This is a genomic window from Xylophilus sp. GW821-FHT01B05 (assembly GCA_038961845.1).
Classification (GTDB): domain Bacteria; phylum Pseudomonadota; class Gammaproteobacteria; order Burkholderiales; family Burkholderiaceae_C; genus Xylophilus.
This window is the reverse complement of record CP152408.1, coordinates 2676590-2907275: the sequence shown is the minus strand read 5'-3', so window position 1 is coordinate 2907275 and position 230686 is coordinate 2676590. Positions and strand designations below refer to the sequence as shown.

At 64.0% G+C, this 230686-nt stretch carries 204 protein-coding genes and 6 pseudogenes (1 of these 210 only partly in view); 113 read left to right on the top strand and 97 right to left on the bottom strand.

What is annotated here, in order from left to right; all coding sequences use genetic code 11:
* Positions 1-31: 31 nt before the first annotated feature.
* A complete protein-coding gene (locus AAFF27_13495) occupies positions 32-340 on the bottom strand; it encodes a hypothetical protein (GenBank protein ID XAH26140.1) in 309 nt (102 codons plus the stop codon).
* A gap of 402 nt (positions 341-742) precedes the next feature.
* Between AAFF27_13495 and AAFF27_13490 the strand changes: the two genes are divergently transcribed.
* Genes AAFF27_13490 through AAFF27_13475 form a run of 4 tightly spaced genes read left to right on the top strand, consistent with a single transcriptional unit; the run spans position 743 to position 3934 of the window.
* Entirely contained in the window at positions 743-1438 is a 696-nt protein-coding gene (locus AAFF27_13490) for a DUF2325 domain-containing protein (protein XAH26139.1), read from the top strand.
* A 38-nt stretch (positions 1439-1476) separates the two neighbouring features.
* Positions 1477-1713, top strand: coding sequence for a hypothetical protein (locus AAFF27_13485; GenBank protein ID XAH26138.1), 237 nt, complete (start codon positions 1477-1479; stop codon positions 1711-1713).
* Between the two features lie 4 nt (positions 1714-1717).
* Positions 1718-2878, top strand: a complete 1161-nt coding sequence (tadA, locus tag AAFF27_13480; GenBank protein XAH26137.1) for a tRNA adenosine(34) deaminase TadA — start codon at positions 1718-1720, stop codon at positions 2876-2878.
* Between the two features lie 39 nt (positions 2879-2917).
* A complete protein-coding gene (locus AAFF27_13475; GenBank protein XAH26235.1) occupies positions 2918-3934 on the top strand; it encodes an LD-carboxypeptidase in 1017 nt (338 codons plus the stop codon).
* Between the two features lie 168 nt (positions 3935-4102).
* Here AAFF27_13475 and AAFF27_13470 read toward each other — a convergent pair whose 3' ends face one another.
* From AAFF27_13470 to AAFF27_13460, 3 genes are all read right to left on the bottom strand, one after another.
* Positions 4103-5152: a DUF72 domain-containing protein gene (locus AAFF27_13470; protein ID XAH26136.1), complete on the bottom strand. Its 1050-nt coding sequence runs from the start codon at positions 5150-5152 to the stop codon at positions 4103-4105.
* 84 nt (positions 5153-5236) lie between these two features.
* Positions 5237-5374 carry a hypothetical protein gene (locus AAFF27_13465; protein XAH26135.1) on the bottom strand — a complete coding sequence of 46 codons (138 nt, stop codon included), beginning with the start codon at positions 5372-5374 and terminating at the stop codon, positions 5237-5239.
* Between the two features lie 83 nt (positions 5375-5457).
* Positions 5458-6630 (bottom strand): tyrosine-type recombinase/integrase, encoded by a 1173-nt coding sequence (locus tag AAFF27_13460; protein XAH26134.1) that lies wholly within the window; start codon positions 6628-6630, stop codon positions 5458-5460.
* 141 nt (positions 6631-6771) lie between these two features.
* Here AAFF27_13460 and AAFF27_13455 point away from each other — a divergent pair, with 141 nt between their 5' ends.
* The gene (locus tag AAFF27_13455; protein ID XAH26133.1) at positions 6772-7815 is read left to right on the top strand and encodes a DNA-binding protein; all 1044 of its coding nucleotides are present in this window, start codon (positions 6772-6774) and stop codon (positions 7813-7815) included.
* A 215-nt stretch (positions 7816-8030) separates the two neighbouring features.
* Here AAFF27_13455 and AAFF27_13450 read toward each other — a convergent pair whose 3' ends face one another.
* The 6 genes from AAFF27_13450 to mltG form a co-directional block, all read right to left on the bottom strand.
* Complete coding sequence (locus AAFF27_13450) at positions 8031-8720, bottom strand: ankyrin repeat domain-containing protein (GenBank protein ID XAH26132.1); 690 nt, start codon at positions 8718-8720, stop codon at positions 8031-8033.
* Positions 8717-9556 carry a TatD family hydrolase gene (locus AAFF27_13445; protein ID XAH26131.1) on the bottom strand — a complete coding sequence of 280 codons (840 nt, stop codon included), beginning with the start codon at positions 9554-9556 and terminating at the stop codon, positions 8717-8719. The genes AAFF27_13450 and AAFF27_13445 overlap by 4 nt, the downstream gene beginning before the upstream one ends.
* 88 nt (positions 9557-9644) lie before the next feature.
* Positions 9645-10007 (bottom strand): PilZ domain-containing protein, encoded by a 363-nt coding sequence (locus AAFF27_13440; GenBank protein XAH26130.1) that lies wholly within the window; start codon positions 10005-10007, stop codon positions 9645-9647.
* On the bottom strand, positions 10004-11014 hold the full coding sequence (locus tag AAFF27_13435; protein ID XAH26129.1) for a DNA polymerase III subunit delta': 1011 nt from the start codon (positions 11012-11014) through the stop codon (positions 10004-10006). Before AAFF27_13435 ends, AAFF27_13440 begins: the two co-directional genes overlap by 4 nt.
* Positions 11011-11658, bottom strand: a complete 648-nt coding sequence (gene tmk, locus AAFF27_13430) for a dTMP kinase (protein XAH26128.1) — start codon at positions 11656-11658, stop codon at positions 11011-11013. The genes AAFF27_13435 and tmk overlap by 4 nt, the downstream gene beginning before the upstream one ends.
* Positions 11659-11663: 5 nt before the next feature.
* Entirely contained in the window at positions 11664-12716 is a 1053-nt protein-coding gene (gene mltG, locus AAFF27_13425) for an endolytic transglycosylase MltG (protein ID XAH26127.1), read from the bottom strand.
* A gap of 47 nt (positions 12717-12763) precedes the next feature.
* On the opposite strand from mltG, the gene AAFF27_13420 reads away from it, so the two are divergent.
* Positions 12764-13678: a folate-binding protein gene (locus tag AAFF27_13420; protein XAH26126.1), complete on the top strand. Its 915-nt coding sequence runs from the start codon at positions 12764-12766 to the stop codon at positions 13676-13678.
* A 114-nt stretch (positions 13679-13792) separates the two neighbouring features.
* Positions 13793-15166, top strand: coding sequence for a multidrug transporter subunit MdtD (gene mdtD / locus AAFF27_13415; protein XAH26125.1), 1374 nt, complete (start codon positions 13793-13795; stop codon positions 15164-15166).
* Position 15167: 1 nt separating this feature from the next.
* On the opposite strand, the gene AAFF27_13410 is transcribed toward mdtD, so the two are convergent.
* From AAFF27_13410 to AAFF27_13400, 3 genes are all read right to left on the bottom strand, one after another.
* Positions 15168-16052: a YbgC/FadM family acyl-CoA thioesterase gene (locus AAFF27_13410; GenBank protein ID XAH26124.1), complete on the bottom strand. Its 885-nt coding sequence runs from the start codon at positions 16050-16052 to the stop codon at positions 15168-15170.
* Between the two features lies 1 nt (position 16053).
* A complete protein-coding gene (locus tag AAFF27_13405) occupies positions 16054-17007 on the bottom strand; it encodes an alpha/beta hydrolase (GenBank protein ID XAH26123.1) in 954 nt (317 codons plus the stop codon).
* Between the two features lie 108 nt (positions 17008-17115).
* Positions 17116-17628, bottom strand: coding sequence for a helix-turn-helix domain-containing protein (locus AAFF27_13400; GenBank protein ID XAH26122.1), 513 nt, complete (start codon positions 17626-17628; stop codon positions 17116-17118).
* Positions 17629-17710: 82 nt separating this feature from the next.
* Between AAFF27_13400 and AAFF27_13395 the strand changes: the two genes are divergently transcribed.
* From AAFF27_13395 to AAFF27_13365, 7 genes are all read left to right on the top strand, one after another.
* Entirely contained in the window at positions 17711-18694 is a 984-nt protein-coding gene (locus AAFF27_13395; GenBank protein ID XAH26121.1) for an MBL fold metallo-hydrolase, read from the top strand.
* A gap of 8 nt (positions 18695-18702) precedes the next feature.
* Positions 18703-19596 (top strand): alpha/beta hydrolase, encoded by an 894-nt coding sequence (locus tag AAFF27_13390; protein XAH26120.1) that lies wholly within the window; start codon positions 18703-18705, stop codon positions 19594-19596.
* Between the two features lie 48 nt (positions 19597-19644).
* Entirely contained in the window at positions 19645-20055 is a 411-nt protein-coding gene (locus AAFF27_13385) for a hypothetical protein (GenBank protein ID XAH26119.1), read from the top strand.
* A gap of 63 nt (positions 20056-20118) precedes the next feature.
* Positions 20119-20532: a tautomerase family protein gene (locus AAFF27_13380; protein XAH26118.1), complete on the top strand. Its 414-nt coding sequence runs from the start codon at positions 20119-20121 to the stop codon at positions 20530-20532.
* A 230-nt stretch (positions 20533-20762) separates the two neighbouring features.
* The gene (locus AAFF27_13375; GenBank protein XAH26117.1) at positions 20763-21383 is read left to right on the top strand and encodes a flavin reductase family protein; all 621 of its coding nucleotides are present in this window, start codon (positions 20763-20765) and stop codon (positions 21381-21383) included.
* 47 nt (positions 21384-21430) lie between these two features.
* Complete coding sequence (locus AAFF27_13370; GenBank protein ID XAH26116.1) at positions 21431-22327, top strand: alpha/beta hydrolase; 897 nt, start codon at positions 21431-21433, stop codon at positions 22325-22327.
* Between the two features lie 30 nt (positions 22328-22357).
* Positions 22358-23146, top strand: coding sequence for an enoyl-CoA hydratase/isomerase family protein (locus tag AAFF27_13365; GenBank protein XAH26115.1), 789 nt, complete (start codon positions 22358-22360; stop codon positions 23144-23146).
* A 54-nt stretch (positions 23147-23200) separates the two neighbouring features.
* Here the strand turns inward: AAFF27_13365 and AAFF27_13360 are convergent, their stop codons facing one another.
* The 12 genes from AAFF27_13360 to AAFF27_13305 form a co-directional block, all read right to left on the bottom strand.
* Positions 23201-23923 carry an ABC transporter ATP-binding protein gene (locus AAFF27_13360; GenBank protein XAH26114.1) on the bottom strand — a complete coding sequence of 241 codons (723 nt, stop codon included), beginning with the start codon at positions 23921-23923 and terminating at the stop codon, positions 23201-23203.
* 7 nt (positions 23924-23930) lie between these two features.
* Positions 23931-25877 carry a branched-chain amino acid ABC transporter ATP-binding protein/permease gene (locus AAFF27_13355; GenBank protein ID XAH26234.1) on the bottom strand — a complete coding sequence of 649 codons (1947 nt, stop codon included), beginning with the start codon at positions 25875-25877 and terminating at the stop codon, positions 23931-23933.
* Between the two features lie 17 nt (positions 25878-25894).
* The gene (locus tag AAFF27_13350) at positions 25895-26770 is read right to left on the bottom strand and encodes a branched-chain amino acid ABC transporter permease (protein XAH26113.1); all 876 of its coding nucleotides are present in this window, start codon (positions 26768-26770) and stop codon (positions 25895-25897) included.
* 97 nt (positions 26771-26867) lie between these two features.
* Positions 26868-28067 (bottom strand): ABC transporter substrate-binding protein, encoded by a 1200-nt coding sequence (locus AAFF27_13345; GenBank protein XAH26112.1) that lies wholly within the window; start codon positions 28065-28067, stop codon positions 26868-26870.
* Positions 28068-28206: 139 nt separating this feature from the next.
* Positions 28207-29031 (bottom strand): HDOD domain-containing protein, encoded by an 825-nt coding sequence (locus tag AAFF27_13340; GenBank protein ID XAH26111.1) that lies wholly within the window; start codon positions 29029-29031, stop codon positions 28207-28209.
* Positions 29032-29122: 91 nt separating this feature from the next.
* Positions 29123-31510, bottom strand: a complete 2388-nt coding sequence (locus AAFF27_13335) for a Tex family protein (GenBank protein ID XAH26110.1) — start codon at positions 31508-31510, stop codon at positions 29123-29125.
* 173 nt (positions 31511-31683) lie between these two features.
* Positions 31684-33783 (bottom strand): S8 family peptidase, encoded by a 2100-nt coding sequence (locus AAFF27_13330; protein XAH26109.1) that lies wholly within the window; start codon positions 33781-33783, stop codon positions 31684-31686.
* A gap of 26 nt (positions 33784-33809) precedes the next feature.
* Complete coding sequence (locus tag AAFF27_13325) at positions 33810-34727, bottom strand: FHA domain-containing protein (protein ID XAH26108.1); 918 nt, start codon at positions 34725-34727, stop codon at positions 33810-33812.
* Positions 34728-34824: 97 nt separating this feature from the next.
* Complete coding sequence (locus AAFF27_13320; protein ID XAH26107.1) at positions 34825-37023, bottom strand: TOMM precursor leader peptide-binding protein; 2199 nt, start codon at positions 37021-37023, stop codon at positions 34825-34827.
* Positions 37016-37876 (bottom strand): class I SAM-dependent methyltransferase, encoded by an 861-nt coding sequence (locus AAFF27_13315; protein ID XAH26106.1) that lies wholly within the window; start codon positions 37874-37876, stop codon positions 37016-37018. The genes AAFF27_13320 and AAFF27_13315 overlap by 8 nt, the downstream gene beginning before the upstream one ends.
* Before the next feature lie 19 nt (positions 37877-37895).
* Positions 37896-38678: a BMA_0021/BMA_0022 family TOMM bacteriocin gene (locus tag AAFF27_13310; protein ID XAH26105.1), complete on the bottom strand. Its 783-nt coding sequence runs from the start codon at positions 38676-38678 to the stop codon at positions 37896-37898.
* 18 nt (positions 38679-38696) lie between these two features.
* Positions 38697-42725 (bottom strand): TOMM system kinase/cyclase fusion protein, encoded by a 4029-nt coding sequence (locus AAFF27_13305; protein XAH26104.1) that lies wholly within the window; start codon positions 42723-42725, stop codon positions 38697-38699.
* Between the two features lie 232 nt (positions 42726-42957).
* Between AAFF27_13305 and AAFF27_13300 the strand changes: the two genes are divergently transcribed.
* Complete coding sequence (locus AAFF27_13300; GenBank protein XAH26103.1) at positions 42958-44817, top strand: monovalent cation:proton antiporter-2 (CPA2) family protein; 1860 nt, start codon at positions 42958-42960, stop codon at positions 44815-44817.
* A 184-nt stretch (positions 44818-45001) separates the two neighbouring features.
* Here the strand turns inward: AAFF27_13300 and AAFF27_13295 are convergent, their stop codons facing one another.
* Complete coding sequence (locus AAFF27_13295) at positions 45002-45718, bottom strand: MgtC/SapB family protein (protein ID XAH26102.1); 717 nt, start codon at positions 45716-45718, stop codon at positions 45002-45004.
* A gap of 193 nt (positions 45719-45911) precedes the next feature.
* Here AAFF27_13295 and AAFF27_13290 point away from each other — a divergent pair, with 193 nt between their 5' ends.
* Positions 45912-46529 (top strand): DUF2239 family protein, encoded by a 618-nt coding sequence (locus AAFF27_13290; GenBank protein ID XAH26101.1) that lies wholly within the window; start codon positions 45912-45914, stop codon positions 46527-46529.
* Between the two features lie 116 nt (positions 46530-46645).
* Positions 46646-47944: an MATE family efflux transporter gene (locus AAFF27_13285; GenBank protein XAH26233.1), complete on the top strand. Its 1299-nt coding sequence runs from the start codon at positions 46646-46648 to the stop codon at positions 47942-47944.
* Positions 47945-47946: 2 nt separating this feature from the next.
* Here the strand turns inward: AAFF27_13285 and AAFF27_13280 are convergent, their stop codons facing one another.
* Complete coding sequence (locus AAFF27_13280; protein XAH26100.1) at positions 47947-49485, bottom strand: MFS transporter; 1539 nt, start codon at positions 49483-49485, stop codon at positions 47947-47949.
* Between the two features lie 106 nt (positions 49486-49591).
* Here AAFF27_13280 and AAFF27_13275 point away from each other — a divergent pair, with 106 nt between their 5' ends.
* Positions 49592-50473 carry a LysR family transcriptional regulator gene (locus AAFF27_13275; protein XAH26099.1) on the top strand — a complete coding sequence of 294 codons (882 nt, stop codon included), beginning with the start codon at positions 49592-49594 and terminating at the stop codon, positions 50471-50473.
* A 52-nt stretch (positions 50474-50525) separates the two neighbouring features.
* Here AAFF27_13275 and AAFF27_13270 read toward each other — a convergent pair whose 3' ends face one another.
* Entirely contained in the window at positions 50526-51449 is a 924-nt protein-coding gene (locus AAFF27_13270) for a LysR family transcriptional regulator (GenBank protein ID XAH26098.1), read from the bottom strand.
* Between the two features lie 174 nt (positions 51450-51623).
* Between AAFF27_13270 and AAFF27_13265 the strand changes: the two genes are divergently transcribed.
* Genes AAFF27_13265 through AAFF27_13255 form a run of 3 tightly spaced genes read left to right on the top strand, consistent with a single transcriptional unit; the run spans position 51624 to position 53652 of the window.
* Positions 51624-52457: an enoyl-CoA hydratase/isomerase family protein gene (locus AAFF27_13265; protein XAH26097.1), complete on the top strand. Its 834-nt coding sequence runs from the start codon at positions 51624-51626 to the stop codon at positions 52455-52457.
* Positions 52458-52487: 30 nt separating this feature from the next.
* Positions 52488-52781, top strand: coding sequence for a DUF1330 domain-containing protein (locus tag AAFF27_13260; protein ID XAH26096.1), 294 nt, complete (start codon positions 52488-52490; stop codon positions 52779-52781).
* Positions 52782-52824: 43 nt separating this feature from the next.
* On the top strand, positions 52825-53652 hold the full coding sequence (locus AAFF27_13255; protein XAH26095.1) for an SDR family NAD(P)-dependent oxidoreductase: 828 nt from the start codon (positions 52825-52827) through the stop codon (positions 53650-53652).
* 133 nt (positions 53653-53785) lie between these two features.
* Here the strand turns inward: AAFF27_13255 and AAFF27_13250 are convergent, their stop codons facing one another.
* The 14 genes from AAFF27_13250 to AAFF27_13185 all read right to left on the bottom strand — a co-directional run bounded on the left by AAFF27_13250 (position 53786) and on the right by AAFF27_13185 (position 68973).
* A complete protein-coding gene (locus AAFF27_13250; protein XAH26094.1) occupies positions 53786-54529 on the bottom strand; it encodes an SDR family oxidoreductase in 744 nt (247 codons plus the stop codon).
* Positions 54530-54569: 40 nt separating this feature from the next.
* Complete coding sequence (locus AAFF27_13245) at positions 54570-55109, bottom strand: methylated-DNA--[protein]-cysteine S-methyltransferase (protein XAH26093.1); 540 nt, start codon at positions 55107-55109, stop codon at positions 54570-54572.
* Position 55110: 1 nt separating this feature from the next.
* A complete protein-coding gene (locus tag AAFF27_13240) occupies positions 55111-56016 on the bottom strand; it encodes an SDR family oxidoreductase (protein ID XAH26092.1) in 906 nt (301 codons plus the stop codon).
* Between the two features lie 133 nt (positions 56017-56149).
* Complete coding sequence (locus AAFF27_13235) at positions 56150-57082, bottom strand: glutathione S-transferase family protein (GenBank protein XAH26091.1); 933 nt, start codon at positions 57080-57082, stop codon at positions 56150-56152.
* Positions 57083-57095: 13 nt separating this feature from the next.
* On the bottom strand, positions 57096-58754 hold the full coding sequence (locus AAFF27_13230) for an isovaleryl-CoA dehydrogenase (GenBank protein ID XAH26090.1): 1659 nt from the start codon (positions 58752-58754) through the stop codon (positions 57096-57098).
* Between the two features lie 2 nt (positions 58755-58756).
* Positions 58757-59773, bottom strand: a complete 1017-nt coding sequence (locus AAFF27_13225) for an NADP-dependent oxidoreductase (GenBank protein XAH26089.1) — start codon at positions 59771-59773, stop codon at positions 58757-58759.
* A gap of 96 nt (positions 59774-59869) precedes the next feature.
* Positions 59870-60313: a PaaI family thioesterase gene (locus tag AAFF27_13220; GenBank protein XAH26088.1), complete on the bottom strand. Its 444-nt coding sequence runs from the start codon at positions 60311-60313 to the stop codon at positions 59870-59872.
* A 31-nt stretch (positions 60314-60344) separates the two neighbouring features.
* Positions 60345-61136 carry an SDR family oxidoreductase gene (locus tag AAFF27_13215; protein XAH26087.1) on the bottom strand — a complete coding sequence of 264 codons (792 nt, stop codon included), beginning with the start codon at positions 61134-61136 and terminating at the stop codon, positions 60345-60347.
* An 87-nt stretch (positions 61137-61223) separates the two neighbouring features.
* A complete protein-coding gene (locus tag AAFF27_13210; protein ID XAH26086.1) occupies positions 61224-61427 on the bottom strand; it encodes a hypothetical protein in 204 nt (67 codons plus the stop codon).
* 49 nt (positions 61428-61476) lie between these two features.
* On the bottom strand, positions 61477-63294 hold the full coding sequence (locus AAFF27_13205; protein ID XAH26085.1) for an acyl-CoA dehydrogenase: 1818 nt from the start codon (positions 63292-63294) through the stop codon (positions 61477-61479).
* 209 nt (positions 63295-63503) lie between these two features.
* The gene (locus AAFF27_13200) at positions 63504-64679 is read right to left on the bottom strand and encodes an acetyl-CoA C-acyltransferase (protein XAH26084.1); all 1176 of its coding nucleotides are present in this window, start codon (positions 64677-64679) and stop codon (positions 63504-63506) included.
* 21 nt (positions 64680-64700) lie between these two features.
* The gene (locus AAFF27_13195) at positions 64701-66812 is read right to left on the bottom strand and encodes a 3-hydroxyacyl-CoA dehydrogenase NAD-binding domain-containing protein (GenBank protein XAH26083.1); all 2112 of its coding nucleotides are present in this window, start codon (positions 66810-66812) and stop codon (positions 64701-64703) included.
* Positions 66813-67233: 421 nt separating this feature from the next.
* A complete protein-coding gene (locus AAFF27_13190) occupies positions 67234-67671 on the bottom strand; it encodes a hypothetical protein (protein ID XAH26082.1) in 438 nt (145 codons plus the stop codon).
* Positions 67672-67800: 129 nt separating this feature from the next.
* Positions 67801-68973 carry a helix-hairpin-helix domain-containing protein gene (locus tag AAFF27_13185; GenBank protein ID XAH26081.1) on the bottom strand — a complete coding sequence of 391 codons (1173 nt, stop codon included), beginning with the start codon at positions 68971-68973 and terminating at the stop codon, positions 67801-67803.
* Positions 68974-69126: 153 nt separating this feature from the next.
* Between AAFF27_13185 and AAFF27_13180 the strand changes: the two are divergent.
* Both AAFF27_13180 and AAFF27_13175 read left to right on the top strand, forming a co-directional pair.
* A pseudogene (locus AAFF27_13180) lies at positions 69127-69219 on the top strand (integrase).
* A 45-nt stretch (positions 69220-69264) separates the two neighbouring features.
* Positions 69265-69820 (top strand): annotated as a pseudogene (locus AAFF27_13175) (IS630 family transposase).
* A gap of 109 nt (positions 69821-69929) precedes the next feature.
* On the opposite strand, the gene AAFF27_13170 reads toward AAFF27_13175, so the two are convergent.
* The 13 genes from AAFF27_13170 to AAFF27_13110 all read right to left on the bottom strand — a co-directional run bounded on the left by AAFF27_13170 (position 69930) and on the right by AAFF27_13110 (position 83588).
* Positions 69930-70322 (bottom strand): RidA family protein, encoded by a 393-nt coding sequence (locus AAFF27_13170; protein XAH26080.1) that lies wholly within the window; start codon positions 70320-70322, stop codon positions 69930-69932.
* A gap of 13 nt (positions 70323-70335) precedes the next feature.
* Entirely contained in the window at positions 70336-70770 is a 435-nt protein-coding gene (locus AAFF27_13165) for a thioesterase family protein (GenBank protein XAH26079.1), read from the bottom strand.
* Positions 70771-71320: 550 nt separating this feature from the next.
* A complete protein-coding gene (locus AAFF27_13160) occupies positions 71321-72031 on the bottom strand; it encodes an ABC transporter ATP-binding protein (GenBank protein ID XAH26078.1) in 711 nt (236 codons plus the stop codon).
* On the bottom strand, positions 72028-72780 hold the full coding sequence (locus tag AAFF27_13155) for an ABC transporter ATP-binding protein (protein ID XAH26077.1): 753 nt from the start codon (positions 72778-72780) through the stop codon (positions 72028-72030). Before AAFF27_13155 ends, AAFF27_13160 begins: the two co-directional genes overlap by 4 nt.
* Positions 72777-73757, bottom strand: a complete 981-nt coding sequence (locus AAFF27_13150) for a branched-chain amino acid ABC transporter permease (GenBank protein ID XAH26076.1) — start codon at positions 73755-73757, stop codon at positions 72777-72779. Before AAFF27_13150 ends, AAFF27_13155 begins: the two co-directional genes overlap by 4 nt.
* Before the next feature lie 2 nt (positions 73758-73759).
* Complete coding sequence (locus AAFF27_13145) at positions 73760-74680, bottom strand: branched-chain amino acid ABC transporter permease (GenBank protein ID XAH26075.1); 921 nt, start codon at positions 74678-74680, stop codon at positions 73760-73762.
* Positions 74681-74890: 210 nt separating this feature from the next.
* Positions 74891-76090 carry an ABC transporter substrate-binding protein gene (locus AAFF27_13140; protein XAH26074.1) on the bottom strand — a complete coding sequence of 400 codons (1200 nt, stop codon included), beginning with the start codon at positions 76088-76090 and terminating at the stop codon, positions 74891-74893.
* A gap of 49 nt (positions 76091-76139) precedes the next feature.
* A complete protein-coding gene (locus AAFF27_13135) occupies positions 76140-77750 on the bottom strand; it encodes an AMP-binding protein (protein ID XAH26073.1) in 1611 nt (536 codons plus the stop codon).
* Positions 77751-77822: 72 nt separating this feature from the next.
* Positions 77823-78995, bottom strand: a complete 1173-nt coding sequence (locus tag AAFF27_13130) for an acyl-CoA dehydrogenase family protein (GenBank protein XAH26072.1) — start codon at positions 78993-78995, stop codon at positions 77823-77825.
* Between the two features lie 11 nt (positions 78996-79006).
* Positions 79007-79852, bottom strand: coding sequence for an enoyl-CoA hydratase family protein (locus AAFF27_13125; GenBank protein XAH26071.1), 846 nt, complete (start codon positions 79850-79852; stop codon positions 79007-79009).
* A gap of 111 nt (positions 79853-79963) precedes the next feature.
* Entirely contained in the window at positions 79964-80485 is a 522-nt protein-coding gene (locus AAFF27_13120) for a MarR family transcriptional regulator (protein ID XAH26070.1), read from the bottom strand.
* Positions 80485-81240 (bottom strand): SDR family NAD(P)-dependent oxidoreductase, encoded by a 756-nt coding sequence (locus AAFF27_13115; protein XAH26069.1) that lies wholly within the window; start codon positions 81238-81240, stop codon positions 80485-80487. Before AAFF27_13115 ends, AAFF27_13120 begins: the two co-directional genes overlap by 1 nt.
* Entirely contained in the window at positions 81240-83588 is a 2349-nt protein-coding gene (locus tag AAFF27_13110; GenBank protein XAH26068.1) for a bifunctional salicylyl-CoA 5-hydroxylase/oxidoreductase, read from the bottom strand. The genes AAFF27_13115 and AAFF27_13110 overlap by 1 nt, the downstream gene beginning before the upstream one ends.
* Before the next feature lie 127 nt (positions 83589-83715).
* On the opposite strand from AAFF27_13110, the gene AAFF27_13105 reads away from it, so the two are divergent.
* Positions 83716-84561: an alpha/beta hydrolase gene (locus tag AAFF27_13105; protein XAH26067.1), complete on the top strand. Its 846-nt coding sequence runs from the start codon at positions 83716-83718 to the stop codon at positions 84559-84561.
* 109 nt (positions 84562-84670) lie between these two features.
* On the opposite strand, the gene AAFF27_13100 is transcribed toward AAFF27_13105, so the two are convergent.
* From AAFF27_13100 to AAFF27_13075, 6 genes are all read right to left on the bottom strand, one after another.
* Complete coding sequence (locus AAFF27_13100; protein XAH26066.1) at positions 84671-85366, bottom strand: ABC transporter ATP-binding protein; 696 nt, start codon at positions 85364-85366, stop codon at positions 84671-84673.
* Positions 85366-86145, bottom strand: coding sequence for an ABC transporter ATP-binding protein (locus tag AAFF27_13095; GenBank protein ID XAH26065.1), 780 nt, complete (start codon positions 86143-86145; stop codon positions 85366-85368). The genes AAFF27_13100 and AAFF27_13095 overlap by 1 nt, the downstream gene beginning before the upstream one ends.
* Positions 86142-87446 (bottom strand): branched-chain amino acid ABC transporter permease, encoded by a 1305-nt coding sequence (locus AAFF27_13090; GenBank protein ID XAH26064.1) that lies wholly within the window; start codon positions 87444-87446, stop codon positions 86142-86144. Before AAFF27_13090 ends, AAFF27_13095 begins: the two co-directional genes overlap by 4 nt.
* Before the next feature lies 1 nt (position 87447).
* Complete coding sequence (locus tag AAFF27_13085; protein ID XAH26063.1) at positions 87448-88401, bottom strand: branched-chain amino acid ABC transporter permease; 954 nt, start codon at positions 88399-88401, stop codon at positions 87448-87450.
* Between the two features lie 86 nt (positions 88402-88487).
* Entirely contained in the window at positions 88488-89723 is a 1236-nt protein-coding gene (locus AAFF27_13080) for a branched-chain amino acid ABC transporter substrate-binding protein (protein XAH26062.1), read from the bottom strand.
* 123 nt (positions 89724-89846) lie between these two features.
* A complete protein-coding gene (locus AAFF27_13075; GenBank protein ID XAH26061.1) occupies positions 89847-91490 on the bottom strand; it encodes a 3-(methylthio)propionyl-CoA ligase in 1644 nt (547 codons plus the stop codon).
* Between the two features lie 147 nt (positions 91491-91637).
* On the opposite strand from AAFF27_13075, the gene AAFF27_13070 reads away from it, so the two are divergent.
* The 10 genes from AAFF27_13070 (at position 91638) to AAFF27_13025 (ending at position 103753) form a co-directional block, all read left to right on the top strand.
* The gene (locus AAFF27_13070) at positions 91638-93161 is read left to right on the top strand and encodes a YdiU family protein (protein XAH26060.1); all 1524 of its coding nucleotides are present in this window, start codon (positions 91638-91640) and stop codon (positions 93159-93161) included.
* A complete protein-coding gene (gene msrB, locus AAFF27_13065; GenBank protein ID XAH26059.1) occupies positions 93158-93580 on the top strand; it encodes a peptide-methionine (R)-S-oxide reductase MsrB in 423 nt (140 codons plus the stop codon). Before AAFF27_13070 ends, msrB begins: the two co-directional genes overlap by 4 nt.
* Before the next feature lie 73 nt (positions 93581-93653).
* A complete protein-coding gene (locus AAFF27_13060) occupies positions 93654-94208 on the top strand; it encodes a septation protein A (protein ID XAH26058.1) in 555 nt (184 codons plus the stop codon).
* Positions 94205-94489 (top strand): BolA family protein, encoded by a 285-nt coding sequence (locus AAFF27_13055; protein ID XAH26057.1) that lies wholly within the window; start codon positions 94205-94207, stop codon positions 94487-94489. The genes AAFF27_13060 and AAFF27_13055 overlap by 4 nt, the downstream gene beginning before the upstream one ends.
* 131 nt (positions 94490-94620) lie before the next feature.
* A complete protein-coding gene (locus AAFF27_13050; protein ID XAH26056.1) occupies positions 94621-95406 on the top strand; it encodes a peptidylprolyl isomerase in 786 nt (261 codons plus the stop codon).
* Between the two features lie 221 nt (positions 95407-95627).
* Entirely contained in the window at positions 95628-96827 is a 1200-nt protein-coding gene (locus AAFF27_13045) for a tyrosine-type recombinase/integrase (GenBank protein XAH26055.1), read from the top strand.
* A complete protein-coding gene (locus AAFF27_13040) occupies positions 96824-97945 on the top strand; it encodes a PDDEXK nuclease domain-containing protein (protein ID XAH26054.1) in 1122 nt (373 codons plus the stop codon). Before AAFF27_13045 ends, AAFF27_13040 begins: the two co-directional genes overlap by 4 nt.
* 108 nt (positions 97946-98053) lie before the next feature.
* The gene (locus AAFF27_13035) at positions 98054-99655 is read left to right on the top strand and encodes a hypothetical protein (GenBank protein ID XAH26053.1); all 1602 of its coding nucleotides are present in this window, start codon (positions 98054-98056) and stop codon (positions 99653-99655) included.
* A 553-nt stretch (positions 99656-100208) separates the two neighbouring features.
* Positions 100209-102317, top strand: a complete 2109-nt coding sequence (locus tag AAFF27_13030; protein ID XAH26052.1) for an ATP-binding protein — start codon at positions 100209-100211, stop codon at positions 102315-102317.
* Positions 102314-103753 carry a DNA cytosine methyltransferase gene (locus AAFF27_13025; protein ID XAH26051.1) on the top strand — a complete coding sequence of 480 codons (1440 nt, stop codon included), beginning with the start codon at positions 102314-102316 and terminating at the stop codon, positions 103751-103753. Before AAFF27_13030 ends, AAFF27_13025 begins: the two co-directional genes overlap by 4 nt.
* A 6-nt stretch (positions 103754-103759) precedes the next feature.
* Here the strand turns inward: AAFF27_13025 and AAFF27_13020 are convergent, their stop codons facing one another.
* Positions 103760-104140: a very short patch repair endonuclease gene (locus AAFF27_13020; protein ID XAH26050.1), complete on the bottom strand. Its 381-nt coding sequence runs from the start codon at positions 104138-104140 to the stop codon at positions 103760-103762.
* Positions 104141-104243: 103 nt separating this feature from the next.
* Complete coding sequence (locus AAFF27_13015) at positions 104244-106352, bottom strand: ATP-binding protein (GenBank protein ID XAH26049.1); 2109 nt, start codon at positions 106350-106352, stop codon at positions 104244-104246.
* 982 nt (positions 106353-107334) lie between these two features.
* On the opposite strand from AAFF27_13015, the gene AAFF27_13010 reads away from it, so the two are divergent.
* From AAFF27_13010 to AAFF27_12995, 4 genes are all read left to right on the top strand, one after another.
* Positions 107335-108162, top strand: a complete 828-nt coding sequence (locus AAFF27_13010; protein ID XAH26048.1) for a DUF932 domain-containing protein — start codon at positions 107335-107337, stop codon at positions 108160-108162.
* An 80-nt stretch (positions 108163-108242) separates the two neighbouring features.
* Complete coding sequence (locus tag AAFF27_13005) at positions 108243-110288, top strand: ParB/RepB/Spo0J family partition protein (GenBank protein XAH26047.1); 2046 nt, start codon at positions 108243-108245, stop codon at positions 110286-110288.
* A gap of 63 nt (positions 110289-110351) precedes the next feature.
* On the top strand, positions 110352-110564 hold the full coding sequence (locus tag AAFF27_13000; protein XAH26046.1) for a hypothetical protein: 213 nt from the start codon (positions 110352-110354) through the stop codon (positions 110562-110564).
* A 776-nt stretch (positions 110565-111340) separates the two neighbouring features.
* Complete coding sequence (locus AAFF27_12995; GenBank protein ID XAH26045.1) at positions 111341-111655, top strand: DUF736 domain-containing protein; 315 nt, start codon at positions 111341-111343, stop codon at positions 111653-111655.
* 308 nt (positions 111656-111963) lie between these two features.
* On the opposite strand, the gene AAFF27_12990 is transcribed toward AAFF27_12995, so the two are convergent.
* Positions 111964-112257, bottom strand: a complete 294-nt coding sequence (locus AAFF27_12990; protein ID XAH26044.1) for a helix-turn-helix transcriptional regulator — start codon at positions 112255-112257, stop codon at positions 111964-111966.
* Between the two features lie 118 nt (positions 112258-112375).
* Between AAFF27_12990 and AAFF27_12985 the strand changes: the two genes are divergently transcribed.
* The 9 genes from AAFF27_12985 (at position 112376) to AAFF27_12945 (ending at position 120088) form a co-directional block, all read left to right on the top strand.
* Entirely contained in the window at positions 112376-112927 is a 552-nt protein-coding gene (locus AAFF27_12985; GenBank protein XAH26043.1) for a DUF2958 domain-containing protein, read from the top strand.
* Positions 112928-113292: 365 nt separating this feature from the next.
* The gene (locus tag AAFF27_12980) at positions 113293-114063 is read left to right on the top strand and encodes a DUF2285 domain-containing protein (GenBank protein XAH26042.1); all 771 of its coding nucleotides are present in this window, start codon (positions 113293-113295) and stop codon (positions 114061-114063) included.
* Positions 114064-114186: 123 nt separating this feature from the next.
* A complete protein-coding gene (locus AAFF27_12975) occupies positions 114187-114468 on the top strand; it encodes a helix-turn-helix domain-containing protein (protein ID XAH26041.1) in 282 nt (93 codons plus the stop codon).
* Positions 114469-114494: 26 nt separating this feature from the next.
* Positions 114495-115340: a replication initiator protein A gene (locus AAFF27_12970; GenBank protein XAH26040.1), complete on the top strand. Its 846-nt coding sequence runs from the start codon at positions 114495-114497 to the stop codon at positions 115338-115340.
* A 265-nt stretch (positions 115341-115605) separates the two neighbouring features.
* On the top strand, positions 115606-116244 hold the full coding sequence (gene parA, locus AAFF27_12965; protein ID XAH26232.1) for a ParA family partition ATPase: 639 nt from the start codon (positions 115606-115608) through the stop codon (positions 116242-116244).
* A complete protein-coding gene (locus AAFF27_12960) occupies positions 116241-116510 on the top strand; it encodes a chromosome partitioning protein ParB (protein XAH26039.1) in 270 nt (89 codons plus the stop codon). The genes parA and AAFF27_12960 overlap by 4 nt, the downstream gene beginning before the upstream one ends.
* Positions 116507-117064 (top strand): DUF2840 domain-containing protein, encoded by a 558-nt coding sequence (locus AAFF27_12955; protein XAH26038.1) that lies wholly within the window; start codon positions 116507-116509, stop codon positions 117062-117064. The genes AAFF27_12960 and AAFF27_12955 overlap by 4 nt, the downstream gene beginning before the upstream one ends.
* Positions 117061-117648 carry a S26 family signal peptidase gene (locus tag AAFF27_12950; GenBank protein ID XAH26037.1) on the top strand — a complete coding sequence of 196 codons (588 nt, stop codon included), beginning with the start codon at positions 117061-117063 and terminating at the stop codon, positions 117646-117648. The genes AAFF27_12955 and AAFF27_12950 overlap by 4 nt, the downstream gene beginning before the upstream one ends.
* Before the next feature lie 448 nt (positions 117649-118096).
* Positions 118097-120088: a relaxase/mobilization nuclease and DUF3363 domain-containing protein gene (locus tag AAFF27_12945; GenBank protein ID XAH26036.1), complete on the top strand. Its 1992-nt coding sequence runs from the start codon at positions 118097-118099 to the stop codon at positions 120086-120088.
* Positions 120089-120209: 121 nt separating this feature from the next.
* On the opposite strand, the gene AAFF27_12940 is transcribed toward AAFF27_12945, so the two are convergent.
* The 7 genes from AAFF27_12940 to AAFF27_12910 all read right to left on the bottom strand — a co-directional run bounded on the left by AAFF27_12940 (position 120210) and on the right by AAFF27_12910 (position 127339).
* Complete coding sequence (locus AAFF27_12940) at positions 120210-121328, bottom strand: amidohydrolase family protein (protein XAH26035.1); 1119 nt, start codon at positions 121326-121328, stop codon at positions 120210-120212.
* A gap of 12 nt (positions 121329-121340) precedes the next feature.
* The gene (locus AAFF27_12935; GenBank protein ID XAH26034.1) at positions 121341-122627 is read right to left on the bottom strand and encodes an MFS transporter; all 1287 of its coding nucleotides are present in this window, start codon (positions 122625-122627) and stop codon (positions 121341-121343) included.
* Positions 122628-122847: 220 nt separating this feature from the next.
* Positions 122848-123762 (bottom strand): SDR family NAD(P)-dependent oxidoreductase, encoded by a 915-nt coding sequence (locus tag AAFF27_12930; protein ID XAH26033.1) that lies wholly within the window; start codon positions 123760-123762, stop codon positions 122848-122850.
* Positions 123763-123939: 177 nt separating this feature from the next.
* The gene (locus AAFF27_12925) at positions 123940-124890 is read right to left on the bottom strand and encodes an aldo/keto reductase (protein ID XAH26231.1); all 951 of its coding nucleotides are present in this window, start codon (positions 124888-124890) and stop codon (positions 123940-123942) included.
* A 318-nt stretch (positions 124891-125208) separates the two neighbouring features.
* The gene (locus tag AAFF27_12920; GenBank protein ID XAH26032.1) at positions 125209-125958 is read right to left on the bottom strand and encodes a DUF1330 domain-containing protein; all 750 of its coding nucleotides are present in this window, start codon (positions 125956-125958) and stop codon (positions 125209-125211) included.
* A 96-nt stretch (positions 125959-126054) separates the two neighbouring features.
* Positions 126055-126720 carry a carboxymuconolactone decarboxylase family protein gene (locus AAFF27_12915; GenBank protein XAH26031.1) on the bottom strand — a complete coding sequence of 222 codons (666 nt, stop codon included), beginning with the start codon at positions 126718-126720 and terminating at the stop codon, positions 126055-126057.
* Between the two features lie 94 nt (positions 126721-126814).
* Positions 126815-127339, bottom strand: coding sequence for a cupin domain-containing protein (locus tag AAFF27_12910; protein ID XAH26030.1), 525 nt, complete (start codon positions 127337-127339; stop codon positions 126815-126817).
* A 406-nt stretch (positions 127340-127745) separates the two neighbouring features.
* On the opposite strand from AAFF27_12910, the gene AAFF27_12905 reads away from it, so the two are divergent.
* Positions 127746-128639, top strand: coding sequence for a LysR family transcriptional regulator (locus AAFF27_12905; protein XAH26029.1), 894 nt, complete (start codon positions 127746-127748; stop codon positions 128637-128639).
* A gap of 302 nt (positions 128640-128941) precedes the next feature.
* The gene (locus AAFF27_12900) at positions 128942-130003 is read left to right on the top strand and encodes an NAD(P)-dependent alcohol dehydrogenase (protein XAH26028.1); all 1062 of its coding nucleotides are present in this window, start codon (positions 128942-128944) and stop codon (positions 130001-130003) included.
* 120 nt (positions 130004-130123) lie between these two features.
* Here AAFF27_12900 and AAFF27_12895 read toward each other — a convergent pair whose 3' ends face one another.
* The gene (locus tag AAFF27_12895) at positions 130124-131020 is read right to left on the bottom strand and encodes a LysR family transcriptional regulator (GenBank protein XAH26027.1); all 897 of its coding nucleotides are present in this window, start codon (positions 131018-131020) and stop codon (positions 130124-130126) included.
* A gap of 139 nt (positions 131021-131159) precedes the next feature.
* Here AAFF27_12895 and AAFF27_12890 point away from each other — a divergent pair, with 139 nt between their 5' ends.
* The 8 genes and pseudogenes from AAFF27_12890 (at position 131160) to AAFF27_12855 (ending at position 136717) form a co-directional block, all read left to right on the top strand.
* On the top strand, positions 131160-132140 hold the full coding sequence (locus AAFF27_12890) for an aldo/keto reductase (protein ID XAH26026.1): 981 nt from the start codon (positions 131160-131162) through the stop codon (positions 132138-132140).
* Positions 132141-132150: 10 nt separating this feature from the next.
* Positions 132151-132924, top strand: coding sequence for an SDR family oxidoreductase (locus AAFF27_12885; GenBank protein ID XAH26025.1), 774 nt, complete (start codon positions 132151-132153; stop codon positions 132922-132924).
* 13 nt (positions 132925-132937) lie between these two features.
* Positions 132938-133249, top strand: coding sequence for a putative quinol monooxygenase (locus AAFF27_12880; protein XAH26024.1), 312 nt, complete (start codon positions 132938-132940; stop codon positions 133247-133249).
* A 35-nt stretch (positions 133250-133284) separates the two neighbouring features.
* Positions 133285-134052, top strand: coding sequence for an SDR family NAD(P)-dependent oxidoreductase (locus AAFF27_12875; GenBank protein XAH26023.1), 768 nt, complete (start codon positions 133285-133287; stop codon positions 134050-134052).
* Between the two features lie 38 nt (positions 134053-134090).
* Positions 134091-135173, top strand: a complete 1083-nt coding sequence (locus AAFF27_12870) for an FAD-dependent monooxygenase (GenBank protein XAH26022.1) — start codon at positions 134091-134093, stop codon at positions 135171-135173.
* A gap of 260 nt (positions 135174-135433) precedes the next feature.
* Positions 135434-136030, top strand: a pseudogene (locus AAFF27_12865) (LysR family transcriptional regulator).
* 160 nt (positions 136031-136190) lie between these two features.
* A pseudogene (locus tag AAFF27_12860) lies at positions 136191-136457 on the top strand (LysR family transcriptional regulator).
* A complete protein-coding gene (locus AAFF27_12855) occupies positions 136454-136717 on the top strand; it encodes an EexN family lipoprotein (GenBank protein ID XAH26021.1) in 264 nt (87 codons plus the stop codon). Before AAFF27_12860 ends, AAFF27_12855 begins: the two are co-directional and overlap by 4 nt.
* A gap of 30 nt (positions 136718-136747) precedes the next feature.
* Here AAFF27_12855 and AAFF27_12850 read toward each other — a convergent pair whose 3' ends face one another.
* Positions 136748-137668: a LysR family transcriptional regulator gene (locus AAFF27_12850; GenBank protein XAH26020.1), complete on the bottom strand. Its 921-nt coding sequence runs from the start codon at positions 137666-137668 to the stop codon at positions 136748-136750.
* A 109-nt stretch (positions 137669-137777) separates the two neighbouring features.
* Here AAFF27_12850 and AAFF27_12845 point away from each other — a divergent pair, with 109 nt between their 5' ends.
* From AAFF27_12845 to AAFF27_12760, 18 genes and pseudogenes are all read left to right on the top strand, one after another.
* Entirely contained in the window at positions 137778-139052 is a 1275-nt protein-coding gene (locus tag AAFF27_12845; GenBank protein ID XAH26019.1) for an MFS transporter, read from the top strand.
* A 24-nt stretch (positions 139053-139076) separates the two neighbouring features.
* Positions 139077-140194 (top strand): annotated as a pseudogene (locus tag AAFF27_12840) (NADH:flavin oxidoreductase/NADH oxidase).
* 33 nt (positions 140195-140227) lie between these two features.
* The gene (locus AAFF27_12835; protein XAH26230.1) at positions 140228-141202 is read left to right on the top strand and encodes a TIGR03571 family LLM class oxidoreductase; all 975 of its coding nucleotides are present in this window, start codon (positions 140228-140230) and stop codon (positions 141200-141202) included.
* Between the two features lie 15 nt (positions 141203-141217).
* Positions 141218-142162, top strand: a complete 945-nt coding sequence (locus AAFF27_12830) for a LysR family transcriptional regulator (protein XAH26018.1) — start codon at positions 141218-141220, stop codon at positions 142160-142162.
* A complete protein-coding gene (locus AAFF27_12825) occupies positions 142159-142422 on the top strand; it encodes an EexN family lipoprotein (protein XAH26017.1) in 264 nt (87 codons plus the stop codon). The genes AAFF27_12830 and AAFF27_12825 overlap by 4 nt, the downstream gene beginning before the upstream one ends.
* A gap of 234 nt (positions 142423-142656) precedes the next feature.
* The gene (locus tag AAFF27_12820; GenBank protein XAH26016.1) at positions 142657-144654 is read left to right on the top strand and encodes a conjugal transfer protein TraG; all 1998 of its coding nucleotides are present in this window, start codon (positions 142657-142659) and stop codon (positions 144652-144654) included.
* The gene (locus AAFF27_12815; GenBank protein ID XAH26015.1) at positions 144651-145115 is read left to right on the top strand and encodes a CopG family transcriptional regulator; all 465 of its coding nucleotides are present in this window, start codon (positions 144651-144653) and stop codon (positions 145113-145115) included. The genes AAFF27_12820 and AAFF27_12815 overlap by 4 nt, the downstream gene beginning before the upstream one ends.
* On the top strand, positions 145112-146158 hold the full coding sequence (trbB, locus tag AAFF27_12810) for a P-type conjugative transfer ATPase TrbB (GenBank protein ID XAH26014.1): 1047 nt from the start codon (positions 145112-145114) through the stop codon (positions 146156-146158). Before AAFF27_12815 ends, trbB begins: the two co-directional genes overlap by 4 nt.
* On the top strand, positions 146155-146538 hold the full coding sequence (locus AAFF27_12805) for a TrbC/VirB2 family protein (GenBank protein ID XAH26013.1): 384 nt from the start codon (positions 146155-146157) through the stop codon (positions 146536-146538). Before trbB ends, AAFF27_12805 begins: the two co-directional genes overlap by 4 nt.
* On the top strand, positions 146535-146807 hold the full coding sequence (locus tag AAFF27_12800) for a VirB3 family type IV secretion system protein (protein XAH26012.1): 273 nt from the start codon (positions 146535-146537) through the stop codon (positions 146805-146807). The genes AAFF27_12805 and AAFF27_12800 overlap by 4 nt, the downstream gene beginning before the upstream one ends.
* Before the next feature lie 12 nt (positions 146808-146819).
* On the top strand, positions 146820-149270 hold the full coding sequence (gene trbE, locus AAFF27_12795) for a conjugal transfer protein TrbE (protein XAH26011.1): 2451 nt from the start codon (positions 146820-146822) through the stop codon (positions 149268-149270).
* Positions 149267-150004 (top strand): P-type conjugative transfer protein TrbJ, encoded by a 738-nt coding sequence (gene trbJ, locus AAFF27_12790; GenBank protein ID XAH26010.1) that lies wholly within the window; start codon positions 149267-149269, stop codon positions 150002-150004. Before trbE ends, trbJ begins: the two co-directional genes overlap by 4 nt.
* A 12-nt stretch (positions 150005-150016) precedes the next feature.
* Positions 150017-150349 carry a hypothetical protein gene (locus tag AAFF27_12785; protein XAH26009.1) on the top strand — a complete coding sequence of 111 codons (333 nt, stop codon included), beginning with the start codon at positions 150017-150019 and terminating at the stop codon, positions 150347-150349.
* Complete coding sequence (gene trbL / locus AAFF27_12780) at positions 150346-151740, top strand: P-type conjugative transfer protein TrbL (protein ID XAH26008.1); 1395 nt, start codon at positions 150346-150348, stop codon at positions 151738-151740. The genes AAFF27_12785 and trbL overlap by 4 nt, the downstream gene beginning before the upstream one ends.
* Positions 151741-151764: 24 nt before the next feature.
* Positions 151765-152469: a conjugal transfer protein TrbF gene (gene trbF / locus AAFF27_12775; GenBank protein ID XAH26007.1), complete on the top strand. Its 705-nt coding sequence runs from the start codon at positions 151765-151767 to the stop codon at positions 152467-152469.
* Positions 152466-153458 carry a P-type conjugative transfer protein TrbG gene (gene trbG, locus AAFF27_12770; GenBank protein ID XAH26006.1) on the top strand — a complete coding sequence of 331 codons (993 nt, stop codon included), beginning with the start codon at positions 152466-152468 and terminating at the stop codon, positions 153456-153458. Before trbF ends, trbG begins: the two co-directional genes overlap by 4 nt.
* Positions 153459-153460: 2 nt before the next feature.
* A complete protein-coding gene (locus AAFF27_12765; GenBank protein ID XAH26005.1) occupies positions 153461-154741 on the top strand; it encodes a TrbI/VirB10 family protein in 1281 nt (426 codons plus the stop codon).
* Entirely contained in the window at positions 154738-154980 is a 243-nt protein-coding gene (locus AAFF27_12760) for a DUF2274 domain-containing protein (GenBank protein ID XAH26004.1), read from the top strand. Before AAFF27_12765 ends, AAFF27_12760 begins: the two co-directional genes overlap by 4 nt.
* A gap of 366 nt (positions 154981-155346) precedes the next feature.
* Here AAFF27_12760 and AAFF27_12755 read toward each other — a convergent pair whose 3' ends face one another.
* On the bottom strand, positions 155347-156117 hold the full coding sequence (locus tag AAFF27_12755; GenBank protein ID XAH26003.1) for a heparan-alpha-glucosaminide N-acetyltransferase: 771 nt from the start codon (positions 156115-156117) through the stop codon (positions 155347-155349).
* Between the two features lie 180 nt (positions 156118-156297).
* Between AAFF27_12755 and mgtA the strand changes: the two genes are divergently transcribed.
* Positions 156298-159057 carry a magnesium-translocating P-type ATPase gene (gene mgtA / locus AAFF27_12750; protein XAH26002.1) on the top strand — a complete coding sequence of 920 codons (2760 nt, stop codon included), beginning with the start codon at positions 156298-156300 and terminating at the stop codon, positions 159055-159057.
* On the opposite strand, the gene AAFF27_12745 is transcribed toward mgtA, so the two are convergent.
* From AAFF27_12745 to xrtH, 3 genes are all read right to left on the bottom strand, one after another.
* A complete protein-coding gene (locus AAFF27_12745; GenBank protein XAH26001.1) occupies positions 159020-159193 on the bottom strand; it encodes a hypothetical protein in 174 nt (57 codons plus the stop codon). The genes mgtA and AAFF27_12745 overlap by 38 nt on opposite strands.
* 2 nt (positions 159194-159195) lie before the next feature.
* The gene (locus AAFF27_12740) at positions 159196-159732 is read right to left on the bottom strand and encodes a hypothetical protein (protein ID XAH26000.1); all 537 of its coding nucleotides are present in this window, start codon (positions 159730-159732) and stop codon (positions 159196-159198) included.
* A gap of 120 nt (positions 159733-159852) precedes the next feature.
* A complete protein-coding gene (gene xrtH, locus AAFF27_12735) occupies positions 159853-160377 on the bottom strand; it encodes an exosortase H (protein ID XAH25999.1) in 525 nt (174 codons plus the stop codon).
* Positions 160378-160509: 132 nt separating this feature from the next.
* Here xrtH and AAFF27_12730 point away from each other — a divergent pair, with 132 nt between their 5' ends.
* Both AAFF27_12730 and AAFF27_12725 read left to right on the top strand, forming a co-directional pair.
* Positions 160510-161286 carry a response regulator gene (locus AAFF27_12730; GenBank protein ID XAH25998.1) on the top strand — a complete coding sequence of 259 codons (777 nt, stop codon included), beginning with the start codon at positions 160510-160512 and terminating at the stop codon, positions 161284-161286.
* Between the two features lie 28 nt (positions 161287-161314).
* Positions 161315-163606 (top strand): ATP-binding protein, encoded by a 2292-nt coding sequence (locus tag AAFF27_12725; GenBank protein XAH25997.1) that lies wholly within the window; start codon positions 161315-161317, stop codon positions 163604-163606.
* A 105-nt stretch (positions 163607-163711) separates the two neighbouring features.
* Here the strand turns inward: AAFF27_12725 and purL are convergent, their stop codons facing one another.
* Complete coding sequence (gene purL / locus AAFF27_12720; protein XAH25996.1) at positions 163712-167746, bottom strand: phosphoribosylformylglycinamidine synthase; 4035 nt, start codon at positions 167744-167746, stop codon at positions 163712-163714.
* Between the two features lie 156 nt (positions 167747-167902).
* Between purL and map the strand changes: the two genes are divergently transcribed.
* The 23 genes and pseudogenes from map (at position 167903) to AAFF27_12605 (ending at position 196694) form a co-directional block, all read left to right on the top strand.
* Positions 167903-168730, top strand: coding sequence for a type I methionyl aminopeptidase (gene map, locus AAFF27_12715; GenBank protein XAH25995.1), 828 nt, complete (start codon positions 167903-167905; stop codon positions 168728-168730).
* Positions 168731-168801: 71 nt separating this feature from the next.
* Positions 168802-171429: a [protein-PII] uridylyltransferase gene (locus AAFF27_12710; GenBank protein ID XAH25994.1), complete on the top strand. Its 2628-nt coding sequence runs from the start codon at positions 168802-168804 to the stop codon at positions 171427-171429.
* Between the two features lie 280 nt (positions 171430-171709).
* Positions 171710-173701 carry a tetratricopeptide repeat protein gene (locus tag AAFF27_12705; GenBank protein XAH25993.1) on the top strand — a complete coding sequence of 664 codons (1992 nt, stop codon included), beginning with the start codon at positions 171710-171712 and terminating at the stop codon, positions 173699-173701.
* Between the two features lie 22 nt (positions 173702-173723).
* Positions 173724-175580, top strand: coding sequence for a glycosyltransferase (locus AAFF27_12700; protein XAH25992.1), 1857 nt, complete (start codon positions 173724-173726; stop codon positions 175578-175580).
* 42 nt (positions 175581-175622) lie between these two features.
* A complete protein-coding gene (locus AAFF27_12695) occupies positions 175623-176921 on the top strand; it encodes a nucleotide sugar dehydrogenase (protein ID XAH25991.1) in 1299 nt (432 codons plus the stop codon).
* A 27-nt stretch (positions 176922-176948) separates the two neighbouring features.
* Positions 176949-177899: a Gfo/Idh/MocA family oxidoreductase gene (locus AAFF27_12690; protein ID XAH25990.1), complete on the top strand. Its 951-nt coding sequence runs from the start codon at positions 176949-176951 to the stop codon at positions 177897-177899.
* 4 nt (positions 177900-177903) lie between these two features.
* Complete coding sequence (locus tag AAFF27_12685) at positions 177904-178719, top strand: ABC transporter permease (protein ID XAH25989.1); 816 nt, start codon at positions 177904-177906, stop codon at positions 178717-178719.
* A 2-nt stretch (positions 178720-178721) separates the two neighbouring features.
* On the top strand, positions 178722-179471 hold the full coding sequence (locus tag AAFF27_12680; protein XAH25988.1) for an ABC transporter ATP-binding protein: 750 nt from the start codon (positions 178722-178724) through the stop codon (positions 179469-179471).
* 29 nt (positions 179472-179500) lie between these two features.
* Entirely contained in the window at positions 179501-180076 is a 576-nt protein-coding gene (locus AAFF27_12675; GenBank protein XAH26229.1) for an acyltransferase, read from the top strand.
* Between the two features lie 25 nt (positions 180077-180101).
* Positions 180102-181205, top strand: coding sequence for a DegT/DnrJ/EryC1/StrS family aminotransferase (locus AAFF27_12670; GenBank protein ID XAH25987.1), 1104 nt, complete (start codon positions 180102-180104; stop codon positions 181203-181205).
* Positions 181206-181275: 70 nt separating this feature from the next.
* A complete protein-coding gene (locus AAFF27_12665) occupies positions 181276-182271 on the top strand; it encodes an NAD-dependent epimerase/dehydratase family protein (GenBank protein ID XAH25986.1) in 996 nt (331 codons plus the stop codon).
* Positions 182272-182281: 10 nt separating this feature from the next.
* A complete protein-coding gene (asnB, locus tag AAFF27_12660; GenBank protein XAH25985.1) occupies positions 182282-184171 on the top strand; it encodes an asparagine synthase (glutamine-hydrolyzing) in 1890 nt (629 codons plus the stop codon).
* Positions 184164-185684, top strand: a complete 1521-nt coding sequence (locus AAFF27_12655) for a glycosyltransferase (GenBank protein XAH25984.1) — start codon at positions 184164-184166, stop codon at positions 185682-185684. The genes asnB (AAFF27_12660) and AAFF27_12655 overlap by 8 nt, the downstream gene beginning before the upstream one ends.
* 85 nt (positions 185685-185769) lie before the next feature.
* The gene (locus tag AAFF27_12650) at positions 185770-186954 is read left to right on the top strand and encodes a hypothetical protein (GenBank protein XAH25983.1); all 1185 of its coding nucleotides are present in this window, start codon (positions 185770-185772) and stop codon (positions 186952-186954) included.
* Positions 186951-187814 carry an NAD(P)-dependent oxidoreductase gene (locus AAFF27_12645; GenBank protein ID XAH25982.1) on the top strand — a complete coding sequence of 288 codons (864 nt, stop codon included), beginning with the start codon at positions 186951-186953 and terminating at the stop codon, positions 187812-187814. The genes AAFF27_12650 and AAFF27_12645 overlap by 4 nt, the downstream gene beginning before the upstream one ends.
* The gene (locus tag AAFF27_12640) at positions 187811-188887 is read left to right on the top strand and encodes a hypothetical protein (protein XAH25981.1); all 1077 of its coding nucleotides are present in this window, start codon (positions 187811-187813) and stop codon (positions 188885-188887) included. Before AAFF27_12645 ends, AAFF27_12640 begins: the two co-directional genes overlap by 4 nt.
* Before the next feature lie 2 nt (positions 188888-188889).
* Entirely contained in the window at positions 188890-190776 is a 1887-nt protein-coding gene (asnB, locus tag AAFF27_12635; protein ID XAH25980.1) for an asparagine synthase (glutamine-hydrolyzing), read from the top strand.
* Complete coding sequence (locus tag AAFF27_12630; protein ID XAH25979.1) at positions 190754-191938, top strand: hypothetical protein; 1185 nt, start codon at positions 190754-190756, stop codon at positions 191936-191938. The genes asnB (AAFF27_12635) and AAFF27_12630 overlap by 23 nt, the downstream gene beginning before the upstream one ends.
* 4 nt (positions 191939-191942) lie before the next feature.
* Complete coding sequence (locus tag AAFF27_12625; protein ID XAH25978.1) at positions 191943-193085, top strand: glycosyltransferase; 1143 nt, start codon at positions 191943-191945, stop codon at positions 193083-193085.
* Positions 193082-194161, top strand: a complete 1080-nt coding sequence (locus AAFF27_12620; protein ID XAH25977.1) for a glycosyltransferase — start codon at positions 193082-193084, stop codon at positions 194159-194161. The genes AAFF27_12625 and AAFF27_12620 overlap by 4 nt, the downstream gene beginning before the upstream one ends.
* Before the next feature lie 10 nt (positions 194162-194171).
* Positions 194172-195305: an acyltransferase gene (locus tag AAFF27_12615; protein ID XAH25976.1), complete on the top strand. Its 1134-nt coding sequence runs from the start codon at positions 194172-194174 to the stop codon at positions 195303-195305.
* Between the two features lie 134 nt (positions 195306-195439).
* Positions 195440-196441, top strand: a pseudogene (locus AAFF27_12610) (IS481 family transposase).
* Positions 196428-196694 (top strand): glycosyltransferase, encoded by a 267-nt coding sequence (locus tag AAFF27_12605; protein XAH25975.1) that lies wholly within the window; start codon positions 196428-196430, stop codon positions 196692-196694. The pseudogene AAFF27_12610 and the gene AAFF27_12605 overlap by 14 nt, the downstream one beginning before the upstream one ends.
* Positions 196695-196726: 32 nt before the next feature.
* On the opposite strand, the gene AAFF27_12600 is transcribed toward AAFF27_12605, so the two are convergent.
* Both AAFF27_12600 and AAFF27_12595 read right to left on the bottom strand, forming a co-directional pair.
* Positions 196727-198202, bottom strand: a complete 1476-nt coding sequence (locus AAFF27_12600; protein XAH25974.1) for a mannose-1-phosphate guanylyltransferase/mannose-6-phosphate isomerase — start codon at positions 198200-198202, stop codon at positions 196727-196729.
* Between the two features lie 197 nt (positions 198203-198399).
* Entirely contained in the window at positions 198400-198762 is a 363-nt protein-coding gene (locus AAFF27_12595; protein XAH25973.1) for a DUF2304 domain-containing protein, read from the bottom strand.
* A 292-nt stretch (positions 198763-199054) separates the two neighbouring features.
* Here AAFF27_12595 and AAFF27_12590 point away from each other — a divergent pair, with 292 nt between their 5' ends.
* Positions 199055-199459 carry a DoxX family protein gene (locus AAFF27_12590; GenBank protein XAH25972.1) on the top strand — a complete coding sequence of 135 codons (405 nt, stop codon included), beginning with the start codon at positions 199055-199057 and terminating at the stop codon, positions 199457-199459.
* 174 nt (positions 199460-199633) lie between these two features.
* Here the strand turns inward: AAFF27_12590 and AAFF27_12585 are convergent, their stop codons facing one another.
* From AAFF27_12585 to AAFF27_12570, 4 genes are read right to left on the bottom strand one after another with little or no spacing between them, the layout of a single operon-like run.
* Positions 199634-200668, bottom strand: coding sequence for an amino acid ABC transporter permease (locus AAFF27_12585; protein XAH25971.1), 1035 nt, complete (start codon positions 200666-200668; stop codon positions 199634-199636).
* Entirely contained in the window at positions 200665-201660 is a 996-nt protein-coding gene (locus AAFF27_12580; protein ID XAH25970.1) for an ABC transporter permease subunit, read from the bottom strand. The genes AAFF27_12585 and AAFF27_12580 overlap by 4 nt, the downstream gene beginning before the upstream one ends.
* Positions 201657-202694, bottom strand: coding sequence for an amino acid ABC transporter substrate-binding protein (locus AAFF27_12575; protein XAH25969.1), 1038 nt, complete (start codon positions 202692-202694; stop codon positions 201657-201659). The genes AAFF27_12580 and AAFF27_12575 overlap by 4 nt, the downstream gene beginning before the upstream one ends.
* Positions 202695-202721: 27 nt before the next feature.
* Complete coding sequence (locus AAFF27_12570) at positions 202722-203267, bottom strand: peptide deformylase (protein ID XAH25968.1); 546 nt, start codon at positions 203265-203267, stop codon at positions 202722-202724.
* A gap of 82 nt (positions 203268-203349) precedes the next feature.
* On the opposite strand from AAFF27_12570, the gene AAFF27_12565 reads away from it, so the two are divergent.
* On the top strand, positions 203350-203742 hold the full coding sequence (locus AAFF27_12565; GenBank protein XAH25967.1) for a YbaN family protein: 393 nt from the start codon (positions 203350-203352) through the stop codon (positions 203740-203742).
* Positions 203743-204027: 285 nt separating this feature from the next.
* On the opposite strand, the gene AAFF27_12560 is transcribed toward AAFF27_12565, so the two are convergent.
* The 5 genes from AAFF27_12560 to AAFF27_12540 form a co-directional block, all read right to left on the bottom strand.
* On the bottom strand, positions 204028-204402 hold the full coding sequence (locus AAFF27_12560) for a hypothetical protein (GenBank protein ID XAH25966.1): 375 nt from the start codon (positions 204400-204402) through the stop codon (positions 204028-204030).
* A gap of 52 nt (positions 204403-204454) precedes the next feature.
* Entirely contained in the window at positions 204455-206476 is a 2022-nt protein-coding gene (gene ligA / locus AAFF27_12555) for an NAD-dependent DNA ligase LigA (protein ID XAH25965.1), read from the bottom strand.
* 96 nt (positions 206477-206572) lie between these two features.
* Positions 206573-207634, bottom strand: a complete 1062-nt coding sequence (locus AAFF27_12550) for a cell division protein FtsZ (GenBank protein XAH25964.1) — start codon at positions 207632-207634, stop codon at positions 206573-206575.
* A gap of 11 nt (positions 207635-207645) precedes the next feature.
* Positions 207646-211161, bottom strand: coding sequence for a chromosome segregation protein SMC (smc, locus tag AAFF27_12545; protein XAH25963.1), 3516 nt, complete (start codon positions 211159-211161; stop codon positions 207646-207648).
* 428 nt (positions 211162-211589) lie between these two features.
* Complete coding sequence (locus AAFF27_12540; protein XAH25962.1) at positions 211590-212303, bottom strand: CerR family C-terminal domain-containing protein; 714 nt, start codon at positions 212301-212303, stop codon at positions 211590-211592.
* 163 nt (positions 212304-212466) lie between these two features.
* Between AAFF27_12540 and AAFF27_12535 the strand changes: the two genes are divergently transcribed.
* The 3 genes from AAFF27_12535 to AAFF27_12525 are packed head-to-tail and all read left to right on the top strand — an operon-like array spanning position 212467 to position 216600.
* The gene (locus tag AAFF27_12535) at positions 212467-213558 is read left to right on the top strand and encodes an HlyD family secretion protein (GenBank protein XAH26228.1); all 1092 of its coding nucleotides are present in this window, start codon (positions 212467-212469) and stop codon (positions 213556-213558) included.
* A complete protein-coding gene (locus AAFF27_12530) occupies positions 213551-215128 on the top strand; it encodes an MDR family MFS transporter (protein XAH25961.1) in 1578 nt (525 codons plus the stop codon). Before AAFF27_12535 ends, AAFF27_12530 begins: the two co-directional genes overlap by 8 nt.
* Positions 215129-215145: 17 nt before the next feature.
* A complete protein-coding gene (locus AAFF27_12525; GenBank protein XAH25960.1) occupies positions 215146-216600 on the top strand; it encodes an efflux transporter outer membrane subunit in 1455 nt (484 codons plus the stop codon).
* An 83-nt stretch (positions 216601-216683) separates the two neighbouring features.
* On the opposite strand, the gene AAFF27_12520 is transcribed toward AAFF27_12525, so the two are convergent.
* On the bottom strand, positions 216684-217427 hold the full coding sequence (locus AAFF27_12520; GenBank protein XAH25959.1) for an SDR family oxidoreductase: 744 nt from the start codon (positions 217425-217427) through the stop codon (positions 216684-216686).
* A gap of 111 nt (positions 217428-217538) precedes the next feature.
* Here AAFF27_12520 and AAFF27_12515 point away from each other — a divergent pair, with 111 nt between their 5' ends.
* Positions 217539-218462 carry a LysR family transcriptional regulator gene (locus AAFF27_12515; protein ID XAH25958.1) on the top strand — a complete coding sequence of 308 codons (924 nt, stop codon included), beginning with the start codon at positions 217539-217541 and terminating at the stop codon, positions 218460-218462.
* Between the two features lie 3 nt (positions 218463-218465).
* Here the strand turns inward: AAFF27_12515 and AAFF27_12510 are convergent, their stop codons facing one another.
* The 4 genes from AAFF27_12510 to metE form a co-directional block, all read right to left on the bottom strand.
* Complete coding sequence (locus tag AAFF27_12510) at positions 218466-218810, bottom strand: antibiotic biosynthesis monooxygenase (protein ID XAH25957.1); 345 nt, start codon at positions 218808-218810, stop codon at positions 218466-218468.
* On the bottom strand, positions 218807-219904 hold the full coding sequence (locus AAFF27_12505) for a cytochrome P450 (GenBank protein XAH25956.1): 1098 nt from the start codon (positions 219902-219904) through the stop codon (positions 218807-218809). Before AAFF27_12505 ends, AAFF27_12510 begins: the two co-directional genes overlap by 4 nt.
* The gene (locus tag AAFF27_12500; protein XAH25955.1) at positions 219891-220364 is read right to left on the bottom strand and encodes an OsmC family protein; all 474 of its coding nucleotides are present in this window, start codon (positions 220362-220364) and stop codon (positions 219891-219893) included. Before AAFF27_12500 ends, AAFF27_12505 begins: the two co-directional genes overlap by 14 nt.
* Before the next feature lie 92 nt (positions 220365-220456).
* Complete coding sequence (gene metE, locus AAFF27_12495) at positions 220457-222796, bottom strand: 5-methyltetrahydropteroyltriglutamate--homocysteine S-methyltransferase (protein XAH25954.1); 2340 nt, start codon at positions 222794-222796, stop codon at positions 220457-220459.
* A gap of 103 nt (positions 222797-222899) precedes the next feature.
* Here metE and AAFF27_12490 point away from each other — a divergent pair, with 103 nt between their 5' ends.
* Positions 222900-223829, top strand: coding sequence for a LysR family transcriptional regulator (locus tag AAFF27_12490; protein ID XAH25953.1), 930 nt, complete (start codon positions 222900-222902; stop codon positions 223827-223829).
* 14 nt (positions 223830-223843) lie between these two features.
* On the opposite strand, the gene AAFF27_12485 is transcribed toward AAFF27_12490, so the two are convergent.
* Complete coding sequence (locus tag AAFF27_12485) at positions 223844-223975, bottom strand: hypothetical protein (protein XAH25952.1); 132 nt, start codon at positions 223973-223975, stop codon at positions 223844-223846.
* A 253-nt stretch (positions 223976-224228) separates the two neighbouring features.
* Between AAFF27_12485 and AAFF27_12480 the strand changes: the two genes are divergently transcribed.
* The 4 genes from AAFF27_12480 (at position 224229) to AAFF27_12465 (ending at position 227943) form a co-directional block, all read left to right on the top strand.
* Positions 224229-224573, top strand: coding sequence for a helix-turn-helix domain-containing protein (locus AAFF27_12480; protein ID XAH25951.1), 345 nt, complete (start codon positions 224229-224231; stop codon positions 224571-224573).
* Positions 224570-225952, top strand: coding sequence for a type II toxin-antitoxin system HipA family toxin (locus AAFF27_12475; protein XAH25950.1), 1383 nt, complete (start codon positions 224570-224572; stop codon positions 225950-225952). The genes AAFF27_12480 and AAFF27_12475 overlap by 4 nt, the downstream gene beginning before the upstream one ends.
* A gap of 430 nt (positions 225953-226382) precedes the next feature.
* Entirely contained in the window at positions 226383-226697 is a 315-nt protein-coding gene (locus tag AAFF27_12470) for a helix-turn-helix transcriptional regulator (GenBank protein XAH25949.1), read from the top strand.
* Positions 226687-227943 (top strand): type II toxin-antitoxin system HipA family toxin, encoded by a 1257-nt coding sequence (locus AAFF27_12465; GenBank protein ID XAH25948.1) that lies wholly within the window; start codon positions 226687-226689, stop codon positions 227941-227943. Before AAFF27_12470 ends, AAFF27_12465 begins: the two co-directional genes overlap by 11 nt.
* A gap of 95 nt (positions 227944-228038) precedes the next feature.
* Here the strand turns inward: AAFF27_12465 and AAFF27_12460 are convergent, their stop codons facing one another.
* Positions 228039-228902, bottom strand: coding sequence for an isocitrate lyase/PEP mutase family protein (locus tag AAFF27_12460; protein XAH25947.1), 864 nt, complete (start codon positions 228900-228902; stop codon positions 228039-228041).
* Positions 228903-228907: 5 nt separating this feature from the next.
* Positions 228908-229876, bottom strand: a complete 969-nt coding sequence (locus AAFF27_12455) for a tripartite tricarboxylate transporter substrate binding protein (protein ID XAH25946.1) — start codon at positions 229874-229876, stop codon at positions 228908-228910.
* Positions 229877-230065: 189 nt separating this feature from the next.
* On the opposite strand from AAFF27_12455, the gene prpR reads away from it, so the two are divergent.
* On the top strand, positions 230066-230686 hold the 5' portion of the coding sequence (gene prpR, locus AAFF27_12450) for a propionate catabolism operon regulatory protein PrpR (protein XAH25945.1). It continues 1344 nt past the right edge of the window; the window shows 621 of its 1965 coding nt (coding positions 1-621); its start codon is at positions 230066-230068; the stop codon falls past the right edge of the window.

Below are 230686 nucleotides of genomic sequence, written 5' to 3'. Positions count from 1 at the left end.
TTTTTCTTTTTCCTGATTCCGCGACCAGGCCTTATTCAAGACGCACTTCGAAATAGGCCTCTGGCGAATCGCCCAGGTCGCGAAAGCCTGCTTGCCGCGCCTTGTCTGCGGCCTTGGCCCAGCGCTCGGCCAGGTTGGCTTCTTCGGCCGTGATATCTATGCCATCGCTTTCCGCCGCCGTGCACCAGGCGCCGTAGGCCCGTGCCACACCCTCCTGACCACCCAGGGCCTGCTCCAGGGTGCGGCAGTAGCGCGACTCTGCCGCCATACGCTCGGAAGTCGGTAGGCCCGGGAAGTCGTTGAGTGAGGCGGTGTAGAGGATTTCGGTGGTGGACTCCATCTTTGTGCTCGCTAAGCTTGTAGTGTTGAGACTGTTTAAATATACAGCTCCTGCGGCGAGATCGCAAGATGAGGTGGCGCCCAAGAGCGCGCCGCTTGTGGTTGGCCGAGAGGGGGAGGGGCTTGCGTCACCGGCGCGGGAAGGCATCCCGGTCGTTGCGCGCGTGGGGTAAAAAAAGCATGGCTGGTCGGCGCACCGATGGCTAGCAAAAACGACCCTTGGAGGGAAAGATCCCTCGGAGTCGCCCCACGATGAAACTGGAGAGGCGTTGTCACACCATGACCGCATCATACCAACAATTGAAAATGATTCGCAATTAGAATTGGTGGCATGCAGTGGGCAGGGCTGGCACAAATGCGGTGCCTGGCGGCCCTGCGGGAATTCAGCAAGGAGTGCCTCCCTATGACGTGCATGTCCCTCGAATATGACGACCTGTTGCATGAGCACCAGGTGCTGCTGGCCGCCCATGGGCAGGCGCAGGCGCGATGCAGCGCGCTGCTGGCGCAGCAGGCGGCCGCTATTGCCAAGCTGGAGGCCCAGGTCATGCGCCTGCGTGCCGAGGTAGTGCGCCGGGATACCGCCTTGGCCTTTGCGCACGAGGATCGTGCAGCGCTGGAGGCCGCCATCCCGGGCTTGCCGCGCAGAAGGGCATTGGCCCACCATGTGGAGGCACTGCGCGAACGTCTTCAGCGCTTGATGGGCGGGCGCAGCCTCACGGCGCCGCAATCCACGCCCTTGCCGCCCCCCGATGACTTGCGCGAGAAGGCAGTGCTTTGCGTCGGCCGTGACGCCAGCCATCTGACGACGGCGCAGCGCGTGGTGGAGTTGGCCGGCGGCCATTTCATGCACCACGACGGCAGCGACGCCGATGGTCATGCGGCCTTGCTTGAGTCCAGCCTGCTGGCGGCGGACCTGGTTATCTGCCAGACCGGTTGCGTGAGCCATGGCGCCTATTGGCGCGTGCAGGATCATTGCCGGCGCACCGGCAAGCGTTGCGTGCTGGTCGAGCAAGCCCAGGCGCTGCACTTCGTGCGCAACCCGGCCCCCCTAGAATCGGCGCACCATGCGCCTTCCTGTTCCATCCACGACCAACCCTGAGCCTGCACGCCGGCCGGGTACACCCCGGAGACACTGATATGCGCAGCCCCTTTGGCCTGTTGGGCCTGGTACTGGCGCTGCTCATCGTCGGCCTGCTGGCCAAGAGCGCTTTGCGCAGCAACACACCCGCACCATCAGCAGTCGGCATGCCGGCCGCGAACGCTATGCACGACGTGCGCACCCAGCGCGATCAAGCCGTCCAGCAGGTGCAGAAGGCACTCGACGATGCCGCCGAGACGGCGCGCAAGCAGCGCGATGCCGCAGACCAGCCCTGATACCTTGGCATCTCCCGCCCAGCAGGGGGAGGCCGATGCCGTGTGGATGCGCCTGGCGCTCGACCAGGCCCGCGCGGCAGCAGCGGCCGGCGAGGTCCCAGTCGGTTCGGTGCTGGTGCGGGATGGCAAGCTCATCGCCACTGGTCGCAATGCGCCCATCCTGGGGCACGACCCCACGGCCCATGCAGAGATCGTTGCCCTGCGCGCGGCAGCCATGGCCTTCGGTAACTATCGCCTGGATGGCTGCACGCTCTACGTGACGCTGGAGCCCTGTGCCATGTGCAGCGGTGCCATGCTGCACGCACGGCTGGCGCGCGTGGTGTATGGCGCACCTGATCCGCGCACCGGCGCGGCCGGTTCGGTGCTGAACTTGTTTGCCGAGCCTCGCATCAATCACCAGACCGAGGTGCAGGGCGGCATGCTGGCAGAGGAATGCGGCACGCTGTTGCAGGACTTCTTCCGGCAGCGGCGCCACGCGCAGCAGGCCGCGCGCCCCACGGTTCTGCGTGAAGATGCCTTGCGCACGCCCGAGCGCCGCTTCGAGGCGCTGCCCGTCGGGACGGTCATGTCACATTACCGGGAGCGTGACGGTCTGCGCCTGCACTATCTGCAGGCAGGAGGGCAGGGCACCGCGCCCTTGGCATGCTTGTGCCTGCACGGCGCTCGCGGCTGGAGCCAGCGCTATGCCCCCTTGCTGGAGGCTTTTGCCGCTACGGGCCAACTGGCGCTGGCGCCAGACCTGGCCGGCTTTGGCCGCAGTGACAAGCCCAAGCGCGAGGATTTCCATCGCCAGGATTGGCATGTGCGGGACTTGACCGAATGGCTCGACGCCTGGGGCGTGCAGCCATGGGTGCTGGTCTCTGATGCGGCCGATACCGGTCTTGCCCGGGCCCTGCTGCGCCTGGCCCCGGAGCGCTTTGCCGGCTGGTTGCTGCTGCCATCCGGTAGGCCTGATCCTGCACAAGATGAGATGCCTTATCCCGATCGCGGCCACCGTGCCGGCCCGCGCGCCTTTGCTGCCTGGCCGGAAGACGTGGCAGCGGCTCAACCTCCGGCATCGGTGCGCGTGCTGCGGATTGATGCCAATCTGGATGACAGCGCTGCGCAAATCGCGCGACAGGCTGTGGAATACTTTCGCGCAAGTTCGGCACCTGCCGCTCCCTGACCAACCTTGACCTGGAGACGGCCGCAACACCCGGCCGCCATCGCTTTGTCTGCTGCACACGATCACCATCACGACCACGCCCACTGCGGCCACAACCACGGCCCGCGCCATATCTATATTTATTCCCCGTCAGGAGCGGTACGCGACAAGGCCGCCTTCCGCCGTGGCGTGGCGCGCCTGCGTGCGCTGGGGCACGAGGTGGAAATAGACCCTGACGCGCTGGCCAGCCACACGCGCTTTGCTGGCGACGACGCCACCCGCCTGGCGGCCATCCACCGGGCTGCGGCCAGTGGTGCGGATGTGGCGCTGATCTCGCGTGGGGGGTACGGCCTCAGCCGCTTGCTGCCGGGGATTGACTACAAGGCACTGGCCAAGGCGGCACGCCGTGGCACGCGCTTCGTGGGCCTGAGCGATTTCGTCGCGCTGCAGACGGCCTTGCTGGCCAAGACTGGAGCCGTGACCTGGGCCGGGCCGGCACTGGGCGCGGATTTTGGTGTAGCCGGCGAGCCCGACGACATCATGGAAGCCTGCTTCGACGACCTGCTGAGCGGCCATGGCGAAGGCGCTGGCTGGCGCATGTCCAAACCACGTGAAATTTCAAAATTGATAGCTGAAAGCCCAGGTGCCAAAAGGGCTACAGGCGATTTTTATATAAAAAAGGGCCAACTCTGGGGCGGCAACCTGGCCATGCTGGCCTCGCTGGTCGGCACCCCCTACCTGCCTGAGACGAAGGGCGGCATCCTGTTCCTGGAAGACGTGAACGAGTCGCCCTACCGAGTCGAGCGCATGCTGACGCAACTACTGCATGCCGGTGTGCTGGCGCGCCAGAAGGCCATCATCTTTGGCCAATTCACCGACTACAGCCTCACGCCGCATGACAAGGGCTTCAAGCTGCAAACCGTCATCGACTGGCTGCGCACGCAAGTGAAAGCCCGTGTGATCGATGGCCTGCCGTTTGGCCACGTGCCGACCAAGGTGCTGTTGCCTGTGGGGGCAGAGGTTTCGCTCTCGGTCGAAGGGCGTGACGCACTGCTGTACTGGGGGCACACGCACTGATCGCTAGGAGCCTGCCGGGCTTGGAACGTCGAAAGCGAAAATCGGCCCCAGCGAGGACAGTTTTTGCCGGATTTGCAGGCCCATAGCACAGCTATGGGGCAAAAAGACGGTGAAAAATGGACCGCTGCGGTCGATTTGTAGCCGACGCTTTCCAAGTCCGACAGGCTCCTAGGTAGCAGCCTGCCGCGCCCGCACCGTTTGCGCCAGACCGGCGATCGACAGCGGGGCGCAGCCTTCGGCCTTGTTGCTTACGGTGATGTAGGCCGGGTGGCCCGCAGCAGTCGTGGCAAGAGCGACCTTGGCCAGCGCTTCGCGGGTTTCTTCATCGACGTCGTGCAGTTGGTCGAAGGGCTCGTAGAGCTTCTTCGCGTCTTCGTAGCCATACAGGCCATGCACCGGGTGCAGGTTCCAGCGGCATACCAACGGGCCGGGCCACAGCGCGCGCAGCATCGGCAATTGGTCGCCAATGCGTGGCATCTTGGCGTGCAGACCCAGGCAATAGGTGGCACCGGTTTCGCGCAATACGCGGGCCAGCTCCGGCGTGAGCAATTCGGGATTGCGCACTTCAACGGCCATCACGCCGTCTGCTGCGACAGGCCGCAGCGAGGGCAGGGCCTGCAGCATGGCGCGCAGGCGCTGCAAGATTTCTGCTTGCTGGCCCAGCATGGGCCCGGGCAGCGGGCTTAGCTGAAACACCAGCGCGCCCAACTTGTTGCCCAGCCCCTCAAGAGCGGGCTCCACGAACTCCTGTACCGCAAGCTGTGGATCGAGGAAGGCCGGATTGGCCTGCAGGCCGCGGCCGTCTTCACCGCGCACCATGGCATCGGTGACCAGCCCGGGGGCCTTCACCACAAAGCGAAAGTCCGGCGGCACTTGCGCGGCGTAGGCCGCGTACTGGCTGACCGTGAGCGGTCGGTAGAAAGCCCGATCCACGCACACGCTGCGAAACAGCGGATGCTGGCTATAGGCCGGCAGCCCGCGCTTGGACAAGGCAGCGTCGGGATGTTCGTCCGCCCACACCATGCCGGCCCAACCGGGGTAGTTCCACGACGAGGTCCCCAGCCGCAGCAAGTGCGGCAGCGCTGCAACCAATGCCTGGTGTGCAGGATCGGGCGGCTGTGGGGTGATGGCGGCGGAAGCTCGGGCCTTTGCTGGTACGGCGGGGGGCACATCCGGCTGGCCAGGCTCCGGGTCGAGGGGGAAAAGAGAATCCTGCATGGCGCTGGCTAAGGGCAGGGCGCCGGCCTCGCCACAAGCCGCATCAGGCTTGCAACGGATCCACGGCGCCCGGTGTGCGGCGGCTTATTTTTCCTTCTTGCCACGCGGCACGACAACCGTGACCGGCGGCGTGGGCCGGTCGGACGACACCGGGGTTTTAGGGGTCGACAAGTCCTTCTTGGGCTTCTTCGTCATCTTCTCGTTGCGCTGCTCTTTGGCCATGACAGACCTCCTGTTGTGTGTGACACCGGCACGTGCCGGCGCCCGATCCTACTGCGGCAATACGTGATGGCCGCTGGTGCCCCTCATTTCACGCTGGCCACGGCCGTGGCTTGCTGCGTTGTGGCCTCGTGCCGGCGATCTTCGTCCACGTGCAGGTAGATCGCGGTGGTCTCCAGGGACGCATGCCGCAGGTTCTTTTGAATGAAGCGCAGATCGGTGCCGGCATCGGCCTGGTGGGTGGCCGCAGTGTGCCGAATCCAGTGTGTAGAAGCACTGCGCAGCTTGGCCGCACCTGCGGGGTCGGTTGCCTGCAGCGCTTGCGAGGCGGGCAGCAATACGTCCTTGACGATCAAGTAGATCGCCGTGGGCGTCAGGCAGCGCTGGCTTGCTCCGGCCAGGGACATGATGAGTGGCGTCCGTTCCCCTGGCGCGGGCAGGGGCGGGAGGCGGTGGAAGCTGCGGTAGCTGGCAAATGCAGACATCAGCTCGTCGCTGACGGGCACATCGCCTTCCACGCCGCCCTTGCCGGTGACCCGCAACCACCACCTTCCGCGCCGCTGTACGAGGTCACCCGCCTGCGCCTGCGCCGCTTCGGCCGCCCGCAGGCCAGCCCCGTGCAGCAGCCTGAAAACCCATCGGGCCCGCTCCTGGCGCTGTTGCCCTCGCAAGGTGTCGCAGGGCAACTGCTCGATGAAGTCGAGCACGAACTGCCACAAAGGCTGCTCCAGGTAGCGCTCGGCAGCAGCTTGCCGCAGGCTTTTGGCGGGGCGCCCGCGCCGCAGGGCAAGCGGATTCCCCGCCAGGTATCCCGCAGCCACGAGATAGCCAAAGAGCCCTGACAGGATCCCCAGCGCATGCCGCACGCTGCGCGGCGACAGCGGCCCATCGAAAAGCCTGCGGCCGCCACCGCGGCGGGGCAGTCTGGGGTCGATCCAGTCTGCGTCGGGCCGCGCCAGAAAGGCTTCGTAAAGCAGCAAATCCTCGCGCGCCAGGCTGGACAGCGCCTTGCCCTGGCCCCGCGTGGCCCAGACAAGAAGCCGCTCTACTTCCTTGCGGTAACTGCGCAAGGTGTGAGGGGAGCCCGCATATTCCGCCAGCCAAGCCTGCACGGCCTCCAGGTCGTTGCGGGCGGAGAGCTGGCATAGCCCGCCATGTGCCCGGTTTCGTCCCTGGCTGCCATCAAGCGAAAAGTCCGCAATCGTGCCGGCAAAGGCCGGGGTCAACGGGGTATCAGTGGGCTCTGGCTTGCTTGGCATGGATTCGAATGGTGCTTTATGGCGCGTACGGCCGCCATTCTTTTGATAAGAAGCATTATCGTAAATTTGAAACCCGTATCATTATAAAAATAACGTTATACAATGATATACACATGAATCATTGAAGATAAGGATGTGGCTATGGGCAGAGTCAGCGACACGCGCTTTCGCACACGGGAGGCCGCCTCAAGAATCGTCGCAGCCGGCCGCAGGCCGCACGAACTCACCGTTGACCTGATCTACGCAGAGATACGCCAGGGCAGCCGCACGACCATCAACGACGAGCTCAAGCTGTGGAAGGACGAGCAGACCAAAGTCGACGCACTTGGTGAGGCGCTGCCCGCGCCCGTAGCCAGCGCCATGCTCGCCGCCTGGACCGTTGCCGTGGAATATGGCGAAAAAGCCTTTGACCGGCGGCGCGACGAAGTCGAAGCCGAACTGGCCGTGGCCGCAGACCGCACTGCCGCCGCAGAGGCGGCTCAGACCAGCCTTCGCACAGAAATCGCCACCTTGAAGACTCAACAGGAAGCAGGGCGCGCAGAACTGGCGACGGTGCGCCAAGCGCTGCGAACCACTTGCGAGCAAAGAGACGCCGCAGCGCAGCAGGCCGCGCTTGCCGAAGAGCAATTGGCCGCCCAGCACCTTCAGGCGCAGCAACAGATCGAGGCCATTCGCCACGAAAGCGAACAGCGTTTGCAGCAACTGCGGGAAGCCATGGCTGAAAAAGAGAGCGCCTTGCGCGCGGATGTAGCCCGCGCGACCGAGCGGCTAGAGGGCGTGCAGCGACACGTGCTGCTGCAGGTCAACGAGGCGCGCGAGGCGCAAAAACGCGCAGAAGACCAATCCGCCAAGGCCGTCCAGCGTACCGAGCGCCTGAGCGCAGAGCTTGATCCGCTACGGACTCAGGTCACGGCCCTGGCCGCGCAATTGCCGCGCGCCATGCAGGACCAGGCTACGGCGCAGGCAGAAGCCAGGCAGTTGCAAGCGGAACGCGACGAAACCAAGCTGCTGCTGGCCAACACCACCGGCCGACTAGAGGCCGCCACGCAGCAAGTCGGCGAACTGACCGCAAAACTCAATGCATTGACAGCCCTGCAGGTGAGAGGAAAGCTGCCGCGCCGCGCGCAACGTGCGGGGGCAACGCCGTCGGCAGATGAAGTGCCAAAAGCCCAAGACAAGCCGTGAATGGGGACGCCGCCGCGCAGGTGGCGGCGTCATTTGAAGAGATGGATGTCTGCTACGTATTTTTTACTATACATAATATACATCGTATGAAGTAAAAAAGCAGCTTGGCAGCCCCTCAGCGATCACCTCGTTCACACATTTACGTAGGCCGCCCCGGCATGATGACCTGCGGTGACTATTAGGACCAATTGCCGGGCGGCGTAGAACCGAGCAGGTCACCAACTCCCGCTCGGCTTGCTTGCACGTGCTGCTGCGTCGATCTGGGCGGCCAGGTCTGCGCGTTGCGCCTTGCGGGCGAAATCAGCGGCGGTCATGCCTTGCTGGTTGCGCATGGTTGTGTCGGCGCCTTCGCTCAGCAGCAGCTTGGCGGCATCTTCGCCGCCGTAGCCTGCGGCCATCATCAAGGGCGTGGTGCCATTGGGCGACTGGGCGTCGATGAAGGCGTAGTTGTCCAGCAGCAGCTTGATCAGCTCGATCTGGTGCGGCTGGCGGGTGCTGACGGCGTAGTGCAGCGGTGCCCAGCCCGGTTTGTTGACGTCGGCATCGCGGGCGATCAGCGCCTTGGCGGTGTCCAGATCGCCTTTGATGACGGCGATCATCAGCGGGCTTTCGTCGGCGCGGTTGCGCAGCTCGACATTGGTCTTGCGTGACTGCAGCAGTATGGCCAGCGCCTTGGGCGAGGGTTCACGCAGGGCGATGATGAGGCCGCCGTCGCCCTGGGCATTAACGGCATTGGGATCAAAGCCGCGGTTGATCAGGGTGGCGATGGCGTTGGGGTCATCGCGCTTCAGGGCGATGAAGAAGTCATCGTAGGAGCCTGCGGTGGCGCAGGCCGAAAGGCCGGCAGCAGTCAGCGCAAGGACCAGCAGATGGCGACGCGGCAGGCAGGCGATCAAGGCATTCATGGTGGCTGATGGAATGGCGTGCTGGCCGAAGGTTCCGTGCCCCGCAGGAACAGCCGGTCGAAATTGGCGCTGGTGACCTGGGCGATCTCTTCCAGTGCCACGCCGCGTACCTCTGCGATCTGCCGCGCGACGAAGGGCACGTAAGAAGGATTGTTGGGCTTGCCCCGGTAAGGCACCGGCGCCAGATAGGGGCTGTCGGTCTCGATCAGCATGCGGTCGGCCGGCACGAAGGCCGCTACGTCGCGCAGGTGCTGGGCATTCTTGAAGGTGACGATGCCCGAGAACGATATGTAGAAGCCCAGGTCCAGCGCCGCGCGTGCCACTTCGGCCGTTTCGGTAAAGCAGTGGAACACGCCGCCGGCAGCCCCTGCTGATCCGTCCTCGCCCTCCTCCCGCAGGATGGCCAGCGTGTCGTCGGAGGCGCTGCGGGTATGGATCACCAATGGCTTGGCGGTGTGGCGCGCGGCCCGGATGTGGGTGCGGAAGCGCTCGCGCTGCCATTCCAGGTCGGCAATGCTGCGGCCGCCCTTGCGGTCTTCCATGCCGTAGTAGTCCAGGCCGGTCTCGCCGATGGCGATGACGCGCGGCAGCGCGGCGCGGCTGACCAGGTCGTCAAAGCTGGGCTCTTGTACGCCTTCGTTGTCGGGGTGCACGCCGACCGTGGCCCAGAAATTGTCATAGGCGGTGGCCAGTGCATGGACCTGCGCAAACTCCTCCAGCGTGGTGCAGATGCACAGGGCGCGGTCCACCTGCGCCTCGGCCATGGCCTGGCGGATGGCGGGCAACTGGGTCGACAACTCCGGCATGGCAAGGTGGCAGTGCGAATCGGTGAACATCAAAAGTTTGAACGAAAAGTGGCTTAAGCCCAGGCGTGGCGCCGGCTTATAGCTATAAAAACAATAGTAAACCCTGTCGCGACAGGGTTCAGATGGTCTGGGTGGGCCGATCCGAGGCCAGGTGGCCGCCCAGGATTTCTTCGATCTTGAGCTTGAGCGCGCGGGATTTTTCGTCCGGCGGGAACTGGATGCCGACGCCCTGGGTGCGGTTGCCTGATGCCCGCGCCGGCGTGACCCAGGCCACGCGGCCGGCCACGGGATAGCGCGTGGGGTTGTCGGGCAGCGTCAGCAACACGTATACGTCCTCGCCCAGCCGGTACTCCCGCGTGGTCGGGATGAACACCCCGCCTTCGGTGAACAGCGGGATGTAGGCCGCATACAGCGCCGACTTCTCCTTGATGGCGAGCTGTACGACGCTGGGGCGGGGGGAGGCGGGGCTGCTGGTGCTCATGATGGTCCGTGGCGGGAGTTTAGGACGTTTTGCGCGCCGCTCACCAGCGCCTCCTGCATGAGCCCGGGGTTGAACGGGTGCTCTGCCGTGCGCGCGGCCTGCATCAGCGCCTTGGACCAGCGCGCCAGCGCCCGCAGCGGTGGCGGCTTGGGCAGGTCCTGCGGCTCGAAATAGCGTGGTGACGCACCCGCCTGCAGCGCCAGCAGGTCGTGGCAGAGCTTTTGCAGCGCGGCGATGGCGTCGGATGCGGGCCAGTCGGCAAAGACGCTGGCGTCGCCACGCGTCAAGGCCTTGGGCAGCAAGGCCCAGGCACGCGGGTCACGGCCGGCGCGGGAAAAGGCCAGCGCATCGTCGGGCCGGCCACCGGCTGCGCGCAGCAGGGCCGCGGCGTCCGTAGCTGCTATGCCCTGCCCTGCCAGCCAGGCCTGCATCTCGTCCTGGGCGGGCCAGACCATGGTGTGGGCCTGGCAGCGGCTGCGGATGGTGGGCATCAACTGGTGCGCCGCTTCGCTGGCCAGCACAAAGCGCACCTGGCCCGTGGGCTCTTCCAAGGTCTTGAGCAGCGCATTGGCGGTGATGGCGTTCATCTGCTCGGCCGGGTAGACCAGCACCACCTTGCCACGGCCGCGCGCGTCGGTGCGCTGCGCGAACTCGACCGCCTCGCGCATGGCATCGACACGGATCTCGCGGCTGGCCTTGCGCTTCTTGTCGTCGATATCGGACTGCGCCTTCTCGGACAGGGGCCAGTTGAGCGCCTGCATCTGCACCTCGGGCATGAGCACGCGCAGGTCGGCATGGGTGCGCACCTCGATGGCATGGCAGCTGCCGCAGTGGCCGCAGGCTGCGCCGTCGGGTGCCGGGGTGTCGCACAACCAGGCGCTGGCCAGCGCCAGCGCCAGCGGGTATTGGCCGAGGCCGGACGGGCCTTGCAGCAGCAGGGCGTGGCCGCGCTGTGCCAGCAGGATGCCGAGCTGCCGGCCGATCCAGGGGGCGAGCGCGTCGCTCATGATTCGACCAAGCCTGCGTGGGTGGCCATGGCGCTGCGGACCTGGCGAGCCACGTCTTCACGCGCGTTGTTGGCGTCGATGCGCACGAAGCGCTGGGGTGCGGCGGCGGCGCGCGCTGCATAGCCTGCTGCCACCTTGCGGAAGAAGGCTTCGGGCTGGGCCTCGAAGCGGTCGGGCACGCGGCTGCCGGCCAGGCGTTGCGCGGCAATCTCTGGCGGCAGGTCGAACCACAGCGTCAGGTCTGGCTGGCGCGTGCTGCCATCGCCCGGGTTCTGCACCCAGGCCTCGAGCGTGGTCAGCACCTGCAGGTCAAAGCCGCGGCCTGCACCCTGGTAGGCGAAGGTGGCGTCGGTGAAGCGGTCGCACAGCACGACATCGCCGCGCGCCAGGGCCGGCTCTATCACCTGCTGTAGATGGTCGCGCCGCGCGGCAAAGACCAGCAGTGACTCGGTGAGCGGGTCCATGGCGTCTTGCAGCAGCAGGTTGCGCAGCTTTTCTGCCAATGGCGTACCGCCGGGCTCGCGGGTGAGCACCACCGCCCTGCCCTGCGTGCGAAAAGCCTCGGCCAGGCCTTCGATGTGCGAGCTTTTGCCCGCGCCGTCTATGCCCTCGAAGCTGATGAAGAGTCCGTTGTGCGCTGCCATGCCGGCTATTGTCCTTGTGCGCCCTGCGGGCGGTCTTGTCGCGGGGCTGGTGGTGGCAGGCCGCGTGCAACGCCGCGTTGGTACTGGTCGACCGCGCGGTTATGCTCGTCGAGCGATGGGCTGAAATGGCTGCTGCCGTCGCCGCGCGCCACAAAGTACAGCGCCTGCGTGGGGTCTGGCCGCACGGCGGCCAGCAGCGCAGCCCGGCCAGGCATGGCGATGGGCGTGGGCGGCAGGCCGGTGCGGGTGTAGGTGTTCCAGGGCGTATCGGCCAGCAGGTCCTTGCGGCGCAGGTTGCCGTCAAAAGCCGTGCCCAGGCCGTAGATCACCGTGGGGTCGGTCTGCAGCGGCATGCCGATGCGCAGGCGGTTCACAAACACGCCGGCCACCAGGCCACGGTCGCTGGCACGGCCGGTTTCCTTCTCGACGATGCTGGCCAGGGTCAGTGCCTGGTCGGCGTTCTTCAATGGGGTGTCGGGTGCGCGCTGGGCCCAGGCCGCGTCCAGGCGCTTGTCCATGGCGTGCAGCGCACGCCGCAGCACGGCCAGGTCGCTGGAACCCCTGGCATAGGTATAGGTATCGGGGAAGAAGCGGCCCTCGGCTGGCACGCCAGGGCGCTGCAACTGGTCCATGATGGCGGCGTCGGCCAGGCCGGTGGTGTCGGGGCGCAGTTGCTCTGCCTTGGCCAGCGCCTCGCGCACCTGGCGGAAGTTCCAGCCCTCCACCAGCGTGACCGCGCGCAAGGCCTCGTCGCCGCGTACCAGTTTGGACAGCAGGCTGCGCGGCGTGGTGCTGCGGTCCAGCTCATAGCTGCCGGCGCGGATCAGCCGGTCTTGCCCGGACAGGCGGAACCACAGCCACAGCACGCGCGGATCGACGCGCACCCCGGCATTGGCCACATCCTGGGCCACGCCACGCGGCGTACGCCCGGGTTCTATCGACAGATCAACGCTGTCGGACGGCATGGGAAGTGGCTCCTGCAGCCACCAGAGTGCGGCGCCGCCTGCGGCAAACGCCAGCAGCAGGACCAGCACCAGTAGTCGACGTAGTGTTTTCAAGCCCTGTGCGTCCTTCCTGACATCAACCGAGCATGATAATTCAGCCCATGACTGCGACCCTGAACGGAATCACCCCTCTTGACCACCTGGGCACCATCCGCGTTGCGGGCGACGATGCCGTGTCCTTTCTGCAAGGCCAATTGACACAAGATTTTGCGTTGTTGCGACCTGGCGAGGCGCGGCTGGCGGCTTTTCTGTCGGCCAAGGGGCGCATGCAGGCGAGCTTCATTGGCTTTGTGCATGCGCCGGGCGAGGTGCTGCTGGTCTGCAACCGCGACCTGCTGGCGCCCACGCTCAAGCGCCTGTCGATGTTTGTCATGCGCGCCAAGGCCAAGCTGACCGATGCCACGGCCGATTTCGCGCTGTGGGGCTTGGCCGGCGATACCGCCACCGCCGCTGGCGCCAATGGCCCGATGTGGTCCAAAACGCATCCGGCCGAAGGCGTTGACCTGGTGGCGCTGCCGCCGGCGGCGGGCCAGGTGCGCGCGCTGTGGGTGGCGCCTGCCGGCACGGCCCCGAGCGGCCCGGCGCTGGATGCGGCCTTGTGGCGCTGGGGTGAAGTTGCCAGCGGCGTGGCCACACTGTCGGCGCCGGTGGTCGATGCCTTTGTGCCGCAGATGCTCAATTACGAGTCGGTGGGCGGCGTCAACTTCAAGAAGGGCTGCTACCCGGGCCAGGAGGTGGTGGCGCGCAGCCAGTTTCGCGGCACGCTCAAGCGCCGGGCCTATCTGGCGCACACAGAGGCAGAGCCCGCCGTGGGCGCCGAGGTCTTTCATTCGGGCGATGACAGCCAGCCTTGCGGCACCGTGGTGCAGGCCGCTGCCGCGCCAGGCGGTGGCTTTGACCTGCTGGTGTCGATGCAGACCAGCGCCGCCGCAGACGGCAGCTTGCGCGCCGGCTCGCCGCAAGGCGCGCTGCTGGCGCTGCAGCCGCTGCCCTATGCGCTGCTGGACGACATCTAAAGAAATATTGACGAAATACGCCTCCAGCCCAGGTCAGTACTGGGCTAGTAGCTATAATAAATATAGCAATGGCGACGCGCGCCATTCGCCGCCAGCGCCCTCCCCCTATTTCCCATGAGTCGGTTTGCATCCCACAAGGCCCTGCTGTGGATCGTGGCCACGGGTTTCTTCATGCAGACCCTGGACACGACCATCGTCAACACGGCCCTGCCGTCGATGGCGCGTGCGCTTGGCGTATCGCCCTTGGCGCTGCAGCCGGTGGTGGTGGCCTACACCCTGACCATGGCGCTGCTCACACCCGCCTCGGGCTGGCTCGCCGACCGCTTCGGTACGCGCAGGGTGTACTTCGCCGCCATCCTGATCTTTACGCTGGGCTCGCTCTGCTGCGCCAGCGCGACCACGCTGAACCAGCTGATCCTGGCGCGCGTGCTGCAAGGCCTGGGCGGCTCCATGCTGCTGCCGATCGGGCGCCTGGCGGTGCTGCGCACGGTGACTGGCGAGCAGTATGTGTCGGCCCTGGCCATGATCTCGGTCGCCGGCCAGGTCGGCCCTATCGTCGGGCCGACGCTGGGCGGCTGGTTTGTGCAGGCGGTGTCCTGGCACTGGATCTTTCTCATCAACGTGCCCATTGGCCTGGTCGGACTGCTGGCGGTATGGCGCCACCTGCCCGACGACGCGCTGCCCGATACGCCGGCCTTCGACCTCGCAGGCTATGGCCTGCTGGCGCTGGGCATGGTGGGCTTCTCGCTGGCGCTGGATGCGCATTTGGGCGCGCACGCCTGGTTCTGGTCCGGCGGCCTGCTGCTGCTCAGCCTGGCCGCCGTGCTGCTGTATGTGCCCTATGCGCGGCGGCGCAGCGATCCGCTGTTCCGGCTGTCGCTGTTTCGTGAGCCTAACTTCAGCGTGGGCCTGATCGGCAACCTGGTCTGCCGCGTCGGCTCGTCCGCCGTGCCCTTTCTGCTGCCACTGTTGATGCAGTTGGAGCTGGGCTACAGCCCGCTGCAATCGGGCCTGATGCTGCTGCCCGCGGCATTGGCCGGCGTCGTGGCCAAGAGCTGGATCGCGCCCTTGGTCAGGCGCTATGGCTATGAGGCGTTTCTGCTGGTGAACACGGTGGTGGTGGGCTTGTCGATCACTGCCTTTGCACTGATCTCGTCGGCCACGCCGCTGGCGCTGGAAATCGCCATCCTGGCCATCTTCGGCGCCAGCAACTCGATGCAGTTCGCGGCCATGAACAGCGTCACGCTCAAGGGGCTGTCCATAAAGGACGCGGCTAGCGGCAACAGCCTGTTCTCCATGGTGCAGATGCTGGCCATCGGGCTGGGCGTGTCCATCGGCGGCGGGCTGGTGCAGGCCATGGGCAGCCATGTGGACTCCGCCATCACGGCCTTCCGCATCAGCTTTGTCTGCGTGGGCGTGATCACGCTGGCCTCGGCGCTGGTGTTTCGCCGCCTGGGCAAGACTCCGCGGGCCCTGCCAGCCGCCTGAACTACAGGCGCCGCTGCATGCCGATGTGGGGGATGCCGACCTCGTCGAAGGGCTCGCCCACCGGCGTGAAACCGGCCCGCGCATAAAAGCCCTCTGCGCTGCGCTGGGCGTGCAGGATCACCTCATGGTCCCCGCGCGCCCGTGCCTGCGCCACCAGTGCATCGAGCACGGCCCGGCCCAGTTGGGCGCCGCGCAAGGCGCGGATCACTGCCATGCGGCCGATACGCCCCACACCCTCGGCGTACTGCAGCAGGCGGCCGGTAGCCAGCGGCTGGCCCAGGCGGTTGTAGACCACGGCGTGCACGGCCGTGGCGTCATCGGCGTCCCACTCTTCTTCGGCCGGAATGGCCTGCTCCTGCACAAAGACCTCGGTGCGCACGCTGGCGGCATGCTCGCCCAGCGCGTCCCATGTGCCAGTACGGACCTCGGTCACGGTGGCACCGGCCTCGAAGTCCTGCAGGAGGGCGCGCAGCGCAGGAGGCACCGGCCGCGAAGTTTGCGTGGCCGGGTCGGCGAAGACGTAGATCAGCTCGCATTCGATCAGCAGCGTGCCGTCCCGGAAGATCGCGCCCATAAATGTCATGGAACTGGTGCCGATGCGCGCGCAGCGCAGCGCCACGTCCAGGCGGTCATCGATGCGGGCCGAGGCGTGGTACTCGACCGTGGCCTTCTTCACATACAGGTCGCCCCCCAGCAAGTGCATGGCCGACTCATAAGGCAAAGCCAGCGCACGCCAGTAGTCGGACACGGCGGTGTCGAAATACATCAGGTAGTGCGCATTGAAGACGATCTTCTGCATGTCGATCTCAGCCCAACGCACGCGCAGGCGGTGGCTGAAGCGGAAGTCGCCCCGTACGGATCGGGTGGTGGTGTTGGCGGTGCTCATATCAGTCTCCGAAAAAGGCCTGGCGCAGCGCGCGCGCTGCATCGGCATGGGCGGCCAATGCCTCGGGGATGGTGCGGCCCATCTTGATGAATTCGTGGGTTACGCCGCGGTAGATCTCCAGGTCTACCGGTACGCCTGCGGCGCGCAGCTTGTCGGCGTAGGCCACGCCCTCGTCCACCAGCGGATCGCATTCGGCCAGGCAGATCCAGGCGGGCGCGACACCGTCGACGTCGTCCGCGTTGAGCGGGGCGAAGCGCCAGTCGTCGCGGTCGGCGCGGTTGCGCACGTATTGGTCGAAGAACCAGGTGATCGATGCCTCGCCCAACACATAACCTTCGGCGAAGCGCTGGTGCGAGGGTGTGTCCTGGTGTGCGGTCGTGCCGGGGTAGATCAGCAACTGCAGTGCCAGGCGCAGGCCGGCGTCGCGCGCCAGGACGGCGTTGACCGCGGCCAGCGTGCCGCCGGCACTGTCGCCGCCCACCGCAAGCCGCGTGGCGTCGGCGCCGAGCGTGGCGGCGTTCGCGGCGATCCAGGCCAGCGCGTCCCAGGCGTCGTGGGCCGCCGTCGGGAATTTGTGCTCAGGCGCCAACCGGTAGTCAATGGAGACCACCATGCAGCCGGCCTGCCGCGCCAGCTCGCGGCACAGCGTGTCGTGCGTCTCGATGCTGCCGATGGTGAAGCCGCCGCCGTGGGTGTAGAGCAGCAGCGGCAGCGCTGTGCCCACCGTGGGCGCGTACAGGCGTGCCGGCAAGGCATGGCCGTCGCGGGCGGGGATGGTGAAGTTCTCTACGCGCGGCAGCGCCGGGCGGGAGATTTCGAGCACGCCGGCACCGGCGGCGTAGGCTTTTCTGGCAGCGGCGGGTGACAGCGTGTGCAGCGGCGGGCGGCGGGCACGCTCCATGGCGTCGATCACGCCACGCATCTTCGGGGTCAGGACGGAAGGGTCGTAGGGCATCCCCCGAGCATAGAGGCGCGGCCGTCAAGCGACGGTGTGTCGCACACTCAACTGCGCACCTTTTGGCACAAAGCTGTGACACGAACCTGCACAGGTGGGTAGAGCGTACTAACTTGTGATTGCCTTCTCGTAGTCGGCCCCAAGCTCGCTCAATACTGAGCGCGCCGGACGCGGTGCACCGAGATGCAGGTAACGCAGTTCATCCATCAGGGCGCTCCAAAGTGAAGGGCCGCCCTTTTCCAGCCGCTCCGCGCGCAAAGCCTCCTCCTTGCTCGGCTGTGTATGCCGAAGGCCCCAAGCAGACACGTGCGCGAGCAGAGGTACAAGCTGTATGGCGGCTTCCGTGAGGCTGTAGATGCCTTTCTGCTGATGATTCGGATCCGAACTCCGTGTCAGCAGGCCAGACGCGAGCAGGTGCTTCAGCCGGCTTGCGAGGATGTTCGAGGCGATGCCTTCCTTGTTTTGCTCCAGCAGGGCGCCATAGCTGCGCCTGTTCGTGAACAGGACATCGCGGATAACGATCAGGCTCCAGCGGTCGCCGATCTGCTCAAGCGTCAGGTTGATCGGGCAGCCCGATCGTCTTGTTTGCGACAAAGTCCTCTCCTGAATTTCCACTTGCATCATGCAAGCTGTAGGGGGTATTATCCGACAACTTGCAAAATGCAAGTGCTACAGAGATCTTGGCAGATCGTTAGGACACACCATGAAATTCTCCACCATCACTTCGCGTGCCGTGCTCGCGGTATCGCTGGCATTCGTTGGCACCTTCGTTGCGGTAGCACCGGCCCAAGCTGCAGCGCCGATGCAGCACAAGCAGGCTCCGGGCTTCTATCGCGCGATGATTGGCGGCTATGAAGTCACCGCGCTCCATGACGGCGGCGCCGGCATTGACTCCAGCCTTCTGCATGGCGATCCAGCGCTCATCCAGTCCCTCCTGGCGCGCTCCTTCCAAAACGATCCCAAGAACGTCTCGGCCACCGTCCAAGGCTACCTCGTCAACACCGGCTCCAAGCTCGTTCTCATCGATGCTGGTGCAGGCGGCCACTGGGGCGGCCCCGCGCTGGGCAAGCTCGTACAGAACTTGAAGGCCTCCGGCTACAAGCCGGAGCAGGTTGACCTGGTGCTGCTGACCCATCTTCACGCTGACCATGCCGGCGGAATCTACAAAGACGGGAAACGCGTCTTCGCGAACGCGACCGTGATGATGAAGAAGGCCGACGCCGATTTCTGGCTATCGAAGGAAATCATGGCCAAGGCCCCGGAAGAAGCAAAAATCTTCTTCACGGTGGCACAGGATGCCGCCGCGCCTTACATCGCTGCAGGCAAATGGAAGCCGTACGAAAGCATGGACGCAATCGTCCCCGGCATCACGCCGTATGCCATTCCCGGCCACACGCCCGGTCACACCGGCTACACGATTTCCTCGAAGGGTGAGTCGCTGCTGGTCTGGGGCGACGTAGCTCATGTTGGGGCCGTCCAGATGCCACACCCAGAAGTCAGCATCGTCTTCGACTCGGACAGCGAATCGGCTGTCAAGACACGTGAAGCCCTTCTGGTGACACTCGCTGCGGACAAAACGATGATCGCCGCCGCCCACATGCCGTTCCCTGGCCTGGGCCGTGTTCGCAAGGACGACACCGGCGCTGGCTACGACTGGGTGCCGGCGACCTTCCGCGACCTGAAGTGAGCTGAACCATGACCTATGACTCATCTTCCATCCGCAAGCTGCGCGATGCGATGTTCGCCTTCAATTTTGCGCATCCCGTAAACACAATCGAGACGCTCCGCGTCGGCATGGAGGCGATTTCACAAGCAAACCCGCCCGCGGCTGACCTAAGCATCGAGCCGACCGAACTCGGTGGCGTAGCCGCTGTGGCGATTACGGCTCCCGGCGCGTCCAAAGACCGGGTCATCTACCATTTCCACGGTGGTGGCTGGGTGGCTGGCTCTCCGGCCTCGCATGTGGGCATGCTCGGAGAGCTGTCTCGAGCAGCCAAGTCCCAGGTCATCGTTCTGGACCACTCCAAGGCACCCGAGCATCCATTTCCCGCTTCCTACGACGAGTCCATCCGCGGCTACGAAGCAGTGCGTGCGCTTGGCAAGCCGTTCGCCGTGACAGGAGACTCCAGTGGCGGTGGCATGGTTCTCAACCTTCTTGCCTACGCATCCTCGAAGGGCCATAAGGACGCGCGAGCAGCGCTACTGATTAGCCCATGGGCAGACCTAACACTGACGCTGCCCTCGTTGACGCAGTTGGCCGACCGCGACCCCATGGTCAACGCGAGCGCGATGCGGGAGATGGTCGAGGCCTACGCTGGCAAGCACGATTTGAAGGATCCGCGCATCTCGCCCATGTTCGCCGACATGCACGGTTTTCCTCCTGTGCTCATCCACGTCGGAAGCGACGAAGTACTTCTCGACGACGCGATTGAAATTGACCGAAAGGTGCGCGCGGCCGGCGGCGAGTCCCGCCTTGAGGTCTGGCCGGAGATGCTGCACGTTTGGCACATTCAGACAGGCTCCTTGCCTCAGGCCCACGACGCGCTGCAGAGAGCTGGCGAGTTTCTCATCGCGCACCTCGAGAAATAGCATGCGCGCGCCCTCAACGAAGACACAGACACTAGACAGGAAATTGCAATGACTACGGACACCAGCACGCCGGGAACGGCATGGATGCAAATCGTCAAGAAGAAAGGAACGAGCGACTTCGCAACGTCGTTCACCGCTGACGCCAGCCTTCAGACCTCAGCCCTCAGCAAGGCCGTGGTCGGCCCGGCACTGATCGGGGCGTTCTTTACCGCGACGAGCACGATGTACGAACACTTCGCGTTCACGGCGGAGACGGTTGACGGTGCGAAGACTTACCTTGAGTGGGATGCCACCCACGCTGGCAAGCCGATCGCCGGCATCACCATCATCACTCGGAATGAGGCTGGCCTCATCCACAACATCAAGCTCTTTCAGAGCCCGTTTCCCGTCGTTCGTGAGTTCTCGTCTGGCCTCAAGGAGCGGCTCGCAGGAACACTCGGTCAAGACTTCTTTAGCTAAGCCGGGAAAACAACCAACGTCATCGCCTCGTTCAACCTGAACAACACAAACGAGCCACTACTTATGCCAATATTTCACGCCCACATTCCGGCTCAAAAGTTTTCCAGCGAACAGAAGCGCGCCCTGGCGGATGCCTTGAATCTTGCTCTTCATGAAGCCATGGATGCGCCTATGGATGACCGTTTCGTCATCATCAGTGAACACAAGGATGATGAACTCTTCATCCATCCGACCTTTCCTGGCATGAACAGATCCGACAAGCGCATGGTCGTAACGGTGACGTTCGGTACCAGCAGGACGGTGGAGCAGAAACGCAAGCTCGCGGAGTTGGTTACCCGATACGCAGTAGAAAAGGTTGGCGTCAGCGAAGACGATATCAGCCTGCTGATGTATGCCATTCCATTGGAGAACATGAGCTTCGGCGGTGGAAAACTGGTCTCTGACATCGACCTCTCTATGCCTTGGGTCAACAAGTAAGAAGGACGAAGCTGCCCTGTTCCTGGAAACGGGGCAGCGACATTGACTTGAAACGGATGTCTCATCCGTTTCTCAGGCCTGGGACTCATGCGGCTCCGATCCGACGCCATTCTCTGGACGGGTCTCGCGACGAATACAGCCACCACGCCGACCCTGGTGCTGCAAACGCGCACCGACCCGGAGGCGTTGGAGCCCGCATTTCTTGCGCCCGCCCCAAAAGAGGTAAAGCTATGACCGACTGGCATTTCTACGAACCGGCGCAGGGGCATTCCCTGCGTCACGACCCGCTCAACGCCATCGTCGCTCCGCGACCGATCGGCTGGATCAGCACAGTCTCTAACGACGGCGTGCGCAATCTTGCGCCCTACAGCTTCTTCAACCTGTTCAGCTACAAGCCGCCGATCGTCGGCTTTTGCTCGCTGGGTGCCAAGGACTCGCTCGCCAACGTGCGTGACACCGGCGAGTTCGTATGGAATCTGGCGACGCGAGAGCTCGCCGAGGCGATGAACGCCTCCGCGGCGATGGCGCCCGCGCACGTCGATGAGTTCGAGTTGGCCAAGCTGGAGACGCTGCCCTCTGCCAAGGTGCGGCCATCGCGCGTTGCGGCCAGCCCGGTGCAGTTCGAGTGCGTGGTCACCCAGATCGTGCAGCTTGAGGCGCAGGGCGGCGCAGCGCTCCCGGCGTGGCTGGTGTTGGGCGAAGCAGTGGCGATCCACATTGACCGGCAGCTGATCAAGGACGGCGTGTACCAGACGGCGCAGGCGCGCCCGATCCTGCGCGGCGGTGGGCCGGCCGACTACTTCGAGATCAGCGCGGGGCAGCTCTTCACGCTTGAGCGACCGGGTGCTTGACTTGGCGCAGAACAAGAGCCTGACATCTTTCTACAAGGAGAACCCCCATGTTTCAACGCACCGATATCGCATTCGAAGCCGAGGGCGGCGTCACGCTGCGCGGCTGGCTCTATGTGCCCACCGGCGGCACCGGCCCCCATCCCGCCATCACCATGGCGCATGGCTATGCCGGCGTGAAGGAGCACGGCCTGGAGCGATTCGCCGAGAAATTCGCCTCCAACGGCTTTGTCGTCCTCCTGCACGATCACCGCAACTTCGGCGCCAGCGACGGCACGCCGCGCCAGGATATCGACCCATGGCGTCAGATCGCCGATTGGCGGCGCGCGATCAGCTTCCTCGAACACCAGGACGTCGTCGATGCAAAGCGCATCGGCTTGTGGGGCACGAGCTATGCCGGCGGCCACGCGCTCGTGCTTGGCGCAACCGAACGCCGCTTGCGCGCGGTCGTCGCGCAGGTGCCGACCATCAGCGGCTTCGAGCAAGGACTGCGCCGCATTCCGCCCGACGCCGTCGCCGCCATCGAGGAGGCCTTCTCGGCGGACGAACGCGCGCAGGCGCGCGGCGAGCCGCCGCGCCGGCAGACGATCGTCAGCGCCGATCCGGCCGTCCCTGCTTCCTACCGCGCCAAGGATGCCATCGAGTTCTATCTGCAGCCCGTGCCCGACGGCGCCTGGGAGAACAGCGTCACGGTGCGCTCGACGCGCGCCGCGCGCATGTACGAACCGGGCGCGTGGATTGCGCGCGTGTCTCCCACGCCACTGCTGATGATCGTCGCGCTGCAGGACACGGTCACGCTGACCGATCTCGAACTGGCCGCCTACGAGCGCGCCCTTGAGCCGAAGCGCCTCGTGACGATCCCCGGCGGCCACTTCGATCCGTACATCACCAGATTCGATCAATCCAGTGCCGCCGCGCTGGACTGGTTCAAGGAACACCTCGCATAACCTCAACTTGCGACAACGCAGGAGCCCGACATGTCTCATCTCACCCATACCATCGAGCATGGCATTGCCACGATCATTCTCGACCGCTCGCCGCAAAACCGCATCGACGACCAGATGGTTGACGAACTGGCCACGGCAGTCAGCGCGATCGAACGCAGTGACGCGCGCGTCGTGCTGGTGCGCGCTGAAGGCGAGAACTTCAGCTTTGGCGGCGACATCACGTCCTGGCCCGATGACACCCCCCGCCAGTTGCGTGCCCGCTTCGAGGGTTACATGGACGTCTTCAATCGCTTCGAACGTCTGCCCCTGCCTGTCATCGCGGTGGTGCACGGCTTGTGCGCAGGCGGTGGCTTCGAGTTGGCCTTGCGTGCCGATGTCATCTTTGCCGCCGAAAGCGCAACGTTCTGCCATCCGGAACAGTCGCTTGCCTTGGTGACCCTGCTGGGCGGCATCTACCGCGTCGCCGAACGAGCAGGACGCGCACGTGCGATGGAATGGGCGCTGACTTCCGAGCGCGTCCCCGCCGCGACGATGGAGCGCTTCGGCGTGATCAACCGCGTCGTCGCCGATGCCGGGCTGCTTGCAGAGGCGCACGCGTTCGCCGCGAAGTTCGTGCACGGCCCGACACGCGCCCACGCCGCCCACAAGGCCTTGCTGCGCGCCTGGGCCAACGGCGGTGTCCAGGCGGCCGACGATGTGATGTTCAACGTTGCCATGCCCTTGTTCGAGACAGAAGACGCGAAGGACGGGCTTGCTTCGGCCATCAAGGCCCTGAAGGCCGGTGCGCCGCGCCCGCTGCTCGAATTCAAGGGCCGTTGATCCGCCACGCAAGCCCTGTGGTCAACAACCTGAAAGCGACGGTGCGCTTCTGAGTCAGTGGCCACCGCCCAGATAGGCGGCCTTGACGGCGGGGTCGTTGCGCAGCTTCTCCGCCGGGCCGTGCAGCGAGATGCGGCCGTTCTCCAGCACGTAGCCGTAGTCGGCCACGCCGAGTGCGGCGGCAGCGAACTGCTCGACCAGCAGCATGGTCACGCCCTCGCTCTTGAGCCGCTCGATGATGCGAAACACCTCGGCCACCAGGATCGGCGCCAGGCCCATCGAGGGCTCATCGAGCAGCACGACCTCGGGGTTGAGCATGACGGCGCGGGCCATGGCCAGCATCTGCTGTTCGCCGCCCGACAAGGTGCCGGCCAGTTGGGTGCGGCGCTCTTTCAGGCTGGGGAATAGCTCCAGCGCGCGCTCCAGGTCGCCCGCCACGTCGCCGCGCGGCCGGCTGCCGGTCAGGCGAGGGAAGGCACCCAGGGTCAGGTTGTCGGTGACCGTCATGGTGGCGAACACGCGCCGGCCTTCGGGCGAATGGGCCAGGCCCAGCTTGGCGATGTGATAGGACTCGAGCCCGTCGATGCGCTTGCCGTTGAGCGTGATCTCGCCCGCAGTCGGGGCGATCATGCCGGAGACAGCGCGCATGGTGGTGGTCTTGCCGGCGCCGTTGGAGCCGATTAAGGTCACGACCTTGCCCTTGGGCACCTCGATCGATATGCCGTGCAGCACCTGCACCTTGCCGTAGCCAGCGGAGAGATTGTGGATGGTCAGCATCTTGTTCTCACGCGGGCTGCGCGCCTCCCGTGTCCTGGCCACCCAGATAGGCTTCAATCACCTTTGGGTCGGCTTGCACCGCAGCGGGCTTGCCCTCGGCGATCTTCTGGCCAAAGTCCAGCACCGACACCGTGTCGCACATGCCCATCACCACGTCCATGTGGTGCTCGATCAGGATCACGGTCACGCCGTGCTCGCGGATCTTGCGGATGATGGCGATCAGCTCCTTGATGTCGGGCGCCGTGAGGCCGGCCGCCGGCTCGTCCAGCAGCAGCAGTTGCGGGTCCAGCGCCAGCGCCCGGGCAATCTCCAGCAAGCGCTGCTTGCCGTAGGGAAGGTTGCGTGCCTCCTCGGCCGCAAGCGCTCCCAGCCCGACGAAGCTCAGCAGGCCCAAGGCGCGGCTGGCTGCGGCCTCGCGCTCGCGGCGATAGCGCGGCGTACCCACCGCCACGTCAAACAGGTTGCTGCTGAAACTGTGGTGCAGGCCCACCTGCACGTTCTGCAGCGCAGTCATCTCGCCAAACAGCTGCACGTTCTGGAAGGTGCGCGCGATACCGGACAGGGCAATGTCGGCCGAGTTGCGGCCGACCAGCGAGCGGCCCGCAAAGGAGATGGCACCGGCCGTGGGCACGTAGATGCCCGTCAGCACATTCATCATGGTGCTCTTGCCCGAGCCATTCGGGCCGATCAGGCCGTGGATGCTGCCGCGCTGGATGCTCAGGTCGACGTTGTTCAAGGCCTTCAGGCCGCCAAACTGCATCAGCACGCCGGAGGCTTGCAGTATTTCCCCGGTAGCGCCGGCATTGGCAGCGGTGGATACGGCGTCTGATCGCGCCCCGCCCTCCCCTGCCTGATCAGGCAGCGGCTGGAGCCGGCGCATGTTGAAGGCCTTGCGCACAAAGCCAACGATGCCATCCTGCAGGTAGTACACGACGAACAGCATGATCACGCCGAAGATCGACAGCCGCCAATCGGTCATGGCGTCCAGCCAGAAGGCCAGGCCTGCCAGCGCAATGCTGCCGACCACCGGAATCGCCATTTGCGCTGGCGTGGCGCGCCCGCGCCGGATGGCGACCACGGCCGTGACCAGCACCAGCAGTGCCAGCGTCACCGACACATAGCGGAACAGCACCACATCGTCGAGCAGCTTGGGCAGCAGCACGATGATGGCCGCGCCGATCATCGAGCCGATGCGGCTCTTGCGCCCGCCCATGATGACCGCCAGCAGGAACAGCACGGTCAGCTCGAAGTTGTAGGAGTTGGGCGATATGTACTGCTCGGAGTACGCATACAGGCAGCCTGCCAGCCCCGCAAAGCCCGCGCTGATGACAAAGGCGTAGACCTTGTAGCGGTAGACCGATACGCCCATGCAGTCCGACGCCACCGGGCTGCCGCGCAGTGCCTCGAAGGCCCGGCCCAGGTGCGAGCGCAGGATGCGGTGCACCACGATCAGCGCCAGCACCATCAGCACCGCCACCACCCAGTAGTACTCGCGCTCATCCAGCTTGTGGCCGAACAGCGAGGGCTTGTCGAGCTTGATGCCCATGGGGCCTTCGGTAAGAAAGCTCATCTCGTTGATGAGGATCTGGATGATGGTGCCAAAGGCCAGCGTCACCATGGCCAGGTAGGGCCCCGACACCCGCAGCGCCGGCAGCGCCAGCAATGCGCCAAAGCCGGCGGTGAACAGGATTGCCACCGGCACCGTGACCCAGAACGGCGCGTCCAGCTTGAAGACCAGCACACCCGCCGCATAGGCCCCCAGGCCGAACAGGCCAGCATGGCCCAGCGACACCTGGCCGGTGTAGCCGACCACGATGTCGAGCCCGAACAGCAGGATCGCGTAGATCATGATGGTTTCGAGCAGGTGGATGTAGTACGGGTTGTCTATGCCTATGGGGAACAGCAGCAGAGCGGCAACACCGGCGATGGCCAGCAGGAGCTGGCTGGGTTTCATTTTCTGAGACACCACGCTCATACCTTCTTGATGGCAGTCTTGCCGAACAGGCCGGCCGGGCGTACCGCCAGCACGATCAGCAGCAGCACCAGGCCAGGCACGTCCTTGTAGCCGGTGCTGAGGTAGAAACCGGTGGTGGTCTCGGCCACGCCGAGGATGATGCCGCCCACCACGATGCCCATGCCGCTGGTCAGCCCGCCGATGATGGCGACGGCAAAGGCCTTCAGGCCCAGCACCGCGCCCATGGTGGCACCGGTCAACGTCAGCGGCGCGATCAGCACTCCGGCAAAGGCCGCCGTCATGGACGACAGCGCATAAGAGAAGGTAATCACCAAGCCGGTGTTGATGCCCATCAGCTTGGCGGCATCACGGTCGTTGAAGGTGGCGACCACGGCCTTGCCGTAGATGGAGCGGCGGTTGAACAGCTCTACCGCCAGCATCATCAGCAGCGCACCGCCCACCACCAGGATTTCCATCGGCAGCACGTTGGCGCCCAGAAACTTGAGCGGCGACTCGGGCAGCGGCGACGGAAACTTGAGGTCGTCCCGGCCCCAGACGTTTTCCGCCACGTTCTTGAAGATGATGCCCAGCGCGATGGTGGACATGATCCAGCCAAACTCCGACTTGATCTTGATCGCCGGCCGCACGCCGATGCGCTCGACCACCGCGCCCTGGAAGGCGCCAAACAGGCAAACCAGCGGAATCATCAGCCAGTAGTTCACGCCTAGGCCCACCAGGGTCAAGCCCACCAGCGCGCCCAGCATCAGCGCATCGCCCTGGCCAAAGTTGAGGGTGTCGGACGTGGCAAAGGTGAGCTGGTAGCCGAACGCGATGACGGCGTAGATCATGCCCAGCGCAATACCGCTGAAGATGAGTTGGGTGAGGATTTGCATGGCGGGCCTCGGGGTGTCGCTGAGCGCGCTGGGTGGCGGCCTATGAATGAAGAACGCCGCCGAGGAGTGATCCGGGGCGGCGCGGGCAGGAGGCTGCTTACTGCTTGAGCCGGACCTGGCCGGCGTTCTTCTGGTCGTCCGGATTGGCAAACACCACGCGGCCGCCCTTGACCTCGCCAAACACCGGGATGTTGGCCGTGATGGCGTCGTGGTCGGTCTTGCTGAAAGGCTTGTTGTAGGTGGTCACCACGCCTTCGACCGGTGCCTGCAGGTCTTCCAGCGCGGCCTTGATCTTGGGGCCGTCGGTGCTGCCGGCCTGCTTGATGGCCGCAGCCAGCAGGTAGATCGAGTCATAGCCCTGGGCGGCCGACACCGGTGAATCCATGCGGCCATTCTTGGGCTTGAAGGTTTTCACGAAGGCGTCGATGAAGGCTTTGCGCTTGGGCGTGGTGGGCTCCTGGATGAAGGTCTGCGGCATGCGCGCGCCCTCCCCGCCCGGGCCGGCGTTGTCGATGTAGTTGGCCATGGCCAGGGTCCAACTGCCGATCATGGGCACCTTCCAGCCAAGCTTGGTCATGCCGTTGGCGATCTGCGCCAGCTCGGGGCCGATGCCGTAGGTCAGCACGGCTTCGGCGCCGGCCTCTTTTGCCTTGAGCAACTGGGCCGTCATGTCGACGTCCTTAATGTTGAACTTCTCGACGGCCACCGGCGTGATGCCCTTGGCCTTGAGCGCCTTCTCCAGGTCTTCGCGGCCAAGTTGGCCGTAGTTGGTGGAGTCGGCCAGGATGGCAACCTTCTTGAAGCCGCGACGGGTCACGGCCTCTTCCACGATCATCGGCGCCTGGATGCTGTCGTGCGCGGCGTTGCGGAAGACGTAGTTGTCCGGGTCCTTGTCGAACTGGTGGGTGATGACGGAACCGGTCGCCACGTTGTTCAGTACCGGGATCTTGGCGTCCTGGAAGAAGCGCTGCGAGGCCAGCGCCACGCCGGTGTTGATGTAGCCGACCACGGCCACCACCTTTTCCTTGTTGATGAACTCCTGGGCGATCTGCACGCCGCGCTCGTTCTTGGCCTCGTCGTCGCGTTCTATGAGCTGGATCTGCCGGCCCAGCACGCCGCCGGACTTGTTGATCTCATCGGCGGCAAGGCGCACGCCGTCGCGCATGCTGACGCCCATCGAGGATGAGCCGCCGGTGAAGGGGCCGTCGACGCCGATCTTGATCGGGTCGGCCGCCAGGGCACTGGCCGAGAACGCAATGGCGCCTGCAATGGCCAGGAGTTTGAAGCTGAGTTGCATGGGACGTGTCTCCAACGATGGTTCTGGTAGGGACCTCGGCCTGCATCGGTCTTGCTATGCCGCCCTGCAGGGCATGTCCAACATATCCAGAAGTCACTCAGCTGCAGAGAGTGACAACCCTAGCCCGTCCCAGGGCCGCTCAGATAAAGGGCCCGGCCTCACTGCGGCTGGTCCAGTCGATCGGGTCTTGCTGCAGCACCGCGTCGATGTCCAGGCCCAGGGCCAGTCCGATCACGTCCGGGAAGCTGGTGGTGAGCTCCTTCTCCCCCAACTGCGCCTCCCGGGCCCGGGCGCGCCAGGTGGCCAGGTGGATGATGCCGGCGAGAGGTTCGTAGGCATCGTTGTCGAAGGGGGCATGCTGGTGCTGCAGCGCATCGACGATCTGCGTCGGAAACTGCCAGCTGCGCGCCAGGCCGGCGCTGACCTCTGCATAGCTGTAGCCGAACATGCGGTGCTCTATGCGGGCCCGGCGCAGGTCCAGCGGCGGCACGGATTCATTGAGCGGCAGCATCTTCTCGGGCATGCCGGTGTGCATCACCAGCTCACCCACGGCATGGACCAGGCCCGAGGTGAAGGCGGTGCCCAGGTTCTCGTGCACGATGCCGGCGAGCGAGCGCGATATCTTGGCCACGTCCAGGCTGTAGCGCCAGAACTGCTGCATGTTGACGCCCGGCACCGAGCGAAAGGCTCCGCCCAGCGAGGCGGCACTGACCAGGCTGCGCACGTGCGTCAGGCCCAGGATGGCCAGGGCTTCAGACACGCCGCCGATGCGCTGCGACAGCTGGAAGAAGGCCGAATTGGCCAGCTGCAGCACGCGCGCAGTCAGGCCCGGGTCGGTGCTGATCAACTGGCTGACCTTGCGCAGGTCGGGCTCCTCGCGGTCAAGCTCACTCAGCAACAGTGCCACCACCTTCGGGATGCTGGGAAGTGCCGTGGGCGAAGCCAGCAGCTCGTTCAACTCCATGGAGTGGTCTTTTTGTGTGAATGTCGTGGAAGGCAAAAGGCGCGCCGCAATAGGCCGCAGCACGCGGCCCCTGCGGTTTTACACCATGTAACTACTTGCCGGGCCCGCGGTTCTGCAGTTTTGCGAAGGCTGATGCCATGGCGCCGCCCACCGGGGCTGCGGGGGCCGGTGCGGGCCGACGCGGCTGGCCACCACGGCCTGCGGCCTCAAAGCGGTTCTCGCGCGGGGCGTCGCGGCGGGTGGTGCCGGTGGCGTCCAGCTTCATGCTCAGGCCGATACGCTTGCGCTCGACGTCAACCTCGACCACGCGCACCTTGACGATGTCGCCGGTCTTGACCACTTCACGTGCGTCATTGACGAACTTGTAGGCGAGCTGGCTCACATGCACCAGCCCATCCTGGTGCACGCCCAAGTCGATGAAGGCGCCAAACTGCGCGACGTTGCTGACCGTGCCCTCCAGCACCATGCCTTCGCGCAGGTCCTTGATGTCGTCCACGCCGTCGTTGAAGCGCGCCACCTTGAAGTCCGGGCGCGGGTCGCGGCCGGGCTTTTCCAGCTCGGCCAGGATGTCCTTGACGGTGATGACGCCAAAGCGCTCGTTGGCGAACAGCTCGGGCCGCAGCGTCTTGAGCATGTCGGAGCGGCCCATCACATCAGCAATCGGCTGGCCAACGCGGCCGATGATCTGCTCGACCACCGGGTAGGTTTCGGGGTGCACGCCGGTCATGTCCAGCGGGTTGTCGCCACCACGAATGCGCAAGAAGCCTGCGCTCTGCTCGAAGGTCTTGGCGCCCAGGCCGGTGACGGCCAGTAGTTGCTGGCGGTTGGCGAAGGCGCCGTTGGCTTCGCGCCAGCGCACCACGGCCTTGGCCACGCTGCCCGACAGGCCCGATACCCGCGACAGCAGCGGCGCGCTGGCGGTGTTCAGGTCTACGCCGACGGCGTTCACGCAGTCTTCGACCACCGCATCCAACGTGCGGGCCAGCTCGCTCTGGTTGACGTCGTGCTGGTACTGGCCCACGCCGATGCTCTTGGGGTCGATCTTGACCAGCTCGGCCAACGGGTCTTGCAGGCGGCGCGCGATGCTGGCGGCACCGCGCAGGCTCACGTCGACGTCGGGCATTTCCTGGCTGGCGAACTCGCTGGCGGAGTAGACCGAGGCGCCGGCCTCGCTCACCACCACCTTTTCGATCTTGCGGTCGCTGGCCTTGGCCAGCAGCTTCATCAGGTCGGCGGCCAGCTTGTCGGTTTCGCGGCTGGCCGTGCCGTTGCCGATGGCGATCAGGTTCACGCCGTGCTTCTCGCTGAGCTTGGCCAGCGTGTGCAGGGAGCCTTCCCAGTCCTTGCGCGGCTCGTGCGGGAAGACGGTGGCGGTATCCACCAGCTTGCCGGTGGTGTCAACCACGGCCACCTTCACGCCGGTGCGGATGCCTGGGTCCAGCCCCAGCACCACGCGCGGGCCGGCCGGCGCGGCCAGCAGCAGGTCGCGCAGGTTGTCGGCAAAGACCTTGATGGCGACCTTCTCTGCGTCTTCGCGCAGGCGGGTGAACAAATCGCGCTCGGTGGACAGGCTGAGCTTGACGCGCCAGGTCCAGGCCACGCACTTGCGCAGCAGGTCGTCGGCCGGGCGCCCAGCATGGCTCCAGCCCAGGTGCTGGGCAATGCGGCCTTCGGCCAGCGATGGCGGCGCGCCGCGGCCGGTGGTGGGGGCGTCGTCCGCCACGGGGGTGACCAGCTTGGCTTCCAGGATCTCCAGCGTGCGGCCACGGAACACGGCCAGCGCACGGTGCGAGGGCACGCGGCCGATCGGCTCGTCGTATTCAAAGTAGTCGCGAAACTTGGCGACGTCGGGGTTTTGCTCGTCCTTGCCTTCGACCTTCTTGCTTTGCAGCAGGCCTTCGGTCCAGAGCCATTCGCGCAGGCCCTGCACCAGCGCGGCGTCTTCGGCCCAGCGCTCGGACAAGATGTCGCGCACGCCATCCAGCACCGCCGGCACGGTGGAGAAATCCGCGCCCGGCTTGCCGTCGTCCAGCACTTCGGGTGGGCGGGTGAAGGCGGCGGCCTCTGCGGCTGGGTCCAGCGTGGGGTCGGCAAACAGCTTGTCGGCCAGCGGCTCGATGCCGAACTCGCGGGCGATCTGGCCCTTGGTGCGGCGCTTCTGCTTGAAGGGCAGGTAGAGGTCTTCCAGCTCTTGCTTGGTGGGCGCGGCCTCGATGGCAGCGCGCAGAGCGGGGGTGAGCTTGCCTTGTTCGTCGATGCTTTTCAGCACCGACTCGCGGCGGTCTTCCAGCTCGCGCAGGTAAGACAGGCGGGCTTCCAGTTCACGCAGTTGGATGTCGTCCAGGCCGCCAGTGGCCTCTTTGCGGTAGCGGGCGATGAAGGGCACGGTGGCGCCGCCATCGAGCAGGTCGACGGCGGTGCGCACCTGCTGCTCGGTCACACGGATTTCGGAGGCGATCTGGCGAAGGATTTTCTGCATGTCTTGGCGCGCGGCCACGGGGCCGGCGAGGGAAGGTGAACGCGAAAAAGGGAGGAAAGCGGGCGAGTGTGCCATAGGCCGGAAGCGGCTTTGGCCGTGAGCCCGAAACTTCAAAATAGATAGCTATAAGCCCATGCCACACCTGGGCTGGAGGCACTTTTTACCCATATTTCTCAAACAAGGCTGGCTGCGGCCTCTGGACGTATGCCGATGGGCCGCAGCTTGTGGTGTTGGGCGCGGATCAGCTCGTAGAAGCCGGCGGCATCAGGTGCCTGCACGCTCAGCACCAGGACGCAATCGACAACCGGCGCGGCCCCTGCCGGCAGGTGGGCTGCTGGCACCCCGGCCCAGTAGCCGATGTCAAAGACCGGTTCCGCGAGCGCGCCGTCCGCAAAGTCACGCTGACGGTGCAGGACCATGCCGCGCTCCGGCCCGGCGTCTGCGGTGAAGAATGGCCTGGAGCGCATGTCCCCCTGCCCTGCCAGCGGCCGGAAGCTGATGCCCAAGCCTGGATGCGCGCGTTGTCTGGCGTGCTCGGGCCCCATGTGCAGGCCAGCGCAGAAGCTGGCGCTTATGCCAAGGGCCTGGCCGCCCTGATGGGGAATGGGAAAGCGCCAGCACTCGCCGGCGGCAATAGAGGCGCGAGACAGCACCGTCACGCAGCCCGGAACGCAGCGGAGCATGTCCAGCCCGCCGTCTCTGAAGCGGCCCCATCCGACCTCGGCATGGGCCTGGCCGGGATGCGGCTCGGCATGGTGGACAAGCAGCGCCTTCAGGGCCAAGGCAGAAAGATCCTCTGCCGCGCAGGCCGCCATGCTGGCGGCCGTACGCAGCACCAGCGGCGCGGCGTAGCTCGTGCCCGAGACGCCGACCACTTCCCCCAGAAGCGGGCTGTACAGCTCCAGCAGTTCGTGCCGGGAACCGCCGAAGGCGAGCCCGTCAGGCTTGACCTGTTCTGCGCGTCCCGGCCCGCGGCCGCTGTATGGCGCGCGCTGCCACAGGGGGCCGCTGCCATCGCAGGCGCCTACGGCAACGGCGTTGCCCATGTCGGCCGGCGGCTGGATGCGGGGCGCCCCATCGGCCCCGCCGTCATTGCCAGCTGCGACGGTCAGCAGGATGTCGTGGCGCTCGCAGAGCTGCTCCAGCACCGCCGTCCAGACATGGACCTCATCGTCGCGCACCGGCATCCTGGGCCCCAGGCTGATGTTGGCGAAGCGGTGCCGTCCGGTTTCCAGTACCGCCTTGATGCGCAACAGAACATCGAACAGGTCCGGGTCATGGAAGGAGTCCGGCGCGAGTACCCGGTAGTGGTCCGTGCCCGTCACGGGCCGGCCAAGGGACGCATCCGCCCCGGTGCGACCGAACAGAAAGGCCGAGCTGACTTCCGAGCCGTGAACGAGGAAGTCCTGCGCCGTGGCCACGGTCTCGGGGTAGACATGCTCGCGCGCCCAGGGGCCCAGATCGGCTGCGCCCAATCCCGCGTCGAAGATGGCGACGCGCTGGTCGGGGCACAGCGGGGGCAGCGTCTGCGGCGGGCGCCCCGCCTTGCGCAAGGTGCGGCGCGGCATGGGTAGGGGCGGCGCCAGCAGCGCCTCTGCCATACGTGCATGGCGCAGAAAGCCGAATTCAGCCAAGGCCCGCACCTGGGCCGCCGTCGCCATGACCGGCAGGAAGCTCAGCCCGCCGGCGCGCACGCACCGCTCCGGATGCAGCGATAGGTCCAACTGCTGCGCAAACGCCCGGAACGCTGCCAATACGTTTGCGTCGTTGGCGCCCGCATGCAGCACGGCCTGGAACCGGTGCGGCTTGCCGTCGCGGGGGCGCGGGCCCTTGATTTTTTCTTCTGCCGTGCTCCAGTGCGCATGCGCAATGGCGTACCGCGCCGGATGCGGCCCGGCCGCCAGCAGCGCCTGCCAGCGATGGAGCGACGGTTCGCTGCCGGCGACGAACAGCGACAGCGCCACTCCCCCGGCAACAAGCGGGGCCATCCTGCTGCCGACCTCGCGCAAGCCAGCGCGCTGCAGCAGTTCGACGGCCAGGTGCGGTGCTTCCTGGAAGGCTGGGTGCAGTCGGGCTTCGAACACGGCCTCTCCGCCGGGCTTGGCCGCAGCCGGGCTGGCCTGCAGAAGCCTGCGGACTTCCCTGATGGAGTCGATGGTGGCTGCCAAGTCCTCGGGGCTGCCGCGGTGCAGTTCGCGGGCCTGGCCTTCGGGCGCCTGCGCACGCATTGCCAGCTTTTCACCGCCACCGAGCAGGAGCGACCTGGCTGTCATCGCTGCAGACCTGCTGGCAACAGCCGCTAACGCAGGCCGCCCTCTTCGGCCTGCCCTCTTTTCACAGAGAAGGCATAGCTGCCAAAGCGGATCTCGCCACGGCGGCGCTCGACCAGGGGCGGCATGCCGCCGGACTGAGGCAAAGCGTTGGAAAGCTGGTGCTTGGCCCGGAATATCTGGATGTTGACGTAGGACGGATCGACATCGAGCATGCGCGAGAGTTCATCCAGCGCGATCCAGCCCTGGCTGTGCGCATCCAGCCCCCTCTTTGCGTCCTGCAGGCGCAGGCGTGCCAGGGTGGCCAGGGTGTAGTGGTGAATGCGCTCGCCCAGCGGGATCGATTCGCTGCCCAGCACCAGGTTCAGGCGGGTGTGCTCTTCGTTCTGGCTCACTTCGAAATGCAGCGTCAGCTCGGCCATGTCCAGCCCGGGGCCGCCCGCCGGGTTTTCCGTGGTGGACTCGAGGTCAGCGTTCAGCACGAACTCCCAGGCGCCTTGCGAAGTCTGCACCGTGGCGCCATCGATCAGCAGATCGAGGCCCCCGATGTGCTCCAGCATCCACCGGCCATCGTGCACATGGATGCTGATTTCTGGCTGCGCGGCACTTGGCAGAAAGTTGCCCTGAGGCGACAGGGCCAGGGCCTCGCCCCGGCCGTCCAGCGGGAAAAGGCAAGTGGCGGGAGGGGCCAGGTCGTGCACGGTCCAGGCAGCGTCGGCATTGGAGCTGGTGCTGAAGCTGATCTCCATGCCCACCACCAAGGCCGTCCAATGCCCTGCCGCCAGGCGCCGCCCATTGACCGTGGTGCCATTGCGGCTTTGGTCAATGATTTCCCAGCGGCTCTGGTTCCAGCGCACGAGCGCATGGATTTTCGACACATCGGCCGCCTGGACGATGGTCTGGCATGCCGAGGGATGGCGTCCGAATGCGTGTATCGGCCGCAGCATGATTCCGCGATCGAAATGCTTGTTCCAAAAAATCGCCATTTATTCGTTTTGCCCTCATACCCCCGGTGCCAGCGTCTTGATGGTGCAGGTCGCCCATTCAGACATACAGACCCTGGGGGTTCAGATTTCTCTCGTTCAAAGGCTCGGTGCGCCAACCCATCGTGACAGGCACGTGGTAGAGGCGCGGATTGGCCCGCTCGGGCCAGATATGACACAGGCCCGGTACAACCATTTTCACGCAATGCAGGGGAATATCTGGCCGGCTGTAGTCCAGCACCAGGGTCTCCAGGCCCAGCTTGCGGGCAATACCTACGCAAGTGCTGATTTCGTCTGCAATATCGACCGATTCGGCGGGTTCTTCGGCGCGCGGCACTGTCGCGGGCGCGTCTTGTGCGCCCATCAGGAAGGCGCTGTGGGCATCGGCAATGGAAAACTGCTTGCCGGCTGCGATCAACTGACAAATTTCGGTCAGGGCCCGTTCGCAGGCCACGACTGCATCCAGGCTGCAGCCAAAGCCGATGGCCCAGTCACCGCTCGTCTGATGGCGGCCAACGGCCACTGCCACCGGGATGCCGAAGTCATGGCGGATATCCAGCACCCAGTAGCGCCATTGCGGCCCCAGCGTGCGCGTGACCCGCATGCGCACGCCCGCTGGCAAGCTATCAAGATCAAACGCAGGCCTGGGAATTTCGTTGTACCACCAGATGGCGGCCGCATCCCGCTCCACCAGCTCAAGGAAGCCTTGCAGCATGGCCTCTTCCACGGTGTTGCCGGCTGCACAGCCGTTTGACGTCCACCCGGCATGGCGTGTGCTCTGCGCTGGCGCATGGGCATAGCAAAAGCCCAATGGCAGATAGCACCTGGCTTGCTGCGTCAGGGACCAGGCCGGCGCCCAGGACAGCGGCTCATCCGGCGCGGGAGCAGCGAGGACCTGCGGGGTGCCGCCCGGCCCGGGGCGACGCGCCTCGCCGGTCTCGTATTGCCTGTCGCTGAAGAACACCAGCGACTGCGGCGGGATGCAGCGGCCATCCAGGCCATGCACGGGCGCCGTGACCGATGCCTCGTCGCCCTGGTAGAAGGCCGCATAACGCTCCACCGCCTCGCACATGGCGCTGGCGCGGGACTGCTCTGGAGACATGCCCTTGCCCAGGCACAGCTGGCTCCAGGCTGCGGGTGGCGCGGTGCTGTCGCTCCAAGGGGTTTTAAAGATTCCGCTGCGGTAGACCCGCAATGCGTCTTCACCTTCGCAGCCCAAGGGCGTGACCTCGGTAATCACACCGCACAGCGCGCTCAAGTGCGGGGACAGCCGTTCCACCGTATGTGCGGCCGGCATGCTGCGCGAGCCGCCGTCGCGTCGTGCCGTCCGCAAGCAAGAGGCCGGGACGATGGAGCGCTGCTGGCGCTCGGCCAGCAGGCCCGGGCTGCCGCACTGCGGGCACTGGGGCCGGGCGATAACCGTGTGCGCCTGTGGCTGTCCTCGTTGGGCAGAACCCGGCCCAGGGGGCTGGAGCGTGAGGATGTGCTGCCTGCCCTGTGCCAGGACCTCTTGCCCCAAGGGGAGCATTGCCTGCAGCCGGGCCTGGATGAGCCCGTCGCCGCAGCGTACGGGCAAGGCCAGTGCCGGGCTGTTGGACTGAGCCTGCCACCATGCGCGCGCCGGCTGGTTTCGCCGCAGGCGATGGGCCAGGCAGTGCCAGCACGCCATGTCCGGGCTTTGGGGCATGAACAGCGGCCCCACCATGGCCTGCTCGCCTGCGGGCCGGACCAGCAACCAGGGCTGCCCCAGCACCTTCTGCTGCGCGTCGATCAGTCCCAGCCGGGGGTCCAGGTAGTCATCGCAAAACACAAACGTCAGGCGGCCATGGCCAGCCTGCGCCGCAAGGGCCATGCAAGCCCAGCCCTCGGCGGCGTCGCCGCTGAGCACTTCGGACAGGACGATGGCATCGACTTCGCGAGACACCGGCCTGCGGGTGAAGGACACGGAGAAGTTGGGCGTCGCGTAGTGGTCACCGTCCGGCATTCCTGCGGGGCGGACGAAATCCTGCCGCAGCAGGCCTTCGAGCGCATGCAGCATCTCGGCCAACAAGCTGGCCGAACCCGTCGCCCTGCAGTACGACTCCAGGCTGGCCCCCTGTTGCAATACCCGGCCCAGAGTGACCACAGCAGGCGACGTGAACAGATAGGCGCCGGCCTCGCCCAGCAGTTGCAGCCAGCCCTGCCCCAGCAAGGGCGGCAAGTAGCGGCCATGCCATTGAAAAACGCCGCCGTACAGGTCCGCCGAAAGCCCTCTATCCATGGTCTTTGCCGCCCAGGCCAAGCCGCAGCACGGTGTAGGGCCAGCGGCGGCGCACCGCCTGGAACGCGGATTCAAAGTGCCGGTGTTGCGGTGAAAACGAAGAAAACGGATGCTCCTCCGAGAGCAGTTGGATAGCCCCATGGAGCCGGCCGATCTCTTCTGCGCTGTCGAATCCGGAGACCACGGGTAGCTGCATGCCGCCCACCTGCATCGGCAGATGTGCAAGATCGGGGTGCACGTAGTCCAGCACCATCTGGCCCACACCACCGTGCTGGTCCAGGTGCTCGGCCAGCCGCTGCAGCAGGGCCTCCAGCGGCGCCTTGGGCAGATAGGGGCAGACCCCTTCCATCAGGAAGAGCAGCGGGCGGCCAGGCTGCAGGCCGGCTGACTCCAGCCACGTGAGGTCCAGAACGGAGCACGCCAGGTTTCGTTCTGAGGCGGCCGCGTCCATGTACTGCTCCCGCAGGTGGATGCCTTCGGGCAGATCGATATTCAGCCAGTCAATGCTTTGATGGGATGGCAGGCCCGCCAGAATGCGGCTCCTGCGTGTGCACAAGCCGGCTCCAAGGGTAACGCCCATGCCATCTGGATAGGCCTGGAAGAACTCAGACGCCATCCGGTCGAAAAGTGCTGCGCGCAGCACGATTCCTCTGACGAAAGCCGGGTCCCGTGCATAGCCTGACACGTCGACCGGCAACTTCGCCGCAATCTGGCGCGCCAGCGGGTCGGAGAAGACCGTATCCGGCACGACCTTATCGGCCGCAGCGCGGGCGGCCAAAGTCAGTAAAAGGGTTGCAGTGGCGCCGTTCAGGGCCTGCCATTGCGTGCCGCCAGCGTGGGCCGCTGGCGGCACGGCAATACCCGCAGAATCTTCAGCAGGTGAAGGGATAAGCGCTACCGGTGTTGTTGTAGGAGGTAAGTGCGATCGGCCGCATCTGCTCCACCGCCGGGGCTACGGGATAGTTGAGCACGATGGCGTTCTTGATCGGGCTGCCGTCGTCGTTCGTGCGGTTCCATTCGCACAGTTCCTCATCCCAGGTGAACGATGGATTGCTGACGAACTTGACCTGGAAATTGAAGGGGTTGTTGTAGCCCAGCCATTGGCTCAGCACCGGCGTGGCATCGACTTCGCCAGCGCGGGTGAGTTGGGTGAGGAAGTCCGGGGACTGCCAGGTCAGGGTGATAGCCCGCAGCACCACGCCGCCAAATGCCAGCAGCGAGTCGGTGCCGCCACTGGGAATGCCCAGGCTGGTAGGCAATGCGCCCCGCAGCACTGAGGCGCCACCGTTGTCGAACGAGGTGACGCTGCCCATGAAGTCCGGGAACAGTTGGTAGTACGCCGCCAATGCCTCGGTGGCCCGGGCCTTGGGGGCCTGCGGCAGCACGACAGAGAAGCCGTCGTCCATCCCGATCCAGCCAGCCGTCAGCTCTGGCTTCCATTCGGTTTGTTCTGTCGGATCGTCACTTCGATTCAGGACGATATCGAGGTTGGGCCACAGCGTATTCAGGCCAAAGTCGCGGTGCAGGATAGGTTGAATGTCCTTCTGCGCCAGCAGCTCCGTCTGGTAGCCTGGATCGTCCCAAGATCTCGCGATTGCGCGGAGATAAGCCAATCGAAATTCAAGTAGCGGTTCCCCGCCCTGGTGGTTTGCCATGGTGAACTTCCTCGATGGTTAGGAGATGTAAGCATAGCGTGTATTGGTATTTTGTGGGGCCCATTCAGGACGTGCGGTCGCGATCTCTTTCAAGCGCTCCGCTATTTGCTCGTGATCGCTGCACAGTGCCTGCAATGCCTCCAGGGCCGCGAACTCCACCCGCAGTTTCCCCCCCTCGCGAGCGAGCCGTGCGGCCAGCAGCAAACTGGCCCCGACGGCCGCGGCAGGGCTGCCCGTGGCCCGGAGGTACTGGGCCTTCTTCAAGTGCAGTTCGGCGCTGTACAGGCCCTCTTTCAACTGATCTGCCAGTTGCAGACAGCCGTCGATGCGCTCGATCGCCTCCGCCCACCGGCCCTGCTCGGCCAATACTTCTGCGGTCAATGAGCGGTAGTAGGTGTGGCAATAGGCGCATCCCATCTGCCAGAGCGCCAGTAGCGCATCGTCGGCCTGTTCTATCTCGCCGACGGCCCAGCAGCGGATGGCCTCCGCATAACCCGCAAAGGCCGGCAGGCCGTACCGCGCTGCCAGGTTCAGCAGCTCCGTGGCGCTCCGAAGCGCCGCCTGCTTGTCACCCCGATGCTGGTAGCCCACGCTCTGGTAGAGCAGCGCCATGCCAAGCGAGGGGATATGCGATAACGCCCTCGCCCAGCCCACGGCGTTGGCGGCGTCGGCTTGCGCGAGCGCGTCCTCGCCCGCCGACCAGCGGACCAGGGCGCGCCCGGCGGCGGCCCAGACCCGCGTGTCGAAGCCGAAGTAGCTGGCGTGGTGCGCGTGTGCGCGCGCGGAGTAGCCCTCGATGGCCTGGGTGAGCACCCGTTCTGCCGCCCCGGCATTGCCGTCGGAGTAATGCGCCAGGCCCAGGTAGGTATGGGCCGCCACGCGAGCACCGGTGTCATGGCGCTCCCCGGCAAGGTCGAGCAGCCTGTAGCTCAGTTGCCGGACCTCTTCCCGGTTGCTGGCCACGTGGTGGTAGGTGATCATGGACCACAGGTGCTGCACTTCCTTGTCGGTGGCCACCGTGCCCGTCAGCAGGGCCTGCGACAACGCGATCCGCTCCTTGACCTGGACATGCGCCCAGCCGTGCTTGTTCATCATCGCCTGGGTGACATAGCCGTTCAGGTCCAGGCGGGCCTCGCGCTGCCCGACGCCGTCCAGCCGGTCAATCCAGCCGTCCACCAGCTCGGCGTAGGCGATGGTCTCGTCGTTCAAGGCCCGGTGCTGCGTGATGCGCAGTTGCTGAATGGCATGGGCCACGGCCTGCACGTAGTCGCCCGCGGCGGCGTAGTGCCGGGCGATGCTGCCAGGCTCCTTGGTGGCGCGCAGCGGGTAGAGGCGCGTCAGGGTCTGGGCCACGATCCAGTGCTGCTGCCGGCGCTGCACCGCGAGCATGCATTCATAGGCAGCGTCACGGATCAGGCCATGCCTGAAGACGAAGCTCCCGCTGTCCGGCGCGGCAGCGCGTGCAATGAGCCCGGCATCCAGCAGCGTCGCCAGTCCATCGGTCACGGACTGGGGCGTCTTGCCGGAGCAGGACTGCAGCAGCTCCACATCGAACTGCCGGCCTATGGTGGCGGCCAGCTGCAGCAGTTCCTTGACCGGCCCCAGCCGGTCGAAGCGGCTGATCAGCGAGTCGCGCAGGGTCACGGGGACATCGGTCGGCCGCGCGGATGTCTTGAAGAACCACATGCCGCTTCTCTCGACCAGGTAGGTGTCGCGCAGCATGCGCGTCAGCTCGTGGACGAACAGCGGAACGCCGTCGGTGCGGGCGACGATGTTGTCTATGACGGCCGGGTCCGCCGTTTTCGGGGCCAGGACCTGGCGCGCGATCTGTGCGGCCTGCTCGTCGTCCAGGCGCGCTATCGGGAGGGCTTCGGCCTGCAGAACGGCGGGGCAGTCCCAGCCGGTGCGCGCGCTCAGTACCAGCAGCAGTTGCGCCCTGGGCAATGCCACCGAGATCTGCTCCAGCAGCTCGATCGTGGTTGGATCGACCCAGTGCAGATCCTCCACCAGGATCAGCAGCGGAGCGGATCGCGCCTGGTGCAACAGCCACCGCGCAATCGACTGCAGCAGCAGGGCCTTCTGCAGCGCTGGCGAGATCTGGCTTTCCGCATAGGGGCCGAACGGCAGCGACAGCCAGGAGCAGAAGATCGGCAGCACCCGGGGCGCATCGCAGCCGGCAGCGCTCAAGGCGTCCTGCAGCCGGTCCCGGGCTTCATGCGCGGCCAGGCCAGGCACCGTCCCATCGAACTGCTGGCGCAGCAAGGGCAGGATGGGGGCCAGGGCGTTGTTGCGGTGCTCCGGCAGGCACTGGAAGCCAATCGACCGATAGCGCTCCCGCTCCACACGCTCGCGCAGCACCTCTACCAGGCGCGACTTGCCTATGCCGGCTTCGCCGCTGAGCAGCACGGCGCTTCCGGTGCCTTGCCTGACCTGCTCCCAGAACTGCCAGAGCTGCTCGAGTTCGCGCTCGCGTCCCACGCAGGTCTGCGGCGGCAGCAAGGCGTCATACGGTATGGGCGTATGGCTGAAGGTCGTCGGCAGGTGCTCGCCTGTGAGGCGGTAGGTCCGCAGTGGCACGGACGGCGCCGGCAGGCGTAGCCCTTCGGCCTCTTCCTGGTGGGCGAAGTTGCGCAGCAACTGGTAGCAGTTTTCGCTGGCGAGGATGGCCCCGGCCGGGGCCTGGCCCTCCAGGCGCATGGCAATGTTGACGGCATGGCCCGAGGGGATTTCGTCGCCCGAAACCACCACCATTCCGGTGTGCAAGCCCATGCGCACCATCAGATGTGCGCCCTGCCCTTCCTTGATCGCAGCCGCCCGGCAGCGGCCCAGTTGCGCCAGCTCCAGAGCGGTCATGCCGGCCTGGCGGGCATCGGCGTCGGAGGCACGCGGGTAGCCGAACAGGATCAGCATCCGCTCCCCCAGCGTGCCGGCCAGCAGGCCGCCGCGCCGCGTGGCGGCATCCACGAACAGGCTGAACTCCTGCCGCTGCAGCAGCTCCAGGTCTTCGATGTCCGAGCCCAAAGCGGCGTACTCGTCGGCCGGCGGCCAGATCGAGACGCTGCAGCACAGGACCGTGACCTGCCGCTTCTCGGAGAAGCTGCGCTTGGTGACAACCGTCTGGGCCAGGTACTCGTGCAGCGGCTGCCGCTCCGAGCGCAGCGTGCCGACCAGGTCGTCCATGCGGATTCGGCCCAGCTCCAGCAGCAGGGCCTCGGCTGACGCGCTGCGTTCGGCCACGCGCTTCTTCAGCGCCCGGCGCAGGAGACTGGCCAGGGGGTGGCCGGCGATCTCGGGCGGCAAGGGCACTTCCTGGCTGCTCAGTTGCTGGTGGAAGATTTCAGCGGTCGAGGTACCGTTCATGACCGGGGCGCCGGTCAGGCACTCGAGGAACATCAGGCCCCAGGCGTACAGGTCCGACTGCACGCTGGGCAGTTCTCCGCGCAGCTGCTCGGGGGCGCTGTACGAAGGGGTGCCCAGGCACTCATCGGTCATGGTCAGGGAAGAGAACTGGGCATCCCGTGCCTGCGGCACCACGGTGCTGATGCCGAAGTCCAGCACCTTGGCGTGGCTGATGGCGCCGGTCGTCATCAGCATCACGTTGTCCGGCTTCAAGTCGCGGTGCACGATGCCTATCTTGTGGGCGCAGTCCAGTGCGTCCAGGACTTCGGCCATGATCCGCGCGGCTTCTACAGCCGTGAGGGCGCCGCTGCGCTGGATCAGGCTCTTGAGCGTCTCGCCCGGGACGTACTCAAAGACACCATAGACATAGGGCCCCTGGCGCCCCTTGTCCAGCAACTGCACGATGTGGGGGTGGCGCAACCTGGCGCACAGCTCGGTTTCGCGGTGGAAGCGGGCGATGCGCCGCGTGTCTTCCGTGAGCTTGACGACCTTGATGGCGACCAGGGCGCCGGTCTTGCGCTGCCGGGCCAGGAAAACCGTGCCGTAACCCCCTGCGCCCAGCGGCTCGCGCAGTTCGTACTCGGGAATGTTCAGCTGTTCCTGTGCCGCCTCATGGGCAGTGGGTGGAACGGCATTGCTGTGCTGCATCCATGCACCTTTGGGTGAATCCCTGCGCCCTGCCCTGTTGATAGAAACTGTAATTCTCAGGGGCGAAGCAAGCATATACGCCGGATGGCTGCAGCTTGTTTCAATGTCTAACGCTCCAATTTAAATAGCATATAGCCCAAGCTGCAACTGGGCTTTCCCTTGTTTCGGCATAAAAGTTACGATGCGCGGGTCCGGCAATCACGCTGGCAGCATGTTCAAGGATGGAAGCGCGATGGTCGAACAAGGCAGCGAACTGGCCAAGGCCGTGGTGGTGCTGGCCGCAGGGGTGGTGGCCGTACCTTTGTTCAAACGGCTCGGCCTGGGATCGGTGCTGGGCTACCTGGCTGCGGGCCTGGCCATCGGGCCCTTTGGCTTTGGTTTTTTCAGCGAGGCGGAAACCATCCTGCACGTGGCCGAACTGGGCGTGGTGATGTTCCTGTTCGTGATCGGGCTGGAGATGCAGCCCACGCGCCTGTGGAACCTGCGGCGCGAGATCTTCGGCCTGGGCGTGCTGCAGGTCTGCGTCTGCGGCGGGCTGCTGACCCTGGTCGGCCACCTTGCCGGGTTGTCGCTGGCCGTGGCTTTTGTGGCGGCCATGGGCTTTGTGCTGTCGTCCACCGCCATCGTCATGCAGATGCTGGACGAGCGCGGCGAGACCTCTACCCGGCGCGGCCAGCGCATCGTCTCGGTGCTGCTGCTGGAAGACCTGGCCATCGTGCCGCTGCTGGCCATCGTCGCCCTGCTAGCGCCCGAATCTTCGACCGATGAGGCTACCTCACGCTCAGTGCAGGTTGCCGTGGCCCTGGTGGCCATCGTCGGCTTGGTGGCGGTCAGCCGCTTCTTGCTCAACCCGCTGTTCCGCCTGCTGTCCAAGGTAAAGGCGCGCGAGGTCATGACCGCCGCCGCGCTGCTGGTGGTGCTGGGCGCGGCGCTGGCCATGCAATGGGGTGGCCTGTCGATGGCCATGGGCGCCTTTGCCGCCGGCGTGATGCTGTCGGAGTCGACCTTTCGCCACCAGCTGGAGGCCGACATCGAGCCCTTCCGTGGCATCTTGCTGGGCCTGTTCTTCATGGGCGTGGGCATGTCGCTGGACCTGCGCCTGGTGCTGGGCGACTGGCCGCTGCTGCTGGGCGCAGTGCTGGTGACCATGCTGGTCAAGAGCGCCGGCATCTACGGCGTGGCCCGCCTGCTGCGCGCCCGCCACGCCGAGGCGCTGGAGCGCGCCGCACTGATGGCGCAGGGTGGTGAGTTTGCCTTTGTGCTGTATTCCGCCGCGGCCGGTGCTGGCCTGCTGGGCGAGCGGGTGCATGCACTGCTGTCGGCCACGGTGATCCTGTCCATGGCACTGACGCCGCTGGCCGTGTTTGCGCTGCGCTGGCTGCTGCCCAAGGACGGCGCCGGCGCCCCTGACATGCGCGACGTGCAGTCGGTGGCCGAGATCGGCCAATCCAGCGAAGAGCTGGCCGGCACGGCGCTGATCATCGGCTTTGGCCGCTTTGGCCAGATCGCCAGCCAGGCGCTGCTGGCGCGCGGCATCCAGGTGACCATCATCGAGAACGACACCGACATGATCCGCTCGGCCTCGACCTTCGGCTTTCATGCCTACTACGGCGACGGCACCCGCATGGACGTGCTGCACGCCAGCGGCGCCGCCCACGTGCGCGCCCTGCTGATCTGCGTCAACGACCCGGCCGCCACCACCCGCATCGTCGAGATGGTGAAGAAAGAGTTCCCCCTCACCCCGGTGCTGGCCCGCGCCTTCGACCGCCAGCATGCGATTGACCTGATCCACCACGGCGTCGACTTCCAGATACGCGAAACCTTTGAATCCGCCATGCGCTTCAGCACCGAGGCGCTGCGCCGCGTCGGCGTGCCGGAAGACGACATCGCCGAGATCTGCGAGGACATCCGCCGGCGCGACACCGAGCGCCTGCAACTGCAAGTGGCGGGCGGCATCGCCCAGGGCCGTGACCTGATGCACGGCAACCGCTGGACGGCCACGCCGCTGACGCGGCCGCAGCACAGCGGCCAGGGGCTGAATGAAGAAGCGGCGGAGGCGATCGAGGCGCAGAAAGCGGTGCAGGCGAAGTAGTGTCGCGTCAAGTGTGATGTGACGGGAGTGCGCGAAGCCATCGGCGTGCAGCGCAAGGCGTAGGCCGCAGCCCAGGCTAAAGCCTGGGCAAGGACTGCAACGCGGCGATGCGCGGCGAGGGCAAGCGCACACCGGCAGATCATGCTTGACGCGACACTAGTGTCGCGCCAGTCTGCGGTGCCCGCTATTCCTCGGCGCTGGAATCCCAGAAGGCCTGCGATACACCGGGCTGGGCTTCGAGTGCGGCGATAACTCGGTCCAGTTCATCGGAGTCCACGGCGGTGGCGTACAAAGTGGCTTGGATCTCGGCCTCGTCCTGGCCAAAAGCGTGCTGGTCCACCTCGCGCACCGGGTACTGGGCGGCCTCCAGTAGCTCAACAATCTTCTCGCGCAGCTCTGCCTGTGCCTCGCGCTGGCAGACCACGTAGACGCGGTAGATCGCCTCGCTCGATTCCTCGTCGATGGGCCGGCGGTTGATGCGGTTGACCACCGGCCGCAGCAACGTGTTGCTGGCCAGTACGAACAGCGCCGCCAGCAAGGCCTCGCCGATCAGGTCCGCCCCGGCGCAGGCGCCGACTGCGGCCGAGCCCCATAACGTAGCGGCGGTGTTGAGGCCGGTGACATTGGCGCCCTCTTTCATGATCGCGCCGGCGCCCAGAAAGCCGATGCCCGAGACCACATAGGCGACGACGCGCACGGCGCCGTCATGCCCGCTCAGCCGATTGGCCATGTCCACGAAGACCGCCGCACCGACAGCCACCAGCGTATTGGTGCGCAGCCCGGCCGTGCGCTGGCGCACCTGGCGCTCCAGGCCGATCAGGCTGCCCAGCACAAATGCCGTCGTCAGGCTGATGAAGGTGTCGAGCAGCGACATCAGGTTGAAATTCTTGAATGCTTCCATGGCTACCTCTTCTTGCTCCATCGTCGACCGACACGCCGCCCGTGCAGCGCCATCGTCAGTGTTGCGGATATTCATGACCTCTCCAAGAACAAGTCAGCCGCGCGGCGTGGGCCCATCGCCAAAAGGGGGTCACCCATGGCAATTTAAATTTAACCCGGGTATTATTTGCCAAACTATCCATATCACCATCTCCATGCTGCAGCCCTCCTCGCCTCACGCCTCAGCCCCATTGCCGGCGGCAGCTCCAGACAGCGGGACCTGCACCGCCTTCCTGGGTACGCGCCGCATCGCATCCGGCCGAGCCGCAGATCTGGCCGCGCAGCTCGCGCTGGTGGCGCCGTCCTATACCTTGCAAGACCAGATGCTGGTCTTCGACGATGACAACGGCCAGCAGGTCGACTTGCCGCCGCCAGGCATGCCCATCCCGGCGCAGCCGGTGCAACCGGCGGCCGAGCCGCCGGCGCGGCCACGCGGCCGCCCGCGCCTAGGCGTGGTGGCACGCGAGGTGACGCTGCTGCCGGACCAATGGGACTGGCTGTCGCGCCAGCCGGGCGGCGCATCGGCGACCCTGCGCCGCCTGGTGCTGGACGCCCGCCGCGCCGAGGGCGGGCGCAGCCGGGTACGGACGGCGCAAGAGGCGGCCTACCGCTTCATGACGGCCATTGCCGGCAACCTGCCGGGTTTCGAGGAAGCGCTGCGCGCCCTGTTCGCGCAAGACCAGCCACGCTTCGATTTGCTGACCCGGGCCTGGCCCGAAGACGTACACCGCTACGCCCACAAACTTGCCGCCGACGCCTGGGAACCCGCATGAGCACTGACAGCACCTCCACCAACGCCCCACAGGTCTTGCCCTCTGGCAAACCGGTGCTGCGCAGCAGCATCCCCGCCCCGCCGCTCTGGAAAACCTTTTTGCGCTTTCTGGTGCCCATGGTGCTCAGCAACATCCTGCAGTCGCTGTCGGGCACGCTCAACAACATCTACATCGGGCAGATGATCGGCACCCACGCGCTGGCGGCGGTGGCGGGCATGTTTCCCATCGTGTTCTTCTTCATCTCGCTGGTGATAGGCATAGGCGCGGGCGCCTCGGTGCTGATCGGGCAGGCCTGGGGCGCACGCGAACTGGGCAAGGTCAAGGCCATTGCCGGCACCGCGCTCAGCCTGGGCCTGCTGCTGGGGCTGGTGGTGGCGCTGTTTGGCGGCACGTTTACCGAGGTGCTGCTGCGCGCGCTAGGCACACCGGCCGACATCCTGCCCGACGCCATCGGCTACGCCCGCATCATGATGCTCGCCATGCCGGGCCTGCTGGTCTACATCCTGCTGACCCAGCTCATGCGCGGCGTGGGCGACACGCTGACGCCGCTCTACGCGCTGATGATGTCGACCGTGGTCGGCCTGCTGCTGACCCCGGCGCTGATCCGCGGCTGGGGCGGGCTGCCGCAGTTGGGCGTGCGCAGCGCGGCGGTGGCCTCCATCGTGTCCTTCATCGTTGCGCTGGCTTTTCTGGTCTGGCACATGCGGCGCAAAACCCATGCGCTGGCACCCGACCGCGTGCTGCTGCGGGCACTGCGGGTAGACCGGCACATCCTGGCATCGGTGCTGCGCATCGGCTTGCCGACCGGGGTGCAGATGATCGTGATCTCACTCGCAGAAATCGTGCTGCTGGCGCTGGTCAACCGCTTTGGCTCGGACGCCACCGCCGCCTACGGCGCGGTCAACCAGGTGGTGAACTATGTGCAGTTCCCGGCGCTGTCCATCGCGATCACCGCCTCCATCCTGGGCGCGCAGGCCATTGGTGCCGGCCGCCCCGAACGCCTGGGCGCCATCGCCCGCACCGGCCTGCAGCTCAACCTGGTGCTGACGGGGAGCCTGGTCGTCCTTGGCTACCTGTTGTCCCGGCAGTTCCTGGGCGTCTTCATCACCCGCCCGGCCGTGGTGGAAGTGGCGCAGACGCTGCTGCACATCATGCTGTGGAGCAGCGTGATCTTCGGCTTCCAGGCGGTGCTGGGCGGTGTGATGCGTTCCAGCGGCACGGTGCTGGTGCCCACGGGGATCTCCATCTTCTGCATTGCCGCCATCGAAGTGCCCGCTGCCTACGGTCTCAGCCAGCATTTCGGCCTGAACGGGGTCTGGATGGCCTACCCGATCACCTTCATCGCCATGCTGGTGCTGCAGGCGGCCTACTACCGGCTGGTGTGGCGCCACCGCAAGATTGAACGGCTGGTGTAGGCCTAACCAGGCACACGCTCCAGGCGCCTGTGCCCCGCAAAGATCACAAAGCTGATCGCGGCCAGCACCCACACGCCGATGCCGCCAAAGAGCAGCACCCAATCAAAGCCACTCACCAGCGCCGCATGAACGGCGGCGCCGGATGGGTCCAGCTGCGACAGCTCGGGGAAGCTCTGCGCCAGGGATGCAAAGTTCCCCGCAGCGACCTTCTCTGCCAGCGCGCGCAACTGCGCCGCATCAAAGGAAGCGGGCAATGCATGCCTCAACGAGGCCGCGATGCCTGCCAGCAGGATGAAGCCCATCAGCGCGATATTGATGGCCAGCGTTATCAGCCGCGCGCTCATGTCGATGCCAGAGGCCATGCCGGCACGCGTGCTGGACACCGACCCCGTGGTGGTATTGGTCACCGGCGTATTGGTCAGGCCCAGGCCAATGCCGGCCAGCAGGCAGCCGGGCAGCATGGTGATCCAACTGGCATCGGCCACGCCGCTACCGTAGCGCATGGCCATGAAGCCCGCGCCAATCACCAGCAAGCCGGCAGGAATGACCACGCCGGGCCGATAACGCAGCGACAGGCGCTCCGCCAGCGGCGGCATAAGCAGCGTGGGCAGCGTGTAGGCCAACAGCGCCGATCCAGCGCTAACGGCGTCGTAACCCAGCCCGCCCTGGAAGTAGATCGGCAGGTAAATCATGAACGGCCAGAAGCTGAAGTTCATGCCGACCGAGCCAATGATGGCGCCCGAAAAATTGCGCACCCTGAAGACAGAAAAATCGAACATCGGGTGCGGGTTGATCTTCTCCACCCACAAAAAGGCCACAAAGCTCGCCACCGAGGCCACGACGATGGCAATGGCCTGCGGGCTGGCAAAACCCATGTCCGGCCCCTGCGTGATGAACAGGCTCAGCCCGAATACCGCCGCCGAGAGCGTGACGATGCCCGGCAAATCCAGCTTCTTGGCATGCGGGTCGCTTGATTCCTCGACGCTGCCCACCACCAGCGCCAAGGCCAGCACGGTCAGCGGTACATGGACCAGAAACACCCAGTGCCAGCTCGACAAGGCCACGATCACGCCACCCACGATCGGCCCAAAGCCCAGGCCCATGCCAAAGACTACGCCCCAGATGGCAAAGGCCTTGCTGCGCTCCTTGCCTTGCTGGAACTGGTGCGACAGCACCGCCAACTGGCAGATCAGCATGACGCCGCCGCCCACGCCCTGCAAAAAGCGGCTCACGATCAGCACCGGCGCGTTCTGCGCCAGGCCGCAGACCAGCGAGGTGATGCCAAACAGCAGCATGCCAACGATGAGAATGCGCTTGCGGCCATAGCGGTCGGCCAGCGTGCCGGCCGCCATCAGCACCGTGGTGCAGGCAATGGTGTAGGCATTCATGATCCATTGCATATCCCTGAAGTCGCCGTGCAGGACCTGCTCCAGGGTGGGGAGGATCACCGGCACGCTGGAGATTTCCAGGCCGAACATCAGGGCCACAAGAGATATCGCGGCCAGCGCGATCCAGTTCTTGCTGGCATGGGAGAGAGGCATCAAGAGGCTTTCAAAATCAGGTCCGGGCGATTCTGTGGAAACCCTCTTCATGATGGAAATGATTTAATTTCCTAGAATTCATTAAAAACCGTCATTTATCAGCCCCATGGACTTCGACCCCAGCTTGTTGCGCGCCTTTGTTGCCGTCAAGGAAACCGGCAGCTTCACGCGCGCGGCCGAGCGCCTGCACCTGACGCAGTCCGCCGTCAGCCACCAGATCCGCAAGCTCGAAGAGCAGGTCGGCCGGCAGCTTCTGCGCCGCACCACGCGCAGCCTCACCGTGACGGAAGACGGCGAAGACTTTCTGCGCTACGCGCAGCAGATCCTCGACACGCTGGACGCCATGACCCAACGCTTTCAGCCCTCGCCCATCTCGGGCGCGGTGCGCTTTGGCGTGCCGGACAACTTCATGGGCGACCGGCTGGCGCCGCTGCTGGCGCAGTTCTCACGCGCGTTTCCGTCCGTGCGGCTGGAGGTCAGCGTGGAGATGCATCTGGACCTGCGCGCCATGATCCGGGCCGGCGAGCTAGACCTGGCCGTGGTGATGTCGCCGCCCGACTGCGTGGAAGGCACGCGCCTGCGGCGCACGCAACTGGTCTGGGCGGCGGCGGAAGGCTTCGAGGCACCCAAGGGCGCCTCGCTGCCCATGGCCTTCTTTCCCCAGCCTTGCATGAACCGAAAAGTAAGCGCCGGGGCGCTGGAAGGCACGCCCATCGATTGGCACGTGGTCTTCACCTCGGCCAGCCCGCAGGGCATACGCGCGGCCGTGCTGGCCGGGCTTGCCATCACGGTGCTCACGCGTGAAGACGTGGAGCCCGGCATGAAGATCGTCGATGGCCGCTACGGCCTGCCACCCTTGCCCAGCGTGGACTTTGCGCTGATCTGGAGCGAGGCCGGCAAGACGCCCTGCGCCTGCCGCTTTGGCCAGCTGATCCTGGAGATGCCGGAGCTGCAGATCCCCGCAGCGCGGGCACTACAAAATATATAGCCAATAGCCCAGGCCACACCTGGGCTAGAGGCATATTTTGTTAAAAAGTGGCCTAGCCAGGCGTGTCAGCTTCTGCCTTGCCGCTGAGCCCGTGACCGAAATTCGCGACCATATAGTCGACGAACACGCGCACTTTGGGCGACATCTGCTTGCTGCTCGGCCAAAGGACCCGGAAGGTGGTGGAGCGCTTCATGTGGCCGTCCAGCACTAGCCGAAGCTCACCCGCCGCTAGTGCGCTCTTGACCGCAAAGTCGGGTACGCAGGCTATGCCACGGCCTGCCTTCACAAGGTAGAGCAAGGCTTCCAGGTTGCTGGAAACCATGCTCATCGGCAGCACCAGTCCGTCAGCCGCTTTGCTCGAATGCCGGAGTGGCCATGGTTCCAGCCTTCCTGAACTCGGATAGCGGTAGTGCAGGCAGTCATGCTGCACGAGGTCCGCAGGCTTGGCGGGTTGGCCCCGTCGTGCCAGGTAGCTCGGTGCTGCCACCAGGCAGATGCGAAAGACGCCCAGGCGTCGGGACACAAGGCGTGAATCGCTCGGCTCTCCGCCCCGAATCACAAGGTCGAGCCCTTCATCGATCACGTCAGTCAAGCGATCGCTGAAATCCAGGTCGAGTTCGATCTCGGGGTATCGCTCCATGAAGCCGGCGATTGCCGGCATCGGTAGGCCGGCGGCGTACGACAGCCCCACCCGCAATCGACCGCGCGGCAACCGGTTCATCGCCGACATCTCCTGTTCGGCCCCTTCCAGCTCGACAAGGATGCGTTGGCACCGCTCCAGAAACACGTCGCCTTCTGTAGTGAGGCGCACCGAACGCGTGCTGCGCTGGAACAGCCGCACACCCAGGCGATCCTCCAGCCGCGAGATGCTCTTGCTCACCGCAGAGGCTGATATGCCGAGGGCACGTCCGGTGGACACGAAGCTCTGCGTTTTGGCCGTCTGCACGAAGACGGCAAGCCCGCTCAGGCTTTCCATATGCGCCCCTCCAGTAATTCAGGACAGTTGAGTCACTACTGTACTGAGATCCGACCTACTTTTTTGATCTGGCGGGCGATCCTAAGCTTCGTACCTAACGATGACGGTCGCGTTCAAGCGGCCGTTTCCCAGAACGCCGTGCGATCCAAGTTGCGCGGCTCAACGAGCACCCCCATGACCACCACCAATCGCCTTTCCGTTGTGCATCAGTCGCCGTTCTACTGGCGCGTCGTCATCGGCAACCCGCCCCTGAACCTGTTCGACCCGGAGATGTTCGCCGAGCTGAATGTCCTCATGGACGACATCGAAAGGGACAAGGATCTCAAGGTTGTCGTATTCGAGAGCACCGACGCCGACTTCTTCATGAACCATCACGATGTCGAAAACCGACTCAAGGTTCTGGATCAGCCGGGTGCGATGCCGTTCTTCGGCAACTGGCCGAGGTTCGTGACCCGCCTTGCGCAGTCGTCCGTCATCAGTATCGCGAAGGTGCGAGGCCGGGCAAGGGCGCAAGGCTTCGAGTTCGCTCTGGCCTGCGACATGCGGTTCGCATCCAAAGAACGCGCCAAGTTCGCGTTGATCGAGGTCGGCGGCTCATCGATCCCAGGCGGCGGGGGCGTCGAATGGCTCTCCGCGCTGGTCGGACGTTCGCGGACGCTGGAGATCGTCTGCAGCGCCGATGACTTCGACGCGGATATTGGCGAGCGCTACGGCTTCGTCAATCGCTCCATCCCGGACGCCGAACTCGACGCGTTCGTTGACGCCCTGGCCGAGCGCATGGGACGGTTCGAAAAGCGTGCGCTGGAGACGGGCAAAAAAATGGTCAATGGGCGTGCGGGCGTCCCGTCCGAGGGCGACCTTTGGACCTCCAACCACATCCTTCAGGGCGTTGACCTGTGGCCCGAGGCACAGCACGCGTTCACGAAGCTGCTCGGCGCCGGCTTGGGGAAAGTCGGCGATTTCGAGCTGAACATGGCCGCACGCCTCGGTGATCTTCCTGCTGCCTGACCGAAGCTTGCCATCTGCAAAGGAAGCGCCATGAGTGCATACGTCGTCTATGTCAGGGACCGGATCACCGATCCCGATGAGTTCAAGAAATACGAGGAGAGCGCCGCCGCAGCATCGGTTGGGCACCCCATCACAGCGCTGGCTTTTTATGGCGCTGTCGAGACGCTGGAGGGGCCCCCGGTAGACGGGGCGGTCATCCTCCAGTTCCCAACGGTGGCCGACGCCCGCGCCTCTTATGACAGCCCGCTCTACCAGGCGGCCCTGCAACATCGGCTGAGGGGCGCCGAGTACCGCGTTTTCATCATCGAGGGAGCCGCAGCCTAAAAGGTCCGCGGCCCCCTACTCACAACACAGAAGAGATCAAACAATGAACAAGCAACCGAAGGCATGGTTCATCACCGGTGCCAGTCGCGGCTTCGGACGCCTCTGGGCAACGGCCGCCCTTGAACGCGGAGACGCGGTCGCAGTAACGGCTCGGGACACCAAGGCGCTCGAGCCTCTGGTGACGAAGTTTGGCAGCGCGGTCTTGCCGCTGCAGTTGGACGTGACCGACCGTGCTGCGGTGATCGCGGCAGTGGCCCATGCCCAACAAGCGTTTGGCCGCTTGGATGTCGCGCTCAGCAACGCCGGCTATGGTCATCAAGGTGCTGTCGAAGAAATTACAGAGACCGAGGCTCGCGCGCAGTTCGACACCAACTTCTTTGGCGCGACGTGGGTCGCCCAGGCTGCGCTACCGATTTTTCGCGCCCAGCGCAGCGGGCACCTGATCGCGGTCTCGAGCGTGCTGGGGGTGTGCGCAGTCCCGAACTTTGGCCTCTACAGCGCGTCCAAATTCGCGGTCGAGGGGCTACTTGATGCGCTGGCGCAGGAAGTCGCATCACACGGAGTGAAGGTGACGCTTGTCGAGCCTGCGGGCTATGCGACGGACTTCAACAATCCGTCCTCCTCCAAGCAATCCGCACCGCTGCCGGCATACGACGGCGTCCGGGCCGAGTTGGCCCGACAGTTCGAGAGCTACGCCTTCGGCAAGCCTGCTGCGACGTCGGCCGCGATTCTCAAGCTCGTGGACAGTCCGGAGCCGCCGCTGCGCTTGGCCTTGGGTGCTGGCACCATTCCTCAGATCGAGGCGACCTATGCCGCCAGGCTCTCGACTTGGGCGGCTTGGCGGGAAGTCGCCATTGCGGCCCAGGGTTGACGCCGGCAGAGCGGCACGATTTGCCGGGCCGGTGGCAAGACGCCCTGCGCCTGCCGTTTTGGTATGAGCGCACTACAAAATATATAGCTACCAGCCCAGTCCAAACCTGGGCTAGAGGCCTATTTTGTTCAAATCAGGTCAGATTCAAACCGCCATCCGACAGCAGGATTTCGCCCGTGAGGTAGTCCGATGCCACCAGCATTGCCACCGCCTGGGCGATGTCTTGCGGCTTGGCGGCGCGGCGCATGGGGGAGTGCTCGCGCCAGAGCTTTTGCGCCGCCGTCCAGTCGGCCGTCAGCGGGGTATCGACCAAGCCCGGCGCGACGGCGTTGACCCGGATATCGGGCGCGAGCGACAGCGCCAGCAAGCGGGTCATGTGGTTCAGCGCCGCCTTGGTCGTGGCATAGGGAATGGAGGCGCCCTTGGGGCGCACGCCGGCATGCGAGCTGACGTTCACCACACAGCCCGGCCGGCCGCGCCGGGCGGCGTCGCGCAGTGCGGGCTCGGCCTCAGCCACCAGCCTGAAGGGCGCAACCACGTTGACCTCGTGCAGCTCTTGCCACACGGCGGGCGTTGCAGCGGCCAGGTCCGCATGCGGGATCACGCGGCTGATGCCGGCGTTGTTGACCAGCACATCAAGCCGCCCCCAAAAGCCGACCGCCTCCCGCACCAGCCGGACGCGGTCAGCGTCCTGGGCCAGGTCGGCCTGCACATAGGCGGCAGCGCCCAACTCAGCCGCCAATGCCTGCCCGGCCTCGACCGAGCTGCGCGAATGCAGCACGACGGCAAAGCCTTCTTGCGACAAGCGTCGCGCAATGGCGGCACCAATGCCGGAGGTGGAGCCCGTGACAAGGGCGACAGGCAAACTGTTTTGCATGGGGACGGGCGCTGGCTACAAACAAGCGCCCTATTGGACGCTAGAAAAGTCCCGGCATATCCCCAAACTGCGCGCCCTCGATCTCCAGCATGCGCAGCTTGGTCGCCGTGCCGCCGTAGCCAGAGAAGCCGCCGGATCGCCCCTGCGCCGCCAGCACGCGGTGGCAGGGCACGATGATGGGAAAAGGGTTGTGCCCCAGCGCCTGCCCCACGGCACGCACCGAGCCCGGCATGCCAAGCTGCTGGGCGATGTCGCCGTAGCTGGTGGTGCGGCCCGGCGGCACGGCGCGGGTGGCGGCATAGACGCGTCGCTGGAAATCCGGCGTGCGCGACAGGTCCAGCTGCAGGTCTGCCAGATCGTCCCGCACGCCATGCAGCAGCGCCTGGATGCGGGCGATGGCGGCCTGCAGCACACCAGGCGGCATGGCCTCTTGCGCGCCGCCGGCCGCATGGGCCACGCGCAGCCGGGTCGTCACGTCGTCGGCCTCGGGCAGTTGCACGGCGGCGATGCCTTGCGTGTTCCAGGCAATGCCGCAGCGGCCGATGGGCGAGTCGAACAGCGCAAATCCCGGCAGGCTCATGTCAGGCTGCTCGCAGCGCTGCTTTCAATTCAACACCCAACTGCGGCTTGTGCGCAAACGGGTCGGTCGGGTTGCGCGCCTGCACCACATCCTCCATGCGCGTCTGCACCGAACCCAGGGCCTGCGGGTGGCTGAAGATGTAGAACTGGTCAGTGGCAATGGCGTCGAACACCTTTTGCGCGACCTGGGCCGCCGTCACCTTGCCGCTGCCCACGGCCTTGTCGCTCATGGCCTGGCCGATCAACTGGCTCTTGGTGGGCTTGTCTGTTGCCAGTTCGCCCGGCCGGTTGCGCTGGCTTTGGCTGATGTTGGTGGGCACAAAGAACGGGCACAGCAAGCTGGCCGAGACCTGGTCGCTGACCAGGCGCAGGTCCTGGTAGAGGGTTTCGGTCAGGCTCACCACCGCATGCTTGCTGACGTTGTAGATGCCCATGTTGGGTGGCGCCAGCAGGCCGGCCATGCTGGCGGTATTGACGATGTGGCCGCGCCAGGCCGGGTCTGCCTTGGCCGCTGCCAGCATCATGGGCGTGAACAGGCGCACGCCGTGCACCACGCCCCACAGGTTCACGCCCAGCACCCACTGCCAGTCGGCCTCGCTGTTTTCCCAGATCAGGCCGCCCGCGCCCACGCCGGCGTTGTTGAAGACAAAGTGCGGTGCGCCAAAGCGCTGTTGCACGGCGGCGGCCAGGGCCTCCATCTGCGCGGCATCGGACACATCCACGCGGCGCGCCAGCACCTGGGCGCCAGTGGCCTCCAGCTCGGTGCGGGCGCGGTCGAGTGCGTCTTGCTGCACATCCACCAGCACCAGGTTCATGCCCTGCGCCGCGCCAATGCGCGCGCATTCCAGGCCAAAGCCGGAACCAGCGCCGGTGAGCACGGCGGTCTTGCCGCGGAAGTCTTCGATCATCTTGTCTCCTTGGTTTTTTTGGGTAGTGAACCCCGTTCGCCCTGAGCCTGTCGAAGGGCTGATAGCTGGGCGCGCAAGGCTTCGACAAGCTCAGCCCGAGCGGGGATAGGGGCTCAACTGAACCGCATCGGGATCAGTCCAGCTTGCGCAGCACATAGCCGATGCGCGGGAAGTGCACATGCACCGTGCCCACACGCTCATCGGTGCGCCGCAGCGTGAAGTGCATGCGCGTGGCGGCCAGCAGCTCGCCTTCCGTGGTCTCGGGGCCAAAGCTTTCGGCGGCGATGCTCACGCGGCTGCCCAGTGGAATGCCGTGGTCGTCCTGGAAGGCTTCGTCGGCCAGCGGCGCGGGTTGGGCGGCTGCCGCCTGGGCAATGGCGTCGGCCACGTCGAGCTTGCTGTTGCTGCCATGGCCGAAGGCGGCCATGCGGTCCATCCAGTCGATGACGGCGGGCGTGAGGTCCAGGATGCCGGCCACCGCCGGCACGCGCGTGCGGGTGAACCACAGCGGGTGGTAGGCCGCAAAGTCGGCAATGCTGGCTACGTCGCCCAACAAGAAGGGCCGGCTGTCTAGCATGTCGGACAGGCGCCGCAGGTAGGACTTGTAGGCGGCGGCGGCATCGCCCGGGCGCAGGCGCGTCATGCCTACGGACATGGCCGCGCGGTCAGCCGCAAAGGCCTTGCCGACTTCAGGCGGCAGCTTGCCAAACATCTGCTCGGCCGCCTTGGGCTGGAAGTTCCAGGCCATGGCAGCCCAGAACAGCGTGCTGTCGGCCCACTGCGCCAGCGCGCGGGCCAGGCCCTTCTCGGGCTCGGGATAGAGCGTGGGCGCGGGCTGCAGGTGCTCCAGCACATCGCAGATCAGGGCGGTGTCGCAATAGAGGTCGGCACCAATCTGCAGCACCGGTGCGCGCCGGTAGCCGCCAGTGAGCACGATCAGGTCGGGCTTGGGCGCCAGACTGGGCATCAACGCCGAGCGCCAGGCCAGTTGCTTGTAGCCCAGGGCCAGGCGCGCCTTCTCGGAGAAGGGCGAGGTCGGGTAGTGGTGCAGGATCAGGTCGGGCATGGCGGCTCCGGTGTCAGCGCGGCATGGCGCGCGAAAGAATGGCGGCAAAGTCGGTGCCGGCCGGCAAGGTGCCGTAGCTGCGGCCGCCCTGCCCGCCCAGGCGCGTGGCGCAGAAGGCGTCGGCCACGGCTGCGGGCGCGGCGCGCACCAGCAGCGCGGCCTGCACCGCCAGGGCGATGTCTTCGGCCAGGCGGCGGCCATCGGCCTCGTCCTGCACCGCATCCAGGCGCGCCGGCAGGCTGTCGGCAAACAGATCGAGCGTGCGCTGCGCGCCGCGTGCCGGGGCCAGCTCTGCCGCCAGGGCGGCGGCGGCATCGCCGCGGCGCAGCGCGCGCAGCAGGTCCAGCGCCATGATGTTGCCGGCGCCTTCCCAGATCGAGTTAAGCGGCATCTCGCGGTAGATGCGGGCCATCACGCCCTCGCCGCCCTCCTCTACATAGCCGTTGCCGCCCAGGCACTCCATGGCCTCTTGCGCAAAGCCGCTGCCGCGCTTGCAGACCCAGAACTTGGCCACCGGCGTGAGCAGCCGCGCCATGGCCTGCTCGTGCGGGTTATCTGGCTGGTCAAAGGCATGGGCCAGGCGCAGGGCCAGCGCGGTGGCGGCCTCGCTCTCCAGCGCCAGATCGGCCAGCACGTTCTGCATCAGCGGCTGGGCTATCAGCGGCTTGCCAAAGGCATAGCGCTCGGCCGTGTGGTGCAGGGCCAGCGCCAGGGCCTGGCGCATCAGGCCGGCGGTGCCCAGCGCGCAGTCCAGGCGGGTCATGCTGCCCATCTCCAGGATCTGCGGGATGCCACGCCCTTCTTCGCCCACCAGCCAGGCCTGGGCGTCGGCAAACTCCACCTCGGCGCTGGCGTTGGCCTTGTTGCCGAGCTTGTCTTTCAGGCGCTGGATGCGCAGGGCGTTGCGCGTGCCGTCGGGCAATACACGCGGCAAAAAGAAGCACGAAAGCCCCGACGCCGCCTGCGCCAGCACCAAAAAGGCATCGCACATGGGCGCCGAGAAAAACCATTTGTGCCCAATGAGCCGGTAGCGCTCGCCCCAGGCATCGCTGCCCTCGCGCAGGGCCTGGGTGCTGTTGGCGCGCACGTCCGAGCCGCCCTGCTTCTCGGTCATGCCCATGCCCATGGTCACGCCCGGCTTGTCGGCAAAGAAGGCCAGGCGCGGGTCATAGGCGCGGCTGGCCAGCTTGGGCAGCCAGTCGGCCGCCAGCGCCGCATTGCCGCGCAAGGCCGGCGTGGCGGCATAGCTCATGGAGACGGGGCACAGCACCGAGGGCTCCAGCTCGGTGAACAAGGTAAAGCCGGCACCGCGCAGCAGGTGCGCATGCGGGCCGCCGCTCCAGGGCGTGCCATGCAGCCCGTTGGCCACCGCCAGCCCCAGCAGCGCGTGGTAGCTGGGGTGGAACTCGACCTCGTCGGTGCGGCGGCCAAAGCGGTCGTGCGTGTGCAACTGCGGCGCGTTGGTGTTGGCCAGCCGGGCATGCAGCTGCATGGCGGCAGAGCCGGCTTGCGCGCCCAGCGCCTGCAGCGGCGTGGTGTCCAGCTCGGGCGCATGCAGGCGCAGGGCATCCCGCAGCGCGTGGTGGGTGTCGAACAGGTTGAGGTCGGCCAGCGGCGTGCTCTGGTTGAAGACCTCGTGGGTGTCCGTCGGAGCAGCGATGGCCGGCGTCATGGCTACACCAGCTTGACCAGTTGCTTGCCGAAGTTGCGGCCCTTGAGCAGGCCCAGGAAGGCCTCGGGTGCCGCTGCTATGCCCTCGGCGACCGTCTCGCGCGGGCGCAGCTTGCCGCTGGCGACCAGGCCGCCCAGTTCCTTCAGCGCCTCGGGCCAGATCTCCATGTGTTCGCTGACGATGAAGCCTTCGATCTTCATGCGGTTGATCAGGATCAAAGCCGGGTTCTGCAGCGGCAGCGGCTGGCCGTCGTAGCCGGCGATCATGCCGCACACCGCCACGCGGGCGAAGGCGTTGGCACGCAGCAGCACCGCATCCAGGATGTAGCCGCCCACGTTCTCGAAATAGCCGTCGATGCCGTTCGGGCAGGCTTCCTTCAGCGCCTTGGACATGGACTTGAGATCGCCGTGCGCGCGGTGGTCTATGCAGGCGTCAAAGCCCAGCTCTTCGACCGCGTACTTGCATTTGTCGGGGCCGCCGGCCACGCCCACCACGCGGCAGCCGCGTGCCTTGGCCAGCGCGGCGTAGGCACTGCCGACCGCGCCAGTGGCGGCGCTGACCACCACGGTTTCACCGGCCTTGGGCGCAATGATCTTCACCAGGCCATACCAGGCGGTAACGCCGGGCATGCCGACCGCGCCCAGGTAGTGCGACAGCGGCACGTGCGTGGTGTCGACCTTGCGCAGCGCGCCGGGCTGCGTGGCATCGACCACGCTGTACTCCTGCCAGCCGCCCATGCCGACCACCTGGTCGCCAACTGCAAGCTTGGCGTTGCGGCTCTCGACCACCTCGCCCACGGTGCCGCCGATCATCACCTCGCCCAATGCCTGCGACGCCGCGTAGCTCTTGCTGTCATTCATGCGGCCGCGCATGTACGGGTCCAGGCTCAGGTAGTGGTGGCGCACCAGCACCTGGCCGTCTTGCAGGGCCGGCGTGTCGGCGGTCGCGAGCTTGAAGTTGTCGGTGGTCGCTTCACCCGTCGGGCGGTTGTCTAAGAGGATCTGCTGGTTCTTTGGCATGCGAAAGCTCCTTTGGTGGCCCGTGGGCGATTACTACGATTTTTATAGCTAGTAGCCGGCGCCCATCTTGGGCTACAGCCACTTTTCTTTAAAATTTCAGTCGGTAGAAATACCGTCGCCAGCCGTGGCCGGCAGGCGGCGCTGCACGTACTTGAAGGTGCCGGTGGCGTGGGCGCAGGCAGCGCCGCCCTCGTCGAGGATGGTGGCCTCGACAAAGGCCATGCTGCGGGTGCGGTGCAGCAGCTTGCCGCGGGCAACCAGCTTGCCGTTGGCCGGACGCATGAAGCTGGTCTTCATCTCGATGGTGACCACGCCCATCTCAAAATCCACGCTGCGCGCGGCGGCCGCCATGGTCACGTCCATCAGCGTCATGGACGCGCCGCCGTGGGTCACGCCGTGGGTGTTCAGGTGCTCGGGCCGCGCGGTGAAGTGCAGCTCGGATTCGCCATCGCCAATGCGCTCCAGCGTGAAGCCCAGAAACTGGGCAAAGGGGATGCTGGCGCGGTTCCAGCGCTCGATGTAGTCGTTCTGTTGACTCATGGGAAAAGCAGGGTTCCAGTGAAAACCGCCATCATCCCCCAGTCACCGCGCTCACGCCGCCATCCACCGCCAGCCACTGGCCGGTGACGTGCTTGCCGGCGTCAGAGGCATACAGCACGCACAGGCCCTTCAGGTCTTCGTCGTCGCCCAGGCGGCCCAGCGGCGCGTGCGACGCCATCTCTTCCTCGCCCACGGTGGCCAGCAGGCCGGCCGTCATCTTGCTGAGGAAAAAGCCCGGGCAGATGGCGTTCACGCGGATGCCGTGGCGGCCCCACTCGGCGGCCAGGGCGCGGGTGAAGTTGATCACCGCGCCCTTGGAGGTGTTGTAGGCAATGGTCTGCATGGCCGGCGGGTTGCCGCCCAGCCCGGCAATGGAGGCCACGTTGATGATGCTGCCGCTGCGGCGCGGGATCATGCTTTTCTTGGCGATCTGCTGCGCCAACAAGAAGTAGCCGCGCACGTTGAGGTTCATCACCTTGTCCCAGGCCTCTACCGGGTGGTCTTCGGCCGGCGCGCCCCAGGTGGCGCCGGCGTTGTTGACCAGGATGTCGACCGGGCCCAGGCGCTGCAGGGTTTCATCCGCCAGGTGCTGCACGTCTTGCTCGCGGGAGCAATCGGCCGCCACCCAACGCGCGTCGATGCCGGCGGCCTGCAGGTCGGCCACGGCCTCTTCCAGGTCGCCCGCCTTGCGGGAAGACAGCATCACCCGCGCGCCGGCCTCACCCAGCGCATAGGCCAGTTGCAGGCCCAGGCCGCGCGAGCCGCCGGTGACCAGGGCGTTCTTGCCGGTGAGGTCGAACAGTTGCTGGATAGAGCGGGTCATGCTTTTGTCTCCTGAAATTTCGTCTTGATTGTGGTCATGCGCCGCCCATGGGCACTGTCCCGCCGGCGATAGAAGGCTTGGACGGGCTCAACCGTCTTCGTCGAGCCGTGCCCGCCACAGCACCATGCCCGCGCCGATCAGCGCCAGAAAGCCGCCGCCGACGATCAGGCACTGGCCCAGGCGCTCTGCCGTGTCGTGCACAACCACGCCCACGATCAGGGTCAGCAGGCCGACATAGATAAAGACCCAGATAAGGCGTTCAAGGCGCTGGATTTGAGCAGGTGCGGTCATGGGCAATGGATGCAGCAAAAGATCAGCAGATATTAGCCCTGCCCGGCTCTCAAAATGCATCTTCCGCCAAGGCTACGCAGGTCTGGTCACGCGTGCGCACCACCTGCAGCCAGGCGCCGATCTTGGGCAGCTCGTAGTGGAAGAAGAAGCGCGCCGCCGCCTGACGGCCCTGGGCGGCAGGCGTATCGCCCTGCGCCACCAGCAGCAGGTCCAGCCAGATCCAGGCCAGCACCATGTGGCCAAAGGCCTGCATATAGGGCACGGCATTGGCCAGGGCCTCGGTTGGGTCTTCTGTGGCCCAGGCGGCGTTGGTGGCGGCGCCGACCTGGGCCAGTGCCGCGCTCAGCGCGTTGGCGTGTTCGGCCAGCTCGGGGAGCTGGATGGCGCGCTCGATGGTGGCGTTGACCCTGCCCGCCAGCAACAGCAGGCCACGGCCGCCTTCCATGCGCACCTTGCGGCCCAGCAGGTCGGTGGCCTGGATGCCGTGCGTGCCCTCATGGATCATGTTCAGGCGGTTGTCACGCCAGTACTGCTCCACCGGGAAGTCACGGGTATAGCCATAGCCGCCATGGATCTGGATGGCGAGCGAATTGGCCTCCAGGCACCACTCGCTGGGCCAGCTCTTGGCGATGGGCGTGAGCACCTCCAGCAGCAGGCGCGCGTCGTCTGCGGCCTGGGCAGCGCCGGTCTTTTGCTCATCGACCAGCCGCGCGCAGTACAGCTCCAGCGCCAGCGCGCCTTCGCAGTAAGACTTTTGCGCCAGCAGCATGCGGCGCACGTCGGCGTGCTCGATGATGCGCACCTGCGGGCGGGCCGCGTCCTTTCCGGCCGGGCCCGCCGGGCGGCCCTGCGGCCGGCTCTTGGCGTAGTCGAGCGAGGCGTAGTAGCCCGCCATGCCCAGCATGGCCGCCGCCGTGCCAACGCCAATGCGCGCCTCGTTCATCATGTGGAACATGCAGTGCAGGCCCTTGCCGGGCTCGCCCACCAGATAGCCCACGGCGCCAGCCCGGCCATCGACCGGGAACTTGCCCTCGCCAAAGTTCAGCAGCGTATTGGTGGTGCCGCGCCAGCCGAGCTTGTGGTTGAGCCCGGCCAGCGCCACGTCGTTGCGCACGCCGGTCAGCGCACCCTGCGTGTCGACCAGTTTCTTGGGCACGATGAACAGCGATATGCCGCGCGTGCCCGGCACCAGCTTGCCATCGGTATCCGGGATCTTGGCCAGCACGATGTGCACGATGTTCTCCGTCAACTCGTGGTCGCCGGACGAGATCCACATCTTGTTGCCCGTCAGGCGGTAGCGCGGGCCCAGCGGGTCATCCTGAAAACCCGCCCCATCGGGCACGGCGCGCGTGGCCACGTCGCTCAGGCTGGAGCCCGCCTGCGGCTCCGACAGGCACATGGTGCCCGACCAGCGGCCAGAGAATTCGCTCTTGGCAAACACCTCTTTCTGCATCTCGGTGCCGTGCACCATCAGCAGGTTGGCATTGCCGCTGGTCAGCATGCCCGAGCCAATACTGACCGAGGCCATCGCAAAAAAGCTGTTGGCCGCCGCCTGCAAGGTGTAGGGCAGCTGCATGCCGCCAATGTCGTAGTCCTGCGCGGCGCTGAGCATGCCCGAGGCTACAAAGGCCTGGTGCGCATCGTGCGTGGCCTGCGGCAGGATGACCTTCTCGCCATCGAAGTGCGGCTCTTGCGTATCGACCGTGCGGTTGTGCGGCGCGTACTTCTCGCGGGCAATGCGCTCGCAGGTGTCCAGCACCGCGTCGAAGGTCTCGCGAGAGTGATCGGCAAAGCGCTCGCGCGCGGTCAGCGCGGGTGCGTCCAGCCAGTCGTAGAGAAGAAAGTCGAGTGTGGGGCGTAGGGACATGAAGAGAAGTCCGGTGTGCCGGCAGCCCGGCAGTTGGTTCCGTTCGCCCTGAGCTTGTCGAAGGGCTGGTAGATGCGGGCCAAGGCTTCGACAAGCTCAGCCCGAACGGGGTATTCCAATGGGCTCGCCCAGATACGCAATGCGGCCCCACGCCACGGCGCAAAGCGTGGAAAGGCCGGCGGCCACAAAGAACACGCCGGCCGGCACCATCACAGCACTTCGAAGATGCCCGCAGCGCCCATGCCACCGCCAATGCACATGGTCACCGCCACGCGCTTGGCACCGCGGCGCTTGCCTTCGATCAGTGCGTGGCCGGTCAGGCGCTGGCCCGACACGCCGTAGGGGTGGCCCAGCGCAATCGCGCCGCCGTTCACGTTCAGGCGATCTGCCGGGATGCCCAGCTTGTCGCGGCAGTACAGCACCTGCACGGCAAAGGCCTCGTTCAGTTCCCACAGGTCGATGTCGGACACCTTCAGGCCCAGCCGGTCCAGTACCTTGGGCACGGCAAACACCGGGCCAATGCCCATTTCGTCGGGCTCGCAGCCGGCCACGGCAAAACCCAGGAAGCGGCCGAGCGGCTTCAGGCCGTGCTTGCTGGCGTACTCCTCGCTCACCACCACGCAGGCGCCCGCGCCATCAGAGAACTGGCTGGCATTGCCGGCCGAGACCACGCCGCCGGGGATCGCCGGCTTGATGCCGCTGATGCCTTCCTTGGTGGTGCCTTCTCGCGTGCCTTCGTCTTTGCTGACGGTGACCTGCTTGCTGCGCAGGCCCAAGACCGGGTCGGCCACGCCGGCGGTAACGGTGATGGGCGCGATCTCGGCGTCGAACAGGCCGGCCGCCTGCGCGGCGCAGGCCTTTTGCTGGCTGGCGGCGCCGTACTCATCCATGGCGTCGCGGCCAATGCCGTAGCGCTTGGCAACCTGCTCGGCGGTCTGCAGCATGTTCCAGTAGATCTCTGGCTTTTGCTTCTGCAGGTTGGGGTCATGCAGCATGTGGGTGTTGGCCTCTTGCTGCACGCAAGAGATGCTTTCCACCCCGCCGGCCACATAGACATCGCCCTCGCCCGCAATGATGCGCTGGGCCGCCGTGGCAATGGTCTGCAGGCCGGACGAACAAAAGCGGTTGACGGTAACGCCCGAGGTGGTGACCGGGCAGCCAGCTGCCAATGCGATCTGGCGCGCGATGTTGGAGCCGGTGGCGCCTTCGGGCGTGGCGCAGCCCATGATCACGTCTTCGACGTGCGCGGCATCAATGCCGGCGCGCTCGATGGCGTGGCGCACCGCGTGGCCACCCAGGGTGGCGCCGTGGGTCATGTTGAAGGAGCCCTTCCAGCTCTTGGCGAGCGGCGTGCGGGCAGTAGAAACGATGACGGCTTTGCTCATGTGTGGATGCCTCGAATGGGGTCAGTTGAAGGTCTTGCCTTCGGCGGCGAGCCGGGCCAGCAGCGGCGCGGGCTGCCAGAACTCGGCGTCATCCTGCGGGTTGCGGCCAAAGCGCTGCATGCTCTGCGCCACGTTGAACAGGCCCACCTGGTTGGCGTAGTGCATGGGGCCGCCGCGCCAGATCGGGAAGCCATAGCCGGTGAGGTAGACCATGTCGATATCGCTGGCCTTGGAGGCAATGCCGTCTTCCAGAATGTGCGCGGCCTCGTTCACCAGCGAGAACACCAGGCGTTGCACGATCTCGTCGTCGCTGATCTTGCGCGGCGTGATGCCCAGGTCCTTGCGGTGCTGCTCGACCATGTCGGTCACCAGCTTGGACGGGATGGCGTCGCGCTTGCCGGCCTGGTAGTCGTACCAGCCGGCGCCGGTCTTCTGGCCGTAGCGGCCCAGCTCGCAAAGCAGGTCGGCGGTCTTGCTGTATTTAAGGCCGGGCTTCTCTACAGAGCGGCGCTTCCGGATCGCCCAGCCAATGTCGTTGCCCGCCAGGTCGCCCATGCGGAACGGGCCCATGGCAAAGCCAAACTTCTCTACCGCGCGGTCTACCTGCTGCGGCGTGGCGCCCTCTTCCAGCAAGAAGCCGGCCTGGCGGCTGTACTGCTCGATCATGCGGTTGCCGATAAAGCCGTCGCACACGCCAGACACCACCGCCGTCTTGCGGATCTTCTTGGCCACGGCCATGACGGTAGCCAGCACGTCTTTGCCGGTGGCCTTGCCACGCACCACCTCCAGCAGCTTCATCACGTTGGCCGGGCTGAAGAAATGCATGCCCACCACGTCTTGCGGGCGCTTGGTAAAGGCTGCGATCTTGTCCACGTCCAACGTGGATGTGTTGGAGGCCAGGATGGCGCCGGGCTTGGCGACCTCGTCCAGCTTTTTGAACACGGCTTCTTTCACGCCCAGCTCTTCAAACACCGCCTCGATGATCAGGTCGGCATCCTTCAGGTCGGCGTAGTCCAGCGTGGTGCTGAGCAAGGCCAGGCGCTGCTCGTACTTGTCTTGCTTGAGTTTGCCCTTCTTGACCTGGGCCTCGTAGTTCTTCTTGATGGTGGCAATGCCGCGGTCCAGCGCGTCTTGCTTCATCTCCAAAATCTTCACCGGGATGCCGGCGTTGAGGAAGTTCATGGAGATGCCGCCACCCATGGTGCCGGCACCAATCACGGCCACCGACTTGATGGCGCGCTGCGGCGTATCAGACGGCACATCCGGGATCTTGGAGGCAGCGCGCTCAGCCACGAAGATATGGCGCAGCGAGCGACACTCTGGCGTCCACATCAGGTTGATGAACAGCTCGCGCTCGTAGGCCATGCCATCGTCAAACTTCTTCTTGGTGGCGGCCTCTACCGCGTCTACGCACTTGAGCGGCGCGGGGAAGTTCTTGGCCATGCCCTTGACCATATTGCGCGCAAACTGAAAGTACGCATCACCCAGCGGGTGCTTGCACGGCAGGTTGCGCACCAGCGGCAGCGCACTGCCATCCGCATGCTTGGCCGCCACCTCGCGGGCCAAGGCCAGGGCCTCGTCCAGCAGGCTCTCGGGCGACGCCGCCAGCTTGTCGAACAGCTTCTGGCCGGGCTGCTGCGCCAGCAGCTCGCTCTTGACTGGCTCGCCAGACACGATCAGGTTCAGCGCGGTCTCCACGCCCAGCACACGCGGCAGGCGCTGCGTGCCACCGGCCCCGGGGATCAGGCCCAGCTTGACCTCTGGCAGCGCCACGCTGGTGCCCGGCGCGGCAATGCGGTAGTGCGCACCCAGCGCCAGCTCCAGCCCGCCGCCCATGACAACGGTGTGCACAGCGGCCACCACCGGCTTGGAGGAGTTTTCTACCGCCAGGATCACGCTCAGCAGATTGGGCTCTTGCAGCGCCTTGGGCGAATCGAATTCCTTGATGTCCGCACCGCCCGAAAAAGCCTTGCCGGCCCCCGTCAGCACGATGGCCTTCACGGCCTGGTCTGCCTGCGCCTTGGCCAGCCCATCTGTAATGCCCTGCCGAGTGGCATGGCTCAGACCGTTGACCGGGGGATTGTTCAGGGAGATCACGGCAACGTCGCCGTGCAGTCGGTATTCAGCCGTCATGCGGAGGGTTCCTTGGTTGGGGAATACAGCGGGGGATGTCTCGGGGGTTGTGGCCGTTGGCGGGTAGCGAACGGTCGTGCTTTTCTTCTGTTGTATTCTAGGAGGGGGCCGGACGAGGGAGCAAGGAGGCTTGTCCCTAGGGGGACATTGGGCCTGCGCAGCTATTGATGATGAATCTCTGAATCGCCGGGGGAGATCGTTGCAACCACAGTCTTGAATTTCCGCTGTCGGCCAGGAGAGAAGCGTGAACTGCACCGAGACGTTCTGTTCAACGAAACCAAAGACCGAGATACTCTGCCCTTGACAAAACGGCCCGATCAGAGAAGCAGGCATTGGTTTGATGTCGAAGCGGACGCTCAACGTCAAAGCTCAGCGGGCGGCGAAGCCGTCCGATGGAGCGAAAAGTTGGGCAGCATTCTCACTAGAGCCAACTCTCAGTATTTCTATGCCGGTCCAGACCAACAGCCTCGAACTCATCCAGCGAATCGCCCTTGCTGATGCCGAGATAGCGTAGCGCGTCATTGATGGATGACTCCGAGATGACGGGCTCACCAACGGACTTGCCGGCCGAATAGATGGCATGCGCCTGAGTTCCAGAGCCGCCGAAGAATTCCGCCTCGATGTAAGCAAGCGAGCTGTGCGCACTTAATTTTTCGCATAGCTGCGAGATTCCAAGTGGCAACCCCGCGCTCCCTTCGTCCGTCAGGGGAAGGAACGGCAGTTCCAGCGCCTTGAGCGCACTCGCACCAATCGGAATCAAGTCCGCTCCGGCCGACAACGGAACTACCTTCAACGCGTCAGGAAGCGGTGCACGCAGGCTACCGCACTTCATAACAAGCGCTTGTAACGTGTACGCCATGGTTATGCCGCCCAACGTCCAAGTTAACCGGAGCAGTGGGGTATGACGACGTTTGGGGCAGAATGAAATGGAGCACCAAACGGCGGCATGCCCCACTGCTTCCGGTTGAACGAATGGTTAGGCATCACATTACAGCAAGAATGCGGCTGCAGCCTTTTCAAGCGTTTTGGGTCCGACTCCTCGGATGCCCTTCAGGACTTCTGTATCTAGCCTGCCCTTGGATATTCGTGCTTTGACAATTTCTTTTGCCGTGGTGCGACTAATGTCCAGCAGAGCCTCCAGTTCATCAATGGTGGCAGTGTTGATGTCTTTCTTCCCGACTTTCACTGGAGATTTGTCGAGGTACTCCAGCAGGTCGGCGACAACGAGATAGACATGAAACACTGCCTTGACCGCCTCTACTTGGGAAACCTCTGCATGCACGCCCTTGTTCGAGAGCTTGTTCGTTTTTTCGAGCCAGGCACCTAGAAAGTCAACATGTGTTTTCGCCAAGTCTTTGTTTGAATCGGATTCAATCGACTTGTCCATGAACGCCCAGAGTCGATTGACATATTGCGCTTGAGTCAGATTCCTGCCCTTTGTCACTTCAGTGCTCGGCGGATTCAACTCGTCAGCGAGGCCTTCAAGCAGTCGCCGGCAGGTAGTCAATGCCTGTGACCATTCTTCATCTTTCTCAGCGGAGACAGCCTTGAAGGCGAGCATGAGTTGCTCAGCCAATGCTGGATTCAGATCCAATAGCTTGTCATCCACCGCGGACTTCAGCACGTCGAAGCAGTTCTTGACCGTTCCTGAGAACTTGAGTTGGTTGTAAAGAACGGAAGCAAATTCGTGTGCCTTCTTCCGGACATAGTTCAGGTGGGTATAAAGATTATTCTTGTAGTAAGTTCCATCGTTCCCTTTTTTTGTGCGAACGAGGTCTGCGTAACGTTCTTCGACGAACCCGATGCTGATGTATCCTCCACCGCTCTCGGAAGCCTTCACATTCAGCTCTTCATTCGAGTAGTGAATTTCATGCTTGAGCTTTAAGGCGTCTAGTGCCTTTACTGCTTCCGAGACCGCCTTCTTGCTCTCACCTGACTTGGGGTCTTCCTTCGTCGAAAGTGCTGTAAGTAGCTTCTGAAGTGCCAGTACGTAGCTTCTCTCACCGAGTTGCACAGCACACCACGCTTGAATATCCGCGTTCCCAAGTAGCGCAGATGACCGAGACAGCTTCTGTGTACCGGCCAGAACGGATCCCTTCGGAGACTCAAGTTCCTTCAAAGCCTCATCAAGGAGGCGAAGTGCTTCAGATTGAGGAGTCATGTGTTTTGTGATGCCTAACGCAATGTATCCCGCAGAACCTGCGGAATAAGCTGGACGAGGCGGGATATTCTGGACACGGCTTCCTCCTGAAAGTGGCTTGCAGCCTGGGTTAGCGATCGATACACTGTGCAAAAACACAGGTATAAAAATCCCATGAAACCCGGCACACCTGTTTTGCGCTCCACACGACTGTTGGACCAAGTCCGGGAGCGTGTTCGTTACCGGCACTATAGCCTCAGCACCGAGAAGGCCTACCTGTACTGGGTACGCTTTTTCATTCGTTGGCATGGCGAGAAGAGCCAGATCCAGGCGCTGGACCGCACCCAGCCGGTGCTGCCGTTGGCCTCAGGCATTCCTGAGCGCAGAACGCACGACTACATGCGCCATGGCACCACGACCTTGTTTGCGGCCCTGGACATTGCGACCGGCGAAGTTATAGGCGAGTTGCACCGGCGTCACCGCAGCAGCGAATTCCTGCAGTTCCTGCGCACCGTGGAGGCCAACGTCCCCAGCGGGCTGGACGTGCACCTCGTGATGGACAACTACGGCACGCACAAGACGCAGACGATTCGCAACTGGTTTGCGCGTCATCCGAGGTTCCATGTGCACTTCACGCCCACCTCGGCATCCTGGCTCAATCAGGTTGAGCGCTGGTTCGCAACGCTCACCGAGAAGTGCATCCGCCGCGGCACCCATCGATCGACGCGCCAGCTCGAGCAGGCGATCAAGCAGTACCTGGACATCCACAACGCGGACCCCCAAGCCCTTCCACTGGACCAAGTCCGCTGATGACATCCTCGCCAGCATCGAGCGATTTTGCTTGCGAACTTCCAACTCAGGACACTAGCAGACGACAATCAGTCTTTGGACGACGCTCCAAGTTCAGGGCAAAAGTCCGCGCTTTGGACGCACTCCTTTAGTGCACCCAAGCATGAACGGCAGCTTTAGCTTCCCCCTCAATCCGGCACCACAGCCGTAGCCTCAATCTCCACCAGCGCCTGATCCTCAATCAGCGCCGACACCTCCACCGCCGTCATTGACGCGTTGAAGCTGCCAATCAGTTCACGGAAGGCCACGCCTATCTCGGGGTAGGCGGCGATGTAGGCCTGTTTATCGGTGACGTACCAGGTCATGCGCACGATGTGTTCGGGGCGGGCGTCGCCGGCCTTTAGGACGTCGACGATGTTCTGCAGCGCCTGGCGCACCTGGGCGGCCATGCCGCCTTCGGCGAAGCGGCCTTGGGCGTCCCAGCCGATCATGCCGGCGACAAAGACCATGCGGCCGCGGGCGGTGACGCCGTTGGCGTAGCCGCGCGGGCGCGGCCAGCCGGGGGGGAGAAGGACTTGCATGGGGTGTCTCCTGTCAGCGGTTGGGGTGGTACGGGGCCAGCGCGGCGCGCATGTCGTCCGGGAGGGGGATGGCGCGGTGCGTGTCCAGGCTGGTGGTGACCAGCACCTGGCGCGAGCGCACGCGCAGCTCGTCGCCCAAGCGCGCATCCAGGGCCAGGGTGAGCGAGGCGTTGCCTACGCGCTCGACGGCCAGCTCGAAGATCACGCGCTCGCCCATGCGGCTGATGGCGCTGAAGTCGCACCGCAGGCTGACGATGGGCATGCCGATGCGGCGGCGGCCGAGCAGGTCGGCATAGGGGATGCCGAGGCCGTCGGTGACCCAGTCCTCTACCAGGGCGTTGAAGAGGATCAGGTACTGGGGGAAGAAGATGATGCCGGCCGGGTCGCAGTGGGCAAAGCGGATTTGGTATTCGCGTTCGAAGCGGAGGGATGGTGGAGGGGTTGTCATTTGGATGGATTGGTTTTTTAAGAGAAAAGTGGCTCTAGCCCGGGTGCAGCCTTGGCTATTAGCTATCTATTTGATAGTTGGTGTGCCTTGCTGGCGGCGGGTGCCCTGTGCTGCTCGGCTCCATCAACGGCGTGGGGCAGCCGAACTACCAATGTCCGGACAGCCGGCCCCCACCCCAGCCCTCCCCCAGCGGGGGAGGGAGTAATGCAGAGGCCGAGCGCAGCGACGGCCCGTGTGGCGATCCTGGGGTCCCCTCTGTGGCGTCGAGGAGCGGAGGTGGGGGCAGGTTGCCGCGCGTAGCGCGGATGGCGAGGACTGTCTGAGCGAAGCGAGTTCCGCAGCCGCCTGCCCACACCGAGCACCGCAGAGCAGTCCGCGCAGCGGACCGCCACAGCGGGGTCGCCTTCTCTTTGGTGACTTTCTCTTGGGCGTTCGCCAAGAGAAAGTTACTCGCCCGCCGGGGCGAACTCCCGGCACCCGCCGCCTGCAAGACAACCAAGCACTCACACAAGCACCGCCTGCACCCCACAGCCAGTGAGAAGGCAAACGCTCAAACCCCCACATACCTCTTCCACAACCCCGGCTCCCCAGCCAACGCCAAAGAAGACCCCTCCCACACCACCCTCCCCCTCTCCACAATCGTGTGCCGGTCCGCCAGCCGCAGCAGCCGCTGCACGTACTTGTCGATGACCAGGATCGCCTGCCCCTGGCCGCGCAGGGTGGCCAGGCAGCGCCAGATCTCTTCGCGCACCAGGGGAGCCAAACCTTCGGTGGCCTCGTCCAGCACCAGCAGGTAAGGGTTGGTCATGAGCGCGCGGCCGATGGCCAGCATTTGCTGCTCGCCGCCAGAGAGCTGGTTGCCCATGTTGCGGGCGCGCTCTTGCAGGCGGGGGAAGAGCGCGTAGATGCGCTCCAGCGTCCACGGGTCGGCGCTGCCGCAGCGGTTGCCGCCAAAGGCGCGCAGGTTCTCGGCCACCGACAGGTTGGCGAAAATCTGCCGGCCTTCGGGCACCACGGCCAGGCCCATGCGGGCGATGCGGTCGGGCGCCAACTGATCGATGCGCTCGCCCCTGAAACGCACGCTGCCACCGCGCGCCCGCGTCAGGCCCAGAATGGAGCGCAGGGTGGTTGTCTTGCCCATGCCGTTGCGGCCCAGCAGCGTGGCGGCCTGGCCGGCCTCTATGCGCAGGTGCATGCCAAACAGCACCTGGCTGCTGCCGTAGGCGGTTTCCAGCCCTTCGACTTCCAGCAGGGCGCTCATGCTGTCTCCTCGTCGCCCAGATAGGCGCGCTGCACCTCGGCATTGCCGCGGATCTGCTCCGGCGTGCCGCTGGCGATGACCTTGCCAAACACCAGCACCGAGATGCGGTCGGCCAGGCGGAAGACGGCGTCCATGTCGTGCTCGACCAGCAGCAGCGTGGTCTCTCTGCGCAGCGCCTGCAGCAGAGTGACCATGCGCTCGGACTCGTCCGGGCCCATGCCGGCCATGGGCTCGTCCAGCAGCAGCAGGCGCGGGCGGGTGGCCAGGGCCAGGCCCAGCTCCAACTGGCGCTGCTCGCCATGCGCCAGGGTGCCGGCGCTGCGCTGCAGTTGCGCGCCCAGGCCGATGCGCTCGGCCACGGCGGCGGCCTCTTCGTAGCGGGCGTGCTCGGCGCGGGCCGGGCGCCAGAAGCGCAGACTGCTGCCCTGGCGCGCCTGCACCGCCAGGGCCAGGTTATCGAGCACCGACAGGCGGCGGAAGATGGTGGTGATCTGGTAGGAGCGAGCCAGGCCGCGCAGCACACGCTGGTGCATGGGCAGCGCGGTGATGTCCTGGCCGTCGAAGACGATGCGGCCCGCATCCGGCGCCAAGGCGCCAGACAGTTGGTGGATCAGCGTGGTCTTGCCTGCGCCGTTGGGGCCGATCAACGCATGCACCTCGCCCTGGCGCACGGCCAGGTGGGCGTGGTCGGTGGCGGTCAGGCCGCCAAAGCGTTTGACCAGGCCATCTATCTGCAGCAGATCACTCATGCTTGCCCCTTGCGGCCACGCAGGCTCAGCAAGCCGTTGGGCGCCACCAGCACCACGGCCAGCAGCAAGGCCCCCAGGCCAAACTGCCAGTGCATGGTGTAGCCCGACAAGATCTCTTCCAGCAGCAGAAACACCGCCGCGCCCACCAGCCCGCCATACAGGTAGCCCACGCCGCCCAGGATGACCATGACCATCAGCATGCCGGACTGGCTCCATTGCATTAGCGCCGGGCTGACAAAGCTGCCCTGGTTGGCCACCAGCGCGCCCGCCAGGCCGGCCAGTGCGCCTGCCAGGGTAAAGGCCACCAGTTGGTAGCGCAGCACGGGGAAGCCGATGGCGCGCATGCGCGTTTCGTTCTCGCGCAGGGCCTGCAGCACGTGGCCAAAGCGGGCGTTGAGCAGGCGCTGCACGCCCACAAACACCAGCGCAAACAGCGCCAGCACCACGTAATAGAAGACCGTGTCGCTGCCCAGGTCCAGGCCCATGCCGACTTGCGAGCGCCCGGCCAGCGACAGCCCGTCGTCCCCACCCCAGGCCTTGAGCGACAGCGTCAGGTAGTACAGCATCTGGGCAAAGGCCAGCGTGATCATGATGAAGTACACCCCGCGCGTGCGCAGGCTGATGGCGCCTATGACCAGCGCAAACGCCGCGCTCACCAGCATGGCCAGCGGCCAGGCCACCCAGGCCGATGCCACGCCCTGCTGCATCAGCACGGCCACGGTATAGGCCCCCGTGCCGATAAAGGCCGCATGGCCAAAACTCACCATGCCGCCATAGCCCAGGATCAGGTTCAGGCTGGTGGCGGCCAGCGCGTAGATCAGGATGCGGCTGGCCAGGCCGATGTAGAAGTCTTCCCCCAGCGCCGTGGCCACCACCGGCAGCGCGGCCAGCAACAGCAGCAGGACGATGGCGCGCACAGGCCGCAAGGGATGGTCCAGCGGGCCTTGCGGCCATGTGGCAAAAGCAGGTGCAGCCATAGTCAAGCGCGAGCAGGGAACAAGCCCTGGGGTTTGAAAAATAGGACGGCGGCCATCACCACGTAGATCAATACCGATGCCAGCGCCGGCCCGGCGCTTTCCGCTGCCGATGCACCCAGCAGATGGCCCAGCACCAGCGGCAGCAGCGTGCGCGCGACGGTGTCGAGTACGCCCACCAGCAAGGCGCCCAGCAGCGCACCACGGATGGAGCCTATGCCGCCGATCACGATGACGACAAAGGCCAGGATCAGGATGCTTTCGCCCATGCCCACCTGCACCGCCAGCAGCGGCCCCAGCATGCCGCCCGCCACCGCGCACAGCGCCGCGCCCAGGCCAAACACGATGGTGAACAGGCGCCGCACATTGGTGCCCATGGCCAGCGCCATCTCGCGGTTGGCCGCGCCGGCACGCACCTGCATGCCCAGCCGGGTGCGCGACACCAGCAGGTACAACGCCAGCGCCACGGCCAGGCCCACGGCAGTGATCAGCAGGCGAAAGGCCGGGTACGAGAAGCCCGGCAGCAGCTCTACCGGCCCGGCCAGCGCGGCGGGCGGGTTGAAGGCGATGGGCTGTGATCCCCAGATCATGCGCACCGCCTCGTTGGCCATGAGCAACAGCGCGAAGGTGCCCAGCACCTGCGACAGATGGTCGCGCTGGTACAGGCGGCGCAGCACCGTTACCTCCAGCAGCATGCCAATGGCCGCCGTCGCCGCCACGCCGCCCAGCAGCCCGACCACGAAGGAGCCCGACGCGGTGGCAATGCTCGCCACCAGGTAGGCCCCCAGCATGTAGAGCGAGCCGTGCGCCAGGTTGATCATGTCCATGATGCCGAACACCAGCGTGAGGCCGGCGGCCAGCAGGAACAGCATGAGGCCAAACTGCAGGCCGTTGAGGGCTTGCTCAAGAATCAGGATGCCGGTCATATCAATTCACAAGAGGCCGCGGAGCAGGCCATGCGCGAACCGCCGCGGAACTGGCTTTGCCAGGCCGCAGGAGAGGTCTTGCAGACCGCGCCGGGCCAGTGGCCCGGCCCTTCGCCAGTCACGAAAGGTCCACTGGACCTTTCGTGTACGGGCTCAGCCCCCTGCGAGGGGGAAGGCGAAGACGCGAAGCGCGTAGCCTGGGGGTTCACGTCAGCCTTTCATCTTGCAGCTAGCCGAATAGGCGTCGCCATGGTTCTTGAAGACCGTGCTCAGCAGCCGGTTGGTGACGCGGCCCTGCTGGTCCTTGGTGACGATGCGCAGGTAGTAGTCCTGGATGGGGAAATGGTTGGGGCCAAACTTGAAGCCGCCGCGCACCGAGTCGAACCTGGCCGCCTCCAGCGCCTTGCGCACTGCGGACTTGTCGTCGAGCTTGCCCTTGGTGTCGCGCACGGCGGCGTCGATCAGGCGGGCCGAGTCATAGCCCTGGGCCGCATACAGCGTGGGCAGGCGGCCGTATTCCTTCTGGAAGTCGGCAACGAACTTCTTGTTGGCCTCGTTGGGCAGGTCATGCGCCCAGAGCGAGCTGTTGAACATGCCCAGCATGGGTTCGCCCACGGCCTTGATCACGTCTTCGTCGGCCGAGAAGCCGGGGGCGAACAAGGTCATGTCCTTGGACAGGCCGGCACCCACAAACTGCTTGATGAAGTTGATGCCCAGGCCGCCCGGCAGGAAGAAGTAGACCGCGTCTGGCTGGGCCGCGCGCATCTTGGACAGCTCGGTGCCGTAGTCCATCTGGTTGAGCGGGGTGTAGGTCTCCATCACCACCTCGCCCTTGAAGTAGCGCTTGAAGCCGGTCAGCGCATCCTTGCCTGCCGGGTAGTTGGGCGCCAGCAGGGCCACGCGCTTGAAGCCCTTGTCCTGCACGGTCTTGCCCACGGCCTCGTGCAGGTTGTCGTTCTGGTAAGAGACGCTGAAGAAGTAGGGGTTGCACTGCTCGCCGGCGTACTGCGACGGGCCGGCGTTGGCGCTCAGGTAGAAGGTCTTGGACTGGAACACCGGCGCGCCCACCGCCAGCATCAGGTTGGAGAAGACGATGCCGGTCATGAAGTCGACCTTGTCGCGCTTGACCATGCGGTCTGCGGTCTGGCGCGCCACATCAGGGCTTTGCTGGTCGTCGGCCACGATCACTTCCGCCGGCAGGCCGCCGAGCTTGCCACCCGACTGCTTTACCGCCAGGTTGAAGCCGTCGCGGATGTCTATGCCCAGGCCCGCGCCAGGCCCCGACAAGGTGCTGAGCAGGCCGACCTTGACCGCATCAGCCGCCTGGGCGGTACCGGCCGTCCAGGCCATGGCGGCAAGGGCAGACGCAAGAGCGGTACGTGTCACGAGCGAGCCTAGGGTGCGGGTCATGGCCAATCCTTTCGAAGGGTGTTGAACGGGGGTACTGAAGAAGCGCGAGTCAAGCAGGCTCGCGCAGGCGAAACCGCTGGAGCTTACCCGTCTCTGTACGAGGAAGCTGCGTGCGAAATTCAAGTGCGCGGGGATATTTGTAGGGCGCGATGTGGTGCTTGACGAAGGTCTGCAATTCTTCAGCCAGCGTCTGGCCTGGCTCGGCACCAGGGCGCAGCACCACGAAGGCCTTGACGATCTGGCCGCGCTCTTCGTCGGGCACGCCGATCACGCCGCATTCGGCCACCAGCGGGTGCTGCAGCAGCGCGTCTTCGACCTCGGGTGAGGCGATGTTGTAGCCAGACGAAATGATCATGTCGTCGGTGCGCGACTGATAGTGAAAGTAGCCGTCATCGTCCATCAGGTAGGCGTCGCCGGTGAGGTTCCAGCCGTCTTGCACGTAGCAGGCCTGGCGCTCGTCGGCCAGGTAGCGGCAGCCGGTCGGGCCCTTGACCGCCAGGCGGCCTACCGTGTTGGGCGGCACCGGCCGGCCCTGCTCATCCACCACGCGCGCCTGGTAGCCGGGCACGGGCTTGCCGGTGGCGCCAGGGCGGGCCGTGGCTTCGTCGGCGGAGATGAAGATGTGCAGCATCTCGGTGGCGCCAATGCCGTCTATCAGCTCGATACCGGTGGCCTCTTTCCACAGCGCGCGGGTGGCGGCCGGCAACACCTCGCCGGCCGATACGCACTGGCGCAGCCGGGTGGCGCGCAACTGCGGCCCGCTGGCGGCCATGGCGCGGTAAGAGGTGGGCGCGGTGAACAGCGTGGTCGCGCCGTATTCGGCAATGGCCTGCAGCAGTTGCGGGGCCGCAGCCTTCTCCAGCAACACGGTAGAGGCGCCTACGCTCATCGGGAACAGCACCAGCCCGCCCAGGCCAAAGGTGAAGGCCAGCGGCGGGCTGCCAATAAACACGTCGTCCGGCTGCGGGCGCAGCACATGCGGCGGCCAGCAGGCGCAGATCGCCATCACGTCGCGGTGGAAGTGCATGGTGCCTTTGGGCATGCCGGTGGTGCCCGAGGTGAAGGCCAGGATGCAGGTGTCGTCGGCGGCCGTATCCACGTTGGCAAAGCTGCCGCTCTGGCGCGCCATGGCGGCCTCCAGCCCATCGGGGCCGGCGTCGTTGAAGTAGCGCAGTTGCTGCAGCACCGGGCATTGCGCCGCAGCGCTGCACAGCTCGTCGGCCAGGTGGGCGTCGCACAGGGCGTGGGTGACCTCGCCCTTCTCTATGACCTGCACCAGCTCCTTGGCGCGCAGCAGCGGCATGGTGGCCACGGCGATGGCACCGGCCTTCATTACCGCGAACCAGCAGGCCACCATCATGGGGTTGTTGGGCGCGCGCAGCAGCACGCGGTTGCCGGGCACCAGGCCCATCTCATGCACCAGCACGGCGGCGATGCGGTTGGCGCGGTCTTGCAGGTCGGCATAGGTCCAGCGCAGGCCGGGCGCCAGCAGGCAGGGGCGGCTGCCCTCGCCTGCCGCCACGCGGCGGTCGAGTAGCTCGGTGGCGCAGTTGAGCCGGGCGGGGAACTGCAGCGCGGGCAGGTCAAAGCAGTACTCGGGCTGCTGCGAAAGCGGCGGCAGCCGGTCGCGGGCGAAGGTGTCGATATGCGCACTGGTCATGGACGGGCCCCCTGGTGGTGCGGATGGAAAACTACTTCATAACTAAAGCAATTGGCAGGCCAGCCGGTTGGCTCAAGGTGCCGGTGCGAACTCGCGCAGCAGATCGCGGCCGATGATGAGCTGCTGTACCTCGGTTGCGCCCTCGTAGATACGCAGCGCGCGTATCTCGCGGTACAGGCGCTCAACAGCTTGCCCGCTGACCACGCCCTGCCCGCCCCACAGCTGCAGCGCGGCATCTATCACCTGCTGCGCGCCCTCGGTGGCGGCCATCTTGGCCATGGCGGCCTCGCGCGTGACGGTGTGGCCCTGGTCGCGCTTCCAGGCGGCGCGGTAGGTAAGCAGCGCGGCGCTGTCTACCGTGGTGGCCATCTGCGCCAGGCTGGCCTGCGTCAGTTGGAAATCCCCCAGCACGCCTTTGAACATATGCCGCGTGCTGGCGCGCTCCAGGCCCTCTTGCAGTGCACGCCGTGCAAAACCGAGCGCGGCCGCGGCCACCGAGGTGCGGAACACATCGAGCGTGCGCATGGCCACCTTGAAGCCCTCGCCCGCCGCGCCCAGCCGGTTGGCCAGCGGGATGCGGCAGTTGTCAAAGCGCAGCCGCGCCAGCGGGTGCGGTGCGATCACGGCGATGCGCTCGGCCACCGAGAAGCCCGGCGCATCGGCCGGCACCACAAAGGCCGAGATGCCGCGCGCGCCCGGTGCCTCGCCGGTACGGGCAAACACCACGTAGAAATCGGCAATGCCGCCGTTGGATATCCAGGTTTTTTCGCCGTCGAGCACCACCATGTCGCCCTCGACCCGGGCGCTGCAGGCCATGGCGGCCACGTCTGAGCCGGCGTCGGGCTCGGACAGCGCAAAGGCGGCAATCGCCCTGCCCTGCGCCACGGCCGGCAGCCAGTGCGCCTTTTGCTCAGGCGTGCCGTGCAGGCTGATGGCGCCAGAGCCCAGGCCCTGCATGGCAAAGGCGAAGTCAGCCAGGCCGTTGTGGCGCGCCAGCGTCTCGCGCACCAGGCACAGGGTGCGGGTGTCCAGCGCCTCGCCGCTGCCACCGTAGGCAGTGCCGGCCACCGCGTGGCGCAGCCAGCCGGCATCGCCCAGGCGGCGCACCAGGGTGCGGCAGTCGGTGTCCACGTCGTCGCTGTGCAGGTGCGCCACGTGCTCGGCCGCCCAGGCGTCCAGCTCCTGCGCCAGGGCCTTGTGGCGCGCGTCGAAGAAAGGCCAGTCCAGATGTTCTTGGTGCTGCATGGCCCTGGCCCTTAGTTGCCCTGGAAGACGGGTTTGCGCTTTTCCGCGAACGCGTGGTAGGCGCGGGAGAAGTCTTCGGTCAGCATGCACAGCGCCTGAGCCTGGGCTTCGGATTCGATGGCTTCGTCCACGCCCATGGCCCATTCCTGGTGCAGCATGGTCTTGGTGATGCCGTTGGCAAAGCTCGGCCCTTGGGCAATGTCGCGCGCCAGCGCCTGGGCCTGCTCCAGCAGCTCTTCTGGTGTGCACAGCCGGTTCAAAAAACCCCACTGCGCGGCCTCTTCACCGCCCAGCGCGCGGCCGGTGTAGAGCAGCTCGCTGGCCCGCCCCTGGCCGATGATGCGCGGCAGTACGGCGCAAGCGCCCATGTCGCAGCCCGCCAGGCCCACGCGGTTGAACAGAAAGGCCGTCTTGCTGCGCGCCGTGCCCAGGCGCATGTCAGACGCCATGGCCAGGATGGCGCCAGCACCAGCGCAGATGCCGTCGATGGCGGCAATCACCGGCTGCGGGCAGTGGCGCATGGCCTTGACCAGGGCGCCTGTCATGCGGGTGAACATCAGCAGCTCGGGCGCGGGCAGGCCGATCAGCGGGCCGATGATTTCGTGCACGTCGCCGCCCGAGCAGAAATTGCCGCCGGCGCCGTGCAGCACCACGGCCTGCACGTCGTCGGCATAGCGCAGTTGCTCGAACAGGTCGCGCAGCTCGGCGTAGGAGTCAAACGTCAGCGGGTTCTTGCGCTCGGGGCGGTTCAGCGTGATGGTGGCTACGCTGTCTTGCACGGACCAGCCGAAGTGCTGCGCGGCATGGCCGGCCAGGCGGCGGCGGTTGCCGGCGAGCAGGGAGGGGTTGATTGGCATGTTTGCTTGTCTCCTTGATTCAGTTAGATCCGTTCGCCCTGAGCTGGTCGAAGGGCTTGTTGATGTGGGCGCAGGGCTTCGACAAGCTCAGCCCGAACGGACATGTCGGTTTCACTCAAGCTTGGCGTCGGCCGTGAGCTGCACGCGCAGATCGCCCAGCAGGCCGTGCATCTGGCGCTGCTCAGCCACGCCCAGGCCGGCAAAGATCTCGACCACCCAGGCTTCGTGCACGGCGGCGATCTTCTCGAAGGCGCGGCGGCCCTTGGGCGTGAGGCGCACCTGGGAAGAGCGCCGGTCCTCGGGGTTGGTGCTGCGCTCGACAAAGCCGTCTTTTTCCAGCTCGTCGGTAAGGCCGGTGACGTTGCCGCCGGTCACCATCAGGAAGCGCGACAGCGCGCTCATGCGCAGGCCCTCCGGGTTGCGGTAGAGCTGGGCCAGGTAGTCAAAGCGCGCCAGCGTGATGCCGAACTCGGCGCGCAGGCGCTTGCGGATCAGTGTCTCGATCTGAGTGCTGCAGGACAGCAGCCGCAGCCAGAGCTTGAGCGACTGGTGGTCGTCCGAGGCCACGCGGCCTTCCAGGCCAATGCTCTGGTCGTCCAGCAGGCGCTCTGCCGTCATCTTTGGATTGCGCATCACATGACCTCCCCGCCTGAGACGGATATGCACTGGCCGGTAACTGCGCCGGCGCCCTCGCCGCATAGCCACAGCACCGCATCTGCCACCTGCTGCGGCTGCACCAGGCGCTGCTGGGGGTTGTTGCGCTCGAAGCTGGCGCGGGCCTCGGCCTCGCTGCGGCCGGTGGTGGCAACCACGCGGGCAATGCTCTCTTGCAGGATCTCGGTCTCGGTATAGCCCGGGCAGACGGCGTTGACGGTGATGCCCTTGGCGGCCACTTCCAGCGCCACCGACCGCGTCAGCCCGACCACGCCGTGCTTGGCCGCGGTATAGGCCGCCACATAGGCATAGCCGCGCTGGCCGGCCGTGCTGGCGATGTTGACGATGCGGCCCTGGCCGGCGGTGAGCATGTCGGGCAGCACCTGTTGCATGCAGTGGAAGCTGCCGGACAGGTTCACATCCAGCATGCGCTGCCACAGCGCGTGCGTGGTCTTGCCAAAGGGCGCGCTCTCGGCCTGGCCGGCGTTGTTGACCAGGATGGCGACCGGGCCGTGCCGTTGGCGTGCGGCGGCAAAGGCCTGGGCCAGGGCGTCTGGGTCGGTTACGTCGGCCACGATGGCTACCGCCTGCGGCAGCTCGGCGGCCAATGACTCCAGCGGCGCCAGGCGCCGGCCCAGCAGGCTCAGGCGCACACCACGCGCAGCCAGTGCGCGGGCAATGGCTGCGCCTATGCCCTGCCCGGCACCGGTGATGACGGCATGCAGGTCTTGCATCAGATGGGCTCCTTGGCCTGGGGCGCCGCGGCCTGCGCCTGGGCGCGCTCGCGGGCGTAGCCCGATTCAAGCTGGCCCTTGGCCGAGCGGTAGGGGCGCGGCCAGTCGATGGCGGCGTAGCCAATGCGTGCGGCCTGGTCCAGCGTCCAGGCCGGGTTGGCCAGGTGCGGGCGCGCAATGGCGCACAAGTCGGCCCGGCCGGCGGCAATGATGCTGTTGACGTGGTCGGCCTCGGAGATGGCACCGACCGCGATGGTGGCAATGCCCGCCTCATTGCGTATGCGGTCAGAGAACGGCGTCTGGAACATGCGCCCATACACCGGCTTCTCCAGCTTGCTGACCTGGCCGGAAGAGCAATCGACCATGTCGGCGCCCGCTGCCTTGAAGGCACGCGCGATCTGCACCGCATCGGCCGGCGTGGTGCCGCCCTCGACCCAGTCGTGGGCCGATATGCGCACCGACATCGGCAGGTGTTCGGGCCATGCCTGGCGCACTGCGGCAAACACTTCCAGCGGGTAGCGCAGCCGGTTCTCCAGCGAGCCGCCGTAGTCGTCAATGCGCTGGTTGGTCAACGGCGAGATGAAGGACGACAGCAGGTAACCGTGGGCGCAATGCAGCTCCAGCCAGTCGACGCCAGCCTCTGCGGCCCAGCGGGCGGACTGCACGAACTGCGCCAGCACCTCGTCCATGTCCGCACGGGTCATGGCGCGCGAATGCTGGCTGACGCCCTCCAGGTACTGCTGGGGCGAGGCCGACAGCAGCGGCCAATTGCCCTCGGGCAGCGGCTGGTCTATGCCGTCCCAGGCCACGCGGGTGGAGGCCTTGGCGCCGGCGTGGCCGATCTGCAGCGCAAACTTGGCGTCGCTGTTGGCGTGAATCCAGTCGGCAATGCGCTTCCAGGCGTCGCGCTGGGCCTCGGTGTAGAGGCCCGGGCAGCCGGGGGTGATGCGGCCTTCGGCGCTGACACAGGTCATCTCGGCAAACACCATGGCCGCGCCGCCCATGGCGCGCGCGCCCAGGTGCACCAGGTGGTAGTCACCGGCGATGCCGTCCACGGCCGAGTACTGCGCCATGGGCGATACCACCACGCGGTTTTTGAGCGTGACGCTGCGCAGCGTGAAGGGCGTGAACATGGGCGGCGGCGCGGCCGCGCCAGGGGCCAGCGTGACACCGGCAGCCTCGGCAAACCAGCGCTCGTAGCCTTCCAGCCAGGCGCGGTCGCGCAGGCGCAGGTTCTCGTGCGAGATGCGCTGCGAGCGGGTGAGCATGGAGTACATGAACTGCTCTGGCGGCAGGGTGTCGGCATAGCGCTCGCCTACCGCCTCGAACCACTCCATGGCGTTCCAGGCGGCGTTCTGCAGGCGCAGCACGTCGACATTGCGCAGCGCCTGGTAGCGCTGTAGCACCTCGGGGATGTCGGTTGGGCGCCAGCCCACGGTGTCGAACTGGCGCACCAACTCTATCGCGTCTTCCAGCGCCAGCTTGGTGCCCGAGCCGATGGCGAAGTGCGCGGTGTGCACCGCGTCGCCCATCAGCACCACATGGCTGTTGCCGTTGAACAGCGACCATTGCTCGCAGCGCACCCGCTGGAAGTTGAGCCAGGCCGAGCCGCGCAAGTGGCGCGCGTTGCTCATCAGTGGCTGGCCCTGCAGGTGCTTGGCAAACAGCTTTTCGCAGAAGGCGATGGAGGCATCGGTATCCATCTGGTCCAGCCCGTGGGCCTGCCAGACATGCTCGGGCGTCTCGACGATGAAGGTGGTGGTGTCCGGGTCAAACTGGTAGACATGCGCCTGGAACCAGCCGTGCTCAGTCTTCTCGAAGGTGAAGTTGAAGGCGTCGTAGCGCCGGTGCGTACCCAGCCAGATGAAGCGGTTGGGCCGGGTCACGATGTCGGGCCTGAAGACGTGCGCGTGTTTGCGGCGGATCTTGGAGTTGACGCCGTCGCAGGCCACGATCAGGTCGGCGTCGGGGAAGTCGGCGTCGGAATCGACCTCGCGCTCAAACTCCAGCACCACGCCCAGTTCTTCGCAGCGCCGCTGCAGGATGTTGAGCAGGCGCTTGCGGCCAATGCCGACAAAGCCGTGGCCACCGCTGCGGATGCTGCGGCCCTTGAAGTCCAGCTCGATGTCGTCCCAGTGGTTGAAGGCGCGCTCGATGTCGGCCGCTGTCTCGGCGTCCCAGGCCTGCATGTTCTGCAGCGTGGCATCCGAAAACACCACGCCCCAGCCAAAGGTGTCATAGGGCTTGTTGCGCTCGACCACGGTGATGTCGTGCGCCGGGTTGCGCTTTTTCATCAGCAGCGCCAAGTACAGGCCCGCTGGGCCACCGCCGATGCACACCACCTTCATGGGGATTTCCAGGGTCGAGTTGATTACCTGCCGGGCAATTTATTCGTCATTACTTTAGTTGTCAACTAAATAAGATTGAGCCCGCGAGCGCTTGCGACCTGCGGGGCCCCGTGGCATCGTGGCGGCCATGCCTGCGCCCACCCCCTCCCCCGACCTGGCGGCCTTTTATGACCGCGAATTCAACACCCGCTTGGGGCTAGCCGACCCGGCCGCGCTGCTGGCCGGCTGGCAGGAGCGGGCACGCAAGGCGCGCGCCAGCCTGCAAGGCCACCTGGACCTGGCCTATGGGCCGGGCCCGCGCGAGCGGCTGGACCTGTTCCCCGGCAAGCCCGGCTCGGCCCTGCTGGTCTTTATCCACGGCGGCTTCTGGCGGGCGCGCGACAAGGAAGAGTTCACCTGGGTGGCCGAGCCCTATGTGCAGCGCGGCGTATCGGTAGCGCTGCTGGAATACGCCCTGGCGCCGCAGGTCACGCTCAGCACCATCGTCGAACAGACTCAGGCTGCCATCGCCTGGCTGCACCGGCATGCGGCAAGCTATGGAGTACGTGCGGACCCCATGGTCATCGCCGGCCACTCTGCTGGCGGCCAGTTGGCCGCGCTGGTTGCCTGCCAGCCACAGCACGGCGTGCCACCACCGCGCGCCGTGGTGCCGCTCTGCGCACTGTCAGACCTGCAGACCGTGCAGTGGGCCCCCTCCCATAACCAGGACCTGCAACTCACCGACGACGAGGTGCTGCACCTGAGCCCGGCGCGGCTACAACCGGTGGCAGGGGTGCAGGTGGTGACTGCTGTTGGCAGCGCCGAGAGCCGCGAGTTTCTGCGGCAGAACGCGCTGTTTGCCCAGCATTGGGGCAGCGCCCGGGTGCGGGACATTGCGCTGCCCGGGGCCAACCATTTCAGTGCGTGCGAGGCGCTGGCGGATGTGGGGCATCCGTTGTTTGAGGCGGTGTTGGGGCTGTGTACCCTGGGCTGAAGCAAGTCCCGCGTACCGCCGCCAGCAAGGCGGGGTAACTATCAAATAGATAGCTAATAGCCCAGGCAGGCAAAGGGCTAGAGGCACTTTTCACCAAAAACCTAAACCCTCAAACCTCCAGCCACTCCTTGCGCACGCCCACGTTCTCCCGCAGGCCCGCCGGCGTGCCCTCGAACACGATGCTGCCGTGGCCCATCACCAGCACGCGGTCGGAGATGTCCATGGCGATGGTGAGCTTCTGCTCTATCAGCAGCACCGAGATGCCGCGGTCCTTGAGCCGGCGCAGGTACTGGCCGACCAGTTCCACGATCTTGGGCGCCAGGCCTTCGGTGGGCTCGTCGATGATGATCAGGTCCGGGTCGCCCATCAGGGTGCGGCACAGGGTGAGCATCTGCTGCTCGCCACCTGAGAGTACGCCGGCCTCGGTGTGCTGGCGCTCTTTCAGGCGCGGGAACATGGCGTACATGTCGTCGAAGGACCAGCGGCTGCCCTTGCCCGCGCCCTTCTGCCCCAGCAGCAGGTTCTGGTGCACGGTGAGCTTGGGGAAGATGTCGCGGTTCTCGGGCACGTAGCCCAGGCCCAGGTGGGCGATCTCGTAGGCTTTGCGGCCTTGCAGCGGCCGGCCCTTCCAGGCCAGGCCGCCCTGCCAGTCGACCAGGCCCATGATGGCCTTGGCGGTGGTGGAGCGGCCCGAGCCGTTGCGCCCGAGCAGTGCGACGATCTCGCCCGGCTGCACGTCAAAAGAGACGCCATGCAGCACATGGCTCTTGCCGTAGTAGGCGTGGAGCTTGTCGATCTTGAGCATCAATGGCCCCCTTCTTCTGCCTGGCTGTCGGCCACGGCGGAGCCCAGGTAGGCCTCCTGCACGCGGCGGTTGGCCCGCACCGCTTCCGGCGTGTCGAAGGCGATGACCTCGCCATAGACCACCACGGCGATCTTGTCGGCCAGGCCGAACACCACGCCCATGTCGTGCTCTACCGTGAGCAGCGTCTTGCCCACGGTGACCTCGCGGATCAGGTTGATGAAATGCCGGGTCTCGCTGCGGCTCATGCCCGAGGTGGGCTCGTCCAGCAGGATGACGTCGGCGCCGCCGGCGATGGTGACGCCGATCTCCAGCGCGCGCTGCTCGGCATAGGTGAGGTTGACGGCCAGCACGTCGCGCTTGGACTTCAGGCCGATCATGCCCAGCAGTTGCTCGGCACGCGCATTGGCGTCATGCAGGCGCGACAGAAAGCGCAGGAAGCTGTAGCGGTAGCCCAGGCTCCACAGCACGCCGCAGCGCAGGTTCTCGAACACGCTCAGCTTGGGGAAGATGTTGGTGATCTGAAAGCTGCGCGCCAGGCCCATGCGGTTGATCTCGTACGGCGGTTTGCCGTCTATGCGCTTGCCGTGCAGCAGCACCTCGCCGCTGGTGGGCGCAAGCCGGCCGCTGATCAGGTTGAACAGCGTGGACTTGCCGGCGCCGTTGGGGCCGATGATGGCCACGCGCTCACCCGGCGCCACGACCAGGCTGGCGCCGCGGATGATGTCGGTGCGGCCGAAGCTCTTGCGCAGATCGCGCAACTCAATCGCGGGCGTGCTCATGCCGAACCTTTCATGCGCAGTTGCTGCTCTATCGCCTCTTGCGCCTGGCCCCAGCGCACCAAAAAGCGCCGCCGCGCCAGCTCGAACAGGCCCATGCCCACGGCCAGCACCAGCACGGCGCCGATCCAGCTCACGGCCTGGTCGATATGCAGCGTGAAGCCCAGGAAGGGCAGCGCCGGGCCCAGCGCGGCATTGAGCTGCATGTGGTAGAGCATCTCTATCACCGCAGCCGCGCCCGCCAGCGCGACCAGGCCGCTGGCCAGCAGCGCCGCATAGCCCGGCAGCAGGGGCTTCAAGCGGCCAAAACGTGCCACCCGCAGGTTCATCATGACCAGGCTGGCGATGCCGCCGGGCGCATACATGACCATGACCAGAAAGGCCAGGCCCAGGTACAGCAGCCAGGCCTTGGTCAGCTCAGACAGCAGCACCGAGGCAAACACCAGCAGCACGGCGCCGATCATCGGCCCGAAGAAGAAGGTGGCGCCGCCCAGGAAGGTGAACAGCAGATAGCCGCCCGAGCGCGCCACATTGACGCTGTCGGCCCCGGTGACGATCTCGAAGTTGATCACCGACAGGCCTCCGCCAATACCCGCGAAGAAGCCCGCGATGATGAAGGCGAAGTAGCGCACGCGCTGGGTGTTGTAGCCGATGAACTCGACCCGCTCCGGGTTGTCGCGCACGGCGTTGAGCATGCGGCCCAGCGGCGTGCCGGTGAAGGCAAACATCAGCCCGGTGCAGACAAAGCAGTAGACGGCGATCAGGTAATACACCTGGATCTGCGGGCCAAAATCCAGCCCGAGAAACTTGGCGCCGTAGACGCGGTCGGTGGTGATGCCGCCCTCGCCGCCAAAGAACTCGGGGAACATCAGCGCCATCGAGGCCACCAGCTCGCCAATGCCCAGCGTGATCATGGCAAAGGTGGTGCCCGATTTGCGCGTGGTGACAAAGCCCAGCAGCGCCGCAAACACCAGGCCGGCCAAACCGCCGACAACAGGGATCAGCACCAGCGGCACCTGAAGCCCACTGCGCGCGGCCGCCATGTTCATGGCGTGCACCGCAATGAAGGCGCCCAGCCCGGTGTAGACCGCATGGCCAAAGCTCAGCATGCCGCCCTGCCCCAGCAAGATGTTGTAGGACAGGCAGATGATGATCAAGTAGCCGATCTGCGACAGCATGGTCAGCGCCAGGCTGCTGGTGAACAGCAGCGGCGCCACGGCCAGCGCCAGCGCAAACATCGACCAGAGCAGGAAGCGGCCGATGTTCAGCGGCTTGAATCGGTAATGGGTAGAGGGTGCGTGCATATCAATCTTCCCGCGTTCCCAGAAGGCCCTTGGGGCGGAAGATCAGCATCAGTACCAACAGCAGATAAGGCAGGATCGGCGCCACCTGCGAGATCGTGAGCTTGAGCAGCGGGTAGCCAAAGGTCTGGTCGGTCACGGCCATGCCCAGCGAGCGCAGGCCACCGGCCAGGGACCAGTCCAGCGCCACGGCAAAGGTCTGCAGCAGCCCGATCAGCAGCGACGCCAGAAAGGCGCCCGCCAACGAGCCCATGCCGCCGACCACCACCACCACGAAGATGATGGAGCCGACCGATGCCGCCATGGCGGGCTCGGTGATGTAGGTATTGCCGCCAATGACGCCGGCCAACCCGGCCAGGGCGGCGCCGCCGCCAAACACCAGCATGAAGACGCGCGGCACGTTGTGGCCCAGCGCCTCGACCATGTCCGGGTGCTTGAGTGCCGCCTGTATCACCAGTCCGACACGGGTACGGGTCAGCAGCAGCCAGACCGACAGCAGCATGAGCAGCGCCACCAGCATGATGAAAGAGCGCGACTTGGGGAACTGCGTGCCGTACAGCGTGAACAACGGGCCTTGCAACTGCGCCGGCAGACCGTAGGGCACGGTGGAGCGGCCCCAGACCAGTTGCACCACCTCCAGGATCAGGTAGGACAGGCCAAAGGTCACCAGCAGCTCGGGCACATGGCCAAACTTGTGCACGCGGCGCAGGCAATAGCGCTCGAATGCAGCGCCTAGCGCACCAACGACCAGCGGCGCCAGGAACAGCGCCGGCCAGAAGCCAACCACCTTGGAGATCGTGTAAGCAAAGTAGGCACCCAGCATGTAGAAGCTGGTGTGCGCAAAATTGAGCACGCCCATCATGCTGAAGATGAGTGTGAGACCCGAGCTGAGCATGAACAGCAACAGGCCATAGCTCACGCCATTGAGCAGGGAGATGACCAGAAATTCAGCATTCATCGCATGGCGTCGTCAAATGAGGTTAAAAAAATGGCCCGATCGGCATCAGTCCGTCGGGCCTGAAGCGAAAAGCTAATGCAATGCCATCAAGAGCCCGGGCGCTTCATCTGGCAAGAGGTGGGCGTGCTGGCGACATAGGCGTCGTAGTACTTGACCGGCGCCAGCGTGTAGCCGGTGTTCTCCGGGCTGTACGGGTACTTGGCGCTGGCCTTTTCCCACTTGGCAATGTAGAGGCCTTGCTGCAGTTGGTGGTCTGCCTTGCGCAGTTCGACGTCGCCATTGAAGCTCTTGAACTTCATGCCCTCCAGCGCGGCGGCCACCTTGACCGGGTCGGTCGACTTGGCCTTGACGAAGCCATCGACCAGCGCCTGGAACACGGTGTAGATGTTCGTGGTGTACATGTCGTCGTTGAACTTGGCCTTGAAGCGGTCGGCCAGCTTCTGGATATCGCCGCCCATGTTGTAGTGCGCATAGCCCACCTGATAGACCTTGCCGTCAGAGGCCGCGCCCATGGCGGTGGGTGTGCCGGTGGTCGCGGCGTAGTAGGTGTAGAACTTGACGTTCAGGCCGGAGTCGTTGGCGGCCTTGATCAGCAGCGCCAGGTCAGAGCCCCAGTTGCCGGTGATGACCGAGTCGGCGCCCGACTGCTTGATCTTGGCGATATAGGGTGAGAAGTCGCGCACCTGGGCCAGCGGGTGCAGGTCGTCGCCAACGATCTCGATGTCCGGGCGTTTGGACTTCAGGTCAGCCTTGGCAAACTTCGACACCTGCTGGCCATGCGCGTAGTTCTGGCCAATGATGTAGACCTTCTTGATGTCGGGCTGGTCCTTCATGTAGGTGGTCAGCGCCTCCATCTTCATCGAGGTGTCGGCATCGAAGCGGAACTGCCAGTAGCTGCACTTGCTGTTGGTCAGGTCGGGGTCGACCGCGGCGTAGTTGAGGTAGAGCGCCTCTTTGCCGGGGTTGCGTGCGTTGTTCTTCTCCAGCGCATCGATGATGGCCAGCGCCGGCCCCGAGCCATTGCCCTGCGCGATGTAGCGCGCGCCCTGGTCCATGGCCGAGCGCAGCGCGCTGCTGGTCTCTTGCGGGCTCAGCTTGTTGTCGATGCCGATGATCTCGAACTTCACCCCGGCAGCATTCTTCTTGCTGAATTCCTCGGCCAGGAACTGGTAGGTCTTCAGCTGGTTGGTGCCCACCGCGGCCATCAGGCCCGACAGCGGATCAAGCCAGGCAATCTTCACCGTCTCCCCGCTTTGCGCGGATGCGCTGGCCGCCATGGCCAGCAAGGTGGACGCCGCTATCGTCTGCAAGGTGAATCGCATGCTTGTCTCCTGAGGGTTGTCTCGGTGCGGCCAGCTTACAAAGCTTGCCTGCGCCCCTGCACAGGGAATGCCCGTAGCGCTGCGGCAGCTCTGTAACCTGAGTGACTGAATTGCCTCCAGCGCTCAGCCCGTCGTCGGCAAACGGTAGTCCTTCAACTGCTCGCGCAGCCGCGCCTTGAGCATCTTGCCGGTGGCGCCGAGCGGGATGGTTTCGACAAACACCACGTCGTCCGGCACCTGCCATTTGGCGGCCTTGCCGTCGTAGAACTTGAGCAGCTCATCGCGCTCCAGCACCGCGCCCGGGCGGCGCACCACGGCCACCACCGGGCGCTCGTCCCACTTGGGGTGCGGCATGCCGATGCAGGCGGCCATGGCGACCGATGGATGGGCCATGGCGATGTTCTCGATGTCGATGGAGCTGATCCACTCGCCGCCGGACTTGATCACGTCCTTGCTGCGGTCGGTGATCTGCATGAAGCCGTCGGCGTCGATGGTGGCGACGTCACCGGTGGGGAACCAGCCGCGGCCTTGCGCATCAGGCACCAGCGGGCTGGCTTCGCCGCCGTAGTAGGCATCAACGGTCCACGGGCCGCGCACATAGAGGTCGCCATAGGTCTTGCCGTCCCAGGGCAGCTCGGCGCCGTCGTCGCCGACGATCTTCATGTCCACACCAAAGATGGCGCGGCCCTGCTTCATGCGGATCTTCATCTGCTGCTCGGCCGGCAGCGACAGGTGCTTGTTCTTCAATGTGCAAAGCGTGCCCAGCGGCGACATCTCGGTCATGCCCCAGGCATGCAGCACCTCTACGCCGTAGTCGTCCTGGAAGGACGTGATCATGGCTGGCGGGCAGGCCGAGCCGCCGATCACCGTGCGCTTGAGCGTGGAGAAGCGCAGGCCCTGCGGCTTCATGTGGCCCAGCAGCATTTGCCAGACGGTGGGCACGCCGGCGGCGAAGGTCACGCGCTCGGCCTCGATCAGCTCATAGACCGACTTGCCGTCCAGCGCCGCACCGGGGAACACCAGCTTGCAGCCGGTGACCAAGGCCGAGTACGGAATGCCCCAGGCATTGACGTGGAACATGGGCACCACAGGCAGCACCGAGTCGCGCGCCGACAGCGCCATCACGTCGGGCAGCGCCGCCCCATACGCGTGCAACACGCTGGAGCGGTGGCTGTAGAGCACCGCCTTGGGATTGCCGGTGGTGCCGCTGGTGTAGCACATGCTGGACGCGGTGTTTTCGTCCAACAGCGGCCAGTCGTACTGGTCTGGCTGGGCGCCGATCCAGGCCTCGTAGCTCACCAGGCCCGGGATGCCGCTGTCGGCCGGCAGCTTGTCGGCGTCGCACAGGGCCACCCATTGCTTCACCGTGGGGCACTTGGCATGCACGGCCTGCACGATGGGCAGAAAGCACACGTCAAAGCACAGCACCTGGTCTTCGGCGTGGCCGGCGATCCAGGCGATCTGCTCTGGGTGCAGGCGCGGGTTGATGGTGTGCAGCACGCGGCCGGAGCCGCTCACGCCGTAGTACAGCTCCAGGTGACGGTAGCCGTTGACGGCCAAGGTGGCCACGCGCTCGGCCGGTGCCAGGCCCAGGCCGTTGAGCGCATTGGCCACGCGGCGCGCGCGCCCGGCCAGGTCGCGGTAGGTGTAGCGGTGCAGGTCGCCTTCCACGCGGCGCGAGACGATCTCGCTGTCGCCGTGGTGCCGTTCGGCAAATTCGAGCAAGGAGGAAATCAGCAGCGGTTGGCTTTGCATGAGGCCCAGCATGGGTCGGTCCTTTGGTCTGAGGCGATGAACAGGGAGGTTATGGTTCCTGTGCAAGTATTGCGCAGCGCAACATGGCGCCGTTTACGGGATTGCCCTCGGATGCCCCTGCCGGCGCAGCCCCTTGTGCAGGTGCGGGACAATGGCCAGATGAGCTTGGCAACCGCCCCCGTCCCTTTCGCATCCACACCGCAGTCCTCTGATGGCGTCGATTTAGGCCTGCACTGGCAGCAAGGTTTTGCGCGGCTTGGGGCCGCCTTCTTCACCGCGCTGCGTCCCACGCCAGTGCCGGTGCCCCATCTGCTGAGCGTGAGCGCGCCGGTGGCGCAGTCGCTTGGGCTTGACCCATCGGCGCTGGACAAGCCAGAGGTGCTGGATGTGTTTGCCGGCAACCGCCTGCCCGCCGGCACCCAGCCCTATGCCAGCGTCTACAGCGGCCACCAGTTTGGCGTCTGGGCCGGGCAGTTGGGCGATGGCCGGGCGATTGCGCTGGGCGAGGTCGCCACCGGCACCAACGGCCAGGGCCTGGAAGTGCAGTTGAAGGGCGCGGGCCCCACGCCCTATTCCCGCATGGGCGATGGCCGCGCGGTGCTGCGCTCCAGCGTGCGCGAATTTCTCTGCAGCGAGGCCATGCACGGCCTGGGCATTCCGACCACGCGCGCGCTGTGCCTGGTCGGCACCGATGCCGCAGTGCGGCGCGAAGAGCTAGAGACCGGCGCCATCGTCGCCCGCGTGGCCGAGAGCTTTGTGCGCTTTGGCCACTTCGAGCACTTTGCCGCGCGCGGCCAGCTCGACGAACTGCGCCAACTGGCCGACTACGTGCTCGACCGCTACTACCCCGAATGCCGCAACACCGAGCGCTTTGGCGGCAATGCCTACGCCGCGATGCTGGAGCAGGTGGGCCTGCGCACCGCCGCCACCGTGGCGCAATGGCAGGCCGTGGGCTTTTGCCATGGCGTGATGAACACCGACAACATGAGCATCCTCGGGCTCACCATCGACTACGGGCCGTTCCAGTTCCTGGATGGCTTTGATCCGCGCCACATCTGCAACCACAGCGACAACCAGGGCCGCTATGCCTTCGACCAGCAGCCCAACGTTGCCTACTGGAACCTGTTCTGCCTGGGCCAGGCGCTGCTGCCGCTGATCGGCAGCGAAGAAGTCACGCTGGCCGCGCTGGAGCCCTACCGCAGCCGCTTCCCACAAGAGTACCTGGCCCGCATGCGCGCCAAATTGGGCCTGGCCGACGCGCAAGACGGCGATGCCGCCCTGCTCGACCGGCTGCTGCGCCTGCTGGCCAGCGGCAAGGTGGACTGGACCATCTTCTGGCGACGACTGTCGCACTACGTTACGGCTGGCGCCCTGGAGCCGGTGCGCGACCTGTTTGCCGACCGCGATGCCTTCGATCAATGGTTGCTACTGTATTCAGAGCGCCTACCCCAGGTACAGCATGGGCTAGCGGGCGATTTTATGCTAAAAACCAATCCCAAATTTGTGCTGCGCAACCATTTGGGCGAGCTGGCCATCCAGCGCGCGAAACTTCGGGACTTTGGCGGAGTCCATACCCTGTTGAATCTGCTGGCGGCCCCATATGACGAACATCCCGGCTTTGACGACTACGCCGGCTTCCCGCCCGATTGGGCTTCCCACATAGAAATCAGCTGCTCCTCATGACCGACGACACCTCCACCCCGCGCAAGACCGACGCCGAATGGAAGGCGCTGCTCGCGCAAAAAGGCGCCGAGCCCGGCGCCTTCGAGGTCACGCGCCATGCAGCCACCGAGCGCGCCTTCACCGGCAAGTACAACGCCGTGTGGGCCGATGGCAGCTACCACTGCATCTGCTGCGGCAACACGCTGTTCGATGCCAACACCAAGTTTGACGCGGGCTGCGGCTGGCCCAGCTTTTCTGAGGCCGTGCCGGGCGCGATCCGCGAGATCGTCGACCGCAGCCACGGCATGGTGCGCACCGAAACCGTCTGCGCACGCTGCGACGCCCACCTGGGCCACGTCTTCCCCGATGGCCCGGCACCCACCGGCCTGCGCTACTGCATGAACTCCGCGTCGCTGGACTTCAGCCCCGAAGCCTCTTAAGCGGCAAGCGACAATCGCGCCTTCGCCCGTCCCCTGGCTTCTCCAGGACCCTTCAAGGACCACTCCGCGCCGCATGAAACTGCTGATCGACTTCTTTCCCATCATCCTGTTCTTCGCCGCCTTCAAGCTGTACGGGATCTACGCGGCCACGGGCATCGCCATCGCGGCCACCATCGTGCAGATCGGCTACCTGCGCTGGCGCCATGGCCGCATCGAGCCCATGCAATGGGTCAGCCTGGGCGTCATCGTGCTGTTTGGCGGCGCCACCCTGATCGCGCACAACGACACCTTCATCAAGTGGAAGCCCACGGTGCTGTACTGGGTGATGGGCGCGGCGCTCATGGCCGGCCAGCTGTTCTTCCGCAAGAACCTGCTCAAGTCGGTGATGGGCTCGCAGATGCAGCTGCCCGAGCACGCCTGGCGCGTGGCCAACTGGAGCTGGGTGGGGTTCTTCACCCTGATGGGCGGCCTGAACCTGTGGGTGGCCTACCACTTCGACACCGACACCTGGGTCAACTTCAAGCTGTTTGGCGGCATGGGCCTGATGGTGGTGTTTGTGATCGCGCAGGCGCTGTACCTGAGCCGCTACATGACCCATGAAGAGCCCAAAGAGGTCAAGCCCGAATGAGTACGCCCACGCTTGGTTCACTGTCTCTGACCGCCGATGGCCTGCGTGCCCGGCTGGTCGAAGCGCTGTCGCCCACGCAGCTTGAAGTGCTCGATGAAAGCGCCGCGCATGCCGGCCATGCGGGTGCCAACGGCAGCGGTTTTGGCACGCATTTCCGGGTCCGCATTGCTGCCCCCGGATTCGCCGGAAAGCCGCGCGTGGCGCAGCATCGGCTTGTGTATGATGCCCTGCGTGATTTCATTGACCAGGGCGTACATGCGCTGGCAATCGAAATACTTTGAAACCGTTGCAATACGCCAACCCTTCCTCTTTCCCCAGGCCCTACGGCCGTCCCTTCGCCGCAGCGCCTTCGGTAGTGCAGCGTTTCTCCCCCCTCCCCTTCGAAACCCCCAGGACTCTCAAGGAAACAACCATGCAGAAAACCCGTGCGTCCGGCTTTGCAGCCGTAGCCCTCATGACCGCGCTGGCGCTGCCGGCCTTCGCCCAGAACATCGCCGTGGTCAACGGCAAGGCCGTGCCCAAGTCGCGCGCCGACGTCCTGACCCAGCAGGTGGAGAAGTCGGGCCGCCCGATCACCCCCGAGATCCAGCAGCAGATCAAGGACGAAGTCATCGCCCGTGAAGTCTTCATCCAGGAAGCCCAGAAGACCGGCCTGGAAAGCAGCGACGACTTCAAGAACCAGCTGGAGCTGGCACGCCAGACCATCCTGATCCGCGCACTGTTCGACGACTACATCAAGAAGAACCCGGTCACCGACGCTGAAGCCAAGGCCGAGTACGACAAGGTCGTCGCAGCCAACGGTGGCAAGGAATACAAGGCGCACCACATCCTGGTCGAGAAGGAAAGCGACGCCAAGGACATCATCGCCCGCCTGAAGAAGGGTGCGAAGTTCGACGACATCGCCAAGAAGCAGTCCAAGGACACCGGCTCCGGTGCCAACGGCGGCGCCCTGGACTGGGCCAGCCCAAGCAGCTACGTGCCGGAATTCACCGCCGCGCTGATCAAGCTCAAGAAGGGCGAGACCACCACCGACCCGGTCAAGAGCCAGTTCGGCTGGCACGTCATCCGCCTGGACGATGTGCGCGACGCCAAGCTGCCGTCCTTCGAAGAAGTCAAGCCGCAACTGCAGCAGCAACTGCAACAGCAGAAGCTGGCCAAGTACCAGGAAGACCTGCGCGCCAAGGCCAAGATCGAGTAAGCGCTCCCGCGCCCTTGATGAACGGCCCTTCGGGGCCGTTTTTCATTTCACCATGACTCCAGCACCGAACTTCGCTGGACTACGCCGAGGCCCGATACAGCAGGTTTATCAATAACTTAGGCGAGTCCAACATATGCCGGTGCTTTCCGAAACCTGACCCGGCTTCCCCTCTGCTGGCCCCCACATGGCTCTTGGGAATCGGGTCTTCCCGAGGAGTCATCATGGCAAAACTCAAGCTCACCAAGTCCGCAGTCGATGCTGCACAACCCCAGGCGCAGGCCATCGAACTCCGGGACACGTTGGTGCCCGGCTTCCTGTGCAAGATTACACCAGCGGGCCGCAAGGTCTTCATGCTCCAGTACCGCACGAACGCTGGCGAGCGGCGCAAGCCCGCCCTGGGCTTGTACGGAGAACTGACCGTTGAGCAGGCCCGCTCGCTGGCCCAGGAGTGGCTGGCCGAGGTGCGTCGGGGCGGCGACCCCAGCGCGGCTAAGGCCGCCGCCCGTGCCGCGCCCACGGTCAAGGAGTTGTGCACCAAGTTCATGGAGGACTACTCCAAGCAGCGCAACAAGCCCAGCACCCAGCGCGGATATCAGGCCGTCATCGACCGTTGCATCGTTCCGATGCTGGGCCGTTTGAAGGTCCAGGACGTGAAGCGGCCGGACGTAGCCACGGCGATGAAGAAGATGGCGCACAAGCCGGCCGAGGCCAACCGCGCTTTCAGCGTGATGCGCAAGATGTTCAATCTGGCCGAGGTGTGGGGCCACCGGCCGGACGGCACCAACCCCTGCCGCCACGTCCCGATGTATCCCAACGGGAAAGCCACCCACCTCATCAGCGACGAAGACATGGGCAAGCTCTTTCGGCGACTGGAGCACATCGAGGCTGAGGGCCTGGAGAGCTACGTCATCCCGTTGGCGATCCGCCTGCAATTCGAGTTCGCCGGCCGCCGTTCCGAAATCGTGACGCTCCAATGGGATTGGGTGGACCTGGACAACCGCCGTGTGGTCTGGCCGGACAGCAAGACGGGCGGTATGTCCAAACCCATGAGCGAGGAAGCCTACCGGCTGCTCTCGACGACGCCGCGGCAGGAAGGCATTCCTTACGTGCTGCCGTCCCCGAACCATCCCGGCAAGCACCTAACCACAGGCGAGTATTACGGCGGCTGGAGCCGCGCGCTCAAGGCGGCGGGCGCGGCCCACGTGGGCACGCACGGCATCCGCCATCGTTCGGCCACCGACATCGCCAATTCGGGCATTCCGGTCAAGGTCGGCATGGCGCTGACCGCGCACAAGACCGTGGCGATGTTCATGCGCTACGTCCACACCGAAGACGATCCGGTGCGCAAGGCGGCCGAGCTAGTGGCGAACCGCCGCAAGACGATCACAGGCGCATCGCGCCCCGCGGAGGCAACGGCATGAACGAGAAGACGCTTGCGGCGGCGGGACAAACTCGCCCTGCCTTGCCGGCCGAGTATGCCGGCATCCACAGCGGTATCGTCGAGCTGCTCGATGCCGCCCGCCACGCGGCGGCCCGCAGCGTCAATGCGCTGATGACAGCGAGCTACTGGGAGATTGGTCGCCGCATCGTCGAAGCCGAGCAACGGGGCAAGCGGCGCGCGGGCTACGGCGAACAGTTGATGGAGCGACTGTCCGCCGACCTGACCGCGCAGTTCGGCCGCGGGTTCGGCGTGAATAACCTGGAGAGCATGCGGCGCTTCTTCGTCGCGTACCCCCGTTCCGCAATTTCCCAGACGGTGTCTGGGAAATTGGGCCTCGCTGAACTGGCGCAGATGTTCACGCTGCCGTGGTCGGCCTACGTCCGGCTGCTGACGGTCAAGGACGACCACGCTCGCCAGTTCTACGAAGTCGAAGCCCTGCGCGGCGGATGGAGCGTGCGCCAGCTTGACCGGCAGATCAACAGCCAGTTCTACGAGCGCACGGCGCTGTCCAAGAACAAGGCGGCGATGCTGGTCAAGGGCGCCTTACCGAATCCCGAGGATGCTGTCACCCCCGACGACGCGATCAAAGACCCGTATGTGCTGGAGTTCCTCGACCTCAAGGACGAGTATTCGGAGTCCGACCTTGAACAAGCCCTGATCCGGCGGCTGGAGGACTTCCTGCTCGAACTGGGCGATGGGTTCGCCTTCGTCGGGCGGCAACGTCGGTTGCGCATCGACCAGACTTGGTATCGGGTCGATCTGCTGTTCTTCCATCGTCGGCTGCGCTGCCTGGTCATCATCGACTTGAAGCTCGGTGCGCTGACCCATGCCGACGTGGGCCAGATGCACCTGTATTGCAACTATGCCAAGGAGCATTGGACGTTTGCGGACGAGAACCCGCCTGTGGGCCTGATCCTCTGTGCCGACAAGGGACACGCCTTGGCGCGGTATGCGCTGGAAGGCTTGCCCAGCAAGGTCATGGCGGCGAACTACAAGATGGTGCTGCCGGATGCCGAGTTGCTGCAAAAGGAGCTTGAGAACACTCGGCTCATGCTGGAGTCTCGTGGTGAGATCAGCATGAAGGCTCTCCAACGATGAGCGACCGGGGCCGGAGCGCCGCGCTCACCCGCCGGCGCATGATTCCAGCCCTGTCCCCAAGTGCATGTAATCTTTGCCAATACACGGAAGGATGAGATAGACCGCGCTATGACGGCTTCTGCCCAAATTGACACCACCAGCTTGCTGACCATATTGGGCGTTATTGCCGCGGTCTGGGCACTGATCTCTCCCACTAGCAGGCTTCGCCTCCGCTTTTGCATGGCCTGGTGGGATTGGGTCATCTGTGCCATCGTCTTTCTCCTCGTCCACTACCTGGTATTTGCTTCCGCCCTGGAAAGGCTCGGCCTGTACTACAGCCTGGGGCCGTGGAAATGGGGGCTCGATAGTTCGAGCGCGGTTTACCTGCTCCTTCTCTCCCTCGTCGTCTACTTCTTCTGGCGAACGAGATCTCCCATGCTGGTCCGGGGAAGAATCCGCGTCTTTCGCGAATTGATTGAGAACCTGCATCTCACCAAACGCTATGACGAACTGGTGCTGCTGGTCGAACCGCAGTTGCCGAAGCTGATTCTCCTGACCAAGCAGCAGTCGCTGATTGCTGGCTGGGTCGATCGTCTCGACCCACCCAACATCGACATGGCTGCACTCTTGCGCGGGGAAGTACCTCGCGCAAGGCCGGCTTGGCGGCAGCGCTGGAGTACCGCGTTGCAATCTTTGAAGTCCTGGATCTTGACGCGTGACGACGCCAGCACGCAGGCCCGCGAAGTCCTCTTGAATCTGGTCACATCTCCTGAGCTTACCGTCCATCTGGCCGTGGCCCACCCACACTTCTGCCTCAAGCTCCTTGAAGCTGACGAGGCGATACGCTCTGACTTCATTGAAAACTACATGGATGCGTTGCTTGATGCGCCAGGCAGCCGCCTTTATGTGGAGCTGAAGAACAATCAGAATCTGAATGGCGGGAGTCGCCTGTTCCTGCCGAAGAACAATCGACTGCTCCATTTCTTTTTCTCCGAAGCCGCTGCGGCGATAAAGAATGGCCTCGAGAGGGCCATTGGCGAAGCGGTGTGCCGACATCTGGACGAAGACCGCAAGCTGGTCGAGAAGCTCAACGAATCACTAGGCTCCTACTACGACGGGGGAAGATTTCGCTGCCCGATCAATGCTGGAATAACGCTCTTTGAGATCATGGTCCACGAGGGCATCCATCAGGGCCTGCAAGACCACATGTGGCTGCACTATTTCGGGCACTTCGCGGAAAAGATCCTCAAGCAGATGCCAATGCCGCCTGACGAAGACGCCTACCAAGAGTGGCCGACGCCATTTCACTATCTTCTCTATCGCTTGGTCAGCGTCGCCACCGATTGGGCTGAACAGTGTGCGCACATTGACGACGCAGAGATACCAAAGGCCACGCGCAGCGCCGATGGCTTTGACCGGCACTTCATTTCCAAAGAAGCTACCAAGGTGCTGGGTTCAATGTTGCAAGACATCATTCCAAGTGAAAAGATTTCTGCATCGTTCAAGACCTACCTGCTAGAAGTCGCCATTCGCAGTCACACCAAACTACATGGAGATCGCAGGCTGGCTGACGTCGCATCATCAATCATGACCAGCATGATCGAAGGCACAGATTTTCCGACAGAAACCTCCTATCGGGTCGAGCTTCGGAATGTGTTCGGCCGTATGGACCACAGGATGAGACATGAAGCAGCGCGATTCAAGGAAGCCTTGGACTGCGCGCTTGCGTGATGACAAAAACTGACGCAGCTCTACCGCACGCTCGCGCCGAAAGACAACCCGGCATTCAGCGGCTCATCGATCATGCTTGAAGCGATGGGCGGCGCCTGTCGATACAAGCATCTCTCACAACGAGATTTGCGAACTGAGTGATTTGGATTGAGCGATCAGCTTTAGCTAACGTAGTGTTGCCTTTTCACGACTCGCGGCGGTAAGCCGCTCTAGTCGAGCTGCCTTCTCGCAAAGCGCCGAGTCAGTCAACTCAGCCAACACACGCAAGCCAACCCGGACGACCTCGCTCTGATTCATCAGCATGCCATTGGCAGCGCATCGAAGTCGGAGCGCTTCAATTAGGTGGGCATCGGCTTCCTGCATCGAAAACGCTCGCCTAACCACCGGCTTGGCGTGGCCTGGCTTCTTGGCTTGACGCCCCTTGCTCGTCCCAGTGGACATGGTCGGCTCCTATCGGCGATCATGCGATAATACCGTGTGCGTCGTATGCGCGCGTGCAATACAACAAGAGAGCTCGGCGGCAGGCTGCGGCCGGCACAACCTGGAGTTGCCGATGGCTACATCTTCTCGCCGTGTTGCGCCGGCCGGTGGCGGCAAATTGAGCCGATCCGTCGGGGCGTCATCGGCCGCCAATACGCAGACGGCGAAGGCATCTCCGTACCAGCTTCGCATCTCGCGCCTTACCGTCGACAAACTGGGCGTCAAGCTCTATGACAAGGCTAGTGCAGTAGTCGCAGAGCTGATTTCCAATGGCTACGATGCGGATGCCGAAACTGTCACCGTCAGTCTCCCACTCAATCTCCAACTGGCATCACAAGCAGGAGGCAAGCTGAAAGACCTTGGCTTCGTTATTGAGGTCGAAGACGATGGCCACGGTATGACTCCCGAGGAAGCTATCGGCTTCTATTTGCGAGTCGGCGCCGACCGCCGCACCCGCAAGACCGAAGACGGCGCACGGTCGCGCAAAAAGAAGCGGCCCGTCATGGGACGCAAGGGCATCGGAAAGTTAGCGCCCTTCGGAATTTGCCGTCGTATCGAGGTATGGTCCGCAGGCGGACCCAAGGCGAAAAACGGCTATGCCATTACGCACTTCTTCATGGATTTCGACAAAATCGTCACGGATGATGACGAGGCGGTTCCGCTCAATGTCGGTAGTGAAGATCGCGGCTGGAGCAAGAAGTCCGGAACCCGCATTAGGTTGACCTCCTTTCTCGCCAAGCGCGTCCCAGAGCAAGAAACATTCTTGCGTCAGTTGGCAGTGCGATTTACTTTTGCGAAGCCAGATTTCAAGATTCTGATTGTCGATACAGCTATCGACGGCGCAAAGCCAGTTAAGGTCAATCCGCTGGACATACCGTTGCTGCCAGGCTCAAGGATCGATTTGGCCAGCCGTCCGGTCATTGCCGACGATGGTTCTACGTTGCCCGTTACAGGCTGGCTCGGCATGGCGAAGGAGGCGTACAAGAACGAAGAAATGATGGGTGTGCGCATCTACGCTCGCGGCAAGATCGTGGGTGTGACACGTGACTTTAATCAGCCTGCCGGCTTTACCGGCGAGTTCGCCATGCGGTCCTACTTGGTGGGCCAAGTCGAGGCGGAATGGCTTGATCTCGACAATGGCGACGATCTCGTCCGAACCGACCGCCAAGACATTCTTTGGTCCTCAGACTACGGCGAAGAGCTTCGACGCTGGGGGGCCGAGCTCATCAAGGAGATCGCTCGTACTTCGCGTGAACCGCGCCGAGTTCGTGTGCGCGATGAATTCCTGCGGAAGTCTGGCATCGAAGACAGGGCGCGCGAGCGGTTTGGCGATAAACAAGTGGCTCGTGTAGCCATTGATCTAGCCAAGAAATTTGGCGGCTTTGCGGCCGAGGATGAACTTGGTGATGACGTTTACGTTGAAGACCTTTCCCAGATCATCCTTTCGGTCGCGCCGCATCAGGCGCTCATGGAGGCCTTCCACGAGTTCACCAATCAGGTAACTAAAGGTGAAGCTTCGATGGACCAGATGCTGGACATCTTCAGTAAGGCGCAGATCGCGGAACTCGCCTCGTACGCTCAGATTGCCGCTCAACGCGTACGGGTGATCAAAGACCTGCAGCAGATCATTGACGAGTCAATGGATGAGAACCAGTTCCAAGCGCTTATCGCGCAGGCACCTTGGCTCATCGAACCGTCTTGGACGGTTATCACAAAAAACCAGAGCTTGAAGAACTTCAAGCATGCGTTCGAAAAATTCTGGAAGCGGACACATGGCACAGATGTTGTGCTTGCTATCGACAAGGAAGCCAAGCGCCCAGACTTCACGCTGGTGAGTATTGACGGCCTCCTACACATCGTAGAAATCAAGAAGGCTGGGCATGCTTTCGATGACACAGACTTCGATCGACTGATCAATTACGTTGATGCGTTCGACCAATTTTTCAAAGAGAACCAAGAAACCGTGGCAGAGTTTTACAGGGCATGGCGCATCGATCTAGTTGCAGATGGTGAGAAGCTGAAGAAGAGTTCCAACAGGCACGCCTTCGGCGGCTTCGTCGAGTCGAATCGCGTGAAGCGCATGTCGTGGCGAGACTTCTTGACTCGGGCCAAGAAGGTTCATGAGCAGTTCCTTGACGTACATGATCTGGGCGCTGAAAAACACCAAGGGAAGAAGGCATGAGTAAGCTGCGAGCAATAAGCCTTTTCTCCAACTGCGGTGCTGGTGATGTCGGCTATCGCGAGGCGGGCTTCCGTTTCGATGTGATGGCTGAACTCGACCCACGTCGACTCGACGTTTGCCTCCTAAACCATCCAGGCGCTGAAGGTGTGGCAGGCGACCTCCGCAAAACTTGGAAGACCGTGATTAAGAAGTATCGCGCACGAGCAGGCAAAGCCCGCCCGGCGCTGCTATGCGCCTGCCCACCGTGCCAGGGAATGAGTTCCGCGCGTTCTGGTAAGGGTAGCCACGACGATGCCGTAGCCGGATCGAAGGACGAGCGCAATTTGCTGGTGACGGTCGTCGCCAACGTGGCGCTGGAGTTGAAGCCATCACTGCTCGTCGTCGAAAACGTCCCAGCCTTCCTGACGCGGAAGGTGCATCACCCCAAGGACAAGAGGCCGGTTTCAGCAGCCAACTACCTGATCACGGCACTTGCCGACGACTACGTGGCATTCCCTTTGGTTACCGATTTGTGTGACTTTGGCATTCCCCAGTCTCGGAATCGCGCCTTCCTGACCTTCGTTCGCAAGGATTTGCCTGGCCTCAAGGAGTTGCTCCGAATCGGCCGTACACCATTTCCCCGGGCAACGCATGCACCCGACGTGGGGAACGCCCGCCCAATCACGCTTTCGGAGGCGCTCGAAAGCTTCGAACTGCCCGCCTTGGATGCAGCAAGCTCGGAGGCTGCATCTGCCAATGAATATGCGGGCTTCCACTCGGTTCCGGTATGGGACGAGCGCATTTACGCGATGGTCGCGGCGATCCCTCATGCAACCGGACGTAGTGCGTGGGACAACGATGTTTGTCATCATTGCGGTCCCGTCAAGGTTTTGCCGGAGACCGTCACGTGCCCTCAATGCAATGCTCCGCTCCTCCGGCCCATAGTCAAAGAAGACGATGGAAGTTATCGCTTAGTCAAAGGATTCAAGAGCAGTTATCGGCGTATGCACAGCGACAGGCCGGCTGCGACTGTGACCACTGCAAGCGGCCACATCGGCAGCGATTACACGATTCACCCGACTCAGAACCGACTGCTCAGCCCTCTCGAATGTTCTTTGCTGCAGACGTTTCCTAAGGACTTCAAATGGGGAGACGCGCTGAAGAAGTTGGGGCACACGAACGTGCGAGAAATGATCGGCGAAGCCGTTCCACCCGCCTTCACAAAATTGCATGGTGAAGTGCTCCATGGCATCCTGAAGCGACAGTGGGAGCGCGCGCCCATGACATTGAGCGATGAACGATGTCTGAAAGGCTGGACGAAGCTTGCTGCAGCAGCCAAGAAGGATGATCGGGAAGATCCTCGTAGCTATTTCGACCATGCTGCCAAACCGCTGATGCGGCGACCACCATCGAAAAAGCAGGTGGAGCTTTCTGCATCCGTGAAACTTGGGGAGTGATCGCGGTCAGCCCCTGAGATCTGGGAGGAACTCGCGCAAGCGCGTGGCTAGCCACGCTTGGTCTCGCATCTGACACTCCCAGACGACCAGCACGTCCCATCCAAGTTCGTAAAGTGCTGCAACGTTCTTCGCATCACGAATCCGGTTGCCGTCGATCTTGGCCTGCCACGTTTCGGCATTTTTGGTTGGGCGCTTTGCGCGTTTGCATTGCTCGTGCCCATGCCAGAAACAGCCGTGAACCAAAATGACCTTCCTGTGACGAGGTAGCACGATGTCCGGCGAACCGGGCAAGTCTTTGCGATGTAGACGAAATCGGTACCCCATCGCGTGCAACAAGCGACGAACCAGCATCTCCGGTGCGGTGTCATGCCGGCGCACGGCTTGCATACGGAGTCGCGTAGCTGCCGTTACGCCGACGTATGCGGGCTTTGTTTCATGCTCCATTGGCATGTTGCTTCCTCTGTCGCAGCTACCCGCATTTCGCACCCCACTAGACTTTGGGTGTCGGTGTTCCGGGAACCGGTTTTAACCTGTTGACGAGCTCACGGAGCAATGGCTCCCGCTCACTCATTTGCGTGAGGAACTCCTGCACTGCTTGGCCGCCCAGCTCGCAAACCTGCTGAATACGTGCATCGTCACCAACCGGATCAGTTCCAACCAATAGCGCCGTAAGAAGGTCCATGTGACCGCGCCTTGATCGGAGAAGAACGTCATCCCATTTCTCAAAGTCTATGGCTTGCGAGCGATAGCTGGAGAGATAAGGAGCATGGCCACCCGACACGAGCAGGCCTGAAACCTTCGCGCTTTGGAAGCGTGATGCAAGATACAGAACGTACGAATGGAGTTGCTGGTACTCCTCATTCTCTGCAATATCACCTGGACCTTTGAGTTCGACCACGAGTATTTCTCGGTCTTCAGCCGTGCCAAAGAAAACGAAGTCAGGCAAGGTTCTGTCGGCGGGAATAGGGGGGAATGGATTCCGCTTCGCGATCAACTCGGCTTCGTCTTTGACGATGTTGGCAAGCGATCTTCGATAAACGAAGCGCTCGTACTTCGAATGAAGTATCCAGGGGAAGTTTTCAATGAGTTGCTGAAGTTGAGTTTCCTGGCCTTTTAGTATGTGGCCATGAAGCTGTGTCAAAGCAAAAACGCGTAAAGAAAATGCCACTGCCAGCGACAGACTCTCTGGAACCAACTCATCGCTCAGCCTGTTGACTGACGACACGAATGCTGATGGTTCAAACGTCGTGACTTGAGTCCAAAGCTCTTTTATTAATTTCCGAGCTGGCTCATGCACCCATGCTTTCGCAGCGGCCTCAATGAGACGAACTTTGGCATCCCGGTCTTTTCCGAGGCGAGGCGTTACGTCGCTAATCAAATCGACTAGATGGCTCTTCTCGGAAGTCCGCAGCTTGATGCCGGGAGTGTTGTCAAGAAAACCCTCAACCAGCGTGACATCTTCAATTTTGGATATCTCTTTTCTTCGCTGCTCGTAAGAGTTGATCCACGAAACGACAGACTGGGCGCCCCAAGCGTGAAGAGATTCCAGATCGGAATCCTCCCAATTGACACTCGTGCGATCAGTGGAGATCGTATCTTGCTGCAACTCGTCAATCCAATCTGCTTCGACCACTGCATACATGTAGCGCGAGAAAATTTCCCGCCCTTTAACGCCAAAGAAAAAGGGGCGGTCTTGCGCAATTTTCCCATGCGCATAAACACCGACGCCCGCTTCCTCTTGCGACCAACTTGCTGCCTTGACGAAGCCGACCCAGAATTTTATAGACCTGTTACCTACGGGCGTCGTAACGATATGCTCCGACATGTCTTGATCGGGTATCCGAAGCTCCCATTCTGGGAAAACATCCGTTTCAGCCAATAGACCACCATTGACGTGGACGTTGAAGTCATGCCGTGCCAGGGTGACGGTAAATCGACGCCCTAATGATTCTCGAAGTTGTATCGTTGAAATCGGTTTCCTAAGCGTTAACGAAGTCGCGTAAATCAACGTGCCTGACTTTGATTGCCTAATTGCCAATTTAAAATTATCAAGAATTTTCTGTATGGCAGGTTCTTGGTCCGATGAGATGTCATCGAAAGAAATTTCGTCTGCTAAGACGGTAGGTGCATATATAGCCGTGGTTGAGGAATCCTGGCTTTCCGCGACCAGCATCGCCCCATAGTCGAATCGGAGCCACATCCCGATTCCGTCTCGAACGGTAATTACATGGACAATTCGCGCAATCCCAAATGGCGCAAGCTTGCCGATTCCCTTCCGTCCCATTGGATACCGAACACCGGGGCCGCTAGTCGCCGGCGTTGGTCTGGGCTTTGGCTGACCAACCACCAAGTAGTTGGTGACGAGATCATGCTTATTCATGCCGCGACCATCGTCGTACACGCTGATGGCTTCAGGCGTTCCGTGCTCGGACACGTCTAAATCAATAAAGACATTGGATGCCATGGCATCCCATGAATTTGATACCAGCTCTGCCAGAACGTTCGTTGGCTTATTTTGGTACAGCTTTAAGCCCAAATGCTCGATGACGTTGTGTGCGAATCGAAGAGTAAGGGGTTGCACGGAAGTCGGCTGATTCATGTAGTCCCTTAACCTTTTGTCTGTTTGATCCTGGTGTCGAATCCATCATGGCGATCCTGCATGTAACGTAGCCGGAAAAAGCTCGCCACCGCCCGAGATGAATTCTCATGAGGGTGGCTCACCGTTCCTACGCTTTGTCACATATTACAGAATCATAAGTCCGCTGAATGGTCGTCGGGCGGTGCCGAGTCTTCGAGCCACGGGTCGGGAGGCAGTTTCGGATGACGCTAGCCCTCGCCACGCCCCAGGCAAGTCGACCTCCAACACGGATTGTGGTCAGGCGATTCGTAGACAGGCGCAGCAGCGCCTCGTCCAAGCGTTCGAGCTCGCTTCGCACGATCCGGCTTCCGCCGAAACGATGATGATGAGGTGGGTGCTGGATGCAACAGCGATCGATACAAGGGTCAGTATGGCCAGACCATGAGATGCGCATGAATTCGTCGCAGACGTCTCCGTCCTTGTCGAATCTCGTGGCTGAGTAGGGACGTCCCCGGCCAAGGAAGCTGGCCGGTCGCGCTGTCGTGCGTAGCGCATCGAGCCGCCTACGGCGTCTCGCCCCTTCGGGCTTCCATCGTTCCCTCGCTCCGCTCGGCTGACGCCTCCGGCCCGGATTCCTCGATCCGGGCCTGCGCGCTTCGCTTGCGTGCGGTCGGCACAAAGGGACGGCCGTTGCCTGTCCAGCCGTCTCCCCTGACTTCATCACCTTACCCGCGACCGTAGCCCACTTCCGTGTGCCGTCAAGGCGCGCAGGGCCGTGTCCTCGGCTACGCCTGCGGGCCGCACCAACCCTGCGCTTGCCTCCTTGACGGCCCCCGTCCGCGCGCTCCTTTGGCCGCGGGCGATGAACTCAGGAAAGACGGCGGCAACGAGGCCAACCGGGTTCTTCGTGCCGACCGCACCGAACAGCCGAAAGGCTGGGCTTCCGAATCTAGGAATCCGGTGTGCGGTTTGAACAGCAAACCCTTTCGTCAGGAGAAATGCAATGCAACTCGCATCCCGATTCGCTTCTCGTTCCCCGTCGCTGCGCAGCGATTACCCGTTGTCCGACGATCAAATCCGCCGCGTGGCCCCGTCCATATTCGCGGACGCCCCGCATGAAAGCCGCTCCGAGCGGTACGCCTATATCCCCACCGCCGCCGTGCTGGCGGAACTGCGCAAGGAGGGGTTTGAACCCTTCATGGCAGCGCAGACCCGCGTGCGGCACGACGACCGCCGCGACTACACCAAACACATGCTGCGCCTGCGACACGCGAGCCAGATCAACGGCGCGGAAGCCAATGAAATCGTGCTGCTGAACTCCCATGACGGCACCAGCAGTTATCAGATGCTGGCCGGGATGTTCCGGTTTGTGTGCAGCAATGGCCTTGTCTGCGGCGACACGGTGGCGGACGTGCGCGTGCCCCACAAAGGCGACGTAGCCGGACACGTCATCGAAGGCGCTTACGAAGTGTTGAGCGGCTTCGACCGGGTGAAGGAATCCCGCGATGCCATGCGCGCCATCACCTTGAACGATGGCGAATCCGAAGTGTTCGCCCGTGCCGCACTGGCCCTCAAGTACGACGACCCCGACAAGCCCGCGCCTGTCACGGAATCGCAAATCCTGATGCCGCGCCGCCACGACGACCGCCGCCCGGACTTGTGGAGCGTGTTCAACCGCACGCAAGAAAACCTGACCCAAGGCGGCCTGCGCGGGCGCAGCGCCAACGGACGCCGCCAGCAGACCCGTCCGGTGCATGGCATCGACCAAAACATCCGACTGAATCGCGCGCTTTGGCTGCTGGCCGATGGTCTGCGCCAGTTGAAAGCCTGAATCCCCACGCGGCAGGGGCAGGCAGCAGCCCTTGCCGCTTCTCTCGCTGCTGCATCCCTCAACTGATTGGAGTTATCACCATGAACGCCGTTACCAAAGCCGAAGCCCATGCCATCGAAACCGCCGCGCCGCTGGAAGTGGCCGACCCGACCAAGAACCTGATTTTGGTTCCGCTCTCGCAGTTGCTGCCGCGCCGCTCCAAGCGCAACGCACGCAAGACACCGCGCCTGTCCATTCCCGAACTGGCCGCGAGCATCGCTCGCATCGGCCTGCTGCAGAATCTCGTCGTGATCCTTGCCGCCGATGGCGAGCAATACGAAGTGGTGGCCGGCGACCGCCGACTGACCGCATTGAAGCTGTTGGCGAAGAAGAAGCGCATCGCCGCCGACTTTGAGGTGCCTTGCCTGCTGGTGCCCGACGCTTCGGCCCGTACTGTCAGCCTCGCGGAAAACCTGCTGCGCGAGCAGATGCACCCTGCCGACCAGTTCGAGGCGTTCGCCGCGCTGGTCAAGGAAGGCCGTCCCATCGAAGACATTGCCGCCGACTTCGGTGTGTCCCCGCTGGTGGTACAGCGCCGCTTGAAGCTGGCCAACGTCTCGCCGCGCCTGCTGGCCGACTACCGGGCCGGAGCCGTCACGCTGGAACAGTTGATGGCCCTGACCATCACCGACGACCACGCCGCGCAGGAAGCCGTGTTCTACGGTGCGCCCGAATGGCAGCGTGGTGCGTCCGCGCTGCGCGAACGCCTGACCGAGCGCGAAATCGACGCCATGCATCCGCTGGTGCGCTTCGCCGGGCTGGACGCCTACACGGTGGCGGGCGGCGGCATCCGCCACGACCTGTTCGCGGAAGGTGATGCCGGAACCTACCTGACCGACGCCGCGCTGCTGGAAACGTTGGTGCGCGGCAAGCTGGATGCGCTGACCGGGGACGTGCGCGCCGAGGGTTGGGCGTGGGTCGAAGCCGTGCCGCACATGAGCTACGCCGAGCGGCAGGCGTTCCAGAATGCGCCACGCCAGCGCCGCGAACCGAATGCCCGCGAAGCCCGCCGCATCGCTACGCTGCAATCCCGCCTCGACAAGATCGACGCCCAACTGGAAGAAGTCTATGACACCGAAGACGAGGACAAGACTGAGGCGCTGGAAGCGCGCCGCGAACAGGTCGCCGGGGAACTGCAAGCCGTGGAGGAAGCCTTGCAGGGCTACGCCCCGGACGTGCGCGCTGTGGCCGGTGCCATCATCACCCTCGACCGCAGCGGCGAAGCCGTGATTCATCGCGGGCTGCTGCGCGAAGCCGAAGCCAAGGCGCTGCGCACGCTGGAACGCTTGCGGCAGGGTTTCGGCAGCGAGGAAAGCGAAGCCGGGAACGACGACGAAGGCGAGGACGCCGAGCAGCCCAAAGCCGCGAGCCTGTCCGACCGGCTGGCGCAGCGGTTGAGCGCGCACCGTACCGCCGCGCTGCAAATCGAAGTCGCCCGGCATCCGCAAGTCGCGCTGGCTGCCGTGGTGCATGGCATGGTGCAGAGCGTATTGCAGGAACACCGTTACGGCCACGACCTGCCGCTGGGCGTGAGCCTGAAAGTGCAAGACCGGCTGGAAGGCATGGCCCCGGACTGGCCCGAATCGCCCGCCGCCGTGGCGCTGCGCGAACTGCAACAGGTGGCGGGCGAAGCCTTGCCGCAGGACAGCGCCGAACTGCTCACGGTGCTGCTGGCGAAGCCGCAAGATGACCTGGTGCGGCTGCTGGCGGTATGCGTGGCTTCCACGGTGGACGTGGTGACGCTTCGCGCCACGCAGCGCCAGCCCGGCGCGGAACTGGCGCAGGCCGTGGGGCTGGACATGGCGGCATGGTGGAAGCCGACCGTAGAGGGCTATTTCCGGCATGTGCCGAAGGCCGCGATTCTGGAAGCCGTGGGCGCGTTCGCGCCGTCGCACGTCACCCGGCTGGCAAAGCTCAAGAAAGGCGACATTGCCAGCGAAGCCGAACGGCTGGCGGACGGCACCGGCTGGATGCCAACCGTGTTCAAGGCCGAAGGCGCGCAGGACGCCCCGCAGGTTGTGGCGGATGACGAGCCGGACGCCATCGACGCCGACGACGAGACGCAGCCTCACGCGCTGGCCGCGTGACCTTCGCCACCGCCATGCGCCCCGGTTTCGGCCGGGGCGCTTCGGCAAGCCCGGAGCCTTCCCATGAACAGCCCGACCCCAACTGCCCGCCCGCACATGGCGGCGGTCTATACCCCCGGGACGGTACGCGCCCGCCGCTGGCACGGCGGCGGCGACGTGCGCAGCTATCGTCCGCCTCGCGGCTGGACGGCCCGCGCCGACCTGACCGACATGCACCCGATCAGCGGTCAGCCCTTGCCGCGTTCGATCTGGTGGATCATCGAGACGAAGGAATAACCCCCAATCGCACCAGCCCCAGACCGTTCCGGCCTGGGGCTGGTGGTCAAAAATCCGGGCGCGGCAGTGGCCGCGCCCGGTGTCAAAGCCCAAAAGCCAAAATCGCCACGCCGCCGCCTTCGACCAGACGGCGGCGTGGCCGCGTGCATGCGGGCCAGCACGCGAGAAACGGCCAAGGCCAGCAATGTGGCGGCGCTACACGCCGCGATCCGGATAACGCCCCGCCGCAATGGGCGGGACGCGGGCCTGCTACGCCGTGGCCTGCTGCGACAGGTTGCACGAAAGCGTGCCGTCCTCGACGCTGGCGGTTCAGCGCAACCACGTCACGAAGGACGGTTCACGGACACGCCGCCCGGCCTCGCTATGGAGCTTCCACACCACGCCTCAAGCCCACCGCCCAAGGCTGCGGCAGGAGCGCTTCCACTCGGTCATTGGGGCATTGACCCGGCCCGCATCAGGGCGCGAGCCGGTGCAGCCGTCATGCGGGGATGCCGAGTCGGCCATCTCTCCTTGGCGGGACGGTCGGCCCCTGCGTCCTTGTCTCGTTGTGAATCCTGGCGGTGGCACGGCTGCGCCTTGGGCTTCATGGCCGCAACCTTCCAGCGAAAACAATTTCCCCTGCGCTGCGCGCATTCCTCGCGGGACAAATTCTTTTCGCTTCCAGGTTCTCCACTACGTTTCGACCGCAAGCGGTGCGGCCAGCCCATCCCCCGCCGGACGGATCACAACAAGGACGCGATGGGCGCGACCTTGGTTAACCCGCAGGAGAAATCATCATGGCTAACATCGGCACCTTCACCGCAGAGAAAGACGGCTTCACCGGCACGCTCCGCACCCTGACCTTGAACGTCAAGGTCAAGCTGGTTCCCAACGACAAGGGCGACAACGAAAGCGCCCCCGACTTCCGCGTGCAGGCGGCGGGCCACGACATCGGCGCGGGGTGGCAGAAAGTCAGCAAGGCCGAACGGCCCTACGTGTCCGTGACCCTCGACGATCCTTCGTTCCCGGCGACGGTCTATGCCCGCCTGATCGAAGGCGAGGACGGCACGCACGACCTGATCTGGTCGCGCAGCAAGCCCCAGGCGGCCTGACGGCCGCCCGCAGCGCCCCGCCTTCCGGCGGGGCGTGATGCTGCTGATCGCAGCACCGCACGCACGAGGTGTTGGCAATCACTCCACTCTAGTACGTCGAAGGCCGGTATTGCATCGGTGACGGCCGGATGGCTCGAAGCCCCGGACAGCATGCACAGGATATGGCGTGTCGGCGCTGCACGCGCCGCCGGGCTTTCGGGCGGCGCCCCGTGCCGGCACGCCGTCACGGCCATGCGGCTTCAATCCCTCACGCCTTCGCGCCTGCTGCGCTGCGCGCTGCCGCTTGCAGGGCAATCCACGCGATACGCCTACGGCGCATCGCGCTCCTTCAACACCGCCTCCAGCTCCTGCCGCACCTGCGCCAGAAGCTGATCGGTCTTGCGCGTGCTGTCGCCGGCATAGGCCAGCGTCAGCAGCGTGAGCGGATGCACTTCCATGACCTCGCATAACTCGACCAGCTTGTGCATGGTCGGGCTTTTCAAGTCACGTTCCAGCGAACTCATATAGGTACGGCTGGACACGTCGGAGAACGCTTCCTGGCTCAAGCCGCGCGCTTTCCTGACTGTCCGTATGGCCGTCGCCAATGAGTGTTTCGCTGCCACCAACTTGGTTCCCCCGTAAAAACCAAGATGACAGCCAATTGCACACAATAGAGCTACAATCTAAAGTGTTCATTCGTGGCTGAAAGGCTCGCTTTCGTGCTTTTACGGAAATCCGCAGATGCGGATTCCGACAGAACCGGGGAATCGCATCCGTGTCTTTCCGGGTTTCTACAATTCCGCTTGTACGCTTCCGTTCTTCTACGGATGCGATGGTTTACGTATCGGTGCTTGCGCACGGATGCACGGATACGGTTCGGCGGTTCTGCGCTTCGGCAGAAAAGCGCATCCGCGCATCCTCGGTTTCATGGGGATTCCGACCGTGACCCTGCCGCTTGTCACCGCGGATGAATGCGCCCGACTGCTGGCCCACGGCGCGGCACGCGCTGCCGGCCAGCACCTCGACCCGCTGCCCGTGGTGCGGCTGTTCACCCCGGACGCGCATGCGACCTGGCTGCTGGTGTCGCTCGATCCTGCGGATGGCGACACGGCCTACGGTCTGATCGACCTCGGCATCGGGATGCCGGCGCTGGGCACGGTCAAGCTGTCCGACCTGGCCGGCATCGTCGGCCCGCGCAAGCTGCCGGTGCGGCGGGATCGGTATTTCCAGGCGGCACGCCCGCTGTCGGAGTATGTCCGGCTGGCCGAGGAAAACGGTTCGATCATGGACTGATCGAACTGTGCGTGGCCTGCCGCGACAGGTCGACGCAGTGCGTCCAGCCGGGGCGCATTGTGACTATTTCGGTCTTAGTCGAGACCGTGCGGGTCTGATTCCGCACTCTTGCACCGAAGCGGTGCGACTGTGTTGGAAACAGTCATGATCCTTGGTGCGGGCTGCGGCACGGTGTCCAGTGCTGCGCACCATTTTCCGGCGGTGCAGCCGTCGCATTCAGACGATTTTGGCAATGCAGCGGAGCGAACTTGACATCAACCGTTACAGCTTACCCCGATTTCGATGACGACTTGATGGCCGTTTGATCGCTCTCGCACGCCGGAATCCTTGGCGACGTTCCTGCTGTACGACAGGGAGAGTGCGTCATGGCTGAACCGAACGCTGAGCATTGGTATCCGACTGCTGCCTACCTCTACGTCCTGCACCTGGACGGCCCCGCGCTGGCCTGGGAATACCTGCGCCGAAACACCGACTACCGACGCGACTGGCTGCGCCGTCGCCGACGGCCGGAGGCGGCACATCGCTGGGGTTTGCGCCTGCTGGAAGATCCCGTCCAGGATGCCCGCGACGCGCATCCATCGTGGTTCCCCGACCATGATGGCGTCATCCAGCTTTACCCGGACGGTGACCCGCCGCCGGATGCCGATGCCTTCGAGTTCTGGAACGTCCCAGGACGCAAGCACCTGATCCACGACGGCAAACGCCTTGTGCTGACGGCGCAATGGCCCGGCTGCTGCGTGCAACTCGCGCTCGCACCTGCGCTGGAGGACGGCATGGCCTACCTCTACGCCATCCGCGCCTGTGCCGCGCCTTGCGCACGCTACCGCGCACTGGCGACCGGGCTGGATGCGCTGTCCGTCGCAACCGGGGCCGCGCCTGCGGCGGCGGCCCGCTCCCGGCCTACGCCTGGCGCGCTGCTGGAACTGCACACGCTTCAGGCGCTTGACGCGACCCTGGCGGGCGCGTCCTTGCGCGAGGTGGCCGAAGGGCTGTTCGGCGCGGATGCCGTCGCGGCCGACTGGCACAAGGACAGTGCCTTGCGTGCCCGCGTGCGGCGGCTGGTGCGCCGTGGCAATGCGCTGATGCGCGGCGGCTACCGCCGCCTGGCACAGCTTCCGCCGTTCCCGCTGCACTAGCGGAGATAAGAGGGGGGACGTTTCGCGTCCCTTGAAGAACGTCCCTTAGCAAGAAGCCTAGCTTTCTTGAAAGTGCCTCTATCCGGCCGCGTGGTGTGGCCGGGCTTGATGGAGGTACATCCCATGCGACCTGCTCCCTTGCGGCCTGCCGCTGCTGCTGTCGCTGCGCCCGCGCAGCCCCAACGCTACCTGACCAACGACGAGGCCGCCGAGTATCTGCGCCTCAGCCCTCGCACGCTGGAGAAGCAGCGCGTGATCGGTGGTGGCCCGAAGTTCCGCAAGTTCGGCCGGCGCGTCATGTACGCCGTGAGCGACCTCGATGCCTGGGCCGATGCGCGCAGCTACGAGGCCACGTCCGATCCCGAATACGCCGAGAACCATTCGGCCGACAGCCGTGCGCGCTGATCGGCTCATCGCCGGTGGCCATCGCCATGTCCAGCTCGCCAGGGCAAGCCTTGCCGCAGCGCGAACAGCTCGACCTGTTCCGCGCGCTGCCGGGCGACATGGCACCGCGCGACAGCCAGGACTTGATGGCCTTTCCGTTCTTCTCGCTCGCCAAGTCGCGGCGCACCGCGCCGATCGACTTCCGAGCGGGCGGCATCACCATCCGGGTGGAGGGCACGGCCGAGCATGGCATCGCCACCATCTGGGATGCCGACGTGTTGATTTGGGCCGCCTCACAGATCGTAGAAGCGCGCGACGCGGGCATGCGCCCGTCGCGCTGGATACGCGCCACGCCCTACGAGATCCTGCGCTTCATTGGACGAGGAACATCCCTCAACGACTACATGCGCCTGAAAGCTGCGCTGGATCGCCTGCAATCGACCAGCGTGGCCACGTCCATCCGCGAAACCACGGGAAGGCGCTTGCATCGCTTTTCCTGGGTGAACGAATGGCGCGAGCTGGCCGACGCCAGCGGCGTGCCGCTGGGCATCGAATTGATCCTGCCGGATTGGTTCTATGCCGGCGTGCTCGACGCCGCCCTGGTGCTGACCATCGACCCGGCCTATTTCCGTTTGAAGGGCGGCATCGAGCGCTGGCTGTACCGCCTGGTGCGCAAGCACGGCGGGCGGCAGGAACACGGCTGGCAATTCGACTTCCGGCACCTGCACCGCAAGTCCGGCAGCGCGGCGCGCTTCTCGGACTTCGCCTACGACCTGCGCGTCCTTGTGGCGCGGCAGTCGCTGCCCGGCTACGTCCTCGGCATCGAGGCGATGCCGGACGAAGGATTGGAGCTGCTGACCTTCCGGCCCGTGCCGCCCACGGCACGGGGATAACTGCGGTAAAGCCTGTGGACGGCCTCGTGCTATCAGGAGTACCGGGTATCGTGCTATCAGGAGTACGCCTATCGTGCTATCAGGAGTACGGAAACGCGGGAAAGCCAATAACGGCGCGGGTTTGCGTTCCCTCTAACTTACCTAACTATAAATCTCTAACTTTTAGTAGAAGCGCGCCGATTCAGTGGACAACCACCGAACGGCACAGCGAACAGCGTTTCGCACGGCAGGCAAAGCCTGGCTTTCCAGCATGGAGGGCCACGCAATGATCGTCGCGCTGCTCAACCAAAAAGGCGGCGTCGGCAAGACCACACTCGCCACGCACATCGCGGGCGAACTGGCGATGCGCGGGCAGTCGGTCATCCTGCTGGATGCCGACCCGCAAGGTTCATCGCTGGACTGGACGCAACGCAGAAGCCAGCAAGGCTTGCCCCGGCTGTTCAGCGCCGTGGGCCTCGCCCGCGAAACGCTGCACCAGGAGGCGCCAGAACTCGCCAGGCGGGCAGATCACGTCATCATCGACGGCCCGCCGCGCATCGCCGCCTTGGCGCGCTCCGCGCTGCTGGCGGCCGAGCGTGTGCTGATCCCGGTGCAGCCCAGCCCCTACGACTTGTGGGCCAGCGCCGAGATGGTGGCGCTGATCCGCGAGGCTCAGGTGTTTCGGCCTGCACTGCGCGCGGCCTTCGTCATCAACCGCCGCGTTAGCACCACGGTGATCGGTCGGGAGGCGCGTCAGTCGCTGGCCGAACAGCCGCTGCCGGCGCTGCGCGCCGAGGTGCACCAGCGCATCGTCTTCGCCGACAGCGTGGCCGCTGGCCGGCTCGCCCGCGAGACGGCGCCGGACAGCGCCGCCGCGCGCGAGATCGCCGCGCTGGTGGATGAACTGCTGCGGTGGCCGACATGACAGCGAAGCCACCACGCAGCAAGCGCGTCGGCATCGGCGCACGGCCGCCCGCGAACCCGCACGCCGAGGCATGGATTCGCCAGGGCGACGCCGATGCGCTCAACAAGGGCGACCTCTACACCGCGCGCCTGACCCTCGACGTGACGCCCGCAATGCGGGCGCGCATCAAGGTGTCGGCCTTCACGCGGGGCGTGACCGTGGCCGAACTGCTGCGCGCTTTGCTGGAACGGGAGTTTCCCGAGACCCGCACGGAGAACACGCTATGAACGCATCCGCTGCACCCGCCGCGAACACGGCCACGGCTGCCGCATCGCCTCCGGCTGCGCCGTCGCTCGCGGTACTCGCCGGCCAGGCCGGCAATGTGCCGCTGACGCGCGTATCGCTGGCCTACATCGAACCGCGCTTCAAGCTCTACCTGCGCTTCGGCGAACCGGCGCGCACGCTCCAGCTCGACCGCTGGCGGCGCTGCGCGGTGTTCGTGCCGCGTGCGATGTTCTGCCGCGTGCGCTGGCAGGCCAATGACTACGGCACGATCCGCTGGCAGTTGATGGTGATGCAGGCTGGCACGCCACTGGATGCGTTGCAGCGTATCCCTGGCGTGCGACCAGGCGCGCGCCTGCTGCTGCACGCCGAAGGCGACGCCAGCGTGCGCGCCGTTCTGGAACGCATCGACGCCACCGAGGCGCTGGGCATCGCCCCGTCTGCCGTCTCGCCCGCGTACTGGCGCACGCTGGGCAACCGGCTCGCGGCGCGCCTGCCGCTGCCCGAATACAGCATCGAACGGCACGTCGCTTGGCTCGCCGGGAAGGCGCTGCCATGACGACCGTTTCCACTTCGTCCGCCTCGCCGCGTCCTCGTTCGCGCCTGCGCGCTCGCATCTTGCTGGCGGGCCTGACCGCCTGCGGCCTCGCTGCGCTGGCCTGGGCGGCTTTCGTGTCGCCGCTGCCGCGCCTGACCTACAACCCGTCCGACAGCGTGGCGGTCGGCTGGTATCGCATCGACCCGTTCGACCCGCGCACCGCCTCGCTGCCACGTCCGTTGTCCGTGGGCAGCATCGTGCTGGTGCCGCTGCCGGCCACGGCCGCCGCGCTGGCTGCGCAGCGCGGCTACCTGCCGACGCGCGTGCCGCTGCTCAAACGTGTGGGCGCGGTCGCGCCGCAACACGTCTGCATCGTCGCCGGTCAGGTACGCATCGACGGCGTGCCTTCGGCCGCCGTATTGCCTGCCGACCGGCTGGGCCGGGCGCTGCCGTCCTTGCCGCTTTGCCGCCACCTCGAACTGGGCGAACTGTTCCTGTTGAGCGTGACCAATCCGGCATCGTTCGACAGCCGGTATTTCGGCCCGGTCAGCGCATCCGCCGTGATCGGCGTTGCGCACCCGGTTTGGCTGGAGACGCGCCCATGATGGCCGCCGATTCGCTGCACGTTGCCGTGCATCTCATCGTGCCATCGGGCATGTCGTTCTACTGGCTGCTGCCGTGTCGTCGCGCGTGCAGTGCGGGCGCCTTCGCGCCGCACTTCGCGCAACATCCGGCACAGCCGTCCAACGTGCAGGCGTCTTGCCTCGAACGCGCCCGGCCTGCGGCCATTGGCGCGTTCGCCGGCAGGCCGGCTGCTCACGCAGCAGCACCGCCGGGCCGCCGACGCCCGGAGCGACAGCGAAGGGCAAAGGCGGAAGGCAAGACAAAAGGACGCGGCACTGGGCCGCGTCGAAAGCCTGTCTGCACGTGGGGATTGCGCGGCACGGAGCGGCTTTGCCGCCGTGCCGCCGGGGGCGCGAGGCCTGCGTCGATGCAGGCATGTCCGCGTGCTTCGCACGACCGGACACGCCAGAGCTTGCAGGGAGAACGATCATGAGCGACCGCCGCGATGACGATTTCCGCGTGCGCCCCAGTGCCCCGAAGAATCATGGCAAGGGCCAGGGTCAGAGCTTCGTGTCCAAGGTGCTCAAGCAGGCAGGCAAGGCCAGCAGTGGCAAGTCCACGGTGCGCCGTCCAGCTTCGGCGCGTGGCGCCGGTCAGCGGCCCGGCTCGCGCCTGGGGCGCGGCCACACGGCGGCGCGCTTCGCGGGCGCGAAGCTGACGCCCCTATCGCGGCGCGTGACCATCAAGACGCTACTAGTCAACCAGCGCCAAGCTAGCCCGCAATCGCTCGCCAAGCACCTGCGCTACATCGAGCGCGACGGTGTGGGCCGCGATGGCGAACCGGGCCTAGCCTACGGGCCGCAGACCGATGCCGCCGACCTCGGCGCCTTCAAGGAACGCTGTGCCAACGACCGGCACCATTTCCGCTTCATCCTCTCGCCCGAGGATGGCGCGGAACTGGAAGACCTGCGCACCTACACGCGGCACCTGATGCAGCGCATGGAGGCCGACCTGGGCACGGGCCTCGATTGGGTGGCCGTGAACCACTGGAACACCGACAACCCGCACACGCACACGCACATCGTCGTGCGCGGGCGCGACGATACCGGTAAAGACCTCATCATCGCGGGCGACTACATCGCCGACGGCTTCCGCCATCGCGCCGCTGAGCTGGCGACCGAATGGCTGGGGCCGCGCACCGAGCTGGAGATCCAGCAGACCTTGCAGCGCGAGGTGGAGCAAGAGCGGTGGACGAGCCTCGACCGCACGTTGCAGCGCGAGGCCGGCAAGGATGGCCGGGTGCAGATCGAACGCTTCAACGAACCGACGCTGCAACGCCAGCGCCTGCTGCTGATCGGCCGCCTGCAACGCTTGCAGCGCCTGGGCCTGGCCGAGGAGGCGCAGCCCGGCGCCTGGGCCGTCCATGCCGATGCGGAAAAGACCTTGCGCGCCCTGGGCGAACGCGGCGACATCATCCGTACCATGCAGCGGGCCATGCGCGGCGAGCCGCGCGAGCTGGCGGTGTTCGAGCCGGGCGACGATGGCCGAACCATCCTCGGCCGCGTGGCCGCGAAGGGGCTGGCCGACGAACTACGCGACCGAGGCTATCTGGTCATCGACGGCGTGGACGGCAAGGCGCACTACGTCGCACTCAATGCCCGCGACGAACTGGCGAACTATCCGACCGGGGCCGTGGTGGAGGTGAAGGGATCGGCCGATGTGCGCGCGGCGGACAGGAACATCGCCGCGCTGGCGAACGATGGGCTGTATCGCACTGACCATCACCTCGTCATCGCGCAGGGTCAGGCCATGCCGGGCCGCGATCCGCAGGAAGTAGTGGCAGCCCATGTCCGCCGGCTGGAAGCCCTGCGCCGCGCCGGCATCGTGGAGCGCGTGGCCGAAGGGCTATGGAAGGTACCGGACGACCTGCCCGAGCAGGGCCGCCGCTACGACGCGCGGCGCCTGGGCGGCGTGTCCGTGGAGCTGAAATCGCACTTGCCCATCGAGCAGCAGGCGCGCGTGATCGGGGCCACCTGGCTCGACCAGCAGTTGATCGGCGGCGGCAAGGGACTGGGCGACCTAGGCTTTAGCGGCGAGGCAAAACAGGCGATGCAGCAGCGCGCCGACTTCCTGGCCGAACAGGGGCTGGCCGAGCGGCGCGGGCAGCGGGTGATCCTGGCGCGCAACCTGCTGGGCACGCTACGCAACCGGGAGTTGGCGCAGGCTGCGAAGGACATTGCCGCCGAAACCGGCCTGGAGCATCGTCCGGTGGCCGATGGGCAGCGTGTGGTCGGTATCTACCGGCGCAGCGTCATGCTCGCCAGCGGGCGCTACGCGATGCTCGATGACGGCATGGGTTTCAGCCTGGTGCCGTGGAAGCCAGTGATCGAGCAGCGGCTGGGGCAACCCCTTGCCGCCACGGTGCGAGCGGGTGGAGCATCTTGGGAAGTTAGCCTGAAGCGTGGAATCTCGCCAGGTTGACCAAAATTCCGGCGCTCTCAGACTCCGAGCCATCGATTTCGCGAACAGCCTTGCCGCATGTAACGCATGCACCTTCGCAGCAGTAAGAGTCCTCTATCGCTGCTCACCTCAACAGATACAGTTATGTAGCCGATGCCTTCTCGGCATCCACATCGGGTAGAGGAATACGGTAGACCTTCGCCGCCGTGCCGTGGAACAACGCGGCCTTGTCTTCAGCCGATGCGGAGCGCACGATGTGCTTTAGGGCGTTCCAAAGCGGTACGAAGCCGGCTGATCGGCCATCCGGGGGATAGTTGCTTTCCATCAGACAGCGGCTGGCACCAAAGGCCTCGATAGTGGTCTCCACATAGGGACGCCAAGCCGTCGCAAGCTCTCGATATCCGATTGAGTCATTGCGCTCCTCGAATCGGAAGCCCCAGAAGGGCATCCCCAGCCCCCCCACCTTGCAGTAGATATTCGGACGCCGGCCTGCCTCGGTCATTAGTCTGCTGTACTCGCGGAACACCTGTTGCCTCGCCAGCTCATCCATGTCCATCGCCATGGCTTGGCCACAGTGGTTCAGAACGATGGTTGTATCGGGGAAGGCATCCGCCAGCGCGATCACCTCCGGCAACTGGTGATGAAACACGGCCGCGTCGAAACTCAAGCCCCGTTTGGCGAGGTGGGCGAAGGCGGGCCGAAAGCCTGCGCTCTTCATCACGCCGCTCGGCGGCCTGTTCGGAATGAACCGATACGGCGCTTCAGAGGGGTGTTCCATGGTGACTTGGCGCACTCCCCGGAACCGATCAGGCGCACGCTCCATCGCACTGTCCAGCAGCCCAGCCACTTGGTCACCAAGCCGGAAATCTGCGTGACCCACGATCGCGGCACAGGCCCGACAGCCGTATCGTCCGCTCTCGCACATCGCGCCAATGCCGTTGGCAAACTCGATTTCGCCCAGTGGCCGCAGCATTTCTGAGCCATGCGTCCGAGCGAAGGCCGAAGTCTCCACGTACACCGAGGCAACCACGCGATGGCCTGCATTCGTGTCGGCCAGGTAGTCGTCAATCATGTAGCGCAGACCGGGCCGGTCGAACAGATGGTGGTGTGCGTCGATGATCGGGAGATCCGGCTCAAGGATGAGCTCGTTACGGCCGACCTGCAACTGGCGATAGCTTGCGGATGACTGTGTCTGCGCACGCGCAAAGGGAAGTGCTAAAGGCGCGGAGAGTGCGAACGCGAGCAGGTTTCTGCGATTCATCAGGGTCGGGCCTTAGATGGCGTCACGCGCCTGCAAAGGTGCATCCAGAGCCACCTCGTTGGCGTCATTGTTGCGGCGCCGGTGCTGCCGGCCTAGCCAGACTGACAGCGCCAGCCAAAGAGCGGAGAGAGGAACGGCAACCACAGCGATTCCTGCCATGCCGAGCCCGAACAACCCGGCGAGCGCCGCATAAGTCCAACTTCCGACCTGATCGCCGAGGCGATAGACGACGGTATCGATGAAGTTCTTAGCCTTGTAGCGATCCTCCCTCCGCACGGCGGTGAAAAGAACCTCGCGCGTCGGCCGGGACAGCGCAAAGTTACTTACACGGCGAGCAACTTGCACTGCGACAAAAACTCCTATCGCCGGAGCGGTGGCCAAGGCTGCGAACCCAACTACGCTGAAAAGAGGCAGCACGCACAACGTCATGGCCACACCAAACATCCCAACCAGGCGCCCCGTCAAGAATAGTTGGAAGAACAACGTAACGGCGTTTACCCAAAAGTCGATATCGGCGAAGAAGGCCGTGCGCGCCCCTCGATCCGTGAAGTGCGCCTCCGCGATGGTTGCTTGCTGGAAATACAGGAATGTAGAGGTGACTGAATAGAAGAGAATAAAGAACGCTATCCCCAACAAGTATGGAGAGCGCAAGGTGTGCGAAATCCCGGCGAAGATGCCGCCACCAATCGGGGCATGGAGGTCAGTTTTAGTGGGGCGCTGGAATGCGTCGCTGAACGAGGAAAGGCGGCGGGACGCGAAGACGGCGATTTCAAGAAACAGGATTGAAGCGAGAAGCAACCAATCCTGCCCGATTTTTTCCACCAGCCCGGAAGTCAGGCTTGAGCCTGCGATTCCGCCTACCGTAGCGCCGGTCGCCAGGAAGCCAAAGAGCCGCTTTCCTTGCTCCGCATTGAACACATCAACGACAAAAAACCAGAAAACCGAGACAACAAAGAGATTGAAGACTGAGACCCAAATGAAGAACGCCCGCCCGATCCAAACGTGATGTTCCGGCGCTGCCGTCTTGAGCAGCACCATGAATACCAAAAGATTCGCTGCGAAAAATCTGTAGGCGATGGCGATGAAGCGCTCACGTGGCCAGCGACGTACAGCAAATGCAAACAGGGGATTCACGGCAAGCATCACCAGCAGCGTCCCTGTAAAAAGCCAAGGGAGATTCCGAACTCCACCAGCCACGCCGAGTTCGTCCCGTATGGGACGCAAGACGTAGTAAGCCAGGAATAGCGAAAAGACATAGAGCCACGACCAAGCAACGGCGCTTGTCTCGTCTGAACGCATATCGATTATTCTTCGAATTCTGGCCATCAGGCCACTCTCGGCCCCAGGAAGGAGCCTTCTTGATGACATAAATGCGTTCCTTCGCTCAGGACAGGCGCTATCGAATGTGCCCCATGTCCGATGATTTAAAATGGCTCATAAACACCTGAGTCGACGCCTTGCGCCAGCCCAGATGCGTCAACGACAAATAGAGGCAGGAGAATGTGCGCCGCGAGATAGGTCAGGTGATCGAGGCACCTGTAATGCCACGTAAATAATCGAACAATCGATCTTGCACATCTTTGTCGCGCGCGACAGGAAGCATTCGCTGTGGCTTCTTGTGGTAGAAATTCTGGCCAGTGACGAGCGCGGCGGAATCATTGCTCGACGCCAGCCAGGCTTGGGTGACAGCCCCTTCAGAAAGGTCGTCAGGTGCATGGGCGCCTCCCATTCGGGTCGGAACCCAGCCGGGTTCTACCGCGTTGGCACGAACATCGGGCCAGCGCCGGGCCACTCCCATCGCCAAGATCAGATCGAACAATTTACTATCGGAGTATGCTTGGGAGCCGTTCCAACTACGTTTGGCCCACTGCGGATCTTCCAAACTGGCATTACCACCCATGTGCATGCTCGAACCTAAATAGATCAATCGCTCGGGCCGAGTGATCAACGCAGTCAGTAAATAGGGAGCAACAACGTTGATGGCAAACAGATGGGACAGCCCATCCACCGTTTCAATACGCCGGGGCTCGCGATCGCCAATGCCGACGTTGTGGATGACGGCGTCACATCGCCCCAGCGCGTTGGCCTGCTCGGCAACCGTGCGCATGCCGGCCAGGCTTGAGACGTCGCCAATGACGACGGCCTCGCAAGCGGGAAGCGCCTTTCGGGTGGCCTCGGCTCGCCGTGCATTCCGTGCATGCAGAATGACACGATGACCACCCGTTGCGAGCATCTTGCCCGCGAGCATGCCCAATCCGTCAGAGGACCCGGTTATCAATATGCGTGCGGAAGTCTCACCTTTTGCCGATGCGCTCGCTGTCTTGTTTGGCGAAGTGTTCCCCTTGATTGCCGCTACCATTCCTGCCGCCATAACGGCTGCATTGATCATGAGACTGCGCCGGGTAATCTTGAAATTCTGAATTCTGCTGGGCATAGAAATGTTCTAAAAAATCCAGTGCCATCGTGTCGATGCACGCCGTGACCTCAAACGTAGGCAACAGGCTTCCGGGCAGGATGTGGGCATTGATTTCTAATGGCCATCCCCCTATTCATAGGGAGATGGTTGCAACTGGAAGGAAGCGCTATAGGCAGCAGATCTTCCGAGTGCGTCCTATAGCGCTACATTGCCCCCAGCAGCTTGTTCCGGGCTGTATCTTTCTCCATCAATTCTGATCTTCGATATGGTGCTGTTGAATGCCCGAAGCTCATCTGGTGAGAATTGAAATTCTGCCGACGCCAGATTCTCTCTTAGATGCGCCAGCTTCGTAGTTCCAGGTATGGGTACCATTCCAATCTCCTGAGCAGATAACCACGCCAATGCAACCTGAGCGTTCGTCAAGCCGCGTTGATGTCCGAACTCGTACATTGCGGTGATAAGCGGCCAGTTTGATGCAATGCTCTCGGGTTTGAAGCGCGGCAGATCCGGTCTATTGTCATTTTCAGGATAGAACTTGGTGTTCTGATTAATCATGCCGGTAAGGAAGCCACGTCCCACAGGGCTGTAAGGGACGAAGCCGATCCCAAGTTCCTGCAGCGTCGGAAAGATTCGAGTCAGCGGTTCCCGGTACATCAATGAGAATTCGCTCTGCAGGGCCGTCACGGGTAATACCTTGTGCGCTCTCCTGATTGAGTCGGGGTCTGCCTCGCAAAGACCAAAGCGCCGAACTTTGCCTTCGCGGATAAGGTCCTTCACTGTGCCGGCGACATCCTCCATCGGAACACGGGGATCGATGCGATGCTGGTACAGCAGATCGATACGATCTGTTTTCAGCCTTTTCAGGGAGCCCTCAGTTGCACGCCGAATTTGTTCAGGGCGGCTATTGAGACCTCCAATTTTTCCATTCTCAATCTGGAAGCCGAATTTTGTGACTAGAACAATTTCATTCCGTATCGGAGCGACGGCTTCTCCGACCAGTTCCTCATTGTTATTGGGGCCGTACACTTCCGCCGTATCGAAGAACGTGACGCCGGCCTCGAAAGCATCGCGGATCAAGCGAATCGAGACCTCGCGGCTTGGAACCAGCCCACGGTGGTAGGTCATTCCCATGCACCCTAGGCCCATGGAGGAGACCTCAAGGCGGTAGTCGCCGCGTCCCAAGACTCTTGTCTTTGACGATGTCGGTGAAGAATTCTTCCGGGGCGAGGTATTACCTGTGGCGGCGTCGGCGCCGAACGGAGCAGCAATTGAGGCGACACTTAGAGTCGCGCTCATTCTGAGAAAGCGACGACGATTGTTTGTACACTCGCCTGCGATTGGGCTGTCTAAGTCATCTGCACAAGAATGACCGCTGCTGGTGAATTCGTTGATGGATGGGCTTGTCATGGATTGATCTTTCTCGGTAGTGGCAGAAGGTCTCGCAGAGCAGGAGAAGGAGAAACGTCAGCCGGGCATACCGTTGCCGATCACGATGGTGACCGGGATGTTCGGGATTTGCGATTGACGCAATGCGGTGTATTCGAGGGATCGATAGAACTTCGTTGCATATGAAATGCCAGGAAAGTCAATGATTGCCAAAAGTTGGTCGCGAGAACCCTCTACCACTTCCGCATTCCCATCAGATGAAATAAATCGCCCGTTGTAGGTTTCGAGCAAAGGTTTGATTTTCTCCAGATGCTCATTGACGGCAACAATGTCCCGCCTGGAGTAGTTCACAATCAGATATCCACGAGCGGGGTTCGTTTGCTCTGAGACCACACCCTGAACGCCCGAGGCCAATGCAACAAGGCTGTCGGTTGCGGTGATACGATTTTTTTTGGCAGCGGTATATTCAGGAGAGAAGTAATATTTCTTCGCTGCACCGAGATTTGAAAATTCGATGATCGCCATAACTTGTTTGGCGGCGTCGCCTTCCATCGCTATGGCATTCGTATCCCTCATGATCATCTTGCCCTGGAAGTTGCCAAAGAATTTCCTAACGTCACTGCGGTACTGGTTGAAAGGTTCTTCATTAAAAACCGTGAAATTAGCAATCAAGTACCCGCGAGGCTCGGCATCAACTCCCACGGCAACTCGATCTTGGGATGCGGACCGTGCAGCGGCGGAAGCTTGATTGTGCGCAGCAATATTTCCGCAAGCAGAGGAAAATATGAGTGGGGCAACTGCCGCCAGGCATTTAATTGCTTTGACCATGTGCGTCACCTTTGAGACTCATCTCCCGAGATGCCCCCCTGACTTATGAAGACTGCCCACATATGAGCTGCGGGTTCTTTGAAGTCAGATAAGACATCACTTGCCGGGCTGCGCGGCAAGCTGCCGCTCCAAAGCCTCTCTGCCACGCCGAGCGTTCTCGGGACCTACGCGGTCGGCCAGCAGTTGAGTGAGGTGACGCAGCTGAGAAACCGTGATGCCCACGTTCATGCTGATACCCATGTGTGATTGCAGTTGTGCTTCGGCTCCGGGCAGTGCGGACAGCATGCCCACGGTGGCAAGCTCACGCTTTTTCCAGTCGAGGTTGTCACGTTCGAAGATGTCGCCAAACAGATGGGTCTGCAGGTACTCGCCAATGGCGGGCGCAAAATCGAACAGCGGCCCTTGCACGGGCTTACCGACCAACTTTGTCTGGTTGTCCGTGCCCGCAACGCGAAGCGCATCACCTTTAGGAATGGCATGGCTGGGTTCACAGCCAGGGGAGTCCTGAATGCCACGCTTGCGGCGTTCTTCCAAAACCTTCATCAACTCGGTGAGGGCGTTGAGGCTGCGCGGAAAACCTGCGTAGGCATAGAGTTGCACCAACACCTCCTTGGCATCACTGATCGCGAGGCCAGCATCCAGGCCTTGGGTCAAAGCCGCGCTCAGCTTAGGCATATCGCCTGCAGCAGCGAATGCAGCAATGGGAACGATGGCCTGCTGTTGGGCAGAAAGCGTTTCGGCGGAGGTATTTTCGGAAGTCATGCAGCGAGACACCTGTGCATTTGCGGGGGTTTGAATCAATCCTGTAGTCAGACACAGGACCAAGGCCACGACCAGTGTGTTGGCCTTGCGAGCGCTAGCGCCCGTTGTACTGTTCATCGGTCACTTTCTCCATCCATTGGACTTGCTTTCCATCCACTGAACCGGTGACCGCAAGATGGGTCATTCCCGTGGTTGGGCTGGCGCCATGCCAATGCTTGACCCCAGGCGGGCACCAGACAACGTCACCCGGGCGGATTTCCTGCATAGGCTGCCCCCACTCCTGGGTGCGACCCACGCCTGCCACCACCACGAGACGTTGCCCTGCGGGGTGAACGTGCCAAGCCGAACGAGCACCAGGTTCGAACGTCACCAAACCGCCCGAGGCATTGATGTGCTCGTTTCCGGGCCAGACAGGATCTCCACGAACCCGACCGGTGAATGTGTCGTTGGATCCAATGTATGAGGCCTGGCTGCCTGCACGGGTAATTTCAACTTTCGCCTTGGCATCCGTTGAGGGATCTGCGGCGGCGGTCAGCGACACAGCAGTGACCAGCGCGGTAGCGGCGTGCAGGACAGCTTTTGAGGAAAATTTCCTCGTCGTCGAAGTGTGCTCGTTCATGGTGGGATTGCTTCCAAAATTTTCGGGTTTTGTGTGCATATACCCTTGCCATAAAACTATAAGGCGGGCTCCATTGCGTGACTAGACATCAAAATCGGCATGAGCTTATAAGTGCTGCTTCTTAATTGCACTTAGCAATTTTCACTCCAGATGCTTCAATGCTGGAAACGGATGGTCTGCGTGCCAACGGGGCGGCGGTGGTTGGCAGCAAGAGCGCTCAAAGCATGACGAACTGACCAACCGCCCCATCAGTCGGGCCGCGATGAAGGAACATATCCCTCGCTACGTCGCTCCGTCCCGTCGGTATCCAGTCTTCACGCTTGTACCTTCAGCCACGTCATCGCTCCAATCTGGCTACCTGAGCCGTAAGATAGGGTTTGGATCGACTCATAAGTGGGAGTTATCAATGTCACGCAGCAATCTCACGGATCTACTTTCCTTCATCGTCGTCGCAAGGGAGCGGAGCTTCACCCGAGCGGCCGCGCAGCTTGGCGTATCCCAGTCGGCCCTGAGTCAGACCATCCGCGCGTTCGAGGAAAGGCTTGGTGTCAGGCTCTTGACGCGCACGACACGTAGCGTCTCGCCTACCGAGGCGGGAGAGCACCTGCTGTTGTCGGCGGCACCTCGGATAGAGGAAGTCGAGGCCGAATTAGCCGCAGTGGCTGAACTGAGGGATAAGCCCAAAGGCACTATTCGCATCACGACCACCGACTACGCGCTCAATTCGGTCCTGTGGCCGAAGCTGACGAAATTCACTGCCAAGTATCCCGATATCAAGATCGAAGTGATGATCGACTATGGCTTTTCCGACATCGTTGCGGAACGCTATGACATGGGCGTTCGTCTCGGCGACGAGGTTGCCAAAGACATGATCGCTGTCCGAATTGGGCCGGATGTGCGCTTTGTAGTCGTCGGATCACGCTCTTACCTAGCGAAGCGGCCGGCACCGAAGACGCCGCAGGACCTGGCTCACCATGACTGCATCAATTTGCACTTGCCGACTTACGGCGGGCCTTACGCTTGGGAGCTAAAGAAAGGCAAGCGCGAACTGAGGGTCCGTGTCGGAGGGCAATTTGTTTTCAATGGCATTTATCAGGTTCTGGAGGCCGCCTTGGCGGGGTTTGGACTGGCGTTTGTTCCCGAGGAAATTGCACAGGCCCATGTCGCCAAGGGACGACTCAAAAAGGTACTTGAGGACTGGCATCCCACGTTTCCCGGCTTCCACTTGTTTTATCCGAGTCGCCGCCAATCGTCGCGAGCAATCGTCTTGCTGATCGAATCGTTGCGCTACAAAAAATAGTCGGCATGGCGAAAATTACTGAGAGCCGAGCCTATTGATTAGCATGGCTTATGACTTCATGCAAGTTATGGGCCTTAATCAATGGGATAGGTCCTTCTATCATCGCCACATAAGCTGCTAGCCAATACTGGCGGAGTGGCGGCACACCTGCTTGTCAAGCTCACACGGTTCGCAGCGTGACGCGAACTGCCGTCGAGTACTGGCTTCGTCCCCTGACGGCTGTCACGTTTGATGCATGGGAAGCGGTGCCACCCGATGCTGCCCAATCACGGGGCTGTCCTAATCCATCTTGGAAATCAGATATGAAAACCACCGGTTACGCCGCGCAAAATTCCACTTCACCACTTGCACCTTTCGAGTTTGAGCGCCGAGCTTTGCGTCCGAACGACGTGGCCATGGAGGTTCTCTACTGCGGTGTCTGCCACTCGGATTTGCATACCGCCCGGAACGATTGGGGCTGGACGACCTATCCCGTCGTCCCAGGCCACGAGATCATCGGCCGCGTGATTGAAGTCGGCGACAAGGTGACGAAGCACAAGATTGGCGATGCCGTTGCCGTGGGTTGCATGGTTGATTCATGCCAGCATTGCGATCAATGCCACAAGGGCGAGGAACAACTGTGCCGCAATGGCATGACCCAAACCTACAACGATCGCGACCGCCTCACTCAGGACATCACCTATGGCGGCTACTCTAAGCACCTTGTGGTTCGCGAGGAATTCGTCCTGAGCATGCCGGCCGGCTTGGATCTGTCAAAGGCTGCGCCACTACTGTGCGCCGGCATCACCACCTACTCGCCGCTGCGCACTTGGAATGTCGGCCCGGGCAGCCGTGTCGGCATCATCGGACTCGGCGGCCTAGGCCATATGGCGGTCAAGCTCGCGGTTGGCCTCGGTGCGGATGTCACCGTGCTTAGCCGTTCACCGAGTAAAGAAGCAGACGCACTGACCCTGGGGGCTGACCGTCTGCTGATTTCCAGCGATGAAGCGGCCATGGCCAAGGCGCAGTCTCGTTTCGATCTCATCATTGATACGGTGCCGGTCAAGCACGACCTCAATCCTTACATGCCGCTGCTGGATGTTGATGGCACGCTGGTTCTGGTGGGCCAGATCGGCCCACTTGCCGAGCAGAGCACTGTTCCGATGATCCTGGGCCGACGCCGCGTTGCTGGCTCGCCGATCGGCGGCATCCACGAGACGCAGGAAATGCTTGAATTCTGCGCGAAGAAGAACATCTTGCCGGATTGCGAAATGATCCGCATGGACCAGATCAGCGAGGCCTACGAGCGCATGGAGCGTTCCGACGTCCGCTATCGATTTGTCATTGATATGGCGTCCTTGCCTGATCTGGTCACGGCCCAGTAGCGGTTCTGTACGCGCCCTATAGGCGCTTACTCAGCAACGAACTGTTCAGTACGTACTGCGCGTTCACAAGCGCGTTCTTCCCCTTTGTAAGTTGGTCGGCCCCGCCTTGGTATCGCTGTCTCAATCCCGCAGCTTGAGCGCCTCGACCACGAGCGCGAAGGCGGGCAAGGATTGGCGGCGGCTGGGGTAGTAGAGGTGGTAGCCCGGGAAGGTCGGGCTCCATTCCTCCAGCACACGCACCAGGCGGCCAGCCTCGATGTGCGGCTGAACCACGTCCTCGGGCGCATAGGCCAGCGCATACCCTTCTAGCGCGGCGGTGAGCAACTGGGTGGAGGTACTGAAAATGAGCTGGCCAGGTACATGCACATGTACCTCCCGTCCGTCCTGCACGAACTCCCAGGCATACAGCCCCCCGTGTGTTGCCATACGCAGGTTGCCGCAGTTGTGCTGCGTGAGGTCTTGCGGCGTTTGGGGTTGGGGCCGATTCGCAAAATAGGCCGGTGACGCCGCGACGGCCATCCTGAAGTCCGGAGAGATGCGGACCGCAATCATGTCCTTGGCAATCTGGTCGCCGATGCGCACCCCGGCGTCGAACCGCTCGGCCACGATGTCGATCAAGCCGTAGCCGATGCTGATTTCCAGCTGGATGTCCGGATACGCAGGCAACAGCTTCGACAGCTTGGGCCAGAGGATGGTGGACGCCGCGTGGTCATGCGTGGTGATGCGGATGGTGCCCGCGGGCTTGTCGCGCAGATCGCTGAGGGCGGCCAGCTCCGCCGCTATGCCTTCGTAGTGCGGCGCCAGGCTCAAGAGCAGCCGCTCTCCCGCCTCGGTCGGCGCCGCGCCCCGGGTGGTGCGCGCCAGCAGCCGCACGCCCAGGCGCTCCTCCAGCGCCCGCATGCTGTGGCTCAGCGCCGATTGGGTAACGCCCAACTGGGCCGCGGCGCGCGTAAAGCTGCGCTCGCGTGCCACCACGATGAACGACGAGAGGCTGTTGAGGTCGATCCGGTCTGTCATGAATATAGCTCATATCGGTTAGAGAAGTATGCCGGGTTCTCACATGACCCTCAAGTTTCTAAAGTACTTACATGCCTTCCAAACACAGCCATTTCGGCACCACCAAAGAGGGCAGCAACCAACTCTGAAGGAGCTGAATATGCAAAAGCGCACACTGGGCAAGAACGGCCTTGAAGTCTCCGCCATCGGCCTGGGCTGCATGGGCCTGACATTCGGCTACGGGCCGGCCACCGAGATGTCGGCTGGGATCGAACTGATCCGCGCCGCGTTTGAGCGCGGCGTCACGTTCTTCGACAGCGCGGAAGCCTACGGCGCGGTGAATGAAGAAATGCTCGGCGAGGCCGTCGCCCCCTTCCGCGACCAGGTCGTCTTGGCCACCAAGTTCGGCTTCAAGGACGGCATCGCCACCGCCGGCCTCGACAGCACGCCCGCCCGCATCCGCCTGGTCGCCGAACAGTCGCTCAAGCGCCTGAAGACCGACCGTATCGACCTGTTCTACCAACACCGTGTGGACCCGAACGTGCCGATGGAAGACGTGGCCGGCACCGTGCGCGATCTCATCCAAGAAGGCAAGGTGAAGCATTTCGGCCTGAGCGAAGCCGGCGTGAACGCCATCCGCGCCGCCCATGCGGTCCAACCCGTGGCCGCGCTGCAGAGTGAATACTCGATGTTCACCCGCGAGCCGGAACAGGAAATCATCCCGACTCTGGAAGAGTTGGGCATTGGCTTCGTGACCTTCAGCCCGCTGGGTAAGGGCTTCCTGACCGGCAAGATCGACGCCGGAACGACCTTCGCCGAAGGCGACGTGCGCCGGAACCTGCCGCGCTTTGCCGACGAAGCGCGAGAGGCCAACCACAACCTGGTCACGCTGATCGGCGAAGTGGCCCGGCGCAAGAACGCCACGCCCGCGCAGGTCGCCCTGGCCTGGCTGCTGGCACAAAAACCCTGGATCACGCCGATCCCCGGCACCACCAAGCTGCACCGGCTGGAAGAAAACATCGGCGGCGCCAGCGTCGAGCTGACGGCGGCCGACCTGCAGGAACTGGCCGATGTGATGGCCAAGGTGCCCGTTACGGGCGAACGCTACAACGCCCAGATGATGAAAACCGTCAACCGCTGAAGGGACTGAGATGACTGCACAAACACTTCAAGGGCGCATTGCGCTCGTCACCGGAGGCACCACTGGCATCGGCTTTGGCTCGGCCAAGAGCCTGATCGAGCACGGCGCGACCGTCTACATCACGGGTCGCCGGCAAGAGGTTCTCGACGCGGCCGTCGCCAAGCTTGGCAAGGGCGCCCACGGCGTCAAGGCGGATGCCAGCGTCAAGGCCGACATGCAGCGTGTGGCGGACACCATCAAGGCAGTGCACGGCAAGCTCGACATCCTGTTCGCCAACGCTGGCGGCGGCCATGCCACCCCGCTCGAAGAACTGACCGAGGAACAGATCGACAGCGAGCTGTCCATCAACATCAAGGGCGTCGTGCTGACGATGCAGACGATGCTCGGCGTACTGCGGGACGGGGCATCGGTGGTGCTCAACGCGTCCATCACGGCGGACATGGGCTTGTCGGGCTTCGCGGTCTATGCCGCGACCAAGGCGGCAGTGCGCTCACTCGCTCGCAGCTGGACGACGGACCTCAAGCACCGCGACATCCGCGTGAACACCATCAGTCCCGGCGTGGTGCCGACCGAGGGCTACGGCAAGGAGCAGAAGCTGACCGACCAGCAGGTGGCGGACTATGTGGAGCGCGTCTCGGCCGAAATCCCCGCTGGCCGTGTCGGTTCCACCCAAGACATTGGCGATGCCCTGGTGTTCCTGGCCTCCGATGCCAGCGCGTACATCCGCGGCATCGACCTGGTGGTGGACGGCGGCATGACCCGCGTCTATGCCGGCAAGAACTGAAGGAAAAAGCACCATGAATGCAAACCGATTGGATGAAGTCCACATCGTGTGTGAGCTGCGCTGTGAGACGGCAGACCGCGAACGGGTGCGCGAACTCGCGCTCCAGTTTGTCGAGCCTGCCAGGGCCGAAGCGGGCTGTCTCTATTACAACCTTCATCAAAAGCAGGGCGAGCCCAATACCTTCTTCATCATCGACGGCTGGGCCAACCAAGCGGCGGTCGATGCCCACGCCAGCAACGCCCACGTGGCTAGCGTGATGAAAGAGCTGGGGCCGCTGCTGACCTTCGGGCCTTCACTCACTTTCACTTCCCGGGTGAGCGACTGAGGAGCCCGGCCATCCTCCCGTAGAAAGGCACCCCCATGAGCCGCGTTTTCATCACCGGATCGTCCGAAGGCTTGGGCCGCGCAGCGGCGCAGGAACTCATCGCCGACGGCCATGAAGTCATCGTGCATGCTCGCTCCAATGAGCGAGCCCGCTCACTGCGGGGAAGCCTGGTGGGTGTGGCGGCCGTTGTGGTGGGTGACCTTGCCAGTGCGGCCGAAACCCGCGCCCTCGCCGCCCAGGTCAACGCCATCGGCCGGATGGACGCCGTTATCCACAACGCCGGTATCTACATGGAAACGAGCCGTGGCAATACGCCCGAGGGCCATGCAACGGTGCTCGCCGTAAACACGTTGGCGGCGTACCTGCTCACCGCCTTGATGGAGCGACCGGCCCGGTTGGTGTACCTCAGCAGCGGCATGCATCGCGACGGGGAAGGTTCGCTGCGCGACATCGACTGGATCGAACGTCGCTGGCAGACCACCAGAGCCTACTGCGAGACCAAGCTCCATGTCGCCGCGCTTGCGGCAGCGCTCGAACACCGATGGCCCGAGGTACTGAGTAACGCTGTCGACCCGGGTTGGGTTCCCACACGCATGGGCGGCGCCGGTGCACCTGACGATCTGCAGATGGGTCACCAGACGCAGACGTGGCTGGCCACCAGCAGCGATGCGGCTGCGCTTGTCAGCGGTGGCTACTGGCATCACAAGAAAAGGCAGAAGCCGGCCGGTGAAGTGTCGGATCGCACCTTTCAGAATCAGTTGTTGGCCCGGCTCGCCCAACTCACAGGGGTGTCGTTGCCGTGAGTGAACGAACATCTCTCCGCACAGCGCCGGACCCGACCATGCCAGGCACTGCAGTCATCGTCGGAGCTTCGCTATCCGGCCTCATGACGGCGCTCGCGCTTTCGCGCGCAGGACTGACGGTCTCCGTCTTGGAAAGGTCGGGCGACACGGGGCGTACCGGCGCGGCCATCCACGTTGAGGAGAAGCTGCTGCAGCGCATCGTCGGCCCTCGACTCACGGCGCTCGGGCAAGAGATTCCGGCCGGCGTGCAAACTTGGGTCACCGTCCACGCCGGACTGCGCGAGGCAGCGGACGCCGATCCGAACATCCGCCTCTACGCCCACACCGACGTGGTATCCGTGGATCAGGACGACGACAGCGCATGGGCGATGACCCGCGCCGGTGACCGCTTTCGCGCTGACATCGTCATCGGTGCCGATGGCCATCGCAGCGTGGTGCGCAAGCGCGTCTGCCCGCAAAGCCCAGATGCCCGCTTCGCCGGCTACCTGATCTGGCTGGGCGTGGCGCAGGAGAGCACGCTGCCGTCCAACGTTCGCTGGCCAACCGATGTCGCTTACCTGGACAGCGGCGATTTCATCCTGCTGGGCTACCCGCTGCCAAGCGCGGATGGATCGCTCAAGAAAGGTTCACGCCAGTTGGGCTGGGCCTGGTACGACGCCAACAGAAACGGACTACTCGAAGAGAGCGGGTGTGTCGCCGATGACGTGGTCCAACACACGCTGCGTGCTAGGGATGTGCCCGAGGCGGTCTACCAAGACCTCGCAGATCAGGCCCGCAAGCACTGGCCGACGCCGTGGCGCGACGCCATCCTAGACTGCATTAGCCGCCGCGCCGTCATCGGCACGCCCGTTGCGGAATACCTCCCGGACCGCCTCGCGCGCGGGCGCATTGCACTCGTCGGAGACGCAGCACACGTGCCGACGCCCATGACCGGAAAGGGCTTCGGCGCCTCCCTGCTGGATGCCTTGGCGCTCGCCGACGCGGCGAGTGACGGGGTGCGGGGCAGCGCGGGCCAAGAGGCGCTGCGCCGTTATGAGCAACAGCGCCTGCAGTCTGCGCGCAGCTTGGTTGAGGGCGGGCAGCGGTTCAGCCACTCGTTTGCTCCGTATGTCGGCGCATGAAGCATGAAAGAACGAACTCTCGTCAATGCGTCAGTAGCCACCTGTGCGACTGTGGGCCCGCCGAACCTGCGGTCGCTCGCGCTGAAGGCCGGAGAACCTTCGTGCCTCCTCACGAGGCATTTCACGCCGGATGGTGCTGGGGGCTCGTGGCCAAACCCCCTGCATGCACAGGGGCATCGCGCGTTTGCTTCTCCTCCAAAGTCGAAACAAGCACTCGAACAAGCGGCCGGTAAGCAAAAGTACATCGTGGAGGAAATGTCATGGAACTCCGCCAGCTTCGTTGTTTCTTGGCAGTCGCCGAAGAACTTCACTTCGCTCGTGCTGCCGAGCGACTGCATATCGACCAGTCGCCGTTGTCCCGCTCTATCAAGGAACTGGAGGAAGAACTTGGTGCACGCCTTTTCGTTCGCACTACTCGCAGCACGCAACTGACCCGTGCGGGGCGGTTGTTCCTGGAGCACGTTCCGCGTGTCTTTACCGCACTGGAGCAGGCCCGCGATAGCGTCAAGTCCGCCACCAATGGCTTTCACGGTCAGTTGCGCATCGCCTCGTCCGACGGCACTACGCCGCCACGCCTGCCCGCCTTGCTGGCGCTGTGCCGGCAGGAAGAGCCAGAAATCGAAATCCGCTTCTTCGAGGTGCCGCTGGCGCAACAGATCAAGGGCCTGTACGACGTGGGCTTTGCCCGCGCGCCATCTCTTGCTGGCCCAAAACGCATTCCGCTGGAAGAACTGCTGCGCGACCCGCTAGTGCTGTGCGATCCGCAGGCATGCGAAGGGCATGCATGGCAGGTTGAACGTGTGCTGCGCCACCTGGACATGGAACCGCTGGTGACCGAGCGAGTGTCATCCTGCGACCGATTCTGTTGAAAAACTCGGTGCACCGCTTCTGGAGTACTTCCGCACGGGGCGCTTATCCCTGAACAATGTCGCGATCATTGATTCTGGAGCGATCTACGAGGTCGAAATTTGAGGACCACTTTGCCGAATTCCCAACGAGGAGTTTTTCAACAGAATCAACCTGATGATGGCGTTGGTCTCCGCAGGCTTTGCCCTGGGCCTGACCGGCGCCGCGCATATCGCGGCCAGCTAGGAACAGGGCCTCGTCGCGCGGCCGCTGGTTGGCCGTTCATCCATGCTCACGACCTATCTGCTGCGCTTGGACAGTGAACCTTCGGAAACGCTGGCCCGTTTCATCGAGCGGGTACAGGCCATCGAATCCCCCAAAGGCGCCAGGCCAGCGTCAGGCTATTTCTCTGCCCCCTTGGAGGAACCCAAGCCATGAAGAGGGCGATCCCGCTCTTGCTGGCCGTGGTGCTGACCGCCTGCGGCCAATCCGAAACGCCTGAGAAGACCGACATACCGACCGTGGAGGAACTGGCCTCTAATCCCGCGCGTCTCAAAGAACTGCGCCAACAGTGCAAGACCGATCGCGCCACGCTGGGCGACGTGCTGTGCAACCGTGTGGCCGAGGCTACGCGCAAACGGTTCTATGACGATGGCAATACTCCCTACACGCCGCCGGAGAATCCGCCCAAGTTCTGACCGTGGGCGGATGGCCATCCTACTGATGGTTCAAGCCAAGTCCTGCGCGACCCGTTCGGCCAGAAAATCGAGCAGCACCCTGACCCTTGCCGGCACATGGCGGCCGGGGCCGACGAACACCGCATGGATGTCTTCCACGGCGCCGCAGTCGTGGCTTTCCAGCAAGGGCACCAGCCGGCCGGCGGCAAGATCAGCTCCGACGTGGTAACGCGCCAGCCGGGCCACAGCGACCCCTGCCAGTGCCATCTGGCGCATGCTCTCGCCATCGCCCAGGCGCAGGTCGCCCGACGGTGCGATGGCGATGTGCGCGCCATCACCGTCGATGAAGGGCCAGGCATCCACATGCCGGGCGTAGTTGAAGCCCAGGCGCCGGTGCTGGTGCAGGTCTTCGGGCCGTTCGGGAGTGCCGGCGCGCCGCAGATAGTCCGGCGAGGCGACCACCACCAGACCGCTGGCGCCGAGCCGGCGCTGGGTAAGACGCGAATCGGGCAGCGGCCCGGTGCGGATCGCCACGTCGCTGCGATCGTCCAGCAGATCGACCACGATGTCGCTCAGCGTCACGTCCAGTTGAACGTCCGGGAAGCGTTCCAGAAATTCCGACAGGCGCGGCAGCAAGTAATGGACGCCGAAGGCCACATGGCTGTTGATCCGCACGCGCCCGCGCGGCGATCCCACCTGTGCGGCCTCGTGCTCGGCGCAGTCGATGTCGATGTCGTCGAGGATGCGCAGGCAGCGTTCATGGAAGGCGCTGCCTTCGGGCGTGAGTTGCAGCTTGCGTGTGGTGCGATGCAGCAGCTTTGTCCCCAGGCGCGTTTCCAGCCGATTGATGAGCTTGCTGACGGCCGAAGCCGTCATACCCAACGGCTCGGCGGCCGCAGTGAAGCCTTCGGCGGCGACTACCGCAATGAACACTTCCATCTCGAAGGCGCGATTGATGTTCTGCCGAGACATTCAATGAATCCATTTCAATGGTGAATTGAACTAAAGCATCTATTTCATCATGGCTGATCCCTCTACGCTTCGGAAGCATCGATCCAATTCATCTATTCCGGAGTGTTTGATGGCCGTTTCCACCCAGCGCGGCACCTTGCCCGCCTTGCTGTCCATGATGGTCGGTGGCTTCGCCATCGGCACCACCGAATACGCAAGCGTCGGCGTGCTGCCGCAGATCGCCGACGATTTCGGCGTCAACCTGGCGCGGGCCGGTCTGGTCGTTAGCGGCTATGCGCTGGGCGTCAGCTTCGGATCGCCGATCCTCGCGGCCCTGACGGGAAACCTGTCGCGCAAGACGCTGATGCTGGCGGTAATGGCCTTGTTCGTCCTGGCCAATGCGGCTGCGGCGTTGAGCGCGGGCTATGAATTCCTCATCGTCGCGCGCATCGTCTCCGCCTTGCCGCATGGCATCTTCTTCGGTGTCGGCGCAGCGATCGCCGCGAGCTTCGTGACGGAAGACCGACGGGCCTCGGCGGTGGCGATCGTGTTCGGCGGTCTGACGATCGCGGTTGCCGCTGGTGTGCCGATTGCGACCGTCATCGGCCAGCGCCTGGGCTGGCCGATGGCCTACTGGTTTGTCGCGGCCATCGGTCTGATGTCGCTGCTGGCGATGGCGGCCACCTTGCCCCGGAAGATCGACATCGCGCCAGCCGGCAGCCTCATTGAGCAGGTCAAGGTGCTGGGCAGCGGACGCCTGCTGATCGCGTTCGGCATGAATTTCTGCGCCTGGGGCGGCACCTTCGTCGCCTTCGCCTATCTGCCCAGCATTCTGGCGGACATCACCGGCTTCGGCCCGAACGGCGTGGCGTGGATGCTGGCGCTCTACGGCGTGTCAGTGATCGTCGGCAATTTCCTTGGCGGGCGCGTCTCCGACAAGAAGGTTGTGCCGGCGCTGGCGCTGATGCTCGGCGCGCAGGCGGTGGTGCTGCTGATCTTCACCTTCACCGCGTCGTCAATGCTCGGCTCGATCCTGACGCTCGGCGTGCTCGGTGCACTCATGTTCTGCAATGTGCCTGGTCTTGCACTGTACGTCGTACAGCTCGCCCAGCGCCATCGGCCTGGCAACGTGGACATCGCTTCCACCATCAATGTGTCGGCCGCCAACGCCGGCATCGCGCTTGGCGCCTTCATCGGCGGGCTGGTGGCGGATTCCCGCCTGGGTTTGGGTGCGACGCCGTGGGTCGGCGCCCTCATGGTCGGCGTGGGCCTTCTGCTAACCCTATGGAGCGGATGGCTCGACAAGAGGGCGGCATCGTCGGGCTCCGTGTTCTCGGACAGCACCCAGGGACATGGAGCAAGGAAAGATCATGAAGACGTTGCCACCGCAGTAACGACTGACTGACGGCGCAACAAGTCGAGGAACGTCATGCCTGCACTGTTTACCCCATTCAAGTTGAAGGATGTCACCCTGCGCAACCGCATCGCGGTGCCGCCGATGTGCCAATACAGCGCCATCGACGGCATCACGAATGACTGGCATCAGGTGCACTACCCGTCGACCGCGCGAGGTGGGGCCGGTCTGGTTATCGTCGAGGCCACAGCGGTTTCGCCCGAGGGCCGCATCACTCCCGGATGCGCCGGCCTATGGAGCGACATCCAGGCCGAAGGCATGGCGCGCATTGCCAAATCCATCAAGGCTGCTGGCGCTGTGCCGGGCATCCAGATCGGCCATGCCGGACGCAAGGCCAGCGCCAACCGACCGTGGGAAGGTGATGACCACATCCCCGACGATAGTCCCCTCGCTTGGCAGCCCATCGCGCGCTCTGCGATCGCATTCGGTGGAGGTCTGCCCCGCGTACCCAAGGCCATGACGCGGGATGACATTGTCCGGGTCAAAGCTGACTTCGCCGCAGCCGCACGCCGCGCGCGCGATGCTGGCTTCGAGTGGCTGGAACTGCACTTCGCCCACGGCTACCTGGCGCAGAGCTTCTTCTCGGCCCACTCCAATCAGCGCACCGATCCGTATGGCGGTAGCTTCGACAACCGTTCCCGCTTCCTGTTGGAGACGCTTGCTGCGGTGCGTGAGGTGTGGCCGGAACGCCTGCCGCTAACCTCGCGCATGGGCGTCATCGAGTACGACGGCAAGGACGAGGACACCCTTGCCGAGTCCATCGAGTTGGTAAAGCACATGCGCGAAGGCGGGCTGGATCTGCTTAACGTCAGCATGGGTTTCAGCACCTTGGATGCGAAGGTGCCGTGGGGCACGCAAGCGTTCCTCGCGCCCATCGCCGAGCGCGTGTGCCGTGAAGCCGGGCTGCCGGTGGCTTCGGGCTGGTGCATCGACGACCCGCACACTGCCGAGCGCGTGGTCGCCGACAAGCTGATGGAGCTGGTGATGATCGGCCGCGCCTATCTGGCCGACCCGCACTACCCGTACCAGATCGCACTGGCGCTGGACAAGAACAAGCCGGCTGGCGTGCTGCCAGCCCATACGCCTACTGGCTGTCGCGCTTCAAGGGGCCAGGCACGGCCTCGGCGCAGTGACTAGATGCAATGGATGACCGGGAGCATGCAATGATGATGTCACCGATTCGACGATTGACCGAAGGTGGACTCTCCATCGGAGTGGAACTGCCGTTGGACAATGATTGGTCGTCTGCGGGTCAAAGAAGCCGCCAAGAAGACGGGCGCCCGTTCGGTGTTCCTGACATGGGGCGTCATGGCGAACTGGCGCGCTTGGCAGATCGCTTGGGATTTCGCGTGCTTTGGCTGCGCGACGTGCCGGTTTACGATCCTGGATTCGGCGATGCCGCCCAAGTGTTCGAGGTCTTCTCCTATCTCGGCTATCTGGCCGGCGTAACCGACCGCATTCTGCTCGGCACCGCTGCGGTGGTGTTGCCGATCCGCGAACCCATCCTGACCTTGAAGGCCGCAGCCAGCATCGAACGACTCAGCCGGGGTCGGCTGCTGCTGGGTGTTGCGAGCGGCGATCGTCCAGTCGAATATCCGTTGTTTGGTCGCGATTTCGAGCTGCGCGGAGAGTCGTTTCGCGAGCAGGTGGAAATGCTAAGCCAATGGCGCCGCGCCACCTGGCCCGACGGTATCGAGGTTCTGCCGCGCCCATCCGCTGAATTGCCGCTACTGGTGGCTGGGCTGGCGCAGCAGCAGCCGCAATGGATCGGCACACACATGGACGGCTGTCTAGCTTATCCGCGTATGCCCGAAGAACATGCCGAACGGGTAGCAATGTGGCGCCAAGTAGCCGGTGACAAGCCCTACGTCAGCTTTATCCACCTGGACTTGGCAGAACATCCCGATACGCCGATGCGGCGGCATCGCTTTGGTGGACGTGTTGGCCGCAACGGCTTGATTGCCGAACTGGAATCCATGCGCGAGGCCGGCGTCCAGCACATTGGCCTGCAATTTCGCCGCAACGAACGGCCGCTGGATGAAACCCTGCACGAACTGTCCGAGTTCGTCATTCCCCGATTTCATTCGCCTGCTGCCGCCGAAGCCGTCTCAATTGGCGCGCACGAGCGGATGGAAAAGTGATAGGGAGCGCCAAGCGTGGAGATCAGGCATTTTCGCTGCTTCCTCGCCGTGGCCGAAGAACTCCACTTCGCCCGCGCGGCCGAGCGACTGCACATCGAGCAGTCGCCGCTGTCGCGCGCCATCAAGGAACTGGAAGAAGAACTGGGCGTGGTGCTGTTCGCCCGCACCACACGCAGCACACGCCTGACTCGTGCGGGCGCCCTCTTTCTGGAGCATGTGCCGCGCGTGTTCTCTGCCTTGCAGCAGGCCCGCGACAGCGTGAAGGCCGCCGCCAACGGCTTCCACGGCCAGCTGCGCATCGCCTTGTCCGACGGCATCACGCCGTCGCGTCTGCCGGCCTTGCTGGCGCTGTGCCGGCAAGAAGAACCCGAAGTCGAAATCCGCCTGACCGAAGTGCCGCTGTCGCAGCAGATCAAGGGACTGCACGATGACCTATACGACGTGGGCTTTGCCCGCGCCGATGAAGCCGGCGATGGCATCGTGGCCTCGCCCGTCTGGAGCGATCCACTGATGGTAGCCGTGCCGGCGCGGCATCCCTTGCTGGCCCACAAGCGCATCCCGCTCGAAGAACTGTTGCGCTATCCGCTGGTGCTGTGCGACCCGGTGGCGTGCGAGGGCCATGCCCGGCAGGTTGATCGTGTGCTGCGCCGTGTGGATATGGAACCGCTGGTGGCCGAGCGGGTGGCGTCCTGCGATTTGATGATGGCGCTGGTCTCCGCAGGTTTTGCCCTGGGCCTGACCGGCGCCGCGCATATCGCGGCTAGCCAGGAACGGGGCGTGGTCGCGCGGTCGCTGATTGGCCGTTCGCCGATGCTCACGACCTATCTGCTGCGTCTGGATGGCGAACCTTCGGAAACACTGGCCCGCTTCATCGAGCGTGTGCAAGCCATCGAGTCCCCCGAAGTTACCAGACCAGCGCCAGACCATTTCCCTGATCCCCCGGAGGAACCTAAGCCATGAAGAAGGCGATCCCGCTCTTGCTGGCCGTGGTGCTGACCGCCTGCGGACAATCCGAAACACCCGACAAGACAGACATACCGACTGTGGAGCAACTGGTCGCCGATCCTGTGCGTCTGAAAGAACTGCGCCAACAGTGCAAGACCGATCATGCCAGGCTGGGCGATGTGTTGTGCAATCGCGTGGCCGAGGCCACGCGATTGCGGTTCTACGGCGACGGCAAGACCCCATACACACCGCCGAAGGAAGCTCCCAAGTTCTGATCGCTGGCGATTCATAAAAATATCCCGCTCTCTCGCCATACACGCCGCAATGCGCCTTCGCTTGCGGCGTTTTTCTTTGACTCGACGCTGCGCGAATTCTTCCTTTTTTCTAGACCTTTCTCCCGATAACGGTCTTTGACCGGCACCGACCCGGCACTGATCCTCGCGCTATGCGGCACGTCCTTGTGCCACGTGTGAACGAGGAATCAGCGCAGGGAAATCGGAGGCCAGTCAATGCAAGCTCAGGGCGTGTTTTTCGGGCAGATCGCTGCCGTCTTTGGCATCGTGATCGCCGGCGTATGGAGTGCAACGCAATGGACGGCCGCCGCTCTGGCCTACCAACTACGCCTTGGCTCGCCCTGGTTCGACTTCTTCGGCACGCCGGTCTATCACCCCTGGCGGCTCTTTGAATGGTGGTTCGTCTTCGATGGCTACGCGCCACACGTCTTCGACGTGGGTGGGGCCATCGCCGGCGGCAGCGGCCTGGTGGCCGTGGTGGTTGCCATCGCCATGTCGGTGTGGCGTTCGCGGCAATCGCGCCTTGTCACCACCTACGGTTCCGCGCGCTGGGCGGATACGGACGATGTTCGCAAGGCCGGTCTGACGCAGCCGGCCGGCGTCTTCCTCGGCCGGTATCGCAATGAGTACCTTCGCCACGAAGGGCCGGAACACGTCCTGACCTTCGCGCCCACGCGCTCGGGCAAGGGTGTGGGCCTGGTGGTGCCAACGCTGCTGTCCTGGCCCGCGTCCGCCGTCATCCACGACATCAAGGGCGAAAACTGGCAGATCACCGCCGGCTGGCGCTCGCGCTTCTCGCATTGCCTGCTGTTCAACCCCACCGATGCGAAGTCAGCGGCCTACAACCCGCTGCTGGAAGTGCGGCGCGGCGCGCATGAAGTGCGCGACGTGCAGAACATCGCGGACATCCTGGTCGATCCCGAAGGCGCGCTGGAGAAGCGCAATCACTGGGAGAAGACCAGCCATGCGCTGCTGGTCGGCGCGATTCTTCATGTGCTCTACGCCGGCGAAGACAAGACCTTGCGCGGCGTCGCCAATTTTCTGTCCGACCCGGCCAGCCCGTTCGAGCTGACCTTGCACCGGATGATGACGACGAAGCACCTGGGCGATGCGCCGCATCCCGTGGTCGCTTCGGCCGCGCGAGAAGTGCTCAACAAGAGCGACAACGAGCGTTCGGGCGTGCTGTCCACGGCGATGAGCTTCCTTGGCCTATACCGCGACCCCACGGTGGCCGAAGTCACGTCGCGCTGCGATTGGCGCATCGCCGACCTGATTGCTTCCGAGCATCCGGTGTCGCTGTACCTGGTGGTGCCGCCCTCGGACATTAGCCGCACCAAGCCTCTCATTCGACTGATCCTCAACCAGATCGGGCGGCGACTCACGGAATCGCTCGACGGCTCCGATGGCATCGAACGCCGCCACAAGCTGCTGTTGATGCTTGATGAGTTCCCGGCGCTGGGTCGGCTCGACTTCTTCGAGACCGCGCTCGCCTTTATGGCGGGCTACGGCATCCGCAGTTTCCTCATCGCGCAGTCGCTCAACCAGATCGACAAGGCGTATGGGCAGAACCATTCCATCCTCGACAACTGCCATGTCCGCGTGACGTTCGCTACCAACGACGAACGCACCGCCAAACGTATTTCGGAAACGCTCGGCACCGCGACCGAGCTGCGCGCGCAGCGCAACTATGCCGGGCACCGATTGGCCCCGTGGCTGGGGCACCTGATGGTGTCGCGACAGGAAACGGCCCGGCCACTGCTGACGCCAGGCGAAGTGATGCAGCTTCCGCCCGACGAGGCGGTGGTGATGGTGTCCAGCCTGGCGCCGATCAAGGCGCACAAGCTGCGCTACTACACGGACGCCAACTTCAAGCAACGTATGTTGCCGCCGCCCGTGCTTGCAGCCGGGTGCTACGCCGATGCGCCGCCATTGCGACCCGATGACTGGAGCGGCTTGGCGATTCCGGCTGTGCCGACCGCAGCGGCCACGGCATCCGCCGATGACCTCGACGGCACCGACGACGGCGGCCCGCGCCGGCGGCCGGAGCTATCCGAGGTCGCCGAATACAGCGCCGAACCGCAGCCCGCAGGTAACGACCTGGCGCTGCTCGATGACGACGACTTTCCGCTGCCGCTTCCCGGCCAGCTCGACCCGGCCATGCAGCGCACGGCCCGGCTGGCTTCCCTCGACCCCAACGATGGAATCGACCTATGAGCCAATACCGCCTCAATCTGTTCATCCAGCACGAGCACGCCAAGCGCCTGGACGAACTCGCCGCCAAGAAAGGCGTGTCCAAGTCGTCCATCGTTGCAGCGGCGCTGGCGTCCTGGCTATCGCCCGATGCCGGTGACCAGCGCGAGGCGGCCATCGCCAAGCGGCTGGATCGGCTGTCGCGCCAGGCCGAGCGCCTGGAGCGCGACCAGAACATCCAGATCGAAACGCTGGCGCTATTTGTCCGCTACTTCCTGACCGTCAGCACGCCGATTCCCGAAGCACATCAGGAAGCGGTCCGCGCCCAGGGCAAGGCGCGTTTCGAGCAGTTCATCGAACAACTCGGGCGCCATCTTCTGCGCGGTCGGAGTCTGGTGCGCGACGTAGTGGAAGAACTGCACCCGGACACCGCGCGCATGGATGACGCGGCGGCGCTGGCTGAAGCGCGGGAGCGTGCTTCATGAGCGCCGTGCCGCAGATACCGTCCGAGCCGCGTTCGTCTGCCGCAACTTCACAGGATCGCCGCATCCAGATGTTGCGCACGGCAATGGGGCCGCTGATCGCCGCCGCGCTCGAAGACCCCGACGTGGTGGAAATCATGCTCAACCCCGACCGCACCCTATGGGTGGATCGGCTGTCGTCAGGTCGCGCACCGCTGGGCGTGGAACTGCCCGAGGCCGATGGCGAACGCATCATTCGTCTTGTCGCGGCCCACGTCGGCGCGGAAGTGCATCGCGGCCAGCCGCTCTTGACCGCCGAGCTGCCCGAAACGGGCGAACGCTTCGAGGGCATCTTGCCGCCGGCAGCACCCGGCCCGGCCTTCGCGCTGCGCAAGCGGGCCATCAGCATCATCGGCCTGGATCGCTATGTGGCCGACGGCATCCTGACTGCCGGCCAAGCCGAGTTCCTGCGCCGCGCCGTGCGTGAGCGGCAGAACATCCTGATCGCCGGCGGCACCAGCACCGGCAAGACCACGCTGGCGAACGCGCTGCTGGCCGAGATCGCCGCCACCGGCGACCGCGTGCTGGTGCTCGAAGACACCATCGAGCTGCAATGCGCCGCCCGCGACCATGTGCCGCTGCGCACGCGCGCAGGCGTGGTGTCGATGCAGGAACTGGTGCGCGCCACGATGCGCTTGCGCCCCGATCGCGTGATCGTTGGTGAGGTGCGCGGCGGCGAGGCGCTTGATCTCATCAAGGTGTGGGGCACCGGCCACCCCGGTGGCATCGCCACGATTCACGCCGGTTCCACCTTGGGCGCGCTGCTGCGCCTGGAGCAGCTAATTCTTGAAGTGGCAGTGAATCCGCCGCGCGCGTTGATCGCTGAGGCCATCAACGTTGTCATCCACATCGCCGGGCGTGGCCGCAAGCGCCACGTCGAAAGCATCGCCCGCGTCGTCGGATTCGACGGCGTGGGCTATCGCATGGCGGATGCGCTGGAAACGCCGTTTCCCGAGCTACCGCCAGTTTCCTCCCCGTCCCCTGAACCCTCTGGAGAACTGCCATGACGCAGATGCACATTCATGCTTTCCGCATTTCCGTAAATCCGGCTTCGGCCTTCGCACGCCTGCGGCGCCTGGCCGCGCCGGCGCACCATGGCCTGCTGCTGGCCGCCGTCATGTTGATGACGGCCGGCACCGCGCAGGCCGCCGGTTCCTCGATGCCGTGGGAAGGCCCGCTGACCTCTATTCTCGAATCCATCCAGGGGCCGGTGGCGCGCATCGTCGCGGTCATCATCATCATTTCCACCGGCCTGGCGCTGGCCTTCGGCGATACCAGCGGCGGCTTCCGCAAGCTGATCCAGATCGTCTTCGGTCTGTCCATCGCGTTCGCCGCGTCCTCGTTCTTCCTGTCGTTCTTCTCGTTCTCTGGTGGGGCGATCGTATGAGCGCCCCGGATGCCTTCACCGCGGGCTTCGAGGTGCCGCTGCATCGCTCACTCACCGAGCCGATCCTGATGGGCGGTGCGCCGCGCACCGTGGCGATTGCCAACGGCACGCTGGCCGCCGCCGTCGGGCTGGGCCTGCAACTGTGGATTCCCGGTGTGGTGCTCTGGATCGTCGGCCATTCGCTGGCGGTCTGGGGTGCGCGCGTCGATCCGCAGTTCATGCAGGTCTTCGCTCGGCACATCAAGCACAAACCGCTTTTGGACGTGTAGGGGGACGCCGCCATGCTGAACCTTGCCGAATACCGCCAGCGCCCGGCCTTGCTCGCCGACTGGCTTCCGTGGGCCGGGCTGATCGCGCCGGGCGTCGTCTTGAACAAGGACGGCTCTTTCCAGCGCACGGCGCGCTTTCGCGGGCCTGATCTGGACAGCGCGACACAGGGCGAGCTGATCGCCACGTCGGCACGCCTCAACAACGCGCTGCGCCGCCTGGGCTCGGGCTGGGCGCTGTTCATCGAAGCCGAGCGCCGACCGGCGGCGGATTACCCGCACGCCGACTTCCCCGAACCGCTGTCCTGGCTCGTGGACGAGGAACGCCGCGCCGCCTTCGAGGAATCGGGGCATCACTTCGAGAGCGGCTATCACCTGACACTGGCTTACCTGCCGCCCGAGGAATCGCGCGCCCGCGCGGCCAAGCTGCTCTACGAGAACGCGCCCGGCGATGGCGTGGACTGGCGCGGTCGGCTCGATGCGTTCGTGGCGGAAACCGATCGTGTCTTCGACTTGCTCGATGGCGTAATGCCGGAAATCACCTGGCTCGATGACGCCGAGACGCTGACCTACCTGCACGCCACGGTGTCCACGCGGCGCTATCCGGTGGCCGTGCCGGAGGTGCCGTTCCACATCGACGCGCTACTGGCCGACTCCGCTCTGGTCGGCGGTCTAGCGCCGACGCTGGGTGACCAGCACCTGCGCGTGGTGTCGGTGCGAGGCTTTCCGACCTCGACCTGGCCGGGCCTGCTAGACGACCTCAACCGCCTGGGTTTTGCCTACCGCTGGAGTACGCGCTTTCTCTGCCTGGACAAAGCCGAAGCGGAAAAGGAACTCGGCCGCCTGCGCCGCCAATGGTTCGCCAAGCGCAAGAACGTCATCGCGCTGCTGCGCGAGACGATCTTTCAGCAGGAATCGCCCCTGGTGGATACCGACGCCAGCAACAAGGCGGGCGACGCGGATGCCGCGATGCAGGAGCTGGGTGGCGATCAGGTGGCCTTCGGTCACTTCACTGCAACGGTGACGGTGCTCGATGCCGATCCAGCCGCGGCCGACGAAAAGCTGCGCATGGTGGAGCGCGTCATCCAAGGACGCGGGTTCGTCACCATCCCCGAAACGCTGAACGCCGTGGATGCGTGGTTGTCGTCCATCCCCGGCAACGCTTACGCCAACGTGCGCCAGCCCATCGTTTCGACGCTGAACCTGGCGCACATGATGCCGCTGTCCGCCGTATGGGCGGGGCCGGAGAAGAACGACCACCTCGATGGCCCGCCGCTGATCGTCACCCGCACCGATGGCGCCACGCCGTTCCGGCTGGTGACGCACATCGGCGACGTGGGGCACATGCTGGTCGCCGGCCCGACTGGCATGGGCAAGTCGGTGTTGCTTGCCATTCTGGTGCAGCAATTCCGCCGCTATCGCGGCTCGCGCGTGTTCGCCTTCGATATGGGCCGCTCGATGCGCGCCACCATCCTGGGCCTGGGCGGCGAGCACTACGACTTGGGTGCCGATGGCGGCATTGCCTTCCAGCCGCTCGCGCGTATCGACCGGGAAAGCTATCGCTCCTGGGCGGGGGAATGGGTGGAAGGCCGCCTGCTGCATGAGAGCGTGACGGTCGGCCCGGACGAGAAGGCGGTCATCTGGTCGGCGCTGGGCAGCCTCGCCGGTGCGCCGGTGGAGCAACGCACGCTCACCGGGCTGTCCGTACTGCTGCAATCGAACGCGCTGCGGCAGGCACTCGCGCCCTATGTGCTCGGCGGCGCGCACGGCAAGCTGCTGGACGCGGACACCGATCGTCTCGGCTTCGGTGACGTGCAGGGCTTCGAGATGGAAGAACTGATGCACAGCCCCGCCGCCGTGCAAGCGGTGCTGCGCTACCTGTTCGCCCGCTTCGATGAGCGTTTCGACGGTGCGCCCACGCTGCTGATTCTCGATGAGGCATGGCTGTTCCTCGATGAGCCGTCTTTCGCCGCCCGCATCCGGCAATGGCTCAAGACGCTGCGCAAGAAAAACGTGTCGGTGATCTTCGCCACGCAGTCGCTCGCCGACATCAAGGATTCGAGCATCGCGCCCGCGATCATCGAGAGCTGCCCGAGTCGAATCTTTCTCCCCAATCCGCAGGCAACCGAGCCGCAGATTCGCACGATCTACGAGGGCTTCGGCCTCAACAGCCGGCAGGTCGAAATCGTCGCCACCGCGCAGCCCAAGCGCGACTACTACTACCAATCGCGCCTCGGCAATCGCCTGTTCGACCTCGACCTAGGGCCGGCAGCGCTCGCCTTCGCGGGCGCATCCACACCGCAAGACCAACGCGACATTGACCGCGTACTGACGCAGGCCGGCGCTCCCGGCTTCGCCGGCGCGTGGCTGCGCCATCGCGGCCTCGACTGGGCTGCCGACCTGCTGCCGTCCTCACCGGCGGCGGCTTCTTTCCTCGCTTCTCAACCGCTGGAGGTTTCGCCATGAAGATCCGTGCTCTCTCCGTATCCCTAGCCGCCGTGCTGTCGGTGACGCTGCTGACCGCGCAGCCCGCATCGGCCCTCACGTTCATCGACCCCGCCAACCTTGTGCAGAACACGCTGACGGCAATCCGCACGATGGAGCAGATCAACAACCAGATCAATCAACTGCAAAACGAGGCGCAGATGTTGATAAACCAGGCCCGCAATCTGGCGAGCCTCGATTTCAACATCGTTAACCGCCTGCGCTCCACGCTCGCCACCACCGAACGCCTGATCGCCGAGGCGCAGGGACTGGCCTACGACGTGCAGAGCATGGATGCCACGTTTGCGCGTCTGTACCCGGAGCAGTACGCCGCGACCATCAGCGGCGACCGCATGGCGCAGGACGCCCGCGAACGCTGGAAGAACACCCTCGACGGCCTGCATACCGCGATGCGGATGCAGGCGCAGGTGTCGCAGAACCTGGCCCAAGACGAAAGCGCGCTGGCCGACCTCGTGAGCCAGAGCCAATCGGCCACCGGCGCCTTGCAGGCGCAGCAGGCGACCAACCAGCTTCTTGCCTTGCAGGCCAAGCAGTCCATCCAGTCCCAGCAGCTCCAGATCACGCAAGACCGCGCCGCCTCGCTGGAACTGGCGCGGCAGGCGGCGGCCACCGAGCGCGCCCGCGAAGTGCGGCGGCGCTTCCTGGGCAGCGGCACGCCGTACACGCCGCAGTCCGTCAACTTCTACAACAACTGACGGGAGACGGCCATGCGATGCGCTCCCGTCTTGTCGGTTTCGCTGCTGGCCCTGCTGCTGACCGCGTACGGCCAGCAGTCGGCCGAGAACCTGGCCGACGCTTTGACCACAGATCCCGTGCGGCTCAAGGCGTTGCGTGCGCAGTGCGCGGACGACCGGCAGGCCGTGGGCGAAGACGACTGCCGCGCCGCCGCCGAAGCGTTCCGGCGGCGCTTCTTCTCCGGCCGGGCCGGGCCGGACGAATACCGGACGCTGGCCGAGCTGCCGCCGATTCCGGCGAGCTTCGATGAACCCGACGACCGCGACGAGACGGCGGCTTTGCCTGCCTTGGAGGACGCGCCATGAACGACGTGACCATCATCGATCGCTTCCTCGATACGTTCTCGCGCTACATCGACTCCGGGTTCGGCTTGCTGCAAGGCGAAGTGGCGTTCCTGACGGCCACGCTGATCGTCATCGACATGACCATCGCCGGCTTGTATTGGGCCATGAGCCACGCCACCGGCCAGGGCGAGGACGTGATCGCCAAGCTGCTGCGCAAGGTGCTCTACGTCGGTGCCTTCGCCTACATCATCGACAACTTCAACTGGCTGGCCGGCATCGTGTTCCGCTCGTTCGCCGGGCTGGGCCTGACGGCCACCGGCTCGACCATGACGATGGAGAACTTCCTGCAACCGGGGCGGCTGGCCAAGACCGGCATCGACGCCGGGGCGCCGATCCTCGACCAGATCGGCGACATGGCCGGCTTCCCCGAAGTCTTCGTGAACATCGACCCCATCGTGGTGATGTTCCTCGCCTGGCTCACCGTCATCCTGTGTTTCTTCGTGCTGGCGATCCAGCTTTTCATCACGCTGATCGAGTTCAAGTTGACGACGCTGGCCGGCTTCGTGCTGGTGCCGTTCGCGCTTTGGAACAAGACCTCGTTTCTCGCCGAAAAGGTGCTCGGCAATGTGGTGTCGTCGGGCATCAAGGTCTTGGTGCTGGCCGTCATCGTCGGCATCGGCTCGGGCCTGTTCGCAGAGTTCCAGGTTCATCCCGACGAACCCTCCATCGACCACGCCCTTGTCGTGATGCTGGCCTCGCTCGCGCTGCTGGCGCTGGGCATCTATGGGCCGGGCATCGCCACCGGCCTCGTGTCCGGTGCGCCGCAGCTCGGCGCTGGCGCGATGGCGGGTGCCGCTGTCGGTGCCGCCGGCACGGCCGTTGCCATCGGTGCCGCCGCGACCGGGGTCGGTGGCGCCGTAGCGGCCGGCGCACGCATGGCGCCTGCGGCCGCCAAGCTGGCCGGCGCCGGTGCGCGGGCCGCCACCTCGGCGGCCGGTAGCGCACGCTCGGCGTTCCAGGCCGGTTCCGCCGCTGCGGGCGGCGGCGCCAAGGGCGCGATGGCCGGCTTGGGCAATGTCGCCAAGACCGGCGCGCAGTCTGCCGGGCGCAGCGCCGCATCCGGGGCGTCCGGCGCGGCGCAGAAGATGACCAGCTCTTTCCGTGCTGGCTGGAACGGCACAGAGGCCGGTGGCGGCGCTGCGCCCGGTGCGGCTGGCGCCGGTCAGGCGGCCGCTGGCGAAGCCACAGACAGCGCCGCCAGCTCGCAGAAGCAAGAGCAGCCCGCATGGGCCAAGCGGATGCACCGCCGCCAGCAGATCACTCATGCCGCGACCACTGCCGCACACACGTTGCGCGGTGGCGATGGCGGCGGCTCCGGGCAAGGCCCGAGCCTGCGCGGCTCCGACGACTAAAGCGATTCACAAGGAGAACTGACCATGCGATTCAAACGACCGCAGGTGCGCTATGCCGATACGCCGCAGCCTGCCACTCCGTATCAAGCCGCCGCGCAGGTGTGGGACGAGCGTATCGGCTCGGCCCGCGTGCAGGCGAAGAACTGGCGGCTGATGGCCTTCGGCTGCCTCACGCTCGCGCTGCTGATGGCCGGCGGTTTGGTGTGGCGCTCGGCGCAGTCCATCGTGACGCCCTACGTCATCGAAGTCGATCAATCCGGCCAAGTGCGTACCGTGGGCGAGGCCGCCACGCCGTATCGGCCCGCCGATGCGCAGATTGCGCATCACCTGGCGCGCTTCGTGACGCTGGTGCGCTCCCTGTCCATCGACCCCATCGTTGTGCGGCAGAACTGGCTCGATGCCTATGACTACACCACCGACAAGGGCGCGGCCGTGCTCAACGACTACGCGAGCAAGAACGATCCGTTCGCCCGCGTCGGCCGCGAGTCGGTGACGGTGCAGATCACCAGCGTCACACGCGCGAGCTATGCCTCGTTCAACGTCCGCTGGACGGAACAGCGGTTCGTCAATGGCGCACCCGCTGGCACCGAACGCTGGAACGCCGTGCTTTCAACCGTCCTGCAAACCCCGCGTACAGAACAGCGCCTGCGCAAGAACCCGCTGGGTATCTACGTCAACGGCCTGTCGTGGAGCCGCGAACTGGATTCTTCCGAAGGAGCCAAGCCATGAACCTGCCTTTCCGCTTTTACGCTTTCGTGCTGATGTTCGCGGCCCTGTCGGGATGCGCCTCGCAGGGCAAGCCGCCGCCGTCCATTTCGCTCGATGAGCCGGTGCAGGCGCAGCCGTTGCCCGAGCCGTCCAAGCCGGTTGAAGTCGTCGCCGTGCCCGAGCCGCTGGCGCTGCCGGCGCAGTTGAAGCCGCTGCCGGAGGTGGACGAGGCCACGCCCGCGCCGGAGCCGGCCGACGAGAAGGTGCGGGTGTCGCGCGCCAATGCCGAGGCCCGCATCGCGCCGACCCGCGAGGGCTACGTCAATGCGATCCAAGTGTGGCCGTACAGCGACGGCGCGTTGTATCAAGTCTATGCCGCACCGGGGCGCGTCACCGTGGTCTCGCTCCAGCCCGGCGAGGAACTTGTCACCGTCGCCGCTGGCGATACCGTGCGCTGGATCGTGGGCGACACGTCCAGCGGCAGCGGCGAGGCGCTGCGCGTCAACGTGCTGGTCAAGCCCACTCGCTCGGGCCTGAAAACCAATCTGGTCATCACCACCAGCCGGCGGACGTACCTGCTGGAACTGACCTCGACGGAAAAGGCATGGATGGCGTCGGTTTCATGGGACTACCCCAAAGACCGGATGCTGGCTTTGCAGCGCCAGTCGCAGGCCGCACAGACAGCCGCGCCGGTCGATACCGGCTTGGCGTTGGAGAAGATCCGCTTCCGCTACGCGATCAGCGGCAGCAACCCGCCGTGGAAGCCGCAACGGGCCTTCGATGATGGAGAAAAGGTCTATATCCAGTTCCCGCCGGGTATCGCCCAAGGCGAACTGCCGCCGCTGTTCGTCATCGGCACGCAGGGTGACGGCCAGCTCGTCAATTACCGTTTCCGCTCGCCGTACTACATCGTGGATCGCCTCCTTGGCGCGGCCGAACTGCGCCTGGGCGGCGATGGTGGTGACGTGGTGCGGATCGAGCGCACTGACGGCGTGGCGCGGAGGAACTGACCATGAGTGACGAGACTCCCGACCTCGCCGCGCCGCATGCAGCGGGCAAGATCGCACCCGAGGCGGTGGCGCTACGCGCCCAGCCGCGCCCGGTCACACGCCTGAACCGGCGCACGCTGGCCATCCTCGCCGGCGGCCTGGCGGTCGCCGTGCTCGGTGCGCTGATGTGGTCGCTGCAACCGCAGCGGCGTGGTGCTGGTGAGCAGACCGAGCTTTACAACGTCGATCGCGTCTCCAAGTCCGAAGGGCTGGATGCGCTGCCGGCGGACTACTCCAAGCTGCCGCCGGCCTTGCCGCCCACGGTGCCCGAGCTGGGGCCGCCGCTGCCGGGCGATCTTGGCCCGGCCATCGTCAAGTCGCAGCAGCCGGTGACGGCCGCCTATGCGGCCCCCGGCCACGACTCGAACGATGCGCTGCGCAAGGAAGCCCAAGCGGCCGCGGGTTCATCGGTGTTCTTTCGCTCTGGCACGCAGAAGGCCGCGCCGGTGGCGCAGTCGCAGGCTACCGCCGCGCCGGGCTTCGCCGCCAATGCGGCGTTCGACCCGATGGCTGCCGGGCCAGCCTCCACGGCGGCCCAGCCTGCCGACCCGACGGCGGTACAGAACCGGCAAGACCAGAAAGAGGCGTTCCTGAAAGCCGGAAGTACGGAAACCCGCAATTCCGGCAATCTGACGCTGCCGGCCTCGCCATATCAGGTGATGGCCGGGACGGTCATCGCCGGGGCGCTGGTGACGGGCATCAAGTCGGACTTGCCGGGCGACGTGATCGCCACGGTGACGGAGCCGCTCTATGACACGGCTACCGGGCGCTTTCTGCTGATCCCGCAGGGTTCGCGCATCCTGGGCCGCTACAACAGCCAGGTCAGCTACGGGCAGAGCCGCGTGCAGGTGGTGTGGAACCGGATCATCCTGCCCGACACGTCTTCGCTCACGCTCGACAACCTGGTCGGAGCCGACCCGGCCGGCTATGCCGGGCTGGAAGACGACGTGGACTACCACTGGGGCCGCATCTTCGCTGGCGCAGCGTTGACCACACTGCTGGGCGTCGGCTCCGAGCTGGCCGCGCCCGAGAACCGCCAGGATGGCGACCGCATCATCATCGCCGGGCGTGACAGCGCGCAGGACAGCATCAATCAGGTCGGGCAGGAGATGACCCGGCGCAACATGAACATCCAGCCGACGCTGACCGAGCGGCCGGGCCTGCCGGTTCGCATCATCGCCAACCGCGACTTGGTGCTGCGGCCCTACCAGCCGTTGTTCTTCAACAAGGGGACTTCACGATGACGACGCGCAAGCTGCGGCTCGGCCCGCTGCCGAAAACCGAATCCACGAAGCTGACCTTTGCCTGCCCGGCCAGCCTGAAAGCCGACCTCGACCGCTACGCCGCGCTGCACGCGCAGGCGTATGGCGAGGCGGTCGATGCCGTGACGCTGATCCCGCACATGCTGGAAGCGTTCATCGCCGGCGACCGGGGATTCAGGAAGGCGGGGGCGAGCAAGGCGCCGCCGCCGAGGCCGAGTTGACGATGCAGACGCATCCACCATCCACCCGCAAGCGAAATCGCCGCCCACCGGCTGCGATTTCGCTTTGAGAGACCGCTTGCGACAAGCCACGGCTATGATGACAGTGCGACCTTGCCCGCTACGCCGCCCCTGGGCTTGCTACCGCGAAGCGCCTATGCGGCACCTAGCCGGAAAAGCAGCAAGAGCACACGATGGCCGAAATATGGCCTAACTTGTTGCCCCGTAAGACCTTTCGCACCACTACCTGTCTGCACTAAGGACTTGACAGCGGACATTTTTCATGCCCGCTGGAAAAGGGTGGTAGCTACCATATTAATAGCTATATGCCGGCGCCGGTATTGGGCTAAAGGCACTTTTCCCTTGGATTTAGCTACCACGCTGCCAGGCCGCCAGTAAAGCCAGCGCGCCCAGCAGCACCGGCTGGTGCAGCATGTACCAGGACAGGCTGTGGCGCCCCAGCCAGGCGAGTGGGCGCAGCGCGCCGCCGGCCTCTGCGCGCAGCCACTGCGGCCTTTGCCGCTGCACCCAAGTGCCGGCCGCCACGCCCCACCAGAGCACGCCCAGCCAGGGGAAGACCGGCACGTAGTCTTCGGTGATGGGTTTGTGCGTGATCCAACCCAGCCAGTTGAGCGCACGGCCATTGAAGACCGGCGCCAGCGCACTGCCCTGCAGCAGCGCATCGGCCAGCCAGGGCGAGGCGATGGCCAGCGCGCCCAATGGCCAGAGCCAGCCGCCGCCGCCCGCCGTGAGCCGCGCCACGATCAGCATCAGCGCCAGCCCGTGCAGCACGCCAAAGTAGATGAAGCTGCGCGGAAACAGCCACCAGGAACCGGCCGTGACCAGCAGCGCGCAGCCCGCCACCTGCGCCCAGCGGCGCCAGAAGCGCGCCCAGTCCTGGCCCTGCCCCACCGCCAGCGCCTGGCCCAGGCCGGCGCAAAACAGGAACAGGCTGACGATCGCCGTGCGCTGCCAGGTCCAGAACGGGTCGCCCAGGAAGTTCTGGCGCCAGAGGCCGTGGTAGCCCAGGTCAAAGCAGAAGTGGAAGGCGGTCATCCAGACCACCGCCGTGCCGCGCAGGGCATCGACCGCGTCGGCGCGGCGCTTGGTTACAGGGCCTGGGGATGAAAGAGGCAGCATGGCGGCGACGATAACCGAGGCCGGCCCGAGCCCTGCCCGAATCCTGCATTACCTCCGCTTCACCCGGCAACGGGCTTCCCGTCAGGTTCACGGCCTAGAGTGCAGCCCGGGCCCGGCCCGCCCGCCCCCAGGCGCCGATACCCAGCGGCATGGCACATAACGACAGGGAGCACGCTGCACATGACTCTCCTCCATGCTCTCAAGAGCTTCTTCGCCCGCTTCCTGATCAGCCGCGGCTTCTATCGTCACTTCCAGCGCCTGGCGTTGTTCGAATCGCTGGCCGGCACCAATGTGAGCCGCGAGATGCCGGCCTCGCTTGGCCAGACGCTGAGCGCGGCGGCGCACAGCGATGCCACGGCGCTGCTGCATTCGCTGGGCTCGCGCCCCGAGGGCCTGAGCCAGGACGAGGCCGAGGCGGTGCGCGCCGAGGTCGGCCCCAACGAGGTCGCCCAGGACAAGCCACTGCCCTGGTGGCAACACCTGTGGCAGTGCTACCGCAACCCGTTCAACCTGCTGCTGACGCTGCTGGCGGTGGTGTCCTGGCTGACGGAAGACACCAAGGCCACCATCGTCATCACCACCATGGTGGTGCTGTCCACGCTGCTGCGCTTCTGGCAGGAGTCGCGCTCCAACGATGCGGCCGACAAGCTCAAGGCCATGGTGAGCAACACCGCCACCGTACTGCGGCCCGATGGCGCCACCACGCCGGCCGAGGCCACGGCTGCCGTGCCGCGCCACAGCGGCGCGCTGCCGCGTGTGGAGGAACCGATCCGCCAACTGGTGCCGGGCGACGTGGTGGTGCTGTCTGCGGGCGACATGATCCCGGCCGACCTGCGCGTGCTGGCGGCCAAGGACCTGTTCGTGAGCCAGGCGGCCATGACCGGCGAATCGATGCCGGTGGAGAAATTTGCCGTGCCGCGCGGCGTTGTCGCCGGCAACCCGCTGGAGCTGGAGAACCTGCTGTTCATGGGCACCAACGTGGTCTCTGGATCGGCCACGGCGGTGGCCGTGGCCACTGGCGGACGCACCTACTTTGGCGCACTGGCGCAGCGCGTGACGGCGGCCGACCCGGCCGTCACCTCGTTCCAGGCCGGCGTCAACAAGGTGAGCTGGCTGCTGATCCGCTTCATGATGGTGATGGTGCCGCTGGTGCTGCTGATCAATGGCTTCACCAAGCATGACTGGCTGCAGGCCTTCCTGTTTGCGCTGTCGGTGGCGGTGGGGCTCACGCCCGAGATGCTGCCGATGATCGTCACCTCCACCCTGGCCAAGGGCGCGGTGGTGCTGTCGCGCAAGAAGGTGATCGTCAAGCGCCTGGACGCGATCCAGAACTTTGGCGCCATGGACGTGCTGTGCACCGACAAGACCGGCACGCTGACGCAGGACAAGATCTTTCTGGCGCGCCACACCGACGTGTTCGGCGACGCCTCCGACGACGTGCTGGAGATGGCCTACCTCAACAGCTACTACCAGACCGGGCTGAAGAACCTGCTCGACGTGGCGGTGCTGGAGCATGCCGAGGTCTACCGCGAGCTGGAGATCGCCACCGCCTTCCGCAAGGTGGACGAGATCCCGTTCGACTTCACCCGCCGCCGCATGTCGGTGGTGGTGGCCGAGCATGACGAGCACCACCTGCTGGTGTGTAAGGGCGCAGTCGAAGAAATCCTTGCCGTCTGCGACCACGTGCGCCACGGCGACGCCGCCGAGCCGCTCACGCCCGCGCTGCTGGAGCGCATCCGCGCCGTGACCGCCGCCCAGAACGAGGAAGGCCTGCGCGTGGTGGCGGTGGCCGTGCGCGAGATGCCGCCCGCGCGCGACACCTACGGCGTGGCCGACGAGGCCGGCCTGACCCTGGTCGGCTACGTCGCCTTCCTCGACCCGCCCAAGGAAAGCACCAAGCCCGCCATTGCCGCGCTGCACGCCCACGGCGTGGCCGTGAAGGTGCTGACCGGCGACAACGAGCGCGTCACCGCCAAGATCTGCCGCGAGGTCGGGCTGTCGATCGACGGCATGCTGCTGGGCGCCGACGTCGAGGCCATGGACGACGCCCGGCTGGCGCTGGCGGTAGAAGGCGCCAACGTCTTTGCCCGCCTCACGCCCACGCACAAGGAGCGCATCGTGCGCGCGCTCAAGGGCAACGGCCACGTGGTCGGCTTCATGGGCGACGGCATCAACGACGCGCCGGCGCTGCGCAGCGCAGACATCGGCATCTCGGTCGACACGGCGGTGGACATCGCCAAGGAAGCGGCCGACATCATCCTGCTGGAGAAGAGCCTGATGGTGCTGGAAGAAGGCGTGCTGGAAGGCCGGCGCACCTTCGCCAACATGCTGAAGTACATCAAGATGACGGCCAGCTCCAACTTTGGCAACGTCTTCTCGGTGCTGGTGGCCAGCGCGTTTTTGCCTTTCCTGCCGATGCTGCCCATGCACCTGCTGGTGCAGAACCTGCTCTATGACATCTCGCAGATCGCCATCCCGTTCGACAACGTGGACGCCGAGATGCTGCAGGCGCCGCAGCGCTGGCAGCCAGCCGAGATCGGCCGCTTCATGCTGTTCTTCGGGCCGATCAGCTCGGTGTTCGACATCACCACCTTCCTGCTGATGTGGTACGTGTTCCACGCCAACGCACCTGAGCACCAGACGCTGTTCCAGTCGGGCTGGTTCGTGGTGGGCCTGCTCACGCAGACGCTGGTGGTGCACATGATCCGCACGCCCAAGATCCCGTTCCTGCAGAGCCGCGCCGCGCCGGCGCTGATGATGGGCACGGCCATCATCATGGCCATCGGCATCTTCCTGCCCATGGGGCCGCTGGCCCACTACTTCAAGCTGGAAGCGCTGCCGCCCTTCTACTTCGTGTGCCTGGTGCCGATCCTGCTGGGCTACATCGGCCTCACGCAGGCGGTCAAGGGCTTCTATGCGCGGCGGTATGGGTGGCAGTAGCGCCCGGCGCACCGGCCTGCCGGGCACGCTCGGTCAGGGCGTTGATCCGCGCCAGCTCCAGCGCGGCTTCGTCCGGGCAAGGCCCGGCATCGAAGAAGGCGTGCCGTACATCGATGACGAGAATGGCTTGGTTCATGGTCACTGGCCGCCGTTCCACGTGACGACGAGCCGGCGCGTGGACTGCGGCACGAGGAGGAAGCGGATGCTGATGCCTGAGATCACCGCAGCGCAGGTATGCATCTGCGGCGGCTGGCCGAGGCCGGCGGATGGCGAAGTGCGCATATTCACGCGCAACTGATTGCCCCGCTCCACCGTAGAGGTGATCTGGTTGCCGGCACTGCCACAGAAACTGCTTTCAAAAATCGCAACCACCATGCTGCGGCGGAAGTCCAGGATCTCGTCCGCTGCCGGGATTTCGGCGTACTGGTCGCCCGGATACTTCTGGAAGAAGGCATCCCAGTCGGCCTTGGACCTGATCAAGACCGGCTCCGGCGTATCCATGGTTTCGCCCGTCGGCGGGACATACCAACCGCCCAGCGGGTAGTAGTTGATCGCCGTCCCGGCTTCACGCGTTCCCTCGGGCAGGTGCTCGGCCCGGGCCACCTGCTGCGCGGCGAGCGCGATGGAGGCCAGCAGCAACAGCCGGCCGAGGACATGAAGTGTTTGTCTATGCATGCGCACTCCTCTGTAGAACCGGGATTGCGGGTCTATCAAAATAGATAGCAACATGCCGGCGTACCACCTGCATTTCAGGCAACTTTTAACCTGAAACGCAGGCAGCACGCCGGCATAAAGCTATGTATTCAATAGCGCTTGTTTGTCATCAGCGGCCGCCGGCGCGGCTTGCCGGGCCACGCTGCGCGCCCACAGCAGCCATACGGCCAGCACGTCGAGCATGATCAGCGCCTGCCACAGGTACTCGTGGGCGAACTGGAACAGCTTGTCGCTCCACTGGCCCAGGTAGAACAGGCTGACCACCCGCACCACGTTGAGCGCCTGCACCGCCACCATGCCGATGGCCAGGCCCTGCAGCTTCTGCCGCCACGAGGCCGGGTAGGCCACGATGGCGGCGAACAGCACGATGCAGGCCTCCACGCCATTGCAGCCGGGCTCGATGGATACGCCAAAGCCGGTCTTGGCGTCCCACAGCACCTTGCCCATGGAGGTGACGTTGGGGTCGAACCAGATCACCAGCCCGGCGCAGGCGCGCGCCAGCAGCGTGGTCCAGGGCAGCACGAAGTGCTGCTGCACGGGCTGCAGCAACTCGATGCCGAAGAGCGACAGCTGCACCGTCAGGAAGATGGCAAAGAAGCGAAGCATGGGGCGCAAGCGTAACGCAAGCCCGTTAGCGCGGGCGGATGTGGCTTTGCCGCCGCATCCAAAAGCTTTCCGGGAACGGACAATACGGGCCGCCACTCGCAACAGCTGTGTCCGCTGCGGCAATACTTCCTCATGTTCTCCCCGCCTTCGTTGCCATCCGACAGCACGCACATTCTGCTGATCGACGACAACCTCGATGAGCTGCGCCTGCTAGCAGACATCCTGCGCAGCGCCCGCTACCGCCTGAGCGTGGCGCTGGACGGTGCCCAGGGCTACCACCGCGCGGTGGCCTCCCCTCCTGACCTGATCCTGCTGGACGTGAGCATGCCCCGCATGGACGGCTTTGCCACCGCCCGGCTGCTCAAGGCCCACGCGGCGACGGCCGCGGTGCCCATCATCTTCCTGTCGGCCGCCAGCACCTTGGAGGAGCGGCTGCAAGGCCTGCGCGTTGGCGGCGTGGACTACGTGCTCAAGCCCTTCGACGCGGAAGAGGTGCTGGCGCGCATCCAGGTGCACCTGACCCTTGCCGGCAATAGCGCGCCGCTCCCCAAGCAGGTCGCGGCCCCCGAGGGCGACGACGCCGACGCGGTGTTCGTGCGTGCCGCCATGCGCTACCTCACCCTCAACCTGCGCAGCGAACACAGCCTGGACAGCGTTGCGCACGCGGTCGGCACGCATTCCAAGCGGCTGTCACGGGCTTTCCGGGCGCAGCTGTCGCAGACGGTGTTCGAGTTCCTGCGCCAGGAGCGCCTGCGCGAGGCGCAGCGCCTGCTCAGCCAGACATCGCTGGGCGTGCTGGACGTTGCGGCCGAGGTCGGCTTTGCCAGCGCGGCCAACTTCGCCACGGCCTTTCGCGAGCAGGTCGGCGTGACCCCGACCGCCTACCGCCGCCAGAGCGCGCGGCGCTAGCGCGCGCAGTTCTTCCCGGCCTTTACAAATGCAACGGCAGATGCAGATGCGGCGCGGCATCGTCCTGATGTGGTGGTGCCTGCTGGCAGCCATGCCTGCCAGCGCGCAGGCGGCCATCGACGTGCTGCACCTCAGCGGGCAGGAAGCCTGGCCGCTGTCCCTGGCGCCTGCCCTGCGCATGCTGGAAGACCCGGCAGGCACGCTCACGGCCGAGGCGGCCCGGCAACTGCCGGAACAGCCCGGCCCAGACGCACCGCCCCAGGCCTTCCACCCTGCCCAAGCGGTCGACCTGGACGCCGGCTTTACCTCGTCCGCGCTGTGGCTCAGCCTGCGGCTGGCCAACGATGGGCCCCGCTCCCTGCAACTGGTACTGGCGCCGGGCACGGCCACGCTGCAGCGTGTCGATTACTACCTGCTCCGTGGGGACGACTGGTCGTCCCACGCCGCTGGCGCCGGTGTCGCCACGCCTGCGGGCAACGCGACCCGCCTGCCAACGCTGAGCCTGGAGCTGCAGCCGGGCGAGCAATTGCGCGTGCTGGCGCGGGTGCGCAGCGCCTCGGCCATCCAGCTGCGGCCCCAGTTGTTCGACGCACAGGCCTTCACGGCATCCGAGCAGCGCATGCTGCTCTGGGACGGCCTGCTGCTGGGCGGCCTGCTGGCCGGGACCTTCTGCGTGCTGCTGTACTGCGCGCTGTCGCGCAATTCCAGCCTTCTGCTGCTGGGCGGCATCTGCCTGCTGATCGCGCTGCACGAGGCGTCTCAGCGCGGCTACACCAAATGGCTGCTCTGGCCGCAATCGGATGCCTTTGCCGCACGCGCCGTGTTTGCCTTCGGCGGCCTGGCCGTGGTGCTGGCCGTGGCCTATATCCATGTGCTGGCACGGCGCCAAAAAATGCGTTTCCCCGGGGGCCGCGTGCTGCTGGCCCTGGCGCTGGCGCAAGCCCTGGCAATGGGCGTGGCGATGTTGCTGGGCCCGGACATCGCTGCGCGCATCAGCGCCTACGGCAGCACGGCCATCGGGCTGGGCCTGCTGGCCAGCGCCCTCGCCTTCCTGCGCGGCAAGCCCTATGGCGGCAAGCTGGTGGTGGCCACGGCCGTCTTCCTTGGCCTGCAGGCCCTGCTGCGCCTGACGGAGATGAGCGGCCGCACTCACCTGCTGTCCACGGATCTCGAGGCCCATCCGGTGTTCGCGCTGATGGGCCTGTTCTTCCTGCTGAGCATGGGCGTGGGCTGGATCTACCTGCTGGGACGCCAGCGCCAGCAAGCCCATGCCGAGCTGCTGGATTTCCAGTTGAGCGAGCAAGAGCGCCTGCGCGACGAGGTGGCGCGCCAGACCCAGGCGCTGCACCAGTCGCTGGAAGAAACCCGCAAGGCCCACGAGGAGCAGACCCGCACCCTGGCCTATGTCGGCCACGACCTGCGGGCGCCGCTGGTCACCGTCTCTGGCCACGCGCGGCGCCTGCTGGAGCTGGTGCCGCCCGAGCTGCTGCCGGGCGTGCGCGCCATCGAGCGCAGCGCGCAATACCAGTTGTCGCTGATCGACGAGCTGGTGAACTTTGCCCGGGACGAGCTGCAATCCCTGCGCATCCAGCCCGTGGCCACCGACATGTGGCAGTTGCTGCAGGACATCCAGCAGTACGCCAGCGTGCTGGCCTTGCAGCAGCACAACCGCTTCACGCTGGACGCCGCGCCCGGCCTGCCGGCCACCTTGCAGGTCGACAGCCGGCGGCTGCAGCAGGTGCTGCTGAACCTGATCACCAACGCCGCCAAGTTCACCCGCAACGGCAGCATCCAGGCCCAGGTGCGCGGCGAGCGCCTGGACGACCAAGGGCGCTGGCGCCTGCACTTCTGCATCAGCGACTCGGGCATAGGCATAGAGGCGCAAGACCAGTCGCGCATCTTCAACGCCTTCGAGCAGTTGCAGCCCAGCCCCGGCAGCGTCGGCCTGGGCCTGTTCATCGCCCGCCGCATCGTGCAGGCCATGGGCGGCGAGCTGCGGCTGCGCAGCGCCTCGGGCCAGGGCAGCGCCTTCTTCTTCGAGCTGGAGGCCCAGGCCCCCAATGGTGAACTGGCCGCCCCTCAGCCGCCCACCATCCCGATGGCGCCGCGCCCCCTGCCAGCCTTCACCCGCCTGCCCAGCGAGGAAGCCCGCGCCGAGCTGGCGCAACTGGCCCGCGAAGGCCAGCTCACCGCGCTGGAAGACTGGACGCTGCGCCTGTCCGACCAGCACCCCGAGCACCGCGACTTCTGCAACGCCGTGCTCGCCGCCCTGGAAGAACTGGACTTCGAGCGCGTCCAGGCGCTGGCTGCAGCTAGCTAGCCCCCTGCCAAGGGCACCGTGGATCTGGCTTTGCCAGTCCGCTGGTGCCGTCCCCGGAAGGGGGTTGGCGAAGACACGAAGTGCGAAGCCTGGGGGTGAACTAGATCAATCGACCCACTTGCGCGCATTGCGCCAGATCTGCGACCACGGGCTCAGCGCGCTGCGGTCACCGCCGCTCCAGCTCATCTGCACGTTGCGGAACACGCGCTCGGGGTGCGGCATCAGCGCGGTGAAGCGGCCGTCGGCCGTGGTCACGCCGGTCAGGCCGCCGGCGCTGCCGTTGGGGTTGAACGGGTACTGCTCGGTGGCCTGACCAGCGTTGTCCACGTAGCGCAGGGCGGCTACGGCGGTAGCCGGGTCGCCTCGGTAGGCGAAGTTGGCATAGCCCTCGCCATGCGCCACGGCGATCGGCAGGCGCCAGCCGGCCATGCCTTGCAGGAACAGGCTGGGCGACTCCAGCACCTCGACCATGGACAGGCGTGCCTCGAAGCGCTCGCTCTGGTTGGTGGTGAAGCGCGGCCAGGCGGCGGCGCCGGGAATGATGTCGGCCAGCTCGGCAAACATCTGGCAGCCGTTGCAGACGCCCAGGCCGAAGGTGTCGCCACGGCCGAAGAAGGCCGCGAACTGGTCCGACAACTGGGGATTGAAGGTGATGCTGCGCGCCCAGCCAATGCCGGCGCCCAGGGTGTCGCCGTAGCTGAAGCCGCCGCAGGCCACCACGCCACGGAAATCCGCCAGCGCGGCGCGGCCGGATTGCAGGTCGGTCATGTGCACGTCTACTGCCTCGAAGCCGGCGGCGTCGAAGGCATAGGCCATTTCCACATGCGAATTGACGCCCTGCTCGCGCAGGATGGCCACGCGCGGCCGCGCGCCGATGATGGCGGGCGCCTGTGGTGCGGCCTCGTAGCCCGGGCAGTGCCAGTGCAGGCCTGGGTCGGCCGGTGCGCCGGCAGCGGCGTGCTCGGCGTCGGCGCAGGCCGGGTTGTCGCGCTGCTGGTTGATCTTCCAGCTGACCGCGTCCCAGACCTGGTGCAGGTCGGCCAGCGTGGCGCTGAACACCGACTTGGCGTCGCGCCAGACTTCAATCTTGCCCTTGCCCGCATCCATGGCGGAGCTTTCCGGCCGCGTCTTGCCAACGAAGTGGCTGTGCTTGGACAGGCCGTGCGCGCGCAGGGTCTGCATGACCTCGTTGCGCTCGGCCGTGCGCACCTGCAGCAGCACGCCCAGCTCTTCGCTGAACAGCGCCTTGAGCGTGAGTTCTTCGCGCCGCGCGCTGACCTGCTGCGCCCAGTTCTTGGCGTCGCCGGTTTCCATGCGGCTGTCGCTGATGCCGTCGCCTTCGGTGACCAGCATGTCGACATTGAGGGACACGCCCACGTGGCCGGCAAAGGCCATTTCCGTCGCCGCGGCAAACAAACCGCCGTCGCTGCGGTCGTGGTAGGCCAGCAGCTTGCCTTCGGCGCGCAGTGCGTTGACCACGTTCACCAGCTTGACCAGGTCTTGCGGGTCGTCCAGGTCGGGTGCCAGGTCACCAGTCTGGCCCAGCGTCTGCGCCAGGATCGAGCCGCCCATGCGGTGTTGGCCGTGGCCCAGGTCGATCAGCACCAGGGTGGTGTCGGCCTCAACGGCATCCAACTGCGGCGTGAGCGTGCCGCGCACGTCGGCCAGCGAGGCAAAGGCGGTGACGATCAGGCTGACCGGCGAGCTGACCTTCTTCTGCGCGCCCTCTTCCGTCCATTGCGTGCGCATGGACAGCGAATCCTTGCCCACGGGGATGGAAATGCCCAGCGCCGGGCACAGCTCCATGCCCACGGCCTTGACGGTGGCGTAGAGCGCCGCGTCTTCGCCGGGCTCGCCGCAAGCGGCCATCCAGTTGGCAGAGAGCTTGACGCGCGGCAGCTCGATGGGCGCGGCCAGCAGGTTGGTGATGGCCTCGGCCACCGCCATGCGGCCGGAGGCCGGCGCGTCCAGCGCGGCCAGCGGCGTGCGCTCGCCCAGGGCCATGGCCTCGCCGGCAAAACCGGCGTAGTCGGCCAGGGTCACGGCGCAGTCGGCCACCGGCACCTGCCAGGGGCCAACCATCTGGTCGCGGTGCGTAAGGCCGCCCACGGTGCGGTCGCCAATGGTGATCAAGAAGCGCTTGGAGGCGACGGTGGGGTGCGACAGCACGGCGATGGCGGCCTGCTGCAGTTCCACGCCGTTCAGGTCCAGCGGCTTGAAATTGCGGGCGATGGTGCTGACGTCGCGCAGCATCTTGGGCGGCTTGCCCAACAGCACGTCCATGGGCATATCCACCGGCTGCTCGCTGGCCGGCGCGGTGGCGTCCACCACCAGCAACTGGCGCTCTTCGGTGGCGGTGCCGACCACGGCAAACGGGCAGCGCTCGCGCTCGCAGAACGCGCGGAACTGCTCCAGCGACTCTGGCGCAATCGCCAGCACATAGCGCTCCTGGCTTTCGTTGGACCAGATTTCCTTGGGCGCCAGGCCGGATTCCTCCAGCGGCACGGCACGCAAGTCAAAGCGCGCGCCGCGGCCAGCGTCATTGGTCAGCTCGGGGAAGGCGTTGGACAGGCCGCCGGCGCCCACATCGTGGATCGCCAGAATCGGGTTCTGCGCGCCCTGCGCCCAGCAGTGGTTGATGACCTCTTGCGCGCGGCGCTCGATCTCGGGGTTGCCGCGCTGGACCGAGTCAAAGTCCAGCTCGGCCGCATTCGCGCCCGTGGCCATGGAGCTGGCGGCGCTGCCGCCCATGCCGATGCGCATGCCCGGGCCGCCAAGCTGGATCAGCAGCGAGCCGGCCGGGAACTCGATCTTCTTGGTCTGCCCCGCGTCAATGCTGCCCAGGCCGCCGGCGATCATGATCGGCTTGTGATAGCCGCGGCGCAGGCTGTCCACATCGCTGGCAACCGTCTGCTCGTATTCGCGGAAGTAGCCCAGCAGGTTGGGCCGGCCAAATTCGTTGTTGAAGGCAGCACCGCCCAGCGGGCCCTCGGTCATGATTTGCAGCGGGCTGGCGATGTGCGCCGGCCGGCCGAAGTCTTCTGCCTCGTCAGGCCACAGGCGCGACACGGTAAAGCCGGTCAGGCCGGCCTTGGGCTTGGAGCCGCGGCCGGTGGCGCCTTCGTCGCGGATCTCGCCGCCCGCGCCGGTCGATGCGCCCGGGAAGGGCGAAATCGCCGTGGGGTGGTTGTGCGTCTCCACCTTCATCAGCACGTGCTGCAGGGAACTATCTTTTTTATAGCTAGAAGCCCAGGCTGCACCTGGGCTAGAGGCACTTTTTGCCAAAAATCGCTCGACGGTGTGGCCTTCCATCACCGAGGCGTTGTCCGAATAGGCCACCACCGTGTGCTGCGGCGCCAGCTGGTGCGTGTTGCGGATCATGCCGAACAGGCTCTTGTCCTGCGCCACGCCGTCGATCGTGAACTGGGCGTTGAAGATCTTGTGGCGGCAGTGCTCGCTGTTGGCCTGGGCGAACATCATCAGCTCGACATCGGTCGGGTTGCGCTGCAGGCCGGTGAAGGCCTTCACCAGGTAGTCGATCTCGTCTTCTGCCAGCGCCAGGCCAAACTGCACATTGGCCTGCTCCAGCGCCTGGCGGCCACCGCCCAGCACATCGACATGCGCCATGGGCGCGGGCTGCAGCTCAGTGAACAGTGCGGCGGCCTCGGCCCGGTCCAGAAAGGCGGATTCGGTCATGCGGTCGTGCAGCAGCGTGGCAATGGCCACGGTCTGCGCATCGTCCAACTGGGCCTTGCCCAACAGCGGCTTGCTCAGCGTGACGCGGTACTCGACCAGGCGCTCGACCCGGCGCAGCGCCAGGCCGCAGTTGTGGGCGATGTCGGTGGCCTTGGAAGCCCACGGCGACACCGTGCCCAGGCGCGGCGCCACGACGATGGTGCTGCCGGAATCCGGGCCGCTGTACGGATCGCCATAAGTCAGCAGCGCGGCCAGCCGGCTGCGCTCGGCATCAGACGGCGTGGCATCCGACAGCACCAGGTGCAAAAAGCGCGCGGCAATGCCGCTGATGCGCGGGTGGATCGCCTGCAGCTGCGGCAGCAGCTGGCGCGCGCGGAAGTCGCTCAGGGCGTTGCCGCCATCGAAGGAAGTGATGGCGGGCGAGGTCGGAGTCGGCTGGGTCACGGGGGCGGCCTTGGGGGTCTGCGGGAAGCGGTACGGGGCCTCGTAGCTGGCCGCTGAATGGGGCCGGCACGGGCGCTGCGTGAAAACCCGGGATTCTAGCGGTGGCGCCATCCCCGGCCCGCGCAGCCGTCCGGGCCCGGATGGGATAATCCCGGGATGACGATCACTTACAAGACCGCCCAGGAAATCGAAGGCATGCGCGTTGCCTGCCGCCTCGCCGCCGAAGTACTGGACTACCTGACGCCGCACATCAAGCCCGGCATCACCACCAACGACGTCGACCGCCTGGCCGCCGAATGCATGGCCCGCCAGGGCAGCGTCTCGGCCACGCTCGGCTACCAGCCGCCGGGCTATCCGCCCTACCCCAAGTCGCTCTGCACCTCGCTCAACCACGTGGTCTGCCATGGCATCCCGAATGACAAGCCGCTGAAAAAGGGCGACATCATGAACGTGGACGTGACCGTCATCAAAGACGGCTGGTACGGCGACACCAGCCGCATGTTCGTGGTCGGCGAGGGCTCCATCGCCGCCAAGCGCCTGACCAGCGTCACCTTCGACGCCATGTGGCACGGCATCGTGAAGGTCAAGCCCGGCGCCCGCCTGGGCGACATCGGCTCGGCCATCCAGAAATTTGCCGAAGGCCTGGGCTTTACCGTGGTGCGCGAGTTTTGCGGCCATGGCATTGGCCGCAACTTCCACGAAGAGCCGCAGGTGCTGCACTACGGCAAGCCCGGCACGCTGGAAGAGTTGAAGCCCGGCATGGTCTTCACCATCGAGCCCATGATCAACGCCGGCCGGCGCGAGATCAAGGAGCTGGGCAACGACGGCTGGACCATCGTCACCAAGGACCACAGCCTGTCGGCCCAGTGGGAACACACCGTCGTGGTCACAGAAACCGGCTACGAGGTGCTGACCCGCTCCGACGCCTGCCCGCCGCCGCCAGCCTTTGCCGCGTGGACGTCCGAGAGCCTGGCGACCGCCTGAGCCAACAGCAACCTGTAACGGGTTGCACAAAAATTGCTAGTCTCGCGGCTTTGCACGGAGTGCCCGAACCGATGTCCGAACTTCCCGCGCTGCGCGAGGCCTACCGCCAGAAAAAAGCCGAGCTGCTTGAAGCAGCCGAGCGCAGCGGCGACGCCGTGCGCAGCGTACACAGCGTGCTGCGCCAACTGGCGCGCCTGGCCGACGAGCTGCTGCAAACCCTCTGGCTGCGCGCCGGCTTCCCCGAGCAGTTCGCCTTGCTGGCCGTGGGCGGTTTTGGCCGGGGCGAGCTGTTCCCGCACTCCGACATCGACGTGCTGCTGCTGCTGCCCGACGGCACCCGGCCAGACGCGGACGAAGCCCTGCGCCTGCGCCTGGAAGGCTTCATCGGCAGTTGCTGGGACGCCGGGCTGGAGATCGGCTCCAGCGTGCGCACTGCGCGCGAATGCCTGGACGAGGCCGCCAAAGACGTCACCGTGCAGACCTCGCTGCTCGAAGCCCGGCGCATCGTGGGCGATGCCTCGCTGTTCCACCTCTTTCGCCGCGCCTTCCGCGAGGCACTGGACCCGCAGGCCTTCTATATCGCCAAGATGCTGGAGCTGCGCCAGCGCCACCACAAGTTCGAAGACACGCCCTACTCGCTTGAGCCCAACTGCAAGGAATCCCCTGGCGGCCTGCGCGACCTGCAGGCCATCCTCTGGGTATCCACCGCCGCCGGCTACGGCGAGAACTGGGACGCCCTGGCCCACAACGGCCTGGCCACGGCGCTGGAAATCAAGCAGATCAAGCGCAACGAGGCGCTGATATCGCTGATCCGCCTGCGCCTGCACCTGATCGCCAAGCGCCGCGAAGACCGGCTGGTGTTCGACCTGCAAACGGCCGTCGCCGAATCCTTTGGCTACCACGCGCAAACGCCCGACGGCTCGCGCCTGGCCCGGCGCTCCAGCGAGGCGCTGATGCGCCGCTACTACTGGGCGGCCAAGGCGGTGACCCAGCTCAGCCAGATCCTGCTGCTCAACATCGGCGAGCGGCTCAACCCCAGCACGCATGCGCTGATCCCGATCAACGAGCGCTTCTTCGAGAAGGCCGGCATGGTCGAGGTGGTGAGCGACGACCTCTACCAGCGCGAGCCGCACGCCGTGCTGGAGACCTTCCAGCTCTACGAGACGCATGTGGGCCTGCGTGGCCTGTCGGCGCGCACCTTGCGCGCGCTCTACAACGCCCGCAACGTGATGGACGCGGCCTTCCGCCGCGACCCGGTCAACCGCGCCACCTTCCTGCGCATCCTGCAAGAACCGGTCGGCATCACCCATGCCATGCGGCTGATGAACCAGACCTCGGTGCTCGGCCGCTACCTGCGCGTGTTCCGTGGCACGGTGGGGCAGATGCAGCACGACCTGTTCCACGTCTACACGGTAGACCAGCACATCCTGATGGTGCTGCGCAACGTGCGCCGCTTCTTCATGGCCGAGCATGCGCACGAGTACCCGTTCTGCTCGCAACTCGCCGCTGGCTGGGACAAGCCGTGGATTCTGTACATCGCCGCGCTGTTCCATGACATCGCCAAGGGCCGGGGCGGCGACCATTCCGAGCTGGGCGGGCGTGACGTGCGGCAGTTCTGCGCCGACCACGGCATAGCCGACGAAGACACCGAGCTGATCGCCTTCCTGGTCGAGCAGCACCTGACCATGAGCCACATCGCGCAAAAGGCCGACCTGAGCGACCCGGACGTGATCGCCGCCTTTGCCAAACGCGTGGGCAACGAGCGCCACCTGACCGCGCTCTACCTGCTGACAGTGGCCGACATCCGCGGCACCAGCCCCAAGGTCTGGAACGCCTGGAAGGGCAAGCTGCTGGAAGACCTCTACCGCTACACCCTGCGCATGCTGGGCGGCCGCGCCCCCGACGGCGCCGCCGAGGTCGAATCGCGCAAGCGCGAGGCCCTGGTGCTGCTGGCCCTGCACGCCGAGCCGCATGAGGCGCACAAGCGCCTCTGGGACACGCTGGACGTGAGCTACTTCATGCGCCACGACGCGGTCGACATCGCCTGGCATGCGCGCCAGTTGTCGCGCCACGTCGAGGCCAAGCCCAAGGGCGAAGGCCTGCCGGCCAGCGCACGCTGCATCGTGCGCGTGCGGCTCTCACCGCTCGGCGAAGGCCTGCAGGTGCTGGTCTACACGCCCGATGCCCCGGATCTGTTCGCGCGCATCTGCGGCTACTTCGACCAGGCCGGCTTCAGCATCCTCGACGCCAAGGTCCACACCGCCAGCAACGGCTACGCGCTGGACACCTTCCAGGTCGTGACCTCGGCCCTGCCCGAGCACTACCGCGAACTGGTCAACATGGTCGAGGCCGAACTCCCCCCCGCGCTGCAACAGACCGGCCCCCTGCCCACCCCCAGCCGCGGCCGCGTCTCACGCCGCGTGAAGAGCTTCCCCATCGCCCCGCGGGTAGAACTGCACCCCGACGAGCGCGCCCAGCACTGGCTGCTCAGCGTCTCCGCCAGCGACCGCGCCGGCCTGCTCTACTCCATCGCCCGCGTGCTCGCCAAACACAAGCTCAACCTGCAACTGGCCAAGGTCAGCACTTTGGGCGAGCGCGTGGAAGACACCTTCCTCATCGACGGCCCCGCACTGCGGCGCAACCGGGCGCAGATCGAGATCGAGACGGAGTTGCTGGAGGTTTTGGCGAGCAACGGCTAGCAACGCATGGCCTCGCCAAACATAGGTAACGCGCCTATCGCCACGATTCGGCGATTTTTAAGTAGTTGGTCAGCGCACCTGTCTGTGATGGATGACAGTGGAGCAGACACTCTTAGCCAACGGCTATGGGCAAGCTCGAACACCGCATCATCTGCGTTCATGCCCCTTCGCCCTCTTGTTAACTGCTCGAACATAAGTATCTGGCTCACCAACGGAGTGTCACCGTATGTGAATTAGACTTGAAGGCTTTCATCTAGTCGTCCGCCCCGGGTCTCCATCGATGCAGCATAAAAAAGTTGGGCTTCTGGTGTTCGTTCTGCTGGTTGTGGGAGGTGCATGCTGCATTTACCTGCCCGGCTTGACCAATGCACTTGTCTTTGATGACAACCGCCTGACTGATGGCGGTGTTTTTGGCTCCTATGGTGGGTTGCTCCCGCTGCGGCAGCGTCTGCTGTCGTATGGCTCTTTCGTCTGGCTATCCGCACTACCAGGCGTCGGTTGGGCAGGGCAGCGCGCCTTCAATGTCATTCTGCATCTGGGTACTGTGGCAGCCATTTACCTGCTGTTCCGCGAGTTGCTGGCACGAACCCGATTTCCGGATGAGTTCGAAACTGACGCGGGCTTCACGCACTCTCGAGAAGCTGCTCTACGCGTGGGGGTCGCCCTCTTTGCGTTGAATCCCGTAGCCATCTATGCCGTCGCCTACCTGATCCAACGCTCCATTGTCATGGCCACCTTCTTTGCGGTGGTCGCCTGTTGGACCTTTGTGCGCGGGCTAGTTAGTGGTCGACTGGCCTGGTATTGCATAGCGCTACTGGCTTATGTCTGTGCGTTGCTATCGAAAGAACACGCTGTCATGACAGCCGCCTTTGCGGTGCCACTCTACATTTTCGTCAAGCGGCCTGGGTGGAAGCAGATCGGAGCCATCGCGGCTGCTTGCTTGGTGCTACTGGGCATTGCCGTTTTTTTGCTGACGCAGGTCTATGGATCCATCCTGGGCCAAGTCTTCGACCCAACGTCCCGATTGTTTGTACGGCAGTTGGAGGCAATACAACCCGGCGTGGGCACGCACGTGTTTGCGCTCAGCATTCTCAACGAGGCGTGGCTTTTCTTTCGCTATGGCTTTTTGTGGATTGTCCCCAACCCGCAATGGATGTCGATCGATGTCCGGCCCCCCTTCCCTTTGGGTTTTGGCGCCTTTCCCCAAGTTCTGGGTGCCATCGGCTACAGCATCTTGCTGGTCGGAGCGACGTGGCTACTGCTACGCCAACGCGGTGCCTTCGCCTTTGCTGCGCTCTGCTTACTTTTCCCGCTGCTGCTGTTTCTTACCGAGTTCGTCACGGTCTGGGTGCAGGACCCGTTCGTGCTGTATCGCAGCTATCTTTGGGCGATCGCGATCCCCGGACTGATCGCGTTGCCACTAGTGGGCTTGCCATCCCGGCTGATCTACACCGGTGGTTTCGTGGTGGGCGCACTCTTTACTGGGCTGGCGCTGGAGCGCGTGCTGAGTTTCGACAATGAGCTGAGTGTATGGTCCGACGCGGCCGACAAGATTGACCTGAGCGCCCCGCCCAATACGGTTGGTCGCTGGCGCCCCTTTCTCAACCGAGGCGCACAGTATCTGGACAAGTCCATGTACGACAGCGCGCAAGCAGATTTCACAGCTGCTGATCGGCTGGGAGAGAGCCAGGGCGCAGCACGCTTCAATATCGGCATGAGCCTGCTGCAACAGCACAAATACCCAGAGGCCATTGCAGCGTTCAATGCAGCAGAAGCCATGGGTAACCGCGACTTCGAGGTGTACTACCAGAAGGGCGAGGCCCTGTATGCCCAAGGCCGCTATGCCGATGCCTATCAGAGTTTCTCCACCGCCTTGAGCAGCCAGGCCGTGCTGAATGACGTCAAGTCCAATGACATGGTGCGAGAAACCATTCGCCTTCGTCGCGCGGAGTCTGCTGTCGCCACGCAACAGTACGCTGTTGCCATTGACGACTATCACGTCCTGCTCGCAGCCCGCCCCAGTAGTGTGCGCTTTCAAGTCGGCCTGGCCATGGCGCTGGCGGGTGCCGGGCAATCGGCCAAAGCGTTGCCACTCTTCGACAAAATCATTGCAGAGCGGCCCAATGCCCAGGCTTTCTATGGGCGATCAATTGCGCGCCACTACAGCGGCGATACGACTGGCAGCCTGCAAGACCTTGATCACGCCATTGTCCTGGACCCGCACAACCCGACCTATCGGGCACTTCGAACAGAGCTGAGTGGCAAACGCTAAGACCAAAGAACGGGCCACGCACATGCGCGTGTTGCACGTTGGCAAGTTCTTTCCCCCTCACGTCGGCGGCATGGAAGTGTTCTTGGCCGACCTCATCCGGGAACAGCGAAGCCAGGGTATTGATGCATACGCGTTGGTGCATGGCGACCCACAGCCCGAAGACCCGGCCTGGCTAGTGCGAGTTCCAGTGCAGGCGCACCTTGTATATGCGCCTATAGCCGCAGGCTTTCCCGTGGCGCTGCATCGTGCAATCCGACACTTCAAGCCCGAGGTGCTGCATCTGCACATGCCCAACAATGCCGTTTTCTGGGCCTTGCTCATGCCGATTGCCAGCAAAATCCCATGGGTTGTGCACTGGCATTCGGACGTAGTTGTGTCTAGGATTCGCAGCGTCATTGGAGTCGCCTACAAGCTTTACAGGCCCTTTGAGAGAGCCGTGCTGGATCGGGCTCAACGGATCATCGCGACCTCGCCCCCCTATCTTGAGCACAGCCAGCCGCTCGCGCCATGGCGCAGCAAATGTGCCGTCATTCCGTTGGGCTTGGCAACCACCAGCATCGCTACGTCTCGACCGGATGGCAGCAGCACCTCATTTACATGGCGGCCCGGACGCTTCCGAGTCCTGTCCATTGGACGCCTGACCTACTACAAGGGCTTCGAAGTCTTGATACGTGCCATGCGCGAAATTCCAGACGCCGAACTTTTGATCGTGGGCGAAGGCGAATTGCGCGCGTCCCTTGCAGCGCTTATCCAGCAGGAAACACCCGTTGGCCAAAAGCCAAACGTTCGATTGCTCGGTTTGGTGACCGACGCCGAGAAAAACACCCTGCTGAATGACTGCGAACTCTTCTGTCTGGCATCGCGCGAACGAACCGAGGCCTTTGGCATGGTGCTGCTGGAAGCCATGGCCCATGCCAAGCCATGCATCGTTTCTGATTTGCCCGGCTCGGGCATGCCTTGGTTGGTAGCGCAAGCCAAGGTCGGATTGCGCGTGGCAGTTGAAGATGTACAGCAATGGCGAAAAGCCATCCAGCAATTGCAGAAGCACCCAGCTCAACGCCAGGAATTTGGGCAGAACGGCCGGGATGCGCTTTATCAGCGGTTCTCCATTGCCGCCAATGCACATGCCATGGCAGCCATATATGCACAGATCGCGCCCCGGACAAATAGCGCACCTACACACAATGGTGTGCTGGTCGTGATACCTGCCAAGGACGAAGCGGCTACCGTGGGAACTGTCGTGGCTGAGCTACGTGCGGCGGGTTGGCAGGACGTGCTGGTTGTAGACGACCACAGTACGGACGGCACGGGTGACATCGCGCGTGCCGCCGGCGCACGCGTACTGCGCCCCGTGCTGCCCGTGGGCGCGTGGGGCGGCATGCAAACGGGTATTCGCTATGGCGTGCGGCATGGCTTTGCTGCCGTAGTCACCATGGACGCGGATGGCCAGCATGAAGTTGACCAACTGCCCGCGCTACTAGCCTGTCGCGACACCGCCGATATGGTGATTGGGGCATTTCCGGAGCGGGCAAGTCGCTTGCGGAAGTGGGCCTGGAGCTGGTTTCGTCGGCTAGCCGGTTTTGAGCTACGCGATCTGACCTCGGGCTTTCGCTACTACAACCGGGATGCCATGCGGCTTCTTGCATCGGGTGACGCCACGCTGCTCGACTACCAGGACTTGGGAGCATTGCTCATGGTGGTTCAAGCCGGACTGCGAATCAAAGAGGTGCAGGTGGCTATGCGAGCCCGAACCTCAGGCCGCTCTCGCATTTTTCGCTCGTGGTTCGGTGTGGCACGCTACATGGCGCTCACTACGCTGCTGTGCCTATCACGACGTAGCCTGAGAGAACAGGCACGCGTGCCTAGGCAAGCCGCCTAAGAACTTACACCGCCTCGACTACTGAACGCAGAACATCAAAACATGGACCTGACTAAGAAAAAACTCGTTGTCATCGGACTCGGCTACGTCGGGCTTCCCCTGGCGGTAGAGTTTGGCAAGAAGCAGCCGGTGATCGGCTTTGACATCAATGCCGCAAGAATTGCTGAACTCTCAGCCGGCGAAGATCGTACGCTCGAAGTGACTCCTGAAAACTTGCGTTCAGCCAACCACCTGACGTACACGACCGACCCATCGGTGCTCAATGAGGGCCAAGTCTTCATCGTCACGGTTCCGACGCCTGTTGACAACGCCAACCGCCCTGATATGCGGCTCCTCGTCCGAGCCAGCGAAATCGTCGGCAAGGCACTCAAGCTTGGCGATGTCGTCATCTACGAATCAACCGTCTATCCCGGGGCGACCGAAGAGGTCTGCGTGCCCGTTCTTGAACAGAATTCAGGCCTGCAGTTCAACACCGACTTCTTCTGCGGCTATAGCCCCGAGAGAATTAACCCCGGCGACAAGGTCAACACCCTGACCACCATAAGAAAAATAACCAGTGGCAGTACCCCACAGGCGGCAGAGGCCATCGATCACTTGTACGCCTCGATCATCCAGGCGGGCACTTGGAAGGCCAGCAGCCTCAAGGTCGCAGAAGCTGCCAAGGTCATCGAGAACAGCCAGCGCGATCTCAACATCGCCTTTGTCAACGAGTTGTCCGTCATCTTTGAGCGGCTGGGAATCGACACCCTGGAAGTACTGGAAGCCGCTGGCAGCAAATGGAACTTCCTCCCGTTTCGGCCGGGCATGGTGGGTGGGCACTGCATTGGAGTCGACCCCTACTACCTGACCCACAAGGCCGAAGAGGTGGGCTATCACCCACAGGTGATCCTTGCAGGGCGTCGCATCAACGACAACATGGCGCGCTACGCTGCGCGCAACATCATCAGGCGCATGCTCAAAAGCGGCATTGATGTGGCACGCGCGACTGTTGGCGTCATGGGGATCACCTTCAAGGAGAACTGCCCGGATATACGCAATAGCAAGGTGGCAGATCTTGTGCGCGAACTACAGACCTGGAACGTAAAAGTGAGGCTCACCGATCCTTGGGCCAACCCAGCAGAGGTGCGCCACGAATACGGCCTTGAATTGGATCAACTCTCCCCTGCTGAGCCGGTGGACAGCTTGGTTGTCGCTGTCGGGCATCAGGAATTCCGCGCTCTGCAACCACCCGAACTCATGGCCCTATGCAAGCGCGACCATCAGCCCATCATCGGCGACCTCAAGAGTCTGTTCGACCGCCACGCACTTGCAGCCGAAGGCTTTGATGTTTTCCGACTCTGACCCTCATCTCTCGAATACGAATTCACCATGAAAAACTTCGCCTTGATCGGCGCTGCCGGATACATTGCTCCTCGCCACATGCGGGCTATCAAGGACACGGGCAATCACTTGGCAGTGGCCTATGACATCAATGATTCAGTTGGGATCATCGACAGCATTTCGCCGCAAAGCGAGTTTTTCACCGAATTCGAACGGTTTGCGGAGCATGCGCACCAGCTCAAGCGCGACCCGGCCACCGCACTCGACTACGTGTCGATCTGCTCGCCCAACTACCTGCACCATGCCCACATCGCCGCTGGCCTGCGCCTGGGGTGTGATGTCATCTGCGAAAAGCCGCTCGTTCCCACGCCGCAATTGATGGATGAACTGGCGCGCATCGAGCAGGAAACGGGTCGGCGAGTGTTCAACATCCTGCAACTGCGCCACCACGACGCGATCTTGAAGCTGCGCGACAAAGTGGCCGCGGCCCCGAAGGACACCAAGTTCGATGTCGAACTGACCTACATCACATCGCGTGGCAAGTGGTACTTGGAGAGCTGGAAGGGCGACCCGCGCAAATCGTTTGGCGTAGCCACCAATATCGGCGTGCATTTCTTCGACATGCTGCACTTCATTTTCGGAAAGCTTCAGGACAATCGCATCCACCTGAGCGAGGAAACCAAGGCCGCCGGCTATCTGGAATACGAACGCGCCCGGGTGCGATGGTTTCTGTCCATCGATGCCAACGATCTTCCGGACGAAGTCAAAGGCAAGAAGCCCACATACCGGAACATCGATGTCAGCGGTGAGCAACTCGAGTTTTCCGAAGGCTTCACCGATCTGCACACCACCAGCTACCGCGAAATCCTGGCGGGCCGGGGGTATGGCTTGGCGGATGCGAGGCACTGCATCGACACGGTGGATGTGATTCGCAGCGCTTCGATTGCAAGCGATACGGATGAGCGCGTTCATCCTTTCGTGCGCAAGAAGGAGTATTGAGAGCATGCAAGCTCCTGGTCTAAAGCCGCTTTCCCAGTTCGAATTGCTGGTGGGGGATGTACGGGGCGCGCTCAGGCTTTGGCGCTTCTGGCTGCATCTGGGATTGGAAGACATCCTCAAGCAGTACCGCCGCTCGTTTCTGGGACCCGTGTGGATATCGATCAACACGGCCATTTTCATCGGCGCGTTCGGTTTGATCGGATCGCAGGTTTTCAAGATAGATATCCAGACGTACCTGCCGTTCTTTTGCGTCAGCCATGTGCTGTTTCTGTTTATCTCGCAGTGCATTTCCGACAGTTGCCAGACGTTTATCGGTTCCAGTGCGTTCTTGAAGCAAACCCCCTATCCCAAGACCGCTTTCGGTTTACGGGTCATCTGGCGCAATCTGTTGATGATGGGTCACAACATCCCGATTGCCTTGATCGTTCTTCTGACTTTTGGGCGCCTGGATGATGTGAGGCCAATCCCATTTTTGTTTGGACTCGCATTTACAGTGGTATGTGCGGTACTCGTGTCCTGCATTCTGGGTGCTTTGTGCGCGCGTTTTCGCGACATACCCATGATTGTCACCAGCTTAATGCAGATTGCGATGTTTCTCACGCCGGTCATGTGGCAGGCATCGCAGCTCAGTGAGCGGGCCCAATTGATTGTGCACGTCAATCCTTTGGCGGCATTTCTCGATTTGGTGAGAGCTCCTGTCTTGGGCGAGCCTGTCAATCCCTACAGCTATCTGATGGCCGGTGCCACTTTTCTCGCATTGCTGTTGGCATTTTTTACCGTGTTTTTGCAGAGCCGTCGCAGGCTTGTGTACTGGCTCTGATCATGGCAAGCATCGAACTGGAGCGAGTTAATGTCGATTTCCCGCTGTTCTCATCGCGCTCACGCGGATTGCTGAACACGCTGCTCGGGAAGGCCCAAGGGCACCGGGGACGGATCGAAGACATCGGGCATGGCGCTATCGCAGTGCGTGCACTGCGAGACATCACGCTGTCTCTCAAGGACGGAGATCGAATGGGCCTGATCGGCCGCAATGGGGCTGGCAAGTCCACCATGCTGCGGGTGCTGTCCAGCGTATATGAACCCACTTCAGGCGTGATGAGGGCTGATGGCCACATCTCTTCCCTGATTGACCTGATGCTGGGCATGGATTCCGATGCCAGTGGCTATGAGTTCATTGCCACACGTTGCGTTGTGATGGGAATTGGGAGTAAAGAAGCCAAGGACCTAGTCCCCGATATAGAGGAATTCACGGAGCTGGGTGACTACCTGCATCTGCCTGTGCGCACGTACTCGTCCGGAATGCTGCTTCGTCTCGCCTTCGCAGTATCGACAGCAGTGGCGCCGGATATTTTGCTGATGGACGAGATGATTGGCGTGGGCGACGCGCAATTCATCGATAAGGCACGCATTCGGCTCGAAAACATGATGAGCAAGGTCAAGATCCTGGTACTTGCTTCACACAACGACTCGATATTGAAAACATTCTGCAATACAGGAATATGGCTCAACGAGGGTCAGATCCGCATGCAGGGAAGTATCGAAGACTGTCTGGCCGCCTATCACGGCAGCTAGCTTCATTATTTTTTGGCCGCATGAGCAAAATATCCTATACCGCGCATCCAACGTCGATTGTCGATGCAGGGGCGAAAATCGGCGCGGGAACCCGCATCTGGCACTGGGTGCATATCTCAGCGGGGGCACGGATCGGCCTTTCTTGCTCTTTCGGGCAGAACGTCTATGTTGGCAATGACGTGGTAATTGGCAACAACGTCAAGATTCAGAACAATGTCAGCGTCTACGATGCGGTTACGCTGGAAGATGATGTTTTCTGCGGGCCCAGCGTGGTTTTCACCAATGTGTACAACCCTCGCAGCAGCGTCATGCGAAAAAATGAGTACAGGCGAACCCAGGTTTGCAAGGGGGCCACGCTCGGTGCAAATGCAACCGTGGTGTGTGGGACCATCATTGGTGCGCATGCATTCGTCGCCGCTGGTGCTGTGATCACCCGTGACGTCAAGGCCTATGCACTAGTTGCAGGCGTGCCTGCGCGGCAAATCGGCTGGATGAGCGAACACGGGGAGCGTCTCGATCTTCCCTTGACCGGAGATGCGCAAGCACATTGTCCGCAAACCGGTCATCTATATCGCTTGATTGATGGTGAGCTGCAGCGAGCTTGACCCCCACCATCGGCATGGAGTTTTAATGGAATTCATCGATCTAAGAGCACAATATAGCCGGCTCAAGGCTGACATCGACGCGCGCATTCAGAAAGTCCTGGATCATGGCCAGTACATCCTGGGCCCGGAAGTGCATGAACTGGAAGAGCAATTGGCGGCCTACACCGGAGCCAAATATTGCATTACGGTGGCCAATGGCACCGATGCGCTCCAAATTGCCCAGATGGCTCTAGGCATTGGGCCTGGAGACGAGGTAATCACCCCCGGATTCACGTATATCGCTACTGCCGAGACTGTCGCGCTGCTTGGCGCGAAGCCCGTGTATGTAGATGTGTCGCCCGATACATACAACTTGGATCCTTCATTACTCGAGGCCGCCATCACGCCCCGCACGAAGGCCATCATTCCGGTGAGCCTGTATGGACAATGCGCTGACTTTGATCGCATCAATGAAATAGCCGCCAAATATCGAATTCCAGTCATTGAGGATGCGGCTCAGAGTTTTGGTGCCACCTATAAAGGGCGCAAAAGTTGCAACCTCACTACTGTGGCTTGCGCCAGCTTTTTCCCTAGCAAACCGTTAGGGTGCTATGGGGACGGCGGAGCCATTTTCACAAGTGACGAGGAATTGGCGCGGGTCATTCGTCAGATTTCGCGTCATGGGCAGGATCGCCGCTATCACCACGTTCGGGTAGGTGTGAATAGCCGCCTCGATACATTGCAAGCTGCAGTTCTTCTGGGAAAGCTGGTGGTTTTCGATAAAGAGATCGCTAAACGCCAAACGATCGCAGATCAATATACAAGCAAATTCCTACCAATACCTCAAATAGTTTGTCCATCTATCGAAAATGGCAACCTGAGTGCCTGGGCCCAATACACGATCCGGTCAAATCATCGCGCCGATCTTCAGCAAGCACTGAAAAAATTAGAGATACCCACCACGGTGCACTATCCGTTGCCGCTGAACAAGCAGCCCGCAGTGGAAGATGGTAGCAAGCAACTCCCCATTGGCGACAAGCTAGCCAATGAGGTTCTGAGCCTTCCCATAGGCCCCTACCTCAACGACTCGGATCAGTCCTTGGTAGCCCAAGCTATCCAGCAGTTTTATATCGAAAATCCCTCTCCCTGATCCCGCCGTCAAGAGTCGCCTTGCATCAAAGCCTGTTAGCAGGCCCAATTAATTGTTAGAAAGAATAATCATGGATATTAAGAACAAACGCTTCGTTATCATCGGCGGTGGCGGCTTGATCGGTTCCCATACCGTTGACCGGTTATTGAAAGAAGACGTAGCCGAAGTGGTGATCTACGATAACTTCGTTCGTGGTCGAATGGAGAATTTAACGGATTCCCTCAAAGATCCAAGGGTAAAAATTTTCGAAGCTGGCGGCGATATTCTCCAGACAGATATATTGGATGCCGCCCTCAAAGGGGTCGACGGAGTTTTTCATCTAGCGGCGCTTTGGCTCCTTCAATGCCATGAATACCCCAGGACCGCCTTCGAAACCAATGTTCGGGGAACTTTCAATGTAATGGACGCCTGCGTCAGGAATGGGGTGAAGCGCTTGGTTTACTCCTCTTCAGCTTCTGTCTATGGCGATGCGGTGGAAGAACCCATGACGGAAGACCATCCATTTAATAATAAAAATTTCTATGGAGCCACCAAAATTGCAGGAGAGGCATTTTTGCGGGCGTACCATCATCGCTATGGACTGAATTATGTCGGGCTTCGATACATGAATGTGTACGGCCCCCGTCAAGATTACCATGGCGCCTATATTGCCGTAATCATGAAAATGCTCGATGCAATCGACAGCGGCAATAGCCCTACCATCATGGGCGATGGTTCTGAGGCATTTGACTTTGTTGCTGTGGAAGACTGTGCATTGGCTAATGTCTGCGCAATGAAGGCCAATGCAACGGACGCGTTCTACAACGTCGGTACCGGCAAGCGGACGTCGTTGAAAGAGTTGGCAGAAAAGCTTCTGCGTATCAACGGCTCTACCAAAGAAATCACTTATGCACCCCGCAGTCAGGCCACTCTGGTGCGCAACCGCATTGGAAGTCCTGACAAGGCTCGCAAAGAAATTCAATTCAATGCAGAGATCGATCTCGATGAAGGCTTGCGTAAGCTGATCCATTGGCGTGCGTCACATAAAGCAGAGGTGGCTGCTCGTCGCGCTTCCGTCGGCCTCTGAGGTATCCAACGTGTGCGGCATCGCGGGTTATTACAACACGGACCAATACCCAGCCTCGGCGGTGGTGATCAAGCGCATGACCGATGCGATTGCGCACCGGGGACCTGATGGCGAAGGAAGTTACGTTCATGAAGCATTGGCCTTAGGCCATCGACGTCTTGCCATTATTGACCTCTCGCCCGGGGGGCACCAACCCAAAGCCTCCGAAGATGGCCGATACGTTATCACCTACAACGGGGAAATCTATAATTTTAAAGAAATCCGTATGGAACTGGAGAGCCTCGGCCGCCATTTCCATACCCATAGCGATACGGAAGTCTTGCTTTACGCATTTGTCGAATGGGGCGTGAAATGTTTCAATCGCCTCAACGGCATGTTCGCGTTGGCAATTTGGGACAATGCTGAAAAGACTTTGACGCTCGCACGCGATCGTTATGGGATCAAACCGCTTTATTATCACAGCTCTGGAAAATCATTTGTTTTTGGTTCTGAAATCAAGGCGATTTTTGCACACGGGATTGTTGACCCTAAAGTCGACCCCATCGGGCTGTTTGAATATTTGAGTTTTCAAAACTTTCTTGCCGATCGAACTATATTCAGCGGCATCAGTCTTTTTCCTGCTGGAACATTTGCAACAGTCAAAAGCAGCGGTACTGGATCTGTTGAAGCCAGGTTTACCCGGTACTGGGACTATCAATTCGTTGAGCCCGAATCCCCACGTAAATTGGAGGAATATGCGGAAGAGCTGGATCGCCTGTTCGTGCAGGCGGTATCTCGGCAGCTGGTCAGTGACGTAGACATTGGATCTTATTTGAGTGGAGGCATGGACAGCGGGTCCATCACAGCAGTCGCCGCCCAGCAGATCCCTTATATGAAAACATTCACCTGCGGTTTCGATTTGAACTCGGCTTCAGGGATTGAACTGGGGTTTGATGAGCGCCCGACAGCTGAGTACATGTCTTATCTCTTCAAAACTGAGCACTATGAAATGGTGCTCAAGGCGGGAGATATGGAGCGAGTCATGCCTAAGTTGGCGTGGCACATCGAAGAGCCGCGCGTAGGGCAAAGTTATCCGAATTATTATGCCGCTCAGCTGGCCAGCAAATTTGTCAAAGTTGTGCTGTCTGGTGCCGGTGGTGATGAGCTCTTCGGTGGATATCCGTGGCGATATTATAGAGCGGTGGTCAATAATGATTTTGATCACTACATAGATAAATACCACGCCTTCTGGCAACGTTTGATTCCCCAAGGGAGAATGTCCACCGCGCTGGCTCCGGTATGGGCAGAGGTTCAGCACATTGATTCGAGAGACCTATTCAAATCCGTCTTTCATCAGCGACCTCAGAACATTGGTCGACCGGAAGACTATATCAATCACTCCCTGTACTTTGAAGCCAGGACGTTTCTCCATGGTTTACTGGTAGTCGAAGATAAATTGAGTATGGCCCACGGCATCGAAACTCGAGTTCCATTCCTGGACAATGATCTTGTGGATTTTTCCATGCAATTGCCTGCCCGGATGAAGCTTGGAAATTTGGGTGAAGTCGTCAAACTGAATGAAAATGAACCCGGGGCGAAGACCGCCAAATATTTTCAGAAAACCAAAGATGGGAAATTGCTCTTACGTCAGGTGATGCAGCGATTGTTGCCGCCTGTGATCACGGATCGTGAAAAACAGGGGTTCTCTGCTCCAGATGCGAGCTGGTTCAAAGGTGAAAGTATTGACTATGTTAAGCGCACTTTGCTCAGTCCTAATGCATTGACCCATCAATACTTGAATCGTGACTATGTAAGTGAGATCGTTCGGCAGCACGGCAGTGGAGAAATGAATCACCGCTTGCAGATCTGGTCGCTGATCAGTCTGGAGTCCATGATCAGACAATTTATAAAAAATGAATAAAAAAATTTCTTCCGCAAAGAGGCCCTATAAAGTATTACATATTGGCAATATTGCAAATAATGCTTATCTGAACGCAAAATTACTCCTTCAGCACGACGTTGAATCGGATGTGATTTGCGCAGATTATTACCATATCATGGGTACACCAGAGTGGGAAGATGCGATATTTGATTTCGAGGGAATCGACCACTTCAATCCTGACTGGGCCAATCTGGATTTACGAGGCTTTAAGAGGCCGAATTGGTTTCATTCGGGTGCCTTAGGTCAAATTCTGGCTGAATTGGCTGGAGACGCCGCGGCTCCAGAAGAAAAGATGGGACGCCTGTCGCGAATCATCGGTACAGCGCACAGCCACGCATTTGGGGGAACGCTTGAGCTTCTTTTGACGGATGCTTGGACGAAGATTTTCGGATCCAAACAAAAGTCCTTAGTCAACCTGTTGACGAAAGTTTCGGTTCCGATCTTGCATGTCATGTGTCGCCTGCATTTTTATGCTGAATCTGCATTGAAAAAAAATGGTGGAGATCGGCTCGCAAAAATACGCATTACTTTGGATCGGATCAACAGGCGTACCAAATGTGATCTAAAGCGTTCAGAGGCAGTACCTTATTTTTTCCACCAAGCCCTATGGGAACGGGTTTTCAAGAAATATGATGCGGTTATCGGATATTCTATAGATGGAATTTATCCGCTAATATGCAATAAAAAGTACATCGCCTTTGAACATGGAACGATCAGGAAAATTCCATTTGTTGACAATGCTCTGGGACGAATTTGCAAAGCCGTTTATAAAGCCGCAGATAAAGTAATTATTACAAACTGCGACAATATTAAGGCCGCAAAGAAGTTGCAGCTAAAAGACTATCGATTTATTCCTCATCCAATCAATGAGGAGATTCAGAAGGTACAGCTTCCACCCAGTTGTACTGAGCGCCTTCACGGACAGGACTTTATCGTCTTTCATCCCGCCCGGCACCATTGGGATAGGCATCGTGATCCCAGCTGGGAAAAGGGAAACGACAAAATTATTGCAGGCTTCGCAAAATTCAGAAAAATAGCCAATGTCAATACTGTTTTGGTTCTTACTGAATGGGGATTGACGATAGAGCAGAGCCGGCGGCTTATCAAAAAATTGGGTATTGAAGATGCCGTGGTGTGGATACCAGTCCTACCCAATCAGCATATGATTGAGATGATCAGTCTTTCTCACGTTGTTGTGGATCAAATCGGTGTAGGAGCTTTTGGGAGCTTGGCCGCCAAGTCGTTGATGTGTGGAAAGGCGACGCTGTGCCATATTGACCCAGAGCCGCACAGGGCTTGCTTCGATGTTATTCCACCGCTCATCAGCGTTGAGTCGCATGTTGATGTAGCCGATCGTCTGCAACAACTCGCGAGTGATATTTTCTATCGGAATCGTGTTGAAAATGAATCTCGAGAATGGTATTTGCAGCATCACTCCAATAAATTGATCGCTGAGCGTCTCATTGGATTGATTGAAGAAATCACCGCATAACCTCCAAACAAGAATTATTTATTGCCTGGAGAGGCGGTCATATTGCCATTATTTGCATTTCGATTCAGGAGCTTTAGGTTAACCGATGTATATTTTCCGTGGAGGAATGATTTCCCTCCTCAATTCGGTTTCTATTCTTGTGCTGCCCTTGGTTGCGGCGCTGAGGATGCCATTGAAGTGGGCTCTAGGGCGAGCGCCCATCAGTATTTGGACTGGCGCGCCCATTCTAAATATGGCGATCAACTCTAACTCAGAGAGATTGACAGGCGCCAAGTCTTATTCGATAGTTGCCCATACCTATTTCATTACCAGAAAGTTCGATTTCGATCTTCAAAGCTTTCCTCTTGGACGCATTTTCAACACGCAATATAGGTATATTGCTTTTTGGCTTATTTGTTTAGTCGCTGATCGTGTTCATATTTATTTGGATGGTGGCATTTTGCCGAACGCGAAGATGCGATCCTTCAATAAACTGGAACTTTTCGCATATAAGTTGTTGGCAGTAGATGTTTTTGCATGGACCTATGGTGGAGATTGCCGGACCCAGCGCATCACTCGGTCGCTGGGAGAACCGAATTGCTGCACGGACTGCACCGCTCAAAATTCAGCGTGCATCTGTGATGAGAACTTGTTTCAACCTCGATATGATTATGCGCGAGATAAATGTGTGGCAATTTTCTCGATGGGGGACATGATTGAGTACACCCCTGGAAGTGTAAATACGCTATATTTTTGGCCGCTGGATGTCAGCGATGAAAAATATAAAGACATCCAGTCTGCTTCTGAGCTGAACCCACCAGCGGTACGGATTGTCCATGCTCCCAATCATCGGATGTTCAAGGGGACGAGATTTATAGAGGCAGCTGTCTCAGAATTATTTGCTGAAGGACTGGCTGTGGAGCTCGTGCTGGTTGAGAGGGTTCCAAATCAGCAGGCCCTCAAGATCTATCAAACGGCGGATATTATTGTGGATCAAGTCATGGTAGGTTTTCATGGATTTTTTGCTCTTGAGGCAATGGCGATGAGTAAGCCTGTCGTGTGTTTCATTCGTGATCCGGAGCGCTACCTCATTGATGCAGAAAACTCTCCCATTATCAACGCCAACCCAGAGAACCTCAAAGAAGTGCTCCGATCATGGGTGAATGCCAGTCGATCGGAACGTCTCGATCGCGGCCGGCAGGGCCGCAATTTTGTTGAAAGGCATTATTCGATGGATGCTTTTGCCAAACGCTTGGAAAAGGCATATACGGAGCTTGGAGTGTCTAAATGAGATATTGTGTCTTCGGGTCTGGTGGTTATATAGGCCGTTTTCTTTGTGAGCATTTGGCCAAGCAGGGGCACTCTGTCGATAAAGTCAGTTCCTCGGTCGCAGGGGGGATCGACCCAGTCACAGGACTTTTGCCCGAGTTGGACTTGGCGCAGGTTGACGTCGTGGTGTATCTCGCTCAGTCGCCGTTCTATAGGCAGCTGCCTCAGCGGGCCCCCCATCTTCTGACGGTCAATTGCGTCAGTGCGGTTCATGTCGCAATCGCTGCACAGGCATCGAACGTTTCCAAATTTATTTACGCATCGACAGGAAATGTCTATCAAGCATCTTTTGATGCATTCAAGGAGCATTCCGCGCTGGAGCGTGGGAACTGGTATTCGCTATCGAAAATAATGGGCGAGGAAGGTTTGCGCCTGGCCGCCGGTGCAATGGACCTGACGTGCCTCAGGATTTTCGGCGTGTACGGGCCTGGCCAAACAGACAAGCTCATCCCCAATCTCATAGCGCGCGTGACGCGGGGTGAAACCGTGACCGTCGATCGCCAGCCCTCCGCAGCGGAGGCCCAGCCTGGGGGGTTGAGAACGAATCCCATCTATATCGATGACACCGTGCGGGCCATCGAAATGGTGGCTGGGATTCGCGGCGTGCCGATCATGAATTTTGCAGGCGACGAAGTGTTTTCGATCCGGCAGATGGTTGAAATGATCGGCGAAGTGACTGGTGCCTCGCCGCAGGTGGCCGTGAACGACCGTGAGCGGGCCGGAGATCTGATCGGGGACACGTCCCTGTTCCGCTCTCACTACATCTCTCCGCTGACCCCATTCAAAGAGGGCATTCAAAAGGTGCTAGAAGCCTCGCAATGAGGGTTCTTCACCTTCCCACCTCTATCGGCAACAATGCCTGGGCTCTTTCCAGGGGGGAACGGGCATTGGGCGTCCATAGCGATACTTTGGTGACTCAAACGTCCTATCTGGACTACCCTGCCGACTCGATCGTCGACCTCAGCGGTTCCAATACGGCATTGGGAAGGTGGTACCTGCTGCTCAAGGCGTTCCTGTCTGTGAGGGCGCGCTATGACGTATTTCACTTCAACTGGGGCTCGTCATTGTTCACGATGCGTGGGATCAATCTTCAGCACCTTGAACTGCCTTTTTACCCTGAAACAGCGGCCTTGTTTGCGACCTATAACGGGTGCGATGCCCGTCAGAAATTGCCCACTCTGGCCAAGGGTGGCTTTAACGCCTGTGAGCATTGCGTCGTCCGGGATTGCGGACCAGCCCTCGACAGGAGCCGCGAGGCTGGAATCATCAAGATGGAACGCCATGCTCAGCACCTTTGGGCGTTGAATCCCGACTTGCTCCCCTTTTTGCCGAGCCAGCGTTCTGGATTCCTTCCATATGCCGTGCCCATCGTGGAGAAGGCGAGGCCGCAGCGGGGCGAGGCCAGGCGTCGCCTGCGTATCGCGCATGCCCCTACCAACCGCGAAATCAAGGGCACTGCGTTTCTTCTGAACGCGGTGGAGAAAATTAACAAGCGATATCCCGACGCCATCGAACTTGTTCTGGTCGAGGGGAAGTCGCATGCCGAGGCGCTTGAAATCTACAGTGCCGCGGATGTCGTCGTGGACCAGCTGTTGATCGGCTGGTATGGGGCATTTGCAGTCGAGACGATGATGCGGGGAAAGCCCGTCGTCGTGCGGATAGATGCACAGGATGCACATGCGGTGCCTGGGCCGATGCGCGAAGAACTTTTGCAAGCCGTCATTCAGGCAGATCCGACCACCATTGAAGAGGTTCTTGAAGGGTTATTGGAGTCACCGGCAAAGCTCGCCGCACACGCTGAAGCCTGCTTTGAATATGCCCGGAGGTGGCATGACCCCGTTCATGTCGCTTCACTGACTGTGGCCAAGTACGAAGAAGCTTTGAAGGCGAAATAAGCATGTGCGGCATTCTTGGTTGGTATGGCGCTGGCCGTCTCGACAGTGCTGAGGCCAGGCTCAAGCTGGGCCTTTCGAAGTTGGGGCGCCGGGGGCCCGACGATCATGGTTTGTCGAGCGTGTTGTTACCCGATGGCCACATGCACCTCGGGCACACCCGTCTCAGCGTCATCGACCTGACCGATGCAGCCCACCAGCCCATGGCCAGCCGGGACGGGCGATTTTTGCTGGTCTTCAACGGAGAGATTTACAACTATCGCGAGCTCCGTTCGGAACTTCAATCTCTTGGCCGGCATGTCCACTCGGCGTCCGACACGGAAGTGCTGCTGCAGGCTTGGGCCCAATGGGGTGAGCCAGCACTTGCCCGGTTTGTCGGCATGTTTGCCTTCGTCATTTTCGACCGCGAAACGAACTTGCTGCATGGCGCCCGCGACGCCTTCGGCATCAAGCCGCTCTACTACCACCAGGATGATCGGAATTTCTGCTTCGCCTCCGAGATCCCTGCTGTCCAGGCATTGCGGTCGTTCGCCCCGGCACTTGACTGGCAGATCGCCTATGACTATCTGGCGCATGGTTCTTACGACACTGGCGAGCGCACCTTCTTTGCCGAAGTACGTGCGCTGCCACCCGGACACCGTTTCACGTACGACCTGGGGTCCCAGCGTCTGGACCTGCAGCGCTGGTGGGCACCAAAAATTGCCCCCGTTCAACGGCTGACGATCGACGACGCGGCGCAGGCGCTTCGCGGCCATCTGTTGGACAGCGTGCGGCTTCATCTGCGCAGCGATGTGCCCCTGGGGGCCGCGTTATCGGGTGGCCTGGATTCTTCCGCCATAGTGGGTTGCATGCGGCATCTCGAGCCCGAAGCGCCCATCCATACGTTCAGCTTCATTGCGACCGGGGATTCGGTTTCGGAAGAGCAATGGGTCGACCGCATGACTGCGCATGTTGGCGCGGTGTCGCATAAGTTGAGCATCACGCCGCAGGAGCTTGCAGCCGATCTGGACGACATGATCGCGACGCAGGGGGAGCCCTTCGGCAGCACCAGCATCTATGCCCAATACCGGGTGTTTCAGCTGGCACGAGAGCACGGTGTGACCGTGACGCTCGACGGACAAGGCGCGGATGAACTGTGCGGCGGTTATGTGGGCTACCCTGGGCCGCGCGTACGCAGCCTCCTGGACGAAAGGCAGTTGCTGGGTGCGGCTGCATTCATGCGGGATTGGGGGCGTTGGCCTGGCAGGGCGGCGCTGGACGGCTTCAAGGCTGCAGTGGCGGAATACACCAACGATGCCGCCTACCAAACGCTGCGCCGCATGAACGGCGCGAAGGCCTGCCCGCCTTGGCTGGATGGACACGTACTGGCCGATGCAGGCGTAGCGCTGCGTTTCCCACGCGAACTGCCTCCCCAGACCGCCCCGGGACGCCGTTTGGTGGCCGAGTTGGCCCGGTCGCTGCACGGCGTCGGCCTCCCGGGGCTTTTGCGCCACGGCGATCGCAATTCCATGCGGTTCTCGGTGGAAAGCCGAGTCCCCTTCCTCACGACAGGGCTGGCCGATTTTCTGCTGACGCTGCCTGAGGAATACTTGGTGTCGCCCCAAGGTGAAACCAAGCATCTGCTGCGCCGAGCGATGCGTGGCTTGGTGCCGCAGGAGGTGCTGGATCGTCGGGACAAGATCGGCTTTGCCACGCCCGAGCAAGCGTGGCTTTTGCAGATGGCGCCGCAGGTGCGTGAATGGCTGCGGTACCCGCTGGGTTTGCCGTTCTTTCGCCAAGACGAGGTATTGAAGGCGTTCGATCAGGTGGTTGCCGGACAGCGGCCGTTCAATTGGCAAGTGTGGCGCTGGATCAACTTCACGCGCTGGCATGCGCGGCATTTTGCAGGTTGAGTTTGCCGTGGCCCGTCTGCTGCTGTTGTCGCTTTCACCCATCGCCTCCGATCCCCGTGTGATGCGCCAGTACGAGGCGCTGAAGGACGAGCATGAAGTCTATGTGCTGGGGTTCGGAGAATGTCCACCCGGGGTGCTGTATTTCACCTCCGTGGAACAGCCGCGTGTGGGCCGTACAGGGGTTTTGCGCAATGCGCTACGTCTGGCCTTTCGGCGCTACGACGCCTATTACTGGCAGCACCCTCAGATCCGCGCGCTGGAGAAGGCCGCAGCACAGTTGCCAGTGGGTTTCGACCTGGTATTGGCCAACGATGTGATGGCTTTGCCCATGGCGCTGCGGTTGGCGGACAATGCTCCCGTGTGGCTGGATGCGCACGAATACGCGCCGCGGGAATTCGAAAACCTTTGGGCGTGGCGCACGTTGCTGGGGCCTTTCTTCGATGCCACCTGCCGCGATGCGCTGCCACGCGTAGCACGCATGAGCACCGTGTGCACAGGCATCGGGCGCGAGTACGAGCGCTGCTACGGCGTTGCGGTATCCGTCATGCCCAATTGCCCCGAGCCAGAGAACTTGCCGGCGCAGCCAACGCATGCCGACCGTATTCGGCTGATCCACCACGGCGCAGCCATCGCCTCGCGCAAGATCGAGGTGATGATCGACCTCATGGACCACCTGGACGATCGCTTCAGTCTCGACCTGATGCTGATGGAGCAAGACCCTGCTTACCTCGCCGCGTTGAAACACCGTGCCGCCCGGCATTCGCGCATCCGGTTCATCCCGCCAGTGCCCATGCGCGATATTGCCGCGCACATCAATAGCTATGACATCGGACTTTTCCTGCTACCCCCCACCAATTTCAATTACCTGCATGCGCTGCCGAACAAGTTCTTCGAATTCATGCAGGCGCGCCTGGCCATTGCCATCGGCCCGTCTCCTGAAATGCAGGCACTGGTGACGGAACTGGGTTGTGGTGTGGTCAGCGGCAGTTTTGAAGCGGCAGACCTGGCCGCGCATCTCTCACGCCTCACGCCCCAAGACATCGATGCCATGAAGCGCGCTTCGGACTCGGCCAGCCAGCGGTTCAATGCGGCGGCCACCCGCCAATGGCTTCGTGCCGAGGTGAGCGATGTGCTGGCCAGCCGTGCCTGGCCGGTGCATTGACATCATGCGCGCGCTTGTTCTCGGCACCCAGTCGTTCATCGACGGCGGCACCAAGGTGGGTTCTCAGCATCTGGCGCAAGCGTTGGCGGCGGCGGGTTGGTCGGTGGACTATGTGCCCACGCTGTCATCGCCACTGGACGTGGTGGGCCGCCAGCGCCACGCCAGACTGGCGAGGGCGTGGGGACATGGGACGTCGCAGCGAGCGGTGGGCATTTCGCAAGGTCTCACCGAGTGGAGCCTTCAATCGATGTTTCCCGCGCATCGGCTTTTTCTGCGGTGGCCTTGGCAATTGGCGGCCTATGGCCGACGGTGCCCGTCGCCATTGCGCGACGTGCCGTTCGACGCATGCATTGCCGATGTCGCACCCAACATGTTGCTGTTGCACCAGATCACGGCCCGCGCCAAGGTCTGCCGCCTCAACGATTGGCCGCAGGGGTTCGCTCGCGATCTGCACCCGGTGCTCATCAACGCGCTCGGGTCCATGATGGGTGGCCCCGATTTCGATGAAGTGTGGGCCGTCTCTGAACCCCTGGCGGAATATGCCCGTGCGCTGCACCCGCAGGGTGAGGTGGTGCACATTCCCAATGGCGTGGAGGCCCGTCTTTTGGTGCCTGCCATGCAAAGTCCGGTAATGCGACAGCCGCGCAGCGCGGTCTATGTTGGCGGGCTCACGGCTTGGCTGGACACCGGCTTGCTCGCCCAGGCCGCGCGCTTGCTTCCCGATTGGACCTTTGCGGTGTACACCCCTGGTACGCCCCCGCAGCACGGATGGCCGCTCAACCTCCAATGGCGCGGCAGCGTAAGCCGCGCGGAACTTCCAGCGGTTCTCCAAAGCCATGAAGTCGGCCTGATTCCTTTTTGCGAGGCCGATGGACGCATGCGCTATGTCGAGCGTCCCTTGAAGTTCTATGAGTACATCGCAGCGGGATTGGGTGTGGCTAGCACTGATCTGGGCGCAATGCGCCATGGGATGGGTGATTTGGCCTGCTACGGCAACGATGCACGGACATTTGCCGATGCCATCTTGCAGGCCCGGGAGCAGGCTCAGGCTCGCCCTGCGAGCTTCCCGAAAGACTTCGTGCAAGCCCACGACTGGAGTGCGCGCGCAAAGACCATGCTGGCCCGTCTGGAGATGCTGCTGGCATGAAAAACTACCTTCTCTACGACTTCATGCAGGTAGCCGGAGGCGCGGAGCGTGTCACGCTCACTCTGGCCGAGGCCTTTCCGGACTTTCAGACCTTGGTCAGCCGGTGCTACCCGGACGCCCAACCCTTGCTGGCGGCCTCCACCGCCCAAGTGCAGGAGTTGCGGGGGGGCTGGTCTGCTCGCCTGCCGCGCATTCTGGAAAGCATGTGGTGCTTCCGGTTTCGGGCAGGACGGTTGCACGATGCCCACACTGTGCTCTACAGCGGCTTCTATGCCCCGCTGGCGGTCTACCAGCAACGGTCTGGCCGGCGCTTTTACTATTGCCACACCATTCCCCGATTCGCCTACGACCTGTACGACAGCACTCTGGCGGGTTTTCCGTTGTGGCTCCGGCCGTTCTACGCAATCTTCGTGCGGTGGTTCCGCAAGCAGTACGAAGCGGCCATCGGTCGAATGGATCGCATTTTCGTGAACTCGGAGAACGTTCGCGCACGGCTCCAGCGGTATACAGGGTTGGATGCCGAGGTGGTCTACCCCCCGGTGTCCACACAGCACTTTCGGTTTTTGGCTGATGAGGGCTACTACCTCTCTACCGCACGACTGGTGCCCAACAAGCGGGTGGATGTGATCGTGCGGGCTTTCCTTCAGATGCCCGAACGCTCCTTGGTCGTGCTCTCTGGCGGGCCGGAGCTGGAGCGATTGAAAGCGATCGCCAGAGAGGCGCCCAACATTCGGTTCACCGGCTGGCAGGCCGATGAGGCGCTGCGGCGCTGGGTGGGCAACGCCCGTTGCGTGATCTACCTGCCGGTGGACGAGGACTTTGGCATGTCGCCCGTGGAGGCCATGGCTGCAGGCAAACCCGTGATCGGTGTGGCCGAAGGGGGGTTGTTGGAAACCGTCGTCCCGGCAGAGACTGGCTTGCTATTGAATCCGCCGCCCAGCATCGAGGCGCTGATCGATGCGGTGGAAGAAATGGAAATTTCTGCGGGGCCCAAGCTCTCGGAACTGTGCCGGCGGCGAGCGGTATTGTTCAGTGAAAAGCAGTTCATTCAATCAATGAAAAAGCATTTGAGATAGTTGGTAATTAATGAGCTCGAATCACCATATTAAAGAAGTTGACAACCTGAGGGCCGTGGCCATTGTCATGACGTTAGTGGCGCATCTGGGCTTTTTCACTCATGAAAAAAATGATTGGTATGCTTATGCCATTCAGAATATTGCCCAATTTTGGGGCGGAGTGGATCTGTTTTTCGTCATATCCGGTTTTGTCATCTCCAAGCAGCTGCATGCCTTGTTGCGCATTGGCGATGGATGGAGCGCCAATGCCAATGGGCTAAAGATATTTTTTGTAAAAAGATTTTTCAGAATATTTCCGCAGGCTTTTTTCTGGGCGGCCGTCGTTCTTTTCTTTAGTTGGTATTTTCAGGGGATTGGGAAATTTGGAGACTTCTCAAAAGTCGTATGGCATTTTTTTGCATCCGCTTTCTCTGTGGAGAATATATATCTAACTTTCGACGTGACTCCGCAGCTGTCAATTTATTGGTCGCTGTCGATAGAAGAGCAGTTTTATATTATTTTCCCAATGCTGCTGATCTTCTTGTCGAAAAAAAGGGTGCTCGCTGTTTTGCTGGCGGCAGCAGTTTTCCAGCTTTTGCTTCCTCGCCCTGTCGATCAGTCAAAAATAATATTCATGGTGAGATATGATGCGCTGATACTGGGGTGCTTTATCTATCTATGGACGCTCACAAGCCACTACTTGAATTTGAGGAAAAGACTGGCTAATAATTCGAAAACCCTATTCGCTGGTCAAGTCCTGCTGCTTCTTGCGGTCATGGCGATACCTGTTCACATGCGGGGCGTATGGTGCATGGTAGGGGTATTGGATATTTGTTGTTGCTTGATCGTTGCAATTTCAGTACTGCAACTCAGGGCTTTTGAATTCCGTTCCTTGGCGGGGAAGGTTTTTGGCTATCTGGGTACGCGCTCGTATGCCATCTACTTGTGCCATATTCCGGTCGCTTTTTTGATTCTCAGCGTGGACTCGCTTCTGGGGACCCGTTGGGCGCCTCAGAAAATAATGGACTACCAGATATTTGGAACGATAATATTGGTCTTTTTCGCTGCCGAAATGTCTTATCAACTCATTGAAAAGCCGTTGCGCAAACGAGGTCGCGTTCTCGCACAACGGTGGCAAGGCAGCGTGCAGGCGGTGCCCGTCTAATTGGCGAGATGCAATCGAACTGCGCAGGCAGTTCTGATTGCAATGACCTACCTGCGGGTCAACAGTTAAGACTTGGAGCGTGGATAGCAGAGACAGTTGGTAAAGTCAGTGCAATCCCCCTCGGAGGCCGCGCCATGCTGATCGCCCTGCGCAAGAAGGTCCGGCACCACACCGGCCGTGCACGCCAAGATTGCAGCCAGCAGCGAGACCGCTCCGGTGCTGGTCCAGCGCTATGGCATCACCGAGCAGACGGTCTACAAGTGGAAGAAGCGCGAGGTCTTTAAGGACCGCTAGCACACGGCCCATCGCCTGCAGACCGTGCTCACGCCTGCGCAGGAGACCATCGTGGTGCACCTGCGGCGCACCTTGCTGCTGTCCCTGGATGAGACCTGCAGGCCCTCACCCGGGAGTTCCTCAGTCCCGAGGTCTCTCGCTCCGAGCTGGACCGATGTCTGCGCCGCCATGGGGTAGGCCGTCTCAACGCGCTCAAGCCCCAGGCGCCTGCGGTGACGCACAAGGCCTTCAAGCGCTACGAGCCGGGCCTATTGCACATGGACGTGAAATTCCAGCCCCAGATGCAGGACGAGTAGCAGGCGCTACCTGTTCGTGGCCATCGATCGGGCCACGCGATAGGTGTTCGTGCAACGCAAGGCCAACAAGACGGCGGCCAGTGCGAAGGCCTTCCTGAGTGTGCGGCACAAGGCCTGCCCGAGATCAGGATCACCAAGCTGCTGACTGACAAGGAGTTCACGGGCCGCCTGTTTGCCAGCAGGCAGGCAGCGCGAGCCCAGTGGCAACCATGAGTTCGACCGGCTGTGCCAGGAACTGGGCATCGAGCACCGGCTGACCCAGCCCAGAACACCGAGGACCAACGGCACGGTGGAGCGGTTCAATGGTCGCATAACGGACGTGCTCAAGACCCACCGGTTCAACAGCCGCGGGACATGGAGCAAACTTTGCTGCGCTATGTAGCCCTGTACAACCATCAGTTGCTGCAGTCAGCGCTCAAGAGCAAGACGCCCGTGCAGACAATGAAGGAATGGCGTCAGACGCACCCTCGCCTGTTCCACAAGTGGCCATATGGTCGTCCGGGATGCGACACCTATAGACGAAGACTTCGGCATGTCACCGGTTGAAGCCATGGCCGCAGGCAAGCCGGTCATTGGTGTCGCCGAAGGCGGTCTGCTGGAGACCGTAGTTCACAACGAAACCGGAGTGCTTCTCGCCACGCCGCCAACTCATGAGGCTGTCATCGCCGCCGTCGAGCAGATCGAGAAAATGAGGGGGCCACGAATGTCTGAAGTTTGCAGAAAACGCGCCAATCTATTTTCTGAAGCAACATTCATTCAGCGGATTAGATCCGTCATCAGCCCGCAGGCATCGAGTTGAATTCAAAAAATAGCCCTTCGGTAGAAGGATATTCAATCCAACTTCGATCGACCATAATCATCCTTAAATCTCACAATATCATCCTCCCCAAGGTAGGACCCGGATTGTACTTCTATGATCTCCAGAGAGATTTTTCCGGGATTGGCCAACCGATGCAAATGGCCAGGCGGTATGTAGGTGGACTCATTTTCAGCCATCAAGAATGTCTTCTCGCCGTTGGTGATTTGCGCCGTCCCCTTCACGACCACCCAATGCTCCGCGCGATGGTGGTGCATCTGCAAGCTCAAACTCGCGCCGGGATTGACCACGATGCGCTTGACTTGGAAGCGTTCGCCACGATCAATGCTGTCGTACCACCCCCAAGGGCGCTGAACTTTTCGGTGCGTGTCGGCCAACACATGACCCTGCGTCCGCAACTGCAGCACAACCTCCTTGACCTCTTGAGCGTGACGTCTATCCAGCACCAGCACAGCATCCGGTGTCTCGACCACCACAACGTTGTGCAGCCCTACTCCCACCACAAGGCGACTGCTGGCAAACAGCAGTGACGCACTGGAATCGCGCAGCACAGCGTCGCCCACCAATGCGTTCTGACGCACATCGTGATCCAGCAACTCCCATAGCGCGTCCCAGGCCCCCACATCAGACCAGCCAGCCTGCAGGGAGACCACGCCGGCAGGAATGCCTAGTTCGGGACACGCGGGCAAGCGCTCCATCACGGCGTAGTCGATGGAGTCAGAAGGACATGTGGCGAAGCTTGCTGCCTGAGGCCGCACGAAGTCCACATCACGAACGGCCTGCGTCATCGCAGTTGAACACGCCTCAAGGATGGCGGCGTGGAAATGGCCAATGGCCTTGAGCCAGACGCTCGCCCGCACCATGAACAAGCCGCCATTCCACAGATGGTCGCCGGACGCCACGTAGCGACGTGCCGTATCGGCATCAGGTTTTTCCTTGAAGCAAGTTACATGGAAGGCCCCGGGCGAGTACTCCGTACCACGCTGGATGTAGCCATAGCCCGTCTCTGGACGGTCTGCGACGATGCCGAACGTCATCAGAGCACCACTCGCGGCACCCGGCGCCGCTTGCATGACGGCAGCGTGAAATGCACCAACGTCGGATATCACATGGTCTGCCGGCATCGCCAGCAGGATGGGATCTTCCCCTTGCTCAACTGCAGTGAGCGCTGCCAGGGTGAGGGCTGGGGCCGTATTGCGGCCGATGTGTTCCAACACGATCCGAGGATGGCGAACACCAACTGCCATCAGTTGCTCCGCCGCCATGAAGCGATGCTCTTCATTGCAAACTAGGATCGGAGAGGAGTCCACCACTATCGCCGGTGGCAGCCCCCTCAGGCGAAGGGCCGTCTGCTGCAACATGGTCTGGCCTCCGGTCAGCGCCAGAAACTGCTTCGGGTGGCTTTCACGCGATAAAGGCCATAGCCGAACTCCACTGCCGCCGCAGAGAATGACAGGAACGAGCGGCCAAGAGTTGGTACTGGCGGTCATAAAGCTGGAGAATTTTTTTGAGCGGTCTATCGATCAGGGAGATAACCCACTACTCAATTTGCATCGGGCATATCTGACTAGAGGCCAGCATATTTGTGACGCATGACAGACTGCCCGGGCAGCTTGTCTAGACCGAGGATGCTTTCGATGCAAGACTTCTCGAAGAGAAAGGAATGCGAACTGATTGACTCCCAGCACTAGCGCCGTCCATCAGCAGAGGTATCGGTGGCATTGCGCTCTAATTCGAAGATGGCCAAGCGCTGATTCAGAAGCCGCTGATTTCGCTCAATACGCGTATTCACCATGTCTGTGTGCAAGGCCTTGATGAAGAGCACGATGGAAACACCCAGCAGCAGCAGTGCGGGCGGATAGCTGATTCCGACCAGCGCGGCCATGCGGTCGATCAAGCGCGGCCATAGCCCCAACAAGGCGGCACAGAACGCGACCACGATCCAGAACATGCCATGGATGACATACATGTGGTCGCGACGCACCAGAAACAGGATGACGGCGGCCAAACCAATACCCAGCAAGGCGGTCGTAATCTGCAGACTGGTCATGAAGGTGAGGAGGTTTGGAGCAAAGGCTCAAGATAAGCCGGACTGGCCTTTGTCAAGCAGCGTGATCATTCCGCACGCTGCAAACGAAACAAGATTGTAAACACCCGGTGCAAGCAACGACCTTGCGACACGAAGAATTGCGCCCAAGCACACACCACAAGAAAGACGGCACCATGAGGAGTTCGGCTGCTAGTTAAATGTCGACCCAGACACGGAACTTCACTCCAGACACAATCTCCAACCGGCGCCGCCAGAGAGGCGGTGCTGTCACATCCACCGAGAGAGGGAAAACATGATCCGTTCCGACGACACCGGCAAGCTCGTTCTGCGAGTGAGCCTGGGCATTCTTATCCTGCTGCATGGCATCTTCAAACTCAGCGCTGGCGTTGGGTTCATATCCGGGATGCTCGCCTCGCACGGCTTGCCCGCTGCCCTGGCCTATCTTGCCTATGTGGGTGAAATCGTCGCGCCCGTGCTGCTGATCCTGGGCCTCTTCACGCGCGCGGCAGCCTGGATCCTGGTCGTCAATATGCTGTTCGCTTTTGGCCTTGTGCATATGAAAGACTTGTTCGCGCTCACCAACCAGGGCGGCTGGAAGCTGGAGCTGCAGGGCATGTACCTGTTTGGCGCATTGGCCGTGGCCTTCCTGGGCGCTGGCCGCTTCAGCGTGGGCGGCAGCAGCGGTAAGTTGAACTAACCCCCAGGCTTCGCGCTTCGCGTCTTCGCCAACCCCCTTTTGCAGGGGGCACATCCAGCGGCCCGGCAGAGCCGGTTCCGCGGATGTCTTGGCGTGGCCTGCTCCGCGGCCTTTTGCACCCTTGTGGTTCGTGCGCTACGGGTGATGCTCAGCGCCATGGATGGCTGAGTTTTCTCAGATGGGTTGCCGCGCGATGTACCGCTCCAGCCAGCGGCCATAGCGCGACAGCCCGAAGCACATGACCCAATAGAGGGCCGCCAGGAACAGGTAGCCCTCCAGGTAGAACGGCCGCCACACCGGGTCGCCGCCCAGCGCCAGGCCCAGTGCGCCGGTCAGCTCGAACAGGCCGACAACCGTCACCAGCGAGGTGTCCTTGAGCGTGCCGATCACCGCATTCACCAGGGCCGGCACCACCATGCGCAGCGCCTGCGGCAGCACCACATCGCGTTGCACCTGCCAGCGCCCCATGCCCAGGGCAGTCGCCGCCTCCACCTGCCCGAAGGGCACGGCCTGCAGGCCACCGCGGATGATTTCCGCCAGGTAGGCCGCGGCAAACAGCGCCAGCCCGGCCAGCACACGCACAAACACATCCGGCCGCAAGCCCGCTGGCACCAGCAGTGGCAACAGGAAGGACGCCATGAACAGCACCGAGATCAGCGGCACGCCACGCACCAGCTCGATATAGGTGCTGCACAGCGTGCGCACCACGGGCCAGGAAGAACGCCTGCCCAGCGCCAGCAGCAAGCCCAGCGGAAAGGCCAGCGCCAGCGCAAAGGTGGCCAACGCAATGGTCAGCGCCAAGCCGCCCCAGCGGCCGGTGGGCACGGCCTCCAGCCCAGCGGCACCGCCATGCATGAGCAGCACGAACAGCGCCACACCGCCTACCCATGCCGGCAGCAGGCCCCAGCGCCAGCAGCGCGGCCAGGCGCTGGCCAGCAGCAGCAGCGCCAGCACGGCTGCGGCAACGGCCGGCCGCCATTGCGCATCGAAGGGGTAGCGGCCAAACAGGATGGCGCGCCACTTCTCCGCCACCACGCCCCAGCAGGCGCCATGTTGCAGCGCCCGGCAGGCCTCGGCATCGGGCCGAAACACCGCGCCCACCAAGGCCCAGGCGCCTACATGCCAGGCGATCCAGCCCAGCAGCGCGGCCAGCACCAGGGTGCACAGGCTGCGCACCGGGCCGCCGAACAGCTCGCCGCGCCAGTTCATCGCCAACCCCGCAGGGCCACGCGGGCGTTGTAGAGGTTGGTGCCTCCGGCAATCAGCAGCGAGAGCAGCAGGTACACGGCCATCACCACCGCAATGCACTCAAAGGCGCGCCCGGTGGAATTGAGCGAGGTATTGGCGACAGACACCAGCTCTGGATAGCCCACCGCCACCGCCAGCGAAGAGTTCTTGACCAGGGCCAGCACCTGGTTGGTGACCGCTGGCACGATCAACCGCAGCGCCTGCGGCAGCACCACGATGCGCAACTGCTGCGCCGGCCCAAAGCCCATGGCGCGCGCCGCATCGACCTGGCCGGCCGGCACCGACTGGATGCCGGCGCGCACGATCTCCGCCACAAAGGCCGCGGTGTAGAGGCCCAGCGCAAAGACGATGGCCAGGTATTCAGGCGTAAGCGCCGCACCACCGCTGATGTTGAAGGCGGTGCGCTCGGGCCATTCGAATGACGAGGGCAACCAGTGCCCTTCCGCTGTTACTGGCCAGGGCAGCGACAAGCCGCTCTTGCTGAGCCACACGCCCGGCAACAGTTGCACGGCCTCGGTCGCGTCAGGCAGCAATTGGGTAAGCGCGAAGTACAGCATCAGCAACTGCACCAGCAGCGGCACATTGCGCAGCGCCTCTACATACCAGGTGCAGATGCTGCGCACCAGCAGGTGTGGTGCCAGCCGGCCTATGCCTAGCAAGGTGCCCAGCACCAGGGCAATGGCGGCGGCGGGCACTGCTGCGCGCAAGGTGTTGATGAGCCCGGCCAGGAAGGCGCGCCAGAACGGCTGGCCGGCGTGAAAATCCAGCCAGCCCTCGCCGATCTCAAAGCCTGCAGGCTGCAGCAAAAAGTCAAAGCCGGACTGGATGCCGCGCCCGCGCAGCACCTCCAGCGCATGGGCCGCCAAGGCCGCCACGCCCGCCAGTAGCAAGGCCACCAGCGCGATCTGCAGTGCCCAGCTGCGCCAAGCGCCGCGCGGCCCCCTGCCCTTCATCGCACCGGCAGTGCGTAGACCAGGCCGCCCTTGTTCCAGAGGTTGTTCAGCCCGCGCGGCAGTTGCAGTACCGACTTCGGTCCCACATTGCGCTCGAACACCTCGCCGTAGTTGCCCACGGCCTTGACGGCGCGGTAGGCCCAGTCCTTGTCCAGTCCCAGCAGCTTGCCCATGTCTTCCGAGCTGCCCAGCAGGCGCTGCACGGCCGGGTCCTGGCTGCCGCTCTTGGCGGCATCGACGCCGGCCTGGGTCACGCCCAGTTCCTCAGCCTCGATCAACGCGTGCGGCACCCACTTGACGATGGTGAACCACTCGTCGTCGCCGCGCCGCACCACGGGCGCGAACGGCTCCTTGGAGATCAGGTCCGGCAGGATCACGTAATCGTCCGGATTCTTGGCCTCCTTGTTGCGCAGGCCGGCCAGGGTGGACGCATCGGTGGTGAAGACCTGGCAGCGGCCCGAGAAAAAGGCCTTGAAGGAAGCCTCGAAATTCTCGAACACCACCGTCTTGACCTTGATGTTCTGTGCGCGGAAGTAGTCCGACACGTTCTTCTCATTGGTGGTGCCCGACTGGGTGCAGATCTCGGCGCCCTTCAGTTGCTTGGCGCTGGTGACCTTGAGCTTCTTCGGCACCAAAAAGCCCTGGCCGTCGTAGTAGGTGATGGTGGTGAACTCCAGGCCCAGCGAGGCGTCGCGCGACAGCGTCCAGGTGGTGTTACGCGCCAGCATGTCGATCTCGCCAGCCTGCAGCGCGGCAAAGCGCTGCTGCGCATTGAGCGGCACGAAGTTGACCTTCTTCGGGTCGCCCAGCACGGCCGCGGCCACGGCGCGGCAGGTGTCCACGTCCAGGCCCGACCAGTTGCCCTGCGAATCCGGCGCCGAGAAGCCAGCCACGCCGTTGGTCACGCCGCAGTTGAGCGTGCCGCGCTGCTTGACGGCGTCCAGCGTCTTGCCGGCGAAGGCAGGGACAGCGCTGCAGGCCAGTGCGGCGAAGGCGGCCAGCGATGCGAGGCGGCGGGAGGTGGTGCTCTGCATGTTCTTTTTCCTCTTGAAACGGGGATATCAGTCGTCTTCCGAGGCGTCCAGGCCTGGGAACAGGATTTCGGTGAAGCCAAAGCGGCTGAAGTCCCGGATGCGCATGGGGTAGAGCTTGCCGATCAGGTGGTCGCACTCATGCTGCGCCACCCGGGCGTGAAAGCCCTCGACCGTGCGGTCAATGGGCTGCCCCTCAGGGTCAACGCCGGTGTAGCGGATGCGCGCCCAACGCGGCACCACGCCGCGCAGGCCGGGCACCGACAGGCAGCCTTCCCAGCCCTCTTCTTCCTCGGCGCCCAGCGGCTCGATCACGGGGTTCAGCAGCACGGTGCGCGGCACCACCGGCGCATCGGGGTAACGCGGGTTGGGGGCATCGGTGCCGAAGATCACCAGTTGCAGGTCGACGCCAATCTGCGGCGCAGCCAGGCCAGCGCCGTTGACGGCGTGCATGGTGTCGAACATGTCGGTGATGAGGGCGTGCAGGGCTTCGCTGCCAAAGGCATTGGCCGGCACGGGCGGGGCGACGCGCAGCAGACGCGGGTCGCCCATCTTGAGAATGTCTCGAACAGCCATCGGGAGCGGCAAGGCAAAAGCTGGGGAGTGGCAAGCATAGCCGGGCTTGCCCAGCCGTCACAATCTGCGCCTGGAAGCCCGTATGCCCGATACCTCGCAACGCCCCTTGCCTGCCCCAGTGCGCCTGCTGCTGGCGGCCTTTGCCGTGCTCTGCATTGCGCTGGGGGTGGTGGGCATCTTCGTGCCGGGCATGCCGACCACGGTCTTCATCATCATGGCTGCCTGGGCCGCGGCGCGCAGCTCGCCACGGCTGCATGCGTGGCTGATGGGCCACCGCCTGTTCGGGCCCTTGCTGCGCAATTGGCAGAACGGCGGCCGCATGAGCCGCCGTGCCAAATGGAGCGCCACGGCGGCCATGGCGTTTTGTGCGCTGATCCTGCTGGCCACCACCCAGCGCGTATGGGCTGCCTCGCTAGCGCTGGCTTGCATGGATGGCGTGCTGGCCTGGCTCTGGTGCCGACCAGAGCCGGCCTAGCAGCTACTTACCTCCAGCGCCGATAGCCGCCATAGGAGCCGTAGAAACCGACGGATGGCGACACCACGACTGGCGCAGGCTGGTAATAAGCGCCGTAGGGCGCCATAGGCGCCACCACGCAGCCGCTCAACAGGGCGGCGGCAGTAGCGGCGAAGACGATTCCGATAAGACGTAGGCGATGCACGGTGGACCCCTGTTAGATAACGTGCTTCTAACAACGCGCGGGTGGCCCCCAACTCCTACATACGGCGCGTCGCTTTACGTAACGCAGGGTAAGAAGAGAGCTCAGCGCCCCCGACCACCACCACCGCCGCCGCCGCCGCCGCCGCCGCGCCCACCCCAGCCGCCAGGGCGCCCCCCGCCGCCCGGGCGCGGGCCGCCCCAGGAGCGGCCGGGTCCGCCAAAACGGGGTGGGCCGTAGCGCGGGCCGCCGCCGTAGTAACGGGAATAGCCAAAGTTCAGGGAGCCATAGGCAGGCGCCACCAGCAGCGGATCGGCGTAGTAGCCCACAGGTGGGTAGGCGGCGGGAGCGGCGTAGGTCGTTCCGTACGGATAGGCGTAGCCGGTGCCATAGGCATCGACTGGCGCCACGACGCAGCCCGAGAGCGCGGCCACAGCGCCGATGGCAAGTACGGTGGCGCAGCATGAGCGGAGTTTCATGGCGGTCTCCTGAATATGAATAGGGGTTGGAGTCCCACGCCGCCCGCAGGGTTCAACCCGCGCTTGAATCAGGCAGCAATTGGCGCAGGCCGTCTTCGTCCAGCACGGCAATGCCGAGCACCTGCGCCTTCTCCAGCTTGCTGCCAGCCTCGGCGCCGGCCACGACGTAGTCCGTCTTTTTGCTGACCGAGCCGGCCACCTTGGCGCCGGCGGCTTCCAGCAGTTCCTTGGCGTCCTCGCGCGAGAGCGTGGGCAGCGTGCCGGTCAGCACAAAGGTCTTGCCGGCCAGCGGCAGCAGGGCACGTGGTGCCGGTGGGCCTTCGGGCCAATGCACGCCGGCTGCGCGCAGTTGCTCGACCACCTCACGGTTGTGCGGCTGGTCAAAAAAGGTGCGCAGCGCCAGCGCCACGATGGGGCCCACGTCGTTCACCTCCAGCAATTGCTCTACCGTGGCGTCCATGATCGGGTCCAGCGCGCCAAAGTAGCGTGCCAGGTCCTTGGCCGTGGCCTCGCCGATGTGGCGAATGCCCAGGCCGAACAAAAAGCGCGGCAGCGTGGTCTGCTTGGATTTCTCCAGCGCCTCGACCAGGTTGAGCGCCGATTTGTCGGCCATGCGCTCCAGCGCGGCGAGCTTGCCCACGCCCAGCTTGTAAAGCTCGGGCAGGGTGCGGATGATGCCGCCCTCCACCAGCTGGTCCACCAGCTTGTCGCCCAGGCCTTCGATATCCATGGCGCGGCGCTGCGCAAAGTGCAGGATCGCCTCCTTGCGCTGCGCGGCGCAGAACAGGCCGCCGGTGCAGCGGTGGTTGACTTCCGTCTTCTCGCGCACCACGGCGCTGCCGCAGACCGGGCACTCACGCGGCATGCGGAAATTGGGCACGTAGTGCGGGCGCGGTGTAGGCAGCACGCCGACCACTTCGGGGATCACGTCGCCGGCACGGCGCACGATGGCGGTGTCACCCACGCGCACGCCCTTGCGGCGCAGTTCGAACAGGTTGTGCAGCGTGGCATTGGTAACGGTCACGCCGCCCACAAACACCGGCGCCAGCCGCGCCACCGGCGTGAGCTTGCCGGTGCGGCCGACCTGCACGTCTATGCCCATGACCTGGGTCATCTGCTCTTGTGCCGGGTACTTGTGGGCCACGGCCCAGCGCGGCTCGCGCGTGACAAAGCCCAACTGCTTTTGCAGCGCCAGCTCGTTGACCTTGTAGACCACGCCGTCGATGTCGAAGGGCAACTGGTCGCGCAGCTTACCTATCCTGGCGTGGAAGGCGGCCAGGCCATCGGAGCCCTCCACTACCGCGCGGTGCTTGTCCACGGGAAAGCCAAAGGCGGCAAACGCGGCCAGCACGCCGTCCTGCGTGGGCGGTTCGTCAGGCCAGCCCTGCACCTCGCCCCAGCCGTAGGCAAAGAAGGACAGCGGGCGCTTGGCGGCGATGGCCGGGTCCAGCTGGCGCACCGCGCCGGCGGCGGCGTTGCGTGGGTTGACGAAGCTCTTGTCGCCGGCCTCGCGCTGGCGCTCGTTGAGCTGTTCGAAATCGTCGCGGCGCATGTAGACCTCGCCGCGCACTTCCAGCACGGCGGGCGCGCCGGCCGGCAGCTTGAGCGGGATCTGGCGAATGGTGCGGATGTTCTGCGTCACGTCCTCGCCCTGCTCGCCGTCGCCGCGGGTGGCGGCATGCACCAGGCGGCCTTCTTCGTAGCGCAGGTTCATGGCCAGGCCGTCGAACTTCAGCTCGGCCATGTAGGCGACCGGTGGATCGCCTTCTTTCAGGCCCAGCTCCTTGCGCACGCGGGTGTCGAAGTTGACGGCGCCGCTGGCTTCGGTGTCGGTTTCGGTGCGGATGCTGAGCATGGCCACGGCGTGCCGCACCGGCGCGAACTGGCCCAGCGGCGCGCCACCGACGCGCTGGGTGGGCGAATCGGGGGTGATGAGTTCGGGGTTTGCTTCTTCCAGCGCCTGCAATTGGCGGTAGACGCGGTCGTATTCGGCGTCCGGGACTTCGGGGGCATCCAGCACGTAGTACTGGTGCATCCAGCGCTCGAGCTGCGCCCGGATTGCTTCTATATTCATAGCTAGAAGCCCAAGCCCCACCTGGGCTTGAGCCATGTTTGACTCAAAAAACTCGCCCTGCTCTGGAACAGAGGGATTGCGCGGCGCCACGGCCGCTCAACCGAACAGGCGCCGCGCCTGTACCGATCCGGCCGACAGGTCGTGCGCGTCCAGCGTGTCGTAGAGCTTTTCCAGGTCGGCACCAATGCCGTCCATGGCCTCTTCGCGCAGCAACTGGCCGTTCTGGTCGGTGACGACGCCATCCATGGCCTGGGCCAGGGCGGCGGCGGATTCGCGCAGCCGGGCAAAGGGCTGCTCTTCGCGGTGCACCTGGGCCACGTCCAGGCTCAGCAGCACGTCGCGGATGGCTGATTGGGCCGGGTCCTCGGCCAGCGCGGCCTGGGTGTCGAAGGCCAGGGTCAGCACCGGCGGCAGGCCGGCCGCTGCCGTGGGCAGGGCCATGCGCCCGGGAATCACGCCGGGCACGAAGCCCAGGCGCGCGGCGTTCTGCTGCACATAGCCCGGGCTCCAGGCAGCGGCGCGGGCGCGCAGCACAAAGGCCAGTTGGGCGTCGTGGTCGCTGGCGAACTGGTCCAGCTCACGGGCGCGCGCGACTTCGTCACGCATCTCGGGGAATTCAGGCTCGGCGTTGACGGCGTCGGCAAAGGCCTGCGCCTTGATGACGAATTCCGAGTATTCGATGTCGTTGAGCGCGCCGTTGCGGTTGGCCAGTTGCACGCCGGCCTGGAAGGCGCGGTAGCGCTGGCCGGCCACGGGCATTTCCCATTGGCCGCTGACGTCGTTCAGGCCTTCGACGGCAAAGGGCTTGCTGCCGACACGGCGCGTGGCGGGCATGGCGGCCAAGGCGGCGTCGCCAGACACCAGGGCTTCGAGTGCCAACGGCGCGATGACGTCGATCAGCGGGTCCAGGCCAGGCTTTTTCTCAAGCTGTGGCAGCACGCCCAGCACCGGGTCCACGGCGCTGCCGGCGGGCAGCTCCGCATCACCGTCAAAGGCCGGGTCCTGGCGCTCGGCGGCCTCGCGGACGGCGGCTTCTTCCGGCGTGGCGGGTTCGGCCTGCTTGGGCGTGTTGCGGCGCGAACTCCAGGCGCTGTGGGCGACGATGGCCGCCAGCACGACGCCGCCGGCCACGGCAAGGCTGATCTGCAATGTGCTCATGCTTGTTGCTTCTATTCGGGTTCGGCCAGGGACAGTGCGGATTCCATGTCCACGGCCACGATACGCGACACGCCCTGCTCCTGCATGGTGACGCCGATCAATTGCTCGGCCATTTCCATGGCGATCTTGTTGTGGCTGATGAAGAGGAACTGGGTGCTCTTGCTCATGCTGGCCACCAGCTTGGCATAGCGCTCGGTGTTGGCGTCGTCCAGCGGCGCGTCCACTTCGTCCAGCAGGCAGAAGGGCGCGGGGTTGAGCTGGAAGATGGCAAACACCAGGGCGATGGCGGTCAGCGCCTTCTCACCACCGGACAGCAGGTGGATGGTCTGGTTCTTCTTGCCGGGCGGCTGGGCCATGACCTGCACGCCGGCGTCCAGCACCTCTTCGCCGGTCATCATGAGCTTGGCATTGCCGCCGCCGAACAGCTCGGGGAACATGCGCCCGAAGTGCTCGTTGACGACGTTGAAGGTGCCCACCAGCAGCTCGCGCGTCTCGGCGTCGATCTTGCGGATGGCGTCTTCCAGCGTGTTCATGGCCTCGGTCAGGTCGGCCGTCTGCGCGTCGAGGAAGGTCTTGCGCTCGCGCGCCGTGCCCAGCTCTTCCAGCGCAGCCAGATTGACCGCACCGAGCGCGACGATGTCGCGGTTGCCACGGTCTATATCGCCCTGCAGGCCTTGCACGCGCACATTGCCTTCGGTGATGGATTTTTCTACCGCCTCCAGGTCGGCCTGGGCGTCGGTCAGCAGGGATGCGTACTGCTCAAAACCCAGGCGCGCGGCCTGTTCCTTGAGCTGGAATTCGGTGATGCGCTGGCGCAGCGGGTCGAGCGCGCGCTCCAGCTGCAGGCGGCGCTCGTCGCTGGCGCGCAGCTTGGTGGTCAGGTCGTCGTATTCGCTGCGCTGCGCGGCCAGTGCGGTTTCGCGCTCGGATTTCAGCTCCAGCGCGGTCTGCAGGCCGCCTTGCGCGGCGGCGTCTGACAGGCGCGCCAACTCTTCCTGGGCGCGGCTTTCTTCTGTGGCCAGCGAGCCCGCCTGTTGCGCGGCGGTGTCGATGGCGCGGCCCAGCTCGGCGCGGCGCGACTCCAGGCTGCGGCGTGAAAAGATGGCCTCTTGTGCCTGGCGCTCCAGGCTGCGCTGCTGCTCGCGCGATTCGTTGACGCGGCGCTCGGACTCGATCACGCGCTCGTCCAGCTGCGCATGGCGCTCCTGGCTGTCGGCGAGCTGCATGTCCAGCTCTTCGAAGCGCGCCTCGGCCGTCACGCGGCGCTCTTGCAGCTCGTCCAGCAGCGCCTCGACCTCGCCCAGGTCGCCGGCGATCTGGGCGCTGCGCTCGCGCGTTTGCTCGGCCAGTTGGGTGAGGCGCAGGTTTTCTACCTGCAGCTCGTGGGCACGGCCTTGCGTCTCGGTGGTCTCGCGGCGTGCCGCCACCAGGCGTTGCGAGGCGTCGGCATAGGCAGACTCGGCACGCACCAGTGCGGAGCGAGCTTCTTCGCCGATCAGGGCCTGGGCGCGCAGCTGCTTCTCAAGGTTCTCGATCTCCTGCGCGCGGGCCAGCAGGCCGGCCTGCTCGGAATCGGGCGCGTAGAAGTTCACGCCATGGGCGGTCACCGCATGGCCGGCGGGTACGAAGATGGCCTCGCCCGGCTGCAGTCGGCTGCGCGCGGCCAGGGCTTCATCGAAATTCTGGGCCGTGTAGCAGCCGTGCAGCCAGTCGGCCAGCAGCGCGCGCTGGCCGGCGTCATTCAGGCGCAGGCGATCCAGCAGGGCGGGCAGCGCGCCGGCGGCCTCGGGCACGGCGGCGGCGGGTGGGCTGTAGAAGGCGAGCTTGGCCGGTGGGGCGTCGGCGCCAAAGGCGCGCACCATGTCCAGGCGGGAGACTTCGAGCGCACCCATGCGCTCGCGCAAGGCCGCTTCCAGGGCGCTTTCCCAGCCCTGCTCCACATGCAGCCGGCTCCACAGCGCCTGCAGGCTGTCCAGGCCGTGCTTGGCCAGCCAGGGCTGCAGCTTGCCGTCGGTCTTGACCTTTTCCTGCAGCGCCTTGAGCGCTTCCATGCGGGCCGACAGGTCGGCCTGGGCCGCGCTCTCGGCATTGACGGTGTGCTGCCGCGTGCGGCGGTCTTCGTCCAGTTGCGGGACCGCGTCCTGCAGCTCGTGCAGGCGGGCGTCGGCCTCTTGTGCGGCCTCTTGTGCGGCTTCGAGTTGCTCGCGCAGGTTGTTCAGGCGCGCTTCGTCGGGTGCGGCCAGGGCGTTGCGGTCAGTAACCAAACGGTCGCGGCGCACGTCGAGCTGGCGCGACTGCTCCTCGATGCTGCGCTGGTCGGCCGCCAGCACCTGAATTTGCTGCTGCACATGGGCCACGGCGCCGCGCTGCTCGCTGGCTTTTTGCTGGGCCTGGCGCAGGGCCTCTTCCAGGTCTGGCAACTGCAGCGCCTGCTCTTCCACCTGGGCGGCGAGCAGTTCGGCTTTTTCTTCGGCGTCTTCGCCCTGGGCGGCCAGGGTTTCGATCTCGGCCTCGGCGTCGTCCTTGCGGGTGGCCCACTGGCTGACCTGCTCGCGCAGGGTGATCAGGCGCTGCTCCACGCGCTGGCGGCCTTCGACGACGAAGCGGATCTCGGCCTCCAGCCGGCCGACTTCGGCGCTAGCTTCGTAGAGCTTGCCCTGGGCCTGGTTGACATGGTCGCCGGCGGCGTAGTGCGCCTGGCGGATGGTCTCCAGCTCGGCCTCGATGTGGCGCAGGTCGGCCACGCGGGATTCAAGGTCATTTACCGCCTGGGCGGCGTCGGCCTTGATGCGGGCCTGGTCGGCCTCGCTCTCGCGGCGCTTCAAAAACCATAGCTGGTGCTGCTTGAGCGTGACGTCGGCCTGCAGCGTGTTGTAGCGCTGGGCCACCTCGGCCTGCTTCTCCAGCTTCTCGAGGTTGCTGTTGAGCTCGCGCAGGATGTCGTCGACCCGGGTCAGGTTCTCGCGCGTGTCGGACAGGCGGTGTTCGGTTTCGCGGCGGCGCTCTTTGTACTTGGAGACGCCTGCGGCCTCTTCCAGGAACAGGCGCAGCTCTTCGGGCTTGGACTCGATGATGCGGCTGATCGTGCCCTGGCCAATGATGGCGTAGGCGCGCGGCCCCAGGCCCGTGCCCAGGAACACGTCCTGCACGTCGCGGCGGCGCACCGGCTGGTTGTTGATGTAGTAGCTGCTGGTGCCGTCGCGCGTGAGCACGCGCTTGACGGCGATCTCGGTGAAGCGGCTCCAGGAGCCACCGGCGCGGCCGTCGTTGTTCTCGAACACCAGCTCCACGCTGGAGCGGCTGGCCGGCTTGCGCGTGTTGGTGCCGTTGAAGATCACGTCCTGCATGGACTCGCCGCGCAGCTCGCTGGCCTTGCTCTCGCCCAGCACCCAGCGCACCGCGTCCATGATGTTGGACTTGCCGCAGCCATTGGGGCCAACCACGCCCACAAGCTGCCCGGGCAGCAGGAAGTTGGTCGGCTCGGCGAACGACTTGAAGCCAGAGAGTTTGATGGAGTTAAGACGCACGGGTGGCTGGCACGGGTAACAGGTTGGCGGATGCGTTGCATCCGTAAGAACGTGTTTACGATCTGTATGGGGATCGCGTTGGAGTGCAATCGGGATGAGTGAGTGGCCCGGATCCCGCTGCATGGGCTGGTGCCCATGCAAGGGGCCGGGGCGCTCAATCGCCCGATTTCACTCCAACCCGAAGGGCAAGTGCCTTTGCGGGCGGTCTGCGGCGTTGCGGCGCTTGCCAATAGCGGTGCTATTGGCAGCGCACCGCGCCTTGCATCCCATCCCGCAAAGACTCTTGCGCGACCCCATAGAGATCGTAAACACGTTCACAGACCGGGGGACCGGCCTGTGCGAACGGGGGATGATAACCCTGCGCCCTGGCGCCCTGCCCCGCGCCGGTGCGGGCCTGGCGCCGCAGGAAATCGGCAACGTCCATCCCTCTATTTGGCCGCCTCTCGCCTGGCAACCATGGCAAACATCAGTGTTCGGGTCTGCCCTATGACAACACGCTTGAGCAATCCGGTGCGGCGTGCATCGATCGTGTCCCAGTTCAAGCGGGCCAGCGCCGCACGGCGCATGACCTGGAACATGGCCAACTGGCCATTCAGTGTCATGGCGGTCAGTTGTGTCTCTTCGTCGCTGGCCGGCTGGCCCAGCAGACGGCCGACAATGGCGGAGGTGATGGCCAACATGGGCTTGCCCAGGCGCTGGGAGACGGTCTGGGAATCCACCGCCGGGTCCAGCCCCGCTTGCTCTCGTGCGATAAACAAGCGCCACGCGGCGTGCTCCTCCGAGGTGAACATGAAATCCGCGACCCGCTCCTGAATGCCGCAGAAGGCATCGATCAGCGCCTCGTCCCCGCCGCCGTCGGCCAGCACCTGCTCCGCATGGCCCAGCACCTGCCCCAGGTGTTCCAGCAGGCGCGACACGATGTGCTCGGTGCACGCGAGGTACACGCCTTCCTTGTTGTTGAAGTAGTACTGCAAGGCCGGCGCATTGACGTCGGCGGCCATGGCGATATCGCGCGTCGACGCGCCGTCAAAACCGCGATCACCAAATAACTTCAGCGCCGCAGCCACGATACGGGCGCGTGTCTCTTCGCCACGCGTGTATCCGCCGTCTGCAGCATGTCGGGGCTTGGGTGCGCGCGTCATGGGCCTCTATTCAGTGAAATGGAAGAAATATATCAATCGGGACAAATAGAGCGGTTGACGTCAATTTAGCCCAAGTGGAATAATTGTTCCATACGGAATAAATTCAAACAATCCCATGACTGCCACCGCCGCCCCTCAAGAACACGCCCCTTCCGAGAAGCCCATGCCTGCGGCCAAGCGCGCCAGAGGGCGCACGTTGCTGCTCTGGCTTGGGCTGGCGGTTTTTCTGATCGTCGGCGGTATCTGGGGCGTTCGGTGGTGGACGACCGGGCGTTTTGTACAAAGCACGGACGACGCCTACCTGCAAGCCGACAGCATGACGGCAGCGCCCAAGGTGTCCGGCTATGTGGCCGAGGTCTACGTGGGCGACAACCAGGTGGTGTCGGCCGGGCAGCCGCTGGTACGGCTGGACAGCCGCCAGTACCAGGCGGTGCTGGGGCAGGCCACCGCGACGATTGCCGCGCGCAAGGCCGACATCGCCCGCAGCCAGGCGGATCTGCTGCAGCAGCAGTCCAACATTGCGCAGGCGCGCGCCCAAGTGCAAGGCGCCCGGTCAGCCGAGACCTATACCGCCGAGCGGGTGAAGCGCTATGAAGCACTGGTCGCGGGCGGCGGCGAGACCGCAGACCATCTTGCGGAACTGCGCAATGCCTATAGCCAGGCCAGCGCCACGCTGGCGGCGAATATCGCGGCGCTGCAGGCCGCAGAACGCCAGACGGCCAGCACCAACGCCCAGATCCAGCAGGCACAGGCGCAGCTCGATGCCGCAGGCGAGAGTGCCCGCCAGACGCAGCTCGACATGCAGGACACGGTGGTGCGCAGCACGCTGGCCGGCCGCGTGGGCGACCGTGCCGTGCGCGTGGGCCAGTACGTGCAGCCCGGCACCCGGCTGCTGACGGTGGTGCCGGTACAGGACATCTACCTGACCGCGAACTTCAAGGAAACCCAGATCGGACGAATGCGCGCCGGCCAGCCAGCCACGATCAGCGTGGATGCCCTGCCGGGGGTGACCCTGCAGGGCACGGTGCAAAGCTTTTCGCCCGGCACCGGCTCGCAGTTCGCACTGCTGCCAGCGCAGAACGCAACGGGCAACTTCACCAAGATCGTGCAGCGCGTGCCGGTGCGGATTCACCTCGAAAGCAACCCGGAGCTGCGCCAGGTGCTGATACCCGGGCTCTCCGTCACCGTACAGGTCGACACCCGCGACGAGCGAGAAACCGAGCAAGCCCTGAAGCAAGAAGGCAGCCGTGGCTAAGGCGGCCCAGGCGGGCACTGGCGCCCCGGCCAATGCCAGCGCCAGCGACTGGATTGCCGTGGCCGCAGGCTCGATTGGCGCGCTGATGGCAACGCTCGACATCTCCATCACCAACGCCGCCTTGCCGCAGATCCAGGGGCAACTGGGTGCCAGCGGCACCGAAGGAACGTGGATATCGACCGGCTACCTGATGTCCGAGATCGTGATGATCCCGCTGGCGGCCTGGCTGACGCGGGTGTTTGGCCTGCGCAACTTCCTGCTGAGCAATGCGCTGCTGTTCACGCTCTTCTCCATGATGTGCGGCTGGTCGCACAGCCTGCCGGAGATGATCGTGGGCCGGATCGGCCAGGGCTTCGCCGGCGGCGCGATGATCCCCACCGCCCAGACCATCGTGGCCACCCGGCTGCCGCGCCACCAGATGCCGATTGGCATGACCATCTTTGGCCTGATCGTGATGGTCGGGCCCTTGCTGGGCCCCGTGGTGGGGGGCTGGCTGACGCAGAACCTGGACTGGAGCTGGTGCTTCTTTCTGAACGTGCCGGTCTGCGCCGCGCTGGTGCTGCTGCTCTACACAGGCCTGCCCAAGGGCAAGACCGACTGGCGCCAGTTCTTCCATGCCGACTGGCTGGGCATTGCCGGGCTGGCCATTGGCTTGAGCTCACTCACGGTGGTGCTGGAAGACGGCCAGCGCGAGCGCTGGTTTGAGTCGCCCATGATCGTGTGGCTGAGCATCGCCGCCGTGCTGGGCATCGGCATGCTGATCGCCGCGCAGTTCCTGGCCGCCAAGCCCATCGTGCGGCTGCAACTGCTGGCCAACAAGAGCTACGCCAGCGTGATCCTGATTGTCTTCACGGTGGGCGCGGGCCTCTACAGCGTGTCTTACCTGCTGCCCCAGTTCTTGAGCGGCATCTCTGGCTACAACGCGCAGCAGGCGGGCTCGATCCTGTTGGTGTCGGGTGTGCCGGCCTTTCTGATGATGCCGATACTGCCGCGCCTGCTGGGCCGGGTCGATGCGCGGCTCATGGTGATCGCCGGCCTGTGCTGCTTCGCGGGCAGCTGCATGATGGACATAGGCTTGACGGCGCAAAGCGCGGGCCACGACTTCTTCTGGTCGCAGCTGTTGCGCGGCGCGGGCCAGATCATGGCAATGATGCCGCTCAATCAGGCGGCGATGGCGGCCGTGTCCAAGGAGGACGCCGGCGATGGCGCCGGCCTCTACAACATGGCGCGCAACCTGGGCGGATCGGTCGGGCTGGCCTTGCTGGGGGTCTTCATCGATCGGCGCAACGCTTTTCACCTGGACGTCATCCGCGACTCGGTCACCGCCAACTCGGCCATCGGGCAAGAGCGCATCGCCGCCAACGCCGCCGGCTTCTTTGCGCGGCACGGCGACATGGCCTACGCCAAGCTGCAGGCGCTCAGCCAGTTGACTGCGCAAATGCAGCAGCAGGCCTCGGTGATCACCTATTCGGAAACCTTCTACGTGCTTGGCTGGGCATTGCTGCTGTGCATCCCCCTGGCCCTGTTCCTGAAGAAACCCGCCCCTGGCACGGCCTCTGCGGGCCATTGAGCAAGAAGAGCCTTCCCATGAAACCCCACATCTGGCCGACGGCAGTCGCCCTGGCGGTGCTTGCCGCCACGGGCTGCACGCTCGAACCCCATTACGACCGCCCCGCCTCGCCCGTTGCCAGCGCCTATCCCACGGGCGAGGCATATCGCGCCCAGACAGAAGCCCAGGCCAGCCCGCAGCGCGTGGCGGCCGACATGGGCTGGCGCGATTTCTTCGATGACCCGGGCCTGCAGCGCGTTGTGGCACTGGCGCTGGACAACAACCGCGACCTGCGCGTGGCGGTGCTGAACGTTGCACAAACCCGCGCGCAGTACCAGATCCAGCGCGCCGGCCTTGTGCCATCGGTCAACGCCGTGGCCGATGCATCCAAATCACGCACGCCGCAAGACCTGGCGCTGATGGGCCACACCAAGGGCTCGCAGTACACCGTCGGGGCCGCCGCGTCGTGGGAGCTTGATCTGTTTGGCAAGACGCAAAGCCTGACGCACCAGGCGCTGGCGCAGTACCTGGCCACTGCCGAGGCGCGGCGTGGCGCAGAGATATCGCTGGTCGCACAGGTCGCCAGCCAGTACCTGGCGATGCGCGCCTATGACGAGCAGTTGAAGGTCACGCGCGCCACCCTGCTGGCAGCGCAGGAGTCCGCGCGGGTCGTGCAGCTGCGCTACGACGCCGGCACGAGTACCGAGCTGGATCTGCGCGAGGCGCAGGGCACGGTGGAGCAGCAAGAGGCCAACCTCACCCAACAGATCCGCCAGCGTGCCCAGGCCGAGAACGCGCTGGTGCTGCTGGCGGGCGGGCCGCTGCCGGGCGACCTGCCCACGCCGCAGGCATTCGACGCACAACGCTTTCTCATGGACATCCCGGCCGGCCTGCCGTCCGACCTGCTGGCACGCCGGCCCGACGTGATGGAGGCCGAGCAGCAATTGCGCGCGGCCAATGCCAACATCGGCGCGGCCCGCGCAGCGTTTTTCCCCAGCATCTCGCTGACCGGGCAACTGGGCACCTCCAGCCCGACGCTGGGCGGCTTGTTCAAGGGAGGGTCGGTGGCCTGGTCGTTCGCACCGCAGCTGACGGTGCCGATCTTTGATGGCGCACGCAATGCCGCCAAGCTGGACCTGGCGCAACTAGAGAAGCAGGCCTTCATCGCGCAGTATGAGAAGGCGATCCAGACCGCTTTCCGCGAGGTCGCCGACGGGCTGGCCGCACGCGATACCTACGACAGCCAGATCCGCTCATTGCAGCGCTACACGGCTCTTCAGCAGCGCCGGCTGGACCTGTCGCAACTGCGCTATCGCAACGGCGTCGATAGCTATCTGTCGGTGCTGAACGCGCAAAACGCCTTGTACAGCGCACAGCAATCGCTGCTGACGACGCAGCTTGCGCGGCTCACCAATCTGGTGGACCTGTACCGCTACCTGGGTGGCGGCTGGATTGAGCGCACGGGGGATGCGCCGCGGTTGGCTACGGGTTAGAGGCGGTCTGTGAGCAAGGCCGTGGCGGCCGGCGGCCGCTTCGGGCTTGGCAAATGGGCGGCTCCGGGCACCGCGTAGAACCGTCAGGCAAGCCCGCCATTCACGCCGATGTTCTGGCCCGTGACCCAGCCCGCCTCGTCGCTCACCAAAAAGGCCACCACCCGCGCAATGTCGTCCACCTGCCCAAGCCGGCCGAGCGGGGTCAGGCTGGCGAGCATGTTCACCACCGCCTCGGGCTTGCCGCCGTGCTGGAACAGCTCGGTGTCGGTCGGCCCGGGCAGCACGGCATTGACGGTGATGCGGCGCGCGCCCAGCTCCTTGGCCGCGTAGCGGGTGAGCTGCTCGACGGCGCCCTTGGTGGCCGAGTAGGCGCCGTAGGTGGGTGTTTGCAGGCGCGTGAGCGTGCTGGAGAAATTGACGATGCGCCCGCCGTCGGCCAGCCGGGTGGCGGCCTCGCGGATGCCGGCGAAAACGCCGCGCACATTGAGGGCAAACAGCCGCTCGAAATCCTCGTCGCTGGTGTCGGCCAGCAGCTTCTCGACCATGAGGCCGGCGTTGTTGACCAGGATATCGACGCTGCCGAAGCGCTCTGCGGCGGCGTCGAACAGTTGGCGCGCGGCGCCGGCCTGGCCCACGTCGGCCTGCACCGCCACGGCGGAGCCACCGGCGGCAGCGATGCGCGCCACCACCGCGTTGGCCGCCGCCGCATCGCGGACATAGTTGACGACCACGCGCGCGCCGCGCGCGGCCAAGGTCTGGGCAATGGCCGCGCCAATGCCGCGCGAGGCGCCGGTGACGATGGCGGTCTTGTGGTGGAGAGAGGTCATGGTGTGTCCTGTCGATGGGATGGAGAGGGAATGGGCGAATTCTGGTTGTTTGCAACCTCTGGATAAAGCATTGAAAATTTCGATAACCATCCAATAAATCAAAACAATCCCATGGACCGCCTGGACGCCATGCGTGTCTTCACCCGTGTGGTGGAGCTGAGCAGCTTTATTCGTACCGCAGACGAGTTGCGCCTGCCGCGCGCCACCGTCACGCACGCCGTGCAAAGCCTGGAGGCGCGCCTGGGCGTGCGCCTGCTGCAGCGCACCACGCGCCAGGTGCGCCCCACGGACGAAGGCCAGGCCTACTACGAGCGCTGCCTGCGCCTGCTGGCCGACGTGGATGAGGCCGAGCTGCTGGCCCAAGGCGCCGCCACCCGGCCGCGCGGGCGGCTGCGTGTGGACATGCACGCCTCTGCCGCAGCGCTGGTGGTGGTGCCGGCGCTGCCTGATTTCATGGCGCGCTACCCGGACATCGCGCTCGAGATCGGCACCGGCGACCGCTGGGTCGACCTAGTGCGCGAAGGGGTCGACTGCGTGCTGCGCGGCGGCGTGCCGCGCGACTCCAGCCTGGTCGGCCGCCGGCTGGCCGACCTGCCCCAGGGCACCTTCGCCAGCCCGGCCTACCTGGAGCGCTGCGGCGTGCCGGCGTCACCCGAGGCTTTGCTGGCCGCGCCGCCCGGGCGGCCGCCGCACCAGGCGGTGGCCTATGTCTCGTCCGTCACGGGACGGTTGTGGAACCTGGAATTTGTGCAGCCCGACGGCCAGTTGCTGAGCCTGCCGCTGCCCAGCCCCCTGACCGTGCACAGCACCGACGCCTATGTGGCGGCGGCCATTGCCGGCCTGGGCCTGATCCAGTTGCCGCACTACGGCGTGGCGGCCGCCGTGGATGCCGGCCGGCTGCAGGAGGTGCTGGCCCCCTGGCGCCCCGCGCCCATGCCGATCTGGGCGCTCTACCCCCACGCCCGGCAGTTGCCGCCCCGGGTTCGGGTGTTTGTGGACTGGATGGCCGAGCTGCTGCAGGCGCACGGGCGCTGATCGTCAGCCGTGCGCCGCGCGTGAATCCGCCGGCGCCTCTTCGCGCTGTTGCAGGCCATAGTCGCGCACCACTTCTGCAATGCGCAGGCGGTAGTCGCGGAACATGGTGCTGCGGCCGGCGGCCTGGGCCTGGCGGTGTGCCGTCAGGTTGCGCCAGGCGGTCAGGCAATCGTCGTCACGCCAGAACTGCAAAGACAGCAGCTTGTCGGGCTCGGTCAGGCTCTGGAAGCGTTCTATCGAGATAAAGCCTTCCATCTGCTGCAGCTCCTGGTGCAGCTCGGCCGCCCAGTCCAGGTAGCCCTGGCGGTGGGCCGGGTCGGGCCAGACTTCAAAGATGACGGAAATCATGGGGCGTTCTCCTTATAGATAGGGATGCGGGCATTGGGCAAAGGGCGGTAGCTGCCTGTTGCGTTGAAATATTGGTCAAATTGGCCTCTAGCCCATACCCCACCTAGGCTACTAGCTACTATTTCAATAGCTACAACTTCACCTGGACAGTGGTGCATGCCCGCGCCAAAGCCCAGGCTGCGGCGCGCGCTGCGGCTGGGGTCGAAGCGCTCGGCCTGTGGGTTCAGCGCTTCGTCGCGGTTGGCGGCCGCCAGCACCAGCAGCACGCCCTCCCCTTGCCGGATCTGCTGGCCGCCCAGTGGCAGATCTTGGGCGGCGAAGCGGCGTGTGTTCTGGATGGGCGCATCCCAGCGTTCTACCTCTGCAACCCAGGCGCGCGCCTGTTCCGGCGTGCGCAAATGCTCGGCCCATGCAGGCTGCCGCTGCAGCAGGCGCAGGCTGTTGCCGAGCAGGCCAGCGGTGGCGTCCAGCGACTGCTGCATCAGCGCGATGCGGTTGGCCGCGCGCACCGGCGCCAGCCCGGCACGCGCTCCCTGGGCCATGAGCTGCCCGGCGGCGGTATCGGCGCGGGCCACGGTCTGCGGCGTGGCGCCGGCCGCGATGCCGGCGGTGAAGTCATGCACCCATTGGCTGGTGGTGGCGCGCTCTGCCGCTGGGATTTGTAGCAGGCAGGCCATGGTGCGTACCGGCAGATCGGTGAGGAAGCGGTTGGCGTCTTGCACGGGCAATAGCTCGCCCAGCGCCTCATCCACCGCTGCGGCCACCTGCGCCAGCGTGTAGCGCGTGGCCGAGCGTTCGGCCTCGGGCCGGTGCTGCGCGTGGAAGGCGCCGTCGTTCATGCGCACCAACTGCGCAAACACCTCGCCCGCTGCTGTGCCCAGCAGCGCCGATGGCACGGGCTCCTGCGGCGGGCGCACGCGCAGGGCCGGCTGGCGCAAGGCCTCTTCGACCAACGCGGCGCTGCTGGCCACCCAGAGCTTCAGCGCGGGCTCGAAGTACAGCGGGCGCTGCTCGCGCAGCGCACGGTAGTACGGATAGGGGTCTGGGTGGCTGGCAGCTTCTACCGCATGGGCCGGCGCGTCAGGCCGCGCCATGGACCGGCTCGCACAGCACCTCGGTCTTGACCGAGTTGGCGATGAAGCAGGCCTCATGCGCCTTGTGGTGCAGCGCATCGAGCTGCTCGGCCAAGGGCTGTTTGTCACCCGAGAAGCTGACTTGCGGCCGCAGCGTGACCCGGGTCATGGCGATGCGGCCCTCGGTATTGCGGGCCATCACGCCTACGGCGTCGTCCAGGTAGCGGTCGACGCAAAAGCCCTGCTCTGCCGCAATGGACAGGAACCAGAGCATGTGGCAGCTCGACAGCGAGGCGACAAAGGCCTCTTCCGGGTCGACCGCCTGCGGGTCGGACCAGGGCAGCGGCACCACATGCGGCGAGGATGAGCCCGCCACCTGCGCGCCGCCATCAAAACTGAGCCAATGGCGACGGCTGTAGCGCTTGCCAAGAAAGTCCTGCTCGCCGCGCTCCCACAGGATTTGCGCCGTGTACTGGGCCATGGAGATGTCCTTGAAAAATCGATGCCCGAATTGTGTCCGGCCATTGCGCGGAAACACTTCGCCCGGCACCGAAGCATCGAGGACACCGCCGCTCAGGCCGCCAGTTCGGTGCGCAGCTGCCGCGCGGCCTGCACCATGTGGGTCAGGGCGGCTTCGGTCTCGGGCCAGCCGCGGGTCTTCAGGCCGCAGTCGGGGTTGATCCACAGCTGCTCGGCCGGCACGACCTGGGCGGCCTTGCGCAAGAGGCGCACCATCTCGTCTACCGCAGGCACGCGCGGCGAGTGGATGTCGTAGACGCCCGGGCCGATCTCGTTCGGGTAGCGGAAGTCGCCAAAGCCGCGCAGCAGCTCCATGTCGGAGCGGCTGGTTTCGATGGTGATCACATCCGCGTCCATGGCGGCGATCTCGGGCAGGATGTCGTTGAACTCGCTGTAGCACATGTGGGTGTGGATCTGCGTGTCGTTGCGCACGCCGCTGGCGCTGATGCGGAAGGCGCGCGTGGCCCAGTCGAGGTAGGGCTTCCAGCCGGCGCGGCGCAGCGGCAGGCCTTCGCGGATGGCGGGCTCGTCGATCTGGATGATGCCGATGTGGGCGGCCTCCAGGTCCACCACTTCGTCGCGGATGGCCCAGGCGATTTGCGCGGCGGTGGTGCTGCGCGGCTGGTCGTCACGCACAAAGGACCACTGCAGGATGGTGATGGGGCCGGTGAGCATGCCCTTCATGGGCAGCTTGGTGAGGCTTTGCGCATAGCGCGTCCACTCCACCGTCATGGGCACGGGGCGGGCGACGTCGCCGTAGATGACCGGCGGCTTGACGCAGCGCGAACCGTAGCTTTGCACCCAGCCGTTGGCGGTGAAGGCAAAGCCGGCCAGTTGCTCGCCAAAGTACTCGACCATGTCATTGCGCTCGGCCTCGCCGTGCACCAGCACGTCCAGGCCCAGGGCTTCCTGCTTGCGCACAGCGAGGGTGATTTCTGCCTCCATGGCGCTGCGGTAGGCGGCGGCGGGCAACTCGCCGCGCTTGAAGGCGGCGCGGGCGGCGCGGATCTCGGCCGTCTGCGGGAAGGAGCCGATGGTGGTGGTGGGCAGCGGCGGCAGTTGGAAGCGCGTGCGCTGCACGATTTGGCGCACGGTGAAAGGCGCGCTGCGGCGGTCGTCGGCCGTGGTGGCCTTGGCCAGGCGCAGAGCGACGTCGGCACGGTGCACCAGCGGGCTGACGCGGCGGCGGGCCAGGGCTTGGCGGTTGGCGGCCAGGCCGGGTTGGGCGTCTGCACTGCGGCCTTCCAGGGCGGCGCGCAGGGTGCCCAGCTCGTGCAATTTTTCCATGGCAAAGGCAAGCCAGGACTTCAGCTCTGGGTCCAATGCCGTCTCGGCCTCCAGGCTGAAGGGCACGTGCAGCAGCGAGCACGACGGCGCCAGCCACAGCGGGCCCTGGTGCTTGGCGGCGACCGGCGCCAGGCGCGCCAGGGCGGCGTCCAGGTCGGCGCGCCAGATATTGCGGCCATCGACGATGCCCACCGACAGCACCTTGTGCGCGGGCAGCCAGTCGGCCACGCCCACCAGCTCATCGGCGGCGCGCACGGCATCCACGTGCAGGCCGGCGGTGGGCAGTTGGCAGGCCAGGCGCAGGTTGTCTTGCAGGGGCGAGAAGTAGGTGGCCAGCAGCAGCTTGGCGCCGGCGCGGTTCAATTGCCAGTAGGCGGGCTCGAAGGCATGGCGCCAGGCGTCGGGCAGGTCCAGGCCCAGGATGGGCTCGTCGATCTGCACCCATTCCACGCCCTGCGCCTTTAGGCGCGCCAGCACGGCTTCGTACACCGGCAGCAGTTGGCTCAGCAGCGACAGGCGGTCAAAGCCCTCTTCCTTCTCTTTGCCCAGCCACAAAAAGCTCAGCGGGCCGAGCAGCACGGCCTTGGCCGCGTGGCCGGCGCGCTGGGCCTGGGCGGCTTCCTCGAACAGGCGCTCGGACGCCACGCCAAAGCGCGTGGCCGAGGTGAACTCTGGCACCAGGTAGTGGTAGTTGGTGTCGAACCACTTGGTCATCTCCAGCGCGGGCTGGCCTTCAGTGCTGGCGCCGTGGCTGCAGCCATGGCTGCATTCCTGCGCCGGCGCGGCGGCCACGCCACGCGCCATGGCGAAGTAGCGGGCCAGTTCCGGCTCAGCGCCGCTGAAGCCAAAGCGTGCGGGCTCGCAGCCCAGCAGCTGGATGTGGTGGGCGACGTGGTCGTAGAGGGCAAAGTCGCCCACGGCGACCAGGTCCAGCCCGGCGTCGCGCTGGACTTGCCAGTGCTGCTCGCGCAGCTGGGCGGCGGTGGCTTCCAGCTCGGCGGCAGAGCTGTCGCCGCGCCAGTGGCGCTCCAGCGCAAATTTCAGCTCGCGCCGGGCGCCCATGCGCGGAAAGCCAAGGGTGTGGGTCTGGACGGTGGTACGGGACATGAACGTTGCCTGCAATCGGATGTGTGACAGAAGGCCGCGATGGTCCGCGCATCTCAACTATTATTCAAACGAAACGTTTTGCCTTTTAACTTGAAAATTACTAATGAACCAATCCATCCTGGAGATCCGTCACCTGCGCACGCTGGCCGCGCTGCGTGATACCGGCAGCCTGGTGCGGGCCGCGCAGTTGCTGAACCTGACGCAGTCGGCGCTGTCGCACCAGGTGAAGCTGCTGGAAGAGCGCTACGGCGCGGCGCTGTTCGAGCGCAAATCCGTGCCGCCGCAGTTCAGCGCCACCGGCCTGCGCCTGCTGGCATTGGCCGACGCCTTGCTGCCCCAGGTGGAAGAAGCCGAGCGCGACGTGGCGCGGCTGGTGCAGGGCCAGGCCGGGCAGCTGCGCATCGCGGTGGAATGCCATACCTGCTTTGACTGGCTGATGCCGGCCATGGACGCCTTCAGGGCGCGCTGGCCCGAGGTAGAGATGGACATCGTCTCGGGCTTTCACCCCGACCCGGTAGCGCTGCTGCACCAGAACCGCGCGGATCTGGCCATCGTCTCCGAGCCGGACGAGGACGACACCGCAGCCATCGATTTCCACCCGCTGTTCAGCTTCGAGATCCGCGCACTGCTGGCCAACACGCACCCGCTGGCCGCCAAGGCCTATCTGGCGGCCGAAGACTTTGCCGACCAGACCCTGATCACCTACCCCGTGCCGGACGAGATGCTGGACATCGTGCGCCAGGTGCTGGAGCCCGCCGGCGTGCGCCCTGCCCGCCGCACCACCGAGCTGACGGTGGCCATGCTGCAACTGGTGGCCAGCGGCCGCGGCGTGGCCACCCTGCCGATGTGGGCGGTGCAGGGCTACCTGGACCGCGGCTACATCAGCGCCCGCCCGGTCGGGCCGCAGGGGCTGACCGGCCGGCTGTATGCGGCCAGCACGCGGCTGACCTCGGGCCGGCCGTATCTGGCGGACTTTGTGGGCGTGGTGCGGGAGAGCTGCTTTCTGAGCCTGAAGGGCATTGCCTTGCTGTGAGGGCTAGTGTCGCGTCAAGCATGATCTGCCGGTGTGCGCTTGCCCTCGCCGCGCATCGCTGCGTTGCAGCCCTTGCCCAGGCGTAAAGCCTGGGCTGCGGCCTGCGCCTTGCGCTGCACGCCGATGCCTTCGCACCCATCCTTCACCTCACGCTTGACGCGACACTAGCCTTCAAGTCCGTGCTGGCAAGGAATTTTAATGAAAAGTGCCTTTTGCCCAGGTGCTGCCTGGGCTTATAGCTATCTATTTGATAGTTATCGTACCGGCACCCATAACGACCCAAAAACTACAAGCAAACCTTTAAAAATCAACAAATTACAACTTTGCTTGTAATTCCAGTTGGCCTCACTAAACTACAAGCAAAGTTTGAATTCCAACTGATTTCAAGGTTTGGTTGAAATGAACGACAGCCCCCTCTCCTCCCGCAAAACCCACCTCGACCTGGCCGCCGAGCTGGAACAGCAACGCCTGCAGCAAAAGCTCGCGCGCGGCGCGCTGGGGGACGCCACGGGGCTGTCCTACCAGTCGCTGCAGAAGATTTTGGAAGGCCAGTCTGACTTTCGCGCCTCCAACCTGCTGGCGCTGGCGCATGCGTTGGGGCTGGAGGTTGCCCTGGTGCCCGCCAACGTGGGCCAGGCCCTGGCGGCGGCACCGGCCTTGCCGGCCGAGGCCGCAGCCCCAAGCGCCGTGACGGCGGCATTGGCCCGGTTGCGGCCATTGGGCAAGAGCGGGGGCACGCGATGAACGTCGACATCCTCGTCATCCGCGTAGGCGGCACCCGCGCCGGCATCTTGTTTCGCTATGCGGCCGAGGGCGCGGCGCCGGTGATCCGCTTTGTGGCCGACGACGCCTATGCCGCCGCGCCGCCCGGCACGGTCGATGTGCTGTCGCAGGCCTTCGTGGCCGAGCGGCCCGAGCAGCAACGCGCCCTGCTGCTCAACGTGCTGGACGCGCGCTTCAACGGCGTGCTGGGCCGTGGTGGCGACTACCAGTTGCCGCCTTTCTTCCAGAACCTGCTGCCCGAGGGCGTGTTCCGCGACCACGTGGCGCAAGAGGCCGGCTGCGATCCGCGCGACCACTTTCGCATGCTGGCCGCCTGCGGGCTGGACCTGCCCGGCGCCGTCAGCGCGCGCTGGGAAGACCTGGATCGCAGCACCTTGCAGCACCTGGTCACGCAAGACCAGGATGCGCTGGAGCTGTCGGTGGGCGCCGCGCCCACGCAAGAAGCCGTGTCGCTGTCGGGCGTGCAGCCCAAGCTGTCGGTGCTGCGCAATGCCGCCGGCCGCTACGTGGGCCGCACCCGGCTGCAGGACGCCAGCGCCGCCTGGCCCGAGACCCACATCATTGCCAAGCTGCCCGCCGTGGGCTACCCGCGCATGCCCGAGGTAGAGCACCTGTCGCTCTCCATGGCCCACGCCGCCGGGGTGGACACCTGCCAGCACGCGCTGGAGCCGCTCGGCCTGCTGCTGGAGCCGCACCGCTACGACCTGGGCGATGAGGCGCGGCAAAACTTCTTGGCGGTGCAGCGCTTTGACCGCACGCCCCAGGGCCGCGTCATGTGCGAGGACTTTGCCCAGGTGCTGAGCGTGCCGCCCGAAGACAAATACAGCCGCAGTTACGCCGAAGTGGCGGCCGTGCTGCTGCACCTGCCCGCCTGCGGCGAGCCCGCCGTGCACGAGCTGCTGCGGCGGCTTACCGTCAACGAACTGCTGGGCAACGCCGACGCCCACCTGAAGAACCTGGGCCTGATCTACCGCGACGGCCGCACCGCCGAGCTGTCGCCCGCCTATGACATCGTGGCGCTGTGCCTGTACGGCGTGAAGTCCGGCCACGCACTGCGCCTACTGCCGCCCGGCATTGCGCCAGACGCCGGCTCGCCCGAATCGCTGCTGTCACCCGTGGCCGTGCGCGACTTCTGCCGCGCGCTGGGCATCCCCGCCGGCCCCGCCGCAGCCGTGGTCCGGCAAACCGTATTGGCCGCCGCCAAGACCTGGCCCGCCCTGATCCGCGCCGCGGGCATTACGCCGCACCAGCAGCAGACCCTGCTCACGCGCATAGGCGCGCATGTGCTTACGCGGCAGGTGCTGGCGCGCAATCCGCAGTTGGCGGGTTTGTGGGCATAAGGGAGGCCGAGCGCAGTGACGGCCCGACTGGCTGTCCGGGGTCCCCTCTGTGGCGTCGAGGAGCGGAGGAGTCGGCAGGTTGCCCGTAGCGCAGCGAAGGGTCGGCGAGGACTGTTTGAGCGAAGCGAGTTCCGCAGCCGCCTGCCGATTCCGAGCACCGCAAAGCAGTCCGGCAAAGCCGGACCGCCACAGTGGGGTCGCCTTCTCTTTGGTGACTTTCTCTTGGGCAGACCACAAGAGAAAAGTTACTCGCCCGCCGGGGCGAACTCCCGGCACCCGCCGCCTGCAGGGTAAGCAACCCAGGAAATCTCCAAGCCCTCAAAACCGCGGTATTTGAAATTACAGAAAAAACCAATAAAATGACTTTTAAGCCACATAAAGATCATTTTATTAATCAATCATGCCCAAAGACAGCCCATCCCTGTCAGCCATGCCAGCACCCGCAGGGCTGGCCTTGGGCCGTCTTGGCCAGCGTTTGCGTGCCCACCGGGTGCAACGCGGCTGGACGGTGGCCGAGCTGGCCGAACGCCTCATGTGCTCGCCCACAACCTGGCGCGCCCTGGAGGCCGGCAAGCCCGGCACCAGCATCGGGCTGCTGGCGCATGCGCTCTGGCTGCTGGGCGAACTGGAGACCCTGGAGCAACTGGCGCCCGCCCCTGCCGCGCTCGCTGCCAAGCGCCGCGTGCGCCGGCCAGCGGGAAGGCCGGCGGCCGGGGTGATTGGGGAGGACGAGCGTGATTTCTGACAACGCGCCCGCCGAGCGCCGTGTGTATGTGGGCCTGGCACGGCGCACCGGCCAGGAGGTACAGCCGGTGGGCCTGCTGAAGCTGGCGCGGCACGGCGTGATGGAGTCGGGCGAATTCGCCTACGGCCGCCGCTACCTGCAAGAGCCCACAGCCCAGCCGCTCAACCCCGCGCACCTGCCCTTGCGCGAAGCCGCCTTTGCGCTGCCGGAGCAGCGCCTGCGCGATGGCGGCGCCATGCCGCTCACCTTGCGTGACGCCCTGCCCGACGCCTGGGGCCGCAAGGTGCTTGAAGTGCAGCATGGCAAGGCGCTATCAGACACAGACGCCTTGCTGTTGACCAACGAGGACCGGGTGGGCGCCATGGTGTTTTCAGAAACGCTGCCCATCCAGCCCGACGTGCCGGAGACAAGGCTGCTGTCCCTGGAAGACCTGGCCGAAGCCTCGCGGCGGATCGAAGCCGGGATGGAGATCACACCGCGCATGCAGCAATTGCTGCGCGGCGGGGCCAGCCTGGGCGGTGCACGGCCCAAAGCCACTTTCATCCATGAGGGCCGCCGCTACATCGCCAAGTTCGCATCGCGCGGCGACGAGCACAACATGGAGGTGGTAGAGGCCGCAACGCTGCGCCTGGCCATGGCCTGCGGGATCACGGTGCCGCCACACCTGCTTTGGCCATTGGCACATGGCCATGCCTTGCTGGTGCAGCGCTTTGACCGCACGGGCGCGGTGAACGACGAGCGCCGCTTGCCCTATCTCTCCAGCGCCGCGCTGCTGGACGTGCCCTATGAGTCCAGCCGCGGCAGCTATGTCGAGCTGGCGCAGGCGCTGCGCCGCATGTCGGCACGCCCGGAACTTGATACAGCCGAGCTGTTTCGCCGCATGGTGTTCAACCTGGTGGTTGGCAACAGCGACGACCACGTCAAGAACCACGGCGTGCTGGACCACGGCACGGGCGATTGGCGGCTGGCCCCGGCCTTTGATCTGGTGGCACAACTGGGCGCCCATACGGGCTACCAGGAACTGGCGATATTGCCGGGCCAGCACGCGTCCAGCCTGGCGCTGGCGCGCGAGGCTGCGGCCCACTTTGGCGTCACGGCGGACCGCGCCAACCAGGCCATCGAGGCCACCCTGGCGACGGTCGCACGTGATGCTTATCCGTCCGTCGAAGCCGCAGGCGGCAGCCCGGCCTTGGGCAAGCGGCTGCAGGCTTTTGTGCTGCAGCAGGCGCAGCGCATCGCGGGTTGATGCGTGGCCCAGCACTGGACTATTAAATAGATAGCTATTAGCCCAGGCAGCACAGGGGCTAGAGGCACTTTTTACCAAAAAAATGCCGGGCGCCACTACGCTCCGTACCGCGCCTCCAACGCATCCCACTGGGCCTTCCCCACCAGCCGCTGCCGCTCGGCAAACGGGGTGACCAGGGCCGGGTCTTCCTGCAGGCTGCGGGTGTCGCGCAGCACGGTCAGGGCGCGCTGCATGCCGGCCACGGCGCCTTGCAGGGCGGCGTTGGCGTAGAGGACGAAGCCGTAGCCGAGCCGGCCCAACTCTTCAGCGCCGACGATGGGGGTGCGGCCACCAATCACCAGGTTCATGAGCAGCGGGCTGGCCAGGCGCTGCGGCATGGTGGCGATCTCTTCGGCGGTGGTGACGGCTTCTACAAACAGGATGTCGGCGCCGGCCTCTGCGAACTTTTGCGCGCGCTCAAGGGCCGCCTCAAAGCCGTGCACGGCGCAAGCGTCGGTGCGGGCCATGATGAGCAGGTTGGCATCCTGGCGCGCGTCGGCGGCGGCTTTGATCTTGCTCACGGCCTCTTCGGTGGAGATGACGTCCTTGCCGCTGAAATGGCCGCAGCGCTTGGGGCTGACCTGGTCCTCAAACTGGATGCAGTCGGCGCCGGCGCGCTCCAGCGTGCGCACCGTGTGGCGCACGTTGAGGGCGTTGCCAAAGCCGGTGTCGGCATCGACGATCAAGGGCAGTTGCACCGCGTCGCGGATGCGTGCGGTGTGGTCGGCGATGTCGGCCAGGCCCATGAAGGCCTGGTCGGGCAGGCCAAAGTGCATGTTGGTGACGCCGGCGCCGGTGATGTAGATGGCCTCGAAGCCCAGGTCTTCGATGACCTTGGCCGACAGCGCGTTGAAGGCGCCGGGCACGAGAACGCCACGGCGGGCGGCGGCCAGGGCGCGCAGTTGTTGCTTGGTGTTCATGTGGCTCACTCGTCCTTCATGCCGGTGGCCTTGACCACGGCGCCAAGGCGCGCACGCTCTTCGTCCACAAACTTGATGAACGAGGCACGGTCGCCGCCGATGGGTTCGATGCCCATGCCTTGCAGGCGCTGGATGGTGGCCGGGTCTTTCATGGCCTTGTCGACGGCGGCGGCCAGCTTGTCGAGGATGGCGGTGGGTGTGCCGGCCGGCGCGTGTACGCCGGCCCAGTGGGCGATGCGGATCTGCGGGAAGCCCTGCTCCACGGCGGTGGGCAGTTGCGGGTAGGCCGAGATGCGCTGCGTCCAGGTGGTGGCCAGGGCCTTGAGCTTGCCGCTCTTGAGGTAGGGCAGCACCACGATGCTGGCCTCGGACGTGGCGTCGATCTGGCTGCCGAGCACGGCGGTGACGGATTCCGAGCCGCTCTTGTACGGCACCAGATCCAGCTTGGCGCCGTAGTCAGAGGTCAGCAGCCCTTCGACGAAGTGCGGCGTGCTGCCCACGCCGGCGGTGCCAAAGTGCAGCCCCGGCCCGGTCTTGGAATGCGCGACGAAATCCTTCAGGTCTTTGTAGGGCGAATTGGCCGGCACGATGATGACCGAAGGCGCCAGGCCGATCATGGCCACGGGCACGAGGTCGCTGTCCTTGTAGGGCACCTTGCGGATCATGCTGTTGGAGATGACGCCCGCAGCACTGACCAGGAAGGTGTAGCCGTCAGGCGCGCTCTTGGCCACCACATCGGCACCAAGGATGGCGCCCGCGCCGGGCTTGTTGTCCACGATGATGGGCTGGCCCAGCGCCCTGGAGGCGCCCTCGGCGGCGGCGCGCGCCATCAGGTCGTTGGCGCCCCCGGCAGAGAAGGGCACGACCAGGCGGATCGGCTTGCTGGGCCAGGTGTCGGCCAGGGCCGGGGCGGCCTGCAGGCCGGCGATCAAGGCGGCGGCACAGGCAAGAGTGGTGCGGCGAGAGATGTCCATGGTGATGTGCTGTAGTAGTTGTGGAGCAGGTAAGCGGCCATCAGGTGCAATCGATGTGCCAACGGCCCACGGGAAAACCCTTGGTCGGCTAGAGCATTGATTTGAAATGACTTTCTCTGCCATGACAGCTTCAAGCCTGGGCCATGAAATCACTTTCGTTTCATTCATGAAACAATGAAATTCATTGAAATGAATGCCATGCCAGCCCACCCGCCCTCCTCCCCCGACTATCCCCGCGCCCGCCCCCGCATCGTGGCCGTGGCCCGCCACCGGCTGGGCCGCGTGCTGGAGCGGCTGGCGCCAGGCGTGGCCGCGCAGGCGCAGGTCGAGCTGGTGGGCCATGCCTTTGACGACGCGGTGACGGCGATACGCGCGCTGCATGCCCGCGACCCCATCGATGCGGTGGTGGCCGCCGGTGCCAGCGGCGAATGGCTGCGCCAGCACCTGGACATACCGGTGGCGATGGTCGAGGTGCGCGGCTTTGACCTGATGCGCGCGCTGGCCACGGCCCGGGCCATTTCGCCGCGCGTGGGCTTGGTGTCTTTCGATGGCCCTTCTGAACACCTGGCGCAGCTGGATGCACTGTTTGGCATGGGCATTGCGCAGTTCAGCTACCGCGGCCCGGACGATGCCCCCGCCTGCGTGGAGGCATTGCGCGCGGCGGGTGTGCAGGCCGTGGTTGCGCCCGGGCTGGTGTCCGATCTGGCCGAGCAGGCTGGCATCGCCAGCGTGCTGATGTATTCCGACGAAGCCGTGCGCCAGGCGCTGCAAGACGCCATACACCTGGCCCGCCACAGCCGCGCCGAGCGC

Excerpts from the sequence above, each read along its gene's own strand:
- AAFF27_13495 (XAH26140.1), bottom strand. The coding sequence starts at position 340 with ATGGAGTCCACCACCGAAATCCTCTACACCGCCTCACTCAACGACTTC.
- AAFF27_13490 (XAH26139.1), top strand. The coding sequence starts at position 743 with ATGACGTGCATGTCCCTCGAATATGACGACCTGTTGCATGAGCACCAG.
- AAFF27_13485 (XAH26138.1), top strand. The coding sequence starts at position 1,477 with ATGCGCAGCCCCTTTGGCCTGTTGGGCCTGGTACTGGCGCTGCTCATC.
- AAFF27_13470 (XAH26136.1), bottom strand. The coding sequence starts at position 5,152 with ATGCAGGATTCTCTTTTCCCCCTCGACCCGGAGCCTGGCCAGCCGGAT.
- AAFF27_13465 (XAH26135.1), bottom strand. The coding sequence starts at position 5,374 with ATGGCCAAAGAGCAGCGCAACGAGAAGATGACGAAGAAGCCCAAGAAG.
- AAFF27_13460 (XAH26134.1), bottom strand. The coding sequence starts at position 6,630 with ATGCCAAGCAAGCCAGAGCCCACTGATACCCCGTTGACCCCGGCCTTT.
- AAFF27_13455 (XAH26133.1), top strand. The coding sequence starts at position 6,772 with ATGGGCAGAGTCAGCGACACGCGCTTTCGCACACGGGAGGCCGCCTCA.
- AAFF27_13450 (XAH26132.1), bottom strand. The coding sequence starts at position 8,720 with ATGAATGCCTTGATCGCCTGCCTGCCGCGTCGCCATCTGCTGGTCCTT.
- AAFF27_13445 (XAH26131.1), bottom strand. The coding sequence starts at position 9,556 with ATGTTCACCGATTCGCACTGCCACCTTGCCATGCCGGAGTTGTCGACC.
- AAFF27_13440 (XAH26130.1), bottom strand. The coding sequence starts at position 10,007 with ATGAGCACCAGCAGCCCCGCCTCCCCCCGCCCCAGCGTCGTACAGCTC.
- AAFF27_13435 (XAH26129.1), bottom strand. The coding sequence starts at position 11,014 with ATGAGCGACGCGCTCGCCCCCTGGATCGGCCGGCAGCTCGGCATCCTG.
- tmk (XAH26128.1), bottom strand. The coding sequence starts at position 11,658 with ATGGCAGCGCACAACGGACTCTTCATCAGCTTCGAGGGCATAGACGGC.
- AAFF27_13420 (XAH26126.1), top strand. The coding sequence starts at position 12,764 with ATGACTGCGACCCTGAACGGAATCACCCCTCTTGACCACCTGGGCACC.
- mdtD (XAH26125.1), top strand. The coding sequence starts at position 13,793 with ATGAGTCGGTTTGCATCCCACAAGGCCCTGCTGTGGATCGTGGCCACG.
- AAFF27_13410 (XAH26124.1), bottom strand. The coding sequence starts at position 16,052 with ATGAGCACCGCCAACACCACCACCCGATCCGTACGGGGCGACTTCCGC.
- AAFF27_13405 (XAH26123.1), bottom strand. The coding sequence starts at position 17,007 with ATGCCCTACGACCCTTCCGTCCTGACCCCGAAGATGCGTGGCGTGATC.
- AAFF27_13400 (XAH26122.1), bottom strand. The coding sequence starts at position 17,628 with ATGCAAGTGGAAATTCAGGAGAGGACTTTGTCGCAAACAAGACGATCG.
- AAFF27_13395 (XAH26121.1), top strand. The coding sequence starts at position 17,711 with ATGAAATTCTCCACCATCACTTCGCGTGCCGTGCTCGCGGTATCGCTG.
- AAFF27_13390 (XAH26120.1), top strand. The coding sequence starts at position 18,703 with ATGACCTATGACTCATCTTCCATCCGCAAGCTGCGCGATGCGATGTTC.
- AAFF27_13385 (XAH26119.1), top strand. The coding sequence starts at position 19,645 with ATGACTACGGACACCAGCACGCCGGGAACGGCATGGATGCAAATCGTC.
- AAFF27_13380 (XAH26118.1), top strand. The coding sequence starts at position 20,119 with ATGCCAATATTTCACGCCCACATTCCGGCTCAAAAGTTTTCCAGCGAA.
- AAFF27_13375 (XAH26117.1), top strand. The coding sequence starts at position 20,763 with ATGACCGACTGGCATTTCTACGAACCGGCGCAGGGGCATTCCCTGCGT.
- AAFF27_13370 (XAH26116.1), top strand. The coding sequence starts at position 21,431 with ATGTTTCAACGCACCGATATCGCATTCGAAGCCGAGGGCGGCGTCACG.
- AAFF27_13365 (XAH26115.1), top strand. The coding sequence starts at position 22,358 with ATGTCTCATCTCACCCATACCATCGAGCATGGCATTGCCACGATCATT.
- AAFF27_13360 (XAH26114.1), bottom strand. The coding sequence starts at position 23,923 with ATGCTGACCATCCACAATCTCTCCGCTGGCTACGGCAAGGTGCAGGTG.
- AAFF27_13355 (XAH26234.1), bottom strand. The coding sequence starts at position 25,877 with ATGAAACCCAGCCAGCTCCTGCTGGCCATCGCCGGTGTTGCCGCTCTG.
- AAFF27_13350 (XAH26113.1), bottom strand. The coding sequence starts at position 26,770 with ATGCAAATCCTCACCCAACTCATCTTCAGCGGTATTGCGCTGGGCATG.
- AAFF27_13345 (XAH26112.1), bottom strand. The coding sequence starts at position 28,067 with ATGCAACTCAGCTTCAAACTCCTGGCCATTGCAGGCGCCATTGCGTTC.
- AAFF27_13340 (XAH26111.1), bottom strand. The coding sequence starts at position 29,031 with ATGGAGTTGAACGAGCTGCTGGCTTCGCCCACGGCACTTCCCAGCATC.
- AAFF27_13335 (XAH26110.1), bottom strand. The coding sequence starts at position 31,510 with ATGCAGAAAATCCTTCGCCAGATCGCCTCCGAAATCCGTGTGACCGAG.
- AAFF27_13330 (XAH26109.1), bottom strand. The coding sequence starts at position 33,783 with ATGACAGCCAGGTCGCTCCTGCTCGGTGGCGGTGAAAAGCTGGCAATG.
- AAFF27_13325 (XAH26108.1), bottom strand. The coding sequence starts at position 34,727 with ATGCTGCGGCCGATACACGCATTCGGACGCCATCCCTCGGCATGCCAG.
- AAFF27_13320 (XAH26107.1), bottom strand. The coding sequence starts at position 37,023 with ATGGATAGAGGGCTTTCGGCGGACCTGTACGGCGGCGTTTTTCAATGG.
- AAFF27_13310 (XAH26105.1), bottom strand. The coding sequence starts at position 38,678 with ATGGCAAACCACCAGGGCGGGGAACCGCTACTTGAATTTCGATTGGCT.
- AAFF27_13305 (XAH26104.1), bottom strand. The coding sequence starts at position 42,725 with ATGCAGCACAGCAATGCCGTTCCACCCACTGCCCATGAGGCGGCACAG.
- AAFF27_13300 (XAH26103.1), top strand. The coding sequence starts at position 42,958 with ATGGTCGAACAAGGCAGCGAACTGGCCAAGGCCGTGGTGGTGCTGGCC.
- AAFF27_13295 (XAH26102.1), bottom strand. The coding sequence starts at position 45,718 with ATGGAAGCATTCAAGAATTTCAACCTGATGTCGCTGCTCGACACCTTC.
- AAFF27_13290 (XAH26101.1), top strand. The coding sequence starts at position 45,912 with ATGCTGCAGCCCTCCTCGCCTCACGCCTCAGCCCCATTGCCGGCGGCA.
- AAFF27_13285 (XAH26233.1), top strand. The coding sequence starts at position 46,646 with ATGGTGCTCAGCAACATCCTGCAGTCGCTGTCGGGCACGCTCAACAAC.
- AAFF27_13280 (XAH26100.1), bottom strand. The coding sequence starts at position 49,485 with ATGCCTCTCTCCCATGCCAGCAAGAACTGGATCGCGCTGGCCGCGATA.
- AAFF27_13275 (XAH26099.1), top strand. The coding sequence starts at position 49,592 with ATGGACTTCGACCCCAGCTTGTTGCGCGCCTTTGTTGCCGTCAAGGAA.
- AAFF27_13270 (XAH26098.1), bottom strand. The coding sequence starts at position 51,449 with ATGGAAAGCCTGAGCGGGCTTGCCGTCTTCGTGCAGACGGCCAAAACG.
- AAFF27_13265 (XAH26097.1), top strand. The coding sequence starts at position 51,624 with ATGACCACCACCAATCGCCTTTCCGTTGTGCATCAGTCGCCGTTCTAC.
- AAFF27_13260 (XAH26096.1), top strand. The coding sequence starts at position 52,488 with ATGAGTGCATACGTCGTCTATGTCAGGGACCGGATCACCGATCCCGAT.
- AAFF27_13255 (XAH26095.1), top strand. The coding sequence starts at position 52,825 with ATGAACAAGCAACCGAAGGCATGGTTCATCACCGGTGCCAGTCGCGGC.
- AAFF27_13250 (XAH26094.1), bottom strand. The coding sequence starts at position 54,529 with ATGCAAAACAGTTTGCCTGTCGCCCTTGTCACGGGCTCCACCTCCGGC.
- AAFF27_13245 (XAH26093.1), bottom strand. The coding sequence starts at position 55,109 with ATGAGCCTGCCGGGATTTGCGCTGTTCGACTCGCCCATCGGCCGCTGC.
- AAFF27_13240 (XAH26092.1), bottom strand. The coding sequence starts at position 56,016 with ATGATCGAAGACTTCCGCGGCAAGACCGCCGTGCTCACCGGCGCTGGT.
- AAFF27_13235 (XAH26091.1), bottom strand. The coding sequence starts at position 57,082 with ATGCCCGACCTGATCCTGCACCACTACCCGACCTCGCCCTTCTCCGAG.
- AAFF27_13230 (XAH26090.1), bottom strand. The coding sequence starts at position 58,754 with ATGACGCCGGCCATCGCTGCTCCGACGGACACCCACGAGGTCTTCAAC.
- AAFF27_13225 (XAH26089.1), bottom strand. The coding sequence starts at position 59,773 with ATGCCAAAGAACCAGCAGATCCTCTTAGACAACCGCCCGACGGGTGAA.
- AAFF27_13220 (XAH26088.1), bottom strand. The coding sequence starts at position 60,313 with ATGAGTCAACAGAACGACTACATCGAGCGCTGGAACCGCGCCAGCATC.
- AAFF27_13215 (XAH26087.1), bottom strand. The coding sequence starts at position 61,136 with ATGACCCGCTCTATCCAGCAACTGTTCGACCTCACCGGCAAGAACGCC.
- AAFF27_13210 (XAH26086.1), bottom strand. The coding sequence starts at position 61,427 with ATGACCGCACCTGCTCAAATCCAGCGCCTTGAACGCCTTATCTGGGTC.
- AAFF27_13205 (XAH26085.1), bottom strand. The coding sequence starts at position 63,294 with ATGTCCCTACGCCCCACACTCGACTTTCTTCTCTACGACTGGCTGGAC.
- AAFF27_13200 (XAH26084.1), bottom strand. The coding sequence starts at position 64,679 with ATGAGCAAAGCCGTCATCGTTTCTACTGCCCGCACGCCGCTCGCCAAG.
- AAFF27_13195 (XAH26083.1), bottom strand. The coding sequence starts at position 66,812 with ATGACGGCTGAATACCGACTGCACGGCGACGTTGCCGTGATCTCCCTG.
- AAFF27_13190 (XAH26082.1), bottom strand. The coding sequence starts at position 67,671 with ATGGCGTACACGTTACAAGCGCTTGTTATGAAGTGCGGTAGCCTGCGT.
- AAFF27_13185 (XAH26081.1), bottom strand. The coding sequence starts at position 68,973 with ATGACTCCTCAATCTGAAGCACTTCGCCTCCTTGATGAGGCTTTGAAG.
- AAFF27_13170 (XAH26080.1), bottom strand. The coding sequence starts at position 70,322 with ATGCAAGTCCTTCTCCCCCCCGGCTGGCCGCGCCCGCGCGGCTACGCC.
- AAFF27_13165 (XAH26079.1), bottom strand. The coding sequence starts at position 70,770 with ATGACAACCCCTCCACCATCCCTCCGCTTCGAACGCGAATACCAAATC.
- AAFF27_13160 (XAH26078.1), bottom strand. The coding sequence starts at position 72,031 with ATGAGCGCCCTGCTGGAAGTCGAAGGGCTGGAAACCGCCTACGGCAGC.
- AAFF27_13155 (XAH26077.1), bottom strand. The coding sequence starts at position 72,780 with ATGAGTGATCTGCTGCAGATAGATGGCCTGGTCAAACGCTTTGGCGGC.
- AAFF27_13150 (XAH26076.1), bottom strand. The coding sequence starts at position 73,757 with ATGGCTGCACCTGCTTTTGCCACATGGCCGCAAGGCCCGCTGGACCAT.
- AAFF27_13145 (XAH26075.1), bottom strand. The coding sequence starts at position 74,680 with ATGACCGGCATCCTGATTCTTGAGCAAGCCCTCAACGGCCTGCAGTTT.
- AAFF27_13140 (XAH26074.1), bottom strand. The coding sequence starts at position 76,090 with ATGACCCGCACCCTAGGCTCGCTCGTGACACGTACCGCTCTTGCGTCT.
- AAFF27_13135 (XAH26073.1), bottom strand. The coding sequence starts at position 77,750 with ATGACCAGTGCGCATATCGACACCTTCGCCCGCGACCGGCTGCCGCCG.
- AAFF27_13130 (XAH26072.1), bottom strand. The coding sequence starts at position 78,995 with ATGCAGCACCAAGAACATCTGGACTGGCCTTTCTTCGACGCGCGCCAC.
- AAFF27_13125 (XAH26071.1), bottom strand. The coding sequence starts at position 79,852 with ATGCCAATCAACCCCTCCCTGCTCGCCGGCAACCGCCGCCGCCTGGCC.
- AAFF27_13120 (XAH26070.1), bottom strand. The coding sequence starts at position 80,485 with ATGCGCAATCCAAAGATGACGGCAGAGCGCCTGCTGGACGACCAGAGC.
- AAFF27_13115 (XAH26069.1), bottom strand. The coding sequence starts at position 81,240 with ATGCAAGACCTGCATGCCGTCATCACCGGTGCCGGGCAGGGCATAGGC.
- AAFF27_13110 (XAH26068.1), bottom strand. The coding sequence starts at position 83,588 with ATGAAGGTGGTGTGCATCGGCGGTGGCCCAGCGGGCCTGTACTTGGCG.
- AAFF27_13105 (XAH26067.1), top strand. The coding sequence starts at position 83,716 with ATGCCTGCGCCCACCCCCTCCCCCGACCTGGCGGCCTTTTATGACCGC.
- AAFF27_13100 (XAH26066.1), bottom strand. The coding sequence starts at position 85,366 with ATGCTCAAGATCGACAAGCTCCACGCCTACTACGGCAAGAGCCATGTG.
- AAFF27_13095 (XAH26065.1), bottom strand. The coding sequence starts at position 86,145 with ATGAGCACGCCCGCGATTGAGTTGCGCGATCTGCGCAAGAGCTTCGGC.
- AAFF27_13090 (XAH26064.1), bottom strand. The coding sequence starts at position 87,446 with ATGCACGCACCCTCTACCCATTACCGATTCAAGCCGCTGAACATCGGC.
- AAFF27_13085 (XAH26063.1), bottom strand. The coding sequence starts at position 88,401 with ATGAATGCTGAATTTCTGGTCATCTCCCTGCTCAATGGCGTGAGCTAT.
- AAFF27_13080 (XAH26062.1), bottom strand. The coding sequence starts at position 89,723 with ATGCGATTCACCTTGCAGACGATAGCGGCGTCCACCTTGCTGGCCATG.
- AAFF27_13075 (XAH26061.1), bottom strand. The coding sequence starts at position 91,490 with ATGCTGGGCCTCATGCAAAGCCAACCGCTGCTGATTTCCTCCTTGCTC.
- AAFF27_13070 (XAH26060.1), top strand. The coding sequence starts at position 91,638 with ATGAGCTTGGCAACCGCCCCCGTCCCTTTCGCATCCACACCGCAGTCC.
- msrB (XAH26059.1), top strand. The coding sequence starts at position 93,158 with ATGACCGACGACACCTCCACCCCGCGCAAGACCGACGCCGAATGGAAG.
- AAFF27_13060 (XAH26058.1), top strand. The coding sequence starts at position 93,654 with ATGAAACTGCTGATCGACTTCTTTCCCATCATCCTGTTCTTCGCCGCC.
- AAFF27_13055 (XAH26057.1), top strand. The coding sequence starts at position 94,205 with ATGAGTACGCCCACGCTTGGTTCACTGTCTCTGACCGCCGATGGCCTG.
- AAFF27_13050 (XAH26056.1), top strand. The coding sequence starts at position 94,621 with ATGCAGAAAACCCGTGCGTCCGGCTTTGCAGCCGTAGCCCTCATGACC.
- AAFF27_13045 (XAH26055.1), top strand. The coding sequence starts at position 95,628 with ATGGCAAAACTCAAGCTCACCAAGTCCGCAGTCGATGCTGCACAACCC.
- AAFF27_13040 (XAH26054.1), top strand. The coding sequence starts at position 96,824 with ATGAACGAGAAGACGCTTGCGGCGGCGGGACAAACTCGCCCTGCCTTG.
- AAFF27_13035 (XAH26053.1), top strand. The coding sequence starts at position 98,054 with ATGACGGCTTCTGCCCAAATTGACACCACCAGCTTGCTGACCATATTG.
- AAFF27_13030 (XAH26052.1), top strand. The coding sequence starts at position 100,209 with ATGGCTACATCTTCTCGCCGTGTTGCGCCGGCCGGTGGCGGCAAATTG.
- AAFF27_13025 (XAH26051.1), top strand. The coding sequence starts at position 102,314 with ATGAGTAAGCTGCGAGCAATAAGCCTTTTCTCCAACTGCGGTGCTGGT.
- AAFF27_13020 (XAH26050.1), bottom strand. The coding sequence starts at position 104,140 with ATGCAAGCCGTGCGCCGGCATGACACCGCACCGGAGATGCTGGTTCGT.
- AAFF27_13015 (XAH26049.1), bottom strand. The coding sequence starts at position 106,352 with ATGAATCAGCCGACTTCCGTGCAACCCCTTACTCTTCGATTCGCACAC.
- AAFF27_13010 (XAH26048.1), top strand. The coding sequence starts at position 107,335 with ATGCAACTCGCATCCCGATTCGCTTCTCGTTCCCCGTCGCTGCGCAGC.
- AAFF27_13005 (XAH26047.1), top strand. The coding sequence starts at position 108,243 with ATGAACGCCGTTACCAAAGCCGAAGCCCATGCCATCGAAACCGCCGCG.
- AAFF27_13000 (XAH26046.1), top strand. The coding sequence starts at position 110,352 with ATGAACAGCCCGACCCCAACTGCCCGCCCGCACATGGCGGCGGTCTAT.
- AAFF27_12995 (XAH26045.1), top strand. The coding sequence starts at position 111,341 with ATGGCTAACATCGGCACCTTCACCGCAGAGAAAGACGGCTTCACCGGC.
- AAFF27_12985 (XAH26043.1), top strand. The coding sequence starts at position 112,376 with ATGCGGATTCCGACAGAACCGGGGAATCGCATCCGTGTCTTTCCGGGT.
- AAFF27_12980 (XAH26042.1), top strand. The coding sequence starts at position 113,293 with ATGGCTGAACCGAACGCTGAGCATTGGTATCCGACTGCTGCCTACCTC.
- AAFF27_12975 (XAH26041.1), top strand. The coding sequence starts at position 114,187 with ATGCGACCTGCTCCCTTGCGGCCTGCCGCTGCTGCTGTCGCTGCGCCC.
- AAFF27_12970 (XAH26040.1), top strand. The coding sequence starts at position 114,495 with ATGTCCAGCTCGCCAGGGCAAGCCTTGCCGCAGCGCGAACAGCTCGAC.
- parA (XAH26232.1), top strand. The coding sequence starts at position 115,606 with ATGATCGTCGCGCTGCTCAACCAAAAAGGCGGCGTCGGCAAGACCACA.
- AAFF27_12960 (XAH26039.1), top strand. The coding sequence starts at position 116,241 with ATGACAGCGAAGCCACCACGCAGCAAGCGCGTCGGCATCGGCGCACGG.
- AAFF27_12955 (XAH26038.1), top strand. The coding sequence starts at position 116,507 with ATGAACGCATCCGCTGCACCCGCCGCGAACACGGCCACGGCTGCCGCA.
- AAFF27_12950 (XAH26037.1), top strand. The coding sequence starts at position 117,061 with ATGACGACCGTTTCCACTTCGTCCGCCTCGCCGCGTCCTCGTTCGCGC.
- AAFF27_12945 (XAH26036.1), top strand. The coding sequence starts at position 118,097 with ATGAGCGACCGCCGCGATGACGATTTCCGCGTGCGCCCCAGTGCCCCG.
- AAFF27_12940 (XAH26035.1), bottom strand. The coding sequence starts at position 121,328 with ATGAATCGCAGAAACCTGCTCGCGTTCGCACTCTCCGCGCCTTTAGCA.
- AAFF27_12935 (XAH26034.1), bottom strand. The coding sequence starts at position 122,627 with ATGCGTTCAGACGAGACAAGCGCCGTTGCTTGGTCGTGGCTCTATGTC.
- AAFF27_12930 (XAH26033.1), bottom strand. The coding sequence starts at position 123,762 with ATGCCCAGCAGAATTCAGAATTTCAAGATTACCCGGCGCAGTCTCATG.
- AAFF27_12925 (XAH26231.1), bottom strand. The coding sequence starts at position 124,890 with ATGGGCCTAGGGTGCATGGGAATGACCTACCACCGTGGGCTGGTTCCA.
- AAFF27_12920 (XAH26032.1), bottom strand. The coding sequence starts at position 125,958 with ATGGTCAAAGCAATTAAATGCCTGGCGGCAGTTGCCCCACTCATATTT.
- AAFF27_12915 (XAH26031.1), bottom strand. The coding sequence starts at position 126,720 with ATGACTTCCGAAAATACCTCCGCCGAAACGCTTTCTGCCCAACAGCAG.
- AAFF27_12910 (XAH26030.1), bottom strand. The coding sequence starts at position 127,339 with ATGAACGAGCACACTTCGACGACGAGGAAATTTTCCTCAAAAGCTGTC.
- AAFF27_12905 (XAH26029.1), top strand. The coding sequence starts at position 127,746 with ATGTCACGCAGCAATCTCACGGATCTACTTTCCTTCATCGTCGTCGCA.
- AAFF27_12900 (XAH26028.1), top strand. The coding sequence starts at position 128,942 with ATGAAAACCACCGGTTACGCCGCGCAAAATTCCACTTCACCACTTGCA.
- AAFF27_12895 (XAH26027.1), bottom strand. The coding sequence starts at position 131,020 with ATGACAGACCGGATCGACCTCAACAGCCTCTCGTCGTTCATCGTGGTG.
- AAFF27_12890 (XAH26026.1), top strand. The coding sequence starts at position 131,160 with ATGCAAAAGCGCACACTGGGCAAGAACGGCCTTGAAGTCTCCGCCATC.
- AAFF27_12885 (XAH26025.1), top strand. The coding sequence starts at position 132,151 with ATGACTGCACAAACACTTCAAGGGCGCATTGCGCTCGTCACCGGAGGC.
- AAFF27_12880 (XAH26024.1), top strand. The coding sequence starts at position 132,938 with ATGAATGCAAACCGATTGGATGAAGTCCACATCGTGTGTGAGCTGCGC.
- AAFF27_12875 (XAH26023.1), top strand. The coding sequence starts at position 133,285 with ATGAGCCGCGTTTTCATCACCGGATCGTCCGAAGGCTTGGGCCGCGCA.
- AAFF27_12870 (XAH26022.1), top strand. The coding sequence starts at position 134,091 with ATGCCAGGCACTGCAGTCATCGTCGGAGCTTCGCTATCCGGCCTCATG.
- AAFF27_12855 (XAH26021.1), top strand. The coding sequence starts at position 136,454 with ATGAAGAGGGCGATCCCGCTCTTGCTGGCCGTGGTGCTGACCGCCTGC.
- AAFF27_12850 (XAH26020.1), bottom strand. The coding sequence starts at position 137,668 with ATGTCTCGGCAGAACATCAATCGCGCCTTCGAGATGGAAGTGTTCATT.
- AAFF27_12845 (XAH26019.1), top strand. The coding sequence starts at position 137,778 with ATGGCCGTTTCCACCCAGCGCGGCACCTTGCCCGCCTTGCTGTCCATG.
- AAFF27_12835 (XAH26230.1), top strand. The coding sequence starts at position 140,228 with ATGATGTCACCGATTCGACGATTGACCGAAGGTGGACTCTCCATCGGA.
- AAFF27_12825 (XAH26017.1), top strand. The coding sequence starts at position 142,159 with ATGAAGAAGGCGATCCCGCTCTTGCTGGCCGTGGTGCTGACCGCCTGC.
- AAFF27_12820 (XAH26016.1), top strand. The coding sequence starts at position 142,657 with ATGCAAGCTCAGGGCGTGTTTTTCGGGCAGATCGCTGCCGTCTTTGGC.
- AAFF27_12815 (XAH26015.1), top strand. The coding sequence starts at position 144,651 with ATGAGCCAATACCGCCTCAATCTGTTCATCCAGCACGAGCACGCCAAG.
- trbB (XAH26014.1), top strand. The coding sequence starts at position 145,112 with ATGAGCGCCGTGCCGCAGATACCGTCCGAGCCGCGTTCGTCTGCCGCA.
- AAFF27_12805 (XAH26013.1), top strand. The coding sequence starts at position 146,155 with ATGACGCAGATGCACATTCATGCTTTCCGCATTTCCGTAAATCCGGCT.
- AAFF27_12800 (XAH26012.1), top strand. The coding sequence starts at position 146,535 with ATGAGCGCCCCGGATGCCTTCACCGCGGGCTTCGAGGTGCCGCTGCAT.
- trbE (XAH26011.1), top strand. The coding sequence starts at position 146,820 with ATGCTGAACCTTGCCGAATACCGCCAGCGCCCGGCCTTGCTCGCCGAC.
- trbJ (XAH26010.1), top strand. The coding sequence starts at position 149,267 with ATGAAGATCCGTGCTCTCTCCGTATCCCTAGCCGCCGTGCTGTCGGTG.
- AAFF27_12785 (XAH26009.1), top strand. The coding sequence starts at position 150,017 with ATGCGATGCGCTCCCGTCTTGTCGGTTTCGCTGCTGGCCCTGCTGCTG.
- trbL (XAH26008.1), top strand. The coding sequence starts at position 150,346 with ATGAACGACGTGACCATCATCGATCGCTTCCTCGATACGTTCTCGCGC.
- trbF (XAH26007.1), top strand. The coding sequence starts at position 151,765 with ATGCGATTCAAACGACCGCAGGTGCGCTATGCCGATACGCCGCAGCCT.
- trbG (XAH26006.1), top strand. The coding sequence starts at position 152,466 with ATGAACCTGCCTTTCCGCTTTTACGCTTTCGTGCTGATGTTCGCGGCC.
- AAFF27_12765 (XAH26005.1), top strand. The coding sequence starts at position 153,461 with ATGAGTGACGAGACTCCCGACCTCGCCGCGCCGCATGCAGCGGGCAAG.
- AAFF27_12760 (XAH26004.1), top strand. The coding sequence starts at position 154,738 with ATGACGACGCGCAAGCTGCGGCTCGGCCCGCTGCCGAAAACCGAATCC.
- AAFF27_12755 (XAH26003.1), bottom strand. The coding sequence starts at position 156,117 with ATGCTGCCTCTTTCATCCCCAGGCCCTGTAACCAAGCGCCGCGCCGAC.
- mgtA (XAH26002.1), top strand. The coding sequence starts at position 156,298 with ATGACTCTCCTCCATGCTCTCAAGAGCTTCTTCGCCCGCTTCCTGATC.
- AAFF27_12745 (XAH26001.1), bottom strand. The coding sequence starts at position 159,193 with ATGAACCAAGCCATTCTCGTCATCGATGTACGGCACGCCTTCTTCGAT.
- AAFF27_12740 (XAH26000.1), bottom strand. The coding sequence starts at position 159,732 with ATGCATAGACAAACACTTCATGTCCTCGGCCGGCTGTTGCTGCTGGCC.
- xrtH (XAH25999.1), bottom strand. The coding sequence starts at position 160,377 with ATGCTTCGCTTCTTTGCCATCTTCCTGACGGTGCAGCTGTCGCTCTTC.
- AAFF27_12730 (XAH25998.1), top strand. The coding sequence starts at position 160,510 with ATGTTCTCCCCGCCTTCGTTGCCATCCGACAGCACGCACATTCTGCTG.
- AAFF27_12725 (XAH25997.1), top strand. The coding sequence starts at position 161,315 with ATGCAACGGCAGATGCAGATGCGGCGCGGCATCGTCCTGATGTGGTGG.
- map (XAH25995.1), top strand. The coding sequence starts at position 167,903 with ATGACGATCACTTACAAGACCGCCCAGGAAATCGAAGGCATGCGCGTT.
- AAFF27_12710 (XAH25994.1), top strand. The coding sequence starts at position 168,802 with ATGTCCGAACTTCCCGCGCTGCGCGAGGCCTACCGCCAGAAAAAAGCC.
- AAFF27_12705 (XAH25993.1), top strand. The coding sequence starts at position 171,710 with ATGCAGCATAAAAAAGTTGGGCTTCTGGTGTTCGTTCTGCTGGTTGTG.
- AAFF27_12700 (XAH25992.1), top strand. The coding sequence starts at position 173,724 with ATGCGCGTGTTGCACGTTGGCAAGTTCTTTCCCCCTCACGTCGGCGGC.
- AAFF27_12695 (XAH25991.1), top strand. The coding sequence starts at position 175,623 with ATGGACCTGACTAAGAAAAAACTCGTTGTCATCGGACTCGGCTACGTC.
- AAFF27_12690 (XAH25990.1), top strand. The coding sequence starts at position 176,949 with ATGAAAAACTTCGCCTTGATCGGCGCTGCCGGATACATTGCTCCTCGC.
- AAFF27_12685 (XAH25989.1), top strand. The coding sequence starts at position 177,904 with ATGCAAGCTCCTGGTCTAAAGCCGCTTTCCCAGTTCGAATTGCTGGTG.
- AAFF27_12680 (XAH25988.1), top strand. The coding sequence starts at position 178,722 with ATGGCAAGCATCGAACTGGAGCGAGTTAATGTCGATTTCCCGCTGTTC.
- AAFF27_12670 (XAH25987.1), top strand. The coding sequence starts at position 180,102 with ATGGAATTCATCGATCTAAGAGCACAATATAGCCGGCTCAAGGCTGAC.
- AAFF27_12665 (XAH25986.1), top strand. The coding sequence starts at position 181,276 with ATGGATATTAAGAACAAACGCTTCGTTATCATCGGCGGTGGCGGCTTG.
- AAFF27_12655 (XAH25984.1), top strand. The coding sequence starts at position 184,164 with ATGAATAAAAAAATTTCTTCCGCAAAGAGGCCCTATAAAGTATTACAT.
- AAFF27_12650 (XAH25983.1), top strand. The coding sequence starts at position 185,770 with ATGTATATTTTCCGTGGAGGAATGATTTCCCTCCTCAATTCGGTTTCT.
- AAFF27_12645 (XAH25982.1), top strand. The coding sequence starts at position 186,951 with ATGAGATATTGTGTCTTCGGGTCTGGTGGTTATATAGGCCGTTTTCTT.
- AAFF27_12640 (XAH25981.1), top strand. The coding sequence starts at position 187,811 with ATGAGGGTTCTTCACCTTCCCACCTCTATCGGCAACAATGCCTGGGCT.
- asnB (XAH25980.1), top strand. The coding sequence starts at position 188,890 with ATGTGCGGCATTCTTGGTTGGTATGGCGCTGGCCGTCTCGACAGTGCT.
- AAFF27_12630 (XAH25979.1), top strand. The coding sequence starts at position 190,754 with ATGCGCGGCATTTTGCAGGTTGAGTTTGCCGTGGCCCGTCTGCTGCTG.
- AAFF27_12625 (XAH25978.1), top strand. The coding sequence starts at position 191,943 with ATGCGCGCGCTTGTTCTCGGCACCCAGTCGTTCATCGACGGCGGCACC.
- AAFF27_12620 (XAH25977.1), top strand. The coding sequence starts at position 193,082 with ATGAAAAACTACCTTCTCTACGACTTCATGCAGGTAGCCGGAGGCGCG.
- AAFF27_12615 (XAH25976.1), top strand. The coding sequence starts at position 194,172 with ATGAGCTCGAATCACCATATTAAAGAAGTTGACAACCTGAGGGCCGTG.
- AAFF27_12605 (XAH25975.1), top strand. The coding sequence starts at position 196,428 with ATGTCACCGGTTGAAGCCATGGCCGCAGGCAAGCCGGTCATTGGTGTC.
- AAFF27_12600 (XAH25974.1), bottom strand. The coding sequence starts at position 198,202 with ATGACCGCCAGTACCAACTCTTGGCCGCTCGTTCCTGTCATTCTCTGC.
- AAFF27_12595 (XAH25973.1), bottom strand. The coding sequence starts at position 198,762 with ATGACCAGTCTGCAGATTACGACCGCCTTGCTGGGTATTGGTTTGGCC.
- AAFF27_12590 (XAH25972.1), top strand. The coding sequence starts at position 199,055 with ATGATCCGTTCCGACGACACCGGCAAGCTCGTTCTGCGAGTGAGCCTG.
- AAFF27_12585 (XAH25971.1), bottom strand. The coding sequence starts at position 200,668 with ATGAACTGGCGCGGCGAGCTGTTCGGCGGCCCGGTGCGCAGCCTGTGC.
- AAFF27_12580 (XAH25970.1), bottom strand. The coding sequence starts at position 201,660 with ATGAAGGGCAGGGGGCCGCGCGGCGCTTGGCGCAGCTGGGCACTGCAG.
- AAFF27_12575 (XAH25969.1), bottom strand. The coding sequence starts at position 202,694 with ATGCAGAGCACCACCTCCCGCCGCCTCGCATCGCTGGCCGCCTTCGCC.
- AAFF27_12570 (XAH25968.1), bottom strand. The coding sequence starts at position 203,267 with ATGGCTGTTCGAGACATTCTCAAGATGGGCGACCCGCGTCTGCTGCGC.
- AAFF27_12565 (XAH25967.1), top strand. The coding sequence starts at position 203,350 with ATGCCCGATACCTCGCAACGCCCCTTGCCTGCCCCAGTGCGCCTGCTG.
- AAFF27_12560 (XAH25966.1), bottom strand. The coding sequence starts at position 204,402 with ATGAAACTCCGCTCATGCTGCGCCACCGTACTTGCCATCGGCGCTGTG.
- ligA (XAH25965.1), bottom strand. The coding sequence starts at position 206,476 with ATGAATATAGAAGCAATCCGGGCGCAGCTCGAGCGCTGGATGCACCAG.
- AAFF27_12550 (XAH25964.1), bottom strand. The coding sequence starts at position 207,634 with ATGAGCACATTGCAGATCAGCCTTGCCGTGGCCGGCGGCGTCGTGCTG.
- AAFF27_12540 (XAH25962.1), bottom strand. The coding sequence starts at position 212,303 with ATGACGCGCGCACCCAAGCCCCGACATGCTGCAGACGGCGGATACACG.
- AAFF27_12535 (XAH26228.1), top strand. The coding sequence starts at position 212,467 with ATGCCTGCGGCCAAGCGCGCCAGAGGGCGCACGTTGCTGCTCTGGCTT.
- AAFF27_12525 (XAH25960.1), top strand. The coding sequence starts at position 215,146 with ATGAAACCCCACATCTGGCCGACGGCAGTCGCCCTGGCGGTGCTTGCC.
- AAFF27_12520 (XAH25959.1), bottom strand. The coding sequence starts at position 217,427 with ATGACCTCTCTCCACCACAAGACCGCCATCGTCACCGGCGCCTCGCGC.
- AAFF27_12515 (XAH25958.1), top strand. The coding sequence starts at position 217,539 with ATGGACCGCCTGGACGCCATGCGTGTCTTCACCCGTGTGGTGGAGCTG.
- AAFF27_12510 (XAH25957.1), bottom strand. The coding sequence starts at position 218,810 with ATGATTTCCGTCATCTTTGAAGTCTGGCCCGACCCGGCCCACCGCCAG.
- AAFF27_12505 (XAH25956.1), bottom strand. The coding sequence starts at position 219,904 with ATGGCGCGGCCTGACGCGCCGGCCCATGCGGTAGAAGCTGCCAGCCAC.
- AAFF27_12500 (XAH25955.1), bottom strand. The coding sequence starts at position 220,364 with ATGGCCCAGTACACGGCGCAAATCCTGTGGGAGCGCGGCGAGCAGGAC.
- metE (XAH25954.1), bottom strand. The coding sequence starts at position 222,796 with ATGTCCCGTACCACCGTCCAGACCCACACCCTTGGCTTTCCGCGCATG.
- AAFF27_12490 (XAH25953.1), top strand. The coding sequence starts at position 222,900 with ATGAACCAATCCATCCTGGAGATCCGTCACCTGCGCACGCTGGCCGCG.
- AAFF27_12480 (XAH25951.1), top strand. The coding sequence starts at position 224,229 with ATGAACGACAGCCCCCTCTCCTCCCGCAAAACCCACCTCGACCTGGCC.
- AAFF27_12475 (XAH25950.1), top strand. The coding sequence starts at position 224,570 with ATGAACGTCGACATCCTCGTCATCCGCGTAGGCGGCACCCGCGCCGGC.
- AAFF27_12470 (XAH25949.1), top strand. The coding sequence starts at position 226,383 with ATGCCAGCACCCGCAGGGCTGGCCTTGGGCCGTCTTGGCCAGCGTTTG.
- AAFF27_12460 (XAH25947.1), bottom strand. The coding sequence starts at position 228,902 with ATGAACACCAAGCAACAACTGCGCGCCCTGGCCGCCGCCCGCCGTGGC.
- AAFF27_12455 (XAH25946.1), bottom strand. The coding sequence starts at position 229,876 with ATGGACATCTCTCGCCGCACCACTCTTGCCTGTGCCGCCGCCTTGATC.